At 57.0% G+C, this 230686-nt stretch carries 205 protein-coding genes, 6 tRNA genes, 3 rRNA genes and 2 pseudogenes (2 of these 216 running past the window's edge); 112 read left to right on the top strand and 104 right to left on the bottom strand.

The window, feature by feature from the left end; genetic code table 11:
- The 4 genes from carA to RGU44_RS23560 all read left to right on the top strand — a co-directional run.
- Window positions 1-996 carry the 3' portion of a glutamine-hydrolyzing carbamoyl-phosphate synthase small subunit gene (gene carA, locus RGU44_RS23545; protein ID WP_322278299.1) on the top strand. 141 nt of this gene lie to the left of the window's left edge, so 996 of the gene's 1137 nt are visible here — the last part of the coding sequence; the start codon falls outside the window, past its left edge; the stop codon is at window positions 994-996.
- Between the two features lie 136 nt (window positions 997-1132).
- Window positions 1133-4354, top strand: coding sequence for a carbamoyl-phosphate synthase large subunit (gene carB, locus RGU44_RS23550; protein WP_219063838.1), 3222 nt, complete (start codon window positions 1133-1135; stop codon window positions 4352-4354).
- Window positions 4351-4827, top strand: a complete 477-nt coding sequence (gene greA / locus RGU44_RS23555) for a transcription elongation factor GreA (protein ID WP_322177813.1) — start codon at window positions 4351-4353, stop codon at window positions 4825-4827. The genes carB and greA overlap by 4 nt, the downstream gene beginning before the upstream one ends.
- The gene (locus tag RGU44_RS23560) at window positions 4805-5260 is read left to right on the top strand and encodes an MFS transporter (RefSeq protein ID WP_416194649.1); all 456 of its coding nucleotides are present in this window, start codon (window positions 4805-4807) and stop codon (window positions 5258-5260) included. The genes greA and RGU44_RS23560 overlap by 23 nt, the downstream gene beginning before the upstream one ends.
- 8 nt (window positions 5261-5268) lie before the next feature.
- On the opposite strand, the gene RGU44_RS23565 is transcribed toward RGU44_RS23560, so the two are convergent.
- Window positions 5269-5580, bottom strand: coding sequence for a YhbY family RNA-binding protein (locus RGU44_RS23565; protein ID WP_322177814.1), 312 nt, complete (start codon window positions 5578-5580; stop codon window positions 5269-5271).
- 104 nt (window positions 5581-5684) lie between these two features.
- Between RGU44_RS23565 and rlmE the strand changes: the two genes are divergently transcribed.
- From rlmE to RGU44_RS23645, 16 genes are all read left to right on the top strand, one after another.
- Window positions 5685-6335: a 23S rRNA (uridine(2552)-2'-O)-methyltransferase RlmE gene (rlmE, locus tag RGU44_RS23570; protein ID WP_322177815.1), complete on the top strand. Its 651-nt coding sequence runs from the start codon at window positions 5685-5687 to the stop codon at window positions 6333-6335.
- Between the two features lie 191 nt (window positions 6336-6526).
- Window positions 6527-8431 (top strand): ATP-dependent zinc metalloprotease FtsH, encoded by a 1905-nt coding sequence (gene ftsH / locus RGU44_RS23575; RefSeq protein WP_322177816.1) that lies wholly within the window; start codon window positions 6527-6529, stop codon window positions 8429-8431.
- A gap of 8 nt (window positions 8432-8439) precedes the next feature.
- A complete protein-coding gene (gene folP, locus RGU44_RS23580; RefSeq protein ID WP_322278301.1) occupies window positions 8440-9291 on the top strand; it encodes a dihydropteroate synthase in 852 nt (283 codons plus the stop codon).
- Window positions 9292-9307: 16 nt separating this feature from the next.
- Window positions 9308-10645, top strand: coding sequence for a phosphoglucosamine mutase (gene glmM, locus RGU44_RS23585; RefSeq protein ID WP_322177818.1), 1338 nt, complete (start codon window positions 9308-9310; stop codon window positions 10643-10645).
- A 66-nt stretch (window positions 10646-10711) separates the two neighbouring features.
- Complete coding sequence (tpiA, locus tag RGU44_RS23590; RefSeq protein WP_322177819.1) at window positions 10712-11467, top strand: triose-phosphate isomerase; 756 nt, start codon at window positions 10712-10714, stop codon at window positions 11465-11467.
- A 4-nt stretch (window positions 11468-11471) separates the two neighbouring features.
- Window positions 11472-11855 (top strand): preprotein translocase subunit SecG, encoded by a 384-nt coding sequence (gene secG / locus RGU44_RS23595; protein WP_322278500.1) that lies wholly within the window; start codon window positions 11472-11474, stop codon window positions 11853-11855.
- A 44-nt stretch (window positions 11856-11899) separates the two neighbouring features.
- Window positions 11900-11985 (top strand) — tRNA-Leu (locus tag RGU44_RS23600).
- A gap of 95 nt (window positions 11986-12080) precedes the next feature.
- Window positions 12081-12157: transfer RNA gene (locus RGU44_RS23605), tRNA-Met, on the top strand.
- 129 nt (window positions 12158-12286) lie between these two features.
- Window positions 12287-12745, top strand: a complete 459-nt coding sequence (gene rimP / locus RGU44_RS23610) for a ribosome maturation factor RimP (RefSeq protein WP_219063830.1) — start codon at window positions 12287-12289, stop codon at window positions 12743-12745.
- Window positions 12746-12792: 47 nt separating this feature from the next.
- Window positions 12793-14274, top strand: a complete 1482-nt coding sequence (nusA, locus tag RGU44_RS23615; RefSeq protein WP_219063829.1) for a transcription termination factor NusA — start codon at window positions 12793-12795, stop codon at window positions 14272-14274.
- A 27-nt stretch (window positions 14275-14301) separates the two neighbouring features.
- A complete protein-coding gene (gene infB, locus RGU44_RS23620; RefSeq protein WP_322177820.1) occupies window positions 14302-16824 on the top strand; it encodes a translation initiation factor IF-2 in 2523 nt (840 codons plus the stop codon).
- Between the two features lie 160 nt (window positions 16825-16984).
- Window positions 16985-17431, top strand: a complete 447-nt coding sequence (gene rbfA / locus RGU44_RS23625) for a 30S ribosome-binding factor RbfA (RefSeq protein WP_322177821.1) — start codon at window positions 16985-16987, stop codon at window positions 17429-17431.
- A gap of 5 nt (window positions 17432-17436) precedes the next feature.
- The gene (gene truB, locus RGU44_RS23630) at window positions 17437-18354 is read left to right on the top strand and encodes a tRNA pseudouridine(55) synthase TruB (RefSeq protein WP_322278303.1); all 918 of its coding nucleotides are present in this window, start codon (window positions 17437-17439) and stop codon (window positions 18352-18354) included.
- 118 nt (window positions 18355-18472) lie between these two features.
- The gene (gene rpsO / locus RGU44_RS23635) at window positions 18473-18742 is read left to right on the top strand and encodes a 30S ribosomal protein S15 (protein WP_219063825.1); all 270 of its coding nucleotides are present in this window, start codon (window positions 18473-18475) and stop codon (window positions 18740-18742) included.
- A gap of 175 nt (window positions 18743-18917) precedes the next feature.
- The gene (gene pnp, locus RGU44_RS23640) at window positions 18918-21023 is read left to right on the top strand and encodes a polyribonucleotide nucleotidyltransferase (RefSeq protein WP_322177823.1); all 2106 of its coding nucleotides are present in this window, start codon (window positions 18918-18920) and stop codon (window positions 21021-21023) included.
- A gap of 306 nt (window positions 21024-21329) precedes the next feature.
- Complete coding sequence (locus RGU44_RS23645) at window positions 21330-21680, top strand: BON domain-containing protein (RefSeq protein ID WP_322183022.1); 351 nt, start codon at window positions 21330-21332, stop codon at window positions 21678-21680.
- Between the two features lie 186 nt (window positions 21681-21866).
- On the opposite strand, the gene RGU44_RS23650 is transcribed toward RGU44_RS23645, so the two are convergent.
- From RGU44_RS23650 to acs, 6 genes are all read right to left on the bottom strand, one after another.
- On the bottom strand, window positions 21867-22160 hold the full coding sequence (locus RGU44_RS23650; RefSeq protein ID WP_322177824.1) for a DUF2845 domain-containing protein: 294 nt from the start codon (window positions 22158-22160) through the stop codon (window positions 21867-21869).
- Window positions 22161-22163: 3 nt separating this feature from the next.
- Window positions 22164-25118 (bottom strand): DUF748 domain-containing protein, encoded by a 2955-nt coding sequence (locus tag RGU44_RS23655; protein WP_322278305.1) that lies wholly within the window; start codon window positions 25116-25118, stop codon window positions 22164-22166.
- Window positions 25119-25226: 108 nt separating this feature from the next.
- On the bottom strand, window positions 25227-26243 hold the full coding sequence (locus RGU44_RS23660; RefSeq protein ID WP_322177826.1) for a class I SAM-dependent rRNA methyltransferase: 1017 nt from the start codon (window positions 26241-26243) through the stop codon (window positions 25227-25229).
- A gap of 110 nt (window positions 26244-26353) precedes the next feature.
- A complete protein-coding gene (locus RGU44_RS23665) occupies window positions 26354-27532 on the bottom strand; it encodes an acetyl-CoA C-acetyltransferase (RefSeq protein WP_322278307.1) in 1179 nt (392 codons plus the stop codon).
- A 156-nt stretch (window positions 27533-27688) separates the two neighbouring features.
- Window positions 27689-28561, bottom strand: a complete 873-nt coding sequence (locus RGU44_RS23670; RefSeq protein ID WP_322278309.1) for an oxygenase MpaB family protein — start codon at window positions 28559-28561, stop codon at window positions 27689-27691.
- A 49-nt stretch (window positions 28562-28610) separates the two neighbouring features.
- Window positions 28611-30548, bottom strand: a complete 1938-nt coding sequence (acs, locus tag RGU44_RS23675) for an acetate--CoA ligase (RefSeq protein WP_322278311.1) — start codon at window positions 30546-30548, stop codon at window positions 28611-28613.
- Between the two features lie 220 nt (window positions 30549-30768).
- Here acs and RGU44_RS23680 point away from each other — a divergent pair, with 220 nt between their 5' ends.
- Genes RGU44_RS23680 through RGU44_RS23695 form a run of 4 tightly spaced genes read left to right on the top strand, consistent with a single transcriptional unit; the run spans window position 30769 to window position 38189 of the window.
- Window positions 30769-32892, top strand: a complete 2124-nt coding sequence (locus tag RGU44_RS23680; RefSeq protein ID WP_322278314.1) for a type VI secretion system Vgr family protein — start codon at window positions 30769-30771, stop codon at window positions 32890-32892.
- Window positions 32889-33428 (top strand): DUF4123 domain-containing protein, encoded by a 540-nt coding sequence (locus tag RGU44_RS23685; protein ID WP_322278318.1) that lies wholly within the window; start codon window positions 32889-32891, stop codon window positions 33426-33428. The genes RGU44_RS23680 and RGU44_RS23685 overlap by 4 nt, the downstream gene beginning before the upstream one ends.
- A 1-nt stretch (window position 33429) precedes the next feature.
- Window positions 33430-37119 (top strand): hypothetical protein, encoded by a 3690-nt coding sequence (locus tag RGU44_RS23690; RefSeq protein ID WP_322278322.1) that lies wholly within the window; start codon window positions 33430-33432, stop codon window positions 37117-37119.
- A gap of 5 nt (window positions 37120-37124) precedes the next feature.
- Entirely contained in the window at window positions 37125-38189 is a 1065-nt protein-coding gene (locus tag RGU44_RS23695; protein ID WP_322278324.1) for a hypothetical protein, read from the top strand.
- A gap of 54 nt (window positions 38190-38243) precedes the next feature.
- Here the strand turns inward: RGU44_RS23695 and pgi are convergent, their stop codons facing one another.
- The 11 genes from pgi to dksA form a co-directional block, all read right to left on the bottom strand.
- Entirely contained in the window at window positions 38244-39908 is a 1665-nt protein-coding gene (gene pgi, locus RGU44_RS23700) for a glucose-6-phosphate isomerase (protein WP_219063813.1), read from the bottom strand.
- A gap of 226 nt (window positions 39909-40134) precedes the next feature.
- Window positions 40135-40515 (bottom strand): aspartate 1-decarboxylase, encoded by a 381-nt coding sequence (gene panD / locus RGU44_RS23705; protein ID WP_064118696.1) that lies wholly within the window; start codon window positions 40513-40515, stop codon window positions 40135-40137.
- A gap of 2 nt (window positions 40516-40517) precedes the next feature.
- Entirely contained in the window at window positions 40518-41369 is an 852-nt protein-coding gene (gene panC / locus RGU44_RS23710) for a pantoate--beta-alanine ligase (RefSeq protein ID WP_322177835.1), read from the bottom strand.
- Window positions 41366-42166 carry a 3-methyl-2-oxobutanoate hydroxymethyltransferase gene (gene panB / locus RGU44_RS23715; RefSeq protein ID WP_322278325.1) on the bottom strand — a complete coding sequence of 267 codons (801 nt, stop codon included), beginning with the start codon at window positions 42164-42166 and terminating at the stop codon, window positions 41366-41368. The genes panC and panB overlap by 4 nt, the downstream gene beginning before the upstream one ends.
- Before the next feature lie 340 nt (window positions 42167-42506).
- Window positions 42507-42980, bottom strand: coding sequence for a 2-amino-4-hydroxy-6-hydroxymethyldihydropteridine diphosphokinase (gene folK, locus RGU44_RS23720; protein ID WP_322278328.1), 474 nt, complete (start codon window positions 42978-42980; stop codon window positions 42507-42509).
- 17 nt (window positions 42981-42997) lie between these two features.
- Entirely contained in the window at window positions 42998-44404 is a 1407-nt protein-coding gene (locus RGU44_RS23725; protein WP_322177838.1) for a polynucleotide adenylyltransferase PcnB, read from the bottom strand.
- A gap of 724 nt (window positions 44405-45128) precedes the next feature.
- Entirely contained in the window at window positions 45129-46577 is a 1449-nt protein-coding gene (locus RGU44_RS23730; RefSeq protein WP_322177839.1) for a sigma-54 dependent transcriptional regulator, read from the bottom strand.
- Window positions 46578-46599: 22 nt separating this feature from the next.
- Window positions 46600-49554: a sensor histidine kinase gene (locus RGU44_RS23735; RefSeq protein WP_322177840.1), complete on the bottom strand. Its 2955-nt coding sequence runs from the start codon at window positions 49552-49554 to the stop codon at window positions 46600-46602.
- Window positions 49538-49714 (bottom strand): hypothetical protein, encoded by a 177-nt coding sequence (locus tag RGU44_RS23740; protein ID WP_003250005.1) that lies wholly within the window; start codon window positions 49712-49714, stop codon window positions 49538-49540. The genes RGU44_RS23735 and RGU44_RS23740 overlap by 17 nt, the downstream gene beginning before the upstream one ends.
- A gap of 104 nt (window positions 49715-49818) precedes the next feature.
- Window positions 49819-50706: a tRNA glutamyl-Q(34) synthetase GluQRS gene (gene gluQRS / locus RGU44_RS23745; RefSeq protein ID WP_322278330.1), complete on the bottom strand. Its 888-nt coding sequence runs from the start codon at window positions 50704-50706 to the stop codon at window positions 49819-49821.
- 104 nt (window positions 50707-50810) lie between these two features.
- Complete coding sequence (gene dksA, locus RGU44_RS23750) at window positions 50811-51254, bottom strand: RNA polymerase-binding protein DksA (protein WP_219063805.1); 444 nt, start codon at window positions 51252-51254, stop codon at window positions 50811-50813.
- 356 nt (window positions 51255-51610) lie between these two features.
- Between dksA and RGU44_RS23755 the strand changes: the two genes are divergently transcribed.
- Both RGU44_RS23755 and sfsA read left to right on the top strand, forming a co-directional pair.
- Window positions 51611-52783 carry a pyridoxal phosphate-dependent aminotransferase gene (locus RGU44_RS23755; RefSeq protein ID WP_219063804.1) on the top strand — a complete coding sequence of 391 codons (1173 nt, stop codon included), beginning with the start codon at window positions 51611-51613 and terminating at the stop codon, window positions 52781-52783.
- Window positions 52783-53502, top strand: coding sequence for a DNA/RNA nuclease SfsA (gene sfsA / locus RGU44_RS23760; RefSeq protein WP_322278331.1), 720 nt, complete (start codon window positions 52783-52785; stop codon window positions 53500-53502). The genes RGU44_RS23755 and sfsA overlap by 1 nt, the downstream gene beginning before the upstream one ends.
- Here the strand turns inward: sfsA and RGU44_RS23765 are convergent, their stop codons facing one another.
- On the bottom strand, window positions 53503-53823 hold the full coding sequence (locus RGU44_RS23765; protein ID WP_322177843.1) for a Rieske (2Fe-2S) protein: 321 nt from the start codon (window positions 53821-53823) through the stop codon (window positions 53503-53505).
- A 288-nt stretch (window positions 53824-54111) separates the two neighbouring features.
- Here RGU44_RS23765 and RGU44_RS23770 point away from each other — a divergent pair, with 288 nt between their 5' ends.
- From RGU44_RS23770 to deoC, 4 genes are all read left to right on the top strand, one after another.
- Window positions 54112-55149, top strand: a complete 1038-nt coding sequence (locus RGU44_RS23770) for a FecCD family ABC transporter permease (protein WP_322278332.1) — start codon at window positions 54112-54114, stop codon at window positions 55147-55149.
- 10 nt (window positions 55150-55159) lie between these two features.
- The gene (locus RGU44_RS23775; RefSeq protein WP_416194650.1) at window positions 55160-55963 is read left to right on the top strand and encodes a heme ABC transporter ATP-binding protein; all 804 of its coding nucleotides are present in this window, start codon (window positions 55160-55162) and stop codon (window positions 55961-55963) included.
- 12 nt (window positions 55964-55975) lie between these two features.
- Window positions 55976-56893: a ChaN family lipoprotein gene (locus RGU44_RS23780; protein WP_322177845.1), complete on the top strand. Its 918-nt coding sequence runs from the start codon at window positions 55976-55978 to the stop codon at window positions 56891-56893.
- 145 nt (window positions 56894-57038) lie between these two features.
- On the top strand, window positions 57039-57809 hold the full coding sequence (gene deoC, locus RGU44_RS23785) for a deoxyribose-phosphate aldolase (RefSeq protein ID WP_322177846.1): 771 nt from the start codon (window positions 57039-57041) through the stop codon (window positions 57807-57809).
- A gap of 202 nt (window positions 57810-58011) precedes the next feature.
- Here deoC and RGU44_RS23790 read toward each other — a convergent pair whose 3' ends face one another.
- The 3 genes from RGU44_RS23790 to RGU44_RS23800 form a co-directional block, all read right to left on the bottom strand.
- Complete coding sequence (locus RGU44_RS23790; RefSeq protein ID WP_322177847.1) at window positions 58012-58284, bottom strand: TfoX/Sxy family protein; 273 nt, start codon at window positions 58282-58284, stop codon at window positions 58012-58014.
- Window positions 58285-58516: 232 nt separating this feature from the next.
- Window positions 58517-58861, bottom strand: coding sequence for a pentapeptide repeat-containing protein (locus RGU44_RS23795; RefSeq protein ID WP_322177848.1), 345 nt, complete (start codon window positions 58859-58861; stop codon window positions 58517-58519).
- A 91-nt stretch (window positions 58862-58952) separates the two neighbouring features.
- Window positions 58953-60497, bottom strand: a complete 1545-nt coding sequence (locus tag RGU44_RS23800) for a bifunctional aminoglycoside phosphotransferase/ATP-binding protein (protein WP_322177849.1) — start codon at window positions 60495-60497, stop codon at window positions 58953-58955.
- Between the two features lie 116 nt (window positions 60498-60613).
- On the opposite strand from RGU44_RS23800, the gene mrcB reads away from it, so the two are divergent.
- From mrcB to RGU44_RS23815, 3 genes are read left to right on the top strand one after another with little or no spacing between them, the layout of a single operon-like run.
- Entirely contained in the window at window positions 60614-62938 is a 2325-nt protein-coding gene (gene mrcB, locus RGU44_RS23805; protein WP_322177850.1) for a penicillin-binding protein 1B, read from the top strand.
- A 16-nt stretch (window positions 62939-62954) separates the two neighbouring features.
- Complete coding sequence (locus tag RGU44_RS23810; protein WP_322177851.1) at window positions 62955-63716, top strand: tetratricopeptide repeat protein; 762 nt, start codon at window positions 62955-62957, stop codon at window positions 63714-63716.
- Window positions 63716-64045: a YqcC family protein gene (locus RGU44_RS23815; RefSeq protein ID WP_322177852.1), complete on the top strand. Its 330-nt coding sequence runs from the start codon at window positions 63716-63718 to the stop codon at window positions 64043-64045. Before RGU44_RS23810 ends, RGU44_RS23815 begins: the two co-directional genes overlap by 1 nt.
- Before the next feature lie 24 nt (window positions 64046-64069).
- Here the strand turns inward: RGU44_RS23815 and RGU44_RS23820 are convergent, their stop codons facing one another.
- Window positions 64070-64495 (bottom strand): DUF4124 domain-containing protein, encoded by a 426-nt coding sequence (locus RGU44_RS23820; RefSeq protein ID WP_322177853.1) that lies wholly within the window; start codon window positions 64493-64495, stop codon window positions 64070-64072.
- 403 nt (window positions 64496-64898) lie between these two features.
- On the opposite strand from RGU44_RS23820, the gene RGU44_RS23825 reads away from it, so the two are divergent.
- The 14 genes from RGU44_RS23825 to RGU44_RS23890 all read left to right on the top strand — a co-directional run bounded on the left by RGU44_RS23825 (window position 64899) and on the right by RGU44_RS23890 (window position 80357).
- The gene (locus tag RGU44_RS23825) at window positions 64899-66623 is read left to right on the top strand and encodes an acetolactate synthase 3 large subunit (protein ID WP_219063790.1); all 1725 of its coding nucleotides are present in this window, start codon (window positions 64899-64901) and stop codon (window positions 66621-66623) included.
- Window positions 66624-66625: 2 nt separating this feature from the next.
- The gene (gene ilvN, locus RGU44_RS23830) at window positions 66626-67117 is read left to right on the top strand and encodes an acetolactate synthase small subunit (RefSeq protein ID WP_219063789.1); all 492 of its coding nucleotides are present in this window, start codon (window positions 66626-66628) and stop codon (window positions 67115-67117) included.
- A 46-nt stretch (window positions 67118-67163) separates the two neighbouring features.
- The gene (gene ilvC, locus RGU44_RS23835; protein WP_219063788.1) at window positions 67164-68180 is read left to right on the top strand and encodes a ketol-acid reductoisomerase; all 1017 of its coding nucleotides are present in this window, start codon (window positions 67164-67166) and stop codon (window positions 68178-68180) included.
- Between the two features lie 155 nt (window positions 68181-68335).
- Complete coding sequence (pssA, locus tag RGU44_RS23840; RefSeq protein WP_322177854.1) at window positions 68336-69193, top strand: CDP-diacylglycerol--serine O-phosphatidyltransferase; 858 nt, start codon at window positions 68336-68338, stop codon at window positions 69191-69193.
- 65 nt (window positions 69194-69258) lie between these two features.
- A complete protein-coding gene (msrP, locus tag RGU44_RS23845; protein ID WP_322278335.1) occupies window positions 69259-70272 on the top strand; it encodes a protein-methionine-sulfoxide reductase catalytic subunit MsrP in 1014 nt (337 codons plus the stop codon).
- Window positions 70272-70904: a protein-methionine-sulfoxide reductase heme-binding subunit MsrQ gene (gene msrQ / locus RGU44_RS23850; RefSeq protein WP_322278337.1), complete on the top strand. Its 633-nt coding sequence runs from the start codon at window positions 70272-70274 to the stop codon at window positions 70902-70904. Before msrP ends, msrQ begins: the two co-directional genes overlap by 1 nt.
- Before the next feature lie 483 nt (window positions 70905-71387).
- A 16S ribosomal RNA gene (locus RGU44_RS23855) occupies window positions 71388-72926 on the top strand.
- 83 nt (window positions 72927-73009) lie between these two features.
- A tRNA-Ile gene (locus RGU44_RS23860) sits at window positions 73010-73086 on the top strand.
- 30 nt (window positions 73087-73116) lie between these two features.
- Window positions 73117-73192, top strand: a tRNA-Ala gene (locus RGU44_RS23865).
- A 236-nt stretch (window positions 73193-73428) separates the two neighbouring features.
- Window positions 73429-76319 (top strand): 23S ribosomal RNA (locus RGU44_RS23870).
- A gap of 146 nt (window positions 76320-76465) precedes the next feature.
- Window positions 76466-76581, top strand: a 5S ribosomal RNA gene (rrf, locus tag RGU44_RS23875).
- Together the 16S, 23S and 5S rRNA genes with 2 tRNA genes alongside form the textbook arrangement of a ribosomal RNA operon.
- A gap of 198 nt (window positions 76582-76779) precedes the next feature.
- Entirely contained in the window at window positions 76780-77454 is a 675-nt protein-coding gene (locus RGU44_RS23880; protein WP_322177857.1) for a paraquat-inducible protein A, read from the top strand.
- Window positions 77441-78064, top strand: a complete 624-nt coding sequence (locus RGU44_RS23885) for a paraquat-inducible protein A (protein ID WP_322177858.1) — start codon at window positions 77441-77443, stop codon at window positions 78062-78064. Before RGU44_RS23880 ends, RGU44_RS23885 begins: the two co-directional genes overlap by 14 nt.
- The gene (locus RGU44_RS23890; protein ID WP_322278338.1) at window positions 78057-80357 is read left to right on the top strand and encodes a PqiB family protein; all 2301 of its coding nucleotides are present in this window, start codon (window positions 78057-78059) and stop codon (window positions 80355-80357) included. Before RGU44_RS23885 ends, RGU44_RS23890 begins: the two co-directional genes overlap by 8 nt.
- A 52-nt stretch (window positions 80358-80409) precedes the next feature.
- Here the strand turns inward: RGU44_RS23890 and mksF are convergent, their stop codons facing one another.
- From mksF to mksB, 3 genes are read right to left on the bottom strand one after another with little or no spacing between them, the layout of a single operon-like run.
- Window positions 80410-83244 carry an Mks condensin complex protein MksF gene (mksF, locus tag RGU44_RS23895; RefSeq protein WP_322278339.1) on the bottom strand — a complete coding sequence of 945 codons (2835 nt, stop codon included), beginning with the start codon at window positions 83242-83244 and terminating at the stop codon, window positions 80410-80412.
- The gene (gene mksE / locus RGU44_RS23900) at window positions 83241-83957 is read right to left on the bottom strand and encodes an Mks condensin complex protein MksE (RefSeq protein WP_322177861.1); all 717 of its coding nucleotides are present in this window, start codon (window positions 83955-83957) and stop codon (window positions 83241-83243) included. Before mksE ends, mksF begins: the two co-directional genes overlap by 4 nt.
- A complete protein-coding gene (mksB, locus tag RGU44_RS23905; protein WP_322177862.1) occupies window positions 83947-85224 on the bottom strand; it encodes an Mks condensin complex protein MksB in 1278 nt (425 codons plus the stop codon). Before mksB ends, mksE begins: the two co-directional genes overlap by 11 nt.
- Before the next feature lie 144 nt (window positions 85225-85368).
- On the opposite strand from mksB, the gene RGU44_RS23910 reads away from it, so the two are divergent.
- Window positions 85369-86163, top strand: coding sequence for an energy transducer TonB (locus RGU44_RS23910; RefSeq protein WP_322278341.1), 795 nt, complete (start codon window positions 85369-85371; stop codon window positions 86161-86163).
- Window positions 86164-86185: 22 nt separating this feature from the next.
- The gene (rimI, locus tag RGU44_RS23915; protein ID WP_219063424.1) at window positions 86186-86638 is read left to right on the top strand and encodes a ribosomal protein S18-alanine N-acetyltransferase; all 453 of its coding nucleotides are present in this window, start codon (window positions 86186-86188) and stop codon (window positions 86636-86638) included.
- A gap of 3 nt (window positions 86639-86641) precedes the next feature.
- On the opposite strand, the gene RGU44_RS23920 is transcribed toward rimI, so the two are convergent.
- On the bottom strand, window positions 86642-87049 hold the full coding sequence (locus RGU44_RS23920) for a serine kinase/phosphatase (RefSeq protein ID WP_322177864.1): 408 nt from the start codon (window positions 87047-87049) through the stop codon (window positions 86642-86644).
- 153 nt (window positions 87050-87202) lie between these two features.
- Here RGU44_RS23920 and can point away from each other — a divergent pair, with 153 nt between their 5' ends.
- A complete protein-coding gene (gene can, locus RGU44_RS23925) occupies window positions 87203-87844 on the top strand; it encodes a carbonate dehydratase (RefSeq protein WP_322278342.1) in 642 nt (213 codons plus the stop codon).
- Between the two features lie 98 nt (window positions 87845-87942).
- Here can and RGU44_RS23930 read toward each other — a convergent pair whose 3' ends face one another.
- The 7 genes from RGU44_RS23930 to secF form a co-directional block, all read right to left on the bottom strand.
- The gene (locus RGU44_RS23930) at window positions 87943-89316 is read right to left on the bottom strand and encodes a diguanylate cyclase domain-containing protein (protein ID WP_322278343.1); all 1374 of its coding nucleotides are present in this window, start codon (window positions 89314-89316) and stop codon (window positions 87943-87945) included.
- A 284-nt stretch (window positions 89317-89600) separates the two neighbouring features.
- Window positions 89601-90170 carry a GNAT family N-acetyltransferase gene (locus tag RGU44_RS23935; protein WP_407074676.1) on the bottom strand — a complete coding sequence of 190 codons (570 nt, stop codon included), beginning with the start codon at window positions 90168-90170 and terminating at the stop codon, window positions 89601-89603.
- A 195-nt stretch (window positions 90171-90365) separates the two neighbouring features.
- Entirely contained in the window at window positions 90366-91493 is a 1128-nt protein-coding gene (locus RGU44_RS23940; RefSeq protein ID WP_322278345.1) for a nickel/cobalt efflux protein RcnA, read from the bottom strand.
- Between the two features lie 7 nt (window positions 91494-91500).
- A complete protein-coding gene (locus RGU44_RS23945) occupies window positions 91501-91800 on the bottom strand; it encodes a metal-sensing transcriptional repressor (RefSeq protein ID WP_322177868.1) in 300 nt (99 codons plus the stop codon).
- A 132-nt stretch (window positions 91801-91932) separates the two neighbouring features.
- Window positions 91933-92781: an FTR1 family iron permease gene (locus RGU44_RS23950; protein WP_322177869.1), complete on the bottom strand. Its 849-nt coding sequence runs from the start codon at window positions 92779-92781 to the stop codon at window positions 91933-91935.
- A 21-nt stretch (window positions 92782-92802) separates the two neighbouring features.
- The gene (locus RGU44_RS23955) at window positions 92803-93156 is read right to left on the bottom strand and encodes a cupredoxin domain-containing protein (protein ID WP_322177870.1); all 354 of its coding nucleotides are present in this window, start codon (window positions 93154-93156) and stop codon (window positions 92803-92805) included.
- Window positions 93157-93331: 175 nt separating this feature from the next.
- The gene (secF, locus tag RGU44_RS23960; protein ID WP_322278346.1) at window positions 93332-95881 is read right to left on the bottom strand and encodes a protein translocase subunit SecF; all 2550 of its coding nucleotides are present in this window, start codon (window positions 95879-95881) and stop codon (window positions 93332-93334) included.
- A 151-nt stretch (window positions 95882-96032) separates the two neighbouring features.
- Between secF and RGU44_RS23965 the strand changes: the two genes are divergently transcribed.
- Both RGU44_RS23965 and RGU44_RS23970 read left to right on the top strand, forming a co-directional pair.
- A complete protein-coding gene (locus RGU44_RS23965) occupies window positions 96033-96698 on the top strand; it encodes a response regulator transcription factor (RefSeq protein ID WP_322278347.1) in 666 nt (221 codons plus the stop codon).
- Entirely contained in the window at window positions 96688-98115 is a 1428-nt protein-coding gene (locus RGU44_RS23970) for a HAMP domain-containing sensor histidine kinase (protein ID WP_322177874.1), read from the top strand. Before RGU44_RS23965 ends, RGU44_RS23970 begins: the two co-directional genes overlap by 11 nt.
- A 35-nt stretch (window positions 98116-98150) precedes the next feature.
- On the opposite strand, the gene RGU44_RS23975 is transcribed toward RGU44_RS23970, so the two are convergent.
- Window positions 98151-98894, bottom strand: a complete 744-nt coding sequence (locus RGU44_RS23975; RefSeq protein WP_322177875.1) for a hypothetical protein — start codon at window positions 98892-98894, stop codon at window positions 98151-98153.
- A gap of 514 nt (window positions 98895-99408) precedes the next feature.
- Here RGU44_RS23975 and RGU44_RS23980 point away from each other — a divergent pair.
- From RGU44_RS23980 to RGU44_RS24000, 5 genes are all read left to right on the top strand, one after another.
- The gene (locus RGU44_RS23980) at window positions 99409-99885 is read left to right on the top strand and encodes a WbuC family cupin fold metalloprotein (RefSeq protein ID WP_322177876.1); all 477 of its coding nucleotides are present in this window, start codon (window positions 99409-99411) and stop codon (window positions 99883-99885) included.
- Window positions 99886-100162: 277 nt separating this feature from the next.
- On the top strand, window positions 100163-101197 hold the full coding sequence (hflK, locus tag RGU44_RS23985) for an FtsH protease activity modulator HflK (protein WP_322177877.1): 1035 nt from the start codon (window positions 100163-100165) through the stop codon (window positions 101195-101197).
- Window positions 101194-102075 carry a protease modulator HflC gene (locus RGU44_RS23990; protein WP_322177878.1) on the top strand — a complete coding sequence of 294 codons (882 nt, stop codon included), beginning with the start codon at window positions 101194-101196 and terminating at the stop codon, window positions 102073-102075. Before hflK ends, RGU44_RS23990 begins: the two co-directional genes overlap by 4 nt.
- Before the next feature lie 3 nt (window positions 102076-102078).
- Window positions 102079-103335 carry an NRAMP family divalent metal transporter gene (locus RGU44_RS23995; RefSeq protein WP_322177879.1) on the top strand — a complete coding sequence of 419 codons (1257 nt, stop codon included), beginning with the start codon at window positions 102079-102081 and terminating at the stop codon, window positions 103333-103335.
- Window positions 103336-103373: 38 nt separating this feature from the next.
- Window positions 103374-104717, top strand: a complete 1344-nt coding sequence (locus tag RGU44_RS24000; RefSeq protein ID WP_322177880.1) for a TerC family protein — start codon at window positions 103374-103376, stop codon at window positions 104715-104717.
- Between the two features lie 41 nt (window positions 104718-104758).
- Here the strand turns inward: RGU44_RS24000 and RGU44_RS24005 are convergent, their stop codons facing one another.
- From RGU44_RS24005 to RGU44_RS24060, 12 genes are all read right to left on the bottom strand, one after another.
- The gene (locus RGU44_RS24005; RefSeq protein WP_322278350.1) at window positions 104759-106474 is read right to left on the bottom strand and encodes a SulP family inorganic anion transporter; all 1716 of its coding nucleotides are present in this window, start codon (window positions 106472-106474) and stop codon (window positions 104759-104761) included.
- A 103-nt stretch (window positions 106475-106577) separates the two neighbouring features.
- Window positions 106578-106829 carry a hypothetical protein gene (locus tag RGU44_RS24010; protein WP_322177882.1) on the bottom strand — a complete coding sequence of 84 codons (252 nt, stop codon included), beginning with the start codon at window positions 106827-106829 and terminating at the stop codon, window positions 106578-106580.
- Window positions 106830-107498: 669 nt separating this feature from the next.
- On the bottom strand, window positions 107499-107750 hold the full coding sequence (locus RGU44_RS24015) for a hypothetical protein (protein WP_322177883.1): 252 nt from the start codon (window positions 107748-107750) through the stop codon (window positions 107499-107501).
- A 116-nt stretch (window positions 107751-107866) separates the two neighbouring features.
- The gene (locus RGU44_RS24020) at window positions 107867-108094 is read right to left on the bottom strand and encodes a hypothetical protein (protein ID WP_219063445.1); all 228 of its coding nucleotides are present in this window, start codon (window positions 108092-108094) and stop codon (window positions 107867-107869) included.
- 188 nt (window positions 108095-108282) lie between these two features.
- Window positions 108283-109221 carry a copper homeostasis membrane protein CopD gene (gene copD / locus RGU44_RS24025; protein ID WP_322278351.1) on the bottom strand — a complete coding sequence of 313 codons (939 nt, stop codon included), beginning with the start codon at window positions 109219-109221 and terminating at the stop codon, window positions 108283-108285.
- 3 nt (window positions 109222-109224) lie between these two features.
- Window positions 109225-109608 (bottom strand): copper homeostasis periplasmic binding protein CopC, encoded by a 384-nt coding sequence (copC, locus tag RGU44_RS24030; RefSeq protein WP_322177885.1) that lies wholly within the window; start codon window positions 109606-109608, stop codon window positions 109225-109227.
- Between the two features lie 77 nt (window positions 109609-109685).
- Window positions 109686-110489: a copper resistance protein B gene (locus RGU44_RS24035; protein ID WP_416194659.1), complete on the bottom strand. Its 804-nt coding sequence runs from the start codon at window positions 110487-110489 to the stop codon at window positions 109686-109688.
- A 72-nt stretch (window positions 110490-110561) separates the two neighbouring features.
- Window positions 110562-112370 carry a copper resistance system multicopper oxidase gene (locus RGU44_RS24040; RefSeq protein WP_322278354.1) on the bottom strand — a complete coding sequence of 603 codons (1809 nt, stop codon included), beginning with the start codon at window positions 112368-112370 and terminating at the stop codon, window positions 110562-110564.
- A 217-nt stretch (window positions 112371-112587) separates the two neighbouring features.
- Window positions 112588-113028 (bottom strand): DUF411 domain-containing protein, encoded by a 441-nt coding sequence (locus RGU44_RS24045; RefSeq protein ID WP_322177888.1) that lies wholly within the window; start codon window positions 113026-113028, stop codon window positions 112588-112590.
- Window positions 113029-113055: 27 nt separating this feature from the next.
- The gene (locus RGU44_RS24050; RefSeq protein WP_322177889.1) at window positions 113056-113328 is read right to left on the bottom strand and encodes a heavy-metal-associated domain-containing protein; all 273 of its coding nucleotides are present in this window, start codon (window positions 113326-113328) and stop codon (window positions 113056-113058) included.
- A 404-nt stretch (window positions 113329-113732) separates the two neighbouring features.
- A complete protein-coding gene (locus tag RGU44_RS24055) occupies window positions 113733-114119 on the bottom strand; it encodes a hypothetical protein (RefSeq protein WP_322278355.1) in 387 nt (128 codons plus the stop codon).
- 101 nt (window positions 114120-114220) lie between these two features.
- Complete coding sequence (locus RGU44_RS24060) at window positions 114221-114616, bottom strand: hypothetical protein (RefSeq protein WP_322177891.1); 396 nt, start codon at window positions 114614-114616, stop codon at window positions 114221-114223.
- Between the two features lie 271 nt (window positions 114617-114887).
- Here RGU44_RS24060 and RGU44_RS24065 point away from each other — a divergent pair, with 271 nt between their 5' ends.
- From RGU44_RS24065 to RGU44_RS24090, 6 genes are all read left to right on the top strand, one after another.
- Window positions 114888-115991, top strand: a complete 1104-nt coding sequence (locus RGU44_RS24065) for an AI-2E family transporter (protein WP_322177892.1) — start codon at window positions 114888-114890, stop codon at window positions 115989-115991.
- Between the two features lie 307 nt (window positions 115992-116298).
- Window positions 116299-116868, top strand: a complete 570-nt coding sequence (locus RGU44_RS24070; protein WP_322278358.1) for a chromate transporter — start codon at window positions 116299-116301, stop codon at window positions 116866-116868.
- Window positions 116869-116876: 8 nt separating this feature from the next.
- The gene (locus RGU44_RS24075; protein ID WP_322177894.1) at window positions 116877-117461 is read left to right on the top strand and encodes a chromate transporter; all 585 of its coding nucleotides are present in this window, start codon (window positions 116877-116879) and stop codon (window positions 117459-117461) included.
- Window positions 117462-117707: 246 nt separating this feature from the next.
- Window positions 117708-118163, top strand: coding sequence for a hypothetical protein (locus tag RGU44_RS24080; RefSeq protein ID WP_322278360.1), 456 nt, complete (start codon window positions 117708-117710; stop codon window positions 118161-118163).
- A 388-nt stretch (window positions 118164-118551) separates the two neighbouring features.
- Window positions 118552-119112 (top strand): lipid-binding SYLF domain-containing protein, encoded by a 561-nt coding sequence (locus RGU44_RS24085; protein WP_322278362.1) that lies wholly within the window; start codon window positions 118552-118554, stop codon window positions 119110-119112.
- Between the two features lie 29 nt (window positions 119113-119141).
- Window positions 119142-119591, top strand: coding sequence for a carboxypeptidase regulatory-like domain-containing protein (locus RGU44_RS24090; protein ID WP_322177897.1), 450 nt, complete (start codon window positions 119142-119144; stop codon window positions 119589-119591).
- Window positions 119592-119831: 240 nt separating this feature from the next.
- On the opposite strand, the gene RGU44_RS24095 is transcribed toward RGU44_RS24090, so the two are convergent.
- From RGU44_RS24095 to RGU44_RS24110, 4 genes are all read right to left on the bottom strand, one after another.
- A tRNA-Met gene (locus RGU44_RS24095) sits at window positions 119832-119908 on the bottom strand.
- A 120-nt stretch (window positions 119909-120028) separates the two neighbouring features.
- Window positions 120029-121207, bottom strand: a complete 1179-nt coding sequence (locus tag RGU44_RS24100) for an acetyl-CoA C-acetyltransferase (protein ID WP_322177898.1) — start codon at window positions 121205-121207, stop codon at window positions 120029-120031.
- A 110-nt stretch (window positions 121208-121317) separates the two neighbouring features.
- Entirely contained in the window at window positions 121318-123090 is a 1773-nt protein-coding gene (locus tag RGU44_RS24105; protein ID WP_322278364.1) for an acyl-CoA dehydrogenase C-terminal domain-containing protein, read from the bottom strand.
- 139 nt (window positions 123091-123229) lie between these two features.
- Window positions 123230-124852, bottom strand: a complete 1623-nt coding sequence (locus RGU44_RS24110) for an acyl-CoA synthetase (protein ID WP_322278366.1) — start codon at window positions 124850-124852, stop codon at window positions 123230-123232.
- Window positions 124853-125165: 313 nt separating this feature from the next.
- Between RGU44_RS24110 and RGU44_RS24115 the strand changes: the two genes are divergently transcribed.
- Entirely contained in the window at window positions 125166-127223 is a 2058-nt protein-coding gene (locus RGU44_RS24115; RefSeq protein ID WP_322177901.1) for a methyl-accepting chemotaxis protein, read from the top strand.
- Between the two features lie 51 nt (window positions 127224-127274).
- Here the strand turns inward: RGU44_RS24115 and RGU44_RS24120 are convergent, their stop codons facing one another.
- On the bottom strand, window positions 127275-128384 hold the full coding sequence (locus RGU44_RS24120; RefSeq protein ID WP_322278367.1) for a molecular chaperone DnaJ: 1110 nt from the start codon (window positions 128382-128384) through the stop codon (window positions 127275-127277).
- Between the two features lie 214 nt (window positions 128385-128598).
- Between RGU44_RS24120 and RGU44_RS24125 the strand changes: the two genes are divergently transcribed.
- Together RGU44_RS24125 and RGU44_RS24130 are read left to right on the top strand one after the other, a co-directional pair.
- Complete coding sequence (locus RGU44_RS24125; RefSeq protein WP_322278368.1) at window positions 128599-131277, top strand: cation-transporting P-type ATPase; 2679 nt, start codon at window positions 128599-128601, stop codon at window positions 131275-131277.
- Between the two features lie 121 nt (window positions 131278-131398).
- Entirely contained in the window at window positions 131399-131617 is a 219-nt protein-coding gene (locus RGU44_RS24130) for a YdcH family protein (protein WP_322177904.1), read from the top strand.
- Window positions 131618-131672: 55 nt separating this feature from the next.
- Here the strand turns inward: RGU44_RS24130 and RGU44_RS24135 are convergent, their stop codons facing one another.
- Complete coding sequence (locus RGU44_RS24135) at window positions 131673-134606, bottom strand: EAL domain-containing protein (protein ID WP_322177905.1); 2934 nt, start codon at window positions 134604-134606, stop codon at window positions 131673-131675.
- Window positions 134607-135317: 711 nt separating this feature from the next.
- On the opposite strand from RGU44_RS24135, the gene RGU44_RS24140 reads away from it, so the two are divergent.
- On the top strand, window positions 135318-136094 hold the full coding sequence (locus RGU44_RS24140; protein WP_322278370.1) for a hypothetical protein: 777 nt from the start codon (window positions 135318-135320) through the stop codon (window positions 136092-136094).
- A gap of 549 nt (window positions 136095-136643) precedes the next feature.
- Here the strand turns inward: RGU44_RS24140 and RGU44_RS24145 are convergent.
- From RGU44_RS24145 to RGU44_RS24205, 13 genes are all read right to left on the bottom strand, one after another.
- Window positions 136644-137141 carry a hypothetical protein gene (locus RGU44_RS24145; protein WP_322278371.1) on the bottom strand — a complete coding sequence of 166 codons (498 nt, stop codon included), beginning with the start codon at window positions 137139-137141 and terminating at the stop codon, window positions 136644-136646.
- Between the two features lie 736 nt (window positions 137142-137877).
- The gene (locus tag RGU44_RS24150) at window positions 137878-139944 is read right to left on the bottom strand and encodes an AAA family ATPase (RefSeq protein ID WP_322278373.1); all 2067 of its coding nucleotides are present in this window, start codon (window positions 139942-139944) and stop codon (window positions 137878-137880) included.
- 553 nt (window positions 139945-140497) lie between these two features.
- Window positions 140498-140707, bottom strand: coding sequence for a helix-turn-helix domain-containing protein (locus RGU44_RS24155; RefSeq protein WP_322278374.1), 210 nt, complete (start codon window positions 140705-140707; stop codon window positions 140498-140500).
- A gap of 410 nt (window positions 140708-141117) precedes the next feature.
- Window positions 141118-141357, bottom strand: coding sequence for a hypothetical protein (locus tag RGU44_RS24160; protein ID WP_322278376.1), 240 nt, complete (start codon window positions 141355-141357; stop codon window positions 141118-141120).
- Window positions 141358-141435: 78 nt separating this feature from the next.
- Complete coding sequence (locus tag RGU44_RS24165; RefSeq protein ID WP_322278377.1) at window positions 141436-142710, bottom strand: tyrosine-type recombinase/integrase; 1275 nt, start codon at window positions 142708-142710, stop codon at window positions 141436-141438.
- Between the two features lie 197 nt (window positions 142711-142907).
- Window positions 142908-144008: a redox-regulated ATPase YchF gene (gene ychF, locus RGU44_RS24170; RefSeq protein WP_322278379.1), complete on the bottom strand. Its 1101-nt coding sequence runs from the start codon at window positions 144006-144008 to the stop codon at window positions 142908-142910.
- A gap of 21 nt (window positions 144009-144029) precedes the next feature.
- Complete coding sequence (pth, locus tag RGU44_RS24175; protein ID WP_322177907.1) at window positions 144030-144614, bottom strand: aminoacyl-tRNA hydrolase; 585 nt, start codon at window positions 144612-144614, stop codon at window positions 144030-144032.
- Window positions 144615-144779: 165 nt separating this feature from the next.
- Window positions 144780-145376, bottom strand: coding sequence for a 50S ribosomal protein L25/general stress protein Ctc (locus tag RGU44_RS24180; RefSeq protein WP_322177908.1), 597 nt, complete (start codon window positions 145374-145376; stop codon window positions 144780-144782).
- Between the two features lie 137 nt (window positions 145377-145513).
- On the bottom strand, window positions 145514-146455 hold the full coding sequence (locus RGU44_RS24185) for a ribose-phosphate pyrophosphokinase (RefSeq protein WP_219063551.1): 942 nt from the start codon (window positions 146453-146455) through the stop codon (window positions 145514-145516).
- Between the two features lie 46 nt (window positions 146456-146501).
- A tRNA-Gln gene (locus RGU44_RS24190) sits at window positions 146502-146576 on the bottom strand.
- A gap of 35 nt (window positions 146577-146611) precedes the next feature.
- Window positions 146612-147463 carry a 4-(cytidine 5'-diphospho)-2-C-methyl-D-erythritol kinase gene (gene ispE, locus RGU44_RS24195; protein WP_322177909.1) on the bottom strand — a complete coding sequence of 284 codons (852 nt, stop codon included), beginning with the start codon at window positions 147461-147463 and terminating at the stop codon, window positions 146612-146614.
- Between the two features lie 2 nt (window positions 147464-147465).
- Window positions 147466-148083 carry a lipoprotein insertase outer membrane protein LolB gene (gene lolB, locus RGU44_RS24200; RefSeq protein WP_322177910.1) on the bottom strand — a complete coding sequence of 206 codons (618 nt, stop codon included), beginning with the start codon at window positions 148081-148083 and terminating at the stop codon, window positions 147466-147468.
- A 4-nt stretch (window positions 148084-148087) separates the two neighbouring features.
- Window positions 148088-149815: a tetratricopeptide repeat protein gene (locus RGU44_RS24205; RefSeq protein ID WP_322177911.1), complete on the bottom strand. Its 1728-nt coding sequence runs from the start codon at window positions 149813-149815 to the stop codon at window positions 148088-148090.
- A gap of 227 nt (window positions 149816-150042) precedes the next feature.
- Here RGU44_RS24205 and hemA point away from each other — a divergent pair, with 227 nt between their 5' ends.
- The 6 genes from hemA (at window position 150043) to RGU44_RS24235 (ending at window position 155420) form a co-directional block, all read left to right on the top strand.
- The gene (gene hemA, locus RGU44_RS24210; protein ID WP_219063481.1) at window positions 150043-151320 is read left to right on the top strand and encodes a glutamyl-tRNA reductase; all 1278 of its coding nucleotides are present in this window, start codon (window positions 150043-150045) and stop codon (window positions 151318-151320) included.
- The gene (gene prfA, locus RGU44_RS24215; RefSeq protein WP_322177912.1) at window positions 151317-152399 is read left to right on the top strand and encodes a peptide chain release factor 1; all 1083 of its coding nucleotides are present in this window, start codon (window positions 151317-151319) and stop codon (window positions 152397-152399) included. Before hemA ends, prfA begins: the two co-directional genes overlap by 4 nt.
- Window positions 152400-153242, top strand: coding sequence for a peptide chain release factor N(5)-glutamine methyltransferase (gene prmC / locus RGU44_RS24220; RefSeq protein ID WP_322278380.1), 843 nt, complete (start codon window positions 152400-152402; stop codon window positions 153240-153242).
- Entirely contained in the window at window positions 153236-153991 is a 756-nt protein-coding gene (locus RGU44_RS24225) for a molybdopterin-synthase adenylyltransferase MoeB (RefSeq protein ID WP_322177914.1), read from the top strand. Before prmC ends, RGU44_RS24225 begins: the two co-directional genes overlap by 7 nt.
- Entirely contained in the window at window positions 153984-154784 is an 801-nt protein-coding gene (gene murI / locus RGU44_RS24230) for a glutamate racemase (protein ID WP_322278383.1), read from the top strand. The genes RGU44_RS24225 and murI overlap by 8 nt, the downstream gene beginning before the upstream one ends.
- Window positions 154785-154901: 117 nt before the next feature.
- Window positions 154902-155420 (top strand): acyloxyacyl hydrolase, encoded by a 519-nt coding sequence (locus RGU44_RS24235; RefSeq protein WP_322177916.1) that lies wholly within the window; start codon window positions 154902-154904, stop codon window positions 155418-155420.
- 15 nt (window positions 155421-155435) lie between these two features.
- Here the strand turns inward: RGU44_RS24235 and RGU44_RS24240 are convergent, their stop codons facing one another.
- From RGU44_RS24240 to RGU44_RS24295, 12 genes and pseudogenes are all read right to left on the bottom strand, one after another.
- Complete coding sequence (locus RGU44_RS24240) at window positions 155436-155750, bottom strand: YkgJ family cysteine cluster protein (RefSeq protein ID WP_322177917.1); 315 nt, start codon at window positions 155748-155750, stop codon at window positions 155436-155438.
- 86 nt (window positions 155751-155836) lie between these two features.
- Window positions 155837-156346: a DUF2878 domain-containing protein gene (locus RGU44_RS24245; RefSeq protein WP_322278384.1), complete on the bottom strand. Its 510-nt coding sequence runs from the start codon at window positions 156344-156346 to the stop codon at window positions 155837-155839.
- Window positions 156339-157601, bottom strand: coding sequence for a cyclopropane-fatty-acyl-phospholipid synthase family protein (locus RGU44_RS24250; protein ID WP_322278385.1), 1263 nt, complete (start codon window positions 157599-157601; stop codon window positions 156339-156341). The genes RGU44_RS24245 and RGU44_RS24250 overlap by 8 nt, the downstream gene beginning before the upstream one ends.
- Window positions 157588-158388 carry a DUF1365 domain-containing protein gene (locus RGU44_RS24255; protein WP_322177920.1) on the bottom strand — a complete coding sequence of 267 codons (801 nt, stop codon included), beginning with the start codon at window positions 158386-158388 and terminating at the stop codon, window positions 157588-157590. The genes RGU44_RS24250 and RGU44_RS24255 overlap by 14 nt, the downstream gene beginning before the upstream one ends.
- Window positions 158385-159632 (bottom strand): NAD(P)/FAD-dependent oxidoreductase, encoded by a 1248-nt coding sequence (locus RGU44_RS24260; protein WP_322177921.1) that lies wholly within the window; start codon window positions 159630-159632, stop codon window positions 158385-158387. The genes RGU44_RS24255 and RGU44_RS24260 overlap by 4 nt, the downstream gene beginning before the upstream one ends.
- Window positions 159629-160417, bottom strand: coding sequence for an SDR family NAD(P)-dependent oxidoreductase (locus RGU44_RS24265; RefSeq protein ID WP_322278386.1), 789 nt, complete (start codon window positions 160415-160417; stop codon window positions 159629-159631). Before RGU44_RS24265 ends, RGU44_RS24260 begins: the two co-directional genes overlap by 4 nt.
- The gene (locus tag RGU44_RS24270) at window positions 160414-160836 is read right to left on the bottom strand and encodes a nuclear transport factor 2 family protein (protein WP_322177923.1); all 423 of its coding nucleotides are present in this window, start codon (window positions 160834-160836) and stop codon (window positions 160414-160416) included. Before RGU44_RS24270 ends, RGU44_RS24265 begins: the two co-directional genes overlap by 4 nt.
- Complete coding sequence (phrB, locus tag RGU44_RS24275; RefSeq protein WP_322278388.1) at window positions 160829-162274, bottom strand: deoxyribodipyrimidine photo-lyase; 1446 nt, start codon at window positions 162272-162274, stop codon at window positions 160829-160831. The genes RGU44_RS24270 and phrB overlap by 8 nt, the downstream gene beginning before the upstream one ends.
- A gap of 9 nt (window positions 162275-162283) precedes the next feature.
- On the bottom strand, window positions 162284-163234 hold the full coding sequence (locus tag RGU44_RS24280) for a MerR family transcriptional regulator (RefSeq protein WP_322278389.1): 951 nt from the start codon (window positions 163232-163234) through the stop codon (window positions 162284-162286).
- A 3-nt stretch (window positions 163235-163237) separates the two neighbouring features.
- Window positions 163238-164203: a DUF523 and DUF1722 domain-containing protein gene (locus RGU44_RS24285; RefSeq protein WP_322177926.1), complete on the bottom strand. Its 966-nt coding sequence runs from the start codon at window positions 164201-164203 to the stop codon at window positions 163238-163240.
- 173 nt (window positions 164204-164376) lie between these two features.
- The gene (locus RGU44_RS24290; protein WP_322177927.1) at window positions 164377-164592 is read right to left on the bottom strand and encodes a TIGR02450 family Trp-rich protein; all 216 of its coding nucleotides are present in this window, start codon (window positions 164590-164592) and stop codon (window positions 164377-164379) included.
- A pseudogene (locus tag RGU44_RS24295) lies at window positions 164589-165574 on the bottom strand (NAD(P)/FAD-dependent oxidoreductase). Before RGU44_RS24295 ends, RGU44_RS24290 begins: the two are co-directional and overlap by 4 nt.
- 272 nt (window positions 165575-165846) lie before the next feature.
- Here RGU44_RS24295 and RGU44_RS24300 point away from each other — a divergent pair.
- Window positions 165847-166749 (top strand): TIGR01777 family oxidoreductase, encoded by a 903-nt coding sequence (locus RGU44_RS24300; RefSeq protein WP_322278391.1) that lies wholly within the window; start codon window positions 165847-165849, stop codon window positions 166747-166749.
- 13 nt (window positions 166750-166762) lie between these two features.
- A complete protein-coding gene (gene hemH, locus RGU44_RS24305) occupies window positions 166763-167788 on the top strand; it encodes a ferrochelatase (protein WP_322278393.1) in 1026 nt (341 codons plus the stop codon).
- Between the two features lie 110 nt (window positions 167789-167898).
- On the opposite strand, the gene RGU44_RS24310 is transcribed toward hemH, so the two are convergent.
- Window positions 167899-169176: a uracil-xanthine permease family protein gene (locus RGU44_RS24310; RefSeq protein ID WP_322177930.1), complete on the bottom strand. Its 1278-nt coding sequence runs from the start codon at window positions 169174-169176 to the stop codon at window positions 167899-167901.
- Window positions 169176-169814: a uracil phosphoribosyltransferase gene (gene upp, locus RGU44_RS24315; RefSeq protein ID WP_219063502.1), complete on the bottom strand. Its 639-nt coding sequence runs from the start codon at window positions 169812-169814 to the stop codon at window positions 169176-169178. The genes RGU44_RS24310 and upp overlap by 1 nt, the downstream gene beginning before the upstream one ends.
- Before the next feature lie 163 nt (window positions 169815-169977).
- On the opposite strand from upp, the gene RGU44_RS24320 reads away from it, so the two are divergent.
- Both RGU44_RS24320 and RGU44_RS24325 read left to right on the top strand, forming a co-directional pair.
- The gene (locus RGU44_RS24320) at window positions 169978-170535 is read left to right on the top strand and encodes a hypoxanthine-guanine phosphoribosyltransferase (protein WP_219063503.1); all 558 of its coding nucleotides are present in this window, start codon (window positions 169978-169980) and stop codon (window positions 170533-170535) included.
- 2 nt (window positions 170536-170537) lie between these two features.
- Entirely contained in the window at window positions 170538-171011 is a 474-nt protein-coding gene (locus RGU44_RS24325) for a WbuC family cupin fold metalloprotein (RefSeq protein WP_322177931.1), read from the top strand.
- Window positions 171012-171046: 35 nt separating this feature from the next.
- Here RGU44_RS24325 and dauA read toward each other — a convergent pair whose 3' ends face one another.
- A complete protein-coding gene (dauA, locus tag RGU44_RS24330; protein WP_322177932.1) occupies window positions 171047-172774 on the bottom strand; it encodes a C4-dicarboxylic acid transporter DauA in 1728 nt (575 codons plus the stop codon).
- A gap of 177 nt (window positions 172775-172951) precedes the next feature.
- Here dauA and RGU44_RS24335 point away from each other — a divergent pair, with 177 nt between their 5' ends.
- Entirely contained in the window at window positions 172952-173458 is a 507-nt protein-coding gene (locus tag RGU44_RS24335) for a hypothetical protein (protein WP_322177933.1), read from the top strand.
- Window positions 173459-173524: 66 nt separating this feature from the next.
- The gene (locus tag RGU44_RS24340) at window positions 173525-173812 is read left to right on the top strand and encodes a PA4642 family protein (protein WP_219063507.1); all 288 of its coding nucleotides are present in this window, start codon (window positions 173525-173527) and stop codon (window positions 173810-173812) included.
- Window positions 173813-173885: 73 nt separating this feature from the next.
- Here RGU44_RS24340 and mqo read toward each other — a convergent pair whose 3' ends face one another.
- A complete protein-coding gene (mqo, locus tag RGU44_RS24345) occupies window positions 173886-175394 on the bottom strand; it encodes a malate dehydrogenase (quinone) (RefSeq protein ID WP_322177935.1) in 1509 nt (502 codons plus the stop codon).
- Between the two features lie 52 nt (window positions 175395-175446).
- Window positions 175447-175587, bottom strand: a complete 141-nt coding sequence (locus RGU44_RS24350; protein ID WP_322177936.1) for a hypothetical protein — start codon at window positions 175585-175587, stop codon at window positions 175447-175449.
- A 782-nt stretch (window positions 175588-176369) separates the two neighbouring features.
- Between RGU44_RS24350 and RGU44_RS24355 the strand changes: the two genes are divergently transcribed.
- Window positions 176370-176954, top strand: a complete 585-nt coding sequence (locus tag RGU44_RS24355) for a YajG family lipoprotein (RefSeq protein ID WP_322177937.1) — start codon at window positions 176370-176372, stop codon at window positions 176952-176954.
- Between the two features lie 106 nt (window positions 176955-177060).
- Here RGU44_RS24355 and RGU44_RS24360 read toward each other — a convergent pair whose 3' ends face one another.
- Both RGU44_RS24360 and RGU44_RS24365 read right to left on the bottom strand, forming a co-directional pair.
- Entirely contained in the window at window positions 177061-177267 is a 207-nt protein-coding gene (locus RGU44_RS24360) for a hypothetical protein (RefSeq protein WP_322177938.1), read from the bottom strand.
- 168 nt (window positions 177268-177435) lie between these two features.
- The gene (locus RGU44_RS24365; RefSeq protein ID WP_322177939.1) at window positions 177436-178599 is read right to left on the bottom strand and encodes a 1-acyl-sn-glycerol-3-phosphate acyltransferase; all 1164 of its coding nucleotides are present in this window, start codon (window positions 178597-178599) and stop codon (window positions 177436-177438) included.
- Window positions 178600-178719: 120 nt separating this feature from the next.
- Here RGU44_RS24365 and RGU44_RS24370 point away from each other — a divergent pair, with 120 nt between their 5' ends.
- The 4 genes from RGU44_RS24370 (at window position 178720) to RGU44_RS24385 (ending at window position 180819) form a co-directional block, all read left to right on the top strand.
- Complete coding sequence (locus RGU44_RS24370; protein ID WP_219063513.1) at window positions 178720-178902, top strand: CPXCG motif-containing cysteine-rich protein; 183 nt, start codon at window positions 178720-178722, stop codon at window positions 178900-178902.
- Window positions 178902-179162 carry a putative signal transducing protein gene (locus RGU44_RS24375; RefSeq protein ID WP_322278395.1) on the top strand — a complete coding sequence of 87 codons (261 nt, stop codon included), beginning with the start codon at window positions 178902-178904 and terminating at the stop codon, window positions 179160-179162. The genes RGU44_RS24370 and RGU44_RS24375 overlap by 1 nt, the downstream gene beginning before the upstream one ends.
- 86 nt (window positions 179163-179248) lie before the next feature.
- Entirely contained in the window at window positions 179249-179869 is a 621-nt protein-coding gene (locus tag RGU44_RS24380) for an SOS response-associated peptidase (RefSeq protein WP_322278396.1), read from the top strand.
- Between the two features lie 131 nt (window positions 179870-180000).
- Window positions 180001-180819 carry a M48 family metallopeptidase gene (locus RGU44_RS24385; protein WP_322177941.1) on the top strand — a complete coding sequence of 273 codons (819 nt, stop codon included), beginning with the start codon at window positions 180001-180003 and terminating at the stop codon, window positions 180817-180819.
- Between the two features lie 52 nt (window positions 180820-180871).
- Here RGU44_RS24385 and RGU44_RS24390 read toward each other — a convergent pair whose 3' ends face one another.
- The 3 genes and pseudogenes from RGU44_RS24390 to RGU44_RS24400 all read right to left on the bottom strand — a co-directional run bounded on the left by RGU44_RS24390 (window position 180872) and on the right by RGU44_RS24400 (window position 183707).
- Window positions 180872-181456 carry a TMEM165/GDT1 family protein gene (locus RGU44_RS24390; RefSeq protein WP_322177942.1) on the bottom strand — a complete coding sequence of 195 codons (585 nt, stop codon included), beginning with the start codon at window positions 181454-181456 and terminating at the stop codon, window positions 180872-180874.
- 253 nt (window positions 181457-181709) lie between these two features.
- A pseudogene (locus RGU44_RS24395) lies at window positions 181710-182702 on the bottom strand (methyltransferase); the annotation flags it as partial.
- A gap of 39 nt (window positions 182703-182741) precedes the next feature.
- Window positions 182742-183707, bottom strand: coding sequence for a 2-hydroxyacid dehydrogenase (locus RGU44_RS24400; protein ID WP_322177944.1), 966 nt, complete (start codon window positions 183705-183707; stop codon window positions 182742-182744).
- Window positions 183708-183999: 292 nt separating this feature from the next.
- Between RGU44_RS24400 and RGU44_RS24405 the strand changes: the two genes are divergently transcribed.
- From RGU44_RS24405 to RGU44_RS24455, 11 genes are all read left to right on the top strand, one after another.
- The gene (locus RGU44_RS24405) at window positions 184000-185166 is read left to right on the top strand and encodes an AMP-binding protein (protein ID WP_322278397.1); all 1167 of its coding nucleotides are present in this window, start codon (window positions 184000-184002) and stop codon (window positions 185164-185166) included.
- 14 nt (window positions 185167-185180) lie between these two features.
- A complete protein-coding gene (locus tag RGU44_RS24410) occupies window positions 185181-185972 on the top strand; it encodes an ABC transporter ATP-binding protein (RefSeq protein ID WP_322278400.1) in 792 nt (263 codons plus the stop codon).
- Between the two features lie 76 nt (window positions 185973-186048).
- Window positions 186049-186930, top strand: coding sequence for a branched-chain amino acid ABC transporter permease (locus tag RGU44_RS24415; RefSeq protein WP_322177947.1), 882 nt, complete (start codon window positions 186049-186051; stop codon window positions 186928-186930).
- 11 nt (window positions 186931-186941) lie between these two features.
- Window positions 186942-188009 (top strand): branched-chain amino acid ABC transporter permease, encoded by a 1068-nt coding sequence (locus RGU44_RS24420; protein ID WP_322177948.1) that lies wholly within the window; start codon window positions 186942-186944, stop codon window positions 188007-188009.
- Window positions 188010-188088: 79 nt separating this feature from the next.
- Window positions 188089-189414 (top strand): ABC transporter substrate-binding protein, encoded by a 1326-nt coding sequence (locus RGU44_RS24425; RefSeq protein ID WP_322177949.1) that lies wholly within the window; start codon window positions 188089-188091, stop codon window positions 189412-189414.
- A gap of 59 nt (window positions 189415-189473) precedes the next feature.
- A complete protein-coding gene (locus tag RGU44_RS24430) occupies window positions 189474-190238 on the top strand; it encodes an ABC transporter ATP-binding protein (RefSeq protein ID WP_322177950.1) in 765 nt (254 codons plus the stop codon).
- A 159-nt stretch (window positions 190239-190397) separates the two neighbouring features.
- The gene (locus RGU44_RS24435; protein WP_322278403.1) at window positions 190398-191027 is read left to right on the top strand and encodes a LysE family translocator; all 630 of its coding nucleotides are present in this window, start codon (window positions 190398-190400) and stop codon (window positions 191025-191027) included.
- Between the two features lie 183 nt (window positions 191028-191210).
- Window positions 191211-192893 (top strand): fatty acid--CoA ligase, encoded by a 1683-nt coding sequence (locus tag RGU44_RS24440; RefSeq protein WP_322177952.1) that lies wholly within the window; start codon window positions 191211-191213, stop codon window positions 192891-192893.
- 333 nt (window positions 192894-193226) lie between these two features.
- Entirely contained in the window at window positions 193227-195149 is a 1923-nt protein-coding gene (locus tag RGU44_RS24445) for a DUF1302 domain-containing protein (RefSeq protein ID WP_322177953.1), read from the top strand.
- 32 nt (window positions 195150-195181) lie between these two features.
- Window positions 195182-196588, top strand: a complete 1407-nt coding sequence (locus tag RGU44_RS24450; RefSeq protein WP_322278404.1) for a DUF1329 domain-containing protein — start codon at window positions 195182-195184, stop codon at window positions 196586-196588.
- A 201-nt stretch (window positions 196589-196789) separates the two neighbouring features.
- Complete coding sequence (locus RGU44_RS24455) at window positions 196790-199531, top strand: LuxR C-terminal-related transcriptional regulator (RefSeq protein ID WP_322278405.1); 2742 nt, start codon at window positions 196790-196792, stop codon at window positions 199529-199531.
- A 251-nt stretch (window positions 199532-199782) separates the two neighbouring features.
- Here RGU44_RS24455 and RGU44_RS24460 read toward each other — a convergent pair whose 3' ends face one another.
- Window positions 199783-201027, bottom strand: coding sequence for an HD-GYP domain-containing protein (locus tag RGU44_RS24460; RefSeq protein ID WP_322177957.1), 1245 nt, complete (start codon window positions 201025-201027; stop codon window positions 199783-199785).
- Between the two features lie 513 nt (window positions 201028-201540).
- Here RGU44_RS24460 and RGU44_RS24465 point away from each other — a divergent pair.
- The gene (locus RGU44_RS24465) at window positions 201541-202185 is read left to right on the top strand and encodes an MBL fold metallo-hydrolase (RefSeq protein WP_322177958.1); all 645 of its coding nucleotides are present in this window, start codon (window positions 201541-201543) and stop codon (window positions 202183-202185) included.
- 136 nt (window positions 202186-202321) lie between these two features.
- The gene (locus RGU44_RS24470) at window positions 202322-203029 is read left to right on the top strand and encodes an OmpA family protein (RefSeq protein ID WP_322177959.1); all 708 of its coding nucleotides are present in this window, start codon (window positions 202322-202324) and stop codon (window positions 203027-203029) included.
- Between the two features lie 70 nt (window positions 203030-203099).
- On the opposite strand, the gene RGU44_RS24475 is transcribed toward RGU44_RS24470, so the two are convergent.
- The 3 genes from RGU44_RS24475 to RGU44_RS24485 all read right to left on the bottom strand — a co-directional run bounded on the left by RGU44_RS24475 (window position 203100) and on the right by RGU44_RS24485 (window position 206568).
- Entirely contained in the window at window positions 203100-204005 is a 906-nt protein-coding gene (locus RGU44_RS24475; protein ID WP_322177960.1) for an acyltransferase, read from the bottom strand.
- Window positions 204006-204067: 62 nt separating this feature from the next.
- Complete coding sequence (pta, locus tag RGU44_RS24480; RefSeq protein ID WP_322177961.1) at window positions 204068-206158, bottom strand: phosphate acetyltransferase; 2091 nt, start codon at window positions 206156-206158, stop codon at window positions 204068-204070.
- A 95-nt stretch (window positions 206159-206253) separates the two neighbouring features.
- Window positions 206254-206568 (bottom strand): DUF3565 domain-containing protein, encoded by a 315-nt coding sequence (locus RGU44_RS24485; RefSeq protein WP_322183028.1) that lies wholly within the window; start codon window positions 206566-206568, stop codon window positions 206254-206256.
- A 13-nt stretch (window positions 206569-206581) separates the two neighbouring features.
- On the opposite strand from RGU44_RS24485, the gene RGU44_RS24490 reads away from it, so the two are divergent.
- From RGU44_RS24490 to RGU44_RS24505, 4 genes are all read left to right on the top strand, one after another.
- A complete protein-coding gene (locus RGU44_RS24490) occupies window positions 206582-207067 on the top strand; it encodes a peptidylprolyl isomerase (RefSeq protein WP_322177962.1) in 486 nt (161 codons plus the stop codon).
- Window positions 207068-207188: 121 nt separating this feature from the next.
- Window positions 207189-207671 carry a glutathione peroxidase gene (locus RGU44_RS24495; RefSeq protein ID WP_322177963.1) on the top strand — a complete coding sequence of 161 codons (483 nt, stop codon included), beginning with the start codon at window positions 207189-207191 and terminating at the stop codon, window positions 207669-207671.
- A 177-nt stretch (window positions 207672-207848) separates the two neighbouring features.
- The gene (locus tag RGU44_RS24500; RefSeq protein WP_407074566.1) at window positions 207849-208460 is read left to right on the top strand and encodes a TetR/AcrR family transcriptional regulator; all 612 of its coding nucleotides are present in this window, start codon (window positions 207849-207851) and stop codon (window positions 208458-208460) included.
- A 17-nt stretch (window positions 208461-208477) separates the two neighbouring features.
- Window positions 208478-209581 carry an NADH:flavin oxidoreductase gene (locus RGU44_RS24505; protein WP_322177965.1) on the top strand — a complete coding sequence of 368 codons (1104 nt, stop codon included), beginning with the start codon at window positions 208478-208480 and terminating at the stop codon, window positions 209579-209581.
- Between the two features lie 86 nt (window positions 209582-209667).
- Here RGU44_RS24505 and RGU44_RS24510 read toward each other — a convergent pair whose 3' ends face one another.
- From RGU44_RS24510 to cysZ, 3 genes are all read right to left on the bottom strand, one after another.
- On the bottom strand, window positions 209668-210843 hold the full coding sequence (locus tag RGU44_RS24510; RefSeq protein ID WP_322278406.1) for a glycosyltransferase family 1 protein: 1176 nt from the start codon (window positions 210841-210843) through the stop codon (window positions 209668-209670).
- A gap of 1903 nt (window positions 210844-212746) precedes the next feature.
- Complete coding sequence (locus RGU44_RS24515) at window positions 212747-213058, bottom strand: hypothetical protein (protein WP_322177968.1); 312 nt, start codon at window positions 213056-213058, stop codon at window positions 212747-212749.
- Between the two features lie 215 nt (window positions 213059-213273).
- The gene (cysZ, locus tag RGU44_RS24520; protein WP_322278408.1) at window positions 213274-214029 is read right to left on the bottom strand and encodes a sulfate transporter CysZ; all 756 of its coding nucleotides are present in this window, start codon (window positions 214027-214029) and stop codon (window positions 213274-213276) included.
- A 249-nt stretch (window positions 214030-214278) separates the two neighbouring features.
- Between cysZ and RGU44_RS24525 the strand changes: the two genes are divergently transcribed.
- Both RGU44_RS24525 and trxB read left to right on the top strand, forming a co-directional pair.
- Complete coding sequence (locus RGU44_RS24525; RefSeq protein WP_322177970.1) at window positions 214279-214878, top strand: peroxiredoxin; 600 nt, start codon at window positions 214279-214281, stop codon at window positions 214876-214878.
- Between the two features lie 151 nt (window positions 214879-215029).
- Window positions 215030-215992: a thioredoxin-disulfide reductase gene (trxB, locus tag RGU44_RS24530; RefSeq protein WP_322278409.1), complete on the top strand. Its 963-nt coding sequence runs from the start codon at window positions 215030-215032 to the stop codon at window positions 215990-215992.
- Window positions 215993-216067: 75 nt separating this feature from the next.
- Here the strand turns inward: trxB and RGU44_RS24535 are convergent, their stop codons facing one another.
- From RGU44_RS24535 to RGU44_RS24560, 6 genes are all read right to left on the bottom strand, one after another.
- Window positions 216068-216409 carry a HopJ type III effector protein gene (locus RGU44_RS24535; RefSeq protein ID WP_322177972.1) on the bottom strand — a complete coding sequence of 114 codons (342 nt, stop codon included), beginning with the start codon at window positions 216407-216409 and terminating at the stop codon, window positions 216068-216070.
- A complete protein-coding gene (locus tag RGU44_RS24540) occupies window positions 216402-216698 on the bottom strand; it encodes a DUF1244 domain-containing protein (RefSeq protein WP_322177973.1) in 297 nt (98 codons plus the stop codon). The genes RGU44_RS24535 and RGU44_RS24540 overlap by 8 nt, the downstream gene beginning before the upstream one ends.
- A 116-nt stretch (window positions 216699-216814) precedes the next feature.
- On the bottom strand, window positions 216815-217186 hold the full coding sequence (folX, locus tag RGU44_RS24545; protein ID WP_322177974.1) for a dihydroneopterin triphosphate 2'-epimerase: 372 nt from the start codon (window positions 217184-217186) through the stop codon (window positions 216815-216817).
- A 2-nt stretch (window positions 217187-217188) separates the two neighbouring features.
- Window positions 217189-217749 carry a GTP cyclohydrolase I FolE gene (gene folE / locus RGU44_RS24550; protein WP_322177975.1) on the bottom strand — a complete coding sequence of 187 codons (561 nt, stop codon included), beginning with the start codon at window positions 217747-217749 and terminating at the stop codon, window positions 217189-217191.
- A gap of 22 nt (window positions 217750-217771) precedes the next feature.
- Window positions 217772-218482, bottom strand: a complete 711-nt coding sequence (folM, locus tag RGU44_RS24555; RefSeq protein WP_322278412.1) for a dihydromonapterin reductase — start codon at window positions 218480-218482, stop codon at window positions 217772-217774.
- 170 nt (window positions 218483-218652) lie between these two features.
- Window positions 218653-219222, bottom strand: coding sequence for an antibiotic biosynthesis monooxygenase (locus RGU44_RS24560; RefSeq protein WP_322278416.1), 570 nt, complete (start codon window positions 219220-219222; stop codon window positions 218653-218655).
- 200 nt (window positions 219223-219422) lie between these two features.
- On the opposite strand from RGU44_RS24560, the gene RGU44_RS24565 reads away from it, so the two are divergent.
- Entirely contained in the window at window positions 219423-220373 is a 951-nt protein-coding gene (locus RGU44_RS24565; RefSeq protein WP_322177978.1) for a MerR family transcriptional regulator, read from the top strand.
- 55 nt (window positions 220374-220428) lie between these two features.
- Here RGU44_RS24565 and RGU44_RS24570 read toward each other — a convergent pair whose 3' ends face one another.
- A complete protein-coding gene (locus tag RGU44_RS24570; RefSeq protein ID WP_322177979.1) occupies window positions 220429-221037 on the bottom strand; it encodes a hypothetical protein in 609 nt (202 codons plus the stop codon).
- Between the two features lie 68 nt (window positions 221038-221105).
- Window positions 221106-221552, bottom strand: coding sequence for a PAS domain-containing protein (locus tag RGU44_RS24575; RefSeq protein ID WP_322177980.1), 447 nt, complete (start codon window positions 221550-221552; stop codon window positions 221106-221108).
- A 100-nt stretch (window positions 221553-221652) separates the two neighbouring features.
- On the opposite strand from RGU44_RS24575, the gene RGU44_RS24580 reads away from it, so the two are divergent.
- From RGU44_RS24580 to RGU44_RS24600, 5 genes are all read left to right on the top strand, one after another.
- Window positions 221653-222108: a flavodoxin gene (locus RGU44_RS24580; protein WP_322278418.1), complete on the top strand. Its 456-nt coding sequence runs from the start codon at window positions 221653-221655 to the stop codon at window positions 222106-222108.
- Window positions 222109-222332: 224 nt separating this feature from the next.
- Entirely contained in the window at window positions 222333-223097 is a 765-nt protein-coding gene (locus RGU44_RS24585) for a class II aldolase/adducin family protein (protein ID WP_416194660.1), read from the top strand.
- Complete coding sequence (locus tag RGU44_RS24590; protein ID WP_322177983.1) at window positions 223097-223999, top strand: alpha/beta hydrolase; 903 nt, start codon at window positions 223097-223099, stop codon at window positions 223997-223999. The genes RGU44_RS24585 and RGU44_RS24590 overlap by 1 nt, the downstream gene beginning before the upstream one ends.
- A gap of 125 nt (window positions 224000-224124) precedes the next feature.
- Complete coding sequence (locus RGU44_RS24595; protein WP_322278420.1) at window positions 224125-225036, top strand: SDR family oxidoreductase; 912 nt, start codon at window positions 224125-224127, stop codon at window positions 225034-225036.
- 197 nt (window positions 225037-225233) lie between these two features.
- Window positions 225234-225758, top strand: coding sequence for a hypothetical protein (locus RGU44_RS24600; RefSeq protein ID WP_322278422.1), 525 nt, complete (start codon window positions 225234-225236; stop codon window positions 225756-225758).
- 81 nt (window positions 225759-225839) lie between these two features.
- On the opposite strand, the gene RGU44_RS24605 is transcribed toward RGU44_RS24600, so the two are convergent.
- Complete coding sequence (locus RGU44_RS24605; protein ID WP_322278423.1) at window positions 225840-226244, bottom strand: hypothetical protein; 405 nt, start codon at window positions 226242-226244, stop codon at window positions 225840-225842.
- 324 nt (window positions 226245-226568) lie between these two features.
- Between RGU44_RS24605 and RGU44_RS24610 the strand changes: the two genes are divergently transcribed.
- From RGU44_RS24610 to RGU44_RS24620, 3 genes are all read left to right on the top strand, one after another.
- Window positions 226569-227093: a hypothetical protein gene (locus RGU44_RS24610; protein ID WP_322177986.1), complete on the top strand. Its 525-nt coding sequence runs from the start codon at window positions 226569-226571 to the stop codon at window positions 227091-227093.
- Between the two features lie 562 nt (window positions 227094-227655).
- The gene (locus tag RGU44_RS24615) at window positions 227656-229449 is read left to right on the top strand and encodes a DUF1302 domain-containing protein (protein ID WP_322177987.1); all 1794 of its coding nucleotides are present in this window, start codon (window positions 227656-227658) and stop codon (window positions 229447-229449) included.
- Between the two features lie 22 nt (window positions 229450-229471).
- A protein-coding gene (locus RGU44_RS24620; protein WP_322177988.1) for a DUF1329 domain-containing protein crosses the window boundary here: on the top strand, window positions 229472-230686 show its 5' portion. It continues 153 nt past the right edge of the window; 1215 of the gene's 1368 nt are visible here — the first part of the coding sequence; the start codon lies at window positions 229472-229474; the stop codon falls past the right edge of the window.

The raw sequence follows: 230686 nt of genomic DNA on the forward strand, positions 1-230686 counted from the left end.
TATGCCCAACAGATCGTCACTCTGACGTATCCACATATCGGTAACACCGGTACGACGCCAGAAGACGCCGAGTCCAATCGCGTCTGGTCGGCAGGATTGGTCATCCGCGACTTGCCGTTGGTCGCGAGCAACTGGCGCAACAAGATGTCCCTGTCGGACTACTTGAAAGCCAACAATGTTGTCGCAATCGCCGGTATCGATACCCGCCGCCTGACCCGCATTCTGCGTGAGAAAGGCGCACAAAACGGCTGCATCATGGCCGGCGATAACATTTCCGAAGAAGCGGCGATTGCCGCTGCTCGTGGCTTCCCTGGCCTCAAGGGCATGGATCTGGCGAAAGTCGTCAGCGCCACGGAGCGCTATGAGTGGCTCTCCGGTGTCTGGAGCCTGGCGACTGACAGTCACCCGGACTTCGCAGCCGCAGACTTGAAGTACCACGTCGTGGCTTACGACTACGGCATCAAACTGAATATCCTGCGTATGCTGGTTGATCGCGGTTGCCGTGTCACGGTAGTCCCGGCACAAGCGCCTGCCAGTGATGTGTTGGCGCTCAAGCCGGACGGTGTATTCCTGTCTAACGGTCCTGGCGACCCGGAGCCGTGCGACTACGCGATCAAGGCGATTCAGGAAATACTGGAAACCGAAATCCCGATCTTCGGTATCTGCCTCGGTCACCAATTGCTGGCACTTGCTTCTGGAGCCAAGACCATGAAGATGGGGCATGGTCACCACGGTGCAAACCACCCGGTCCAGGATCTGGACACCGGTGTCGTGATGATTACCAGCCAAAACCACGGTTTTGCGGTGGACGAGACTACGCTGCCAAGCAACATGCGGGCGACTCACAAGTCGCTGTTCGATGGCACCTTGCAGGGCCTTGAGCGCACCGACAAGAGCGCGTTCAGCTTCCAGGGTCACCCTGAAGCGAGCCCAGGCCCTACCGACGTGGCGCCACTGTTCGATCGCTTTATCGAAGCCATGGCCAAGCGACGCTGACCGGTTGCCTTGAGAATGTAGCGAGCAGAGGGTGGGTGGAGCCCGGACGATTGACTGTCTGGATGGTCCGCCCAACCCCCTCAGAGAAATATTCAAGACGGCTTGCCGACTGACCTACGGATTTGAGTGACAACCCATGCCAAAACGTACAGATATAAAAAGCATCCTGATTCTCGGCGCCGGCCCCATCGTGATCGGCCAGGCCTGTGAATTCGACTACTCCGGCGCCCAGGCCTGCAAAGCCCTGCGCGAAGAGGGTTACCGCGTCATCCTGGTGAACTCCAACCCAGCGACCATCATGACCGACCCGTCAATGGCCGATGCGACCTACATCGAACCGATCAAATGGCAGACCGTTGCCAAGATCATCGAGAAGGAGCGTCCAGACGCACTGCTGCCAACCATGGGTGGCCAGACTGCGCTGAACTGCGCGTTGGACTTGGAGCGCGAAGGCGTTCTGGAAAAATTCGGCGTCGAAATGATTGGCGCCAATGCCGACACCATCGACAAGGCCGAAGACCGTTCGCGCTTTGATAAGGCAATGAAGTCCATCGGTCTGGATTGCCCGCGTTCGGGTATTGCCCACACCATGGAGGAAGCTTACGTCGTCCTGGAAAAACTGGGCTTCCCGTGCATCATCCGTCCGTCCTTCACCATGGGCGGCACAGGTGGCGGTATTGCTTACAATCGCGAAGAATTCGAAGAAATCTGCAACCGAGGTCTGGACCTGTCGCCGACCAAAGAGCTGCTGATCGACGAATCGCTGATCGGTTGGAAAGAGTACGAGATGGAAGTGGTCCGCGACAAAAAGGACAACTGCATCATCGTTTGCTCCATCGAAAACTTTGACCCGATGGGCGTTCACACCGGCGATTCGATCACTGTTGCGCCAGCGCAGACGCTGACCGACAAGGAATACCAGATCATGCGTAACGCCTCGCTGGCGGTACTGCGTGAGATCGGTGTGGAGACCGGCGGCTCGAACGTGCAGTTCGGTATCTGCCCGGACACTGGCCGTATGGTCGTGATCGAGATGAACCCGCGGGTTTCCCGTTCTTCGGCACTGGCCTCGAAAGCCACCGGCTTTCCTATCGCCCGGGTCGCGGCCAAGTTGGCAATTGGTTACACCCTCGACGAACTGCAGAACGAAATCACTGGCGGCAAGACCCCGGCATCGTTCGAGCCGTCTATCGATTACGTGGTCACCAAACTGCCACGCTTCGCCTTTGAAAAATTCCCCAAGGCCGACGCACGCCTGACCACGCAGATGAAGTCGGTCGGCGAAGTCATGGCCATCGGCCGCACGTTCCAGGAATCCCTGCAGAAAGCCCTGCGCGGTCTGGAGGTGGGTGTCTGCGGTCTGGACCCCAAGCTTGACCTGACCAACCCGGAAAGCATGGCCGTGCTCAAGCGTGAGCTGACGGTGCCGGGCGCTGAGCGCATCTGGTACGTGGCAGACGCTTTCCGTGCAGGCATGACGGTTGAAGAAATTTTCAGCATGAACATGATCGACCCTTGGTTCCTGGTTCAGATCGAAGATCTGGTCAAGGAAGAAGAGAAGATCAAGACGCTGGGTCTGGCTACCATCGACCGTGATCTGATGTTCCGCCTCAAGCGCAAAGGCTTCTCCGATGCGCGTCTGGCCAAGCTGCTGGGTGTCACCGAGAAAAACCTGCGTCGCCATCGTCACAAGCTTGAGATCTTCCCGGTCTACAAGCGCGTCGATACCTGCGCAGCTGAGTTCGCCACCGATACCGCTTATCTGTACTCGACCTATGAGGAAGAGTGCGAGGCCAACCCGTCGACGCGCGACAAGATCATGATTCTTGGCGGTGGTCCGAACCGCATCGGCCAAGGCATCGAGTTCGACTACTGCTGCGTACATGCGGCACTGGCCCTGCGTGAAGACGGGTACGAGACCATCATGGTCAACTGCAACCCGGAAACCGTATCCACCGATTTCGATACCTCGGATCGCCTGTACTTTGAGCCAGTAACCTTGGAAGACGTGCTGGAAATCTGCCGCGTCGAAAAGCCTAAAGGCGTGATCGTTCAGTACGGCGGCCAAACTCCGCTGAAACTGGCGCGTGCTCTTGAGGAAGCTGGAGTGCCGATCATCGGCACCAGCCCTGACTCAATCGACCGTGCCGAAGACCGTGAGCGCTTCCAGCAAATGGTCGAGCGCCTGAATTTGCGTCAGCCGCCTAACGCCACTGTGCGCAGCGAAGATGAAGCCATTCGCGCCGCAGGCAAGATTGGTTACCCGCTGGTGGTGCGTCCGTCCTACGTGTTGGGCGGTCGGGCGATGGAAATCGTTTACGAAGAAGAAGAGCTCAAGCGCTACTTGCGTGATGCGGTGAAAGTGTCCAACGACAGCCCGGTGCTGCTGGACCACTTCCTCAACTGCGCCATCGAGATGGATGTCGATGCGGTTTGTGACGGCACTGACGTAGTCATTGGCGCGATCATGCAGCACATTGAGCAGGCAGGCGTTCACTCCGGTGACTCTGCATGCTCGCTGCCACCGTACTCGCTGCCTGCGCATATCCAGGATGAGATGCGCGAACAGGTCAAGAAAATGGCTCTGGAGCTGGGCGTCATCGGCTTGATGAACGTACAGCTGGCGCTGCAAGGCGATGACATCTACGTTATTGAAGTCAATCCGCGTGCTTCGCGTACCGTGCCGTTTGTGTCCAAGTGCATCGGTGTTTCCCTGGCGATGATCGCGGCACGCGTCATGGCTGGCAAAACCCTGAAGGAAATAGGGTTCACAAAAGAAATCATTCCGAACTTCTACAGCGTCAAAGAAGCGGTATTCCCGTTTGCCAAGTTCCCGGGTGTTGACCCTATTCTCGGCCCGGAGATGAAGTCCACCGGCGAAGTCATGGGCGTGGGCGATACGTTCGGCGAAGCCTTCGCCAAGGCTCAAATGGGTGCCAGCGAGCTACTGCCGACCGGTGGTACTGCGTTCATCAGCGTTCGCGATGACGACAAGCCGCTTGTGGCCGGTGTCGCGCGTGATCTGATCAATCTGGGCTTCGAAATTGTCGCGACGGCCGGAACCGCTCAGTTGATTGAGGCTGCGGGCCTGAAAGTGCGTCGCGTCAACAAGGTGACAGAAGGTCGTCCACACGTGGTCGATATGATCAAAAATGACGAAGTCACGCTGATCATCAACACCACTGAGGGCCGTCAGTCGATCGCTGATTCTTACTCGATTCGTCGTAATGCCTTGCAGCACAAAATTTACTGCACGACCACCATCGCTGCGGGTGAAGCCATCTGTGAAGCGCTGAAGTTCGGTCCAGAGAAGACTGTACGGCGCTTGCAGGATCTACATGCAGGATTAAAGGTATGACCAAATATCCAATGACCATTCGGGGCGCTCGCGCCCTGGAAGAAGAACTGACTCACCTGACAAAGGTGATTCGCCCCAAGCTAAGCCAGGACATCGGTACTGCGCGTGAGCTGGGCGATCTCAAGGAAAACGCTGAATACCACGCTGCTCGCGAGCAGCAGGGCATGGTGGAAGCACGGGTTCGTGATATTGAAGGCCGACTGCAGAACGCAGTGGTCATTGACGTGACGACGATTGTGCACACCGGCAAGGTTATATTCGGCACGACTGTCGAGATCGCTAACGTCGAAACCGATGAACGCGTGAAATATCAGATCGTTGGTGAAGACGAAGCGGATATCAAGCAGGGCAAGCTTTCGGTCGGCTCACCCATCGCTCGTGCCTTGATTGCCAAGGAAGAGGGTGAAGTGGTGACAGTCAGAACGCCAAGTGGTGTGATCGAGTACGAGATTGTCGAAGTCAGCCATATCTAACAGCTGTCGCCCGTATCGTGCGGGCGCAATTATCTGGCAGCTCGCCCAGACGTTATGGGTGGGCGGCTTGGTATTGCTGCATCTTGCGATGTTGACGGTGCTGGAGCAAACAGGTCTGGCGCCACTGCTGATTGATGAGGTTGCCAGTCTTTCAGGGACGTTGCTGGTCGCGTTTGCAGGTTTTTGCGCGGTATTGCAGATGGTGGTGCTGATACAGACCGAGCGCCTGTCGAGTCTTTGGCTTGATGTGCGCGGGCAATTGCTGCTGATCGCGACGTTGGCTTCAGCGAGTTATTACGTGCTGTACCAATGGTTGCCAGATGCCGTGCGTTGGCAATTGTTGAGCTACCTGATGCTTGCGCTGTCCGGACTGCTGCTGGTTATCCAGCCTGTGCCGGGTGGAAGTGGCGGGGCGCGCATTGCGCGCCCCTGACCGCCTGGTTATGCGTGGAAGCGGTGGACGTTGGACAACAGCTTGTTTACCTTGGCGTTCTTGCGATAAATCAACGCCATTTTACCGATGACTTGCACTAAATCCGCTTTGCCGGCCTTGCACAACGCTGCAACGGCCTCCAGGCGGCTTTCGCGGTCGAGGATGTTGAGTTTGATTTTAATCAGCTCGTGATCGCCCAATGCGCGTTCAAGTTCGGCTAACACACCTTCAGTCAAACCTTTGTCAGCCACAATCAATACTGCTTTCAGATGATGGCCAATGGATTTGTACTGTTTCTTCTGCTCCTGAGTGAGCGGCATAATCTGACCTCTGCGTCTGATCTTGTAAAAAGCGGCGGCCAGTTTACCCGAGCGAGTCCGGGACCGCCCAGTTAATCACGACTCGTTTATTTTTGAGGTGCCCTGTGGCCCGTTCCAAAACAAGCCATAACTGGTTGAAAGAACATTTCGACGACCCTTACGTCAAAATGGCGCAAAAAGACGGGTATCGTTCGCGTGCCAGCTACAAGCTCCTGGAGATCCAGGAAAAGGACCGGTTGATCCGCCCAGGCATGACCGTTATCGACCTTGGCGCCGCGCCAGGAGGCTGGTCGCAGGTTACCAGTCGTCTGATTGGTGGTCAGGGGCGTTTGATCGCCTCAGACATTCTCGAAATGGACAGCATCCCTGATGTGACCTTCATTCAGGGTGATTTCACGGAGGATGCGGTGCTGGCTCAAATCCTCGAGGCTGTCGGTAATACACAAGTAGACCTTGTGATTTCCGATATGGCCCCCAATATGAGTGGACTGGCTGCTGTTGACATGCCACGCGCTATGTTTCTTTGCGAGCTGTCGCTTGATTTGGCGGGTCGTGTATTGCGTCCAGGTGGTGATTTTCTGGTCAAGATTTTCCAGGGCGATGGTTTCGACGCGTTCCATAAGTCGGTTCGCCAAGTGTTTGACAAGGTCCAGATGCGCAAACCGGCGGCTTCACGCGATCGGTCTCGCGAGCAGTATTTGCTGGGTCGAGGGTTTCGCGGCATCAAGGGCGCTGAAAGCGTTGAGCGGCTTTGATGTCGGCGATAGGTTTTATTAAATGGCCTTGCCAATGAAGCATAAACGAACATGATGTAGTCAATGTTTCACAAAGGGTTACAGACGGCGCCTGCCACACCCGTAGGTAATGTAGTAAGTTAGGCCGGTGAATATCATGCGAGGCACGCTCCTGCGTGGGGCTTGCTTCAGAGGGTAGCTAATTGAACGATATGGCAAAGAATTTGATCCTGTGGTTGATCATCGCCGCTGTCCTTGTGACAGTGATGAACAACTTCTCCAGCCCAAACGAGCCGCAAACCCTCAACTATTCCGAGTTCATCCAGCAGGTTAAGGATGGCAAGGTCGAGAAGGTTGCCGTCGACGGTTATGTCATCACCGGCAAGCGTGCCGATGGCGATTCTTTCAAAACTATTCGCCCGGCGATTCAGGACAATGGCCTGATCGGTGATCTGGTGGACAATCATGTAGTGATTGAAGGCAAGCAGCCTGAGCAGCAGAGCATATGGACTCAGCTTCTGGTCGCAAGCTTCCCGATCCTGGTGATCATCGCTGTCTTCATGTTTTTCATGCGGCAGATGCAGGGTGGTGCCGGCGGTAAAGGCGGGCCGATGAGCTTTGGCAAGAGCAAGGCGCGGCTGCTGTCCGAGGATCAGGTCAAGACCACGCTGGGCGACGTTGCCGGTTGCGACGAAGCTAAAGAAGAAGTCGGCGAGCTCGTTGAGTTTCTCCGTGATCCGGGCAAGTTTCAGCGTCTGGGCGGCCGGATCCCACGCGGTGTGCTGATGGTTGGCCCGCCGGGGACCGGTAAAACCCTGTTGGCCAAGGCCATTGCAGGTGAAGCCAAGGTACCGTTCTTCACTATTTCCGGTTCCGACTTTGTCGAGATGTTCGTGGGCGTTGGTGCAAGCCGCGTCCGGGACATGTTTGAACAAGCCAAGAAACATGCGCCGTGCATCATCTTCATCGACGAAATCGATGCGGTCGGTCGCCATCGTGGTTCTGGCATGGGGGGTGGTCACGATGAACGTGAGCAGACTCTCAACCAGTTGCTGGTGGAGATGGATGGCTTCGAAATGAATGACGGCATCATCGTCATCGCCGCTACCAACCGTCCGGACGTACTCGACCCTGCGCTGCTGCGTCCAGGCCGTTTCGACCGTCAGGTGGTGGTTGGTCTGCCGGATATTCGTGGTCGCGAACAAATTCTGAAAGTCCATATGCGCAAAGTACCCATGGGTGAAGACGTCAACCCGGGCGTGATCGCTCGTGGTACGCCGGGCTTCTCCGGTGCTGACCTGGCTAACCTGGTCAACGAAGCTTCTCTGTTTGCCGCGCGTACCGGTAAACGTATCGTTGAGATGAAAGAGTTTGAGTTGGCCAAAGACAAGATCATGATGGGCGCCGAGCGCAAATCAATGGTCATGTCCGAGAAAGAGAAACGGAACACGGCTTATCACGAAGCGGGTCACGCCATCGTGGGTCGCATGGTGCCTGAACATGATCCGGTCTATAAGGTGTCTATCATTCCGCGTGGTCGTGCGCTGGGTGTGACCATGTTCTTGCCTGAAGAAGATCGTTACAGCTTGTCCAAGCGTGCGCTGATCAGTCAGATCTGCTCGCTGTATGGCGGGCGAATCGCTGAAGAAATGACCTTGGGCTTCGACGGCGTGACCACTGGCGCTTCCAACGACATTATGCGTGCAAGTCAAATTGCCCGGAACATGGTGACCAAGTGGGGCTTGTCAGAAAAGCTCGGTCCGCTGATGTATGCTGAAGATGAGGGTGAAATGTTCCTCGGTCGCGGCGGCGGTGGTCAGCACTCCAGCGTTTCTGCTGAAACGGCAAGGCTTATCGACTCTGAAGTTCGGAGTATCATTGATCAGTGCTACGGCAGCGCCAAGCATATCCTCACGGAGAATCGTGACAAACTTGATGCGATGGCCGATGCGCTGATGAAATATGAAACCATCGATGCTGAACAGATCGATGACATCATGGCCGGTCGCGCTCCTCGCGAACCGCGTGATTGGGAAGGTGGCTCCGGTACTACTCCGGCCGCGCCTCTGGGCCCGCGTCCAGAAACCCCTATCGGCGGTCCGGCTGCTGAACTCTAAGGTCTGACATGACTTCTGCGCTGTACCCAACCCGGTTGCCTTGCGGCAGCCGGGTTCTTGATTTGGCCCATACGCACGTGATGGGCATCCTGAATATCACGCCAGACTCTTTTTCGGACGGCGGCCGATTCAGTCAGCGCGACGCGGCGTTGCGTCACGCCGAAGAGATGGTCGCTGCAGGTGCGACGTTGATCGATGTCGGTGGCGAGTCCACGCGGCCCGGTGCGCGCGCAGTTTCTCCTGTCGAAGAGCTTGAACGAATAGGTCCTGTCGTCGAGGCGCTAAGTCGCGAACTTGATGTGATTATTTCGGTCGATACTTCTACGCCAGCGGTCATTCGTGAGGCGGCGCGCCTCGGTGCGGGCCTTATCAACGATGTGCGCTCTTTGCGTCGTGAGGGTGCTCTGGACGCTGCTGCGGCCACGGGTTTGCCTGTGTGTCTGATGCATATGCGCGGTGAGCCGGGCGATATGCAGGATAATCCGCAGTATGAGGATCTTGTGGGGGAGGTGTCCGCGTTTTTGCTCGAGCGGATGGAGCAGTGCGCGGCAGTCGGCATACCGCGTGAGCGGATTATTCTGGATCCGGGATTTGGCTTTGCTAAAAACCTTCAGCACAACCTGAGCCTGTTCAAGCATATGGAAGCCTTGCATGCGCTCGGCAGGCCGTTATTGGTAGGTGTGTCGCGCAAGAGCATGATTGGTCAGGTGCTTGGGCGTCCGGTTGCTGAGAGGCTTTCTGGTGGTCTGGCGTTGGCCGCCATGGCCATGATCAAGGGTGCACGCATTTTACGTGTGCACGATGTGGCCGAAACCGTCGACGTGGTGCGAATGATCGCTGCAGTCGAATCGGCTGAATAAGAATGAGGGAGCATCCATGACTAGAAAATATTTCGGTACCGACGGCATTCGTGGCCGGGTCGGTCAATTTCCGATTACTCCGGATTTTATGCTCAAGCTTGGCTGGGCCGCAGGGATGGCGTTCCGTCGCTTGGGTGCTTGCCGGGTTCTTGTCGGTAAAGACACGCGCATTTCTGGCTACATGTTCGAGTCGGCGCTGGAGGCCGGTCTCTCGGCTGCTGGCGCTGACGTCATGCTGCTGGGGCCGATGCCTACTCCGGCCATCGCCTATCTGACCCGCACCTTTCATGCCGAAGCTGGCATTGTGATCAGTGCGTCGCACAATCCTCATCATGACAACGGCATCAAATTCTTCTCTGGTCAGGGCACCAAATTGCCTGACGAAGTGGAAATGATGATCGAAGAGCTGCTTGATGCGCCGATGACGGTGGTTGAGTCCGATAAGCTGGGCAAGGTTTCGCGTATCAATGATGCCGCCGGGCGTTATATCGAATTCTGTAAAAGCAGTGTTCCGAGCAGTACCGATTTTGCAGGTTTAAAGCTGGTCATCGATTGCGCTCACGGGGCCACTTACAAAGTCGCACCCAACGTTTTTCGTGAGTTGGGCGCTCAGGTGACAGTTTTGTCGGCTGAGCCTAACGGCTTGAACATCAATGATGACTGCGGGTCGACCCATATGGGCAACTTGCAGGCTGCTGTGCTGGCAGGGCATGCCGATCTGGGTATCGCCTTCGATGGCGATGGCGACCGGGTGCTGATGGTCGATCACACGGGTGCAATCGTCGATGGTGATGATCTTTTGTTCATTATTGCGCGTGATTTGCATGAACGAGGCAAGCTGCAAGGCGGTGTCGTTGGCACGCTGATGAGTAATCTCGGGCTTGAGCTGGCATTTGCGGACTTAAAGATTCCGTTCGTGCGTGCGGGCGTTGGTGACCGTTATGTAGTTGCGGAGTTGCTTGAGCGTAACTGGCAGATCGGTGGTGAGAACTCCGGTCACATTATCTGCTTCCAGCACACCACGACCGGTGACGCTATCATTGCTGCGCTGCAGGTTCTGCTAGCACTACGTCGTCGCGACGAAAGCCTGGCGTTGGCGCGACAAGCGCTGCGCAAGTGTCCTCAGGTACTGCTTAATGTGCGCTTCGCAGGCGGTGTGGATCCGGTCCAGCATCCTGCCGTGAAAGAGGCTTGCGAGCGCGTTACTGTGGCTATGGGTGGCCGTGGGCGCGTGCTGTTACGCAAATCTGGCACTGAGCCATTGGTCCGTGTCATGGTCGAAGGTGACGACGAAATTCTGGTTCGCGGTTACGCCGATGAGCTGGCAAAACTGGTAACTGAAGTTTGCGCCTGATTTCGGCTTGCCAGTGTTGATGCGGTTGGGTAACATCTGCGCCCACTTTGACCGACGAGGTACAGCATGCGTCGCCTAATGGTAGCTGGTAACTGGAAGATGCACGGTACCCGCGCCAGCGTCGCTGAGCTGATCAATGGCCTTCGTAATCAGGCCTTGCCGAGCGGTGTTGATGTAGCGGTGTTTCCGCCTTGTTTGTACATCAATCAGGTGATTGACGGCCTTGATGGCAAGTCGGTCGCCGTAGGTGCGCAGAATTCTGCGGTAGAGCCAGTGCAGGGTGCGTTGACCGGTGAGACTTCGCCGAGTCAGCTGGCTGATGCGGGCTGTACCCTGGTGCTGGTAGGGCACTCTGAGCGTCGTCAGATCATGGGCGAGCGCGACGATGTCCTTAATCGCAAGTTCGCGGCAGCTCAGGCGTGTGGTTTGACGCCGGTGTTGTGCGTAGGGGAGACCCTGGAGCAGCGCGAAGCGGGTAAGACGTTTGAAGTTGTCGCGCGTCAGCTTGGCAGCATCATCGAAGAGCTGGGCGTCGGTGCTTTTGTAAATGCAGTCATTGCTTACGAGCCTGTCTGGGCCATTGGTACCGGACTGACTGCATCGCCCCAACAGGCGCAGGAAGTGCACGCAGCCATTCGTGCGCAGTTGGCGGCAGAGAATGCTGAGGTTGCACAAGGTGTGCGGCTTCTTTATGGCGGCAGCGTGAAGGCGGCCAATGCGGCTGAACTGTTCGGCATGCCGGATATCGATGGGGGGCTCATTGGTGGAGCGTCCCTGAATGCAGATGAGTTCGGTGCGATTTGTCGCGCCGCGGGAAACTGAAAAAATGCTGGAAACAGTCGTAGTCGTTTTTCATCTGTTGGGTGCGCTGGGCGTTGTCGCTCTGGTATTGCTGCAGCAGGGCAAGGGTGCGGACGCTGGTGCGTCTTTCGGTGCAGGTGCTTCAAATACTGTGTTCGGAAGCCAAGGTTCCTCTACCTTTCTTAGTAAGTTTACTGCTATACTTGCCGCCGGTTTCTTCATAACCAGCTTAGGGTTAGGTTACTTTGCTAAAGAGAAAGCTCATCAGCTGACTCAAGTAGGTTTGCCTGATCCAGCAGTATTGGAAGTATCGCAGAAAAAGCCGGCTACAGAAGATGTGCCGGTGCTCGAAGCGCAAAAGCCAGCGGCTAAACCTGCTGACGTACCTCAAGCGCCACAGCAAAAGTAACACCGGATCGGGCGGTTGATGTTGAACCGCTAAAGAGTTGTATTGCCGAGGTGGTGGAATTGGTAGACACGCAACCTTGAGGTGGTTGTGCCCATAGGGTGTAGGGGTTCGAGTCCCCTTCTCGGTACCAATTATCAAGATAGCCCGCAGTAGCGGGCTTTCTTGTCGGTGGAGGTTCGATTGACCCTGCGAGGGATCGGTCGTATACTTCCGCCCCAGCTTTGTCGCGGGGTGGAGCAGTCTGGTAGCTCGTCGGGCTCATAACCCGAAGGTCGTTGGTTCAAATCCAGCCCCCGCAACCAGTTTTAGCGGAGCCCCTTTTTAGGGGCTTTTTGTTAGCTGGACAGTCATAGCGCCGCTATTCAACGGCGTTTTCAGGGATGGGCGTTTCGCCCATTTTTTATTTGCATTGCATGCACGAGGGGGTTCAGGTGTCGAGCAAGCTAGAACAGTTGCAGGCCTTGGTGGCCCCGGTGGTCGTGGCCCTTGGCTATGAATGCTGGGGAATTGAGTTTTCGGCTCAAGGTCGCCATTCACTGTTGCGTATTTATATTGATAAAGAAGGCGGCGTTTTGGTGGATGACTGCGCCATAGTCAGCCGTCAGATCAGCGGTGTTCTGGACGTCGAAGATCCAATCGCCGTTGAATACACCCTTGAAGTCTCTTCTCCTGGCATGGAGCGCCCACTGTTCACGCTTGAGCAGTTTGCTTTGCACGCCGGCGAACAAGTGAAGATAAAGCTGCGTTCGCCCTTCGATGGTCGTCGCAACTTTCAGGGCCTTCTCCGCGGGGTGGAGGAGCAAGACATCGTGGTGCAGGTAGAAGACCACGAATACTTGTTGCCGATCGACTTGATCGACAAAGCCAACATTATCCCCAAGTTTGACTGAGACGCGGATCCCGCGGATCCAATGGCTTGCGAAAGGCGAGGCGTACGATGAGCAAAGAAGTACTGCTGGTTGTTGAGTCGGTGTCCAATGAAAAGGGCGTACCGGCAGGTGTGATTTTCGAAGCGCTGGAGCTGGCTCTTGCCACTGCTACCAAAAAGCGTTTCGAAGATGAAGTTGAGCTGCGTGTGGAGATTAATCGCCAGACCGGTAACTACGAGACTTTCCGTCGCTGGACAGTGGTCGAAGACGAAGATCTGGACGATCCAGCACACGAACTGGCTGTCGATCAGGCCCAGGAAAAACAGCCTGGTGCCGTAGCCGGTGATGTTGTCGAAATTAAAATCGACTCTATCGAATTCGGTCGGATCGCTGCACAGACTGCCAAGCAAGTCATCGTGCAAAAAGTCCGCGAAGCCGAGCGTGCTCAAGTCGTTGATGCTTATCGTGAGCGTCTTGGCGAAATTATTTCTGGCACTGTTAAAAAGGTTACGCGTGACAATGTCATCGTCGACCTGGGTAACAATGCCGAAGCGTTGCTGGCGCGTGAAGACATTATTTCGCGGGAAACTTTCCGCGTGGGTGTCCGCGTTCGTGCACTGCTTAAAGAAATCCGCACCGAGAACCGTGGCCCTCAGCTGATCCTGTCGCGTACTGCGCCAGAGATGCTGATTGAGCTGTTTCGGATTGAAGTGCCGGAAATCTCCGAAGGTCTCATCGAGGTGATGGCTGCCTCCCGTGACCCGGGTTCGCGTGCAAAAATCGCTGTTCGCTCCAAGGACAAACGAATCGATCCGCAAGGCGCTTGTATTGGTATGCGTGGTTCGCGCGTTCAAGCTGTTTCCGGCGAGTTGGGCGGCGAGCGTGTGGACATCGTGCTGTGGGACGATAACCCGGCCCAGTTCGTCATCAACGCCATGTCACCGGCTGAAGTGGCGGCAATTATCGTTGATGAAGATGCCCATGCAATGGACATCGCCGTTGGCGCAGACAATCTGGCTCAGGCCATTGGTCGCGGTGGTCAGAACGTGCGTCTGGCCAGCCAATTGACTGGCTGGACCCTGAACGTGATGACCGAATCGGACATCCAGGCTAAGCAGCAAGCAGAAACCGGTGACATCCTGCGCAACTTCATCGACGAGTTGGAAGTCGACGAAGATCTGGCACAGGTACTGGTTGATGAAGGCTTCACCAGTCTGGAAGAGATTGCCTACGTACCGTTGGAAGAAATGCTCAACATCGATGGCTTTGACGAAGATACCGTCAACGAGCTTCGCGCTCGGGCCAAAGATCGTTTGTTGACTAAAGCCATCGCTACTGAGGAAAAGCTGGCAGACGCCCATCCGGCCGAAGACCTGCTCTCGCTTGAGGGTATGGACAAGGATTTGGCGATGGAACTGGCGGTGCGCGGCGTAGTTACCCGCGAAGACCTGGCCGAGCAGTCTATTGACGACCTGCTCGACATCGACGGCATTGACGATATTCGTGCCGGCAAGTTGATCATGGCCGCCCGAGCCCATTGGTTCGAGTAAGTAGGCGCGGCCTGAGGAGAGAAGTGCATGACGCAAGTCACGGTGAAAGAACTGGCCACAGTGGTCGACACACCGGTAGAGCGCCTGTTACAGCAGATGCGTGAGGCAGGTTTGCCGCACACCGCCGCCGAACAAGTTGTGACCGACATAGAGAAACAAGCCCTGTTGACGCATTTGAAAAGCGGTCACAAGGCCAAAGTGGAAGAGCCGCGCAAGATCACTTTGCAGCGCAAAACCACAAGCACACTTCGCGTTGCTGGCAGCAAAAGCATCAGCGTTGAAGTGCGCAAGAAGAAAGTTTTCGTACAGCGCAGCCCGGAAGAAATCGAAGCCGAGCGTAAACGCGAAGTGGACGAACGTCGTGCCGTAGAAAATGCTGCGCGTCAAAAGGCTGAAGAAGAATCCAAGCGTCGCGCCGAAGAACAAGCGCGTAGTCAGCCTGCTCCTGCGCAATCGAACGGTACTGAAGCTGTTGCCGCGCCTGTTGCTGTTGCCGAACCTGTGCGTCAAGCACCGGTTTCGGCTGCTGCACCGGCTGCCGATGCCCGCAAGAAAGACGAACAGCGTCGCCCGGACAAACCGCGCAGCGATGACAACAATCGTCGTAGCGGCGGCGGTGGTGATGGCGATCGCAAGAACGCTCCGCACCGTGCTTCCGTTAAAGAGAAAGCGCCAGCGCCACGTGTTGCACCTCGTACTACCGACGAAGAAAGCGACAGCTTCCGTCGTGGTGGTCGCGGCAAGGCCAAGCTGAAAAAGCGTAACGCTCACGGTTTCCAGAGCCCTACCGGGCCGGTCATTCGCGACGTTGCCATCGGCGAGACCATCACTGTCGGCGAGTTGTCCGCACAGATGTCGGTCAAAGCGGCTGAAGTGATCAAGTTCATGTTCAAGATGGGCACCCCGGTGACCATCAATCAGGTACTGGATCAGGAAACTGCCCAGTTGATCGCCGAAGAGTTGGGCCACAAGGTCAAACTGGTCAGCGACAACGCCCTGGAAGATTCTCTGGCCGAATCGCTGAAGTTCGAAGGTGAGACGTTCGCCCGTGCACCGGTTGTGACCGTAATGGGCCACGTTGACCACGGTAAAACCTCGCTGCTCGACTATATTCGTCGTGCCAAGGTTGCAGCTGGCGAAGCCGGCGGCATCACCCAGCACATCGGTGCGTACCACGTTGAAACTGATCGTGGCATGGTCACCTTCCTTGACACCCCGGGCCACGCTGCGTTTACCGCAATGCGTGCTCGTGGTGCCAAGGCGACCGACATCGTGATTCTGGTTGTTGCTGCGGACGACGGCGTGATGCCGCAGACCATTGAAGCTGTTCAGCATGCCAAGGCCGCCGGTGTTCCGCTGGTCGTAGCAGTGAACAAAATCGACAAGCCAGGTGCTGATCTCGATCGCATCAGAAGCGAATTGTCTGTCCAAGGTGTTACTTCCGAAGAGTGGGGCGGCGAGACTCCGTTCGTACTCGTCTCTGCGAAAGTAGGTACTGGCGTTGACGAACTGCTCGAAGCGGTCCTGTTGCAAGCCGAAGTACTGGAACTGAAAGCGACCCCGTCCGCTCCTGGTCGTGGTGTCGTGGTTGAATCGCGTCTCGACAAAGGTCGTGGTCCGGTTGCAACCGTTCTGGTTCAAGACGGTACGCTGCGTCAAGGCGACATGGTATTGGTTGGCTCGAACTTCGGCCGTATCCGCGCCATGCTCGACGAGAACGGCAAGCCAGTTAAAGAAGCAGGTCCTTCGATTCCGGTCGAAATCCTGGGTCTTGATGGCACACCGGACGCTGGCGACGAGCTGAGCGTACTGACTGACGAGAAGAAAGCGCGCGAAGTCGCTCTGTTCCGTCAAGGCAAGTTCCGCGAAGTCAAACTGGCTCGCGCTCATGCCGGCAAGCTTGAAAACATCTTCGAGAACATGGGCCAGGAAGAGAAGAAGACGCTTAATATCGTCCTCAAATCTGACGTTCGTGGTTCGTTGGAAGCTCTGCAGGGCGCCCTTGGCGGTCTGGGTAACGACGAAGTGCAAGTGCGCGTAGTCGGCGGCGGTGTCGGTGGTATCACCGAAAGCGACGCTAACTTGGCACTGGCTTCCAACGCTGTACTGTTCGGCTTCAACGTGCGTGCCGATGCTGGCGCTCGCAGGATTGTCGAGCAGGAAGGTCTGGATATGCGTTACTACAACGTGATCTACGACATCATCGAAGACGTCAAGAAAGCCCTTACCGGTATGCTTGGCAGCGACGTTCGGGAGAACATCCTGGGTATCGCCGAAGTCCGTGACGTATTCCGTTCGCCGAAGTTTGGTGCGATTGCTGGCTGTATGGTTCTGGAAGGTGTGGTTCACCGCAACCGTCCGATCCGTGTACTGCGCGAAGACATCGTTATTTTCGAAGGCGAACTCGAGTCCCTGCGCCGCTTCAAGGACGACATGTCCGAAGTGCGTGCCGGCATGGAATGCGGTATCGGCGTCAAGAGCTACAACGACGTCAAAGCCGGTGACAAGATCGAAGTGTTCGAGAAAGTCCAAGTGGCTCGCAGCCTCTAAGTCGCGAGTTGTAAGAGCCATGACGGGTCGTCGCATGCAAATGCACTGCGATCCGTCATGGGCTCTAAACGCAACGCCCGGTCCGACATTTTGTCAGGCCGGGCGTTTGCCGCTTTCAGACCGTACGGGTTTCGCCCCGGGTCAGTGACAGGTAGTAGACATGGCAAAAGAATATAGCCGTACCCAACGCATTGGCGATCAGATGCAGCGCGAGCTGGCACAGCTGATCCGCCGCGAAATCAAAGACCCGCGCGTCGGCCTGGTCACCATCACGGCTGTCGATGTCAGCCGTGACGTTGGTCATGCGAAGATTTTCATGACCGTGATGGGTCAGGACAGTGCTGAAGAAATAGCCCAGACCATCAAGGTTCTCAACGCTGCGGCAGGTTTTCTGCGCATGCAACTGGCTCGCGAGATGAAATTGCGCAGCGTTCCACAGTTGCATTTCCATTACGACGAAAGCGTCGTGCGTGGCGCTCATCTTTCTGCATTGATCGAACGTGCTGTGGCTGAAGATGGCCATCACCCGGAAAATGTGCAGGCAGAAGACGCTACCCAGGAAAACTCCCTGGCAGAAAGCGACAAGCCAGAAAGCAACAAGGAGTAATGCGGGTGGCGCAGGTCAAACGTATACGCCGTAACGTCAGCGGGATCATCCTGCTCGACAAACCGCTGGGCTTCACGTCCAACGCAGCCTTGCAGAAAGTGCGTTGGTTGCTCAATGCGGAAAAGGCCGGGCATACCGGCAGCCTCGATCCGCTCGCGACGGGCGTATTACCGTTGTGTTTTGGCGAAGCGACAAAGTTTTCCCAATACTTGCTTGATTCGGACAAAGCGTACGAAACCAAGATGCAATTGGGTAAAACCACCACCACGGCAGACGCTGAAGGTGATGTTTTACAAATTCGTCCCGTGACCGTTGGTCGTGCCGATATCGAAGCGGTTTTACCGTTTTTTCGCGGTGAAATCAGTCAGATACCGCCGATGTACTCAGCGCTCAAGCGCGATGGTCAACCCCTGTACAAGCTGGCCCGAGCAGGGGAAGTGGTGGAGCGCGAACCGCGTTCTGTTACTATCACGCGCCTGGAATTGCTGGAATGCGACGTCGATACTGCACGTCTTGCAGTGGACTGCACCAAAGGCACCTATATCCGTACCCTCGTGGAAGATATCGGTGAAAAGCTTGGGTGTGGCGCCTATGTCGCAGAGTTGCGTCGTACGCAGGCCGGACCTTTCAGCCTGGCTCAGACGGTTACGCTGGAAGAGTTGGAGCAGGTACACGCCGAGGGTGGTAACGAAGCGGTTGATCGCTTCCTGATGCCTTCGGACAGCGGTTTGCTGGATTGGCCGCTGCTGCAGTTCTCGGAACACAGTTCGTTTTACTGGCTGCATGGTCAGCCCGTAAGAGCACCGGACGCGCCACAATTTGGCATGGTTCGCGTGCAAGATCATGAAGGTCGCTTCATCGGAATCGGTGAAGTGAGTGAAGACGGGCGGATCGCGCCGCGTCGATTGATTCGGTCAGAATGACCGGACGAGGGTGGCTGTCAATGGGCACGGTCACATCTCATTTAAAAATACGAGGATTTGTCCTCGGCCCATTGAAACTGTCTCTCTGGAGCGGTTTCTCGAATAAAGGATTGCCCACATGGCACTCAGCGTAGAAGAAAAAGCTCAGATCGTAGCCGACTACCAGCAAGCTGTTGGTGATACTGGTTCGCCAGAAGTGCAAGTTGCACTGCTGACCACTAACATCAACAAACTGCAAGGCCACTTCAAGGCCAACGGTAAAGATCACCACTCACGTCGTGGTCTGATCCGTATGGTAAACCAGCGTCGCAAGCTGCTGGATTACCTTAAAGGTAAGGACGTTAGCCGTTACAGCGCCCTGATCGCTCGTCTGGGTCTGCGTCGCTAATAACGACGTTGCTAGAGGTTGGTTGTTTGTCACGGCTCATCGGGTTTACCTGATGGGTCGTGGCAGGCTCCCAGCCTCAAGTTTTATCTGGACGGTCGATGGGTCCGATCCCTGTCACTGCCCAAGAATTCGCAAGAAACCAGTTCCCCAAGAGCCACAAAGAAGGTAGGAAACCGTGAACCCGGTCATCAAGAAATTCCAATTCGGTCAATCGACCGTCACCCTCGAGACAGGCCGTATCGCCCGTCAAGCTTCCGGCGCAGTATTGGTCACCGTTGACGACGACGTCAGCGTGTTAGTGACTGTGGTCGGTGCCAAGCACGCTGACGCAGGCAAAGGCTTCTTCCCACTTTCCGTTCACTACCAGGAAAAAACCTACGCTGCGGGCAAAATTCCCGGCGGTTTCTTCAAGCGTGAAGGCCGTCCTTCCGAGAAAGAAACCCTGACTTCGCGTCTGATCGACCGTCCGATCCGTCCGTTGTTTCCAGAAGGTTTCATGAACGAAGTGCAGGTTGTCTGCACCGTTTTGTCCACCAGCAAAAAGACTGATCCAGACGTCGCTGCCATGATCGGCACCTCGGCTGCACTGGCGATCTCCGGTATTCCTTTCGACGGCCCTATCGGTGCTGCGCGCGTTGCTTTCCACGAAAGCACCGGCTACCTGCTGAACCCGAACTACGAACAACTCAAGGCTTCGAGCCTGGACATGGTTGTAGCCGGTACCTCGGAAGCGGTATTGATGGTTGAATCGGAAGCTAAAGAGCTGACCGAAGACCAGATGCTGGGCGCTGTACTGTTCGCCCATGACGAATTCCAGGTTGTTATCCAGGCCATCAAAGAACTGGCTGCCGAAGCTGCCAAGCCGACGTGGGACTGGAAAGCACAACCAGAAAACACCGCACTGCTGAGCGCGATTCGCGCTGAGTTCGGCGATGCGATTTCCCAGGCTTACACCATCACCGTCAAGCACGAGCGTTATGCCCGTCTGGGTGAGTTGCGTGACCAGATCGTTGCCAAGCTTTCCGGCGAAGAAGGTCAACCGACTTCCAGCGAAGTCAAAGCTGCTTTCGGCGAAATCGAATACCGCACCGTGCGCGAGAACATCGTTAACGGCAAGCCGCGTATCGATGGTCGTGATACCCGCACTGTACGTCCGCTGAACATCGAAGTCGGCGTTCTGCCGAAGACTCACGGTTCGGCATTGTTCACCCGTGGCGAAACCCAGGCTCTGGTTGTAGCGACTCTGGGTACCGCACGTGATGCACAGTTGCTCGATACCCTCGAAGGCGAGCGCAAAGACCCGTTCATGCTGCACTACAACTTCCCTCCGTTCTCGGTGGGCGAGTGTGGTCGTATGGGCGGTGCTGGTCGTCGCGAAATCGGTCACGGCCGTCTGGCTCGTCGCAGCATACAAGCCATGCTGCCTGCTGCTGACGTGTTCCCGTACACCATTCGTGTGGTATCGGAAATCACCGAGTCCAACGGTTCCAGCTCCATGGCTTCGGTCTGCGGTGCTTCCCTGGCATTGATGGACGCTGGTGTGCCGATGAAGGCACCCGTAGCCGGTATTGCCATGGGTCTGGTTAAAGAAGGCGAGAAGTTCGCCATCCTGACCGACATCCTGGGTGACGAAGATCACTTGGGCGACATGGACTTCAAAGTAGCCGGTACCGCCAAAGGTGTTACCGCGCTGCAGATGGACATCAAGATCAAAGGCATCACCGAAGAAATCATGGAGATCGCTCTGGGCCAAGCCCTGGAAGCTCGCCTGAACATCCTCGGTCAGATGAACAAGATCATTGGTCAGTCGCGTACCGAACTGTCGGAAAATGCTCCGACCATGATCGCGATGAAAATCGACACCGACAAAATCCGTGATGTCATCGGTAAAGGCGGCGCGACGATCCGTGCGATCTGTGAAGAGACCAAGGCTTCGATCGACATCGAAGACGACGGCACCATCAAGATCTTTGGCGAAACCAAGGAAGCGGCTGAAGCAGCACGTCAGCGCGTTCTGGGCATCACCGCTGAAGCCGAGATCGGCAAGATCTACATCGGTAAGGTTGAGCGTATTGTCGACTTCGGCGCATTCGTTAACATCCTGCCTGGCAAAGACGGCCTGGTTCACATTTCCATGTTGAGCGATGCTCGCGTTGAGAAAGTGACTGACATCTTGCAAGAAGGTCAGGAAGTTGAAGTTCTGGTGCTGGACGTGGACAACCGCGGCCGCATCAAACTGTCGATCAAAGACGTTGCAGCAGCAAAAGCATCGGGCGTGTAATTAGCCTGATTGCCATACGCTGAAAAAAGGACCCTTCGGGGTCCTTTTTTTATGAGCGCTTTTAAGCGCTTAGCTTATATAGGTAGCCAATCCTTTCGCCCTGCACTACATGCATCTTGCATGCAGTGCAGGGTGATGAACGTGCAATCTGCACGACAGCCAATTTTCGAGCATAAGATAACCTATTGTTTTATAACGTAATTATATTCAATCAGAGGTTGGCACAGCGCTTGCGATATACCCTGTAACCCTGCCGCCAGTGATGCTGGAGCAGATTTTAGAAAAACAGGAGTGACTCGTATGAATATGAATAAGTTCGCTATTGCCGCTGCTGCTGCCACTGCACTGACCTTTACCATGGTCAACGCGGCATTTGCTCAACAAACCACTCAAGCACCGATGGTTGTTGCTGCTGGCGAAATGACCAAAGCTACAGAGGCAACCTCTGATACCTGGATCACCACCAAAGTTAAGGCCGATCTGGTCACTGAAAAAGGCATTCCTGGTACTGACATCAAGGTAGAGACCAACAAAGGCGTGGTTTCCCTGTCATCGACCGTCACATTGACCTCCGCTCAGAAAAAACTGGCTGTCGACATCGCCAAAAAAATCAAAGGCGTTCAAGCCGTTTCGGCTGATGGCCTGAAATCCGAGTAACGTTTCACTCTCTCGCGATGATCATTGATAAGGAGCGCGCTGATAACGTTGGACGGTATCGGCTGGTTCGTTAAAGGTTCATGCGAAAGACCATAAGGATGTGGTCATTACAGGCCCCTGCGTTCGCGCCGGGGCCTGTTCTATTGTGGGGATGGGGGAATTGAAGGATAAGCCCCGGCGCGGCCGTCAGCTACCGCGCTTACTGTCTATGCGCAGTAGCCGGCCGCCTTCGAAACGCAAGTATTGATACATTCCGCTATTGGGCCCGTAGATCCACTCATCAATCTGGACTTCTTCGCGTCTATTCACGCTGCGCTTATAGCCAATGATATTTCGGGCAATAGGTTCACCGCATTTCTGCAGTACCTCAAACTCCCGATCACCCACGCTGATCAACTGACTGCCGCAACGCAAGGTATCTGCTTGTGCCTGGCCTGCGAGACAAGCGACTACCAAAAGCACTAAACCGGCTGTTCGCATGGATTATTCGCTGTCCAGATGCAGCTGAGTAACGACACGGCCATCGGGTTGAGCCTCTCCGAGGCTGGTGTCGATGAAATAGACCCGATCATCAGCCAGTTTGCCTTTATCGACCAGATAATCCTTGATGCTGCCGGCGCGCGCCTGGCCCAACTGGCGGAGCAATGCAGTGTTGGTGCTCCAGGATTTGATCACGTCCACGCGCATTTTCGCGGCGCGCTCTTCCTTACCCAGACCGGTCCACTCGGCGGGCGGTTGTTGCTTGAGCAGGGTGCGATAAATACCTTCGAGCATGGGTGGTTTTTCGTTTTCGGGCACTTGCAACAGTGAGGCTTGAGCCGGAACTTTGTCACCGCGACGCTGAAGAATCTTGTAGTACGTGCTCTGGTATTCGCGCTCCAGACGTTGAGCAGCGATCAGCGGGCCATCGCTGCTGACCGAGCTGGTGCCTTCGATCTCGAGATGTAACGTCGGGCGCTTCTTGAGTGCGGCGGAGAGCTTGTTCAGGGCGGATTGTGCGTCGCTGGTCAAGTCACTCGATCCGGGGGTGAACGCAATGCTGCCGAGGTCTTGAGACTCGCCGCCACTGATTAAACCCCCGATGAACTTGAAGGGTGCTTCAGCTGCGCGCACTACCAAATTGCGCAACGTCTGCCAAATGATTGGCATTACGCTGAACTGGGGATTGTTCAAGTCGCCGGAAATAGGCAGCTCGATGGAAATCTTGCCATCTGAGTCCTTCAGCAAGGCAATGGCCAGGCGAATCGGCAAATCGACCGCACTGGCGCTCTCGACCTTCTCACCCAGCTGTAGCTGTTCGACCACCATTTTGTTTTCGGCCTTGAGCTGGCCTTTGGTGATCATGTAATGCAGGTCGAGATTCAGGCGACCTTTGCGGATGCGGTAGCCAGCGAATTTACCTGAGTACGGCGTCAGTGTGGTCAGTTCTACGCGCTTGAAACTGGTCGCGATGTCGAGACTGGCCAAGGGGTCGAAGGGGTTGAGGCTGCCTTTGATGGTCACCGGCGCATAGCGATCAACCTTGCCATTGATATTGACCGTCGCAGGCTTCGGCTGACGGTTGTCCAGCGTGCCGATTTTGCCGTTGAGCTGCTGAATGGCGGTGGCAAAGTTGGGTGTGAGACTGAGATCGGCGAAGTTCGCGGAGCCGTCGTTGATATTCACTTCCCCGATGCGAATCCCCATCGGTTTTTCGCCGCTTGCAGAGACCTTGCCTGCGGCTGGTTTAGTCGCGGGTTTGCCGCTGTCGGCTGGCTGTGGGATCAACAGATCATCAATGTTGGTGGTGCGGTCATCGTTGATTATGAAACGCGCATACGGTTGTAGCAGATTGACCTTGGCGATCGTCAGGCTGTCGCCGTGTTGATAATCCAGTCCTTCAAGCACCACCTGCTGCCACTTGAGAAAGTCGCGCTGCTTGAGGGTGTCGAGGGTGTGCAATTGGTCGATTTGGGCCTTGCCGGTGACGCTGAAGATCAGCGGCGCGGTGCTCTTGAGATTGACTGCCAGCTCGCTGCCGAGCATGCCGCTACGCAGTTCAAGGCGGATGAACGGGCTGATATAAGACTGCGCGACACGCAGGTCAATGTCTTTGGTGGTGACCTGCAATTTGGCGCTGACCGGGCTCAGATTGACGTCGCCCATGGCAGTGATATGCCCTTGTTTGCCCAGCCCGGTATCAAGCTTGAGGCTGAAAGGCGATTTGTTGAGGCTGTCGAAATTCTGCACGTCGAGGTTCAGCGGGCCTACTTCAAGCGCAACGGGTTCCTTGGGGACCCGATCAGCCAGGTGAATCTGATAGTTGCGCAGTTGCACATCACGCAGCAGCACCTGCCAGGGTTTGCTTGGGGCAATGGGCTGTTGGGCGACTTCGGGGGTGCTACCGGCTGAGGTCGCCGGCGCCTTGATGGCTGCGGCGGAGGCCGGTTTTTTCGGTTGGCTGGCAAACAGCTTCTGCCAATCGAGTTCGCCATCCGCTTCACGCGCAGCCCAGGTTTCCAGTTTATTACTGCGGATCTTGCCGACGGTCACCTGCTGTTTGGCCAGGTCGATAGAGGTCTCTGTGACGTCCAGTCGTTCCAGGCGCACCAGTGGCCGACCGTCCGGCGCATTGATCGCGAAGGGCGCAACGCTCAAGGCGGTATTGGTCAGTTGCAGTTCGGTTGTGCTGGCCAGGCTGAGTGTGTAGTCGGTGCTGAAGTTCAGAATGCCGTCTTGCAGTACGAACGGCAGCGCATCGCGCACGTAGGGCCACCAGACTTTCATCTTGCCGTCAGTGACTTTTAGCTTACCTTCGGAGGCAATCGGTACCAGGCTGACGCGCCCGACCCAGTCGACTCGACCGCCGCCAGGACCTACTGCAACCAGGGTCATGTCGGCATTGTCTTCGGGCAGGGTGCTGAGATTTTTCAGCTCCAGACTCAGCTTGTCGTAAAGGAATTCAATCGGTTCGCTGGGGCGTAGATCCTGGAAGTGGACATAACCGTCAGCCAATTTGATGTGGTCTACCCGCATCGGGAAAGGCTTGCCGGGTGGCGCGTCCTTGGCCGGCTCGCTGGCCGGTAGCTTGAACAGCTTCGCCAGATTCAGCGTGCCGTCCTTGCTGAAGAGAAGTTCGGACTTGGGTTTGTCCAGCTCGACAGCCGCCAGATGCAGGGCGCCGGTCCACAGGCTGTCAATCTGCAGGTTGGTGTACAACCGCTCGAAACCGACCTGCTCCTGGCCCGGCGTGCCGATGTTCAGGCCCCACAGGGTGACTTCCAGTGTGTAGGGGTTGATTTCCAGACGACCCAGCGTTGCCGGTACCGTGGAATAGGTGGCCAGTTGTTGATTGACTATCCGCAATGCGATGCCGGGCAGAATCAAGAACCCCAGCAAGCTATAAAGCGCGATGACGGTCAGCAAGGCGCAAATAGCGCGTTTCAATCCTTTGGGCATGTGAGGCGTCGTCTGTCTGTCGGAGGTCCTTGGAGTATGGCACGCGAATCTGGTTCCCCAGAAGTACCCTCAAGTGCGTGTCGGAAGTTTCCTTTCTTGCGTCGGGCGTCAGAGTTGCAGTATCAGCGTTTTGAGCGGCGGTTGCTGGTCCTGAGACGGAAAGTCGCTGCCCGGCGTCAGAACCTGCCAGTCGCGTACCGGGCGCCCGGCCTTGCTGGCACAGCGTAGCACCTGTTCGCGCCAGTCCTCCATGCTGACCTTCGCCAGATTATTGCAGCAGATCAACACGCCATCGGTGGCCGTGGTTAATACCGCCGGTTTGAGCAGGCTCTGGTAATCTCGCAATAAATCGACGGTGCCGAATGCACTTTTTGCCCACGCAGGCGGATCAAGGAACACCAGGTCGTATTGCCGTTGCTCGAGGCGCACATATTCGGGCAACTTATTTCCGCGGCGTGGTGCTATGGGCAAGCCTGCCAGTTGGCGGATCGCCGGGAAGTAATCGGATTGCACAAACTTCATGGCTTTCAATTGAGGGTTGAGGACGCCATTTTCGCGACCCACCGCCAGATTACCTTCGGCAAAGTCCAGATTGCATACTTCCCGCGCTCCGCCCGCCGCCGCGCTCAGGCCAACGCCACAGGTATACGCAAACAGGTTCAGCATGGTCTTGCCGGCGCTGTGTTGTTTTATCCAGCCACGCGTATTACGCAAGTCGAGAAACAGCAGCGGGTCCTGCCCGGCATGGCGCCCGCGTACGCGGTAGTTCAGGCCCCACTCGTGGCCGATCATATCCACCAGTGCCGCGTCTTCGGCTTTGTATACGGCGTCGTTACGGTCTATTCGCGAGTTGCCTTGGGAGCGGTCGTTGTAGACCAGCAGGGTATCGAGCCCCAGACGTGTATTGACGGCCGCGTGCAGTTCCAGCAGGACCTCGCGTTCCAGCGAGTGGTGGAAACTCTGCACCAGCAATTGCGGGCCATAGCGGTCGATGGTCAGGCCGCTAGCACCTTCCTGGCTGCCATGGAATAGCCGATAGCAATCCGTGCCTTGTTGATGCAACTCGGCAAGCAGTGGTTCGCGGTTATCGAGGGCGACGCTTAGCGCCTGATTCAAGGAAGACATGCACAGCGCCTTGGGTTGGAAATGGGCGCGGCAGTTTAACAGTTAAGCGCGGGCATTGATCGCGGGCAAGCATGCTTGCCCGCGATGACGTCAGATCAGGCGCAGCAGACTCAGCGGGAAAGCGCCAATGCCACACCCTGACCACCACCGATGCACAAGGTTGCGAGTCCTTTTTTGGCGTCGCGCTTGATCATCTCGTGCAGCAGCGTGACCAGAATGCGGCAGCCTGATGCACCAATCGGGTGGCCAAGGGCTATGGCGCCGCCGTTGACGTTGACCTTGTTCATGTCCCAGCCCAGCTCCTTGCTGACTGACAAAGCTTGCGCGGCAAACGCCTCATTGGCTTCGATCAGGTCAAGTTGCTCCAGCGACCAGCCCGCCTTGGCCAGGCAACGACGAGTGGCGCTGACCGGGCCAATGCCCATGATTGCCGGGTCGACACCTGCGTTGGCGTAAGCCGCGATGCGCGCGAGAACCGGCAGCCCGAGCTTTTCAGCTTTGGCGGCACTCATCAGGATGACGGCAGCGGCGCCGTCATTCAGCGACGAAGCGTTGCCTGCGGTGACGGAGCCATCTTTCTTGAACGCTGGCTTGAGTTTGGCCAACGATTCGGCGGTCGTCCCGGCGCGCGGTTGTTCGTCCGTGGCGAACGAGAGCGGATCGCCTTTGCGCTGCGGGATCAGGATCGGGGTGATTTCGTCGACAAAACGCCCGGCTTCGATGGCGGCCACAGCTTTCTGTTGTGACGCGGCGGCGAAAGCATCTTGTGCTTCGCGGGTGATGCCGTACTTGTCCACCAGATTTTCGGCAGTGATGCCCATGTGATAGTCGTTGAATGCATCCCACAAACCATCGCTGATCATCGTGTCGACCAGGGTGCTGTTGCCCATACGCAGACCGGTACGTGCACCGGGCATGACGTAATTGGACAGGGTCATATTTTCCTGACCGCCCGCGATGACCACTTCCGCGTCGCCGCAACGAATTGCCTGAGCCGCCAGATGCAGGGCCTTCAAGCCTGAGCCACAGACCTTGCTCACGGTCATTGCCGGTACCGCGAAAGGCAGCCCCGCCTTGATCGCGGCTTGACGGGCAGGGTTCTGCCCGGCGCCTGCGGTCAATACATGGCCCATGATCACTTCATCGACTTCAGCAACATCCAGTCCGGTTTGAGACAACAGTTGGCGAATGACAGCAGCGCCAAGATCGACTGCGGAAATATTCGCCAGGGCACCCTGGAACGCACCGACAGCGGTACGGGTGGCGGCAACGATAACGACGTCTTGCATGGCAAAGGTCCTCACTATTATTGAATTTTGCGTCGGGCCTGATTCAGTTGGCCCTATTCGCTGTGGCGGTGGCTATGACAATGGTACGCATGGTGTCACACATGGCCGCTCAGGTTCCAACGAGAAACCGGCGGCCGAGAGTGTGTTTCAGGTCGGTCAGCAGGATAGCCCCATCCGTCGGTGGGCGCGCTGAACTGAGCCATTGCGCACCGCCCAGCGTAACAGGGGCACGCTACGTCTGACGCTGGCGCGGATCAATGCGCGTTGCAGCGGACCCTGATGGATCGCGAACAAATCGCTGGCCCATACCGGTAACAGGTCGATGCCCGCCTGCATCATTAAGGCACCGAATGGCTTGGCCAGCCTGCTCGGAGCAGGCGCATTCAGCAATAATCGCAGCACCTCGCGGCTGCGCTCATCACAGATCAACTGCGGGCGCATCCGTTCGAGATAGTCGGCAATCGCTTGCCTTGAACGTGGCACCTCACGCGCGCCGAGTCGTTCGGCGATGGCGGCAACTTCTGCGTAATACGCATCCTGTGCGTCACCTGACAACTCGGGGTTGCGATAGCGCAAATGGGCGGCTAGAAAACTGCTGACTTCGGCCACATGCACCCACGTCAACAGATCCGGATCACTGGCCGCATAGGGGCGTCCGTCGGGTGCAGTACCCGTCACTTGCAAGTGGATGGTGCGCACCTTTTCTATCAGCCAGTTGGCGTCGCGGGTCGAACCGAAGGTTGTCCCTGAAATAAACTGGCCGGTCCTGCGAAGGCGGCCAAGCATGTCCTGACGAAAGGTCGAGTGATCCCAGACCCCGGCCAGCGCCAATGGATGCAGGGCTTGCAGCATCAATGCGCTGATGCCGCCGATCAGCATGCTGCTGAAGTCGCCATGCACCTGCCAGCAGATGGCCTCGGGGCCGAACAGGCCGGGATCACCTTTAGGGTTTTCCAGGTCCAATTGACCCAGAGACAATCCCGTCAGACTCATGACTTGGGTTTCGATACGGCTACGAATGAATTCCATGGGCTCTCAACATCTGAGTCGGGCGCAGGGAGGGCTGCGCCCGTCACGTTCAACGGTTCAGGCGTTTATCGATCAGGCCTTCGACCACACTCGGGTCAGCCAGGGTCGACGTATCACCCAGGCTGTCCAGTTCATTGCAGGCAATTTTGCGCAAAATCCGGCGCATGATCTTGCCTGAGCGGGTTTTCGGCAGGGCGGGTGCCCACTGAATCAATTCCGGTTTGGCAAAGCTGCCGATTTCTTGGGCGACGTGGGCCAGCAGTTCTTTTTTCAACGCATCATTTGTCTCGACACCTTTCATCGGCGTGACGAATGCGTAAATCCCCATGCCTTTGACGTCATGGGGGTAACCGACCACTGCGGCTTCGGCGATGCTGTCGTGCAGCACCAGTGCGCTTTCAACTTCTGCAGTGCCGATCCGGTGTCCAGACACGTTGAGTACGTCGTCGACGCGGCCAGTGATCCAGTAGTCGCCATCCTCGTCGCGGCGAGCGCCGTCGCCAGTGAAGTAGTAGCCCGGATAAGGTTTGAAATAGGTCTCGACCATGCGCTGTTGGTCGCCGTATATGCTACGAATCTGTCCCGGCCAACTGGCCTTGATCGCCAGAACGCCGCTGCCCGCACCGATGATTTCCTTGCCTTGCTCGTCCAGCAATACCGGCTGAACCCCGAACAACGGACGCGTCGCGCAGCCCGGTTTGAGGTGGCTGGCACTGATCAACGGGGTCAGCATGATGCCGCCGGTTTCGGTCTGCCACCAGGTATCGACAATGGGGCAGCGCTCCTTGCCGACCTGATGGAAATACCACTCCCATGCTTCAGGGTTGATTGGCTCGCCGACGCTGCCGAGCACGCGCAGGCTCTCGCGTGAGGTGCTTTGCAGCGGCCCCGGTCCTTCACGCATCAAGGCGCGCAGGGCTGTGGGTGCGGTATAGAAAATGTTGACTTGGTGCTTGTCGATTACCTGCCAGAAGCGCGAAGCGTCGGGGTAGTTCGGCACGCCTTCAAAAATCAGCGTGGTGGCGCCATTGGCCAGCGGGCCATAGACGATATAGCTGTGACCGGTAACCCAGCCGACATCGGCGGTGCACCAGAAAATTTCTTGGTCTTGGTAGTCGAACACATGCTTGAAGGTCATTGCGGCTTGCAGCAAATAACCGCCGGTGGTGTGTAGCACGCCTTTGGGCTTGCCGGTACTGCCTGAGGTATAGAGGATGAACAGCGGGTCTTCCGCATCCATTGGCTCGGGCGGGCAGTCAGCGCTCATGCCACGCACGGCGTCGTGGTACCAAATGTCGCGACCTTCGACCCATTCCACGTCGCCCTGGGAGCGTTCTACCACCAGTACGGTGCTGACGTTCGGGCAGCTTTGCAGTGCTTTGTCGACATTCTTCTTGAGCGCGACATATTTACCCCCGCGCACCCCTTCATCGGCAGTGATCACGGTGCGGCAATCGGCATCGAGAATCCGGTCACGCAACGCGTCTGGCGAGAACCCGCCGAACACCACCGAATGCACGGCGCCGATTCGGGTGCAGGCGAGCATCGCGTAGGCGGCCTCGGGGATCATCGGCATATAGATGCAGACCCGGTCACCTTTTTTCACTCCGCGAGTTTTAAGCACGTTCGCCAGACGGGCAACGTTGTGATGCAGCTTTTTATAGGTGATTTCGGCGGACTCGCCCGGATTGTCGCCTTCCCAGATGATCGCGATCTGATCGCCACGCTCTTTCAGATGACGATCGATGCAGTTGTAGCTGACATTCAATTCGCCGCCCTTGAACCAGCTGGCCTCGCCAGTGTTCAGGTCCGCGTGCTGCACTTGCTGCCAAGGTCTGGACCAGTCGAGAAACGTCTTGGCTTGTTCGGCCCAGAAGGTGTCGGGGTGTTCCACTGATTGTTGATACATCCGCTGATAGTCAGCGGGGCTAAGCTGCGCAGCTTTACGCACGGCGTCGGCTTTCGGGAAAACGCTGATATCGAACATGGGTTGATCCTTATTCTTGTTGATGCAACAAGTCATCAGGGTGCGCTTTGGTGGTGATTGGTTCAAGGGGACGGGACCCGCATCCATGTTTGGCGGAGTACGTCAGTACGACCCTGCGCGATTACCGGAACAGTCCTACATGATCCAACGGCGCTGGCTGGCTGTGTAGACATACATCGTCAATGACACTGCGTGCCCCTTCCAACACGAAGATGCGCGCATGTCTCATCCCGGCCTTACTCCGAAGCTCTCTCTGGACATCAACGGGCAGCAGCAAACTGACTTGCAGGTGTTGAGTTTTCACGGGGCCGAGGCGCTGAGCCGACCCTATGAAATCAACATCGAACTGGTGAGCAGGCGCTCATCCCACGCGTTGGACGGCTTGCTGCATAAAGCGGCCTACCTGAGATTCGGGGCGCAAGGGCAGGGGTTGCACGGTCATATTTATGCGATCCGCAAAGGCAAAACAGGCGGGGCGTTCACCCATTACCATCTGGTGCTGGCGCCTTATCTGGCTTTTCTGGAACATTCGAGCCATCGCCGTTCGTTCCAGAAAATGACCGTGCCGGAGATCATTCTTGAGGTGCTGAAAGGGCATCGCATGCTGAAGGGCACCGATGCATCGTTCGACCGCATCACGGGGAGCATGGCGCCGCGCGACTACTGTGTGCAGTACGACGAGTCGGACCTGCACTTTCTCAGCCGGTTATGCGAAGAAGAGGGGATTTTCTATCGGTTTGAGCACACGCCAGACAGTCATTGCCTGATCTTTGCCGACGATGAAACCCGATTCCCGCAGCAATCTCCGCAGGTGTTGCCGTTCAAACCAGCCAGCGGCCTGGTGGCAGAAGGTCCGGTGGTCAAGGCCTTTGGCGTACGTCTTACCGCCCAAACCAATCATGTCGCCCTGCGCGACCATGACTTCAAACAGACCCATATCCCGCTGCAAAGCCTGCAAAATCCTGCGCGAACCCAGGCGCAATGGGAGAGCGGCGAGGTCCCCAAATACGGTCCCTACCTGGAGGATTACGTCTACCCCGGGATTTTCGAAGAAAAAAGGCGCGGTGACGTTTTATCCAAGCGTGCGCTTGAGCGCCATCAAACCGGGTTTCGCCTGGCGGATGGTGAGAGTGATGCGCCGCTTTTACGCAGTGGATCGCGCGTGCACCTGGTGCCGGATTACGACCCCAAAACCCACTGGGTGCTGGTTTTTGTACAGCATGAAGCAAGACAGCCGCAGGTCCTCGAAGAACTGGCCGACAGCAGCCCGGTTGAAGACGGGCGCATCGTTCAGGGGTACCGCAACACCTTCACCGCCATTGCGGAAGCGGTCCAGTTTCGTCCGGCGCTGGAGCACCCGAAACCGCGAATCCACAGCACCCAGACCGCCAGGGTCACCGGCCCTGTGAATGAAGAAATCTACTGCGACACATTCGGTCGGGTCAAAGTCAAATTCCACTGGGACCGCAGCGAACAGGACGATGAAACAACCAGTTGCTGGGTGCGGGTTGCATCCAGTTGGGCAGGCGATGGGTATGGCGCCGTCACCATTCCCCGAGTGGGCATGGAGGTACTGGTTTCATACCTTGAAGGGGATGCCGACAAGCCGGTTATCGTCGGCTGCCTGCCCAATAACCTGAACCCCGTTGCGTATGGACTGCCTGAGAACAAGACCAAAAGCATCTTTCGCAGCCGGAGTTCCAGTGCGAGCACCGGTTTCAATGAAGTCCATTTTGACGACAAGAACGGTGCGGAACGGGTCTACCTGCGTGCCCAGCGCGACATGGAACAACTGATCCAGAACGACAGCCGGACTGAAATTGGCGGTCAACGCCTGGAAACCATCAAGGGCAACAGCACCTCGGTACTCAAAAGTGAGGAACACCGGACCCTCACCGGCGAGCGCAAGGTTCAGTTGCTGGCGGGCGATCACCTGCAGGTGGCAGGCAGCAGCCACACCCGTGTGGGTCAGGTATTGGTGATGGAGGCCGGGCAAGAAGTGCACATTGCCGGTAACGATATCGTCATCAACGCCGGCCTGGGTCTGACGCTGAGCGCCGGAGGCCAACATATCGTCCTTAGCCCGGCTGGTATTTTCAGCAGTACACCCATTCTGTTAGGCGGCGCACCACTACCGGGCACGCCAGCGATGCCGTTGGCGCCGGGGAGTACTCAAGCACTTGAGGTTGGCGTGTTGCCACCCAGCCCCACGTTCCAACAGCAGTTCCTTGGCGGTGAGCCCATTGTCGAAATGTGCCAAATGCCAGAAGGCAGTACACCCATGGATTGCCCACTTGAGGACTGCGGTTGCCGCGAGGCTATGAGTCCGGGAGCTCGCTCATGACAACCTGGATGCTCTTGGAACACACCGACCATTTGCTGCCTTCTCTTTTCCGGCAGATGGGTCGTCCAGATTTTGTACGCCTGTTTGATTCAACTGAATTGATGATCTATTCGCAGTTCAGCCCGTTGTTGGTGAAAGACGACAGCGACGGGACACTGCTACAGGCGATCAAGGAAGCACCCACCCACTGGCCGGGATTGGTGATAGAGAGTGAACACAGCGCCGAAGCGGTACTTGAACACCTGCGGCATCTGCTGATTATTCGCTTCAAACAGACCCGCAAAGGCATGCTGCATTATTGGAGTCCGGCCGTTGCCGAGTGCTTTTTCCCCGCCTGCACCGATGAAAACCTCAACCTCTGGCTCGGTCCAATTGGTCGTTTGAGCTGGCATGCGTCGCCTGAAACTGGATGGCGAAGCCTGGACAGCTCTTACGCCAGTACCTGGCTTCCCACCACCTCCCTCCACCTCTTGGTGCTTAGCGCGGAGCAAAGCCAAGCCCTTGAGCCGCACATTGCGAACGGACAGGAATCCTGACATGGCCCCGAGCAAGCTCAGCCGCGGCCCATGCTGCGAAATCAATAAATTGATCGTACAGGTCACCGGCAACCAACATCCGGCCAGTCAGCGCCTGGCGTTTTATGACCAAGCCGGAAAACGCCTGGACACCCTGACTGCCGAAGACAAGCCTGAAACGCTGAAAAAGCCCTACTTTGTGGACAGCGCCCTGCACGTCTGGAGCTGGAAGGATCACTACACCCACCGCCTGTGGCTGGAGATCGATTCGGTCGAAGGCAGCCCTATTCGCCTGCTCTTGCCCGAGGTATCGATCACCCTGCGCCAGTTCGACGCGCAGTGGAATCAGATCGTGCCGGTGGTGCCCTTCGTTGCGCTGCCCGGCGCCAATAGCGCCCACGATCACGGCACGCCGGTGTTGTGCCGCGCAGGGTTCATGTATGTCTTTTTGGGCGGCCGGTTGTGGCGCGAGCTGGAGGTGCGGGTCGCAGACGAGCAGACCACGTATCACGACATCGACCTCAACCGTTATCGCATGGGCGACGAGATTGAGGAGGGCCCCCGACTGGCGACCGGGCAGGCGCTGGACGACATCTGGTTGCCGTCCAGCTGGAACGATCAGCAGGTGTCGCCGCAGCTCTGTTTCAGCGAGGTGCAGCTCAGCGGGCCGCGCTTGCGACGTCTTGAGCAAGACCCGAAAGCGCGCGCACAACGCTGCCAGAGCCCGGACTTGCGCAGCTCGCGAGATAAGTTCAAACGCGTGTTCCTCGACAAACCGGACGGCGTGGCAATGCTCGACGCGTTCAGCGCATTCGACGCCTATGACGCGGCCAACCAGTCTGCGGCGGGCGCGGCGCATGTCGCCAGGCTCAACCTCAGCTCGCACGCCTTCCCGGTCAGCCTGGTCGCCCCGCAACGCGTCCGCCAACCCGGTTACGAATGGCTGCTCGACCAACCGGGCCGCTACCTGTGCGACCTGAGCGGGCAGTTCCCTGTCATTGCCTTGAGCGCAGCTCGCCAGCATGTGGTTCGCTGTGAAAAGGGTGAAACCGCCTATCAGCCAACCTCCGTGGAAACCGGCGCCTGGGCCCATTGGCTGGAACAGGTGTGCGATCCCGAAACCCAGATCGCCGATGAGTTCTGGCAAGAGCAGCCGGCCACCACTGATGTGCTGCAACGTGCGCGCAAACGCGAGCTGTACGGCGTGCTGTTGCACGACGCGCACTATCGTCTGCGTCACGTACAGACGCGGATTCACGACCAGCAACAGTTGCTGAACCTGTGCGCCCAGCGCGCCAGCCATTACACCCATCACGCCAGCGCGCTGCTGGTGCAACAATTGATCGTGCCGCAGACCTTGGGTGGGCAGAAAAATCCGCTGCACCAGGGTATGGAGAAACTCAAGGATCAGGGTCGGATCGACATCAACCGCTTCACCGCCACCGGCGAACGAGCGCAACTCTGGCGTCAGCTCGACATGAGTCAGGTGCTGTTGAGCGACGCCCTGCAGCAACCGGAAACCGAGCAAACCCTGGCCGATCACCTGAGCCTCGACGGCTTCGACTACGTCGCCGCCATGCACTTCGTTAGTCGGTTGTTCGCTAGCCTCGCTATGACCCCCGCGCAAATGGACCCCTTTGCGGTCAACGGCGATGTCACTGACGCGGTGACCGGCATCAGCCTCTACAAAACTAAGGTCAGTGTCGGGCAACAGCTGATCAGCCTGATTGCTAACGATGAAAAGCATGCGCTGCATGTGATGTTGTGGCCCGACCTCGCACAGCAGGATATCGAAGCGCCGTATGTTCGGCCCACGGTCGCAGACATCAATGGCGGCAATGGTCTGTTTCGGCCGAACGCGCTGCTTGAGGCCGTCAGCGGCGACGCCGTCGATGCCAAGCCACTCAATACGCTCGACGCCCATTTACTGGCAGGTTTGCTGGAAAGTGGCAGCCTCAACAACACCCTGACCGGCACCCTGAAAGTCGTCGCGGCGACCTTGATCAGCTTCCACGAAAACCTGCAAGGCTCGGTGGATGTGGCGGAACAGGCGCTAAACGCAACCCAACACATTCCGGTCCCTGGCGCCGAACGCCCAGCCCCGGCGCTGAACATGCGCCAACGTCAGCGGGCCTTGGCGCAACTGCGCAGCATGCTGCCGGGGGCCTTTGGCGATGCACACTTCATTCGCCACCAAGAGGCGAGAAACAAGAACTACTACGTATTCGGCCTGACCGACTTGCCGGAGATGTCAGAACGCCTGCGACGGCCTCACCTCGACTATCGAGGCCCCTCCGGGTCGTCGAAGGTTGGCCAGGACCATTACCGCACCGGAGGCGATCTACGAGCCAATACCGTCGTCATCGCCATGCCCCACGATCATCGGATGGCGCGGCTGATCAGCGGGGTGAACCAGCGCGTCAATGCGGCGTGGCAGCAGAATATGGCCGAGCAGACCACCACCAAGGGAACGGCCCTACAGGATGCGGTGAAGAGCCGGAATGCGTTGCAGAGCGAGTGGATGTATCGGGCGCTGAACTCGACGCCGTTTGCGGCGGCGGTGGGGATGTTGGAGTTGTGGAATTTGAGGAATGAGTTGGCGGCGTTTGACCAAACCGCAAGAGAAAAAGGACGCGGTAGAGCGCTCTCAGGAAGCACTGGTGCCGGGATTGATTTATTGATCGCAATGGAAGCATTGACCGTCAAACTAGCCAGCAGCCAATCCGTTCTGGCCTCCGCCCGTAAAACTCTTTTTGTCATCCCCCAAGCGTTTAGCACCCAAATATTGGGCGAAAAGCTAGCTAAGCGTCTTGTCGATAAAGTCACTACCCGCTTGCTGGGTCAGATTGCAGCAGGAGCGATTTTTGTCGGCCTCAACCTTTACGACGCCTGGCATGCCTATCAATGGGGAGATGATGCCATGTGGGGCCATCTGCTGATGGCCGCAGGCGGCCTGACCAGCATCGCAGGCAGCCTGATGGTCGGCGGCAGCACCTTCCTTGGCTTGGGGCCAATGGGCTGGATCAGCTTGATATTGATCAGCGTCGGCGCGGGCATCGCCTACTGGCTTAGCAGCAACGCGGTCGAAGACTGGCTCCGTGCTGGTCCCTTCGGTCCCGCCAGTGGCCGAATTCCACACCTGCAAGATCCGGAACAGGCCTTCTACTATCTGGTCAGCTTGTTTGCTGATATCCGCATCAGCTCGCGCCCTAATCCGGACCACGAATTCGCCCCCAAAATCAATGAAGGGAGTCCAGTGCCCTTCGACGTGCGGAAGGCCAACACCTGCATCCTTATCGAAAGCAATCTGCCGGGCCTGCTGAGTCAGGAACTCAATACCCTGGTTGAATGCAGGCAGCAACTGACGGAAGCGCATTACACATTGCGCCATGAATGGAGTCACGAGCGCAATTCGCTCACCCGAGAGAAACCTGTCGCCTATCGCTCAATGCCCAATGGAATAGAGATATTTGTCACGTTGCCGCGCAACCAGCCCGCGGAACCCTCAAAAAGCCGGCCGGCCGAGATCTATCGCTGGCTGGTCCGTGTTCAATTGTCATTTAACGATGGCAACCGCACCTGGGTGTTCCCCGCACCTGCACCGAAAGATCCGACTCCGTTCGGTCCGGCCCACGTCAAACCCAATTTTGGAAAAGGCGAACAACTGTTTTGGGCCGACGAAATCACCCATAAAGCGGTGAGCGACGAATGACTACCATGAGCTCGTCTTACTACGCGCCTACAGCCTATCGCTCTGATCAGACCCCCAAACAACCGCCTTCGGCAGAGCGTTCGTGGATTCGACGTTTTGCCAAGGTGCGTCTGCCGTGGGGGATGACGCAGGAGGTTGCACCGGATGATTTTTTGAGAGAAGCGGCACCAAAAAATCTGCGTCGTGTAGAGAAAGGTCAACAGGAAAAGAAAGAGCAGTTGGCCTTAGGTACTTATGTGCCAGCACCCTATGAACATGTGGATTTTCATGATAGGGAGGATCAAGAGCGCTTTAGATTTTCGTTGTGGTCGAAACGATCAAGGTTTTGGATTTATTTACATTTGTTTGGGAAGTGGTTCTTCCTGATTGGTCTGATTCCAAGTGTTTTTACGCTTTTCGTAGCTATAGCTAAGCTTGATGGAACATGGATCGAAATAACAGTAGACAGCTTTAACAGTTTCTTTATTTGGTTTTCAGGCATTCCAATAGCGTGCTGGGCACTCGCCTCATTAGTCATCCGCTACTTCCCCCACCTCTGGGTCAAACCCTCCCGAGGCCCCATCTGGGAGATCAACCGTCGCACCGGCCTTGTCACCCTGTTCGATTACGACAACAAAGGCGAATACAAAAAGAACGGCACCATCGGTGAGCTGACCGCGCCGTTTTACGAGTTCGACGCCTATATCGCCACGACCCCGGACCGTCAGGGCTTGCCGATGAATGTGCTGTACATCGCCCATCGCTATCGGGACATCGTCATCAACTTCGGCGCGCTGGTTCCACCGGGTGCTGGCGAGTTGTGCTGTGCCATGTGGGACTTCCTGCAGAACTATATGGACACCAGCCGCCCGTTGCCCGACTTGCCGCGCTACGAAGAATTCCGCCACCTCGACCCCGTCACTGCCCAATATGACCGCGAAGTCGGCCGCAATCCACGGTTGTGGATCGACATGGATGACGAAACGTTTGAAGGGGCTCTCTACCGCATGCGTGGCCAGATCGATCAGATCGACACCTTCCGACGTCCGAACCTGATGGCGCGGTATGTGGCGTATGGGAAGGGGCATTAAAAAACCCGCCACCTCTTGCGAGGGGGCGGGTCTTGAGGTGTGGCGAAGGATGGATCAGCCGCGGTGACGACCGCGGAAGTAATTGATCAAGCCTTGGGTCGACGCGTCGTCTGCTGGCTCCTCAATGCTGCCGGTCAGGCGGTTGTAGACGCCTTTGCCCAGTTCCTTGCCCAGTTCCACGCCCCATTGGTCGAAGGCGTTGACGCCCCAGATGACGCTCTGGACGAACACCTTGTGCTCATACATCGCCACCAGGGCGCCAAGACGGCGTGGGCTGATACGCTCTACGACGAGGGTGTTGCTCGGGCGGTTGCCCGGAATCACTTTGTGCGGTGCGAGTTTCTGGATTTCTTCTTCGGCCATGCCTTTGTCACGCAGTTCGGCTTCGGCTTCGGCGCGGGTCTTGCCGAGCATCAGCGCCTGGCTTTGCGACAGGCAGTTGGCGTATAGCCATTGGTGGTGGTCGGCCACCGGGTTGAAGCTGACGATCGGCACGATGAAGTCAGCTGGAATCAGCTGTGTGCCTTGGTGCAGCAACTGGTGATAGGCGTGCTGGCCGTTGCAACCGACGCCGCCCCAGATGACCGGGCCGGTGTCGGTGGACACCGGTGAGCCGTCCTGGCGTACGCTCTTGCCGTTGGACTCCATGTCCAGTTGCTGCAAGTGCTTGGTGATGTTGCGCAGGTAGTGGTCGTACGGCAGGATCGCGTGGCTTTGCGCACCCCAGAAGTTGCCATACCAGACCCCGAGCAGGGCCAGCAGCACGGGCATGTTCTGTTCGAACGGTGCGCTCTGGAAGTGCTGATCCATGGTATAGGCGCCGGACAGCAGCTCTTTGAAGTTGGACATGCCGATGGCCAGCGCAATCGGCAGGCCGATAGCCGACCATAGCGAATAACGACCGCCAACCCAATCCCACATCGGGAAGATGTTTTCTTCGCGGATCCCGAAGGCCACCGCCGCAGCGTTGTTGCTGGAAACGGCGATGAAGTGACGGTACAGCTCCGCTTCGGAACCGCCTTGCGCCAAGTACCAGGCACGTGCGGCCTGGGCGTTCTTCAGGGTTTCCAGAGTGTTGAATGACTTCGACGAGACGATGAACAGGGTGGTCTCTGCGCGAATCTTGAGCGACAGTTCATGGAACTCACTGCCGTCGATATTTGCCAGATAGTGGCAGCGCACACCTTTCTGTGCGTAAGACAGCAGTGCTTCGGACACCAGTTCCGGGCCGAGGAAGGAGCCGCCGATGCCGATGTTGACTACGTCGGTGATGGGCTTTTCGGTATAACCGCGCCATAAACCGTCATGAATGCGTCCGACCAGCTCGGTGATCTGGTTGAGCACTTTATGCACTTCAGGCATCACGTTGACGCCGTTTACCGACAGCTTGTCGCCTACCGGGCGGCGTAGCGCAGTGTGCAGGGCCGGGCGGCCTTCGGATGCGTTGACCAGTTCGCCGGAGAATAACGCCTTGATCGCGTCCTGCAAGCCTGCTTCGTTAGCAAGGCCCACCAACAGGTCGCGGGTTTCGTGGGTGATCAGGTTTTTTGAATAGTCGAGAAACAGCCCGCAACTGCTGAGGGTGAATTGAGTAAAACGTTGCGGGTCGGCATTGAACGCCTCGCGCATGCTGAAATCCTGCATGGCTTCGCGGTGTTGATTCAGCGCCTGCCAGGCGGGCAGGGTAGTCGCGTCAATAGGAGTGCGGTAGTACGCCATCGCTGAGGGTTTCCTTGTACTTGAACTGCCTTTTCGGGCGCTAAAAAAGCCCGGACGGTGGATGTGAAGACGTCGATGCTCCGTCAGTGAGCGTAGACGGGTCACTGAACTCTAACGCGAGTTGCCTGGCCTGTCTGCGCGCTGCGTTGCCTTCGCTCGGTACTATTTCACACGTCAACGGCCGGGCTTTCCAGTGGATCGTCATTTTTACGTGTTCAGGGATAACTCAGGCAACCTGCACGGGTATGGCATTGCTGGTGTGGCTAAGTTCATTACCTGCGGCCATGTACAGCATGCGCGGTTTGAAATTGAGCAGTTCTGCTTCGCTGTAATGAGCATAGGCGCAGATGATCACACGGTCACCGACCTTCGCCTTATGGGCTGCGGCACCGTTCACGGAAATCATCCGTGACCCTTCTTCGCCACGAATGGCGTAGGTGGTGAAGCGCTCGCCATTGTCGACGTTGTAAATCTGGATTTGCTCGTATTCGCGAATCCCTGACAGGTCCAGCCATTCGCCGTCGATGGCGCAAGAGCCTTCGTAGTCGAGTACGGCGTGAGTGACCTCGGCACGGTGTAGCTTGGCCTTGAGCATGATTGCGTGCATTTTTATTCCTTGGTCAGGTGCAGATTGTCGATCAAGCGTGTTGGACCCATATATGCAGCTGCCAGAATCACCAGGTCGTGATCTTCCGCTGTGGTAGGGCGCAGGGTGGTTGCGTTGCGGATTTCCAGATAATCGAGGCGAAACCCGGCGGCCTTGAGTTGATCCACGCCGTTGGCGAGCAGGAAGTTCAAATCGCGCTCGCCGATGTGGATAGCCTCGGCGATATGTTTTATCACGCGATACAGCGCTGGCGCTGCAGCACGCTGCTCTTCGCTGAGATAGCCATTGCGCGACGACAGCGCCAGGCCATCGGCCGCACGTACGGTCGGTTCGCCGATGATCTGGATCGGCATGTTGAGGTCACGAACCAGCGCGCGAATCACTGCCAGTTGCTGGAAGTCCTTCTGGCCGAAGACCGCCAGATCGGGCTGAACCATGTTGAACAGCTTGCTGACCACCGTGGCCACGCCGTCGAAATGGCCAGGACGACTGGCGCCGCACAGCCCTTCAGACAAGTGCGGAACACTGACCAGGGTTTGGTCTTCCATGCCATGCGGGTACATTTCTTCGACCGACGGTGCGAACAGCAGATGGCAGCCGGCCTGCAGCAGCGTCTCCTGATCGGCGGGCAGTGTTCTCGGGTAGGTCGCAAGGTCTTCGGTCGGGCCGAACTGCAGCGGGTTGACGAAGATGCTCGCCACCACGAAATCGGCACGTTGGGCCGCCTTTACGATTAATGCAGCGTGACCGCTGTGCAGGTTACCCATGGTTGGGACCAAGCCGATCCGCTTGCCTTCGCTACGTGCTCGAGCGATGGCGGCACGCAATTCACGTACGGTTTTTACTGTGTTCATGCAGAGAATCCGTGTTCAGTTGCCGGGAAGCTCACATCTTTGACTGCTGCGACATACGCCTGTAACGCCGACTGGATATCGGGCTGGCCGGTCATGAAGTTTCTCACGAACTTGGGCACACGGCCGGTGATGGACAGGCCAAGCATGTCATGCAATACCAGTACCTGGCCGTCAGTCCCGCTGCCTGCGCCGATCCCGATCACCGGGACTTTTACGGCGTGGGTGATTTCCTGGGCCAGTTCGCTGGGTACGCATTCGAGCAGGATCATGGATACCCCGGCTTGCTCCAGTGCGATGGCGTCAGCGCGCATCTGGCGAGCTTGAGCTTCCAGGCGACCTTGAACCTTATAGCCCCCAAGGATGTTCACCGATTGCGGGGTCAGGCCCATGTGCGCGCAGACCGGGATACCGCGTTCGGCCAGCAACCGAATCGATTCGGCCAGCCACGCGGCGCCTTCGACCTTGATCATGTGCGCACCGGCTTGCATCAACTGCGCGCTGTTGGCGAAGGTCTGCTCAAGGGTGGCATAGGCCATGAAAGGAAGGTCGGCGAGAATCAGTGCCCCCTGATTGCCGCGTTTGACGCTGGCAACGTGGTAGGCCATCTCTGCGTTGGTGACGGGCAGGGTGCTGTCATGGCCCTGCAACACCATGCCCAGAGAGTCGCCGACCAGGAGAACTTCGACGCCTGCCTGGCTGGCTGCGTGAGCAAAGGTCGCGTCATAGCAGGTCAGCATGGTGACTTTTTCACCTTTCTGCTTGAGGCCTTGCAGTGTCGTCAGGGATATTTCTGGCATGAAAAAGTCCTCGTTCAGGCGCTGTGAAAACTACTGCGAGCAACGCGTGAGATCATCTGAAAAAACAGGCACACCGTCTTTGGCGGTATTTATCCATGGCCTGATTTGCGCCCTTGTGCCCGGTAGGGGACAGCGGGACGCCTATCTTCGTGAGGAGGGGGCGTGAAGTCAATTACGGGTGTTACCGTTTTGTGTGCCTGTTACCGCTCACTGGGCGTTAGGTGTTACGGCGCGCGTCTCCGATCATGCGTTCCCGGGCAGATAAACCGGGTTGCTGACTTCGCGAATAAATGCCCAAAGAGCCGGGGGCTCTCCGCAGCGCTGATGTCGGGCTCGGACGCTAGAGGCGCTGAAGCCCAACGAATGGGCAGTCTGCCAGTAACTGATCAAGGGAACGGCCGTCAGCCAAGAGTAACTGAGGCGCAAGCTCGGCCAAGGGATATAGGACGAAGGGCCGGGCGTGCAGGTGATAGTGCGGCACTTTTAAGCGCGGCTCATCAATCAGGCGTTCGCCGAATAGCAGGATATCCAGGTCCAGCGTGCGCGGGCCCCAGCGTTCGTGGCGTTCGCGGCCCTGATCAAGCTCGATGGCCTGCAATGCGTCGAGCAAGGCCAAGGGCTCAAGCTCGCTGTCCAGCACGGCGACTGCATTGGTAAAACGCGGCTGGCCGGGCAACAACGAATCGCTGGCATAAAAGGAAGACACGCCCACCAGCCTGGATTGGGCCACGTGCGCCAAGGCTTTGAGAGCGTTGCGCAGTTGCTCGGCCGGGTCAGCCAGATTGCTGCCCAAGCCTATATAGACACGCTCCATGATCAATCGCCCCTCTATCAGTCGCCTGAAGTGGTCGGTGCGTCGGCGCCATTGCGCTTGCGTTTGCTGCCGCTGCTGCGACGGCGTTTGCGCGGGGCTGCACCAGTGGCATCGGGCTTGCTGCCCAAGTCACGAATCATGTTGCGTCGATCGCTGTCGTTGCCTTCCTGATAATCAGTCCACCAGTCGCCAAGACCATCGGTTTCTTCGCCAGCGGTTTCGCGCAGCAACAAGAAGTCGTAGCCCGCCCGGAAACGCGGGTTATCAAGCAACAGATCGGCACGTTTGCCGGTACGACGGGGCAGACGCTCCTGCATGTCCCAGATCTCGCGGATCGGCAGGGTGAAGCGCTTTGGAATGGCGATGCGCTGGCACTGTTCGGTGATCAGCTCGTGGGCGGCTTCCTGCATGGCCGGAATCGGCGGCATGCCGCGTTCCTGCAGGCGAATCACTTTGGCCGGCAGGGCAGGCCAGAGCAGTGCGGCGAACAGGAAAGCGGGGGTAACCGGTTTGTTCTGCGAAATACGCAGGTCGGTATTGCCCAGTGCTTCGCTGATCAGCGTGTGGGTGTACGTCGGGTTCAATTCCAGAGACTTGGCGCTGGCCGGGAACAATGGCTCGAACAGCTCGAGGTCAACCAGCATTTCGAAGGTGGACTCGGCGTAGCCGGACAGGAACAGCTTCAACACTTCTTCGAACAGGCGCGCTGAAGGGATGTCCCGCAGCATGGGCGCTAATTGCCGAATCGGCGTGGCACTGTGTTTTTCAATGCCGAAATCCAGCTTGGCGGCGAAACGCACGGCCCGCAGCATCCGCACCGGATCTTCTTTGTACCGCTGCTGTGGATCGCCAATCAGGCGGATCAAGCGATTGCGGATGTCGTGCACGCCGTTGGCGTAGTCGAGGACACGCTCGCTGACCGGATCGTAATACAGCGCGTTGATCGTGAAGTCGCGACGCTGGGCGTCTTCTTCAAGGGTGCCGTAAACGTTGTCGCGCAGGATGCGTCCGCTTTCATTGCGGGAAGACTGGTTGCTGTCCTCTTCTTCATCATCTTGCGGATGGTTGGCACGAAACGTCGCGACCTCAATGATTTCACGACCGAAATGGACGTGAACCAGTTTGAAGCGACGGCCAATGACGCGTGCGTTACGGAATTCTGCGCGTACTTGCTCCGGCGTGGCGCTGGTGGCGACGTCGAAATCCTTGGGCGTTATATGCAGCATTAGGTCGCGCACACAGCCGCCGACCAGATAGGCCTGATAGCCGGCGTTCTGCAAGCGCTCGACAATACTGACGGCGTAACGACTGAACTGGCCGCGTTGCAGCGAGTGTTGGCTGCTGGTGAGCACTTCAGGCGTGCTGCGAATATGTTGCGGTCGACGCACGGGGGAACGGAATGACTGGAATAGCTTCTTCAGCATGGGATGCACTGTTTGAAGGGATATTCGGCCAAAAAACAAGAATGACCGCATGATGGGCGGGGATTCTAGCATTTAGTCGGGGGATGGTGTAGGAAGCTGCGCGCAGGGGGCTGTATCAGGCGCTTGAGCGTTAGACCATGAGGGTTTTTCTGCAGAAGCTACTGGGGGAGCCGAAGCTCCCCCAAAGTGTTTGCGTTTTATTTTTATTATCGAGTCGGGCTTTTTGTTTTTATTGAGTGCCCAATCCACAAGCTTTTCGCCTGTGAAACCTCCCAGTCGGGAGTCAAGAGCAAACGGATTGCTTTGGTCGCTGCGTTGCAATGATCGTTCGATCCAACCAGTTCAGGCTCTACCTTAGGGTAGCTTTTTATTATTCTCGGCCTGGTTGCGGGGCAAGCCCCAAATACAACTCCTCTCCAAAAGAATCAGTTAGCTGCGCCTCCGCCGTGTTGTTTTTATTGTGCGTGAGTCGATTCGTCTTATTTTTATTGTCTTTTGCATTGCTTGTTATTGTTCTTGTACAAGACATATAGCAGGACCTGTGCCAACTTTATAAATCCCTTTAAAGCCGGGGTCTGGAGGGGGTTGGCGGTTTTTGGCAGGCATAAAAAAGCCGGGTCTTCGTTACCATAAGACCCGGCTTTTGTTACGTGTACTAAGGAGGGTAACAGTTTGCTCCAGGGCAGGAACACCGCGTGCCAGAGCCTCGCAGCCCCTGATGACCTCAGCTTTCGCTGGCGATACCGGTTTTGCGACGCGGGATACCCAGGCGCTGACGTCGCTCCCACAGACACTTACGGCTGACCCCGAGTTTGCGGGCCAATTCGGTTTCAGTCATGTGGTCCTGATGCTCGAGAACGAAGTGCTGGAAGTAGTCTTCCAGGGACAGGTCTTCGGTTGGCTCGTGGCTCGTGGAACCGGACGAGCTTTGCTGTGGGGCCAGGCCCATGAAATCGTCATCATCCAGGTCGCTCAGCTCGATATCGATGCCCAGCAGTTCGGCAGAGATTTCAGGGCTCTCGCACAGAATCACGGCGCGCTCGACTGCGTTTTCCAACTCGCGAACGTTACCGGGCCACGTGTAATGACGGATGGCCTGCTCGGCATCCGGGGCGAACTTAAGGTCGGTACGACCGACTTTCGCGCTTTGCCGGGCCAGGAAAGCGTGGGCGATGTCATTGACGTCGGCACCCCGTTCGCGCAGGGCTGGTAGTTTCAGGGCGATAACGTGCAGACGGTAATACAGGTCTTCACGGAACTGGCCGACTTTGGCCAGGCTCTTGAGGTCACGGTGGGTGGCAGCAATCAAGCGCACATCGACTTTTTGCGATTGCACCGAGCCAACGCGACGGATTTCGCCTTCCTGGAGTACGCGCAACAGCCGCGCCTGAGCCTCCAGCGGCAACTCGCCGATCTCATCGAGAAACAGGGTGCCGCCGTCAGCCGCTTCGACCAGACCTGCCCGGCTGGCGCTGGCACCGGTGAACGCCCCTTTTTCGTGGCCGAACAACTCGGACTCGATCAATGATTCCGGGATTGCGGCACAGTTCACCGAAATCATCGGTGCCTTGGCGCGTTTGGACAGGTTGTGCAGGGCTCTGGCCACCAACTCTTTACCGGTGCCGGACTCGCCCTGGATCAGCACGTTGGAGTCGGTTGGCGCGACTTTGCGGATTTTGATGTAAAGGTCCTGCATCAGTTGGCACGAGCCAATAATGCCGATTTCGCCGTTACTGTTGTCGACCGCACCTTTATCGGTGCCGCCAGCGCCAGCAGGCTTGGACGCGGCTGCGCTACGTTCAGCCTGGAGGCTTTGGATGCTTTGCCTGTCACGCAAAATACGCGCGACGGCCTGGAGCATTTCGTCGTGATCGAAGGGTTTGGCGATGTAGTCCACCGCGCCCATTTTCATCGAATCCACGGCAGAGCGCAGGCTGGCATAGCTGGTCATGATCAGGACAGGTTTACCCTGGCCCAGCTTGATCAATTCGGTGCCGGGTGCGCCAGGCAGACGCAGATCGCTGACGATGAGGTCAAACGAGGGGATGCTGAAACGTTCCTGGGCTTCCTGCACCGAACCCGCTTCGCTGACCTGGTACTGGTTGCGTTCCAGCAGGCGACGCAGGGCCGAGCGGATAATTGTTTCGTCTTCGACGATCAGAATGTGCGGCATTGATTCGATACTCTCGACGGTCTCAGTTCACAGCGGACGTCGCTTCGACATGACGCGGTAATGTCACCCGAATACGGGTACCGCGTTGGTGCTCGGGGTCGGCCGGGCTGTCGATGGTGATTTGTCCATAATGCTCTTCCACGATGGAATAGACCAGTGCGAGGCCCAGTCCGGTACCTTCTCCTGGATCCTTGGTCGTGAAGAATGGTTCGAATAATCGGTCCATGATCGCTTTTGGAATGCCACTGCCTTCATCTTCTACGATCAGATCGACCGTGTGTTCCGATGCCTCGCTTTTAACCCGCACCGCGCAGCCCGAAGGCGACGCGTCACGGGCGTTGGTGAGCAGGTTGATCAACACTTGCGCCAGTCGCTGTGGGTCGCCATCGACCCAGTGTTCGGGGTTGCACAGGTTGAAGAATTGAACTTCGTAGTTACGCCGGTTCAGCGCCAGCAGACCGATGGCATCTTGCGCCACTTCGGCCAGGCAAACCGGTTCGTCGGAATGTTGATGACCGCCGGCATGGGCGAAGCTCATCAGCGACTGGACGATGCGCGAAACACGTTTGGTCTGCTCAAGGATCTGGCTGCTGATTTCGCTCAGTTCGCTGTCGTCCTCGCGCTCTTCGCGCAGGTTCTGGGCCAGGCAGGCGATGCCGGTGATCGGGTTGCCTATTTCGTGGGCGACACCCGCCGCCAGACGACCGATGCTGGCCAGGCGTTCGGAGTGCACCAGTTTGTCTTCGAGCATCTGGGTGTCGGTCAAGTCTTCGACCAGCAATACCAGGCCGCTGTTGCCGGGGGCAAGCGGTTCATCAATGGCCGCTTTGTGCAGGTTCAGCCAGCGGGTTTGACCGTCGAGCCCCAAGCGTTGTTTGTGCAAGTGTTCGTCGGGCAGGTCAATAAAGCCTTGCAGCAATGCTTTCCATGGATCGGCGATGGTTTCCAGTCGCGAACCCACTACGCGCTGCGCAGCGATGCCGGTCAATTCCTCCATGGCCTTGTTCCACATCAGGATCTCTTGATCCTTGGCCAGGGAGCACACGCCCATTGGCAGTTCTTGCAGGGTCTGGCGGTGATAGCGGCGCAAGGCATCGAGTTCGGCGGCAAGGCCAGTCAGCCGGGAGTGGTAGTCCTCGAGGCGGCTCTCGATAAAGTGGATGTCTTCGGTGACGTAGTTTTCGCTGCCGGACTTATACGGCAGGAAGGTTTCGACCATGTCCTGAGCGACGCTGGGGCCCATCAGCCCGGACAGGTTGGCTTCGATCCGGTCGCGCAAGCGGCGCAGGGCATAAGGTCGACGTTCATCGAAGGGCAGATAGAGGTCGCGCAGTGCCTGTTCGACTTCTTTTTGGGCGGCCTTGGCGCCGAGGGGTTTGGCCAACTGGGTGGCGAATTCCTGGGGTGAGGCAGCGTGCAGCTCGCGGCGTTGTGGGCGTCGGACGTTGTCGACGGCGCACGCCTCGGCGGCGCTGGCTTCTTCCGGGCTGGCATCACTGAACAGCGAAATCAGGGTGAATATCAGAACGTTGGCCGCCAGCGAAGCGATGGCTGCCATGTGCCAACTGGTGTCGTCGAGCACGTAAATCATGTTCAGCAGAGGAATGTAGAAACCCTGAAAGTTGCCGATCAACGGCAACAGCATGGTCACCATCCACACGATGATCCCGGCCAGCAACCCGGCGATAAAGCCCCGACGGTTGGCAGTCGGCCAATACAGGACCGACAGCACACCCGGTAAAAACTGCAGAGTGGCGACGAAGGCCACAATGCCCAGATTTGCCAAGTCCTGCTGCGCGCCAATCAACAGGTAAAACCCGTAGCCGGCCATGATGATCGCGACGATCAGTGCGCGGCGGGTCCACTTCAGCCAGCGGTAGATATTGCCTTCGGCAGGTGGCTGATACAGCGGCAACACCAGGTGGTTGAGCGCCATCCCGGACAGGGCCAGGGTGGTGACGATGATCAGTCCGCTTGCTGCCGATAACCCGCCGACATACGCCAGTAGCGCCAGGGCTTTGTTGTTGGCGGCAATGCCGATGCCCAGAGTGAAGTATTCAGGGCTGGTGGTGGCGCCGAGTTTAAGGCCGGCCCAGAGAATCAGCGGCACGGCCAGGCTCATCAGCAACAGAAACAGCGGCAAACCCCAGCTGGCGCTGACCAGCGAACGCGGATTGAGGTTTTCGGTGAAGGTCATGTGGTACATGTGCGGCATGACAATCGCTGAGGCAAAGAACACCAGCAACAGGGTGCGCCAAGGGCCTTCCTGCAACGGGGTATGCAGGGCGGCGAGTGCAGCCTGGTTTTGCAGCAGCCACTGCTCCAGTTGCTGCGGGCCGTCGAACACTCCGTACAAGGCGTATAGGCCAATACCGCCGACCGCGATCAACTTGATCACCGATTCGAAGGCGATGGCGAACACCAGGCCCTCATGCTTTTCCCGAGTCGCGATGTGCCGCGAACCAAAGAAAATAGTGAACAGGGTGATCAGTGCGCAGAACGCCAGTGCAACGCGGTTCTGCACTGGCTCACGGGTCAGGATGCTGATGGAGTCGGCCACGGCCTGGATCTGTAAGGCCAGTAACGGCAGCACGCCAATCAACATGAAAATGGTGGTCAGCGCGCCGGCCCAGGTGCTGCGAAAGCGGAAGGCGAACAAGTCGGCCAGTGATGATAGCTGGTATGTGCGGGTGATCTTGAGGATCGGGTAGAGCAACACCGGCGCCAACAGAAAGGCCCCGGACACACCCAGGTAGCTGGAAAGGAAGCCGTAACCGTACTGATACGCCAGACCAACGGTGCCATAAAAAGCCCAGGCGCTGGCATACACCCCGAGAGACAAGGTGTAGGTCAGCGGGTGACGAATGATCCAGCGCGGAATCAGGCCGCGCTCACTGACCCAGGCGACGCCGAACAGCACCAGCAAATAGGTGGCACTGATCAGGATCATCTGGGTCAGGCTAAAGCTCATCGGCATCACGTTGACTCTGCAGGATAAAGGTCACGACGATCAGAATCAGCCAGAGTAAATACGGGCGATACCACGCGCCTGTCGGCTCAATCCACCAGTCCATGATGGCTGGGGAAAATAGGTATATTCCCACCACCAGGAGCAGGACCAATCGATAGATATACATGCTGGTCCCTCACTAAAAAGGTGCGGCGATGGTACTGGATGGTGGCCAAGCTGCAAGTGGCGTTTTAATAACGGTCAGAACTTGAGTGCGCTTGGCATGCCAACTCAGCTTAATAGAGCCTCTTCAAGACTGTGGGTGCGGGGGATGAGCGCAGCGTCCCAATGGCGAATTCCCCAGTCGAGTAACTCTCTGAGGCTGGCATATTCAAGCTCATCGCTGACGGGCTGGCCCAATGCCCGCAGGGCTCGCAGCAGGAGTGGGGTGGCCTGGTCGCTGGACAGGGGCGGCGAGCGATACGACTTGCCCAGTTTGTTGCCGTCGGGCTGAGTGATCAGCGGGACGTGCAGATAACGGGGTTGCGGCAGACCGAGCAATTCTTGCAAGTAAAGCTGGCGGGGCGTGGAATCGAGCAGGTCGGCGCCGCGCACTATATCGGTGACCCCTTGCCAGGCATCGTCGATCACTACCGCCAATTGATAGGCGTAGAGACCATCACGCCGACGAATGACGAAGTCGCCAACGTCTCGCCCCAGATGCTGAGCAAACTCGCCTTGCACACGGTCCTTGAAGCGGTACTCCAGCTCCGGCACGCGGATACGTACCGCCGCGTGCTCAGGGTCATGCCCGGCATTGCGGCACAAACCCGGATAAATACCGTGGAAGTCTTCCAGCTGTTTGCGCGAGCAGGTGCAGGCGTAAGCCAGGCCCTGGCTCAACCAGCGATTTACCACCTGAGCATAAGCCTCGTGGCGCAGGCTTTGGTAGACGACCTCGCCGTCCCACTCGAAACCGTAGCGCTCCAGGGTTTGCAGAATCGCCAGTTGTGCACCGGCGACTTCGCGCGGCGGATCGAGATCCTCCATGCGCATAAGCCATTTGCCGCCCACGGCGCGGGCGTCAAGGTACGAGGCCAGGGCCGAAACCAATGAGCCGAAATGCAGGTAACCGCTGGGGGTTGGCGCAAAGCGCCCGATGTAGGGAGGGGATTTCATGGGGGCGATGTTACTGGAACTCGTTGATCACGATCCACTGACAAATCAAATCGCCAGGAACCACAAGGGGCGCCGGAGCGCCCCTTGTTCAGGTTGAAAACAGATTATTTACCGACCTGTTTTTCCTTGATTTCCGCCAGTGTTTTGCAATCGATGCACAGGTCGGCTGTAGGACGGGCTTCCAGTCGGCGCAAACCGATCTCTACACCGCATGACTCGCACCAACCGTATTCTTCGTCTTCGATCAGTTGCAGCGTCTTGTCGATCTTTTTGATCAACTTACGCTCACGGTCGCGGGCACGCAGCTCCAGGCTGAATTCTTCTTCCTGGCTGGCGCGGTCTGAAGGATCAGGAAAGTTAGCAGCTTCATCCTGCATGTGATGCACGGTCCTGTCGACCTCCTGCATCAGTTCCTTTTTCCATTGGCCAAGAATATGGGTGAAGTGAGCGCGCATACGAACGCCCATGTACTCCTCGCCCTTACTCTCAACGTAGGGTACAAAGCCGCGAATCAGTTGGCTGTTCTGTTGCTGTGCTTTATTGGGCATGAATGGACCGCCTCTTACTCTTCTAATCCATTGCGCAGGAATGATCCATCACCGACACCTGCCGGCCCTGCGGCTGCAAGCGGGCGAACTTACCAGATCGAATCGGAGCGCGCCACTCCCCGTTGTCGAGCGTGCAGTCATTGCTTGGCTTTAAAGCCCTGATAGTTGGACATTGGGCGTAAAAACGCGTTCGGAAATCTAATTTTAGTCCCCGCAACGGCGCCTGCCGGGTTTTATTTTCGATCAGGTTTCGGCGCCGCTCGACAGTAAACGCGTCATTAAACGGGCTCTTGCGCGGGCGCTTGGGTAGAATCGCGGGATTAATACTTCGACGCTCCCCGCTAAAAGGAAGACTTATGGCTCAGCCCTACAGTGCACGCAGTCGCGCTATCGAACCTTTTCATGTCATGGCTTTGCTGGCGCGGGCGAATGAACTGCAGGCAGAGGGTCACGATGTCATCCATCTGGAGATCGGCGAGCCGGACTTCACTACGGCCGAGCCGATCATTGCAGCCGGTCAGGCGGCATTGGCTGCGGGCAAAACCCGCTACACCGCTGCCCGTGGGTTGCCCGAGTTGCGTGAAGCCATCGCTGGCTTCTATGCCCAGCGTTATCAGGTGACTGTCGATCCGCACCGAATTCTTGTGACCCCCGGTGGTTCGGGCGCCTTGCTGCTTGCCAGCAGCCTGCTGGTAGACCCCGGTAAACACTGGCTGTTGGCCGATCCAGGTTACCCGTGCAACCGGCATTTTCTCCGACTGGTTGAGGGGGCCGCGCAACTGGTGCCGGTGGGGCCGGAGGTTCGTTATCAACTGACGCCGGATCTGGTGGCGCAGAACTGGAACCAGGACAGCGTCGGCGCGCTGGTCGCATCGCCAGCCAACCCGACCGGTACTTTGCTACAACGCGATGAGCTGGCTGCGTTGTCCGCGGCGTTGAAAGCGCGTAATGGCCATTTGGTGGTGGACGAGATCTACCACGGGCTGACTTACGGCTGCGATGCGGCCAGCGTGCTTGAAGTCGATGATGATGCTTTCGTGCTGAATAGCTTCTCCAAGTATTTCGGTATGACCGGCTGGCGTTTGGGTTGGTTGGTCGCCCCCGAAGATGCTGTGGCAGACCTGGAAAAACTCGCGCAAAACCTCTACATCAGTGCACCGAGCATGGCCCAGTATGCGGCGCTGGCCTGTTTCGAACCGCAGACCCTGGCGATTCTCGAAGAGCGACGTGCCGAGTTTGGGCGTCGGCGTGATTTCCTGTTGCCGGCCTTGCGCGAATTGGGTTTTGGCATTGCTGTCGAGCCAGAGGGAGCGTTCTACCTTTACGCGGACATCAGCGCCTTTGGCGGCGATGCGTTTGCGTTCTGTCGGCACTTTCTGGAAACGGAGCACGTCGCGATCACCCCAGGGTTGGACTTCGGCCGTTTTCAGGCGGGTCACCACGTACGGTTTGCCTACACCCAGAGCCTGCCGCGTTTGCAGGAGGCGGTTGAGCGGATTGCCCGTGGCCTGCGGAGTTGGCAGGGCTGATGCGCTTTTCTCCTGAACTGGAACAAGGCCGTCTACTGATTCGCTACAAGCGCTTTCTCGCCGACATTGAAACGGCCAGTGGCGAAAAGCTGACTATTCACTGCCCCAATACCGGTTCGATGTTCAACTGCATGGCGCCGGGTGGGCGCATTTGGTTCAGTCGATCCAACGATCCCAAACGCAAGCTGCCGGGTACGTGGGAGATCAGTGAAACCCCGCAAGGGCGCTTCGCCTGTGTCAACACCGGACGGGCGAATCACCTGGTGGAGGAGGCCTTGCTTGCTGGGGTGATCACCGAGCTGAACGGCTTTACCGCCCTCAAGCGAGAGGTGGCTTACGGCCAGGAAAACAGTCGGGTGGATTTTCGCCTGGATTATTCGAGCGGGCCTGCCTTTGTCGAAGTCAAAAGCGTGACCCTGGGGTTTGACGATTCGCGGATTGCTGCTTTTCCAGACGCAGTGACCCAGCGCGGGGCTCGCCATCTTCGTGAGTTGGCGAGCCTGGCTCGGGAAGGTGTGCGTGCGGTGCTGTTGTATTGCGTCAACCTGACCGGGATCGACGCAGTGCGCCCGGCCGAAGAGATTGACCCTGCGTATGCTGCGGCCCTGAGTGACGCGGTTGCGGCAGGTGTTCAGGTCTTGGTCTACGGAGTGCAGTTGACCCCTGATGAGGTTCGCATCGACCGTCGGCTTGAGGTGCATTTAGCACCGTCAACGTGACTAGGTCGGGCTGATCCAGACCCCGCTCGGGTCTTCGCGACAAGCAATTGCGCTTAACGATTGTCCTGCGCAAGGCCCGGACACACATTCTCCGCTTTCAATCAGAAACAGGGCGCCGTGGGTTGCGCACTGAATCAGGCTTGCGCTCGTGTCGAGAAATTGATCCGGCTGCCACTCCAGCGGTACACCTCGATGCGGACAGCGGTTGCGGTAGACAAAGACTTGCCCTTCCCGGCGTATCGCCAGCAGTTTGAGACCGTCTAAATCAAAACCCCGACTTTGGGATTCAGTCAGGTAATCTGCGGCGCAGAGAAATTTCATGCTTGGCTCCGATCGCCAGTAAGTTCCCACCCGGACGCGAAATGGCCTGAGCGGGTGATTAAGCTTGATGCAAGAATGCCAACAATTATCGAACAGCTGGCGTGTTCAACGCTCGACAGTGTCGCAGCTCTGGCCGTTGGATGCTGCTTCCTGAAAGTGGCTAGCGGTCAATATTCAAGGGAACCTCGATATGGGCCTTCGTGCCAGTGGTCTCGGTCTTTGTGCCGAATCCTTTTGTAAACCGGCGTCTCGGGTGGCCGAAGGCTCTATGGCGGAGTTGTCGCCGCAATGAACGGTTTAGTGCCGCCGCGCGCCCTGTTCATTGGTTTGAGTGGGGTGTGCTTTATCGCGTTTTGGCTTTCCCTGGCGCTGGGCCCCATCAGTTTGCCGCTGATGGACACCTTGCGAGCGGGGTTGCGTCTGCTGGGCGTACCCGTGTCGGGCGCAGGCCTGGAGCAGGCCGAACTGATTCTCGGCCAGATCCGCTTGCCGCGTACCCTTCTTGGGCTGGTCGTCGGTGCGGTGCTGGCATTGACTGGCGCTGCCATGCAAGGCTTGTTTCGCAATCCGCTGGCCGATCCCGGACTGGTCGGTGTTTCCAGCGGTGCAGCCTTGGGCGCTGCGGTGGCGATTGTCAGCGGCTCGGTTTTTGGCGGCTTGCCGGAAGTGCTAGCGCCCTATTTGTTGTCGCTGTGTGCGTTCATCGGTGGGCTGGGCGTGACCGCGATGGTCTATCGATTGGGTCGGCGCGATGGGCAGACCAGCATCGCGATCATGCTGTTGGCCGGCGTCGCACTGACCGCATTGGCGGGGTCGACCATCGGCCTGTTCACCTACCTGGCCGATGACGCCACCTTGCGCACCCTGACATTCTGGAATCTGGGCAGCCTCAACGGCGCCAGCTACGCCCGATTGTGGCCGTTGCTATTGGTCTGTGTGCTGATCATCGTGTGGCTGCCGCGTCGGGCCAAAGCGTTGAACGCCTTGCTGCTGGGGGAATCCGAAGCCCGGCATTTGGGCGTCGATGTCGAAAAGCTCAAGCGTGAACTGATTTTTTGTACCGCGCTGGGTGTCGGTGCAGCAGTGGCTGCGGCGGGCATGATTGGCTTTATCGGACTGATCGTGCCGCATCTGGTGCGCTTGTTGACGGGGCCTGATCATCGCGTGCTGTTACCTGCCTCGGCGTTGGCGGGGGCCTGCCTGTTGTTGTTTGCGGATATCTTTGCGCGTTTGGTATTGGTGCCAACTGAGCTGCCGATCGGTATCGTGACCGCATTTTTGGGTGCGCCGTTCTTTTTATACCTGTTGGTGCGTGGGCGTACCTGATGACGTGTGCGTGGAGGTACCTGATGCCGTTACGAGGGCGCACCTGATGCTACGCAGTGAAAACCTGCACATTCAACGCGGTACAAAAACGGTGTTGACGGATATCACACTGGACCTTCGCCCAGGTGAGATTCTCGGCGTACTGGGCCCCAACGGTGCCGGCAAAAGTACCTTGCTGGGGGCGTTGTGTGGTGAGCTGAAAGCCGCTCGGGGACAGGTTTGGCTGGATCAAAAAAGATTGGCCGACTGGGGCGGTTCAGAGCGGGCGCAGCGTTTGGCGGTACTGCCGCAAAGCTCGACCTTGAGTTTTTCTTTTAGGGTGGAGGAGGTGGTGGCGATGGGGCGCTTGCCCCATGACAGTGGTCGGGTGCGTGATGCGGACGTCATTCGTGCCGCGTTGATCGCTGCGGATGCGGCGCATCTACAGGGGCGCAGTTATATGGCGTTGTCCGGTGGCGAACGCCAGCGCGTGCACTTGGCGCGTGTGCTGGCACAGCTATGGCCGGGTGAACGTGGTCAAACGTTATTACTCGACGAGCCAACATCAATGCTCGACCCGCTGCATCAGCACACCATTCTGCAAGCAGTCCGCGAGTTTTCCGATCGCGGGGCAGCGGTGATGGTCATCCTGCACGATTTGAATCTGGCTGCGCGCTACTGTGATCGTTTACTGTTGTTGGCGAGTGGTCACGCCCATTCGCTGGGCAGTCCTGCCGTCGTTCTCCAGCCTGAGCCCCTCAAGTCGGTCTTTGGCCTGGAGGTATTGGTGCAAGCTCACCCCGAACGCGGCCATCCTCTGATCATCGCGCGATAAAAGGCAGGCCTGATGCTTCGTTTGCTCTGGATTATGTTGCTTGCCGGGTTACTGGCTACGCTGAGTGCTTGCCAAACCACGTCCCCCGTACGAAAGGTACCTGCCTGGCAAAGCCCGCGTGGGCATGAGCAGGCGGATGTCGGGGTCATCCGTGATATGAGCAGCGGTCGGGAACTGACGCCGCAGCAGCTGGCCGAGCGTTTAGCGCAGGCGCCGAGGGTCCTTGTCGGTGAGCAGCACGACAACCCCGATCATCATGCGTTGCAGCTATGGCTTTTGCAGGTGCTGGCCGATCAGCGTGCGCAAGGCAGCCTGCTGTTGGAAATGCTCACTCCTGACCAACAAGCGAAGGTTGATGCGGTCCAGGCGGAGGTCAGAAAGTCGGGTATTCCTGATGACCTGCCCGCTGCTTTGGCGTGGCAAAAGGGCTGGGACTGGGCTCTTTACGGGCCTGTCGTGCGCTATGCGCTGGGACAGCCCTATCCGTTGTTGTCGGCGAACCTGGATGCTCGCGACGTCACGGCGATCTACACGCAAGCACCGACGCTGACCGGCGTGCATTCGACCACCCCGGCGGTGCGCGAGCAATTGCTGAATCAGATTCGTGAATCCCATTGCGGATTGCTGCCGGAAGAGCACATGCCTGCGATGCTCGCGGTCCAGCAGCAGCGAGACCGGCGCATGGCGCAGAGACTGCTCGAAGCACCTTCACCCGCGCTGCTGTTTGCCGGTACTTACCATGCGCGCAAGGACTTGGGTGTGCCCACGCACCTTCTGGATCTGGGTGTCAGCCACGGCACCGTTGTGCTGCTTCTGGCGCAAGCCGGCGCTCCGGTGTCGCAAGGGGCTGCCGATTACGTCTGGTACACCCCGGCATTGCCTGAGCAGGATTACTGCGCACAATGGCGGGCCCAGCCTAAAAAGCCTTGATCATCGCTGTCATTGCACACCTAGGCACGTCTTCATTCGGACTCTTCCCTTAGTTTTGTAGTCCATGTCCCTGTTCGACGCTTGATCGAGTCTGGAGCATCGGCCTCGTTTATTGTTCTGCCTGTTGTGTAAGGGATTGGACAGAATGAACGAAATGACTCCGCAGGATGAGCAGTTGGCGCGTCAAGTGATCGGATTGCTTGATCTGACCCTGCTCAACGCCGATGACACAGAGGCGCGGATTATCGCCCTTTGCCAGCGAGCGCTAACGCCCGTGGGGACTGTCGCCGCCGTGTGTGTCTATCCGCGTTTTGTGCAACTGGCGCGGCGTACCCTGGATGAATTGCACGCGGAGACGGTGCGCGTCGCCGCCGTCGCCAACTTTCCGTACGGCGGGCTCAACATCCAGTCCGCTGTTTCTGAAACCAGGGGTGCCCTGGCCTCCGGTGCCGATGAGATTGATCTGATGTACCCGTATCGCACCCTGCTGACTGGTGACCAGCAAGCGGCGATGGACTTGGTTGCGGCGTGCAAAACGACGTGTGGCGAACGGGCGGTACTCAAGGTCATTCTGGAAACCGGTGAATTGAAAGACCCACAGATTATCCGTAAGGCCTGCGTGGACGTCCTGGCGGCGGGTGCTGATTTCATTGAGACCAGTTCTGGAAAAGTCGCAGTCAATGCCACGCCCCAGGCCGGACGTATCATATTGGAGGTGATTGCCGAGGCAGGCGGGCAGGCCGGAATCAAAGCGGCAGGCGGGATTCGCACGTTCGAGGATGCGCAGGTCTATCTCGACCTGGCTCGTGCCCGCTTCGGCCCGCATTGGGTCAATGTCAATCGTGTGCGACTAGGGGCTTCGAGCCTGCTCGACGATGTGCTGACCCGGCTAGGCGTGCTGGCGCCGGGGCACTAGCCGAGTGCGATGGCGGCGCTTTCATACAGGCAAAAAAAGACCCGGCAAAAAGCCGGGTCAATAACCGTGATTAGCCTGATGAGGAGATAATCTGAGAGTCCGAACCACTGGCCTTTCAAATCATCGACCAGCTGCAGAAATAATAACGATTCTCATTTGCGTGTCAATGCCTGGTCCATAACTAATTTCAACGGATTGACGCCTAGTACCTTTGGGTCGGCGCAAGTGCTTCAAGTTGCTGGTTCAGAGCTTGTTTACGCTCGACGGGGATGTCATTCCAATGCATGTCCAACAGCGCGCCTTCAATGGCATAAAGCAGCACTTTCGATGCTCGAAAACCTCGAGCACGTACCGCTTTGTAAGCGTTCACCGGGCCTAGCCGACGCAAGTCGGAAGCATTATGAATGCCGACGGCATGCAGCCATTGGGCAGACGTCTTGCCGAGGTTTTTCAAGTGTTGCAGTTCATCGTTCATCGAGCCTCCTTGCGATGGCTGAGCACTGCACTGTGTTTGCGGTGTGAGCAAATCTGAAAGGAGTGTAGCGGGCAGTGGCGAAAGCGCGGGCTATTGATACAGCAGGCTAAAGCTCGCTCGGGAAGGCGACATTCGACAGGGGCAAGTTCGGAGGGGGCAGGTATGCGCAGGGGACATGGGCAGCACGATCAGGCCCGCACGATAGAGCGTGCGGGGCCCGATTATCGGGCGATCATTTAGTTCTGTAGCGCAACCGGGTGCCAAAGTTGACAGACATCAGAATTTCATCCGCCGTCAGTTCCGCCGGGAAAAAAGTCCCGGAGATCTGTGCATGGCCAATGCTGGCGCCTTCCAGTGCGGTGTGACGCAGGTCCACTCCGCGTAGATCGGCTGCACGAAAATAGGCATCCGTGAAATCGACACCGGTGGCGTCCAGCCTGCGTAGATCAAGACCGCGGAAATCTCCGCCGACAAGATCGACGGTACCCGTTTTTGGCTTCTGTTCATTGAAGGCCGTGATGTCGTCTTGGTGCAGAAGAGCGTAGAGCGGGGAGTCGAGCTGTTTAGGCTGGCTCATGGGGGCATCTCCTGTTGGAATTGTGGCGCCAGTATAATGCCACTATTTTTGTGCCGTGAAGCATTAACTGCGTCACGGCACAAAGTATCGCTTACAGCCCCGGCAGGCGCTGGCGGATATGGGCAACCAGACCATCAAGATCGCTGCTGTTGTTGGTCTCGACGCGTTTGCTGCGCAGAATCTCATCAGCGCCCAAGGCTTCACGATGGGCCTGTTGAGCTTCAATCACTTCCATGGTCGCGTCGGACGGATCAACATTTTGCGCCTGACGTTGCGCCAGCCAACCCGCGATCACCGCTTGTGGCGCGTTGCAATCTAGGATCAGGAACGGCGCCCCCGAAGCCTCGGCAGCTTTTGCTGCGGCGTCGCGTTGCTCGCGCTTGAGGTAGGTCGCGTCAATCACGACCGGGAAGCCTGCGCGCAATACGTTGTCAGCCAGTTGATGCAGGTGGGTATAGGTGGCAACGCTGGCGTCGGCACTATAAATACCGCCGTTCTCGCTGTGCTTGCCGAAAAGACGTTTACGTTCGACGTCAGAGCGTAAGCGAATCGCGCCCAATGCTTCCACCAGACGCATGGCTACGTGGCTCTTGCCGACGGCGGAAACACCGTGGGTAATGACCAGAAACCGCGATGGGATGGCGCTGTAGCTTTCTGCCAGGTTGGCGTAATTGCGGTATTGGCGCAGGGTGCTGGCGCGTTGCACGGGATCGGCGTGCTCTGGCAGGCTGAACAATGCAACCTTGGCACGGACCAGTGCACGATAGGCTTTGTAGAAATTCAGCAGTTCCAGGCCCTGATAATCGCCGGTCAGTTCCAGGTACTGGCTGATGAAGCGCCGTGACAGTGATTTCAGGCCGCGGTCTTCCAGGTCCATGGCCAGGAACGCGATGTCGGCATAGACATCAGTCAGGCGGAAGGGCTCGTTGAATTCAATGCAGTCGAAAATCACCACCTTGCCGTCGATCAGCGTGGCGTTTCCCAAGTGAATATCGCCATGGCACTCGCGAATGAAACCTGCCGCCTTGCGCTGTGCGAAAAGGTCTTTGAGTCGCTCGAAGCTGGACTCAGCCCACGCCTGGAGCGCGTCCAGTTGCTGCAGGTCAGCCTTGTCACTGATCAACGGGCGGATTTGTTCGAAATTTTGCAGGACCGGCGCCATCACGCTTTCAGGTGCGCCAAGCGCATGTTCCTGTGGGACGTGCGGTGCGTTGATGTGGAACTCTGCAATCTGCCTGGCCATCTCGTCGATGTGCGACGGCGTCAATTCGCCATTGGCCTGCAGCGTGCTGAGCAACTGGCTTTGTGGGAACTGGCGCATTTTAAGTGCGTACTCGATGACCTCGCCATCGCCGCCCAGTTGCGGTGCTTCAACGCTGCCGGTAATCGGCAAGACATCCAGGTACAAATCGCTAGTCAGACGCTGGTTCAGGCGCAGCTCTTCGCGACAAAAATGCTCGCGTGCCGGCAGGCTGGTGAAATCGAGGAAGCCGAAGTTGACCGGCTTCTTGATTTTGTACGCGTAGGGGCCGGTGAGCAGCACCCACGAGATATGCGTCTCAATGACCTGGAAACCTTCTACCGGATGCGGATAGAGGGCCGGGTTTTGCAGCGCGGCAATCAGGGACTGGCTCACAGGCGATCCTTCAAGGGGTTGAAAATCAAGGCTGCTATTATGGCGATTCATGGCTGCGCTGCAAACCGCCCGAGGGTGCCTGTCGATCGTGAACAAAGTGCGTATAATCCGCCGCCATGACTCGTACCCGCACTCCCCGTACCCCCAAAAAACGCGCCTCTGGCGGTCTTCGCACCTGGTTTGGCTGGGCTTTGAAGCTCGGACTGGTAGGCCTTGTCGTGCTCGCAGGCTTTGCGGTTTATCTCGACGCTATCGTCCAGGAAAAGTTTTCTGGCAAGCGCTGGACGATTCCGGCCAAGGTTTACGCCCGCCCGCTGGAGCTATTCGTCGGACAAAAGCTTTCTCAGGTCGATTTCCTGACTGAACTCGATGCCTTGGGCTATCGCCGTGAAAGCGTCGCCAATGGGCCGGGCGCGGCAGCGGTGAACGGCACCAGGGTCGATCTCAATACCCGTGGTTTCCAGTTTTATGAAGGCACGGACCCTGCACAGCAAGTCAGCGTGCGTTTCTCGGGCGACTATGTGGCCGGGTTATCGGCGACCGATGGCTCGAAATTGTCGGTTGCGCGGCTCGAACCGTTATTGATCGGCGGGCTTTACCCGAAGAATCTCGAAGACCGCATCCTGATCAAGATCGATCAGGCGCCGCCGTATTTGCTCGATACGCTGATCACGGTTGAAGACAGGGATTTTTATCACCATTTCGGTGTGTCGCCAAAGTCGATTGCCCGGGCGTTCTGGGTCAACGCGTCTGCCGGGCAGATGCGTCAGGGCGGCAGTACGCTGACCCAGCAGTTGGTCAAGAACTTCTACCTGAGCAACGAGCGCAGCCTTAACCGGAAACTGACCGAAGCCATGATGGCCTTGCTGCTGGAGGTGCACTACAGCAAGCAGGAAATCCTCGAGGCTTACCTCAACGAGGTCTTCCTTGGGCAGGACGGGCAACGAGCAGTCCACGGTTTCGGTCTCTCCAGCCAGTACTTCTTCAGCCAGCCGCTGTCCGAACTGAAGTTGCATCAGGTAGCGCTGCTGGTCGGCATGGTTAAAGGCCCTTCCTATTACAACCCGCGCCGCTATCCCGAGCGCGCGCTGGAACGCCGCAACCTGGTGCTCGACCTTCTGGAGCAACAGGGCGTGGCGACGCCGGAAGTCGTCGCTGCGGCCAAGAAAATGCCGCTGGGTGTGACCAAGACTGGCAGCCTGGCGGACAGCTCGTTCCCCGGCTTCCTGGACTTGGTCAAACGTCAGTTGCGTGAAGACTATCGCGACGAAGACTTGACCGAAGAAGGTCTGCGCATCTTCACCAGTTTTGATCCGATCCTGCAGATGAAGTCCGAGGCCGCGGTCAACGAAACATTCAAGAAGTTGGCGGGTCGCAAGGGTTCCGAGGATGTGGAGGCGGCAATGGTCGTGACCAATCCGGAAACCGGCGAAGTCCAGGCGTTGGTCGGTAGCCGTCAGGCAGGGTATGCCGGGTTCAACCGGGCAATCGATGCCGTACGGCCGATTGGGTCGCTGGTCAAGCCGGCCATCTATCTCACGGCCCTCGAGCGTCCAAGTCAGTACACGCTGACCAGTTGGGTGTCCGACGAGCCATTTTCGGTCAAGGGTGCAGATGGTCAGATCTGGAAACCTCAGAATTACGACCGCAAGGCGCATGGCAACATTTTCCTGTACCAAGGGTTGGCACATTCCTACAACTTGTCCACGGCCAAACTGGGGCTTGAGCTGGGTGTGCCGAATGTGTTCAAAACCTTGGCCAAGTTGGGTGTGACCCGTGAATGGCCTGCGTATCCGTCGATGTTGCTGGGCGCGGGCGGGCTCAGTCCGATGGAGGTGGCAACCATGTACCAAACCATTGCAAACGGTGGCTTCAATACGCCGATGCGCGGTATTCGCAGCGTACTGACTGCCGAGGGCGAGCCACTCAAGCGTTATCCGTTCCAGATTCAGCAGCGTTTCGATCCGGGCTCGATTTACCTGGTACAGAATGCGATGCAGCGCGTCATGCGCGAAGGCACGGGTAAGTCGGTCTACAGTCAACTGCCGAGCTCTCTGAATCTGGCGGGTAAAACCGGCACTAGTAACGACTCGCGTGACAGTTGGTTCGCGGGTTTCAGTCAGGACTTGCTGGCCGTTGTCTGGCTGGGCCGCGATGATAACGGCAAGACTCCGTTTACCGGTGCCACCGGCGCGTTGCAGATTTGGACAAGCTTCATGCGCAAGGCAGACCCACTTCCATTGGATATGCCGCAGCCGGACAATGTGGTTCAGGTCTGGATCAATGCCAGTACCGGTCAAGGCTCCGATTCAACCTGCCCGAATGCGGTCCAGATGCCGTATATTCGCGGCAGTGAACCGGCACCCGGCGCAGCCTGTGGCGGTGTCAATCCAGCACCGGCCGATGCAGTGATGGATTGGGTCAAGGGCTGGTTGAATTAAGCAAAGAGGATGTGATGTGAATAAGTGGTGGATTCCTGCGGTAACGGCTTTGGCTTTGCTTAATGGCTGTGCCAGCGTGCAGCGTGGCTCAATTCCGGTGGTGGACTCCGGTAGCAAGGTCTCCAACAGTGAGCGTATCCCCGCCAACAACAAGGGCACGTATCGGCCCAATGTTGCCCAGCCTCAGCAGCGGCAAGCGATCCCGCAAGATTCAGGTGTAGTGGTGATGGTGCCTGGCGGTGGTGGTAGTTCTGCGCCGATCCAGAGTTACGCGGCGCCAATCAATACTGCGCCGATCAGCACCAGCCCGATCGATACGTCGCCGATCAGCCCATCGCCGATCAACTCTGCCCCCGTGAATACGGCGCCCGCTAATACCGGCAACTACGGCGCGCCTGCGCCTGTAATGCCGAGCGGTATCCCAAGTGGTGGCGGTTTGTCTGCGGACGAACAGCTGGATGGCCCGGTCTTGTCGTTGCTCACGACGGCTCAGCAGCAACAAGCCAGCGGCGATCTGAATGGCGCGTCGTCGAGCCTTGAGCGTGCCCAGCGTGTGGCGCCCCGTGAGCCGCAAGTGCTTTACCGTCTGGCGCAAGTGCGTCTGGCTCAAGGGGATGCAGCGCAGGCCGAACAGCTCGCTCGCCGTGGCCTGACCTACGCCAATGGGCGGCCAAGTCTGCAGGCAAGCCTGTGGGGTTTGATTGCCCAATCGCGTGAGAAGCAGGGGGATCCGGCTGGCGCAGCAGTGGCCCGCCAAAAAGCCAAGGTCAGCTTCTGATGGATAGGCGCTTCCCTCGGATCGCAGAGCAATTGCTGCTGATCGAGCGTGAACTGCGTGTGCTGGGTTGGTGGAGTGATCTGCCACCCAGTGAGCAGGTGTTGGCCAGTCGCGAGCCTTTTTCCGTGGATACGCTGGAGTTCCACCAGTGGTTGCAGTGGATTTTTCTACCGCGGATGAAAGTCATCCTCGAACAGGATCTACCCTTACCCAATGCGTCGGGTATTCTGGAAATGGCCGAGATGGTCTATGCAAGCCGTCAGGGTGAAGCTCGACAGCTTCAGCAACTGCTGGCGCAGTTCGATCGACTGATCACCGAGGTCAGTTGACGCTCGGCTCTTTGCCTGGCGCGTTTACTGGCAGTTTTCGCTAATGGTTTTTTGGGTTTCGGCTATTCGGGTCTGACGCTCTTCCTCGGTCAAACGCCTCACGTCTCCATTCACTTCCTCACGCAGGCGCGGATTGTTTTGAAGCTGGACCAGATTGGTCCTTACGTCTTCGCAATACTTCGCCCGTTTGGTCTCCTGCACCGCAATCTGTTTTTTGACTTTGCTTTCTATTGCTTTCTGGTCGCCCTGCACGCTGCCTGCCGCCGGGGAAGGGCGGGGAGGGGCTGGCGGAGCCTTCTGCACATCAATCTGTTGCGTCGGCTGCCCGGCTGGCGGTTGCGCATCAAAATGAGTCTGGCCTTGGGCATCGACCCATTTATAGATCTGCCCGGCTTGGCTGGTGGCGCTCACTGTAAACAAAAGAACGGCCGCTAGGGTCCTGTAGCGCATGGTGCCTCCTTCGATGGCTGTGCACCGGCAACCTACCATAAGTGCATGCCAGCAGCCGTCACTCAGTGACTTTTCATGCGGTTAGTCGGAAGAAAGCGCACGGATGACTTGACTTGAAGAGGTCTAATCACAACAATCCAACGTTCGCTGTAGATGGACTGCCAGAAGCAGACCCTCTCGGTAGATCATGAGGCGCACATCCGCGTCGACCTGTAACACCCGCAACGCGTTACCTCGCGCTGGGTGGGAAAGCCCCGCAAACACTTTGGGGACCTCCCAATACTTGCTCAGTCAGTGCTGACGTAGTCGGCGACCACCGTCGCTCATGCTCTGCTAGCAGTAAACCTATTAAGACCCGTCCCTTTTTTGTGGGCGGTATTCTGGCGTTTTAGAGGTGAACAACGTGGAGCTTTTATCTGGCGCTGAAATGGTCGTCCGCTTTTTGCGTGACGAAGGCGTTAAGAATATCTATGGGTACCCTGGTGGTGCCCTCCTGCATATTTACGACGCGCTGTTCAAAGAACCGGCTGTGACTCACATCCTGGTTCGTCATGAGCAAGCAGCAACTCATATGGCTGACGGTTACGCCCGTGCCACCGGTAAAGCCGGTGTGGTACTGGTGACTTCGGGCCCTGGCGCGACCAATGCCATCACTGGCATCGCAACCGCCTACATGGACTCGATCCCGATGGTGATCCTGTCTGGCCAGGTTCCGAGCACCATGGTCGGCACCGACGCGTTCCAAGAGACCGACATGATCGGTATCTCCCGGCCAATCGTGAAGCACAGCTTCATGATCAAAAGCGCTGCGGAAATTCCTGAGGTCCTGAAAAAAGCGTTCTACCTGGCGCAATCCGGCCGTCCTGGTCCGGTGGTGGTTGATATCCCGAAAGATATGACCAACCCGGCCGAGAAGTTCGAATACGTCTTCCCGAAAAAAGCCAAGCTGCGCTCTTATAGCCCGGCTGTGCGTGGTCACTCGGGGCAGATTCGCAAGGCAGTGGAAATGCTGTTGGCGGCCAAGCGGCCGATCATCTACGCAGGCGGCGGCGTCATTCTGGGTCATGGCTCTGCGCCATTGACCGAGCTGGCACAGCTGCTGAACGTACCCGTCACCAATACCTTGATGGGGCTTGGTGCTTACCCGGGCAACGACCGACAGTTTCTCGGCATGCTCGGTATGCACGGCAGTTACACCGCCAACCTGGCCATGCACCATGCTGACGTGATCCTGGCGGTCGGTGCGCGGTTTGATGACCGAGTGATCAACGGCCCGGCAAAATTTTGCCCGAACGCCAAGATCATCCACATCGATATCGATCCGGCTTCGATCTCCAAAACCATCAAGGCCGACGTCCCGATCGTAGGCCCGGTAGAGAGCGTGTTGACCGAAATGGTCGCCACCCTCAAGGACATCGGCGAAACCCCTAACAAGGAGTCGGTTGCCAGTTGGTGGAAGCAGGTCGATGAGTGGCGCGCTGATCGCGATATGTTCCCTTACAACAAGGGTGACGGCAGCATCATCAAGCCTCAGACCGTTATCGAGACGCTCAGCGAAGTCACGCGTGGCGATGCCTACGTGACCTCCGACGTGGGTCAGCACCAGATGTTCGCAGCTCAGTACTATCGCTTCAACAAGCCTAACCGCTGGATCAACTCCGGCGGACTGGGCACCATGGGCTTCGGTTTCCCGGCGGCCATGGGTGTCAAGCTGAACTTTCCAGAAGCGGATGTCGCTTGTGTGACGGGTGAAGGCAGTATCCAGATGAACATCCAGGAGCTGTCCACCTGCCTGCAGTACGACTTGCCGGTGAAGATCATCAACCTGAACAACGGCGCGCTGGGTATGGTGCGTCAGTGGCAGGACATGAACTACGGCGCTCGTCATTCACATTCCTATATGGAGTCCTTGCCGGACTTCGTAAAACTGGCCGAAGCCTATGGTCATGTCGGGATGCGAATCACTGAGTTGAAAGATTTGAAGCCGATGATGGAAGAAGCCTTCGCCATGAAGGACCGCCTGGTGTTCCTTGATATCAAGGTTGATACCAGCGAGCACGTCTACCCGATGCAGATCAAAGACGGCTCCATGCGCGATATGTGGCTGAGCAAGACGGAGCGGACTTAATCATGCGGCACATCATTTCTCTTTTGCTGGAAAACGAACCTGGTGCATTGTCACGGGTTGTTGGTCTGTTTTCGCAGCGCAACTACAACATCGAAAGCCTGACCGTGGCGCCGACTGAAGACCCGACCCTGTCGCGCCTGACGTTGACCACCGTGGGGCACGATGAGGTGATCGAGCAGATCACCAAGAACCTCAATAAATTGATTGAAGTGGTCAAGTTGGTCGATCTGTCTGAAAGCGCGCACATCGAACGCGAGCTGATGCTGGTCAAGGTCAAGGCCACTGGCGCCCAGCGCGCCGAGATCAAGCGCACCACGGATATTTTCCGTGGGCAAATCGTTGACGTATCCAGTAGCGTGTACACCGTGCAACTGACCGGAACGAGCGATAAACTGGACAGCTTCATTCAGGCTATCGGCACTTCGGCGATCCTGGAAACAGTACGCAGTGGCGTGACGGGCATTGCCCGTGGCGACAAAGTGCTGAGCATTTAACTCATTACGCAAATGGCCTGAACGGCCAGGATAACAGGGGAATTTCATGAAAGTTTATTACGACAAAGACTGCGACCTTTCGATCATCCAGGGCAAAAAAGTGGCCATCATCGGTTACGGTTCCCAGGGCCACGCTCAAGCGTGCAACCTGAAAGACTCCGGCGTAGATGTCACTGTTGGTCTGCGCAAGGGTTCGGCTACTGTCGCCAAGGCTGAAGCTCATGGCTTGAAAGTGACTGACGTTGCTTCTGCTGTTGCTGCTGCTGACCTTGTCATGATCCTGACCCCGGATGAATTCCAGTCCCAGTTGTACCGTGACGAAGTCGAGCCGAACCTGAAGAAAGGCGCAACCCTGGCTTTCTCCCACGGCTTCGCGATCCACTACAACCAGGTCGTGCCTCGCGCTGACCTCGACGTGATCATGATCGCGCCGAAAGCACCGGGTCACACCGTGCGCTCCGAGTTCGTCAAAGGCGCAGGTATTCCTGACCTGATCGCTATTTACCAGGATGCATCCGGCAACGCCAAAAACGTCGCACTGTCCTACGCTTCGGGCGTTGGCGGCGGCCGTACCGGTATCATCGAAACCACGTTCAAAGACGAAACCGAAACCGACCTGTTCGGCGAACAAGCCGTTCTGTGCGGCGGTACCGTTGAGCTGGTCAAAGCAGGCTTTGAAACCCTGGTTGAAGCTGGCTACGCGCCGGAAATGGCTTACTTCGAATGCTTGCACGAATTGAAGCTGATCGTTGACCTCATGTACGAAGGCGGTATCGCCAACATGAACTACTCGATCTCGAACAACGCTGAATACGGCGAATACGTGACCGGTCCGGAAGTGATCAACGCCGAATCGCGTCAGGCCATGCGCAACGCCCTGAAACGCATTCAGGATGGTGAGTACGCCAAGATGTTCATCAGCGAAGGTGCCACTGGCTACCCTTCGATGACTGCCAAGCGTCGTAACAACGCTAATCACGGCATCGAAATCATCGGTGAAAAACTGCGCTCCATGATGCCGTGGATTGCAGCGAACAAGATCGTCGACAAAGCCAAGAACTGATCCCTGGTTCCAGGATTTTGTTTTGGAAAAACGCGGCTTCGGCCGCGTTTTTTCGTTTTGGTTGCACGCTTCTGGTATAAAGCTGCATCGTTTGATGACGAACCCTCGTCGCAAACATCTGTCGAAACTCTCCACACCGTTGCAAGGTATTGTCCATGAGCGAACGTCCCGAAGAGCCAAATCAGGCCTCTGACGCCGAAAGCCTGCTACCGATCGATGAGCACATTGAAGAAGGGCATGATGCCGAAGGGCGTAAGGTCCGGCATCGTGGTATCTATCTGCTGCCTAATCTGTTCACTACAGCGAACCTTTTTGCTGGCTTCTATTCCATCATCAGCTCGATGAGTGCGCAGAGCGCGTTGAGTGCTGGCGATCAGGTCGGGGCGAGCAAGTATTTTGCCTTTGCCGCTATCGCCATTTTCGTCGCGATGGTACTCGACGGTCTTGATGGTCGTGTCGCACGCATGACCAATACTCAGAGTGCCTTCGGTGCCGAGTACGACTCGCTCGCCGACATGGTTGCCTTTGGTGTCGCGCCCGCCTTATTGGCGTTTGGCTGGGCATTGGGGGATATGGGCAAGGTCGGCTGGATGGTCGCCTTCATCTATGTCGCCGGTGCTGCGCTGCGTCTGGCACGGTTCAACACTCAGGTCGGCAAGGCCGACAAGCGCTACTTCATTGGCCTGGCCAGTCCGGCTGCGGCGGGTGTTGTGGCGGGAACGGTCTGGGCCTTCAGTGACTACGGCATCCAGGGATCGAAAATGTCGTTTCTGGTTGCTTTGCTGGTGGCTGCCGCTGGCATGCTGATGGTCAGCAATATCAAATACAACAGTTTCAAGGAGTTGGATCTCAAGGGGCGCGTGCCTTTTGTCGCCATTCTTGCCGTCGTATTGGTCTTTGCGGTCGTGTTCAGTGATCCGCCTCGTATCCTCCTGCTCGTGTTCCTTGCCTACGCAGCCTCAGGGCCAGTGCAATATTTGTTACGACTTCGTCGTCACAAATCGGCTGAGTGATCTGCAATTTCTACCATACTCCACAGCCTACTGGTGCATAAGTTCCTCTAGCTGTGGAGTCATCAATGCTAATCAAGCTACCTGCGGCATCCGCCTGTAAAGAGTCGGATGTTACGCCTGAATCATTCTATATCTCCCGTCGCGCATTGCTCGGTAGCTCCATCGCCGGACTGGCCATCAGTGCGCTGCCGCGCTGGGCCAGTGCCGCTGATCCTTCTCCCTATGCGGGGGTAGAACCGGGTTCTGCGCCTGCATGGTTCAACGCAAAACTGCCTGATACCAAATGGCAGGCCGTCACCGTCAAGGGTGAGGCGATTACGCCATTCAAGGACGCAACTCACTACAACAACTTCTATGAGTTCGGGACCGACAAGGGTGACCCTGCGAAAAATGCGGGCACCTTGAAAACCGAGCCGTGGAGTGTGGTGGTCGATGGCGAGGTTGGAAAACCAGGGCGTTATGCGCTCGAAGACTTCATGAAGCCCTATCAACTGGAAGAGCGAATCTACCGACTGCGTTGTGTAGAGGCCTGGTCGATGGTCATCCCCTGGATCGGCTTTCCCATATCGGAATTGCTTAAGCAGGTGGAGCCCACTTCGAAGGCCAAGTACATCCGCTTCGAAACACTTCAAGATCCTAAAAGCATGCCTGGCCAGCGCTCCGGCTTTGCCCTGATCGATTGGCCCTATGTCGAGGCCTTGCGTCTGGATGAGGCGACGAACCCCTTGGCTATTCTTGCGGTGGGTATGTATGGGCGGGATCTGGCCAATCAGAACGGCGCGCCTTTGCGTCTGGTCGTGCCATGGAAGTACGGCTTCAAAAGCGTGAAGTCGATTGTGCGTATCAGTCTGGTCAGCGAGCAGCCAAAAACGACGTGGCAGAGCATCGCGTCGAGTGAATATGGCTTTTACGCCAATGTGAATCCGACTGTGGATCATCCTCGGTGGACGCAAGCGCAAGAGCGACGCCTGCCGAGCGGGTTGTTCAGCCCGAATATCAGGCGGACGGAAATGTTCAATGGTTATGGGGAGGAGGTTGCCTCCTTATATAGCAACCTGGATCTGCGGAAGAACTACTGATGCGTTATCCCTTTTGGCGCGTGGGCGTCTTCGTTGCAGCGTGCGTAGCCCCTATTCTTTGGTTGTATCAGGCCTGGAGCTTTGCTTTGGGGCCTGATCCCGGCAAGATCCTGGTCGATCGCCTGGGGTTGGGTACCTTGATTTTGCTTCTGATCACGTTGGCGATGACTCCGATGCAGCGGTTGAGCGGTTGGGCGGGATGGATCGCGGTCCGTCGGCAGCTTGGATTGTGGTGTTTCGCTTATGTGGTCATGCACCTGAGTGCCTATGCGGTCTTTATCCTCGGGTTGGATTGGGCTCAGTTAGGGGTAGAGCTGATTAAGCGGCCCTACATTATTGTCGGCAGTCTGGCGTTTGTTTGTCTGCTGGCGCTGGCGGTCACTTCCAATCGCTATAGTCAGCGCCGATTAGGCACTCGCTGGAAGAAGCTTCACCGATTGGTTTACGTGATTCTTGGGCTGGGATTGCTGCATATGCTCTGGATAGTTCGCGCAGACCTTAAAGAGTGGGCTGTCTACGCAGTCATTGGAGCATTGCTGTTAGTCCTGCGAATCCCGGCAATTGCTAGGCGTATCCCTCGGTTAAAGGCTCAAAAGGCACCCGCTGTAACAAAGGTCACAATAAGCCCTTGACGCCCCGTCAAATCTGTCTATAATTCGCCCCTCTTCCGGAGCAGATGAAACGGAAAACTCCTTGTAAATCAAAGAGTTATCCAGAGTAAGCGGCGAGGAAGGGGTTTTGATCTTCTGGATCGAAAGCGGTAGAAAAGAGGTGTTGACAGCAGCGTGTAACGCTGTAGAATTCGCCTCCCGCTAACGAGAGACGTGAAGTTGATCGAAGCGCAAGTGGTTGAAGTTGCAAAGGAAACTTTGAAACTTGTTAAAATAACCGCTTGACAGCAACAGGGGCTGCTGTAGAATGCGCGCCTCGGCTGAGACGAAAGATCTCAACCACCCGCTCTTTAACAATTGAATCAAGCAATTCGTGTGGGTGCTTGTGTTGTAAGACTGAAGTCAACTGATTATCAGCATCACAAGTTACTCCGCGAGAAATCAAAGATGTAACCAACGATTGCTGAGCTAAGTTTAGGGTTTTGTCAAAACCCAAAGATGTTTGAACTGAAGAGTTTGATCATGGCTCAGATTGAACGCTGGCGGCAGGCCTAACACATGCAAGTCGAGCGGCAGCACGGGTACTTGTACCTGGTGGCGAGCGGCGGACGGGTGAGTAATACCTAGGAATCTGCCTGGTAGTGGGGGATAACGTTCGGAAACGGACGCTAATACCGCATACGTCCTACGGGAGAAAGCAGGGGACCTTCGGGCCTTGCGCTATCAGATGAGCCTAGGTCGGATTAGCTAGTTGGTGAGGTAATGGCTCACCAAGGCTACGATCCGTAACTGGTCTGAGAGGATGATCAGTCACACTGGAACTGAGACACGGTCCAGACTCCTACGGGAGGCAGCAGTGGGGAATATTGGACAATGGGCGAAAGCCTGATCCAGCCATGCCGCGTGTGTGAAGAAGGTCTTCGGATTGTAAAGCACTTTAAGTTGGGAGGAAGGGCATTAACCTAATACGTTAGTGTTTTGACGTTACCGACAGAATAAGCACCGGCTAACTCTGTGCCAGCAGCCGCGGTAATACAGAGGGTGCAAGCGTTAATCGGAATTACTGGGCGTAAAGCGCGCGTAGGTGGTTCGTTAAGTTGGATGTGAAATCCCCGGGCTCAACCTGGGAACTGCATTCAAAACTGTCGAGCTAGAGTATGGTAGAGGGTGGTGGAATTTCCTGTGTAGCGGTGAAATGCGTAGATATAGGAAGGAACACCAGTGGCGAAGGCGACCACCTGGACTGATACTGACACTGAGGTGCGAAAGCGTGGGGAGCAAACAGGATTAGATACCCTGGTAGTCCACGCCGTAAACGATGTCAACTAGCCGTTGGGAGCCTTGAGCTCTTAGTGGCGCAGCTAACGCATTAAGTTGACCGCCTGGGGAGTACGGCCGCAAGGTTAAAACTCAAATGAATTGACGGGGGCCCGCACAAGCGGTGGAGCATGTGGTTTAATTCGAAGCAACGCGAAGAACCTTACCAGGCCTTGACATCCAATGAATCTGCTAGAGATAGCGGAGTGCCTTCGGGAGCATTGAGACAGGTGCTGCATGGCTGTCGTCAGCTCGTGTCGTGAGATGTTGGGTTAAGTCCCGTAACGAGCGCAACCCTTGTCCTTAGTTACCAGCGCGTAATGGCGGGCACTCTAAGGAGACTGCCGGTGACAAACCGGAGGAAGGTGGGGATGACGTCAAGTCATCATGGCCCTTACGGCCTGGGCTACACACGTGCTACAATGGTCGGTACAGAGGGTCGCCAAGCCGCGAGGTGGAGCTAATCCCAGAAAACCGATCGTAGTCCGGATCGCAGTCTGCAACTCGACTGCGTGAAGTCGGAATCGCTAGTAATCGCGAATCAGAATGTCGCGGTGAATACGTTCCCGGGCCTTGTACACACCGCCCGTCACACCATGGGAGTGGGTTGCACCAGAAGTAGCTAGTCTAACCTTCGGGAGGACGGTTACCACGGTGTGATTCATGACTGGGGTGAAGTCGTAACAAGGTAGCCGTAGGGGAACCTGCGGCTGGATCACCTCCTTAATCGAAGACATCAGCTTCTTCATAAGTTCCCACACGAATTGCTTGATTCATTGAAAAAGACGATTTAGAAGCAGCCCGAAATTGGGTCTGTAGCTCAGTTGGTTAGAGCGCACCCCTGATAAGGGTGAGGTCGGCAGTTCGAATCTGCCCAGACCCACCAATTTTGTGTGGGAAACGCCTGTAGAGATACGGGGCCATAGCTCAGCTGGGAGAGCGCCTGCCTTGCACGCAGGAGGTCAACGGTTCGATCCCGTTTGGCTCCACCACTTACTGCTTCTGTATTGTAGAGTTTAGAAATGAGCATTCCATCGATTGGATGGTGAATGTTGATTTCTAGTCTTTGATTAGATCGTTCTTTAAAAATTTGGGTATGTGATAGAAAGTTAGACCGGGCAGCACTTTCACTGGTGGTGTTACGGGCTAAGGTAAAATTTGTGAGTTAAATTGCGAATTTTCGGCGAATGTCGTCTTCATAGTATAACCAGATTGCTTGGGGTTATATGGTCAAGTGAAGAAGCGCATACGGTGGATGCCTTGGCAGTCAGAGGCGATGAAAGACGTGGTAGCCTGCGAAAAGCTTCGGGGAGTCGGCAAACAGACTTTGATCCGGAGATGTCTGAATGGGGGAACCCAGCGGTCATAAGACCGTTACCTTACACTGAATACATAGGTGTATGGAGCGAACCAGGGGAACTGAAACATCTAAGTACCCTGAGGAAAAGAAATCAACCGAGATTCCCTTAGTAGTGGCGAGCGAACGGGGACCAGCCCTTAAGCTGTATTGAGATTAGCGGAACGTTCTGGAAAGGACGGCCATAGTGGGTGATAGCCCTGTACGCGAAAATCTCTTTGCAGTGAAATCGAGTAGGACGGAGCACGAGAAACTTTGTCTGAATATGGGGGGACCATCCTCCAAGGCTAAATACTACTGACTGACCGATAGTGAACTAGTACCGTGAGGGAAAGGCGAAAAGAACCCCGGAGAGGGGAGTGAAATAGATCCTGAAACCGTATGCGTACAAGCAGTGGGAGCCCACTTTGTTGGGTGACTGCGTACCTTTTGTATAATGGGTCAGCGACTTATTTTCAGTGGCGAGCTTAACCGAATAGGGGAGGCGTAGCGAAAGCGAGTCTTAATAGGGCGTCTAGTCGCTGGGAATAGACCCGAAACCGGGCGATCTATCCATGGGCAGGTTGAAGGTTGGGTAACACTAACTGGAGGACCGAACCGACTACCGTTGAAAAGTTAGCGGATGACCTGTGGATCGGAGTGAAAGGCTAATCAAGCTCGGAGATAGCTGGTTCTCCTCGAAAGCTATTTAGGTAGCGCCTCATGTATCACTGTAGGGGGTAGAGCACTGTTTCGGCTAGGGGATCATCCCGATTTACCAACCCGATGCAAACTCCGAATACCTACAAGTGCCGAGCATGGGAGACACACGGCGGGTGCTAACGTCCGTCGTGAAAAGGGAAACAACCCAGACCGTCAGCTAAGGTCCCAAAGTTATGGTTAAGTGGGAAACGATGTGGGAAGGCTTAGACAGCTAGGAGGTTGGCTTAGAAGCAGCCACCCTTTAAAGAAAGCGTAATAGCTCACTAGTCGAGTCGGCCTGCGCGGAAGATGTAACGGGGCTCAAACCATACACCGAAGCTACGGGTATCACTTAGGTGATGCGGTAGAGGAGCGTTCTGTAAGCCTGTGAAGGTGAGTTGAGAAGCTTGCTGGAGGTATCAGAAGTGCGAATGCTGACATGAGTAACGATAATGGGTGTGAAAAACACCCACGCCGAAAGACCAAGGTTTCCTGCGCAACGTTAATCGACGCAGGGTTAGTCGGTCCCTAAGGCGAGGCTGAAAAGCGTAGTCGATGGAAAACAGGTTAATATTCCTGTACTTCTGGTTATTGCGATGGAGGGACGGAGAAGGCTAGGCCAGCTTGGCGTTGGTTGTCCAAGTTTAAGGTGGTAGGCTGAGATCTTAGGTAAATCCGGGATCTTAAGGCCGAGAGCTGATGACGAGTGTGCTTAGGCACACGAAGTGGTTGATGCCATGCTTCCAAGAAAAGCTTCTAAGCTTCAGGTAACCAGGAACCGTACCCCAAACCGACACAGGTGGTTGGGTAGAGAATACCAAGGCGCTTGAGAGAACTCGGGTGAAGGAACTAGGCAAAATGGCACCGTAACTTCGGGAGAAGGTGCGCCGGTGAGGGTGAAGCATTTACTGCGTAAGCCCATGCCGGTCGAAGATACCAGGCCGCTGCGACTGTTTATTAAAAACACAGCACTCTGCAAACACGAAAGTGGACGTATAGGGTGTGACGCCTGCCCGGTGCCGGAAGGTTAATTGATGGGGTTAGCTAACGCGAAGCTCTTGATCGAAGCCCCGGTAAACGGCGGCCGTAACTATAACGGTCCTAAGGTAGCGAAATTCCTTGTCGGGTAAGTTCCGACCTGCACGAATGGCGTAACGATGGCGGCGCTGTCTCCACCCGAGACTCAGTGAAATTGAAATCGCTGTGAAGATGCAGTGTATCCGCGGCTAGACGGAAAGACCCCGTGAACCTTTACTATAGCTTTGCACTGGACTTTGAATTTGCTTGTGTAGGATAGGTGGGAGGCTTTGAAGCGTGGACGCCAGTCTGCGTGGAGCCAACCTTGAAATACCACCCTGGCAACTTTGAGGTTCTAACTCAGGTCCGTTATCCGGATCGAGGACAGTGTATGGTGGGTAGTTTGACTGGGGCGGTCTCCTCCTAAAGAGTAACGGAGGAGTACGAAGGTGCGCTCAGACCGGTCGGAAATCGGTCGTAGAGTATAAAGGCAAAAGCGCGCTTGACTGCGAGACAGACACGTCGAGCAGGTACGAAAGTAGGTCTTAGTGATCCGGTGGTTCTGTATGGAAGGGCCATCGCTCAACGGATAAAAGGTACTCCGGGGATAACAGGCTGATACCGCCCAAGAGTTCATATCGACGGCGGTGTTTGGCACCTCGATGTCGGCTCATCACATCCTGGGGCTGAAGCCGGTCCCAAGGGTATGGCTGTTCGCCATTTAAAGTGGTACGCGAGCTGGGTTTAGAACGTCGTGAGACAGTTCGGTCCCTATCTGCCGTGGACGTTTGAGATTTGAGAGGGGCTGCTCCTAGTACGAGAGGACCGGAGTGGACGAACCTCTGGTGTTCCGGTTGTCACGCCAGTGGCATTGCCGGGTAGCTACGTTCGGAATAGATAACCGCTGAAAGCATCTAAGCGGGAAACTAGCCTCAAGATGAGATCTCACTGGGACCTTGAGTCCCCTGAAGGGCCGTCGAAGACTACGACGTTGATAGGTTGGGTGTGTAAGCGCTGTGAGGCGTTGAGCTAACCAATACTAATTGCCCGTGAGGCTTGACCATATAACACCCAAGCAATTTGCGTCGAAAGAGCAGATTGCGGTGTGTGAAGACGACACAAACCGAAAATTGGCAACAACCCACAGATCTATCACATCCCCATTAGTTGGCCCGTTGCGCGCAAGCACGACGATCCGGCAGCCGAATTTCTTGACGACCATAGAGCATTGGAACCACCTGATCCCATCCCGAACTCAGCAGTGAAACGATGCATCGCCGATGGTAGTGTGGGGTTTCCCCATGTGAGAGTAGGTCATCGTCAAGATTAAATTCCGAAACCCCTGTTTGCTTACGCAAACAGGGGTTTTGTTTATGCGCGGAGAAAACATCCTCCCCATCAAAAAGGCCTTAGTCCGCTCGCATCGGAACCTGTACTCGCATGCGGTAAAAAATTTGCGCGGCTATTTTTTGGGTAGACCACTAGAATGGGCCGCTATCCTTTCGTCTTTGAGTCTCCAGTTCTATGCCCGATCAAGCCAACTCCAGCGGCCTGGCCCAAGTGCCGCTAGATGAGTTGCCGCTCGATGATTTGGTGGCTTGTCATGAATGCGATCTGCTCATGCGCAAGCCCGTGTTGTCCCGCGGCGAAAAAGCTCAGTGCGTGCGCTGCGGCTACGAGCTTTATGCCCAAAGGCACAATGTCGTTCAGCACAGCTTGGCATTAGTGATCGCGGCATTATTGCTGTACATCCCCGCGAACTTTTTGCCCATCATGCATCTCAATCTCCTGGGCCAAACCTCGAAAGACACCGTTTGGACGGGCGTGCTGGGATTATTCGATACCGGCATGCAAGGCGTCGCAGCGGTGGTGTTTCTGTGCAGCATGGGTATCCCGTTACTCAAATTGCTCTGTCAGTTGTCTGTGTTGCTGAGCATTCGTTTGAATGTTGGCCGGAGCTTTGGCCTGCTGCTCTACCGTATTTATCATCACCTTCGTGATTGGGGCATGCTTGAGGTGTATCTCATGGGCGTGCTGGTCGCGCTGGTCAAGCTTTCCGACCTCGCTGAGCTGACTCTGGGCGTGGGGCTGCTATGTTTTATCGGCTTGTTGTTGGTTCAGGTCTGGCTTGAAGTGACCATGTCGCCCCACCAGATTTGGCAGGCGTTATCAGGTGGAGATGCACATGCGGGCGATTGATGCCGGGATTCTGATTTGTGCGGAATGCCATGAACTCAACAAAGCTGACCCGGACAATGACAACCTGACGTGTACTCGCTGCGGAGCGCAGGTACACCCTCGTCGCCCTGACAGCATGAAGCGCACGTGGGCATTGCTGGTGACTGCGGCCATTTTGTACATCCCTGCCAATATGTTGCCGATCATGACAGTCAGCTCATTGGGGCAGGGTGATCCCTCGACCATCATGTCAGGCGTCATTCAACTGATGCAACATGGGATGTACCCCATTGCCATCGTGGTGTTCGTAGCCAGTATTCTAGTGCCCACGTTCAAATTGATCGGTCTGGGCCTACTGCTTTTCTCGGTACAGCGTCGTCAGCCCTTATCGGCGCAACAGCGCATCATCATGTACCGCTTCATTGAGTTCATCGGTCGCTGGTCTATGTTGGACATATTCGTGATCGCCATTCTTGTGGCTGTGGTGAATTTTGGCCGCATCGCCAGTGTCGAAGCTAATCTTGGCGCAGTCGCTTTTGCCAGTGTGGTGATTTTGACGATGCTCGCCGCAGTAACTTTTGATCCCCGACTTATTTGGGACAACACGGAGTCGGATGACGACCATGAGTGATTTGCCTACCGCTAAAACCCGCCCTGCGTCCAATTGGTCTGCGATCTGGATACTGCCCTTGATTGCGTTGATCATTGGCGGGTGGCTTGGCTGGCGGGCATATAGCCAGTCAGGCATCGAGATTGAGGTGCGTTTTGAAAGTGGCGAAGGCATCCAGGCCAACAAGACCGAAGTGGTCTACAAAGGCATGTCGATCGGCAAGGTCAAGGCCTTGACGTTAGATGATGAAGGCAATACAAAAGGCGTTATTGCAACCATTGAAGTGAACAAAGAGGTCGAACCGTCCCTGCGGGCCAACAGCCGTTTCTGGCTGGTAAAACCGAGCATCACGTTGGCAGGGATCACCGGTCTGGAAACTTTGGTGTCGGGTAACTACATTGCCGCAAGCCCTGGCGATGGTGAGCCAACACGCAAGTTCAAAGCGTTGGCAGAGGCACCACCGCTCTCGGACAGATTGCCGGGGCTGCACCTGACCCTCAAGGCCGACCGTTTGGGTTCGTTGAATCGAGGCAGTCCGGTGTTCTACAAGCAGATCCAGGTTGGGCAGGTCAAAAGCTATGTCCTGTCGGAAGACCAAGGCACGGTCGAGATTAAAGTCTACATCCAGCCGACCTACGCCAATCTAGTGCGTAAACACACACGTTTCTGGAACGCCAGCGGCATTAGCATCGACGCCAATCTGTCTGGAGTAAAGGTGCGCAGCGAGTCGCTGGCCAGCATCGTTGCTGGCGGTATTGCCTTCGCTACGCCAGAGCACCGAAAAGACAGCCCACCCACCGACCCCAGTCTGCCTTTTCGTCTGTATGAGGATTTTGACGCCGCTCAAGCCGGGATACGGGTCAAGCTCAAGCTGAGCGACTTCGAAGGTTTGCAGGCCGGCCGTACGCCCGTGATGTACAAGGGTATTCAGGTCGGCAACATGAAAACGCTCAAGGTCGATCCCGATCTTTCCAGCGCTACGGTCGAATTGGCCCTGGACCCTTTGGCTGAAGACTATCTGGTGGAAGGCACCCAGTTTTGGGTAGTCAAACCCTCAATTTCGCTGGCGGGCATTACGGGTTTGGAGGCATTGGTCAAAGGTAACTACATCGCGGTTCGTCCCGGCGATCTAGGTTCGCCGCCCAGACGCGATTTCGTCGCCAGAGCCAAGGCACCACCACTGGACCTGCGCTCGCCAGGTCTGCATATGGTGCTGTTCAGCGACACACTGGGTTCGCTGGATGTCGGCAGTCCTATCCTTTACAAGCAGGTTAAGGTCGGCTCAATCCAGAGCTATCAATTCTCCCGCGACCAGAAACAAGTCGTGCTCGGCGTACATATCGAGAAGGAATACGAAAATCTGGTCAATGGCTCGACTCGCTTCTGGAATGTCAGCGGCATCACACTGAAGGGGGGATTATCGGGTATTGAGGTCAAAAGCGAGTCCCTACAAAGTTTGATGGCGGGGGGCATATCCTTTGAAACGCCGCTGGCCAAATCGCCGCTGCAAAAACGTATCCCTCGCTTCCGCTTGTTTGCCAGCCGTGATCTGGCCACACAGCGCGGGACCGAAATCACGATCAAAGTCGACCGTGCAGACGGTCTGCATCCCGGTACGGCAATCCGCTATAAAGGTCTGGATGTCGGCAAGGTCGAAGACGTCGATCTGACCAGTGATCTACAGGCGGTGATGCTGACGGCGCGGATCACCGAAGTACCCGACAAAATCGCCCGTGTGGGCACCGAGTTTTGGGTGGTCAAGCCAGAAGTGGGATTGATCAAAACCTCGAATCTCGAGACTTTGGTCACCGGCCAATACCTGGAAGTGTTGCCGGCCAGCAAAAGCACGGGACCGCAGAAAAGCTTTGTTGCGTTGAAGGCCCCTCCGAATGCTTCCGCACGTGACGAGGGATTGAGTGTGGTCCTGAGCGCGCCACGTCGTGGCTCAATCAAGCCGGGTGTGCCGGTGACTTACCGTGAAGTGACAGTAGGCAAGGTCATGAGCTACGAATTGGGCCAGACGGCTGATCGTGTATTGATCCACATCCTGATCGAGCCGCGTTATGCGTCGTTGGTTCGGGGCGGCAGTCGTTTCTGGAACAGCAGTGGCTTTGGCGTTGACTTCGGCTTGTTCAGAGGTGCGACCGTCCGTACGGAGTCGCTGGAGACGCTGATCGATGGCGGCATCGCGTTTGCCACGCCGGAGGGGGAGCGCATGGGGAGTCAGGCGCGACCTGAGCAAACCTTCCCGTTGTTCGACAAAGCCGAGGATGAATGGCTGCAGTGGGCGCCCAAGATTTCTCTCGGGAAGTAGAGCAGTCAACGCGGTGTGCCAGGCACACCGCGTTGGCTTCTTCAGCTGCACATCAGGCCAGCACGGTCTCTGCTTCAGGATCTGCCGCCACTGCTTTCACCTCGTCATGGCGACGGATGTATTTCCAGTCGGCCTCGTCGATGTAAATGCCGTTAGGTCCGCTACCGCCTTCCAGATCGATCGCAACGTGTGCCGAGACCTGGGGTTTGACGCTGGCCAGAATCGGTACAAAGCCTAGCTGCAAACTGGTCTCCAGCAAGGCGGCCTGGTTTTTCTCGTCAATGTCGGCCGCTTCGTCGAGGTAGTAAGGCAGACGAATGCGCCCGGCTTGATCGCGATCCATCAAGTGCAGCAACAAATACATGTTGGTCAGCGCTTTGATGGTCATGGTCGTACCGTTAGACGCCGCACCATCGATATCGGTATGAATCACGGGTTGGCCGTTGACCTTGGTGATTTCGAAGGCCAGTTCGAACAAATCCTTCAGGCCGAGTTGGTTGTGGTTAGCCGCCACCAACCGTGCCAGATATTCCTTGGCCTCTTCGTTCTTGTTGTCCTGATCGGCACTTTGGCTGAGGTCGAATACCGACAGCGTTTCGCCTTCTTCGTACTGACCAGCGCTATGGATGATCTGGTCGATGTGTTTGAGTGCTTCCTTGTTCGGCGCCAGAACGATGCGGAAACTCGCCAGGTTGGACACCTGCCGTTTGTTGATCTCGCGGTTGAACAGCGCCAGTTGATGCTCAAGGCTGTCGTAGTCGCTGCGAATATTACGCAAGGTCCGGGCGATGTCGGTCACTGCTGCACGCCGTGCTTTACCCAGAGTAAGTGCCTCGTCTTGGCGATGCGCGTAGGCGTTGATCAGCAAGTGCAGGCGACGCTCCATGTCATCTTCACTGTCGAATTTGGCTACACCCTTGAGGCGCACTTGAGCGTAAAGCGCTTCAATCTGGCCATCGCTGCGCTGCAAACCCTGCCAGCTGTCCTGATAGTCATTGAGCAGCGGCAGCAGGTTCTCCAGCGAGTCATCCACCGGTTCCATGAACGGCGTACCGAACGGCATATCTGCAGGCAATAGCTGACGACGACGCAGGGCGTCATCCAGCGTGCGTTGCTTGGCTTCCATGTCGCCGATCTGCCGACCGACCAGTTGCAGCTTGGCGGAGAGCTGCTGCACACGTTCGGTGAAAGCATCGCTGGAGCGTTTGAGCTCGTCCTGCGCGGCTTCCATTTGCGCCAGCTGTTCGAGTTTCTCCGGCTCTTCCGCATTCAACGTCTGGCTGCGACGGAAGTCTTCCAGCGCTTTTTGCGCGTCCAATACCTGCTGGTACAGGGCTTCGGTCTGCGTTTTGCTCGCCGCCCGGTCCGAGGCAACGGCCTGTTGGACTTTCAGCTGCTTGAGTTCTTTTTCCAGACGTTCTTTCTGATCACGCAGTGCCGCACGGTCAGCCAGGGCTTGCAGCGCGGGCGGTTCAATGTGGGAAAGATTGATCGTCAGGCCCGGGACTTCGAAGCGCTCGCCTTTAAAGCTGTCGAGGATCAGCTCCAGTGATTTGACCCACGCGTCGCCATCATCGAGTGCAATACCCTGCTCGCCGAGTGGCAGGCTGAATAGCGCGCTGTTGAACAAACGCATCAACCGCTCGACATCTGGCTGCGAGAACTCTTCGCGCAAGCGGGCATAGCTGTTGTTGTCAGCGTGATCGAGTTGTTGCTTGACCGACTTCAGGCGTTTTTCCAGATCGCGCAGGCGTTCATCCAGGTCCTTGGCGCTGAACTGCCGGGACTGGGCCAGCGCACCGGCCAGTTCATCGTGAGCATCCTTGGCTGCCAGCAATTGCTGCTCCAAGACCTTGACGTCATCGACCAGCGCAAAACGATGCTTGAGTACCGACAACTCGCCGATCCAGCGCTGAATACCGCTGATTTCTCGCTCCAGGCGCATCAACTCCTGAGTCCCGCCACGCTGATCGTTTTGCAGCGAGTCCTGCTCGTTTCGGTAATGTTCGGCCTGGATCACCAGCTCTTCTTTGCGCGCGTTGGAATAGTCCTGCCACGTGCCCAGTAGCGAATCGAGCAGCGGTGACAGTCGGTGCAGTTTGCCGCGTAGTACTTCCCGCTGCTTGACCCCAGAGGACAGGGCTTCGACCAGTGGACCGGCGAGAACCAGTGCGTTGTAGTCCTGTTCCATGCGGCGTACGTCGCGGAAGGCTTCTTCGCACGCGGCGATGTAATCAACGCTGCCGGACCGCAAGCTGTGTTCAAAGGCATCGAGGAACAACTGCTTGAGTTTCGCCGCCGTGATTTCGCGCATATGCAGCAAGTTGATGAACAAGGCTCGGAAGGTCTTCAGGCTCTGTTCGCTGGTGGAGCGCAGCGGGATCAGGGTCAGGTCCAGCGGGATCGACGTATGACCACCCACCAGCAGGCGACGCAGTTCATCGGGCTTCAGCTCATAGGCTTTCAGGCCGTGGCTTTCCAGGTTGCTGAACAGCTCTTTTTGCCGCAAGCAGGTGTCATTTTTCTGATAGTGCGCCAGGTCCAGTTTGCCAGCGTAAGCAAAAAACTGGTGACCGAACCCACCGCCCGGTCCGCGTCCGACCACGCCAATCACATGCGGGCCGTGGGGCAGCGAGACTTCCACCAGGATGTAACTGGTGTCGGAGGCGAAATAGAAGCGCCGCGACTGTTCCAGGCTGTACTTACCGAAACTCATGTCCGACATGCGCGCCAGAATCGGGAATTGCAGGGCGTTGATCGAGGCGCTTTTGCCCAGGTTGTTCGCGCCGTACACCGACAAGGGGTGTTCCAGCGGGAACAGACCAAGGCTGTAGCCAGCCGTGTTCAGCAGGGCAAAGCGGCGGATGCCATAACGTTCCTGGCTCATGCGTCCATCTCCTGTTGCTCGGCGGCAATGGCCCGGGCCAACGCCTGCGCTTCGGTTTCTTCAGGTTCGTCGAACTCGGCGAGATCCAGCGGGTCATCGGTTTTCAGGAGTTTTTCGTCGCTGTCGCTGTCATCGTCAATCAGGATCGGCGTGGGCAGTGGCAACACGCTGTGCAGGCTGGCCGCCAGATCACGGTCCTGTTGCACCGATAGGCAGACGTCGAGGAAACGGTGCATCGGCGGCAGGAATCGGTAGATGCCGTTTTCTTCGTTGGCGAAACCGAGCTGGGTCATGCGGCGCATGATTTTCTCTTCCAGCTCTTCCTGGGTTTGTACTTCGGCTTGCACAAACAGGTCGCGGTATTTTTCCAGCAACGAAGGCAGCTCATCACGGCCCAGGCTACCGCCGTCGAGCACTGCGACCGGGTCGCGGCCCTGATCGGCCAAGTGCTCGACGATGATGAAGGTGAACAGCGCCAGGCGTTGCGCGGTCTTGTTCACCTGTGCGGCGGCCATTTCCGGGACGAAGTAATAGAAACCGCGGGTGTCGCAGACCAGTTCAAAGCCCAGGGCCTTGAACAGCGTTCGGTACTGGTCCTGGCAATTGGACAGCTGCGCATACAGCTCCGGGTCGCGGCGGCTGATGTGGTAACCCTTGAACAGCTCGCGAAAAATCGGCGCCAGCTGGGACAGTTCGGATAGATCAAGATGCATGAGGGGTGCTCGCGGAATTCTCTAGGTGCTCGTCTCGGCTAGAGAGCAGGGCGAAGGAGCGCAGGCTGACCTGATGCTCCTGCGTGTTGTAATCGCGACGTTCAAGGCGCTCACGGGTAAAACGCTTGTCCCGCGACAGGCGCGAGAACCAGTACAGCAATTCGTCGGTGGCGCCGTCCGGTTCTTGCTCCAACAGCCAAACCATCAAATCCGGCATCGGCAGGGCGTCTTCGCAGCGCTCCAGCATTTCTTTGACCGTGCGGGGCGCGCGGGGCGGTTCGCCTTTGCGTGTGACGTTGGCCTTGGGGAATTTCGCCGGTTTCGGTTCGAAGCGGGCCAAGGCATACACATAGGCTTCAACCTGACTGGCGCTGCCCAGGAACGTGCTTTGTGGTCGAGTGAACATCGACATAGCCGCTTGCGGCACGGCATCCAGCCCTTTACGGCGGATAGCAGAAAGCGCCAGCGCCGCACCACGGGTGACTGCGTTATGCCGGCGGGCTTCCTCACGCAGCGGCAACAGCAGCTCGCGGGCGTGACGCAGGGTCAGTTGAGCGCTGGTTTGCATCTCCAGGATGCGTGCGTGGGTACGCAGCAACATGTCGTCATCGACCAGATGGCCAAGGCGCTGCTGTTCGGTGAGCAGGCGCAGCAGAACATTTTCCACCTTGCGCACGCCCTGTTCGAACGCCCCGTCGGCGTTGACCAACTGGATCATCGGTTCGATGTACTCGTCCCAGGTCGCCAGCACCTCGGCATAGCGCTGACGCAGCGGAATCTGCCGGTCACTGGTCTTGGCCCGGTCAGCCACGGCGACCAGCGCCTGCTCATCATTGGCCAGCTTTTTCAGAACATCGCGCACACGCATGTCCAGCAGACGCAATTGCCGCGCCAGGTCGTTGGCATCGCGGATGTCGAAAGCGTCCTGGATATAGCCTGCCAGACGCTCCAGATGGCGTAGATAGGCTTCGATCTCCAGACACAGGCCAAGGCGATGTTCACGCCGGAGATAGGACAGAAAGTCATGGATTTGTGCGTTCAGTTCAAAACGGTTAGGGCTTTTAGCTACCGGAACCAGAATATCCAGACGAATCCACACGTCCAGCAGGCTGGTGATGTCTTGTGGCGTGCTATCCAGTTGCTGGGCGGCCAGTTGCAGGCGCAGTTCGCTCAGGCTCAAGGTGCCTTGGTCGAAGTGTTCGCACAGTGGCTCAAGGAGCGCCCAGTGTTCGGCAAGGGCGCGCAATACGCGCTTAGGTTCGATCATGGGAAGGCCGGTTGGTTGGCAAATAAAAGCAGCGATTGTACTGCATCGGCTACCTGAGATTTCACCTCCGGGCGATCAACTGCGGCGGGAATCGGCGAAGGGCGGTAGAATCGCCGACTTAACTTATCCACAGGTGGCTGACCTTTGCTTAATGAGTCCCGCCGCCGCGCTTATATGACTGCCATGCAGGTGGTCAATTGGCTGCCGCGCACCGAACTGCCCTTTGCCGCACCTTCACGCCCGGAATTGCTCGGGCCCTTGCCGTTGCCGGTCGAACAGGCTGTTGCTGCGCCTGCGCCCGCCGTCGCTGTTACGCCAGTCGCCACGCCTGTTGCGCGTCCGGTAGTCGAGCGGCCGAAAATCGAAGTGCCCCGTCCGTCGCTTTCCAGCACCCGAAATGGTGCCGTGGCCGACGCAGAGGTCGCTGCACCAGCACCAATCAAGGCCGTTGCCGTTCCTCCTCCACGCTTTGCCTTGCAACTGCTGCGGGCCGGGCGTTGCCTGGTGCTGGTCGAGTTACCCACAGGCGAGGCATTTCAGAGTCGCGACCCGTCCTATATGTTGCTCAAGGACATGTTGCGTGCCGCCGGTCTGCCTGACAGCCCGCAAATCATTGGCGAGCCGGTGCGTTGGCCATTGTTGGTCCGTGGTCAATTGGACCAGGGCCCCGCAGCCGCGCGTGATTTCGTGCAGGGATTTGTCCTCGCCCGACTGGAAGATGAGCCGTGTGCATGCCTGTGGCTGATCGGCTTGCCTGCGGTGCGATTTGCTGGCGAAGCCACTGCCGAGTCCTACAATCAAGAATTGCAGATCGACGGTCTGGGCAGTGCCTGGGCGCTGCCCGGTCTGGAATTATTAATGGATGAGCCGCAACGCAAGGCCGATGTCTGGCAAGCCATGCGTCGGCTGATGACACGCTGGAAAACGATTGATGACTGACGTTTCAATAAAGAGCCCCTCAATGAGCGACGCTGTAACTTTCCGCCCGATGACCGAAGCGGACCTGGACGCTGTACTGAAAATCGAATACGCGGCGTTCAGCCATCCCTGGACCCGAGGCATCTTTCTCGACGGGCTCAAATCCTACGAAATATGGCTGATGTTCGAAGGCGCCCAGCAAGTCGGCCACGGCGTGATCAATGTCATTATCGACGAAGCGCACCTGCTCAATATCACCGTCAAGCCAGAAAGCCAGGGCCGTGGTCTGGGCCTGCGCTTGCTGGAACACCTGATGTCGCGGGCCTACCAGATGAACGGCCGCGAATGTTTCCTCGAGCTGCGCGCGAGTAACCAAGCAGCCTATCGCCTGTATGAGCGCTACGGCTTCAACGAGGTGGGCCGCCGTCGGGATTATTACCCTGCGGTCGGCGGGAGCGAAGACGCGCTGGTCATGGCCTGCACCCTGTTTGAATAGTCGTTACTCTGGCTTGCCGTCGAGCGGATCGTGGCGAGCCAGTTCGGCTTCATCCAGGCCATCACCACCCCCGATGTCATCTTCATCGACGACACTCAAATCCCAGTCGGTAGGGCGGTTTTCGCCAGCTTCATTAGCTGAACGTGCGCCATCTTCGTCGATCATGTTTTCCGGGTCCAGGTCATCGTCGGTAGAGTGGTGATCCGGGGTCGACGCGCCGGTCATCCCCGCTTCACGAACCCGCTTGTCCGGGAACTCATGTTCGAGTTCGTTTTCTGGCACAAGATCGCCGATGCGACCGGTGTCCTCCTCTTCATCGAAGTGCAATTCTTCCATCGAGCCCATACGGTCTTCATTGTCATCGATCGGTTCAGGCTGTGGGGCACCGTAAGGGCGGCGTGATTCAGTCATGGCAATTCCTCATGTTTTGGGGCCTTATAAAGATTGACCGGCCGCAACGATGAAGATTCCTTTTGTATCCTCAGCAAAAGTAGTGGCACATAAGCGTGACCCAGACAGCCGGGCGCCAGTCAAAGCTGGGCATCATTTTCGAGGCTTCAACGCATGAACGAACTACAAGATCTGATTGATAACAACGAGCGCTGGGCCGACGCGATCAAGCAGAAAGACCCGGAATTTTTCGCCAAACTGGCCGGCCAGCAAGCGCCTGAATACCTGTGGATCGGTTGTTCTGATGCACGCGTGCCAGCCAACGAAATCGTCGGCATGCTGCCGGGCGATCTGTTCGTACACCGTAATGTCGCCAATGTTGTGCTGCACACTGACCTTAATTGCCTGTCGGTGATTCAGTACGCGGTGGACGTGCTCAAGGTCAAACATATCCTCGTCACTGGCCACTATGGCTGTGGCGGCGTACGTGCAGCGATGCAGAATCGCCAGCTTGGCTTGATCGATGGCTGGCTGCGTTCGATCCGCGATTTGTATTACGAAAACCGCGTCCCCTTGGCCCTGCTGCCAACTGAAGAAGAGCGTGTTGATCGGCTGTGCGAACTAAACGTGATCCAGCAAGTGACCAATGTCGGCCACACCAGCATTGTGCAAAATGCCTGGCATCGGGGGCAGAGCCTGTCGATTCACGGCTGCATCTACGGGATTAAGGATGGCCGCTGGAAAAGCCTGAACGCGACCATCACCGGTTTCGAGCAGCTGCCGCCGCAATACCGGCTTCGTCCGCTGGGTGAATGAAAGGCAAGGCGACTCATTCCTTGAGTCGCCTTGTATCCGCTTTTTTTAAAGTGGTGGCTGAGCCAGCACCGAGCCAGTCGGCGGCTGCACGTCGTGGGTCACTCGGCATCGCACGGGCTAGGCTCGGCCTTCGTACGGAAGTGATTACCGCCATTCCTTTTCGCGAAATACATGGCTTCATCGGCGTGCTTGAGCAGCTGTTTCTCTTCTATGCCATGTTCGGGGTAGAGCGCGATCCCGATGCTCAGCAGAGTACACAAGCCTTGACCTTCCATGTTCAGCGGGTGACTAAGCTCGCGATGGATTTTTTCAGCCACCCGCAAGGCGTCCTCCGGTAACTGGATGTTGTGCAGCAGCACCAGAAACTCGTCACCGCCGATGCGCGCAACCGTATCGGTTTCGCGCACGCATTGTTTTAGGCGCTGTGCCACTTCTTGCAGTAACTGATCGCCTGCCGCATGGCCGAGGGTGTCGTTGACCTGTTTGAACTTGTCCAGATCGAGGTAGAGCAGGGCGAACTGGCCTTGTTCGCGCCGGGCCATCGCGAGTGCAGTCTGCAGCCGATCCTGGAACAGTCCGCGATTGGGTAACTGGGTCAGTTGGTCATATTGGGCCATGTATTGCAGTCGAGCGTGCAGTTGTTTGCGCTCGATAGCGGCGGCGACTTGAGTGGAGACGAACTGCAACAGCTCTTGATCCTTCACGGTATAGCGTGTGCCACCTGAGTAGCTCTTGACCACCAAAGCACCGATAGTGCCCCGGTTCGAGTGCAACGGTACGCCCAGCCAGCACAGCGAATCGGTGTCGAACTCGGCGCGTAAATATTCCGGAAAGGTGGTCAGTGTCTCGGGGGTCAATAGCAGCGGGAGCCCGGTGCGGATCACCTCGGCACTCAAAGAGTCGGTGACTGTTTGTGGATCGGGTGCCTGGTCCTGTTCATCCACGTGGTAGGCAAAGCTCAACTGGTCACTCTTTTCGTCGTACAGCGTCACGGAAAAATTCAGTGCGGGCAGCAGTTCGCCAATGATCTGATGAATGCGATGAAACAGGGCGGGCAGATCCTCGGCGGCGTGGGCGGCTTCAGAAATGGAGTACAGCGCGGCTTGTACCGACTCAGACTGTTTGCGCTCAGTGATATCACGTGCAACCCCGATCCTTAGTTGATCGACTTCCGACCAGCGGGCCGACCACATGATGTGCACGATTTGCCCGTCTTTGCGCACATAACGGTTTTCGAAATGGGGTTTAGGCTGCCCGCCGATGATTTCGCTGGCGGCCAGCAGCGTCCGCGCTCGATCTTCGGGCAGCACCATGTCTATCATGACCCGGCCGATCATTTCCTCGGGCGTATAGCCGAAAATGCGTTCACACGCAGCGCTCACAAATACAAAGCGGCCCTGAGAGTCCACCACGCAGACAGCGTCGAGCATCAGGTCAACAAAGTTGCTCAACTGTGGGTAGGGTTGTTCCATAAAGAAGCGCTTGCCTGGAAAAATTAATGGTCGAGGACCGAGAATCATACCGATAGGCTGCTACAGATAGTGGCCGAAGCATAGCGTGATTTCAATTCAATGGGATGAACCCGATTACCAGCACGTCACGCTACTGATGATGGAGTGACGGCAGGAGGTTGATTCGAAGGTTTCGAGACGCTGGCCCTCTTGGTGGTTGGAGGGCCTGAGGGGGTAAATGATAGGTGAGGCCGGGACAGATAGCACGTTACCTTGAAACGACCGTGCTATCTGCGAGGGCGGTGTTACTTCAATGCAAGTTTGTAAATGACTTGGGTCGCGTCCATGGGATCTCGGTGGCATTCAAAGCCTAACTGTTTAGTCAGCTGATGCATGTGAGTATTGCTTGTTGAGTCAATCGATATCATCTGTGCAAAACCGTTACGCCGTGCGGCGTCGATTAAATGCCGCATGAGTAACGTCCCCATGCCCAGATTTTGCCAGTCATCGGCAATCACGACCGCGCATTCGCATTGCCCTTCCTCTTCCAGCGCGGCATAACGACTCACACCGATTTCGATCAAGTCGCCATCTTTATGCGCCAACGCGACGTAAGCCATCCGCTTTTTGTTATCAACGTCCATCAACTGATCGAGCAGGGCAATACTGGGTTCATTCATTGAACCGAGAAAGCGAAAGTGCCGCGACTCTGGGGAGAGCTTTTTGATGAAGTTAAACTCGCGATCCCTGTCATGCGGTGCCAACGGCCTGATCAGGATGTGGGTCCCGTTGCTCAGCAAATCGATCCAGTGTTCACCGTTGACGCTTGGAAACGCGGCGCTGCCGCTGACATTGCTTGTTGGACTTATGGTCATGTTGATGCTTCCGTCGCAAGAAATGGGAGGGACTCTAAGCGTGGAACTTTGAACCTCTTGTACGCCTCGGAAGGTATTGCCAACTGATCTAGATCAAAAGTCCATGCCGGGAAGGATCCCGGCTGACAAGCGGTGAGCGGCTATTTGATGGGCCCGTGCCTGCTTGCGTGCAGGCACATGCCAGCCTTTCGCTGATTATTGCCCGCTGAGTCCGAGCCAGCCATGTATGCCCACATACAGACCGACACCGATGATCAATAGGCTGGAGAGGTAAGGTGCGCGGCGCGCCACAGCGCCCAGCCACGGCCAGCGATTGGACGCCTGCTTTGCACCCACGGCCGCAGCGACACCGACGCTGACCAGGGTGATCGCTAAGCCGATGCTGAAGCACAGAACGAGCACGCCGCCTAAAGCGACCTCTTTAACCTGCAGGCACAGCAACAAAACGGTAATGGCCGCCGGGCAAGGAATCAGGCCTCCGGTCAAACCGAACATGATGATCTGACGTGTGGTGACCTCGCGGTGGGTGAAGCGTTTGCGAATGTCATTGGCGTGCGCCCGTTCATGCGCATCCTGATAGCCGTCTATCGATAGCTCCAGCCCTTCCAGCTCGGCGTGAACGTGGTCGTGCTCATGGAAGTCCAGATCATAATCATGAGTGTGACTGGCATGCCCCAGACTCAAGCGCGCGTTGAACTGATGAGGCTCGGGGATTTCGGCCACTGACTCCAGGTAGTCGCCGCGATCGACGAATGCGAACTGTTGGGTCAGTCCGTCTGTACGCGTCGTCGACACACTGACCTCGGCAGCAGGCCATGCATGCCCGCTCAACGATTTCACCCGCCAGCGTGGTGGGGTACCTTCTTCAAAAATCGACAGTTCGATGTGCCCATGGCCGGTATCGATGCGATGAGTTTCATCATGGTGATCATGCGCTCCATGATGGTGATCGCCATCTTGCTCGAACTTGAACATCTGTTCGCCGCGCCACGTGCGCCAGAGCATCCAGAGGGCAATCGCGATGATCATCGCTGATGAGACCAGCTGAAAGTACGGCTCAGTGGTTTGCGCATCCAGTCCTTTGCCCAGGTACATACCGCCGATAGCAACTAGCCACACCACTGCGGTGTGCGAAACCGTCGCCGCCAGACCCAGCAAAATCGCCTGTTTGACGGAGCCTCGAACGGCCACGATAAAAGCGGCCATCATGGTTTTCGAATGCCCTGGCTCCAGGCCATGCAATGCCCCCAGCAAGATGGCACTCGGGAAATACAGCCAGGCGTGAGTTCCACCCTGTTGCAGCAGTTCAGCGAAATTTGGCATGACAGGCCTACAGGTACTTGGTGATTTGCTTGAACTCTTCCAGTGGCGCACGCGCCCCATTGGCAAGTGCGTCCACGGTGTGTTCCAGGCAGTGATCGATGTGATCCTGAATAAGCGTTCGCTTGGCCTGACAAACCGCTTTCTCAACGGCGTGCAACTGCTGGGCAATATCCACGCAGGCCCGCTGATCTTCGATCATGGTGATGATGCTGCGCAGATGACCCTCGGCCTTTTTGAGCCTTTTAACAATCGCATCATGAGTCTGGTGCGTGTGAGGGTGAGGGTGAGGGTGTAAATCTTCGCTCATGGCGATGGGCGTCCTGGTTCAGAGTGCTGGCATAGTATCCCCCCGGGGGGGATAAAGTAAGCCTGCCGATAAACTCTGAAAATGCGAGGACGCTGCGTAAACGGTGAATCGGTATTCTGACGGGGAACCGAATCAGGTAAGGCTTGAGCCTGTATTTTTAAGCGGGAGAGACTTCTTGCCGGGGCGACCTGATCGTCGAACCAGCGCCGTGATAATGATCAGCGTCGCTAGATACGTCAGTACCTGAATCCCCGAGGGTTGGGCGCTATAACCAATAAGGGTGTGCAGCATTTTGCCAACGATGCTGCTTTCTTTTAGCAGCCAAGAGCTGTCCCACAGTGTTTCTCCCAGCGCCGGCAACCAGTTGGCGCTGACCAGAAACGCTACTCCCTGACTCGCCATGCCTGCCGCCAACAGGATAATCATCCCGTTTGTCACCTTGAACAGATGACGCATCGCGACGCGTAGCAAACCGAAGTAGAGCGCAATACCCATCGCCACGCCGCTGGCAATGCCCAGCAATCCGCCCATTAACATTTGCCAGGTCTGGTTTGGGTCGCTGGCCGCGATCCCGTACAAAAACAGCACGGCTTCGGACCCTTCGCGCAGCACAGCGACGGCCACGACGATGGCCATCCCGCTTAACGCGCGGTCTCCACTGCTCACGGCTTCACCGACCTCGGTGAGCTGTACCGCCATCTCACGCCCGTGCTTGCTCATCCAGATGCTGTGCCATGCCAACATCAGCGCCGCGATAAACATGACGCCCGCGTTAAACAGTTCTTGCCCGGCACCGGAGGCCCAAGCGCTGATGGCGTCAGCAAAGACCGCCACAAGGCTTGCGCCCAGAATGCCGCCCACAACGCCCCACGCCACCCAAAAACCTCTGCGGTACACGCCTTTGGTGGCGGCGAGGATGATGGACACCACAAGCGCAGCTTCGAGGATTTCCCTGAAAACAATGAGCGCTGTCGATAGCATGGGGTTTACTCCGGAAGTGGGTTATTTAACGATCAACCGAGCTTTCGAAATGCTTTCTTTGTACTCGTCATGAAACTCATAAGTGCCGGGTTTCAATGGGCCAATGAAAAAGCTCACGGTTTTGCCTCCCGTCACCAACTTGCCACCTTTAAAGTCATCGCTCATAAATTCGGCGGTGGTTTGATCACGGTTTTCAAGGGTGACCTTGACCTTCGTGTTGGCAGGAATTTCCAATGGATTCGGTGAAAACAGATGGTCCTTGATGACCAGTGAAACCTCCGCGTCAGCGGCGAGTGCGGGCTGAGCCATGGAAATAAAGGCGAGGGCGGCGGCAGCACTGACAGTTTTGACCAGACTGGAAATACGAAGTTGCATGCGTTTGATTCCGTTTAATCATTGGATCTTGGCAATATGACGTCGCATTTGTCAAAAATACGTTCAAATCGCGTGAAAAAAACCTTAAAAACAAGCGGTTCGTCTTTCGTTGCAGCGCTCCCCCGGTCAAGGGTGGCTGCGACGTTGACGCGTTAAGGGCTTCGTTTCAGAGCGGTCAGTGAGTCGTTTTACTGTCGATTTTGGCGAGTAGCGTTGTCAGGGCCGAGGCGCAGGCTTTAGGGTCCGGGCTACCGGACCGCAGTTGCGACAAGGCCCGGTCGATGGACTTATCCACAGCGGTCCAGTCACTGGGGCTCATCGGTTGAAGCTTTTCTTCGCCTTGGTCCCAGGCCGTTTCCAGATCGGTAATGCGTGAACGTGCAGCGCTCATGTCACCGGCATCGACCAGCGCAGAGGTGTCCAAGACGATTTTTCGGTAGGCAGAGAGATCGCCCAGAGGACCGCCAGCAGTGCTCACGCGTGCTGCGACCTGACCTTGTTGGCTTGCGAACTTGGCGATCAGGGTTTGCAACGATTCATCAATGGCGGCCTTGTCCGGGGTACCAGAGCGCAATTGCACGAGGGCTCGATCAATGGATTTATCCACCGATGTCCATCCTTCCTGGCTGCGTGCCTGAAGTTGCTTGGCCGAGGCGTCCCATGCGCTTTCCAGATCCTTGATGCGGGCTTTCCCCCCTGCGATGTCACCGGCTTTTACTTTGGCAAGGATGTCGCTGGCGATGGCTGAAAAGGACGAGAGATCGCCTAGAGAGCCTGTGGTTACTAGCGTTTGAGCGCTTGGCGATGCTTGAGGGGTGAGTGTCGGTATCCAAAACCAGCCGCCCAACCCGATGACGGCCACGGCCAGCAGGAGGCTGATAAAGGGGCGCGACGTCAGGCGGGGAATGGTTGAGCGCCTATCGGGTCTGCTTAGGGACCGACTGTGCAGCGTGGCCCAGAGGGCGCTGGAGATGAAAATCGACGACACCGCGCCGCACATCAACCCGATCACCAATGCCAGCGAGAACATTTGCAGCGGTTCGCAGGCGAATAAATAAAGACTGGTCGAGGCCATCACCACGGTCAGTACTGTGTACAGGGAGCGCCCCAGAGTTTGCTCGATGCTCTGATTGACCATGCTCAACAAGGAGGCTTCGTCTGGGGTATTGGTCCGTTTGAGGTTCTCGACGATGCGCCCGAAGATCACGATTTTATCGTTCAGCGAGTAACCGATGATGGTCAGCAGCGCGGCAACGTAGGTCACATCGATTTCGAACTTGAAGAGCGCGAAAACTGCCGAGACAAATAGCAGGTCGAGGATGATCGGAAGGACCGTGGCCACGGCAATGGCCCAGGAAAACCGAAGCCCGATGTACAGGGTAATGCTGATGAATGCGGCCAGGACGGCATAGATTGCACGGGTCGCGAAGTCGCGTGCGATGCCTGGGTCCGCCGTATTCTCTTCATACTCGACCTTCTGGTATTTCGCCTGGAAGGCTGAAATGACCTGTTTCAACTCAGCGGGCTTGAGGACTTCATCGAAGCGGGCCGCTATGTGTTCGTTCTGCGCGCCACCTACCGCCAGCGTCGCCGGAACGATCCCGGCAGCGGTCATGATCTGTGTGGCGTCGCTCTGGGTTGTCGGGCGATCAATGTCGATATCCAGCGCAGTGCCGGACGTGAAATCGATATCCAGATTGAGTCCGTGCGCACGGTAATACAGCGCACCACTGGCGATGGTCAGCACCGAAAGAAGGATTGCTGTTTTGCCGAACTTTACGAAGTCGAAAAAGTGTTTGCGCGCGTTGCGCGGCTTGCCGCCACCGATCAACCAGGTCCGTGGCAACCAACCCGAATCCACCAGCCACAAGGTCAGCGTGCGCACCAGGAAATAGTTGGTGCAAATACTGATCACGATGCTTGCCAGCAAGGTCAGCGAGAATCCCTGGACCGGCCCGATGCCTGCGGCAAACAATGCGATCATTGCCAGCGCAGTGACCAGATTGGCGTCGCGAATGGTCGGGAATGATCCGTTGAAGCCATTCACCACCGCTGTTCTCAGGTCATGGCCCCGCGCGAGCTGTTCGCGGGTGCGTTCGAAACAAATGATGCTGGCATCCGCCGCCATGCCGATCCCCAAGACAAAGGCGACCACCGCAGAAAGCGACAAGGTTGCGTGTGATGCGTTGAACAGAATGATCAGCAGCCACAGGTAGACGACGGTGCAGAATGCGGCGATCAGCCCGGCCCCTCGGTACAGCACCAGCAGCAAGAGGAAGATGCAGGCGATACCGATAACCCCAGCGGTCATGGTCTCAGTCAGAGCCGTCTTGCCAAGGACGCTCCCGACCGTTTGGGTGTATTTTTCCGTGAGTACCGTCGGTAGCCCGTGGGTGTCGCCCAGCAGTGAGCGCGACTCATCCGCCGACGTCAGTCCCGCCAGCTTCACGCGGATGTGGTCTTCACCCTCGAGACGGATATCAGGCTCAGACATGCCAATGCTGTCGGCCCGTTGGCGCAGGATGTCGACGGTATTGAGTACATCCTGTTTGGACAGCGTCTGCTTGCCTGGCTGCGGCGTAACAACGTAATAAATCTCATAACCTCCGCGAAACTCCAGGCCGAATCGCACCTTTGAAGCAAGGGGCGCGAACGACAAACTGATCAAGGTGGCCAGCAGGCCCACCAGCAGCACAAACAAAATACGTTGTTTCGATTGAGTCATGATCGTTGTACCCGGACATGCGTAATTGCCGGGCAGTCTATTGAGGTGCGAATGAATGGATCATTAACGATAGAAAGCGACGCAAAGGGGACGACTTTATGGCTAAGTACGAATGCGGTAGCGTGTCGCGAACGATAAGGCGAGGTGATCGATGAAGGCGCTTGTGGTCGAGGACAATGTACTGCTCGGCAAGAGCGTCAGGCGTGGTCTCGAAGAGGGGGGCTGGGTCGTCGATCTCGCCCTGGATGGCAAGGAGGCACTTTATTTCGTCGAGTCCAGCGAGTACGACGTGATCGTGCTCGATTGGATGTTGCCCAAGTTGTCGGGCCTGGATTTCGTCAAGACGGTGCGTGCGCAGGCAAGAGAAGTGCCCATCATCATGGTCACCGCCAAGGGCGATTTGCGTGACAGAGTCGAAGGTCTCGATCAGGGGGCCGATGATTATCTGGTCAAGCCTTTCGACATGGTCGAGCTGATTGCCCGGGTCAACGCGCTTTACCGGCGATCCACTGCTCGTGGGGCAACGTTACTGGAACTGGCAGGCCTGAACATCGACCTTGCGACCATGAGCGTGACGATCAACCAAACCCCCTTGGTGCTGACGGGCAAGGAGTATGACCTGCTCGTGGCCCTTGCCAGTAAAGCCGGGCAGTTGGTCAAACGCACCGCGATCACCGGTTTGCTGTACTCCCTGGACATGGAGCCGGACAGCAATAGCCTTGATGTGCTGCTCGCGCGCCTGCGCAGAAAACTGATGGGGTCGGGCATAGAGATTGAAACCTTGCGCGGCAAGGGGTTCACACTTCGTGTGGCTTAAGCTTTCGCTGAATATCAAAATAACGATTACGTTATTCGTGGTGCAGGCGAGCGTGTTGGCGCTGAGTGTCCTTTGGTTGAGCCATTGGGTGGAGGCGGCTCGGCTGAATGAGTTGCGCCATCATCTGGATATTCAGTCAGATGTCATCGAGGCGCTTATCCTCCCCAAGGCAGGCCAACTGGTTTATCAGCGCAGCGGCGAGTTTGCGCAAGAGCTGGATCGTGACCGTGACGTCTATTTTATCGCGGGGGGCGAAGCAGGACCTCCGATTTTTGAGTCCCAAGGCCCCTCTGAGAAAATCCGCAACACCTTGCGCCAGCGCATGACGACCTTGAAGGTGACAGGCGAAGCATCCCGGTTGCTGAGCACTGAGTTTGGCAAATGGCTGGTTCAAAGCGGGCAGATAGAGCGTCAGTCCGGGGCAACCACCCTTCAGACGACGGTCACCGTGGCACTCAATGCTCAGCCCATGCTCGATGCTGTGAGTGAGTTCAAACGGCTGGCCACCCTGGCGGCGATTGGTATTTTGCTGCTGACGGCACTGGGTAGTTTTCTGGTGGTGTCTTATTCCACACGAAATCTGCGCAGTTTTTCGCGGCAGTTACGCTTGCTCAAACCCCCTGAGTTTACTCAGCGCGTGGTGTTTACACCTCATTCGGCAGAGGAAAAGCTGCTGTTCGACAGCTATGCTGAGATGGTGCATGCGGTGCGGACTGTTCTGGAAAACCAGCGTCTGTTCATTGCCAACGCGTCTCATGAGTTGAAAACGCCCATTGCCGCAGTGACATCTGCATTGGAGGTTATTCTCATGCGCCCCCGGGAGGCGCAAGACTACGCGGACACCTGCCGAGATGTTCTGGCGGAGATGCAGGTCTTGAAACGGTTGTCGTCGGCGCTAATGGACCTGGCACGACTGGACGGCGCCCAAATCGCCGGGATCAATAGTGAATGTCGGCTGGATGATGTCGTTCGCGTTGTAGCCGCCCGTTGGCAGCGGCAGGCTCAGGCCAAAAACGTGGCGCTTTCTGTGCAGATTGACGCAGGCGCACGTTACGAGACGCCCGGCTCGCTTGAACAGTGGGAAGTGGTGGTTGGAAACCTGGTCGACAACGCGATCAAGTACACGGCGGATCAAGGTCATGTATGGGTGAAGTTGAGCGCGTCGCCGGACGGCGATTGGCAATTGTCGGTCGAGGACGACGGCATGGGTATGACCTCGACGGATCTGGAGCAGTTAGGGCAGGTCTTCTTCCGAGCGGATACTGCACGCTCGGATGGAAGCTCATTCGGCCTTGGTTTTGCCCACGCCAAACGCATCGTTGAACAACTGGGTGGGCGGATGAGTGTGCAAAGTGTCAAATGTTCGGGCACCTGTGTGACGTTATTGCTGAAGACGTCGCAGTTCCTGGCCGGCTAATCCCGGAGTGTAATAGGAAAACTGCTCCTGACCACTTACATAGGCACGGGTTGATTCGGCTTGATATAGGCAACTGATCGACGTATCCGGTCAGCGAGGGTGCTGTCTGCATGCTGGTTGTGGTAGTGAAAGATAGCGGTTGCGCGCAAGGCATCCGGGTCAGCCGGTAGATTGGTGTGCAGCGAACGGTAGCCCCAGAACAGGTAGAGGTCGCCCGGTCGCATGTGGACTCGGGTGAACCGCTCGGGGTGCTTCGTGTACTCCTTTAGCCGCCGACGTTGTGCCCAGCGGTTATCGACGCGCAGCTTGTCGAGCAGGTTAAAGGCATAGGTTTTCCGGAGGGGGCGGTGGTTTGGCAGCATGATTAAATCGCCAGGATTATCCGGCATACAGACCGGCATGATGGTGGTCAGTACGAAGGAGTCGTAGTGGAAAATCGAGGACTCACGTTGACCTTGCTCACCGGTCAGGCAACGCAACACCTGATACAGACGCTGCTCGGTTGAATGTTCCCCCGTCGCGGCTGTAACGATACGCTTGCATAGATCGACGAAGTACGGGGAGCGGCCCCATTCGTCCAGGAGCGAACCGGCAACAGCTTGGTGCCCGGTCAGGGCAACGTAGTTGTTACCCGCCGCTACGACGGCGTCTGTGACCAAGGCCTGTAATTGGGTCAGCTCTGCGCTCGTCGCCCAGCCGGGTAACACGGCATAACCGTTGAGATCGATCGCCTCAATGAGAGACTTTATCTGTTCATCTGAAAACGTTGTGTATTGCATGGCTACATTCCCGACTTTCTTGAAATAGAAGGGGCGTTCGTAGGCACTCATCACAACATGGATAACGGCGTTGGGTGATGCCCACTCTCGCGTGGGTAGCGCACGGTTGATAATGCCGAGGGCACGTTTAATAGTGCGTCGATTCGTTCAGCGCTTTTAAACTATTCAATTACCGGTGTAGCAAAGCTTGTCGTCCGTGAGAACAGAGGCCACACCGACCTTCCAGACAACGCGCAATCCGTCGTCTGGCAGTTACACTTTGAGGCTTCCCACGTGCATCGCCGTTTCATGAGCGTGCTCAGGGGGCCGAAATTTAGCGTAGCAGCTACTAAACATTATGCTGGCCGTGCCGAAAAATATTGTTGCGCTGAGCTGTGCACACAGCAGCTCGCGTGCGTGACGGCCGCTGAATAGTGTCTAATGGCCTCCAACCACGCCCCGGCAGATGATGCCGCTTTTGTGCGCACAGGCGGACGGGGCCTCAATCACGTTTTACCTCTATCGGTAACCTCAAATGAAACAGATCACCCCGGCTGACCTGGACGCGCTAGGTGCCCAAGCCCAGCAATCCCCGCGCCTGCGCGCTAACCGCAACCTGCACGAGGAATTGGCTGACCCGATCCAGCGCCTGGCTATCGCCATGGAGCCAGGCACCTACGTACGTGCCCAGCGTCATCCCCATACCTGGGAGTTGCTCTATCCCTTGCGCGGTCGGTTTGTGGTGTTGACTTTCGACGACGCGGGTATCGTCATCGAGCGCACGGTATTGGGCGAAGACTGTGCGGTACTGGAAATTCCCGCTGGCTGCTGGCATGCGGTGCTCTCTCTGGATGAGGGCGGTGTGATCTTTGAAGTGAAGCACGGGCCGTATATGCCCGTAGCTGAAGCCGACTTTGCCGCATGGTCCGGTGCCGAAGGCAGCCCTTTGGCGACCGCGATTCTGGACGGCTATGCCACGGCACAAATCGGTCAGCGTCTGCCCGGCCTTTAAGATAAGAGTACGTTTCGGACGGATGCCCGGCCCACGGGCTGCCAGTGAATGCCCGGTTGGTCGGAAACGACGGCGCGGGCCGGGTGATTTGTCCGCAGGGGAGAGCGGGCGCAGCAGCGCTTGTTTTTCCGTGTAACGCATCGCCGCTCAGGGCTATTTTTAGCATGATCCAGGTCAGTGACGACGGTCGCCTGTTCAGGTATTCTGCGCGGCTTCGGCGACCCCTACCCCCCAAAAAGTAAGGTCCGCACGTCATTTGACGGACTGGAGCACTTGCATGACCGATAGTCCTGTTCCTGTTTCGACCGAACCCGCCAGGCTCTTCTCCACGCTGCGTGAACGGATCAACTACAGGGTTGCCATTCTGGACCTCCAGGGACGTGGTTTGGTATTGATCGGTGGGCTCATCGCTTTGGCATGGGTCACGTCGGGCATTTATAAAGTGCAGCCGGACGAGCAGGGCGTAGTGTTGCGCTTTGGTCGTTGGGTGGACACCACCGAATCAGGGTTGCACTACCACCTGCCCTATCCCTTTGAGGCGGTGTTGCTGCCCAAGGTTACCCAAGTCAATCAGCTGCAGCTAGGCAGCGCCAGCAGTGCCCTCACCACGGGTAACAGCGGTTCACGTGACAAGCAGATGCTGACGGGCGATGAGAACATCGTCGAGGCAGATTGCACGGTTTTTTGGCGAATCAAGGATGCTGGACAGTATCTGTTCAAAATCAGCGATCCAGAGCGCTCGATAAAAATCATTGCCGAAAGTGCGCTACGTGAAGTCATTGGACGCACGCCGATCCAGTCCGCCATGTCCGACAAACGAGCGCAGATCGCGGATGAAACACGCGAACTGCTGCAACAGCTGTTGGACAGCGAGAAGGCTGGCATCCTCATCACCCAGGTTCAGCTGCAACGGGTCGATCCGCCGCCGCAGGTTATCGATGCCTTCAACGATGTGCAGCGCGCACGCGCGGATCAGGAGCGCGCCCGTAACGAAGCAGAGGCCTACGCCAACGATGTGATCCCTCGTGCGCGAGGCGATGCGGCGCGCATCACACAGGATGCCGAGGCCTACAAGTCGCAGGTTGGCAACCTGGCAGAGGGTGAGGCCAAGCGTTTTCTGTCTGTTTACAACAGCTATGTGCAATCCAAGGACGTTACTGCCTGGCGTTTGTACATGGAGAGCATGGATGAGGTGCTGAAGAAGGCCTCCAAGGTCATCATCGATTCGTCTGGAAAGGGTATGTCCGGCGTGGTGCCTTATATGCCGCTATCCGACCCAGGCAAGTCTGTTCAGAAGGATGCCAAACCATGAACCCCGCGCTCAAATGGCTGATCGCCGGAGTCGGCATCGTTACGTTATGGGTGTTGGCATCGTCGGTCTATGTTGTCGACGAAACGCAGCAGGCGTTAATTATCCGCTTCGGCGCGCCGATGGGCGTGGCCGGTGAGCCCGGCCTGAAGTTCAAGGTTCCGTTCAGCGACTCTCTGGTGTTCTACGACAGCCGGTTGCAGACACTGACCTCGCCGGCCGAGCAGGTGATTTTGGGCGACCAGAAACGCATTGAGGTCGAGACCTACACGCGCTTTCGCATCAGCGACCCGCTGCGCTTCTACCAGGCGGTGGGTACGCTGGACCAGGCCAGCGCACAACTGACGCAAATGGTCAGTTCTTCGTTGCGGCGTGAGTTGGGTCAGGTGACGTTGCGATCATTGTTGTCGCCGGAACGCCAGCAAGAAGTCGCCACCATCGAGAAGGACGTAGCCAGCAAGGCTGTGGGACTCGGGATCGAAGTGAGCGAGGTGCGTCTACACCGTGCCGACCTGCCATTCGAGGCCAGTCAGGCGATCTATGACCGGATGAAATCCGAGCGTCAGCGCGAGGCAAAGGAGCTGCGTGCACAGGGCTTTGAATGGGCGCAACAGATCCAGGGCAAAGCTGACCGGGACCGTACGGTCCTGTTGTCGGAGGTCCAGCGCCGGGCTGCGATTACTCACGGTGAAGCGGATGCTGATGCCAACCAGATTCTGTCGGCCGCGTTTAGCAAAGACCCTGCGTTCTACAAGCTATACCGCTCGCTGCAGACCTACCGGCAGGCACTGGCAGAGAGTCAGCCGACGCTGGTGCTGACGCCGGACGCTGAGTTCCTGAAGCAATTTCGCACGGGTCCTGCCGCGACCACCGTGAAGTAAAGAATGCGAGTCATCGAGCTTCCTTCTGACCACAAAGCATTTTGGCAACGGCTGACACGCTTGTTCGCCGTCATGGGGCCGGGACTGGTCGTGATGCTGGCCGATACCGAGGCCGGCAGCGTGGTGACGGCTGCCCAGAGCGGTGCACAGTGGGGATACCGCTTGCTGTTGCTGCAATTATTGTTGGTCCCGTTGATGTTCATGGCCCAGGAACTGACGGTGCGACTGGGGTTGTGCACTGGTAAAGGTTATGTCGAACTGGTCCGACAGCGCTTCGGTCAAGCGGTCGCGATAGTGTCCGCAGCGGTGTTGCTGCTGAGCTGCTTCGGTACATTGGTTACGGAGATGAGCGGGCTGGTTGGTGCAGGCAGCCTCTTTGGAATCCTGGGCTGGCAAATTCTTGTGGCGCTGGTGGTGATGATTCTCGGCATGGTCCTGACCGGCTCCTATCACTCGGTAGAGCGGGTAACCATTGCTATCGGGTTGTTCGGACTTGCCTTTCTGGTAATGGCGTTCAAGGCCCACCCGAACGTTCATCAGATGCTGCACGACATGACTCAAATACCTCTCGCCGACCATGACTATCTGTATCTGGTCGCGGCAAATGTCGGCACCAGCGTGATGCCATGGACGCTGTTCTACCAACAGTCGGCGCTGATCGATAAAGGGCTGGACACGGGCCGACTTCGGCTGGCGCGAGTCGATACGTTGGTCGGTACGGTGCTGTGCCAGGTGCTGACTTCCTCGGTATTGATCGCCGCCGCCGCCACGCTGGGTGCGCACGAGCAGGGTGGAAATCTGGACAACATCGCTCAGATCGGCGATGCGTTTGGTGCGCTGATCGGCCCCAGTTGGGGCAAAGTCGTTTTCGCGATTGGGCTGTCCGGCGGTGCGTTAGTAGCAACTATTGTGGTCTGCCTGACAGCTGTGTTGGCGTTGGGGGAGGCGATGGGGGTACGCCACTCGCTGGAGCAACACCCACTGGATGCACCTTGGTTCTATGGACCTTTCGCGGTGCTGCTAATCGTTGGCGCGCTGCTGGTGGCCTCGGGCGTCAATCTCATCCGGCTGTCGATTGCCGTGGGCGTGGTTAATGCAATTCTGATCCCGGTGATGCTGTTGTTGCTGTTCTTGCTGGCGCGCAGTGTCTTGCCGGCAGCACATCAATTGCGGGGAGGGTACGCACTGGCTGTCGGCGTCATCTTTGTACTGACTTCAACACTCGGCCTGTATGCCAGCATCGCCGGTTCACTCGGGTGATTTTTATATGAAACATCTCCTTGCCTGGAAACAGTCCCATGATGTTTGAAGGTTTACTGCACGCGATAGGCATGATCTTTCAGATATCCCTGCTGGACCTGATTTTGTCCGGCGACAATGCGCTGGTGATCGCTCTGGCCTGCCGCGGGTTGCCAGCGAATCAGGTGAAACAGGCGGTGATGATCGGTACTGGCGGGGCCATCGTGCTGCGCGTGCTCCTGACCACACTGGCCGGGTGGTTGCTGCTGGCGCCCTTTCTCAAGCTCATCGGTGCGGGGTTGCTGATCGTCATTGCAATCCGGCTGCTGATCGAAGAACAGCCGGATGACGAGAGTGACTCCGTCGAAAATACGCCGACCACCCTGTTCGGGGCTGTGACGACCGTACTGGTGGCTGATTTGGTCATGAGCATGGACAACGTGGTCGGACTGGCGGCAGTGGCGCAGGGCAGTATTTTCTATCTGGTGCTGGGATTGCTCCTAAGCGTGCCGCTGTTGATGTTCGGGAGCGTGCAGATCACCCGGCTGCTTCATCGTCAGCCTTTTCTGGTCTCGGTTGGCGGCGCGCTGCTTGGCTATGTTGCGGGTGATATCGCCGTTTCCGATCCTGCGGTGGTGGGCTGGGTAAATACTCAGTCGCCTGCGCTGAACACAATGGTGCCGCTCCTGTGCGCGGCTTTTGTGGTCCTGCAAGCGCGCATTATTCATCGACAGCGCGCGACGGTTGCCAAGCCGGCACCAAAGCTTCGAAGAGCACCTCCGGCATCGGAGTCTATAGCGGCAAGCGTAGTTGCCGAAGTCGCTCGGGACAGTGTGTTGATCGTTGCCGTCGATGCCCTCACCGAGCGCGCTAGCGTGGGCGCGACCAGTTCTGCAGAATCGTCAGCTACAGCGCCCTCTACGGGAGGCGCCGAGTGGGTACTCGCCAGTGTCAACCCTGTTCAGGACAAGCCTGAAGCGGCAGCTGTCGCGCGCAGTGTTCCGGCCGAAGTGCCAGACCGTGGGCGTCGCGTCTTCGGGGGGCGTGTACAGATATTGGTAGGGCTTGGGGCTATAAGTCTTGTGAGCTGGGTTTTGTACAGCTTCATTGGCAGCATCGCGGGTGGCTTGCTGCCCAGGCCCGTGGCCGACAGCGCCTATGTTTGCCCCGGTGCCATTGCCACTGTCTACTATCGGCCCGGCGGCAGTGCGATACGTATTGTCACCGGGAACGGAGAAGCGGCAGGCTACGTGAGCCTTAAAAAAATTCTCTGGGAGAACCCCGCAGCAGCAGTCAGCGCGCTTCACCTTACGCCCCCCAGTGAAATAGAGAAGACCAACAGCAATGTGGTGACGCTCAGCGGCGGTAGCTTCTCGCAAATTCAGTGTGCACGCGTCCACTAGTGTTCATGGAACCTTGGGCCGCTGCCTTTTTAGCGCAGCAACTAGAGAGTCGGTTCATTGTAAATAGCATCCAATGAACCGGTTTTTGGCCCGGAATAAAGCTCCTGCGCGACCCTGACTACATCATCCACGCTGAGCGCACACAGCACATCTATGGGAAGTCCCGGAATCTCCGCTCGAATCAATACCTGTTGCACCCGGGTTTTTAAACGGGCGAGCATCAAGTGCTTGTTCTGGTCGAGGACTACTTTGCAAAAATCCTGTAGCGCTTCCACGCTTGAGCTGTCCAGGTCCGGAGACTCTTCCAGGCTGAGGATAATGGTATGCACGCTATCGCCAGCGGCCGTAATGTATTTTTGTACCTGCGCAAACACCCGTTCGGCATTCGCAAAAAAAAGACCTGTGTGTGGGCGCAAGATCAAAATGCCAGGGACTGCTTGCGCCTCTGGATGAAGGGTTGTGCTGACGAAATCATGGCCATGATTGAGCTGCCCAAGAATGGTCACCGATGACTCGGACAGCCGCCGCAACAGCATCACCAGGCTGACAGCGATAGCTGCCAGCAAGCCATCCAGTACACCTAATAACAGCACTGCCAATACCGCAGCAATCACGACCAGTCGGTCGCGGTGCAACGTGAAATAAGGAGCAAAAGTCGATGGGCGAAGCGTATGGCTGACGGCATGCACGACAATCGCCGCCACCACAGGTTCCGGTGTCAGGGCGATGGTTGGCAGAAGCGTCATCACGATGATCAAGAGCGCAAGGGCAGCAGACCAACCCGCCAGTCGCGACAAAGTCCCCGATGCCTCGTTTGCCGACGTCGCTGAGTAACCGGCGCCCACCGGCATGCCGTGGAAAAGTCCAGACACCAGGTTAGCGACACCGAGGGCAAGTAAATCCCGGTTAGGCGAGACACTGTCACCATGCTTCATCGCAAAACTGCGGATCGAACTGTAGGACTCTGCGTAGAGAATCAGCACCATGGCGATACTGAGTTCTCCTACTCGTAGCCACTCTGTGTACAGCAGCGTCGGGAGCGTCGGTGCGGTGAGTTGCAGGTTTATGGAGCCGACCAGACTAATGCCATACTGCGAAAAGTTCAGCCATTCACCGGCCGTGATGCCGATGACAATCACCAGCAGCCCTCCGGGCAGGTGTGGCATACGGGCAAACAAGAACAGCAATAACCACGCGGCGACGGCCACCGCCACGGCGGCCCAATTCCATGATCCTGTCTGACTGAATAACTCGACCAAGAATCGGATCAGGTCAGTGTGCTGGGGGTGGACGCCAACCACGTGAGCGATCTGCTTGAAAATAATCACGATGGCAAGGCCGAAGGCAAACCCGCGCAAAACCGGTTTGGCAATAAAGGCTGACATGCTGCCTAATCGTGCAAGTCCCGCGACCGTGAAAAACAGACCGGTCAGCATGACCAGGGCGATGGCAATAACCAGTCTGAGCGTGTTGTCTGGGCCCGCCATCGACGCGGAGGCAGCTGCCAGCACGGCAGCAGACGATGACGTTGCAGAGACGATCGCGAAGCGGCTGGTGCCGATCAATCCGTAGCAGACCAGTCCGGCAAACAGGGCAATGACCCCGGCCTGAGGCGCCAGATTTGCAATGCTTGCGTAAGCGACTGCCTCCGGTAACAGCAATCCAGCCAACGACAAGCCGGCAATGATATCCAGCCAGGACACACGGTCGATCAGCTTTGTTTTGACAGGCCCGGACTGCGGGCTTGGTGTTGACATCGGTGGCGCCTCGATCACGTTGCATGGGCTCTGGTCCCGGATAAAATAACCTGAGCTTACTTTTTATACTCAGGCTAAGCGTCCTGCCCCATTGATCTATTGATCATAACCACGACTCGACAACACGACGGTCCAACTCTTCCCAGTCAGCCATGCCCAGCACCCTGGTCGTATTAAGGCCTCGCAGGTAGCCCCTGAGCTGATTGGCCGATGCGCGCAAGTCATCGGACTGGATGTTGTCGTCGTGTAGAGCCTCTTCGTAGAGGCTCAGGTACTCGGCAACCCGGTCGCGATATTCCGGCAACACTGCTTCGCGGATACGGTCAAAGGTTCGCAGCTTCTGATGGGTATTCACGGTGTCATCCTTGCTGAGCTTGAGGGCTGCCGCCTGGGTGGGAGGATCGGATTTTAATGTACCTCATGCGAGGTCGCCTGTTGGACATGTAGTTGAGTAAAAAGGGAAAAAGAGATCGGTCTTACTGCGCTCGCAATAATATAAACGGCGCTGGGCATCATCAACGGCGTCTTGCACAGCCCACTTTTCGCTGATGACTAAAAAGGCCTACCTTTAGGTAAGCCCTTTTTAGTGTGCGGTGACCTATAACAATTAGATGGGGTATGACAGGCGACAGAACAGAACGAATTATTTTATTCGGTCACTCATTAAGGACGTGCCCGGGGGCTCGAGGTGTTCGCTTCGCTCATGGTCTTTATCCGGCTTTCGAGCATGCGCCCGATCTTCGAGGCGAAAAAGTCTGCCCTGCGGCTGATCGGCAAAATAACCCCGTAAACCTTGTCGCTTGCTCTCAATGAGCTGAGTGTTCTTTCGCTAGCACTCAGGCTCGAAAGGGCCTCACGCAATTCAAGTAGATTTGCGATCATTTTTGGCAGCGGGTCGTCATGGGGTCGGAGTTTGCGCATGGTTGATTCTCGCGGTTGAGCCCCTAGCATACCCAATGTCAGGGGCCTACCCGAGATCAGGCGATGACCGGAGGGCAGAGTGATACTCGCCAAGCATTGCGACTTAGCGATAGCTGAACAAGGCACCCCGCTTTGTCAGCCGTATGTGATCCGCAGCGACGAGCAGCAGGCCAAGCGGATCACTTAGGCCGCCATACGTAAAGTCGCCAGAAATCATATCGAGCTGAATCAGATCCCTCAAGCCCATAAGGTTTCGCTCAGCGTTACCCATCAAGGCAAGCGAAGACCTGAATTCGGCTATCGAGAGCTGAGCGATCAGGGATTGGAGCAGCGCGGAGTTGTTTTCGATGTACATGGAATGACCCTGTGTGCACAGCGAACAGAGTGGAACGCCATGAACGTAAGAAGTCAGTGAAGTCGGTTCGTTCAGTCTGTTTGGATTTAAGACTCCGGCTGTTACCTCTAGGGTCCTTACTCGGCTTTATTCCTGACGATCCGTCCCGACTTTATCTCATCGACATAGGCTTTTAATCGGTCGGAATCCTTGTATAAGCGATTCATCAGGTGCAACACCGCAACAACATCCACATCGTTAATTCGCTCGGCGAGCCGACTGATTTCGCCTGCCGTTTGCTCCAGATTGCAGGCCACATTATTAAGGTCGCGCTTCAATTCTTGCGCTGACTTCTTGATTCCCACGATAACCCCCTAAAAAAACGTCGCACCACGAGCCCGCTACGGTCCCATGATCGCCTTGTATTGTTTCTGACGTTCATCATAAGGCAAGTCCTGCTGCATAAGCTTCTGGATCGGTCTGCAGCCAGACCTTACCGCGATTAAATCCCGATCTTTGCCCCATCTTTAACCACCAGACCTTCTACGGTGGTCTATTCAGCCGACATCTCCATCTCCGGGCTGAGGGTGCCGAGCCAGGCAACCAGGCTCAGAATGATCACGGCGGCCGACAACTCCAGAATCATGCTGCGCCGCAAGGCGTTGATAGCGACCGTGTAAACCCCTGTTTGAATGGACCGTTCGAGCAGCGGGCTCAGGTGGAAGCGGTTCAACGCCGCAAACACTAGCATCCCGGCAAACAAGAAGACCTTTAAAGACAGCAGGGCCCCGTAAGTGCTGGTGGTCAATGTCTCGAATGTCGGCCCGATAATCAGCAGATAGTTAACTACCCCGGTGATAGTCAGGGTGACGACGATGAGCGCCCCTGCTGATTCGAAACCGGTCAGCGTTCGCGCCAGCAACCGGACTTGCAGTTCGCCTGTGAGCTTGTTTGAACGCAACAAAAGCGCAAATGCGGCCAGAGCACCCAGCCAGCCGCCAGCACCCAGAATATGAACAATATCGCTCGTGAAATGCAGGTAGCGACGAGGGCCTTCATCCATGGCGCCATGCCCTGTCCACGCTAGAGTAGCCAGTGCGGTGGCTCCGCACACAGTGACCATCCACAGGCTGAAAGCAGGGGCGCGCCTGTTGAATAGGGCGGCTACGACTGCCAGCGTCAGCGAGGCTATTCGGACCATCCAGGTCAGCCCGACATCAGTCCCCATCAGCATCATTTGGAAAATATGGTGATGGAGTTCCATGAAACTGGACACTCCGCTCATCGACTTGGCCATTTGCAGCATCGCTGCCATCGACAGCAAAATGCCGATAACAGCGGTGCCCGCCAAGAGCAACTCAAAATTCAAAACGGCACCGCCGGCCCGTTCTTTTCCTCTGAGGCTATACAGACCGAACACCGCCAGCCCAAAGAGCAACATCAGGTCGATATACAGCATGAAGCGAAGCGTTATGTTGATTGAGTCGCCCATGGATCAGTTGACTTTAAAGGTCACGGCGCCTGTGATCGGGTGGGTATCGGAAGAGACCGCTCTCCACTCGACCTTGTAGGTGCCTGACGTGAGCGGAGCCGCGGGAGTGATCACCATCGTTTTTGGGTCGGCGCCGCCTGCGACACGGGCCTTAACGCCCATGGGTGAATTAGGCATGCCCGGCATGTCAGTCATGATCAGTTTCGCTCCCGAGAACTGAGTCATGAGCTTTTCCGAGAAGTGCAGTTCGATTTTTTCAGGCGCGGCTACCGTGGCACCCTCCGCAGGCGTAGATGACAGTAGTTTTGGATGCGCCTGGGCTATAGCACTCAGGAACAATCCGGTACTGAGTACTGTTGCGACGGTGATGCTTTTGAAATATGACATGCAAGGTTCCTGGCGGCGTGGGCCGCTGGTTGAGTTTTATTGTTTGAGCCGGTTTGGATTTCACGTGTCGATTGCGTTTAAAACCACATACGCACGCCTAGTACTAAACGTGTCTCGCTACGGTCTTCGCCTTCTTCTCGGGCGTAATCAGCTGTCTTCCCGTAGGAACGGTTCCAGGTCACGCCGATGTACGGCGCAAACTCGCGGCGAACTTCATAACGAAGCCTCAGGCCGATATCGGTATCCGACAGGCCCGATCCTGTACCTCTTTGTGGGTCATTTTTTCCGTAGAGATTTATTTCGGCGGTGGGCTGAAGAATTAAACGATTGGTCAGCAAAATATCGTAGTCACCCTTGAGCCTGAGTGCACTTTGGCCCTCCTCGCCGAGGTAGGCAGTCGCTTGCGTTTCCAAGTCATAGAACGCCATGCCCTGCAGTCCCAGCGCGGCCCAAGTCTGGGGCGCACCGGGCTTGAAGTCTTGCCGCACGCCGCTTACCACGTCCCACCAAGGACTTATGGCGTGTCCCCACAGGGCCTGGACTTCGGCGCTTTTAGTGACGCCATTGGTCCGCTCGCCCTCCGAGCGAAGTAAGAGGCGGTCGGTGTCGGTGCCAATCCAGCCGTTCGCCTCCCATCTCAGTGCACTTCCCTTATCGGCGTCTTGCCATTCGAGTTGATCGATCAAGAAAAACGAGTTGATCGAGCGGTCGGGCATTTGGTGTCCCGCGTGACTTTCAAAAACAGCGGCGCGATCAGCGTCTGTGAGCACCGGGATCGGCGTTCGGCTTTCCTGGGGGGGACTCGGTTCCATGCCCTGCATCTGGCCGCCATCCATACCTTGCATAGGCTCAGCTTGCGCATAGGCAAAAGGCAGCTGCATCACGCCCAACCCTAAAACCACAAGGCTGGCGAATACAGGTTTAGCGGTTTTGTCGACGTTCATGCCGTTCTCCTACTCTTGCACGCGGACTTCGCGGAACATGCCCATTTCCATGTGGTACATCAGATGGCAGTGATAGGCCCATCGTCCCAAGGCATCTGCGGTCACGCGATAGCTGCGTTTTGTTCCCGGCGGCATGTCGATCGTGTGTTTGCGAACCATGAACTCACCGTTTTCATCCTCCAGGTCACTCCACATCCCATGCAGGTGAATGGGGTGCATCATCATGGTGTCGTTTACCAGGACAACTCTGACGCGCTCTCCGTACTTGAGACGAAGCGGCTCGGCATCCTCGAACCTGATGCCGTCGAAGGACCATGAGAATTTTTCCATGTGCCCGGTCAGGTGCAAGGTGATCGTCCGGCTTGGCTCCCTGCCATCCGGGTCCTGAAACGTGCTCTTCAGATCTGCGTAGGTCAGTACCCGGCGGCCGTTGTTTCTCAGGCCCATGCCGGGATCGTTGAGTTTCGGCGTGGGGCTCATCGTCTGCATGTCGACCAGTGGATTATTAGCTTCGGAGGCTGGGTGGGGTTCCATGGTGCCCATGCCGCTCATGCCCTGGATCGAACTGCCATCCATGCCCGTCATTCCCTGCATGGAGTCGTCACTACCTGCCGCCATCTGGCTGTGGTCCATGCCCTCCATGCCTTGCATCGAATCCTGGCCAGCGCCCTTCATGTCGCCATGGTCCATGCCGCCCATATCACCCATGCCGATGTCGCTCATCGTGACCAGCGGGCGTGGGTCCAGCGGCGGTACAGGGGCTGAAAACCCTTCATGTACCGCCAATGTTCCTCTTGCGAAACCTGTGCGGTCCATCGACTGGGCAAACAGGGTGTGCGCGTTTTCGGTGGGTTCTACGATCACATCGAAAGTTTCGGCCACGGCGATGCGGAACTCATCAACGCTGACCGGCTTCACGTGCTGCCCGTCTGCCGCGACGACGGTCATCTTCAGGCCGGGAATGCGCACGTCGAAGTAGCTCATTGCCGAGCCATTGATGAACCTTAACCTTAGCCGTTCGCCAGGCCGGAAAAGGCCAGTCCAGTTGCTGTCCGGAGCCTGTCCGTTGAGCAGGTAGGTGTAGGTGGCGCCGCTGACGTCGGCAAGGTCCGTGGGGCTCATATTCATTTGCGCCCACATTTTTCGATCTGCGACGGTGGCGGACCAGCCGTTCTTGCTGACATCGTCAATGAAGTCGCCGACGGTGCGCTTGTGTTGGTTGTAGTAGTCGGATTGTTTCTTGAGCTTTTTCATGACCCGCTCGGGGTCTTCATCCGTCCAGTCGGACAGCATCACCACATAGTCGCGGTCGTAGCTGAAGGGTTCGGGGTCTTTTGCATCAATGACGATTGGCCCATAGACACCGACCTGCTCCTGAAAACCGGAGTGACTGTGGTACCAGTACGTGCCGTTCTGTTTGACCTTGAACGAGTACACGTACAGGCCACCTGGCTCGATTCCGTGGAAGCTCAGGCCCGGAACACCGTCCATATTCACCGGCAGAATAATCCCGTGCCAATGGATCGAGGTGTTTTCCTTGAGCCGGTTTCTGACCCGCAGGGTCACCGTGTCGCCTTCGCGCCAGCGCAGCAGCGGCCCAGGGAGGCTGCCGTTGATGGTCATGGCGGTGCGTGGAGTACCTGTGAAATTCACGCCCATCTCACCGACAGAAAGATCGAAATCAGTGCCGGCAAGCACATTCGGTTGGCCCGGGCTGGTAATCGCCCACACCGGACTGCGCCACAGCCCAAAGCCTGCGAGTATCCCGCCCGCAGCCAAGGCTTTCACGAAGGTACGTCTTGATGTTCTGGAATGCATGAACGGTATCCAATAAGTCAGAATCCAGGCAGGTACGGATTCGCCTCAGGGACCCGCTGCCAACCGCTATTTAGCGAGCAAGATGCCACATGACAGGCACGCGGATGATTACATTTCAGTCAGGTTGGCAAGGGCGGTCAGGCTCGCGCGGAGATTGAACAGCTTTTGTTATCTGGCCGCTCCGACGGGCGCCATGTGTTCCCCCCAAAGGTCATCGTCAATTGCCTGGGTAATCCGCGATTACCCGATCATTACCGGTATCGGTCAGACCTATCACCTGATACGGCTGTTTGGTCGAGCCATACTCCATACCGGGCGAACCCGATACCATACCGGGCACCGCGATTCCAACGAGGTCGGGGTGATTCTTCAGATCAAGGATCTGTGCCACTGGCACATGCCCTTCGACGAATTTTCCGTCAATCATCGCGGTGTGACAGGAGGCCAGGCGCGGAGCCACGCCGAGGCGCTGTTTGACTTCGCTCATGTTGGGTTCGACATGGTCGCGCACGCTAAAGCCATTGGCTTCAAGGTACTTGATCCACTCCTCGCAGCAGCCACAGTTAGGGTCGCGGTAAACGTCGATGACTTCAGCGGCTTGTGCTGCGCCTGCCATGAAGAGTGCAGTAAGAACAGCGATACGAAGTTTGGTATTCATGGGAACTCTCCAATTTAAAAAGACCGTTTACCGGCAGCAGCAACCACCGCCGTTCCCGCCACAACCTGAGATTTCTTTACTGGCTACACTTTCCACTGCCGCCAGTTGTGCCGGGTAGCCCGCGTCTTGCAGGGCTGCAAGCAGCGCATGGCTATCCGAACCGCCGCTGACCTTCACCCGTCCGGATGGTAGATCCACTGCCACGTCACTGACGCCTTCAAGTGAGCGTAATGATTCGGAGACATGTTTGACGCATGAGCCACAGCTCATGCCCTGGACTTGCAGTTCAACGGTTTTCATGGATGACGCCTCACAAAAAATTGATCGTGGAAGGACAGCTGTATGCGGCTTTTTCTGTGGCCTTGGATTTATCCTCAACCTTGTCGCTATGACAAGGTCAAGGTCCTTCGTCACTCAATCCATCGAAACCTTGCGCAGGCGCAATACATTGAATGCCACCGACGCCGATCAGCGCGTCGCCAGGCCTCCTTAGGATCGGTAGGCCCAACATAGGGTCGTGTGTTCCCTGGCCAGATAGAACAAGGTGATCACCAGCCGCATGGGCAACGCTACGCCGGGTTTACTCCTCAAAAATGTTGGGGGGATCAGTTGAGTGCGGTGAACTGATCATGTTTTTGTACTCCTGAGGACGTGGTATCCCGTGAGGCGTCGCACAGGTTCAATGCACGACGCTATCGCCAGGATCACTGGTTCATGGGCATCGCCATCATGCTCGATTGCTGATCCATCATTTTCATCATCATGCTCATCATGCCCATGCCGTCTTTGTTGCCGGACATGCCCATGCCATTACAGTTTTTCTGCACCATGCCCAGGCTGTCTTTCATCGTCTTCATGTTCTCCTGCATGGCGGCCTGTCGCTCGGCAGGGGTTTTGGCCGCCGCCGCTTTGTCGTGCGCCGCCTGCATTTTTTGCATTTGCTCAGTCATGGCTTTGTTCTGCATGGGCATTTCGCTTGTTTGAGCTGGCGTGGTCGACGACGGCTCTGGCTGTGGTTCGTCGGCGGCCGAGGCCATGAGTGGGCTACTGATGAGCAGGGCAGCGAGGATCAGTTTCAATGACATATGCATGGCAAATCTCCAAAGGGTAAGGGCAACACAGGCGATACAAAGCCGCGCCAGAGTGGCGCAGCCAAGAAGTGCGGCCGGAATTCGGCGCGCAGAAGGTCGGTCTAAATAGTGAAACGGACGAAAATCAGGCGAGCGGGCGGTCTGGCAGGGGCAGGGCGCCGCAATGCAAGAAAGGCAAAAGCAGAGGAATTGACGGGGTAAAAAATCAGCAGTGCAGGGATCAGTAACAGAAACGTCCAACTGGACAGGTCAAACAGTTGAAGGTGCTGTGAAGGGCTCACGGCAATCGCCGCATCGGCGCAGTGTTCGATGCAGCCAAGGGGATGGGCGTCGTGGCTATCGTCATCTTGCACGGTGTTGAGCGAGACGTGGGTTGTCGCGGGATTGTGGCTGGGCTGTGTCAGGCATCCCTGGGTCGCGGCCAGACCAAACGCTAACACCCACAACACGATGGCGAAGCGCATGAACGCTGATTGGTGATAGCGAAACCAGAACATGATACATCCCCGACAATAGGTCAACGGGTGGTGGCGCACTCAACATACGCTACCTCGAAGTGCCACCCTTGATTCATATCAAGTAAAGCACAGCCTATGGTGTGCAGCCGAGAAGGGGACGCTCGAATTTTTCGCTCCAATTTTCCGGTATCACTTGCGCCACTGATTGCGCTGTTCGCGGTGGATGAGTTTGATGTTGTTGTTACTGAGAGGTGTCTATGCTGATGTTACCGATTTCATACCTTTGCAACGGTCTGCAAGGAGGCAATCAATGGGGCCCACGCTCAACTCCGAGAAGGCGTTTTCCCGTAGTCTGCTCGATGTACTGATTCGTGCCGGGCTGATTGCCGTACTGGTGATGTTCTGTTTCCGGATATTCAGTCCGTTCATCGATCTGATGCTTTGGTCGGTGATCATGGCGATCACTCTCTACCCGCTGCAGGGCAGGCTCATCGGTATTATGGGGCACAGCGAGGGGCGTGCCGCGACGCTGATCGTGCTGGTCTCCATCAGTATCCTCATGGTGCCGATTTACCTGTTGGGCACCTCGATTGCTGACTCGGTGGCGAGTGTCGTCACCTTGGTCAAAAGCGGCAGTTTTCATATTTCTCCACCGGCCGACTCGATAGCCGATTGGCCGCTGGTGGGCAAGCCGCTGCATGGTCTCTGGCTGCAAGCGGCCACCGACCTGCCCGGTTTGACGCAGAAATTCATACCGCAAATCAAAAACGTCAGCCTCACCCTGTTGAGTAAGCTCGCAGGCGTCGGCATGGGCTTCCTCATATTCTTCTGCGCCCTGATCATCGCCGGTATCGTCATGGCGTATGGCGAGGGGGGGAGCCGCAGTGCGGTGCAGATCGCTTCGCGCATCTCCGGTCCCATCAAGGGGCCGCAAATCACCGAGCTGTGCACCGCCACCATTCGTGCGGTGGCGCTGGGGGTGGTGGGTATCGCCTTCATCCAGATGCTGCTGATCGGCGTCGGCTTTGTGCTCATGGGCATTCCCGGTGCGGGTCTGCTCGCCTTGGCGGTGCTGCTGATAGGCATCATGCAGTTACCGGCCACCTTGGTGACCCTCCCGGTGATCGTCTACGTTTTCGTCACTCAGGGTGCCACCACGGCGACCATTGTGTTCGCCATCTATATCTTCGTTGCCGGCCTGGTCGATAACGTACTCAAACCACTGCTGCTGGGGCGTGGCGTCAACGTACCGATGCCGGTGGTGCTGATCGGCGCCTTGGGCGGTATGGTCGCCAGCGGCATCATAGGCCTGTTCATCGGCCCGGTAATGCTGGCGGTCGGCTATCAGTTGTTCTGGCAATGGGTGAGGGACCAGCCGCAAGGCGGCGGGCCGGACGATCAGAACCAGCCGTGATGCCACGGGCTCATCCCCATCCAGGTCCCCATCATCTCACCGAGGCCAGTGACTCCTGACGGGGTCTGCAGAAACAAAAAGCCCGCACGATGGCGGGCTAAAAAATCTATCACGAGAGAGTAGCCTGCAATGTGCGTTCTACACCGTGAAAGTCTTGTGAAAGGGATGTCGCAGATGTGGTAAGGCTTGAATAAATGCGGGCTCTACGCAATACAGATTGTTGCGCCATCAGCCCGGCCCGCGGGCGCCGCCGCTCAGAGCACAACGCATGGCATGAATCACGATGACTCATTCACCTCAATCGAAGATGGACCTTTTCCTGACGTTCTCTGCGCTGACCCTCCAAGGGTTTGGTGGAGTGATGCCTGTGGCTCAACGGGTATTGGTTGATAAAAAAGAATGGATGACACGCGAGCAATTTGTCGAAGAATTTGCGGTCGCGCAAATCCTGCCGGGTCCCAACGTGATGAATCTTGCCTTGGCGTTCGGACGGCGGCACTTCGGCTTGGGCGGAGCCGTCGCGGCACTGGCTGGGCTGTTGGCGGCCCCTTTGATTCTGATTCTTATCGTGGCATCCCAGTATGCCCACGTGATTGATCTGCCCTTCGTTCAAGGCGCTTTCAGAGGCGTAAGTGCTGTAGCGGCCGGTCTGATAGTGGGAACCAGCTTGAATTTGTTCTCGGCTCTGCGGCTTAACCCAATGGGTTGGACGGCGTCGATCCTGTTGGTGATCGTCGGGTTTGTGGCGCTTGCACTTATGCGATGGCCGCTGTATTGGGTCCTGCTGGGGGTTGGGGGCGCTGGCATTCTTTATTCGTATTTTCGGCACTTCAGAGTCCGCAGCGAGCGTCATGCCTCTGAGGACCCATCGGAATGAGCGTCACAATGCATGCCTTCGATTGGGTCTCGTTATTACTGCATTTTGTTTCGCTTTCATTGCTTACAGTGGGTAACCCGATGAGCCCGGCGCCCGAGATGCACCGCTATTTAGTCGATCAACAGCATTGGCTTAGCGACTTGCAATTTTCCTCTTCCATGGCCATCGCTCAAGCCCTGCCAGGCCCCAACGTTCTATTTGTGGCGTTGCTCGGTTGGAACGTTGGCCTTAACTCCGTGGGTGGGATCGGCGCTGGATGGCCGGCACTGATTCCGGCCTGTTTCGGTCTGGTGCTTAGCCTGCTGGGCTTTTTGCTCCCCGCTTTGATCGTTAGCTATCTCTGCTCTGGTTGGATCGCTCGCAACAGCAAGTTGTTGGCAGTTCGATCCTTCAAGACTGGAATGGCTCCCTTTGTGATTGCAACGCTCTTGGCGACTGGCTGGTTACTCATCGTCGGGCTCGGCGATCCGGCTAGGGAATGGGGCTATAGCTTGCTGGCTGCGGTCGCTGCTTTGCTTGTCTGGCGAACCAAGGTCCACTTGCTCTGGCTGATTGCGGCGGGAGCCGTGCTGGGGGGCTTTGGATGGATCTAATCCTGGCACGGAATAAGCGACACAAAAAAAAGCCCGCGGATGAGGGCGGGCCAAGGGAGTTCTTCAAAGGAGTAGATTAAATTTAGCGAGGCTGGAGTGAACGCGACGTGAAAAGCATGTCGCAGAAATGGAAAAAAACCGGCGCAGGGCCGGGCTAGACACACCACGTTCTGTTGTTCCTTGGCTATGAACCTAATCGTGTGAAAACTGTCACATTCGCGTTGAATTTAACTTCGTGGAGTTGTCATGTTTATAACAAAAAAGCGCATGGCTGTTGCGGCATGTCTGATGGTGTTTTCAGCGATATCCATGCTGCCCGGTGAGTTTTCGTTCATCTCCTCAGCCCATGCAAAAGATGGCGGCGGCAATGGTGGCGGTGGCGGTGGCGCTGGCGGTCACGGCGGTAGCAGCGGCAGCGGAGGTAGCGGGCACTCTGGCGGAACCGGGAGCAATGGGCAGGGCAACGGGTTGAGCAGCGATCACGATGGAAAGGCCGTGAGGGACAGAGGGGTAAGCGGTCAGCATATCGGCAATGCCCTTACCGATAAGGATGACCGCGGCTCGATCACTTCTGGCGTCGCGCACTCTAAAAATACTCGTGGGCTGTCCAAGGCAACGTCGATTTCTGGCACCACGCCGGGCGATCACAACGCCAAAGGGTTGTCCAACGCAGCCATATCAACGACCAAACAAGACCGTTAATTTCAACGTGGCCGGGCAAGCAGTTCAATGCCGCAAGCCCGGCGTCAGAAAGATCTCTCTTGCCCATTTCTCTAACCAGGGTGCTCGCCCACGTTGAAAGTGCGGAGCCTGTGCCATTCGTCGGGTGCTGTATTTGCTACCGAGCAAACGTGGCACAGCAACTAGACTCAGCGTTGAGAACAGTAGATCGCTGGTAGATGATGACCGGTAGTACAGCCATGTTTAGGGTGATGGTGATCATGGCGTTCTTGAGCCAGCCTCTCAACGTAAGGGGTCGTAGTGCGGGCCCCCATGGCGCCGGACTACGACCCTGAGGCTGCAGAGCCTGTAGGGTCTATGCCGGATACTGTTGTCACATCCCTTCTATTGCCACCATAGGAGTACAGCAATGACAATGTCAGTCCGGTTCTTTCTCTCGATTATCCTGCTTACCGTATCGCTGGCATCGGCGACCTTCCTGAATAGCGCAAGTGCTGCTACTGCCGAGGACCTGGATAAAAGCTCCCGGCAGGCCTTACAAGCACTCTACAAAACTAATCCATCTGCCGAGACCATTTCGCGCAGTGCCAAGGCTGTGCTCGTATTCCCTAATATTGTCAAAGCGGGCCTTGTGTTTGGAGGCAGTTATGGTGAAGGCGAGTTGTTGAGAGGCTCGAAAGTGGAGGGCTATTACAACTCCGTGACCGGGTCATGGGGGCTACAAGCAGGCGCGCAGTCATACGGCTATGTGCTGTTCTTGATGACCGAAAAAGCGGTGAAGTATGTGCGCGAAACCAAGGGCTGGGAAATTGGCGTAGGGCCAACCGTTGTCCTGGTTGATGAAGGGATCGCAAAAAATCTGTCGAGCTCGACGCTGAAGGACGATGCGTATGCGTTTGTGTTCGATCAGCAAGGGTTGATGGCGGGCGTCAGCATTGAAGGAACCAAAATCTCTCTGATCAAACGCTAATCTGGCCATAACACTGAGGAGTATTCATTGTGACTTCCGTCCGTGGGTTAACGCCTTCAAGAGTTGTCCTTGCCGTGCTGTTGAGTTTCTCTCCTGTGGTACTGCAGGCCGCCAACGAAGTACCGATTGATATGTCGGCTGTGCAGTTGGAGCCGAAGGAGCAAAACGGCATCACCTATCTGTCTGGTGGCGTTGGCCAGGACGAGTCGCAGGCCATCCAGCAGGTCAAGGGTTACAACCTGCACATCACCTTCTCCATCGGGCCGGACAATAAGTACCTCAGTGGCGTTGATGTTGTGATTCAGACTGCCAAAGGCCGCTCTATAGTGTCGTTGAGTCAGGTGGGTCCCATCGTTTACGTTAAGTTGCCAGCAGATAACTATCTCATCATCGCCAGCCAGAATGGCCATGAGAAACGAAGTACCGTCGTGCTGGAAGGTTCGTCGACCGGTACGGTGAATCTTCACTGGAGTGATTAGCCCTGAGTTTGCTGAGGGGTAAAAGCCGTAAAGATTAAGCCGCGTGATGATGACGGGCAAAAAAAGCCTGCATGAGGGTGCGCTAAAGAATCAACTTTCGGGTTTTCTGGATAACAGAAATTTGTGAACGCCACAGAACGCTGGCGTCCAGTCGCGATACCCCAGACACAAGAAAGCCCGCACGAGGCGGGCTTCTTGAGGTGGTTTATAGACTGCTGTAGACGTCTGTAAACCGGTACTTGGTGGCTACACAGGGACTTGAACCCCGGACCCCAGCATTATGAATGCTATGCTCTAACCAACTGAGCTATGTAGCCAAGTGGCGCGCATTATTCGCGGATAACGAATATGTGTCAAGCGTTGTTAGTGAAAATTTATGCGTGTGATCAAGCGGTTAGGCTGCAGGGCCTGTGAAACGGGTGTTTATGGGGGCTGGCCTAGCGTTCAATGAGCAACGCGATGCCTTGGCCTCCGCCGATGCAGAGGGTGGCGAGGCCTTTTTTGGCGTCACGTTTGACCATTTCATGCAGCAGGGTGACGAGTATCCGACAGCCTGATCCGCCAATAGGGTGGCCCAAGGCGATGGCGCCGCCGTTGACGTTGACCTTGTCACTGTTCCAGTGAAGTTCGCGTCCTACGGCCAGGGCTTGGGCCGCAAAGGCTTCGTTGGCTTCGATGAGGTCGACATCCGCCAGCGTCCAGCCAGCTTTCTTTAACGCTTTGCCGGTAGCGAACACGGGGCCGATGCCCATGATCGCCGGATCGACGCCTGCGCTGGCGGCGGTGACGATTCGCGCGAGTATCGGCAAGCCCAGCTCGGAGGCTTTGTCTGCGCTCATCAGCATGACGGCTGCGGCGCCATCGTTGAGTGACGACGAGTTACCCGCCGTGACGGTACCGCCGGGCTTGAAGGCCGGTCGCAGTTTGGTCAGGGTTTGCGCGGAGGTGCTAGGACGGGGTTGCTCATCCTGTTCGAATCGCACGCTTTCACCGTTGCGTTGGGGGATGTCGATGGCGGTGATTTCTTCCTGGAAGCGCCCTGCGTTGATGGCAGCACAGGCCCGCTGTTGCGAGGTCGCAGCGAAGGCGTCTTGCTCTTCGCGGCTGATGCCGTATTGCTCGGCCAGGTTCTCGGCGGTGATCCCCATGTGATAATCGTTGAAGGCATCCCACAACCCGTCCTGGATGATGCTGTCGACCAGTGACGCGTGGTTCATGCGCAGCCCGGTGCGGGCGTCTGGCAGCACGTAGCCGGCCATGCTCATGTTTTCCTGGCCACCGGCGATGATGATCTCTGCATCGCCACAGGCAATGGCCTGGTAGGCCAGTTGAACCGCCTTGAGGCCGGAGCCGCAGACTTTGTTCAGGGTCATTGCCGGGACGGTATGTGGCAGTCCGGCTTTTAGCGTGGCCTGGCGTGCCGGATTTTGCCCGGCGCCTGCGGTCAGTACTTGCCCGAGAATCACTTCATCCACGTCTTGCCCTGGTAGGCCGGTGTCAGCCAGCAGACGGCGGATCACCGCAGCCCCGAGTTCCGGTGCGGGGATGCGGCTCAACGAGCCCTGGAATGTGCCAACCGCAGTACGGGTGGCGGCGACAATGACAACTTCACGCATTCAATACTCCATAGGGCGAATGTCACGCCGACCCTCGCCAAGTGGGCGAGGGCAGATCGATAAAAATACGCGGACACCTAACCAGGCTGGCGCCGCGTTACGCTAAATAGTTAGAACTGTTCGGCATCCAGGCCGTATAGCGAGGCGCTGCCTGCCCGAATGGACTGTTCAAGGCTCAAGGTGCGGGGCAGCAGGCGGCTGAAGTAGAACTGGGCAGTGGCGATTTTCGCGCCATAGAACGCTTCGTCTTCGCCGCGCGTGCTCTCGGCGACCTGAGCCATGCGCGCCCAGAGGTAGGCATACGCGACGTAACCGAACAGGTGCAGATACTCGACCGACGCTGCGCCGACTTCGTTGGGGTTGGTCTTTGCCTGTTCTTGCAGCCAGTCGCTGAGGTTTTCCAGACGCTCGACGGCGTCGAGCAATGGCACGGAATACTTGGCGTCGGGCTGGTCGGCGAACACACGAATTTCATGAGTGAACTGACGCAGGGCGACGCCGCCGTTGGCGACTACTTTGCGCCCGAGCAGGTCCAGTGCCTGAATGCCATTGGTGCCTTCGTAGATCTGCGCGATACGCACATCACGCACCAGTTGTTCCTGACCCCACTCGCGAATATAGCCGTGGCCGCCGAACACTTGCTGGCCCAGTACGCAACTGTCCAGACCGCTGTCGGTGAAGAACGCTTTGGCGACGGGAGTGAGCAGGGCGACCAGGTTTTGCGCGTCGCTCCGCTCCTGGGCGTCTTCGGAAAATTTAGCCAGGTCCAGTTGTTGTCCGACATAGCTGGCGAAGGCGCGGCCACCTTCGGTCATGGCTTTCATGCTGAGCAGCATGCGGCGTACGTCGGGGTGGACGATGATCGGGTCGGCTATTTTATCTTTTGCCACCGCCCCGCTCGGCGCACGGCTCTGAATGCGTTCGCGGGCATAAGCGACGGCGCTCTGGTAAGACGCCTCAGCACAACCGATGCCCTGGATGCCGATGGACAGGCGTTCGTAGTTCATCATGGTGAACATTGCCGCGAGCCCTTTGTTGGCCTCGCCGACCAGCCAGCCGCTGGCGCCGTCGAAGTTCATCACGCAGGTGGCCGAGGCCTTGATGCCCATCTTGTGCTCGATCGAACCACAACTGACCGCGTTGGGCTGGCCGAGCGAACCGTCGGCGTTGACCAGCACCTTGGGTACTACAAACAGCGAGATGCCTCTTGGCCCTGCTGGCGCGTCCGGTAACTTGGCCAGCACCAGGTGGATGATGTTTTCGGTCAGGTCCTGATCGCCGCCGGTGATGAAGATTTTGCTGCCGGTGATGTTAAAGCTGCCGTCGGTCTGAGGTTCGGCGCGGGTGCGGATGATGCCCAGGTCGGTGCCCGCATGGGCCTCGGTCAGGCACATCGAACCGGCCCAGCGGCCTTCATACATCGGAGGCAGGTACAGGTTTTTCAGATCTTCGCTGGCGTGGGCATCAATGGCCAGGCAAGCGCCCGAGCTCAGGGCCGAATACAAAGCGAAGCTGGAGTTGGCGCCATAGAGCATTTCTTCGAACTGTACGGCGAGCATCTTCGGCATGCCCATGCCGCCGAAGTCAGAATTACCGGAAAGGCCTACCCAGCCACCCTCGATGTAGGTGGCGTAGGCCTCTTTGAAACCGTTCGGCGTGCTGACCTGACCCTCGAGCCACTGCGCGCCTTCCTCGTCGCCGCTACGGTTGAGCGGGGCGATCAGTTGCCCGGTGACCTTTGCAGCTTCTTCGAGAATGGCATCCGCAGTGGCGGCGTCGACGATTTCGGCCAAGGCTGGCAGGCGTGCCCACAGGGCTGGAGCGTCGAACACTTCTTGCAGAACAAAGCGCATGTCACGCAATGGGGCGTTGAATTCAGGCATAACGTGAACCTCGTTGGAACAGCGTATGGATTGCACGGCACGTTTGGATGGCCGTGCCACTTTGGCGTGCAAAGCCCCGAAGCGACAGGTCGGACCTGTCGCTTGGTAGGGGCCTTATCGAGGTTTAAAGGGCCGAGGGTTAAAGATTCTTGGCCATGTCCCGCAGAACGAACTTCTGGATCTTCCCGGTGGAGGTCTTCGGCAGTTGGGTGAACACCACGGTGCGCGGCACCTTGAACCCTGCCAGATGCTCGCGGCAAAAGCTGATAATGTCGGCTTCGCGAACGTTCTGGTGGTCGGCCTTGAGGGTGATGAACGCGCAAGGCGTTTCTCCCCACTTCTCATCGGGGCGTGCAACCACGGCCGCTTCCAGCACACCCGAGTGGCGGTAGAGCACGCCTTCAAGCTCGATGGTGGAGATGTTCTCGCCACCCGAGATGATGATGTCTTTGAGCCGGTCCTTGATCTCTACATAACCATCGGGATGACAGACCGCCAGGTCGCCGGTATGGAACCAGCCGCCTTCGAAAGCTTCTGCGGTGGCGGTCGGGTTCTTCAGATAGCCCTTCATCACCGTGTTGCCGCGCATGAAGATCTCGCCGATGGTCTGGCCGTCGCGTGGTGTAGGTTCCAGGGTTTTCGGGTCGGCCACCATCACGCCTTCCAGCGTCGGGTAGCGCACACCCTGGCGGGATTTGACCTGGGCACGCTCATCGAGCGGCAGTTCATCCCACTCGGCATGCCAGGCACAAATCGTGACCGGGCCGTAGGTCTCGGTCAGGCCGTAGACGTGGGTGACCTTGATGCCCATCTCTTCCACGGCGCCGATCACTTTGGCCGGTGGCGCGGCGCCTGCGACCATGGCATTGATCGGGTGATCAATGGCAGCCTTCGCCGACTCAGGCATGTTGACCAGAGCGTTGAGCACGATCGGTGCACCACAGAAGTGGGTGACCTGATGCTCGCGGATCAGGGTCAGAATCTTCTGCGGGTCGACGCGGCGCAAAAACACATGCACGCCGGCCATCGCGGTGATGGTCCACGGGTAGCACCAGCCGTTGCAGTGAAACATCGGCAAGGTCCACAGATAAACCGGATGGTTACCCATGTTCCAGGTCATCTGATTGCCCAGTGCGTTCAGATAAGCGCCGCGATGGTGGTAGACCACGCCTTTCGGGTTACCGGTGGTGCCGGAGGTGTAGTTCAGCGAAATCGCCTGCCACTCGTCGTCCGGCCATTGCCAGGCGAACGCGGGATCGCCTTCGGCCAGCAGCGCTTCGTAATCGAGGTCGCTGACGGCCTGGCCTTCGCCATACTCCGGGTCATCGACGTCAATCACCAACGGCGGGTGGTCCAGCATGCTGATTGCTGCGTGGATCACGTCATGGAACTCACGGTCGGTGATCAGCACTTTGGCCTCGCCGTGCTGGAGCATGAAGGCAATCGCTTCGGCATCCAGGCGCACATTGAGCGGGTTGAGCACTGCGCCGATCATCGGTACGGCAAAGTGGGCCTCAAGCATGGCGGGGATGTTAGGCAACATCAGTGCGACGGTATCGTTCTTGCCAATGCCGCGACCCGCCAACGCTGAAGCCAGACGGCGGCAGCGCGCATAGGTTTGCGCCCAGGTACGGCGGATAGAGCCGTGGATCACGGCAGGGTAGTCAGGATAGACGCTGGCAGTGCGCTCAATGAAGCTGAGCGGCGACAAGGCAATATGATTGACAGCCTTAGGGGCTAGCCCTTGTTCAAAAATCGACATGTAAAGGTACTCGGTGGCTGATTGTTAGCTCTTTAGGTGTGACCTTTCAGCATAGACTGCTGGGATCAACTTATGTCCGGCGTGTTTTATATAACAACTCTAGATAAATATGGAAGTAATACCTTAACAGTATAGTAAATATACTATATGTGATTTGCGGGTTTAAAAATTGATCCCAAGAGCGTGCCAAGGCGGGCATCTGCGGTCCAGATATTGCTTCGATATCGACTCTGAAAATGGCGATCTGCCGGTTTTGTATAAGCACCCTTCATGACCACAAGTGATGACAGGGGGCCCAGATGAGAGGTTGGACATGCAGGCACTTTTGTCACCGGGTATTCGCCTGCTTGGGCGTTTTGGATTTGCCCGCAAGTTTCAGCTGCTTTTTTTGCTGTTCATGCTGCCGTTAGTCGGCAGTCTATGGATGATTGGTCTGGATTATCGCGACAAACTTGCCCTGATTGCGGGGGAAAGGGCGGGTGTTAGCCAGTTATTGGCGCTGGAAACGCTGGACGACCTGCTGACCGCTCAGCGTGACCGCACAGCCCGCTGGAAAGCCGCCGACATTCTTCATGACCCGACCCCTGCGGCACGCGACGCCATGGGCGCGCTCGACGCAGCCAACCCCGGAATCGGACAGGCGCTAACGTTGATAGGTGCGGAATTGCACCGTGACGGCGCGACGTCAGAAACGCTGGACCGTTACCAGAAGCTACAAAGTGCGGCCACTGGACTGGATTCTGCGGCCCTGCGCACGGTTGGCTGGTGGCCGGACGGTTATGAGCGCTTCACGACCGCCTTGAGTGCGCTGCAAACCTTGCGCGAACAAATCGCTCAGGACAGTGGGTTGATCCTCGACCCTTGGTTGGAAACCTATCTGTTGATGCAGATGTCCACGAAGCAAGCGCCTGATCTGATCGAGCGTGTCGGACGTCTGGCCAGCGTGGGACAAACGTCGGTGGCGTCCGGTCAGTTCAGCCTGCAAAGCCGTTTGCAGATGCGTGATCTGCGCAGCCGACTCGGCGATGCCCGCGAGCAATTGAACAAAACCGGGGGCTCCCTAGAGGCCAGGCTCTCGCCCGATCTGCAGCCGTGGGCTGATCAATACCGTAAAAGCCAACAGCGTCTGGACGGCGAGTTCAAGGTGCTTGATAACGGTCTGTTCGGTGGCAGCATCAACCTTGATACCGGCAGTTTCGAACGTAGCGTCGATGCCTTGCTGGGTGATTTGATGGCGCTGCGTCACCAATCTCTGGTCTCGTTGGACGTGCGTCTGGCCTATTACCATGACCAGTCGGTTCGCCAATTTATCCCCGTGGCGACGATTTTTGGTTGCTTGCTGTTGGCGGCGCTTTACCTGTTTGTCTGTCTGCAGACGTCGATCCGACGCAGTGCCAGCGGCATTACAATGCTGGCGCAGTCGTTACGCGACGGTAATCTATGTGTACAGGTGCCGGTTGAAGGGCGTGATGAGCTGGCAGCGATCAGCACAGCACTCAATGCAGCCGTGGTGCAGTTACGCACAAGTCTGTTGAGCGTCGATCACGAAACGCTGCAGTTGAGTAGTGCGGTTCTGACCCTCAACACCCAGTCCAACCGCACCCTCGATGAGGTCGAGGAGCAGCAGCAACAGATCAGTCAGATCGCCACGGCGGCAACGCAACTGGCCGCCACCTCTCAAGGCGTTGCGAAAAGTTGCGAGCAGGCGTCGACAAGCGCCCAGCACACCCGCCATGTGGCCGAAGAAAGTAGCCGTGACAGTCAACGAACCACTGCCAGTATTCAGCAACTCAACCTGCGCTTGAGCGACACCGCCGCAGCGTTGGGGAGGGTCAGCGAGCAGGGTCAGCAGATCCAGTCGGTGGTGGACGCGATACGCGGCATTGCCGAGCAGACTAACTTGCTCGCGCTCAACGCCGCCATCGAGGCGGCGCGGGCGGGTGAGCAGGGTCGAGGGTTTGCCGTGGTTGCCGATGAAGTGCGTAGCCTGTCACAACGCACGCAGGCCTCTACTGCGCAGATCGCGGGAACAGTGGACAGCCTGCGCAGCACGGTAAGTCAGGCAGTCGACCTGATGGCCGCCGCGTGTGGGCAGGCTGAGACCGATGCGGCTTCGGTGACCGGGTTGGGCCTGCGACTGGGCGAAATCGCCGATGCCGTGCAGGGTGTGACCGATACCTTGGCGCAGATCGCCACCGCCGTAGAAGAGCAGGCTGCCACGGCTGACGAAGTGAGCGGCAATATCCAGCAGGTCGATCAGGCGGCAGGGCGCTTGCTGGACGGTGCGCGCGCAGTGAATCAGGCGGCCGACACGCTCAGCAAGGGCAGTCGAGCGCTGAGTGATAACACCGCACGCTTTCAATTAAGCTAGGGGTTTGAAGTAAGCCCAGGTCTGTTCATCAGCGGTCCTGGGTCAACGTCATCAACGAAAGACGTCATCCGGCATTCCGGCAGATAAATAGGCTTCCATATCGAGTACATGACGTTGCTCTTTCAGCCAGCTCTTCAGGGCTCTCGGGTCTTCCAGCGCTTCACGCTGCTCCTTTAATGTCTGAATTTCAGTGCGCAGTTCCCGAAGTTTTTTCGGGAATTTGCGTGCTACGTTGGCGGGTGTGATGTGATCGCTCGGTGGCAGATTGAACTGCCTCTTGAACGCCAGCGTCAGCTCGGACACTTCGTGCTGCAAGTCATCGAGTTGATTGATCAGGACTCGGTTGTAGTGCTTGAGTTGGCCTTCAGCAATCGTGTTGATATGGCTCTGGTCGATCTGTTCGATCTCAAGTTGCAACTGCAGCAGAGCAAGCAGGTTGTTGTCGGTATAGGCCTGGTTGACCCGCTGCATCATCACGGTCTTGCGCTCTCGTTCGACAGCGTCGGTTTCGCGATCAGGGTGCAGCGCACTCACCAGTTTGCGGTAAATCTCGCGCACTGATCGGCTGGCGTTGGCGTGCTCTTCTTCCTCACGGATCTGTTGTGCGGATTTCTTGCGTGGCTTGGCGTTGCGTGTTCGCTGTTCCGCTTCCTCTGCCTGTTTTTCAAAAATGTATTGAGTGATGTCCTCCAGCGAATCCAAGTCGACGTCATCGTCCATCTTGAACCCGAACGTCTCTTCGAACGACGTCTTGAAGTGCTCGGCCTCCTCAAGCCTGTCGACGTCGAAGTGACTGCCCGCGTGCTTGTTGTAAATCGCCTTCAATGTTTCGTCATGTTCTCCGCCCATCAGGGAGGTCACCAGACCGCAGATGATCTCTTGCAGGGTCTGCCGATCATTCTTGCTGAGTTTTACTCGATCGCTGGCGTCGTCAAGGAAGTGCAGCATCTCGCTATCAAGCTGGTCAAACTCATCGAGCAATGGCTTGAAATCGGCGTTCCAGCGTTGCTGACAGCGAGACGTCGTGTTTTGCCAGGCTTCCAGTAATTGGCGTTGCGTTTCGATCTTCTTGAGCAAGGCGTTGAATTTCTTTTGCCCGGCCGACAGGTGCGGCTTGCCTGCCTGTGCGGCGATGCTGAGTTTCGGCGCCTGGTGTGTCATGGGAATCCCGCTGAGTCTGAAAATAGGGGCATTTTAAGGGACGACGACAGTTTTGTAATTGACTGCGGAATGCGCGGGAGATCACGCGCATGTACAGCCTGAAGCTGAGGCTCCACGTCGTGGAAAATGTGCGCTCAGGTGCACTAGCGATCATTCATGTTGGCAGCGATGCAGCTACGCTCAAACGGTACGTTATGGGCCTTGGGCTATGAGCATGAAAATTCATCAGCTGTCGGTCGCTGACGCCTTGGCCAGCGTGCAAGCCACTGAGCAGGGGCTTTCCCCGGCGCAGGTGCAGCGCCGTCAGCGCGAGTTCGGTCTCAACCGGATGGCCCACGCTCGGCGCCGCAGCTGGTTGCGGGCGCTGCTGAAGGAGTTTGTGCATTTCTTCTCGATAGTGTTGTGGCTGGCGGCGCTGTTGGCGTTCATTGCCGAGTGGAAGTCTCCGGGGCAAGGCATGGCTCGCCTCGGTTATGCCCTCATCGCGGTCATTCTGGTCAGCGGTGTATTCTCATTCTGGCAGGAGTATCGGATCGGGAAAGCGCTGTCTGCCTTACGCCGATTGCTGCCGCAGCAGGCTCAGGTACTGCGCGATGGCTCGGTGCTGCGGGTCGCGACCGAGGCGCTGGTGCCCGGTGATATCGTACTGTTCGCCGAGGGTGACCGGGTACCGGCAGATTGCCGGGTGATCGAGGCGTTCTCGCTGCAGGTCAATAACGCTCCCCTGACCGGCGAGTCGACGGCCGAAGCCCGCGATGCCCAACCCAGTGCTGCCGAGGACTGGCTATACGCGGGCAATATCGTGCTGACGGGCACTGCGATCATGTCGGGCAAGGGGCGCGGCGTGGTCTTTGCCACGGGCATGCACACCGAGTTCGGGCGCATCGCCCATCTGACCCAGGCCAGCGGTGCAGAAATCTCGCCACTGCGACGCGAGGTTGCCCTCCTGAGCCGCAGTATTCTGATACTGGCGCTTGGGATCGGTGTGGTCTTTTTCTGCCTCGGAATGGTGCTGGGTATGCCCTTCTGGAGTGATTTCATTTTCACCATCGGCCTCATCGTCGCAATGGTGCCGGAAGGTTTGTTGCCGACGCTGACGTTGTCGCTGGTTCTGGCCACCCAGCGTATGGCGCGCCGGCAGGTACTGATCCGTCATCTTCCGTCCGTTGAAGCATTGGGCTCGACGACGGTGATCTGCACCGATAAGACCGGCACCCTTACGCAAAATCGGATGACAGTGACCGCGCTTTGGCTGGATGGCAGTCTGTACGGCGACTTGGAGCACGGTTTGCCCGTCGGCATTGCGCAGGCCAATGCGCCGTTTTTTCAGGTGGCGGGGTTGTGCCACGATCTGCAGCAAACCGGTCCTTGTGAATCATTGACCTACCTGGGCGACCCTATGGAGCAGGCCATGCTCCAGTTGGTAAATCGTATCGCGCCTCAGACGTGTCCGATAGCGCGCTTGCAAGAGCTGCCGTTCAATGCGGAGCGCATGCGTATGTCGGTGGTGTACGCGATGGCAGACGGGCCTCGGCTGTTGTGCAAGGGCGCACTGGAAAAGGTGTTGCCGCTGTGCACCGGACAATGGCGCGATGGTGCGATCACGCCGCTCACTGACGAATGTCGCGCCCGTATCCTGGCGGCGCAGACGTCCATGGCCGACCGTGGCTTGCGGGTCCTGGCGCTGGCGTGGCGCGACGTGGAAGCGGGGCAGATGCCTGTCGAGCAGACGTTGGTCCTCGCGGGGTTGGTCGGACTGCAGGATCCGCCCCGACCAGAGGTGCCGGGGGCGATTGGCGCCTGCCAGGCTGCGGGCATCAAAGTGATCATGGTCACGGGAGATAACCCGCACACGGCGCTGGCGATTGCGCGCGAGATAGGCTTGGTACGCTCGGATGCGCCGCAGGTGCTCACCGGCGCACAGCTTTTGCAGTTGTCCGATGCGCAGTTGCAACTGGCGCTGGACGCGGCCGAAATCATTTGTGCCCGCATCGCGCCAGAGCAGAAGCTGCGGATCGTCGAGACGCTCAAGCGCAAAGGCGAGATCGTTGCAGTGACCGGTGACGGGGTGAACGACGCACCCGCCCTAAAGAGCGCCCATGTCGGTATTGCGATGGGGCTGTCGGGCACCGATGTAGCCCGCGAGGTGGCCGACATGGTGCTGCTGGACGACAATTTCGCCAGCATCGTCAATGCCGTCGAAGAGGGGCGTGCGGTGTTCGACAACATCCGCAAATTTCTCACCTACATCCTGGCGCACAACATGGCGGAGCTGATTCCCTATCTCGGCTTTGTGCTGGTCAAGCTGCCCCTGGCAATCACGCCCTTGCAGATGCTGGCCATCGACATGGGCACCGACACCCTGACCGCGCTCGGCCTCGGGGTGGAGCGGCCAGACCCGCAGATCATGCAGCGCCCCCCGCGTCCCCCGGGGGAGCGCTTGTTCAACCTGGGCGTTGCCCTGCGTGGTTATGTGGCGTTGGGCTTGTTTGAAGCGCTGGCAACCGTGTCGACGTTCATCTTTGTCCTGCAACGTGGTGGCTGGACGTTCGGCGACACAGTGGCTTTTTCCGATCCGCTTTATCACCAGGCAACCACCGGCAGCCTGGCGGCCATTGTGGTACTTCAGGTGGTCAACGTCTTTCTCTGTCGAAGTACGACCCGCTCGGTCTTCGACACGGGGGTGCGCGGCAATCCCCTGATTCTTTGGGGTGTGGCGCTGGAAATCGTCTTGATCCTGCTTTTTACTTACACCCGTTGGGGCAACGCGCTCTTGGGTACCGCGCCACTGCCGTTCGAAGTGTGGCTGTTCCTGTTGCCGTTTGCCCTGCTGTTGATTGGGCTGGAGGAGGCGCGTAAAGCGTTTGTCAGGCGCCGATGCCCCAGTCCATGAACCGGCGTCACTTCAATCGGAGGCATTTTCTGGGTATCTGCGGTTGGCATGATCCTGATCATGGAACCCAAACGGATGGCTTTGGATAATTGCCCGAACACCACTTCAATTAGGAGCTTCTATGTTTCCCGAATACCGTGATCTGATTACTCGCCTGAAAGCTGAAGATAAGCACTTTTCCCGTCTTTTCGATGAGCATAATGAGCTCGATCAGCGCATCAAGAACATCGAAGCCCGCATTGAGTCGGGTACCGAGCTTGAAATTGAAAATCTGAAAAAAGAAAAGTTGACCTTGAAAGACCAGCTTTACGTGATTCTCAAGAACGCTGAGACCGTATAGTTTTCGAGTCAGGGATGTTTATAAGATTCAAGGTTACCTGGTGTGTCTGGATTGCTCAGGTCCGCGTGGGCAGTCCCTTTTCGAGGAGTCTGGCGAATTGATCTGCCGGAACCGGACGGCTAAACAAATACCCTTGAACCTCATCGCATCCTGATTCGTTGAGGAACGCCAATTGGGCATCGACCTCCACACCCTCAGCGATCACCGTGAGCTGCAGGGTGTGCCCAAGCTGGATGATGGCTTTGACGATTGAGGCGCCATCGGGATCGGTCAACATGTCCTGCACAAACGATTGATCAATCTTGAGCTTGTCGACCGCCAGCTGTTTAAGATACGAAAGGCTGGAATAGCCGGTTCCGAAATCGTCGATGGACAGGTTCACACCCATGGCCTTCAAGCCGTGCAGGGTTTCTATCGTGGCATCCACGTCCTGCAGCAGAATGGATTCGGTCAGTTCCAGTTCCAGCCGGTCCGGTCGCAACCCAGACGTGGCAAGCGCAGCAGACACCACTTCCAGAACGTTCCCGCGCTTGAACTGCAAGCCCGAGAGATTGACGGCTATTACCGGTGCCGGTGAATATTGACTCTGCCAGACCTTGGCTTGACGACAGGCTTCGTTGAGCACCCATTCGCCTATCGGAACGATATGGCCACTGCGCTCAGCCAGAGGAATGAACTTGCCCGGAGGCACAAGCCCGTCGATCGGATGCTGCCAGCGGATCAGGGCTTCCGCGCCGATGATCCGACCACTGCGAATGTCTATCTGAGGCTGATAATGGAGCACGAATTCGCGATTTCGCAGGGCATTGCTTAATCCCCCGGTGAGTCGAACTTGCTCAATCAGACCGATATTCATTTCACGCGTGAAGAAACGATAGGTATTGCGCCCCGCCTCCTGGGCACTATTGACTGCCGTGTGGGCGTTATTGAATAGGGTGTCGAGGTCCTCTCCATCATTCGGGAACAAGCCAATGCCGATGGAGAAAGAAATACTTAGTTTATGGCTGCCGATTTCCAGGGGGTCAACAAAGACCTCCTGGATGGCATTCGCGAAGCCAATAATTTCCGCAACGTGGTAATTCCCCGTGAGCAAGACAACAAACTCGTCACCGTTAATTCGACTGATCGTTGCGGTCATTGGGATGCACTGCCACAGCCGTTCAACGACCATGACCAGTACCTGGTCGCCGACAGCGTATCCCAAGCTGTTATTGATCCGCTGAAAATGATCCAGATTGAGGTAAAGCACAGTAAGCGTGGTGTTTTCGCTCTTGCTGGTGAGTACTGCGTGCTCAAAGCGGTCGCGCAGCAGCAGACGATTGGGCAGGTGGGTCAGTGGGTCGTAATGCGCCAGGAACGCCAGCGTTTCTTTGGCGGCGGCATGCTCCGCACGGGTACGCAACGCCATGATGCCGTAAGCCAGTTCGTTGGCCAGCTCCTGCAGAAGCTTCAGCTCGTCTGGGTCGAAGGCGTGCGCTTCGCTTGCGTAAATGGTTAACGCGCCCAGCACTTTGGCGTCGCAAATGAGTGGCAGGGCCACACTGGATTGGTACCCATGCTGGATCGCCGCCTCGCGCCACGGCGCCATTCGCGGGCTGTTCTGGATATCCTGGCTGATATTCGGCTGACCGGTGCGGATGGCCATACCGGTCGGACCCTGACCGTTCTCGGTATCCGCCCAAGAGATATTGATCCCGTCGAGATACCCGTTGTCATAACCGGATTGCGTTATGGGTCGCACCATTTTGGCTTCATCCTGCTCCGCATAGCCAACCCAGGCCATCAGGTAATTGTCCCTGTCGACACACAAACGGCATATTTCAGCCAGCAGGGTGTACTCATCTTCAGCGTGCACCAGCGCTGTATTGCAGCGACTGAGCAGCCGCAAGTCGCGATTGAGCTTCCTGAGTACCGTTTCGCTTTGCTGCAAGGCTGATGTCATGTCTTTGGCAATGACCAACGCTCGTACTCGGCCTGTCACCAGCAGCCAGCCGACCAGGGCCAATAGCACGCTGGCAACGGTACCGGAAACTGCAATGATGTCGGCTTTGTCACTTTTCAGTCGGGCGTCAAAGGGTGCCAGTGAACTGACCGCTACCGTCCACTGATGGCCAAAAAGAGGAACAAGCCGGGTGGTGTGAAACTCGGGAGCCGAGCTGTCGCTACGGCTGTTCGAGCTGAAGATCAATGCGCTCTGTCCGACCGAATCACCGTCGTAGAGGTCTAGACTCAGTGTGGTGCCGGCTTCCCCAAAGCGTTTTCCCGGAATGCCGTCCATCAAGTCATTCATGCGGAAGGGGGCATAGACCCAACCGATCAGGTTTGCGCGGCGTTCATCGACTGTCTGATGGGGTGCTTGCAGACGATAGACCGGGTGGTACATCAGGAATCCTGCCTGAACGTCCTGATCGGTTTCCTGCAGCAGCCGAACCTTGCCCGAGATAGAGGTAATTTCCTCATCCCTCGATTGATCCAGTGCCGCGCGACGAACAGGTTCGGAATACATGTCGTAGCCAATCGCGCGCTGATTACGCCAGTTGAAAGGCTCGAGGTAGATGACCGGCGTGTAGAGGTCTCGGTTACCGCTGGGATTGATGGTGTAATCAACCCGGCCCTCGGTACGTACATCGGCGATGTGCCTGGATTTGTCCTCCGGCAACACCCGTGGAGCAAAACCTAATCCCTGGATGCCTGGGTATTTGCCTTCGAGTTTAAGAGCATCAACGTATCTAGCGAACTCGCTGCGCGTGACAACGAGCGACGTTGCGAACAGGCCCGACAGGCCTTCCATTAGTTGCTCGTAACGTTGTAAGCGCCTATTGGTGTTCTCGATGATTTCGTTGGTACGGTAGTCGAACTCATCGTGGAGCGCCTGTCGGGCAGACTCGCGAGGAATGTCCTGAAGTGCATAGGTCAGCGCCAGACCCAGGCAGAGGAAGACCCAGGGTATGAACCGAAGACGATTAGAAAGGACTTCATAGTTAGGCATTGGCTAGATTCCCTAGATGTCCTATGACGACTCTAGATGCAAAAAACCCCCTGTTTCAGGGGGTTTCAGGTTTTCATTGGGTTTCAGACAGTTTCTGCAGCCCAATGAAATAGCGGTAGCGACTTATACGTTAAACCAGAAGTATGGCTCTAAAGGCCTCGTATTTACTTGGTTTCACGGATAAGTCGGTAAGTTTGTACCCGGTTGCGTACCCGGTTTAGGAATCGCCCCTCGATCAGTGGCGGCCTGTGTATCGATGATTGTTGCCCGGCTTTTCCTTGGTGTCGGATACTGCGGCCTTTGTGAGTTGCGTTCACATGGGTAATTCTACGGACTTGCCCACCTATTTGCATTCGATCTGACCAGTCATTTGCATCGGATTTGACCAGCGCGATTCGTGGACATGACCGGCAGAGAACGACCCACAGGAGACGGTCGCGGTACCAATTTACCAGCCCGACAATTGACGTAGGGAAAGGCCGCAATCGATTGGTAGCGCTCGCTGCGTAGCGGCCGAATGACAACGCCGTTCGCCGCTGAACAAGAAGTTTGACGCAGACGCGCGCCATGTACATTGATAAGACGCCGTACCAGCGCGACCTTGAGCATCGTCCAGCGTCATCGGCTACTGGCACTGCGGAAGCTGCTTCTCCCCTCGCCGAAATTGAATCTGTAGGCTACGCGTGTTCGAATCAATATTGAGATTGGCTCATGACCCCAAATATAGTTCTTCTAGTTAAGGTGTTTGATAAGGAGGAATACGCTGATGCATTCATTCAGACAGGAGAGATGTTCTGTAAGACGATTGGGCAGTTCAAGCGGATAGAGAGTGATGTCGCACGAGGCGACCAATTCGAGGCGCCCTCGGATTGGCATCAACCCGACCGCATATCTCTGACGATTTCATTTAAGACGCCGGACGGGGAGGAGAAGTCCTTTCCAATAGATGGGCTGGCCGGCCCGCTAGTGATACAGAGTACGGCGCACGATCGTTTGAATGCCTTCTGTATGTACGCTGTTACCGTACCGGACTTCGAGGAATCGTATGAAACAGAAGAGGAGCGACTGCGCGTGGTCGAGAAAATCAATTCAATGTTGAAGGAACACGCAACGCTAGGCGAGGAAATGCTTTCGCTTGGAGAGCATGCCGTTCTCATCATCAAGGTCGCGGATTTCATCGATAAAGTAAGCAAAGCCGCCAAGTCGGAAGGCTATTCGTCTTGGCGAGACCTTGTCGATTATTTTGATCCCGAGACCTTTCACGGCAGTTTCGGAGAGGTTGAGTCCGTTTTTAAAAAGCGGAACATCTACTCCTATCAAAAAGAGTTCAGATTTGTTTTCGACTCGAGCAAGCCCGAGGGAGCAAAAATTCTTCATGCCGGTCCTCTGGATGGAATTGCTTTCAAGCTCAAAACCAGCGAAATCAACAGCAAGCTTGAACTGAAGCTCGCCGAGGATCAACACGCCAACGGGGACTCACTTAGTTAGCAGTTTGCTGCTTTGCAGCGGGTGCTAACGCCTACCTAAAACACTGGCAGTGAGTTGCTTGGAAGCAGTCTTTGTTGGGCGACAGCTCCTGGCCGTTCTCTGCCGATCATGGTGAAAAGCGCGCTGGTCAAATCCGATGCAATCGGTGGTCAGGTCGAATGCAAACGGGTGGTGAAGTAGTGTGCAGTTTCGCATTCGCCGTCCGGCAGGGTATCTACAGTCATGCTGGCGCATTGATGGCGACCTAGCCCTAGGCAAGCTAGCGGTTTGACCGATCAGGGCTGTACGAGGGGATAGCGGCGATTTAAGGCCGCATATGAAATGCAGACGTTGATTGTGCAGCCATCCCCTCGTGCGATTACCAGGGTGCGACTTACTTTCTCAGATCGTCACGAAACGGCCAGCTCGCCACGCCGACACACACAGACGCGAAGGCCCACGCGAACGGCCACCACGTTGTCACTAACAGCGTCACGGTGCCAAGCGCTGTTAGGGCAAGCTTGCGAAACTCCTTGTCACCAGGACGGATCATGCGGGCACCTTTTCCCATTACGGCCGACTTTTTGTTATGTCTTTATAATGTTGTTGATATTCCTCATAGCTCAAGCCTTTTTGCTGTTGCAGCTCGTAAAGCTGCCGTTCAACAGAATCATGAGAATTAGTCTCTGGCTGAGCTGCTGACTGAGCTGTGTATGTTGGTGACCGGGCGGCGCCAGCATACGAACAACTTTGGCTCATGCGCGCATCATTCAGCTGAACCAATCGCTGATTGGCACTGTCCACGGCGCTGTCTTTCTCCATCAGATTGCCGATACCGAAGTCGCCCAGGAAGGAAAGCACTGATCGACCGTCAAACTGGCTTTCCTCACTTACTCTCTTTAGAAAGCCCTGTACTTTCGCCTGCTCCAAATCAATTTCGCGGCAAGTCATTGTTTGCCTTTCAAAATTGGTGAGTTCGGGTTGGCGACCGTAGTTCTTGGTCGAGCAGCCAGCGGATACGACTATGGACAGTGACATTACAGCTAGCCCTATATTTCGTGCTGTCATTAAAAATTCCTTTTTTTTGTAACTTATGTTTGGGGTTACGTTGGTTTTTGCGATCCGCAATTAGCCATCGACTCACGGTCAAACAGGTCTACGGCCTTCCTGTGCTGCCGGACTGCTTTTAGCCTGGCACTGGCTCGGCCTCTCTCGGCTTCGAGGTTGTGCTGTCGAAACTCAGCGCGGCGAATCGTAGTACAGGCAACACATGATCGGCTAGACGTGTACCTGAGAGTTGCGCCGCACTGACAACACCCTCGACCTGTGTAGGTGCTTGCCTGGCTTGTTTGATTGATTGTCATGTCCCCTCATAAGTGTGTCGTTTTGCATGTGTGCAGGTTGATTGAACATCATGTGTCGTTTTGCATGTGTGTCGTTTGATCGGGGTCAGCACAACAACGCCACCCGGTTGTTTGATGCTGCCGTACAGGCGGTGTGCCTTTGGGTCCTTCCCAGCTGATTTGGGCGGTGGGCGGGGGCGCTGAACCCCTCAAGCCGAGATTCGCCCGAATCTGCCATAGCACCGTTGTGAAGTGCCTAGGCGCTGCAAGGATGCCGGGTATTCCTGACCTACAGACGCAATGCTGTACGAGGGGGGTGTTGTTTAAAAAGTATTCCCACATTCCCACACCCCCCACACCCTATATAGGGTTGTGTGGGGTTTGTGGTATCGGATTTGTCGATTTACCACAAACCACAAATTGCCGCTTGTGGGAGCGTGTGGGATTTGTGGGAGATTAGGTTAAAGATCATCCCCCTCGTGCACAGTCAGATCATCAAACGGCTCATCCCCGTCATCGATAGCAGGCTTCGGGTAGTACGTTTTGGACAGCCTGTACAAACCGTCAGTACCCTTTTCGATAAAGTTTTTGTTCTTCAGGCCTGTGATTGCTCTGCGGACGACATCGCGGCGCTTATCCTTCGGGCCGTCACCTCTTGGCAAAGCATCAACCCCCAACCGGACAAACTCAGATTCCTTGAGTGCCGTGTGCTCTTTAATGATCTTGTATACTGCCTCAAGATTCACCCCCCTAGGCACTCGTTCCTCGCGCACTGTGGCTGGAACTGAATCAAGGAACGCAACAACACAACTAGATTCGACCTCTCCGTCATCATCTAGGCCAAGGTCAACTTGCTGCAACATGAAGGCGAATTTTTCCCCCTGTACACCGTTTTTGATTTTCGCGGCCTCGATTAGCCTTGTTTTGCCATCCTTATCTTGGGTGATGCAGAACAGAGCATCAACGCCCCCCCTCGAACCTGACCAGCCCCGTGGGCCTGCTGCCTGATTCTTGCCCGAATGGTGAATCAGTAGAACGACGCTGCCTGTCTCCATGGCTATGCGTTGCGCGCTACTGATAAGCATGCCCATGCCTTGGCTGGTGTTCTCGTCGCCCCCCGGCATCACGGATGCGAGGGTGTCCACGATGATTAGGTCTGCCTGTCTAATGCCCTTGATAAGCGCCAACACGTGGTTGTCATCAAGCAAGTTTGGAGCCTGACAAATAACAGTGAACTGTCTGTCTAGATCGCTTTCCCGAATTCCTGCATTTTTCAGGTAGGCGTGATACCGCAGTTCAACCCCGGCGGCGTCTTCGGCGGCTACGAATACGACCTTGCCCTGTGCTACTTTGCGCCCGCACCAGGTAGGAACCCCTCGTGCAATAGCCATAGCCATGTCAATGGCAACGAAGGTTTTCCCCGCAGTGCTGTCACCGTAGATCATCGATATACCAAGTCTTGGCAGTAGGCGTTTGATTAGCCATCGATAGGGCGGCTTCGATCCATACTCACCAACAACCTGCGGGGTCATCGCGGCTACAAGTGCGTCAATATCGGTATGGCGCTTGCGGGGGTCGAGCCAGTCGTTCTCTTTGGCACGCCCAAATACATACGCAACGGTCACGCCTCCTTGCGTGTCCTTTCCGCTTCGCCAAGCGCTTTTAAAGTCGTCCTCATTGAATGGATCGGGCGCAGTCTTTGACCATTCCACAGCCATATCCCTTGCACAATCCCATCCGGTCGTTTTGATGGCGAAAATGGTTTTCACCCATTCCTCATAGCCACAGTCGGCCGGAATTGCTCTGAGTGCTGATTTCAGCCTTTCGATATTCGCGGGTGTTTCGGGGAAATCGTTGTCGATGCCCGCTAAACAATCGTCATCGTCGGTGGCCTTTGCGTCCCCCCTCGAACCGGCCATACGTTCAAGTCGATGGCGTAACTCGGGTTCAAGTGGGGGCAACCTGCCGTCAATATCATCGTCGAAAGCGTTTTTGATTACATGCCCAGTGACGGTCACATATCCACCCTCTGTGAATATCTCTAGCCGTTTCCCCTTTTTGTGTTCGGCCTCGCCTTTGTAAAATGCCCGGATACCCTTTTGGCTTGGGGAAAACTCAGCATATGTCAGGTCAACAAGTTGCGACACATCGCCAGTAATGCCCCCTAATTCATCGACGCAGTTATCAAAGTCGAGCGCAACGAGCCCAAGACTTGAACTAATTGCAATCCCGATACCGGCATAGTTCTTGTTAGCGTCGAATGCTGCAATTGCTTCGTCAAACGTTCCAAGGTTGTCTGCGTCACTTGGGTCCTCCGCCGAGGCTCGCAGCTTTCCCGTTTTGGGGTAGCGGGGCGGCTTATGAAATTTACCGTTCCCTTTCGGCTTTCCCCACTCCCATACAACCCAAGTCGTAATAGCCTTCAACTCAGCAGGAATGTTGTCGGGGTAAAGGTTTTCACGGCATTCCTTAGTTAGCTGCCGGCGGCTATCGGCTTGCGCGGTAGCCATGGACTTACTTGTGGTCATATTGCCCCCGTGGTGGCGTCCAGGAGGCTTGCAGGCTGTTGATATGTTCCGGTGAAAGGTGTGCGAGGGGTGTTGTCGATAGCCCCCCTCGTACATGGTGAAGTGGTAGTACGGTCATACGCGTCTCCACTTACGAAGCTTATTGGTTATTAGCCCTGTATGCCCGCGGGGGTTATATGTCTGTGTCCAGGAGTGCAGCATCAGCCCCCCGGATCCATGCACGGGCTCTAGCACTATCCATAAGCGCTTTTTGCCAACCCGAAACGGAACCCGAACCGCCCGGCCGTCCAAGGCGGCCTGTCGTACTCTTTGGGCAATTCCCTCGACGTTACCCTGACCAGGGCCGGTCAGCATCTCCAGCCACGAGCCGAGGGTGTGCGTACCCGTGTAGGACATGCGCGAAGTGTCATAGCCGTTGGGTGGAGAGTTTTGTGGGTCGGTAAACTGTGTGCGCGTTGCCCCGCCTGGCTGGCGGCCTGTACCATCGGTGTGTGTGTTTGATGCGGTGCTACTTTTTGGAGTGGTGCCGTTTTTTTTGCTCACGATTATCCCCTCACAGACCAGCAGGCACAGGTATGCCGCGCTTTTCGGCAAAGCTGAGAATGGATTCACGGGTAATGGCGCTGCTACGCTCGCCAATCTTCACAAGCTGCAAATGCCCTTGCGTGACGAAGCGATACAGGGTGCTGCGGGATATGCTCAGTAGGCGAGCCGCTTCGTTGGGGCGGTAGGCGATTGGATTGCTGCGGGTATTCGTGTGCATGGTCACTCCTCAATTGAAGGAGTCCGCCAACTTTCTTTGAGTTGTGGACGGACGATGATTTAAAAGCATCAAAGTCCGCACCTATGCCCATCCCAAATGATGAGCCGCACACCGAGTTGTCCGTCTGTAGACCATCCAGGGCAAGCCTTTACCCCGACAGCAATAATCTACATCTAGTAAAACTTATTCAAAGGTCCGAAGTAGCCGAAGCGGTGCGGAAACGGTGCACCTTGAATAAGCCCGTAATACTGGTTGCGTAATTACGGTTGTCGCGCCGCCAATTTGGCGTTTAACGAAGGGCTAGCAACCCGCGACGACGTATACAGTGCAACACCGTCCTATATTCTGTCAAGCTCTGAAAAGTTGTGAAAATGTTAGTTAATAGCAATAAATGTTAATTAATGATGCGGTTAATCAGCGTCATTAATTAGGCTAAGTCGTTCTGCCAGCGTAGAAATTTCATTGTTCATGTAGTCGGCCATACCTCCCAACAATACAAGCGTGTTGCCGATTGCCGCTGGTACATCCTCAATGGCGGTATCGAGTGTCGGCTTGAATCCGGCCAACTGCGCCGCGATTGCTTGTAGCCTGTTGGCGACTTCCTCAACTTCTGGTTGTTGTGACAGCTTGCTAGAATGATTATCAGCCATGATGTAATCCATGTTTACGTTGTGGTTAGGGCAGGGCGGGGGTTGCAGCTCCTTCCTTGCCCGGTTTGCCTGATACCGTCAGGCTGCGGTTCTTTTTATCGGCACTACGTTGCTCCCCTCGTCCACTTTCCAGGCGTCAAGCATGTCAGCCCATTGCTGCATCATCTTTGCCCGGTCATCCATGTGTTTGGCATGGTTGTAAGTGCTGCGGACCTTGTTTGGTTCCTCGTGTGCAAGCTGGCGCTCAATCCAATCCGACGAAAACCCCATCTCGTTCAGGCGTGTACTGCCAGTTGTTCGTGTGGCGTGTGGGCTGAATTTCCCACCCCATCCCAGCACGTTAAGCATTTGCCGGAATGACGCCACGTCCATGGACTTTTCCTTGTCATCCCGGCCGGGGAATACGTGGACATGCCGCCCGGTAATGCCATGGATGCCCCGCAGCAACTCAACGGCCTGTGTCGGCAGGGGTAGCACGTGTTCCTTGCGCTTCTTCATTCGGCACGAGGGGATGGACCATATCCCAGCGTCAAGGTCGAATTCAGCCCACTCAGCGTCCACCGCCTCACTTGGTCGGCAAAGGGTTAGCCACATCAGGTTGAATGCCGCCAACGTTTCATGCCTTCCGCCGTGCCCGGCAACATCCCGCAGCAGTTGACCTATTTCGTCGGAAGAAAGGGGGCGCTTGTGTTGGGTCTTGTTCTTCGGAATGGCGTTCCTGACAGGATGAACCGGGTCGGCCTCTGCGCGTAGGGTCGAGATTGCTAACTCGAATACCTTGGACATGGTGCGCTTGGCCTCGGCTGCTACGGTCAGTCCGTTTTTCTTTGCTGAGGTGTTGAGTACGTCCAGGATATGCGCGGGGGTGATCCCTCGCACCGGCAGTAGGCCAATCTTGGGGAAGACAACACGGGTGAGCATATTCAGCCGCTTAGCCTTAGTGATTTCCGCCCAATCCCGAAGGGCTAACCATTCACGGGCTACCGCTTCAAAGGTCGTGGCGTTTTCCTGTTCCAGCTTGATGCGTTCCAGTTGGCGACTTTGGGCTGGGTTAATCCCTTGCTTGACCAATGCGCGGGCCTTGATTCGTTCGTCCCGTGCTTCTGCCAGCGTGAACCGCCGCCCAGCCTTCCTCGCCTTCGTTTCTTCGGCACTCTCCCCGGCAGGCGCAATGCAGTATTCGCCTATAGCGAACATGCTCTCCCTGGTGGTATCGCCTTCCCGAAGTTCAAAGCGATACCGCCATGCCTTTACCCCGTTAGGTTTGACTTCGAGGTGTAGCCCTTTGCCGTCTGATAGCTTGTAGGGCTTGTCCTTAGGCTTGGCAGCGCGGCACTGGGTATCGTTAAGCATGGTGCGGTTCTCCGGGTTTTTTGGTCGTACCCGGTATTTTCATACCAGGTCAAAACCTCATACCCGGTAGCGTACCCGGTTTAATTTGAGCCGACAATGGACAGTGCGACACACCCAGAAACGACAAACCCCGCATTTAGCGGGGCTTATCAAGGGTTTGCATGTGTCGTGATGTGTCGGGAAATAGCAGTTCTGATTTATACGTTGAAGCGGAAGTGCATCACGTCACCGTCTTTGACGATGTAATCCTTGCCTTCCAGGCGCCATTTGCCCGCTTCTTTAGCACCGGCTTCGCCTTTGTACTGGATGAAGTCTGCGTAGGCGATGACTTCGGCGCGGATGAAGCCTTTTTCGAAGTCGGTGTGGATCACTGCTGCGGCTTGCGGTGCGGTGGCACCCACGCGGACAGTCCAGGCGCGAACTTCTTTTACGCCTGCGGTGAAGTAGGTTTGCAGGTTAAGCATTTCGTAGCCCGCGCGGATCACGCGGTTCAGGCCAGGTTCTTCAAGGCCCAGAGCCTCAAGGAACATGTCCTTCTCTTCGCCATCGTCGAGCTCAGCGATTTCTGCTTCGATCTTGTTGCACACTGGAACTACGATTGCGCCTTCTTCTTCGGCGATGGCACGGACCACGTCCAGAAGCGGGTTGTTCTCGAAGCCGTCTTCCGCAACGTTGGCGATGTACATGACTGGCTTGATGGTCAACAGGTGGAAGCCACGAGCCAGTTGTTTGTCATCGGTATTCATGTTCTTCACCAGGCTGCGCGCGGGCTTGCCTTCGGAGAAGTGGGCGATGAGTTGTTCCAGAATGGCTTTTTGCGCAACAGCTTCCTTGTCGCCGCCTTTGGCATTGCGCGTCACTTTTTGCAGCTGTTTTTCACAGCTGTCGAGGTCGGCGAAGATCAATTCCAGGTCAATGATTTCGATGTCGCGTTTCGGGTCGACACTGTTGGAGACGTGAATCACGTTCTCGTCTTCGAAGCAGCGAACCACGTGGGCGATGGCATCGGTCTCGCGGATGTTGGCGAGGAATTTATTGCCCAGGCCTTCACCTTTCGAGGCGCCAGCAACCAGGCCGGCGATGTCGACGAATTCCATGGTGGTCGGCAGTACACGTTCCGGGAGAACGATGGCCGCCAAAGCGTCCAGGCGTGCGTCCGGCATCGGCACGATACCGGTGTTCGGCTCGATGGTGCAGAAGGGGAAGTTCTCAGCCGCGATGCCGGATTTGGTCAGGGCGTTGAACAGGGTGGACTTGCCGACGTTGGGTAGGCCGACGATGCCGCAATTGAATCCCATGATATTTCCCCTTGGAGTTAGTCAGGCCTTCTGGCTGTGCAGGTTTTTCATCGCGCGGTTCCATTCACCGGCGAAGATATCCGGCAGCACGCCGAGGGCAAAATCGATACTGGCGTCCAGTTTTTCCTGTTCAGCGCGTGGCGCTCGACCCAGAACAAAATTGGAGACCTTGCTGGCATCACCTGGGTGGCCAATGCCAAGCCGCAGGCGGTGAAACGTATTCTGATTGCCGAGCTGCGCGATGATGTCGCGCAGTCCGTTATGACCGCCATGGCCGCCGCCTTGCTTTAGCTTGGCAACGCCGGGAGGCAGGTCAAGTTCATCATGTGCCACCAGTATGGCGTCTACCGGAATGCGATAGAAGCCAGCGAGCGCCGCCACGGCTTGGCCGCTGCGGTTCATGTACGTGGTGGGGATCAGTAGACGAACATCCTGACCCTGGTGAGTGAATCGCCCGGTCAGGCCAAAAAATTTTCGCTCGACGGCAAGATTGACGCCTTGCGCCGCAGCAATACGCTCAACAAAAAGAGCCCCTGCGTTATGCCGGGTCTGTTCGTATTCGGCGCCTGGATTTCCCAGGCCAACGATCAGTTGTATGGCAGTCACGACAGGGGCTCTTCCTTGGAGTTGTGGATAACATCGCTAGGCGTAGCGACAGAAGTGGGCGAAATATGCTCATTTACCATGATGTAAACTCCGCGATCTCGCCCGCTTTGCCTGACTATCGCTCGCGACGCTTTCTGAGCAACTCCGACGTTACCAAGCAATGAATTACTCGGCAGCGGTTTCTGCTTCAGGTGCTACACGTGGTGCGTGAACGTTGGCAACAGCCAGGTCGTTACCGTGTACCAGTGTTACGAACTCAACGCCTTTAGGTGCTTTGAGGTCGGACAGGTGAATGATGTCACCCACTTCAGCAGCGTTCAGATCGACTTCGATGAACTCAGGCAGATCTTTCGGCAGGCAAGTTACTTCGACCTGGGAAATAACGTGCGAAATTTCGCCGCCTTTCTTGATCGGTGCTTCTTCGTTGATGAAGTGCACAGGTACGTGAGCGATCAGTTTCTGACCAGCGATAACGCGTACGAAGTCAGCATGCATCACGTGGCCCTTGGCCGGGTGACGTTGCAGTGCTTTGATCACGACGTTCTGCTTGGTGCCACCAATGTTCAGTTCGATAACGTGGCTGAAAGCAGCGTCGTTTTCCAACAGTTTGGCAACTTCTTTAGCCAGCATGCTGATCGATTCAGGGGCTTTTTCGCCACCGTAAACGACAGCTGGAACCAGGCTTGCGAGACGACGCAGGCGGCGGCTCGCACCTTTCCCCAGGTCGGAACGCACTTCAGCATTCAAAGTAAAGTTATTCATGTTGTTTCTCCAAAATAACCACATTCGCCCAGCGGTTGCGACCGGCGCTCAGACGATATGGGCAAAAAAGCCCCGCCCCAACAGTAGGTTGGGGCGGGGCGCTTTTCGACAGCGTAATGCAACCGTGGGCAGAGCCCTTAGCGGAACATCGCGCTGATCGATTCTTCGTTGCTGATGCGGCGGACCGCCTCAGCAACTACCGGTGCAATATCCAGTTGGCGGATACGTGAACAGGATTGTGCGGCAGCGGACAACGGGATGGTGTTGGTCACCACCAGTTCGTCCAGCATGGAATTTTCAATGTTTTCGATAGCCCGACCCGACAGCACAGGGTGTGTGCAGTAGGCAAAGACCTTGGCAGCGCCATGCTCTTTCAGGGCCTTCGCCGCGTGACACAGAGTGCCGGCGGTATCGACCATGTCGTCGACCAGAATACAGGTACGCCCTTCGACATCACCGATGATATGCATCACTTCAGAGTGATTGGCTTTCTCACGGCGTTTATCGATGATCCCGAGATCGACGCCCAAGGATTTGGCAACAGCCCGTGCACGCACGACGCCACCGATATCCGGGGAAACAATCATCAGGTTTTCGAAGCGTTGATCTTCGATGTCATCCACCAAAACGGGGGAGCCGTAGATGTTATCTACCGGAATATCGAAGAATCCCTGAATTTGGTCCGCATGCAAATCAACCGTAAGAACACGATCGATCCCCACCACGGTCAGCATGTCAGCGACAACTTTCGCGCTGATAGCTACACGTGCGGAACGCGGACGGCGATCCTGGCGGGCATAACCAAAGTATGGAATCACCGCAGTGATTCGAGACGCTGAGGAGCGGCGGAAGGCATCTGCCATCACAACCAGTTCCATCAGGTTATCGTTGGTTGGTGCACAGGTTGGCTGGATAATGAAGACGTCTTTACCGCGGACGTTTTCATTGATCTCGGCACTGATTTCACCATCGGAAAATTTGCCGACGGAGATATCACCTAGAGGGATATGCAGCTGGCGTACTACACGCCTAGCTAGATCGGGGTTAGCGTTCCCCGTAAAGACCATCATCTTGGACACGCGCACTACCTGCCGGCTGAGGGTATACCTGGATGAGTATAGAAAATGGCAGGGGCGGCTGGATTCGAACCAACGCATGGCAGGATCAAAACCTGCTGCCTTACCGCTTGGCGACGCCCCTGTAATGTTTCACCTTGAGTGCCCAGCACTCAATTCTTAGAACAGATCTTGTAACTTGCGATGCAACATCGAAACGTTGCTTCCCTTTGCTACAAACCCTGTAAGGGTCTCTGTAAGAAGGGCCGAGACTTTATCAGCTTCGGCTTGGTTTGGGAAGGCCCCAAACACACAACTTCCAGTTCCGGTTAATTTTGCTTCGGCAAAATTGCCTAACAAATTCAAAGCGTTACGAACAGCTGGGTAACGCCTCTCTACAACCGGCTGACAGTCATTTCGACTGTTTCCCTCGAGAACGGGGCGCACTTTAATGGGAGGAGTGTCTCGTGTCAACAGTGGATCTGAAAAAATTTCTGCTGTACTTACAGATACTTGCGGTACAAGCACCAGATACCAAGGCTCTTCGGGGTTTACAGGGGTCAGTATTTCTCCGACACCTTCAGCAAACGCAGCATGTCCACGCACGAAAACCGGGACGTCCGCGCCTAATGTCAGGCCCAATGCGGCCAGGCGATCTTCATCCCAGCCAAGTTTCCACAGGTGATTCAGACCGAGCAATGTGGTGGCCGCATCGGAGCTTCCGCCGCCGATTCCTCCGCCCATGGGCAGACGTTTTTCCAGCCAGATGTCGATACCAAGGGTGCAGCCGGATTGTTTTTGCAATGCACGAGCGGCTTTTACGATCAGGTTACTGTCGTGGGGCACGCCGGGAATTTCAGTTTGAAGGCGGATTTCTCCGTCATCGCGTACGGCGAAACTGAGTTCGTCACCGTAGTCGAGAAATTGAAACAGCGTCTGCAACTCGTGATAGCCGTCTTCGCGACGGCCAAGAATATGCAGCATCAGGTTGAGTTTGGCGGGTGCCGGCAGCGTCAGGCGAGGGGTGTGCATGATTATTGCCCCAGTTTGCGTGGTTGCCAGTCCTTGATCACCAGCGTGACGTCGAGGTCCTGGCCGTGCAGCTTGATGCGCTCAGGCAGCCAATAGCCGTTCTGTTGCGTGTAGCTCAGGTATTCGACTTGCCAATCGTCCTGCTCGAGGCTGGCAAGGCGACTGTCGCCATCCAGGTTCAAGCGACTCCTGCTGCCGGGAGCGGGTAGACCGCGTACCCACCAGACAAGATGCGACACCGGTAATTTCCAGCCTAGTTGTTGTTGGAGCAAGTCTTCCGGGTTGGCAGCTTCGTAGCGGCCCTGATTGGCTACTTCCAGGGCGACGCTACCCGGTCGTCCGGTCAAGCGGGCTGCGCCGCGTCCCAGGGGGCCTGAGAGGCGGATATCGTAGTAGTCCTGACGCTGCAGCCAGAACAAGGTGCCGCTGCCCGAATCCTTCGGGGCGCGAATGCCGACCTTGCCGCTGATTTGCCACCCGTCAAGGCTGCTCAGTTGTGCTTTGTGTTCGCGCCATTGCGCGGGGTTGCCTTGGCCCTGCAGGGCTTCGCGAGAGGTAAAACCGGCGCAACCGGCGAGCAGGGCGATCAGGCTGAAAACGATAACGTGGCGCAAAAACATAAAATTAGAGAGTCTCGGATCCGGTCAGGCGCCGCAGAGTGCTGCGCAGAATAGGGCTATCAGGTTGTTGCTCGAGGGCTTTGCTCCAGACTTTCCGGGCTTCGCGCTGCTTGCCGTTGGCCCACAATACTTCGCCCAGATGGGCGGCGACTTCGTGGTCCGGGAAGCGTTCCAGCGCCTGACGCAGCAAGCGTTCGGCTTCATCGAGGTTGCCCAGGCGGTAATTTACCCACCCCAGACTGTCGAGTACGGCTGGGTCTTCCGGGTTCAGTGCGTGCGCTCGTTCGATCAGGGCCTTGGCTTCGGCATAGCGCGTCGTGCGGTCTGACAGGGTGTAGCCCAAGGCGTTCAAGGCCATGGCGTTGTCAGGCTCGCGCTTGATAATCGCGCGCAGGTCTTTTTCCATTTGCGACAGGTCGTCGCGTTTTTCCGCGAGCATGGCTCGTGTATACAGCAGGTTCAAGTCGTCGGGATACTGCTTCAACGCCTGCCCCAGCACTTGCCAGGCTCGATCGCTCTGGTTGTTGTTTGCCAGGGTTTCGGCTTCGATCAGGTACAGCTGAATCGCATAGTCGGGCTGCGCTTCGCGTGCGGCGGCCAGGCGTTTCGAGGCTTCGGCCACGCTACCGTTGCTCATCAGAATGTCGCTTTGGCGCAGTTGCGCCGGCAGGTAGTCATTGCCGGGGCCGACCTGAGCGTATTCGGTCAGGGCGTTTTGCGGATCGTTGCGTTCTTCGTAGACACGGCCGAGGTTCAGGTGCGCCGAATCAACGTGGCTGCCGCGAGCGATCAAGTCTTCCAGGTAGCCAACGGCTTCATCCCAGGCTTTGGCTTCAAGGCAAACCAGCGCCAGCGAATAACGCAACTCGTCGTCATCCGGGAACTGTTGCACCAGGCTGGAGAACTCGACTTTGGCGTCGTCCATGCGGTTCTGTTCGACCAGCATGCGGGCATAAGTCAGGCGCAGGCGTTTGTCGTCCGGGTATTGGCGAATGCTTTTTTCCAGGATCGGCAAGGCTTCTTTGCCTCGGTCCATGCCCTGCAGGAGGCGGGCCCGCAGCAGAATAGGGGTCACGTCGCCGTCATTGGCTGGATTGTCTTCCAGCAGTTTCAGGGCGCCTTGGGCGTCACCGTTCTGTTGGAGGAGCAAGGCTTTGCCGAAGATCAGCTGGCCGTTTTTCGGGTATTTCTTGAGCAGGCGATCAAAGCTGGTCAGCAAACCGTTGCGGGTATCTGCATCGGTTTCGGCGGCAGACAGCGCCAAAAAGTCAAAATGCGTATCGCCCTGTCCTTGCAGGACCTTCTCCATGTACGCCATGGAATCGTCATAGCGTCCGGCGCGGGCCAATTGAATCGCCGCCGCGCGTTGTGCTTCAAGATTGGTCGGGTCGTTTTTCGCCCAGATCAGCGAGGTATCCAGTGCTGCCTGATCGGCGCCCAGGTACTCGGCAATGTGGAAGGCGCGTTCGGAAATCCCTGGATCCTGAGTATTGATCGCTTGGGTGACGTAGTTATCCAGCGCGATGTCGAATCGGTTGCGCTGACCCGCCAGCTCCGCACTCAACAGGCTGAACACTGTGTCTTCGGTGAACGAGCTATAAACCTGCGGCTTGGGTGCGGGTGCGGGCGTCGTGTCTGCGGCCGGTGGCGTAGCATCCGGTGAAACGGGGGCTATAGCCTGGCAACCGTTCAGAAACACAAAGGCGAGAAGTAACGCGGAGGATCTATTCATATATAGGGAGAGGGCGACTTACCTGCGGTCGGATCATCATGACACAAGCCTAGGAGCAAACCCACAGCCTATGCGAAAACTACTCAACTGGCCTTTGGCGAGGCCAAAACACGGCCGATAAACGGCTTAAAAGGGGCCGCTCTATTCGGACAATAGTCTGCGGTGGTTGTTCTCACTCTGGCGAAGTAGGACAATTGCCGGCTTCACGTCACCATCAGCGACCTTGAATGGCCTTCCTTGCACTTGGTATTAACCATAAGACTGCTTCAGTAGACGTCCGCGAGCGCGTGGCATTTACGCCTGAGCAGTTGGTTGAGGCCTTGCAGCAGCTCTGCCGTCTAACCGACAGCCGCGAAGCTGCGATCCTCTCGACTTGTAACCGTAGCGAACTGTACATCGAACAGGATCACCTTGCGTCCGATGCCATACTGCGCTGGCTGGCCGATTATCATCATCTGAGCCTGGACGAGCTGCGCGCCAGTGCTTATGTGCATGAAGATGAGGCGGCCGTTCGTCACATGATGCGGGTTGCCTCAGGGCTTGACTCGCTGGTGCTCGGCGAGCCACAGATTCTCGGCCAGATGAAGTCTGCGTACGCCGTTGCGCGGGAAGCGGGGACCATTGGCCCGCTGCTGGGCCGGTTGTTCCAGGCCACCTTCAACGCTGCCAAACAGGTACGCACCGATACCGCCATTGGTGAAAACCCGGTGTCGGTGGCGTTTGCCGCTGTCAGCCTGGCCAAGCAGATTTTCAGTGATTTGCAGCGCAGCCAGGCATTGTTGATTGGCGCGGGCGAAACCATCACGCTGGTTGCCCGGCATCTGCATGATCTGGGCGTGAGGCGTATCGTGGTGGCCAACCGTACCCTGGAGCGGGCCAGTATCCTGGCCGCGGAGTTCGGTGCCCACGCGGTTTTACTGTCCGATATTCCGGCTGAGCTGGTCAAAAGCGACATTGTGATCAGTTCCACCGCCAGTCAGTTGCCGATCCTGGGCAAGGGCGCGGTGGAAAGCGCCTTGAAGCTGCGCAAGCACAAACCGATTTTCATGGTCGATATCGCGGTGCCTCGCGATATCGAACCGGAAGTCGGCGAGCTGGACGACGTTTACCTCTACAGCGTCGACGACCTGCACGAAGTGGTCGCCGAGAACCTCAAGAGTCGCCAGGGCGCTGCGCAAGCGGCTGAAGAGCTGGTGAGTCTGGGCGCCGATGAGTTCATGTTGCGCCTGCGAGAGCTGGCGGCAGTGGATGTACTTAAGGCCTATCGTCAACAAAGCGAGCGTCTGCGTGACGATGAATTGCTCAAAGCCCAACGCATGTTGGCCAACGGCAGCAGCGCCGAAGACGTGCTGGTGCAATTGGCGCGAGGGCTGACCAACAAATTGATGCATGCTCCAAGCGTGCAATTGAAAAAGCTGTCTGCCGAAGGTCGCCTCGATGCGTTGGCCATGGCCCAAGAACTTTTTGCCCTCGGTGAGGGCTCGACGGATAAACCCCCGCAATGAAAGCTTCACTGCTCAATAAGCTGGACATCCTTAACGATCGTTTTGAGGAACTGACCGCGCTGCTTGGTGATGCCGAAGTCATTTCCGAACAAAACAGGTTTCGCGCCTATTCCCGGGAGTACGCCGAAGTAGAGCCTATTGTCGTGACCTACAACCAGTTGCTCAAAGTACTGGGCGATCTGGAAGGTGCACAGGCGCTGCTCAAGGACAGTGACCCGGACATGCGTGAATTGGCCGTCGAGGAAGTCCGTGAAGCCAAAGAGCAATTGGCCGATCTGGAAGGTCAGCTACAGCGCATGCTCCTGCCCAAAGACCCGAACGACGGGCGTAATGTGTTCCTCGAAATTCGTGCTGGCACCGGTGGCGACGAGGCGGCGATTTTTTCCGGTGACCTGTTTCGCATGTACTCACGCTACGCCGAACGTCGCGGCTGGCGCGTGGAAATTCTGTCGGAAAACGTAGGCGAGCACGGCGGCTACAAAGAAATCATCGCGCGCGTCGAAGGCGATCACGTTTACGGAAAATTAAAATTCGAGTCCGGCGCCCATCGTGTGCAGCGCGTCCCTGAAACCGAATCCCAGGGGCGTATTCATACGTCTGCCTGCACTGTTGCGGTATTGCCTGAGCCCGATGAGCAACAAGTCATCGAGATCAACTCGTCTGATTTGCGCGTGGACACGTACAAGTCCTCCGGCGCGGGTGGTCAGCACGTGAACAAGACCGACTCGGCCGTGCGCATCACTCACCTTCCGACCGGCATCGTTGTCGAGTGCCAGGAGGAACGTTCTCAACACAAGAACCGGGCTCGGGCAATGTCCTGGCTGTCGGCGAAACTTAACGATCAGCAAACCAGCGCGGCGGCCAATGCCATCGCCAGCGAGCGTAAATTGCTGGTGGGGTCGGGTGACCGATCCGAACGAATTCGTACCTACAACTTTCCTCAGGGTCGTGTGACGGACCATCGGGTCAACTTGACGTTGTATTCCCTCGATGACGTTATGGCCGGTGGAGTCGATGCAGTGATAGAACCGTTGCTGGCCGAGTACCAGGCTGATCAACTTGCGGCATTGGGTGAGTAAATGACTATTATCGCCAGCGTGTTGAGAGCCGCCGAGCTTCCGGATTCGCCGACCGCGCGCCTGGACGTGGAGTTGTTGTTGGCTGCCGCTCTAGGCAAGCCCCGCAGCTACCTGCACACCTGGCCCGAGCGGATTGTCAGCAGCGAAGCGGCGCAGGTGTTTGCGTCCTATCTGCAACGCCGTCGTGCGGGCGAGCCGGTGGCCTATATTCTGGGCCAGCAAGGGTTCTGGAAGCTGGACCTGGAAGTTGCACCACACACACTGATCCCGCGTCCCGACACCGAGTTGTTAGTCGAAGTGGCGCTCGAACTGCACGCGATAACGCCTGCTCTGGCGCCTGTCACCGTGCTTGATCTGGGCACTGGCACCGGCGCCATTGCCCTGGCGCTGGCCAGTGAACGTCCAGCCTGGAGGGTAACGGCGGTAGATCGCATCCTTGAAGCCGTTGCATTGGCCGAGCGCAATCGTCAGCGCCTGCACCTGAACAATGTCACGGTGCTGAACAGCCATTGGTTCAGCGCACTTGAAGGTCAGCGTTTCGACATGATCATCAGCAATCCTCCTTATATTGCCAGCGCTGATCCGCATCTGGTGGCAGGAGACGTACGTTTTGAACCGAGCAGTGCCCTGGTGGCGGGCGTCGACGGGCTGGACGACCTGCGCGTCATCATTACCCAAGCGCCTGACTACCTTGATGTTGGCGGTTGGCTGTTGCTTGAACACGGTTACGATCAAGCCGCTGCTGTGCGCGACCTGATGGCAGGCCAAGGCTTTGAACGCGTGCACAGCCGCAAGGATTTGGGCGGCCACGAGCGTATTACTCTTGGGCGCCTCCCGTGCTGACCGATCAGGAACTGTTGCGCTACAGTCGACAGATTTTGTTGCAGCACGTGGATATCGACGGCCAGTTGCGCCTCAAACACAGCCGGGCGTTGATCGTCGGCCTCGGCGGCCTGGGTTCTCCAGTGGCTCTGTATCTGGCCGCTGCCGGTGTCGGCGAGTTGCATCTGGCCGACTTCGATACCGTGGACCTGACCAATCTGCAACGGCAGATCATTCATGACAGCCACAGCGTCGGGCAGAGCAAGGTGGATTCGGCCATTGAGCGCCTGACCGCGATCAACCCCGAGGTGAAACTGATCGCCCATCGCCGCGCGCTGGATGCCGACAGCCTGGCTGCTGCGGTAGCCGATGTTGACGTGGTACTCGATTGCTCTGACAACTTTGCCACCCGCGAAGCGGTAAATGCGGCGTGTGTCGCGGCGCGTAAACCGCTGGTCAGCGGTGCAGCGATTCGCCTGGAAGGGCAATTGTCGGTGTTCGACCCACGGCGCGATGACAGCCCGTGTTATCACTGCCTGTACGGGCATGGCAGCGAAGCTGAACTGACGTGCAGTGAAGCCGGCGTTCTCGGGCCTTTGGTGGGGCTGGTCGGCAGCCTGCAAGCACTCGAAGCGCTGAAGCTGTTGGCCGGGTTTGGCGAGCCGTTAGTGGGGCGTTTGCTATTGATCGATGCGTTGACCAGCCGCTTTCGTGAGTTGAGGGTCAAGCGCGATCCAGCCTGCAGTGTGTGCGGTCTTGCCCATGACTAACACCCATGAAGCGCCGATTGGGGTCTTTGATTCCGGAGTTGGCGGTTTATCGGTGCTGGGTGAAATTCGCAGCCTGCTACCCAACGAATCCCTGCTGTATGTGGCCGATTGCGGCAACGTTCCTTATGGCGAGAAAACCCCCGAGTTCATACGCCAACGCTGTGCGGTGATTGCCGATTTTTTCCAGAAGCAGGGCGCCAAAGCACTGGTGCTGGCTTGCAACACGGCCACGGTGGCAGGCGTTGCGGATTTACGCGAACGGTATCCTGACTGGCCTATCGTCGGCATGGAGCCCGCCGTCAAACCGGCAGCGGCGGCCACCCGCAGTGGCGTTGTGGGCGTGCTGGCAACCACGGGTACCTTGCAGAGCGCCAAGTTCGCGGCCTTGCTCGACCGGTTTGCACTCGATGTGCGGGTCATTACCCAGCCGTGTCCCGGCCTGGTCGAGCTGATCGAAACCGGCGATCTGGTCAGCCCGACTATCAGCAACTTGTTGCGCAGCTATGTTGAGCCGTTACTGGCTGCTGGCTGCGACACTATTATTCTCGGCTGCACGCACTATCCTTTCCTGAAGCCACTGCTGCGCCAAATGGTCCCGGAGTCGATCAGCCTGATCGACACAGGCGGTGCAGTCGCTCGGCAACTTCAACGGTTATTGACCCAGCGTGAGTTGCTGGCGACGGGGCCGGCTCAAGAAACGCAGTTCTGGACCAGTGCGGATCCGGAAGATTTCAGAAAAATCCTACCGCTGCTATGGAAAACATCTGGCTATGTGCGATTCTTCCCCCGGTAAAAAAAACGCGAAGAGCCCGGCTTTGAGCTGAGCTAACGTGTAACGGCGAATGTTCATAAAACGTCGCTGGATAAGTAAAGAGTTCCTACAACTGCATTCGAAAATAGGATGTTTCTGATGAAGCGACTGTTTTGTTTGGCTGCGATTGCGGCCGCACTAATGGGGCAAAGTGTTAGCGCTGAAGCTGCGGGCGTCGAGTTATCGGTCGGTCAGACTGGCGAATCGACAATGACCTATCGCTTGGGCTTACAGTTTGACTGGGATAAAAGCTGGTTACAGAGTGACGTGGGTCGCCTGACGGGTTATTGGGGTGGGGGTTACACCTACTGGGCCGGCCGCCATGGCGCCAGTAACAACAGCCTGTCGTTCTCGCCGGTATTGGTTTATGAGTTCTCGGGTCAAAACGTCAAGCCGTACGTGGAAGCAGGTATTGGCGTCGCGGTTTTTTCCGGCACTCGGGTAGAAAATCAACAATTGGGCACGTCGTTTTTGTTCGAAGACCGGCTTGGGTTTGGTCTGCGCTTTGCCGGAGGGCATGAGGTCGGGGTCCGTGCGACGCACTATTCCAACGCCGGGCTCAATGACGTCAACTCGGGTGTAGAAAGTTACGCCCTGCACTACACGATGCCTTTCTAATAGCGTAATGCCGTTTCACAGATACGCCGTGGCGATCCCTCGGCGTTCGTGCAGGCAATCCGCTTCGCCTGTTTCGAACTCGCGGCAAATCAGTGGGCGTTTTTCGTAGATGCTGCACATCATGGTGTTGCGATCCAGCGCCGCGCACCAGCCGTCATCCAGACGCAACATGACCTCGCCACCCCAATCGTCGGTATCGATGTAACGTTCAGGCACGCCGGTATCAGTGATCAGCATCACTTCCAGCTGGCAGCAACAGGCTGCACAGGTCGAACACGTGACGGCCGGTTCTGCGTCGATTTGGGTCAATGGAATGTTGATGGTTGTCATAGGCGCGCAGTGTATGCCAGTGCGCAGCCCCCGTGTGAGTCCCCTGACAGAACACCGCCTTCGGCACGTCTGGGAGTGACACGAATTTATTCGTGAAGGCGGTATGTCGGGTGCAGAAAATATGCCAGACCTTGCAGCAACGGAAACAAAACGGCCCAGATCAGCCCCAGCAACAATAGGCTTGGCCATACTCCCAATGGCAAATAGACCCCCGCCATCTGCGAACCTGCGCAATACGACAGCGGTCCGCCGATGGCGCCGAGCAGGCTGGCGCGCCACCAGGGCTTGGCGGTCCAGGCCAGGCAGTGATTGAGCGTGGTCGCCAATACGGCCCATAACAGGATCAACCACAGCGGGATCAACGGCCCGCCACTGTCAAAATCGAATACACCTAGCGTCTGCAAGGCACTGTCGAGCAAGGTGCCGACCAGCGTCACGCTGATCAGCAGTTTGCCCTCCGCCTGCCATGAACTTATCCACAGCAGATGCACGCACAGCACGCCCGCCGCGATCAGTAACCACGGGCTGTTACCGCCCAGTACGCAGACGAACCAACCGATCTGAAACAGCAGCGCGTTGGCCAGCTGTCTACGCATCGAAACGCCCGAGTAACGGTTGCGGCAGCGCGTCGGGTTTGGCCAGCAGTAATTGCGCGGTGCCGATGGTCCGTTCAAGGAAGCCACCTTCGCAGTAGCACAAGTAAAACTCCCACAACCGCAGGAAGTGATCGTCATAGCCCAGTTCAGTCAAGTAGCCGTGGGCGTGACGAAAATTGTCGTGCCACAGGCGCAGGGTTCTCGCGTAGTGCAGGCCGAAATCCTCCATGTGCAGGATGTTCATGTCGGTGTCACGGCCGACGATCTCCAGCATCCGCTGCACCGACGGTAAAGCGCCGCCGGGGAAAATGTAGCGCTGGATAAAATCGACGCTATTTTTGGCTTGCTCGTAACGCTGCTCGCGGATGGTGATCGCTTGCAGCAGCATCAGCCCGTTTTTGTTCAGCAGCTGTGCGCACTGTTTGAAATAGGTTGGCAAAAACCGGTGGCCTACCGCTTCGATCATTTCGATGGACACCAGTTTGTCGTATTGGCCGGTCAGGTCGCGATAGTCCTTCAGTAACAGTGTCACCTGGTCTTTTAAACCCATCTTGGCGATGCGCTTCTCGGTGTAAGCGAATTGCTCTTTTGACAGGGTAGTGGTGGTGACTTTACAGCCGTAATATTGCGCCGCATAAATAGCCATGCTGCCCCAGCCCGTGCCGATTTCCAGTAAATGATCGGTGGGTTTGAGGTCAAGTTTCTGGCAGATACGCTCCAGTTTGTTCAGCTGTGCCTGTTCCAGGGTGTCATCTGGACTGAGGAACTGTGCCGCGGAATACATCATGGTCGGATCGAGAAACTGTTCGAACAGTTCGTTGCCGAGGTCATAGTGGGCCTCGATGTTTTTCTGCGAGCCCTTGCGCGTATTGCGATTGAGCCAATGCAAGGCCTGAATGAAAGGTCTTCCCAGTTTGGCCAGCCCCCCCTCCATGGCGTCGAGCACTTCCAGGTTGCTGACGAAAACCCTGATCACCATTGTCAGGTCGGGAGTGCTCCAGTAACCATGGATAAACGCTTCGCCCGCGCCGATCGAGCCGTTGCTGGCGATCATGCCCCAGACGGTGGGGTCGAGAATATGGACCTGCGCTTGCTGTACGGCACTGGCCGCGCCGAATACCTGACGCTCGTCGCCCTCGATGACCACCAGTTGCCCGCGCTGCAAGCGGGCAAGCTGGCGCAATACGCCGCGCCGCAGAATATTCGCTGTGAGGTTGTTGGTGCTCAAGCTGGCCGATACGCTACTGCTTTTCATGGCGAGGTTCCTTGGGTTGCACGGCGGCAATGCGGTAGGCGCCGTCGGCGGCCCGATGAGAGAAAATCGGCATCCGTTTGATCAACAGGCGCAACGCTTGCCAGTAGATAGCCAGGCAGGTTTTGGCGGTCATCCACGGAAACTCGAGCAAATGACGATGCAGGCTGGCGCGGCTCAGGGCCTGGCGTTGCAGGTTGAGCGTGGCGTCGAACACCTTGAGTTCGCCCTGCCAGTCGGCCATGTGAATGCCGAGCTTTTCGGCCGGAGGGCTGAAGCTCATGCGGTATTCCAGGTCGGGTGGTAGAAACGGCGAAACGTGGAAGGCCTTGGCCACCGCGAAATGCTGATGGCCTGCTCCGTTGGCCGGCAGGATGTAGTGATAACGCTCGCGCCACGGCGTATTACTGACTTCGCAGAGGATCGCGGCCAGTCGGCCGTCGCTCTCATGGCAATAGAAGAAGCTCACCGGGTTGAAGGCCAGGCCCCAACTACGGGCTTGGGTCAGCAGGCAAACCGAACCTTGGGGGGTGTGGCCCAGAGCGGCGCCGACCAGCTCACGCACCGCATCGATCAGGGGCACGCCGCGCCCGGTGTACGTGTGCAGGTAGTCGCTTTGGCGAAACGAAAACGGCGCAAAACGGCTGCTGCCGGCCAGAGGTGACAGGCCAAGCACTGCGTCCTGTTCGTCCAGGTCCAGATACAGCAGGCCGATCCGGTAGCGGAAGTCATGAGGCTTGGGCGAAAACCGCCGATGGGCGACCCAGCCGCTGTACAGGGCGCTGTTCACAGCGATTCACCGAAAGCCTGGGCTACTCGCAGGCCACTGACCACGCCATCCTCATGAAAGCCGTTGGCCCAGTAAGCGCCGCAATAGTAGGTATGTTTGTCACCATGCAGTTCTTCCCAGCGCGCTTGCGCCGCAACGGCAGTCAGGCTGTATTGCGGATGCGCGTAGCGGTAGCGAGCGAGGATCTTGCTCGGGTCGATGGCGGCCGTCTGGTTCAGGCTCACGCAAAACCGGGTGTCGCTGTCGATCCCTTGCAGGATGTTCATGTCGTATGTCACTGCCGCGAGGTGCTGGCCAGCACCGCCCAGGCGGTAGTTCCAACTGGCCCAGGCCAAGGGACGCTTGGGCAACAGCTGGATATCGGTGTGCAGCACCACATCATTATCGGCGTAGGGCAGGGCGCCAAGGATGTCTTGTTCGGCCTGTGTCGGTTGCGCCAACAGGTGCAAGGCTTGATCGCTGTGACAGGCAAATACCACCTTGTCAAAACGCTCGCTGCCCGCAGCGCTGTGAACCCGCACGCCGATGTCGTCGCGCTCGACTCGGATCACAGGGCAGTTGAGGCGAATCTTTTCGCGAAACGAGGCTGTCATGGGTTCGATGTAACGGCTTGATCCCCCTTCGACCACACACCACTGCGGCCGATGATTGACCGAGAGCAGGCCGTGATTCTTGAAGAACCGCACAAAAAATTGCAGAGGAAACGAAAGCATGTCGGCCAATGACATCGACCAGATCGCGGCCCCCATAGGCACGATGTAATGCTCAGTGAACCGTTGTCCGTAACCCCCGGTTTTCAAGTAGGCGCCGAGGGTTGTGTCGGCTGCAATACGTTGGCTGTGCAGATCGCTCAGCGCTTCGCGGTTGAAGCGCAGGATGTCGCGCAACATCCCCCAGAACGACGGCGAACAGAGGTTGCTGCGCTGAGCAAACAAGCTGTTGAGGGTATTACCGTTGTACTCAATGCCCGAAATAGGGTCGCACACCGAAAAGCTCATCTCCGTGGCCTTGAAGGTCACGCCCAGCGTGGACAGCAAGCGAATGAAGTTCGGGTAGGTCCAGTCGTTGAACACGATGAAGCCGGTATCAATGGCGTGCTGTTGGCCGTTGACGGTCACGTCCACGGTATGGGTATGACCGCCAATCCAGTCAGCGGCTTCAAACACGCTGATCTCGTGGTTGCGATTGAGCAAATACGCGGTAGTCAGCCCCGCGATGCCACTGCCAATGATCGCGACTTTCATGGGGTGTTCCTCTCCGCGTTCGATGAGCGAACCATGCATTTGCCCAGCGCGAGTTGCAGGCGTGTGGGCAGTAGCGCCAATAGGCGCAGGGTGAAAATGAATGCGGCGGGGAAGGCTATCTCCAAGGGGCGGCGCGGGCGTTGAAGGCGTTCGGCAATGTGCCGGGCGGCCTTGTCCACGGGCCAGCGCATGGGCATGGGGAAATCGTTTTGGGCGGTCAGTGGTGTATCGACAAAACCCGGGCTGATGAGGGTGACGTCGATCCCTTCGTGAGCCAGGTCAATGCGCAAGGCTTCGAACAGATAACGCAGGCCTGCCTTAGAAGCGCCGTAGGCTTCCGCGCGGGACAGCGGTAGGTAGGTCACTGAACTGGAGACGGCGACGAGGTGCGGTTTTCTACCTTGGCGCAGCAGTGGCAGCGCTTCCTGGACGCAGTAACTGCTCGCCAGCAAATTGGTCCGCACTACGCGCTCGACCAGCGCCGCGTCGAACTGTTTGCAGTCGACATATTCACAGGTGCCGGCATTCAGGATCACGGTGTCCACAGAACCCCATATCTGGCCAATGCGTTCGCCAATGACCTTGACCTGTTCGCTGTCGGTGATGTCGCCGGGCGCCAGCAGAACCTGGCGCGGGTAACGTTCATCCAGAGCTTCGAGCGGCCCCAGCGTGCGCGCAGTCAGGGCCAGTCGGTGGCCGGACTTGAGCAGTTCTTCGGCCAGCGCCAGGCCGATGCCACTGCTGGCGCCGGTCAGCCAGATGCGTCGTGCGTCGGGATGCGTCATACCAATCTCCTTTTTAGCCAGGCGATGGCTCGTCCCATGACAGGCACGTGCTCATAGAGCAGGGCGCCAGCGTCGAAGAAGTCGCGGTGCTGGTAAACCTTGTCGTGCCATAGCAAGTGTGAGCAGCCCTCAACCCGAATCAGTTGACCGGCATTTAATCGAGGGTGACAAAAACTCAGGGTCCAGCGCAGGTAGCCTTTGCCTTCGCGTAGTTGATCGAACGCATAAAAATCGAAGCGCAACTGACTGACGTTGGCGTACAGCTCGCCGAAATAACGGTGCACATCCTTGAGGCCATGAATTTCATGCAAGGGGTCGGTAAACACCACGTCGTCGCTGTACAGCTCGCCGAGCCGATCCAGGTTGTGCTTATCCAGTTCGGCAAAGCGTTGGGCGAACTGGCGCAGAAAGTCACTCATAGCAGCCACCTGCAGGCTGTCGATGCGGCAGGCCTTTAAAGGCAGCCAGTGCACGCTCGCGGCTTGCTCTCAAATCAACCATGGGTTTCGGGTAGTCGCCCACGCCGAACAGACCGCCCATGGCCGCCGGGTTGTGGATATCTTTTTTGTTCAGATTCCCCAGCACGGGCAGCCAGCGTTTGATGAAATGACCTTCACCGTCGAATCTCTCCGACTGGCTGAGTGGGTTGAAAATCCGGAAATAGGGCGCCGAGTCGGTCCCTGTGGACGAACTCCATTGCCAGCCTCCGTTGTTTGCCGCCAGGTCGCCGTCAATCAAGTGCTGCATGAAAAACCGCTCACCCAGGCGCCAATCGATCAGCAGGTTTTTGGTCAGGAACATGGCGACGACCATCCGTAGCCGGTTGTGCATCCAGCCTGTTTCCAGCAGTTGGCGCATGGCGGCATCAATAATGGGCAGGCCGGTGCGGGCTTCTTGCCACGCCGCCAATTCTTCAGGCGCGTCGCGCCACGGCACCGCTTCGGTTTCCGGGCGGAAGGCGCGGTGTCGGGAAACCCGTGGGGAGCCGACCAAGGTATGTTTGTAGAATTCACGCCAGAGCAGTTCGTTGATCCAAGTGACGCAGCCGACGTTGCCGGTCTCGAATTCGCCGTGGTTGCTCATCAGCGCGGCGTGCAGGCATTGACGCGGCGATATCACCCCAGCCACCAGATACGCAGACAGCTGGCTGGTGCCGGGTTTTGCCGGAAAGTCCCGTTCGCTCTGGTAGTAACCGATATGTTCGTCGGTGAAGGCTTCGAGACGTCGACGCGCCTCGTCTTCTCCTGCGGGCCAAAGCGCGCGCAACGCCTCCGTCGGTGGGGCGAAACCCTCGACATGATGCGGCACGGGATCACTGTGGATATTCAGCCTGTGTTGCGCTTCAGGCGCGTGGACTAGGCGCGGCATGGCTTCGTGCAGACGCGAATAGCAGACTCTGCGGAACTGACTGAAGACCTGGAAAAAATTACCGGCTTTGGTCAGGACGCTGCCGGGTTTGAAGAGCAACTGATCGAGGTAGCGATAGACATTTATTCCGGCCTGCTCCAGGGCTTCGGCGACGGAGCGATCCCGATTCGTCTCATTGATACCGTATTCGTCGTTGAGATGCAGGCCCGCGATGGTGTGCTCCTTGCACAGATCGAGCAGCACCTTGGGCGCCTGGTCCCACGTGTCGGCGTAACGGATCAACAGCGGCACATTCAACGCACTCAGCGCCTGTCCCAGTTCAACCAGGTTACGCAACCAGAAGTCGACCTTGCAGGCGGCATCGTCATGGGCCTGCCACTGCCCTGGGCTGATCAGGTACACCGCTACCGTCGGGCCGCGCTCCATGGCGGCGGTCAAGGCAGTGTTGTCGTGCAGGCGCAGGTCGCTGCGCAGCCAAATCAGTTGCATGGTCGTTCCTTAGATAAGCCCGAGTTGGTGCAGTGCGGTTTGGGCTGACAGTGGATCTTCGGCGAGCGTCAATCCGTCGATCTCAGTGGTCGATACGGACAGCTCGGCAAAATGGATGCACACCGTTGGCCCGGCCAGTAATTTGGGGCAGGCGATGTTGCCCAGCAGCTTGGGCAATTGACTGAGGTTCAGCGCCTTGCTGGAATACAGCAGCAGGGCGCGGGCCTGCAGGTATTCCACCGCGAGCGCCAATTCGCCGTTCGGCAGCGGCCAATCGAAGACCTGTACCGGGCAATCTGCGCTGCTGATCAGCCAGGCAGTCAGCCACAGGTGCGGTTCCAGTGGCAGGTCGGACTGATTGACCAGTAACAGAGGGGCGCCCTTGAGTTGGCGGTTGTTGTAGTAGATCCGTGCTCCCAACTTACTGCGCAGCCACGAGTAGAAAAATACTCGCTCCAGTTGCGCGCCGAACTGTCCCTGCCAGCACTGTTCCAGCTCTGCCAGCAACGGCAGCAAAAGCTGCTCGCAAAGGGTGCGAGGCGGGTACAGCGCCATGGCCTGGTTGACGGTTTCGTCGACCTTGCGCTCGTCCAGTTGGCTGATCGCGTGCATCAACGCCTGGCGCAAAGTGTCCCAGTCGTTTTCAGGGTTGTTCGCGACCGGCTGCTGAGTGTCGAGCAGGTGTTTGACCTGGCTGACCGATACGCCACGGTTGAGCCATGTCAAAATCTTCAGGATGCGTTGCACATGTTCGGCCGAATACAGGCGATGACCTTTAGGCGTGCGCTGTGGCACTACCAGTCCGTAGCGCCGTTCCCATGCGCGCAGGGTGACGGCGTTGACCCCGGTTTGTCGGGCGACTTCACGGATCGGCAACCAGCCTTGTTTCAGCGCCAATGCGTAGGCATCGGGCCCGGATTCCGGGGCATTGTCGAGTGCCTCGCAGCTAGAATCGTTCATGGGTTAGATCGCATTTCGCAGGCTGAGATTTTCCGGGTGCGGTTGCAGGTAAATCTGCTGGGCCACGTACGGGTCGGGGTTTTGGCGCAAGTGATGCTTGAGCAAGGTCAAGGGCACCACCAACGGCACGACGCCTCGGCGATATTGAGCAATCAGGCGCTGCATTTCCTGGCTGTCCCCAGCGCTCATGGTTTTTTTGAAATAACCGTTGAGGTGCTGCAGGACATTGGTGTGGGTGCCACGGGTGGCGCATTTTTTCAGCGCGCTCATCAACTCGCTGAAGTAGCGCGGGCCGACTTCATTCGGATCGGCTTTGGCCATGGAACCGAGCATCTTCCCAAGCACTCTGTACTGCGCCGGGTGGTTGGCCATCAGTTGGTATTTGTAGCGTGAGTGGAATTCGGTCAGCCCGCGACGGGTCAGCCCGTTACGCAGCAAGGCTTGCCAGTCGGCGTAGGCAAACACGCGGGTGATGAAGTTTTCTCGCAGCACCGGGTCATTCAGGCGACCGTCTTCTTCCACCGGCAGATTCGGGTGCCGAGCGCAAAAAGCCTGGGCATAAATCCCCCGCCCGCCGTCTGTTGCCGGTACGCCGTTGTCCTGGTAGACCTTGACCCGCTCCAGGCCGCATGAGGGGGACTTTTGCATAAAGATGTAGCCGCAGATGTCGTCCATTTCGGTCGCCATGTGCGTGCCGTAATCTGCCAGCGCCTGGGTCACGTTCAATTCGCTGTGCACGCTGCCGACCGCCTGCGGATTAGCGGGGTCACCGATCAGGCGAATGGCTTCGCGGGGAATGCCCATGCCGATGGCCACCTCCGGGCAGGCCGGTACGAAGTCGAAATACTCAGTCAGGCTTCGAGTGCACAGGTGCGATTCTTTGTGGCCGCCGTTAAAACGCACTTCGACGCCCATAAGGCAGGCGCTGACGCCGAGCTTCGGTTTGTGGATGGCGGGGGTGCTGGTCATAACGAACCTCTGAGCTGGACTTGTACAGATACTGTTTTCTGTACAACTTAAGTCCATCATAGGTTCGTGCTTGTACAAGTCAAATTATTTGTACAGGAGTTGTCACGAATTGGCAGGAAGAGGGCTTCCGTGACGGGGTCAGGCGAGGGTAAGGAGAGGTGTTTGGCGCGGCACTACTTCCAGCCGAGGCACCAGGCTTCAGTGTTTTGCAGGGTTTGCCAGGGAAAGCGCTCACTGCGCTGGGTGAGCACGGCTTGCAATTCGATATCCAGCACGTTGCCTTCTTCGTCGCAGAACAGTTCGGTGACCAGAAAATGCTTTTCACGGTGTTGAGGATGGGCTGCTGTCCACTTGGACAGCAGCAATTTACGCGGATTGAGACGGTTCATTCCAGATGCTCGATCAGCCGGCGCGCGGCTTCTTGACCGCTGAGCCATGCACCTTCGACGCGGCCCGACAGGCACCAGTCGCCACACACATACAAACCCAGATCCGAGTCGGACAATGCGCCCCATTCGTGGGCCGTTGCCGGGCGTGCGTACAACCAGCGGTGTGCCAGCGTGAACGCGGGGGCGGGCATGGCGCAGTCGACCAGCTCAGCGAAGGCTCCGTGTAATTGTTCGATCACGGCTTCCTTCGGCATGTCCAGGTGCTGCTTGCTCCAGGCGCTGGTGGCATGTAACACCCAGGTGTCGAGTGCGCTGTCACGTCCCGGTTTACTGCGGTTGCGGGCCAGCCAGTCAAGCGCGCTGTCCTGCACGAAACAGCCCTCCATCGGGGTTTGCAGGGGGGGGCGAACGCCAGTGCCACGGCCCAGGTCGGCTCCATTTGCACACCGGCCGCGACGCCAGCAAGTTTCGGCGCGGCCGCCAGCAAGGTTGTCGCTTGCGGTGCGGGCGTGGCGATGACCACATGGCTGAAGGGGCCGTAGGTAATGCCGTCGGCGTCCTGCAGATTCCAGTGTTCTTCGCCGCGAAAGACTTCAGTGATCCGGCAAGAGAAGGTGACCGGCATATCGCCGCGCATGGCTCGGGTAATCGCACTCATGCGCGGGGTGCCGACCCAGCGCACTTGTTCATCCGGCGACGGGCTGAGCTTGCCTGCGTGGTAGTTGTAGAGCAATGGCTTCCATTCAGCGACATGGCCTTTGGTTTGCCATTGCTGAACCGCGTCGAGGAAGCGGCGGTCGCGAGCAGTGAAATACTGCGCGCCCAAATCCAGAGAGCCCGCATCGCTGCGCTTGCTCGACATTCGGCCGCCACTGCCGTGGCTTTTATCGAAAAGATGAACCGGATGCCCGGCGGCGTGCAGGGCTTGGGCGGCAGAGAGTCCGGCGATGCCGGTGCCGATGATTGCGATGGGTACAGTCATAGGGGCCTCGTTTACCTTGTCCGTACAGACTACGCCGTAGTTAAAACCTGTACAATATTGTTTTTTGGTATAACTTGCTGCCTCGTGCTGATCGTACGGCTCGACAGCTTGAGTCTGGCGCCCTGATGGGTTTTTTCAACTACCCGAACGGGTCATGCAGCGTCACCGTTTTCAGGGGTAGCCTATTGTTAGGTCAACGGCGCCGAGTAAAAGCGCCGGGCTGTCATTAATAGACTAACGATTTGCGACGAACGCCACGCGAGGGAGATGTCATGCACATATTGCTGACCGGCGGTACTGGTTTGATAGGACGTCAACTCTGCAGGCACTGGCGGGCTCAAGGTCATCAGCTCACCGTCTGGAGTCGAAGGCCTGAAGAGGTCGGTAAGCTCTGCGGCGATTCGGTCCGCGGCATTGCGCGTCTTGACGAGGTGGGTGCCGAGCCGGTTGATGCGGTGATCAATCTGGCAGGCGAGCCGATTGCCGACAGGCCCTGGACCCGCAAGCGCAAGTTACTGCTGTTGAGCAGTCGCATCGGCCTCACAGAACAACTGCTCGCGTGGCTGGAGCGGCGCGAACAAAAACCGCAGGTGTTGATTTCTGGCTCGGCGGTGGGTTGGTATGGCGATGGTGGCGAGCGTGAGCTGGACGAAGACGCGCAGCCAGTCATCCGGGATTTTGCCAGCCAGTTGTGCGAAAGCTGGGAAGAGACCGCGCAACGTGCGGAAGAGCTGGGCATCCGTGTGGTGATTGTGCGCACGGGGTTGGTGTTGGCCAATCCAGGTGGCTTTTTGCAGCGCCTGTTGCTGCCGTTCAAACTCGGTCTGGGCGGGCCCATCGGTAATGGTCGGCAATGGATGTCGTGGATTCATTTGCGCGATCAAGTTGCGCTGATTGATTTTCTGTTGAACCAGCCTGACGCACGAGGTCCTTATAATGCCTGCGCGCCGCACCCGGTACGTAATCGCGAATTCGCCAAGACGCTGGCTGGCGTGCTGCACCGCCCAGCGTTCATGCCATTGCCGGCCCCTGTGTTGCGCGTGCTGATGGGCGAAATGTCCGAGATGTTGCTGGGTGGTCAGCGCGCGCAACCCTTGCGATTGCAAGCGGCAGGTTTCACTTTTCAATTCACTGATCTGCACGCGGCCCTGGATAATTTGCTGGGTCGCCACTGAAATAGGATGTTGCATGACCGATCACGCGCTGTTGCTGGTCAATCTGGGTTCGCCGGCGTCGACCAAGGTGGCGGATGTCCGCAGCTACCTGAATCAATTTTTGATGGACCCTTACGTTATTGACCTGGCTTGGCCCATTCGGCGCTTGCTGGTGTCACTGATCCTGGTCAAGCGTCCCGAGCAGTCTGCGCATGCCTATGCCTCGATCTGGTGGGATGAAGGTTCGCCGCTGGTGGTGCTGAGTCAGCGTTTGCAAAAAGCCATGGTCAGGGAGTGGACCCAAGGCCCGGTCGAGCTGGCGATGCGGTATGGCGAGCCGTCAATCGAGACGACGCTCACGCGCCTGGCGGCCCAAGGTATTCAGAAGGTGACGCTGGCGCCGCTGTATCCGCAGTTTGCCGACAGCACCGTGACCACGGTGATCGAAGAGGCAAAGCGGGTCGTGCGGGCGAAACACCTGAAGCTACAGTTCTCGGTGCTGCAACCCTTTTACGACCAACCCGAATACATTGAGGCGCTGGCGGAACATGTCCGGCCGCATTTGCAGCAGGAACATGACCATCTTTTGTTGAGCTTCCACGGCCTGCCAGAGCGGCATCTGCACAAGCTTGATCCGACGGGCAATCATTGTTTCAAGGGCTCTGATTGCTGCCAGACGGCGTCTGCTGAAGTGCTTGCCACATGCTATCGCGCTCAATGCCTGCGCACGGCGGCGCTGTTCGCTGAGCGTTTGGGCTTGCCCGAAGGCAAATGGTCGGTGTCGTTTCAGTCACGGCTGGGCCGGGCCAAGTGGATCGAACCGTATACCGAGGCACGACTTGAAGCCTTGGCGCAGCAGGGGGTCAAAAAGATTCTGGTGATGTGCCCGGCGTTTGTCGCTGACTGCATCGAGACGCTGGAAGAAATCGGTGACCGTGGTCGCGAGCAATTTCGCGAAGCCGGTGGTGACGACTTGGTCCTGATCCCTTGCCTCAATGATGATCCTGACTGGGCCTCGGCGCTGAATACGCTGTGTGAGCGGGCGCCGTTGATGCTTTGAGGGGGGGGAGGGGCAAGATTTTTGCGGACGATGTGAAAACTTCAGGCTCAATCCGTGTGCAAGAACAAGGGCTGTGCCTGGCACAGCCCTTGTGGGGACGAAGCGGAAAACTAAAGCATCTCCTCCAGCTTCTTCTTGTGCTTCCAGCTGTCATTGCCTGGCAGCAATAGGTTCAGCGCAATCGCGACCACGGCACACAGGGCAATGCCCTTGAGGCCGAAGTCGTCGGGGCCAGAGCCTGTACCAATCAATACCCCGCCGATACCAAACACCAGCGTCACCGAGACAATCACCAGATTGCGCGCTTCGGCCAGGTCGACTTTGTGCCGGATCAGGGTGTTCATCCCCACCGCCGCGATTGAGCCGAACAGCAGGCAGAGAATCCCGCCCATCACCGGAATCGGGATGCTTTGTAGCAACGCACCGAACTTGCCGATGAAGGCCAGGCTGATGGCGAATATCGCCGCCCAAGTCATGATCTTCGGGTTGTAGTTCTTGGTCAGCATCACCGCGCCCGTGACTTCGGCGTAGGTGGTGTTCGGTGGTCCGCCAAACAGGCCGGCCGCCGTGGTCGCAATACCATCACCGAGCAGGGTGCGATGCAGGCCTGGCGTTTTCAGGTAGTCGCGCCCGGTCACGCTGCCGACCGCAATCACCCCGCCGATATGCTCGATGGCCGGTGCCAGTGCGACCGGAACGATGAATAGAATCGCCTGCCAGTTGAACTCCGGTGCGGTGAAATGGGGAAGTGCCAACCAAGGGGCTGCGGCAATTTTCGCGGTATCGACCACACCGAAGTAGAACGCCAGAGCAAAGCCGACCAGGACCCCGGAAATAATCGGCACCAGACGGAAAATCCCTTTGCCGAACACCGCGACGATCACGGTGGTCAGCAGGGCTGGCATCGAGATCAACATCGCGGTGCGATAAGGGATCAGTTCCGCGCCGTCACCGCCTTTGCCCATGGCCATGTTCGCGGCAATCGGCGCCATGGCCAGACCAATCGAGATGATCACCGGACCGATCACCACCGGCGGCAACAGGCGGTCGATAAAACCGGTGCCTTTGACCTTCACTGCCAGGCCCAGGAAGGTGTAAACGAAGCCCGCCGCCATCACGCCGCCCATGGTCGCCGCCAGGCCGAACTGACCCTTGGCGAGAATGATCGGGGTGATAAAGGCGAAGCTCGATGCCAGGAATACGGGCACCTGACGTCGGGTGACGATCTGGAACAGCAGTGTGCCAAGCCCGGCGGTGAACAATGCCACGTTAGGATCGAGCCCGGTGATCAGTGGCATCAAGACCAATGCACCGAAGGCCACAAACAGCATTTGTGCCCCCGACAGAACCGTACGCCAGAGCGGATCGTTGAACTCATCCGGCTTCATCAGGCGTCCTTCTGCTTGGTACCGAATATCTTGTCGCCGGCATCGCCCAGGCCCGGAATGATGTAGCCGTGTTCGTTCAGGCATTGATCGATGGACGCGGTGTAGATCATCACGTCAGGGTGCGCTTTATCCACGGCAGCGATGCCCTCTGGTGCGGCAACCAGGACCATGGCGCGGATTTCCTTGCAGCCCGCTTTTTTCAGCAGGTCGATGGCGGCGATCATGGAGCTGCCGGTGGCCAGCATCGGGTCGATGATCATCGCCAGACGCTCGTTGATTTCCGGGACCAGCTTTTCCAGATAGGTATGCGCTTGCAGAGTCTCTTCGTTGCGGGCCAGGCCCACGGCGCTGACCTTGGCGCCCGGAATCAGGCTGAGTACCCCGTCGAGCATGCCGATGCCGGCGCGCAGGATCGGTACCACCGTGATTTTTTTGCCAGCGATTTTCTCGACCTGCACAGTGCCGGCCCACCCCTGGATTTCGTAGTTTTCCAGCGGCAGGTCTTTGGTCGCCTCGTAGGTGAGTAGCGCACCGACTTCCTGAGCAAGCTCGCGGAAGTTCTTCGTGCTAATGTCAGCCCGGCGCATAAGGCCGAGTTTGTGGCGGATCAGCGGATGGCGGATCTCACGGATAGGCATAAGGAAAGGCTCCGGCGTGGGGCAAAAAAAACGGCCTAGATTAATCTATTCAACGGTGACTGTCCTAAGACATCCGGAACGTTAGTCCAGAAGTGCTTGCTCTGACCGAAACGGATGCGTACCTTTGCCCGCTTTTATTCCACCGCACCCCTTGGAGAGCGCTATGTCTGCTGATCTCGAGCATATCCGTCAAATCATGCGCGAGGCTGACTGCCTTTACACAGAAGCTGAAGTCGAAGTCGCCATCGCTCGTGTCGGTGCGCAGATCAATGCCCAGCTGGCCGACAGCAATCCCGTGGTGTTCTGCGTGATGAACGGCGGCCTGATTTTTTCTGGCAAGCTGTTGACCCATCTGAACTTCCCGCTGGAAGCGTCTTACCTGCATGCCACCCGCTATCGCAACGAAACCACCGGCGGCGACCTTTTCTGGAAAGCCAAGCCGGAAGTCTCGTTCATGGACCGCGATGTGTTGATCATTGATGACATCCTCGACGAAGGTCATACCCTCGGCGCGATCGTGGATTTCTGCAAGCACGCCGGTGCGCGCGCTGTGCATACCGCCGTGTTGATCGACAAGGATCACGACCGCAAGGCGCGCGCTGACCTGAAAGCCGATTTCGTCGGTCTGCCGTGCATCGACCGCTACATCTTCGGTTACGGCATGGATTACAAAGGTTACTGGCGTAACGCGGCTGGCATCTATGCGGTTAAAGGAATGTAATGATGAGCGCTCCGCGTTTTCTCGACCAGTCGCTGTTTGCCGATCTCGCCGAGAAAGCGGCGGCGAGTCCGCGTGGCCGGCAGCACCACAATTTCCATCAGATGGAAGAGCCGTGTCACCGCATGGCGGTGGGGATGCAGCCAGGTACTTACATTCCGCCACATCGCCATCTGAGTGCCGACAAGGCTGAATGTTTGTTGGTGCTCAAGGGTGCGCTGGGCCTGTTGGTGTTCGATGAGGACGGCCAATTGCTGAGCAAACGGCTGATGCAGGCGGGCGGCGATTGCGTGGGTGTGGATTTGCCTCCGGGCGTTTTTCACGGTTTGGTCGTGCTGGCGCCGGACACCCTGATGTTTGAATGCAAAGCCGGTCCCTATCGTCCGGTCAGCGAAGCCGAGCTTGCACAGTGGGCTCCGCGCGAAGGCGAGGCGGGGGTGGCCGAGTATCACGCCTGGATGCGTGCGCAGTTCGAGTAGCGGCAGCGTGTCTGATACACACACACACACATGATCTATCGCACGTCATCCTGACCCAGCCAGCGCAACGCTTTTACTCGCGCTTGTTGCAGGTCGCGCACGTAAGCCAGTTGCCCTTCAAGCCGATGCACGCCGGCCCGGCGTAATTTCAAGCGCACCCTCGGCGTGGTCCCGACCAGGATCAGGCCGACCCCTGCACTGCGGTATTCAACCAACACGCTGTCCAGCGCTGCCAGTGCAGTCATATCGAGCATGGGCACCGCGCTCATTTCCACTACCACGACCTTGACCCCCGAGCTGAACTTACGCAGCACGCTGAGGGCTTTTTCCGCCGCGCCGAAGAACAACGGCCCGCGAATCGCGTAGCTCTGCACCTGGTCGGGCATGTCGTGCAACGCTTGGTGGTAGCTGCGCGGCAGTTCCGCAGTGTCGGTCAGATCGCTCATGCGCTTGATAAACAGCCCAGCCGCCATGAGCAGCCCGACCCCGACCGCCAGCACCATGTCGAACAGCACCGTCAGGCTCAAGCAGGTCAGCAGTACCCATACATCGCTACGTGGCGCTATGCGCAGGGTATGGATGACGTGACGGGCTTCGGCCATGTTCCAGGCCACCATCACCAGCAACGCGGCCATTGCCGCCATGGGCAGGTAGCTGAACAGCGGCGCCAACAGGACAATCGCGACCAGCACCACGGCGCTGTGAATGATCGCCGCTATGGGTGAAAACGCACCGGCGCGGATGCTGGCCGCACTGCGGGCGATGGCCGCCGTGGCGGTGATCCCGCCGAACAACGGGCCAACCAGATTGCCCAGGCCTTGGCCGATCAGCTCTGCATTGGGGTCGTGTTTACTGCCTGTCATACCATCGGCGACCACCGCGCATAGCAGTGACTCCATCGCGCCAAGCATCGCGATGGCAAACGCCGGGGCCATCAGTTGGCGGATCAAATCATAGGACAGGGTCAGCGATTGCCCATCGGCGGCGGGCAGGTTCCACGGCCAGGTGAAGGTCGGCAGGAACGGCGGAATGCCGGCATGACTGATGCCATCGACGCTATAGCTGAAGCGTTCACCAAGGGTTGCGACTGACCAGCCCGCTGCCTCCATGAGCAATCCCAGCAGCGCGCCTACCGCCAGTGCAACCAGGTGCCCCGGGACTTTCGGCACCCAGCGTGGCCAGACGATCAGGACTGCCAGGCACACCGCGCCTACCACCGCATCGCCTAAGTGAGCGCTGGGCAGCGACTGGAGTAGCACGCCTACTTGCTCGACATAGTGCTGCGGCTGGCTGCTGAGGGTCAGACCGAGTAAGTCTTTGAGCTGCAAGGTTGCGATCACAATTCCGATCCCGGCGGTAAAACCGAGGGTGACTGGGTAGGGGATGTATTGAATCAGCCGACCTGCGCGGATCAGGCCAAGCGTGATCAGGATCAGTCCGGCAAGCATTGTGCACAGCAACAGGCCGCCGAGTCCGTACTGCTGGGTGATGGGCAGCAAAATCACCACGAAGGCTGCGGTCGGTCCGCTGACGTTGAACCGCGAGCCGCCCGTCAAGGCGATCAACGGGGCGGCCACCAGCACGGTATACAGCCCATATTGGGGGGCGACGCCCACGGCAATGGCCAAGGCCATCGCCAGAGGAATGGCGATAACCCCTACCGTCAGGCCGGCGCTGAGGTCGCCGCGCAAGGCGATCCATGAGTATCCGGCACGCCAGGTTTGGCGCCAGGCAGAAAAAACGGGCGGCAATGAGAAAGACATGGCAACTCCAGCAGTGAGCGCATCGGTCCGCTCGGTTGATTCATTATATTTATTCGTACAGCCACTAATGGTTTCAGTCAGACCCCATTCAAGTATGGGCTCGGTACGGGCAGTGCGCCTTGATCCGTATCACCGAGCCTCATGCTAGAGTGCTCTCCAGCTTTTTGGGGAGTCAACATGACCTTAGTAATCCGTAGTGCAGCAGCCTTGATGCTTTCGCTCAGCCTGCCGCTGGCTGCCGCGCCGAGCCAGAGCCCTGGCATCTCCACACCCATGCACGCGTACTATTTGCCGCCTGATGATCTGGCGGTGCGCGAGGGTAATCCGGAACAGCAACAATTGCTGCAAATCACTGAATACTCGGTGGTAATTGGCAGTCAGCGCCAGTCCAATCAGCAGCCGATACCGGTGACCTTTCCAGTGTTACTGCGTTTGAAGGGCAAGCCAATGAACAAAGGCGCCACCGTGTCCGAGGTGCTGATTCACTTCGACGGTGAAAGTAAAAGCCTGAAGAAGCCTGCCTTCGATGACCATACCCGTACCTTGACTCTGTATTACCCAATGGCTGAGTACCGGGCAGTGCTCGATCTGTTGCGCAACGAGAAGGTGTATTGCCAGTTTTTGAGCTACGCCAATGGGCATGTATGGGCCGATCTGCACACCATGGCCGTACGCGCGCGTTGAGCGTTACGGTGGGCGAGAGGTAAACTGCCTGCCCGTGAAATATCCGCAAGTCAGTTGGAGTCAGCAATGCGTAAAGATAAGAAGCAGTTGATTGGTGATGAGATCGGCGATGCGCAGATCAAATTGTTCCTCGACTTCGAACCGGTCGATGCAACTTCACCGTCGCTGCACAAGCTGATCAAGGCGTACCGAGGCCTGCGGATCAATGATTTCGAACGTTTCCTGGTGTTCTTCCTCGAAGCCGGTTACGACCTCGATGGCAAAGATGAGCACGGCAAGGATTTCATCGCGCTTATTGCAGACCAGCGTCATGCCGATGAATACATCGAGTTGATCGAAAAAGCTCGCGGCTGAGACGGACACGTCAGGCCATAAAAAAACGCCCCGAAGGGCGTTTTTTTATGGGCGGTGGAGACAGCGCGTTACCTTAAGCGAAGCTTTTGGTCTCGCTGCTCTTCTCTACCAACTCCAGGCTTTCATTGGTCTGGGCGTTGATGCGCTGATACAGCTGCGCGTCGGTTTCCAGAGCCTTTTCCCGAGCCGGGAAAATTTCGTTGAGCTTGGCGGCCCATTCGTTGCGAGCCTTGTCCGCGAAGCAGCGTTCGATCAAATCGAGCATGATCGACACAGTTACCGAGGCACCTGGGGAGGCGCCGAGCAGGGCAGCCAGAGAACCGTCTTTGGCCGAAACCAGTTCGGTACCAAATTGCAGGACGCCGCCTTTTTTCGGGTCTTTCTTGATGATCTGCACGCGCTGACCAGCTACTTCCAGGCGCCAGTCTTCAGCCTTGGCTTCAGGGTAGAAGCGACGCAGCGCTGCAAGACGTTGCTCCATCGACTGCATCACTTCGCTGACCAGGTATTTGGTCAGGTCCATGTTGTCGCGCGCCACGGCCAGCATCGGACCGATGTTGGCGGCGCGAACCGACAGTGGCAGGTCAAGGAACGAGCCGTGCTTGAGGAACTTGGTGGTGAAGCCGGCGTATGGCCCGAACAGCAGAGAGGTCTTGCCATCGACGACACGGGTGTCGAGGTGCGGCACCGACATCGGCGGTGAACCCACGGCGGCCTGGCTGTAGACCTTGGCCTGGTGGCGCTTGACCACTTCCGGGTTGTCGCAACGCAGCCATTGACCACTGACCGGGAAACCACCGAAACCTTTGCTTTCTTCGATGCCTGACATCTGCAGCAACGGCAGCGCCGCGCCACCTGCGCCAAGGAACACGAATTTGGCATCGACTTCGCGGGTATTGCCGGTGTTGACGTCCTTGATGCTTACGCTCCAGCCCTGACCCTTGCGGCTCAGACCGGTAACGCGCTTGCAGTATTTAACCTGGGCGTCCGGGGTGCTGGACAGGTGCTTGAGCAACTGATTGGTCAAGGCGCCGAAGTTGACGTCGGTGCCTTGCATCACGCGGGTGGCGGCGATCCGCTCGTCAGCAGGGCGCCCCGGCATCATCAAAGGCATCCACTCGGCCAGTTTGGCCTTGTCTTCGGTGTATTCCATGGCAGTGAAAGCATGATGCTTGTGCATGGCTTCAAAGCGGTGCTTCAGGAACGCGACGCCTGCTTCACCCTGGACGTAGCTCAGATGCGGAACCGGGGTGATAAAGGACTTCGAGGAGCCGAATGTGCCTTTCTTGGCCAAGTAGGACCAGAATTCCTTCGATACCTCGAACTGGGTGTTGATGTGCACCGCTTTCTTGATGTCGACGGAGCCATCGGCCGCTTGCGGCGTGTAGTTCAGCTCACATAGCCCTGCGTGGCCGGTACCGGCGTTGTTCCACGGGTTTGAACTCTCCGCGGCACCAGAATCCATCAGCTCAACGACTTCCAGCGTAAGGCTGGGGTCGAGCTCTTTAAGCAGTACTGCAAGGGTGGCACTCATGATGCCTGCCCCAACCAATACCACATCGACTGCTTCGTTATGCGCCATTAACGCGTCTCCAAAATCTGCAGAACCAAATTGACGGCATACGATCCTGAGGTCAGCTGCCAAGTGTTTGCGGGGCGTGTATCCGAAAATGCCCCTGGTAACTCATGGCCAGGATCGCCATGTCCGATTCTTCGCAATTTTTTGCATCTTCAGCGGACACCGCCAATCGGGCTTTGAATTCGTATGAACTCATTTTCAGGCTCGGTTAGCAATTCGACTATCGTCAAGGCGTCCGGTTGTGCAACCAAATCCGTAGCGGACAGGCTTCAGACTCCAGTCATGGAGGCTGCGCAGCAGTCAGTCCTGTTCAAGGGGGCTGGGTCAGACATTAATGGTGCATCTACAAACGCAAAACTATTCATTTGCTCGCCACACTCTTGTGAAGTAGTGAAAACCCGTTTTTTTCACGCTCTTTTGGAGACGTGAACCTCAAAAAAGAACTGACGCAATGGCAGTTCCGGCAGATCGGATGCAGGCAAGGGTGAGAGGCTGGACGGCGAGAAAGGTTCGAAGCGATTCGAGCTATTCGACACCGGACCAGCAAGCACTGCGCTTGCAAACGACCTGTGTGGGCGGCTCTCTGTGGGCGGTGCGGGGGAGCTAATACAGGGTATTAGCGATGCTGCGAGGCCCGATCAGGAGACGTCCTTATAATCGGGGGAAGATTATAGCGATGAAACGTGCGGAATTGATCTTATTAACTGACTTTTATTAGCGCGTCAGTCGGTTCGCAAGGAGATGGCGGTTACCGGAGTGTGCAGCGTGCGGGCTGATACGCAGGCTGGCGAGGCTCCTGTCGAGTGAGCCGGGAAAGATTGCCCAAAGGACGTGACATCTCGGTAACACTTTCGTGGCGAAGGTATGTCACAAGGAACTGTACCCTGTCATCCCGGGTCCTATTTTCGACTAGTGAGCGGGCCGTTGGCGCCGCTATACTGCGGCTATCTATTGTGTCTGGCCCCTGGAGAGATGAGCATGTTGCATCGCCTGTTGTTCGGTTTGCTTGCTGTTGGCAGTTTGACCCTGGTCGGCTGTGCCCACAGCCCGCAACAACTTAGCCCGCAACCCAAACTCACCAGCCAACTCGCTGCGGTGGGTCATGGTCAGCCGGTCGTGGTTCGCGTCGTCGATGGTCGCCCATCGCCAACCTTGGGAACCCGTGGTGGTCTTTACCCGGAAACCAGCGCCATCAGCGTCCAGGGTTCTGACTTGCTGCCTAAACTGCAAGCTCAGACCGAAGCCGCTGTACGTTTGCTGGGCTTTACCCCGACGTCCAACGGCGGCAACGCACCGCAGTTGACGGTGACTTTGGTGGATCTGAAGTACCAATCGCCCAAAGAAGGTCTGTACGTGACCGAAGCGACCATCAGCTCGACGTTCCGTGCTGACGTGCAAAACAACGGCCGTAGCTACAGTGGTCGGTATGCCGCTTCGCTGGACCAGCGTTTCGGCATGGCGCCGAACCAGGAAACCAATACCAAGCTTGTCGGTGATGTGCTCAGCGATGCGCTGACACGGCTGTTTCAGGATCAAACCATCGGCAGGGTGCTGGGCGAGTAATACGGTCTGTTCGCCGCATTCACGCCGTGCACAAAAAAACCGATTTCTTTAATGAGAAATCGGTTTTTTTTGGTCTGTCTGGCGGACACCCATCTTCTGTAACCGGTCATGCGGCTTCGTGATAGAAATCCAGAAAGCTCAAGCCCGTCCGCTGATCCAGATCAGGCAGGTCATGGTGCTGATGGCCCCCCAGCGCGCAGTAAACCAGCCAGTGGCGGTCTTGCACATTGAATGACAGCGCATCGATCAGCGCTTCCTGTTCGTCGCTCTGGGTAATCAGATATAGCCGATCCTGATTCTGTGCATGCAGCATGACAAGGTCTCTTTAGGTGTCGAGGTGCAACACAGTGGCGGGTTAAGGTTACGGTTAGGTGACCGGGGCAAAATGAGCGGGCAGATGGATCGTCATCCGTCCCTGTATCCTGGAAAAATGGCAAAAAAAATGGCGCCCGAAGAGGCGCCATTTTTATGATTCGGGAGTTTAAAGCGCCCGTCCGGCCTTGACCCGATACTGATTGCGCACAGGCATTGCGTATTGCAACACCAGATACGGACGGTGTTCGACAGGGCAGCTCTCCAGACGGCGTTGCCACTCTTCCTTGGCGCGGGCCAGTTCGTCAGCGGAAAACACCTTGGCGGCACTGGGTACATCCAGCGTCGGATCGGCATCCGCCCATTGCGCGTACGCTAGGTAATGTGCCGGAAACAGGCGATAACCGCCGAGGATCTGCTTGTCCATTTCAATCGCCAACTGCTTGGTGTCTTCGAATACCCCGCTGATCGGTGTGGCGAAGTTCACATGCACCCGGCCTTTATAGCCCGTGATGCCCAGCGCGATGCTGACATCATCCTCGCCCGGCGCTTTGGTGTAGCTGCCGGTAGTGGCGCGGATATACAGCTCGCGGGCCTTGGCGTGATCGCATGGGTCATATTCGTAGCTGATCGACACCGGCGTCAGGTTCAACGACTTGATCACCTCGGTGAACGGCTCGTCCTTGCGGCTCATGTGGAACATCTTGAGGATGGCCGATTCGGTGCGATCGTCGCCATCCTTGGCGCGACCTTCAGCCTGGGCGATCCAGATCGATTGGCAGTCATCGCGGATCGAATGATTGATATAGGCCGACAGTTGCAGGTACGCCGCCATCTTTTCCCTGCGCCCGGTGATGGAACGGTGCACGATGAAGCACTTGTTCAGGCGCATCAGGTCGCTGACAAAGGGCTTCTGCAGCAGGTTGTCACCGATGGCGATGCGCGGCGTTGGCAGGCCCGCGTGATACACCGCATAGTTGACGAAGGCCGGGTCCATTGCGATGTCGCGGTGGTTGGCCAGGAACAGATAGGCGCTGCCGGACTTGAACTGCTCGACACCTGTGTAGGTCACACCGTCGGTAGCCCGCTCGATGGTGTGATCGACGTAAACCTCGACTTTGTCCTGCAGCGAGGCCACCGAATGGACCTCGGCGAACTCGCGACGTAGCCGATGCGCAATGAGAGGCTTCAGCATCCAGCCAAATGCGCCCGCCATGCGAGGGAAGCGAAAGTGGGTGAGTGTTTTAAGAAGTGCCTTATCACTGAGCAGGCGTGCAATGACGGCTGGGACTTCGGCGTCGTTGTAAGGTCGGATGGCATCGAATTCGCCCATCATGCTCTCTTGTTGGAAACGGCTAGGGTAAAGGCAGGCCGGTCTGAAAAATGCGATCAGACCACAAGCCATGCTTCAAATAGACGGCGATTATACGCATAACTCACCCCGGAGACTTCGATGCAGGAAATAGAGCGTTATGACTGCCCTTACTGTGGAGAGTCGGTTGAGGCCGTGCTGGATTTATCTGGCGGTGATCAGTCCTATATCGAGGATTGCCCGGTGTGTTGCCGACCGATTGTGTTCGATTTGCAGACGGACGGCGAAGAATGGACCCTGGACGTGCGCAGCGAGAATGAATGATGCAAAGAGTCTACGAGCCGGAAAACTTGATGGAAGGCGAATTGCTGCAAGGCATGCTTGCCAGTGAAGGCGTCGAAGCGCATTTGACGGGGCGTGACTTGCTTGGCGGCGTGGGCGAGCTCCCGGTTTTTGGTCTGTTAGGGTTATCGGTGGGCAATGATCAGGCCGAACAGGCACGGCTGTTGATCGCCGAGTACAATGCGGCACTGCCGCTGTCGGGTGATGAACCTGACAATTTTCCTGACGTACTGGAGTGTTGACGTGCGTTTGGCCCTGCTTTCAACCGCCGGCTTTTAAAGCCTGCGTCTGAAAAAGGGTTTTTCAAAAAAGAGAGTGTGTTGCCCTTATGTGTGGACGTTATGCCCTGTTTCGCTGGACGCCCGCATTTGCGGCCTTGCCTGGTTTTCCTGCTGACCAAAAGGCGCAATGGAACATCTCGCCGGGCGACTCGGTGCTGATGCTGCGCGGCGGGGACACTCAGCGCGAACTGGCACGTGCACGTTGGGGGCTGACACCGCCATGGTTGACCGACCTTTCCCGAACGCCTGCTCACGCCCGCGCCGAAACCCTGGCCGAACAACCGATGTTTCGCGAAGCTTTCCGGCTGCGCCGCTGTCTGTTGCCGGCCAATGGTTTCTACGAATGGCGTGGTACCACGCGCAAGCGGCCGTTCTGGCTGACGCCGGGGGAGGGCTCTGCGCTGTTTTTTGCTGCGATTTGGGAGGCTTACCCGGTAGAAGGCCACACGTACCTGAGTGTCGCCGTCGTCACACAGGCGGCAGCCAGTCAGCGGCGCCCGCTGATCCTTGATGCGGCCGGGCAGGAAGCCTGGCTGGCTGCGGATACACCAACGTCTACCCTGCAAGCATTGCTCGCCAGCCCCCAGACGGCGCTGCGTGAACGAGCACTGGCTAACCTGGTGAACGATCCAAAACTGAACGCGCCGGAATGCCTGACACCGCTTTGAACTGAAGACGCTTCGCAGGCAAGCCTGCGATCATCTGCGGACGCTATCTACAAGTGTGGCAACTGGCTTGTATCTAGCTTCGTGGCGGGACATTGCCTAGGATACCGGCCATGTTTCCAGGGAGATCCACCATGCGTCAGTCATTTGCTCTGTGTGCCTTGAGCGCGAGCTTGTTGCTCAGCGGTTGCCAGTCCGTCAATACCACCAGCGGCGGTGCGGTGGGAGTCGAGCGCAAGCAGTACATGTTCAGCATGCTGTCGACCCAAGAGGTCAATCAGATGTATGCGCAGTCTTATCAACAGACGGTAGGCGAGGCCAGCACCAAAGGTGTGCTGGATAAAACCAGTGCCGACGCAAAACGGGTGAAAGCGATTGCTGATCGGCTGATTGCCCAGGCGCCGATTTTTCGCCCTGATTCGGCGCAGTGGCAGTGGGAAATCAATCTGATCAAAAGCGATGAGCTCAATGCCAACTGCGGGCCCGGTGGCAAAATCATTTTCTACACCGGGTTGATCGACAAGCTGCAGCTGACTGACGATGAAATCGCTGCGGTCATGGGGCATGAAATTGCTCACGCCTTGCGCGAGCATGGGCGTGAAGCGATGTCCAAGGCCTATGGTATTGAGATGGCCAAGCAGGGCGCGGGCGCGTTATTGGGATTGAGTCAGGACAGTCTTGCATTGGCCGATACGGTGGTGAATTACAGCCTGACCTTGCCTAATAGCCGCAGCAATGAAAATGAAGCGGATTTGATTGGGCTGGAGCTGGCGGCGCGCGCTGGTTATAACCCCAATGCCGCCATCAGCCTGTGGCAGAAAATGACCCAGAACACCGGAGGTTCACCGCCGGAATTCATGAGCACTCACCCCGCCTCGGAAAGCCGCATCGCATCACTGCAAAGCGCCATCCCGAAGGTAATGCCACTTTATCAACAGGCTAAAAAACCCTGAGTGGATAGGATCGTCAGTGACGATCCTGCCCCTCTGATCTTGAAGATGTCGTTTAAACCCAGCCACTCACCTGCATTGCCTTGTACACCGCAACGATGGCCAGGACAAAAAACGCGCAGGCTGCCAAGCGACGGATCAACGTGAGGGGGAGCTTTTCAGCCGCGAAGTTGCCTGCCAGTACCACTGGGACGTTGGCGATCAGCATGCCCAGTGTGGTGCCGAGAATCACCAGCCACAGGTAGGAATACTGGGCGGCGAGCATCACGGTGGCGATTTGGGTCTTGTCGCCGATTTCAGCGATGAAAAACGTGATCAGCGTGGTCACGAACGGCCCGAACTTGCGCGCTGTGCTGCCTTCGTCTTCATCCATTTTGTCGGGTACCAGGGTCCACAGCGCGGTGGCGGTGAAGCTGGCGGCCAGAATCCAGTGCAGGGTGGCGTTCGAGAAGAAACTCCCGAACCAGGCCCCGACGGCGCCTGCTGCGGCGTGGTTGGCCAGGGTGGCGACGATGATGCCGGCGATGATCGGCCAAGGCTTGCGAAAGCGCGCAGCGAGAATCAGGGCGAGGAGTTGGGTCTTGTCACCGATTTCGGCCAAGGCGACAACAGCGGTGGGGACGAGCAGGGATTCCAGCATCAGGTTTTTCCTAAGGGGCGGGTCGACACGGCTATGACACGTACAGCCTTCCCGCCCCGGGTAAGGTGTTCGTGTCATAGGTCTTGTCAAACCACCGATCCGACTGAGCGGATCTGGGTCGCACGCACCATGGTCTGTTGACCAAGTATGTTGATACGTGCCGGACGAGCATGGCGCTCGTGGGAGACTACTCCCCTAGGACGGAGCGGATTCTGCCTACACCGACAGCGTTCGGCAAGTGCTTATTTTTTTCGCGTTTGGCGCGATAGACACGAAAGCCTTGCCCTTGTGCCTTCACCGCACACACGCCCAGATGCTCTTCGATCAGAGGTTGATAGCGAAGGAAGGCATTGGCGACCAAGCGGAGTTCGCCTCCATTTTTTAGATGCTGGCGTGCTTTTCGCAGCAAGTTCTCGGTTGCCAGGTAGTCGGTATGCACCCCGACGTGGAACGGAGGATTACTCAAAATAGTGCTCAAACCCATGGGCGCAGCGTCGATGCCGTCACCGGTCAACACTTCACCCTCCAGGCCATTGGCGGCCAGAGTCAGGCGGCTGCTGGCGGTGGCAAAGGCATCGACATCCAGTAGCGTGACATTGTTATGCGGGTAGCGACGCTTGACCGCAGCCCCCAACACCCCGGCGCCACACCCGAAGTCGAGCACCTCGCCACTGGGCAGTTTATCCAGATGCTGCAGGAGCAGTGCCGAACCGCGATCCAGTCGACCATGGCTGAAGACGCCGGGCAGACTGACCACTGTGAGCGGGCCGTCTTCCAGATCGACTTCATAGCGTTGGGCCATGCTTTCCAGGGTCACCGCTTGCGGTGCGTTCTCGACAGTCACCAGCCAAAGCTGGCAGTGCCGGGCGCTGTCGACTTTGCGGGGTTTGCCGAAGGGGCTCAATTGTTTGGCCGCTGCTTCGATGCCGCTGCGTTTTTCGCCGACCAGGTACAGCTCGCGTCCAGCCAGGCGCGATGCGAGGGCGTTCAATACATAATCAGTCAGGTCGCGGGCTTTGGGCACAAACAGCACAGCGGTTTCAAACGCCTGCTCTGGCACATTGACCCCAAAGTGGCAGCGGCCTTCGAAACGCGCGTCCAGCACCGCTTGATCGCCAGCATGCCAGCACCAGCCATGGGCATTCGGCAATTTCCCGAGCAGATCGTCTGCAGGCAGCCCGGCCAGGAGCACGGAGCCCTGAAACAATTCGGCCTGACGGAGTAACACTTCACTGCGCGGGTCCATCTTTGGCTCCTGAAAAGTGGCGAAGTCTAACAGAGCTTGTCAGCTCACGACCCGTCGAGGTGTGCCGGCGAAAAATGCCTGAGCGTTTTCGCTGAGTTGGCCGACGATCCGTTGCCGGGCTTCACGACTTCCCCAGGCGTTGTGCGGGGTGACGATCAAGCGCGGAATGTCGCCAGCCAACAGCGGATTGCCGTTCACCGGCGGTTCGACGGTCAGTACATCCGTCGCTGCACCACCCAGATGGCCATTGCGCAAGGCGTCGGCGAGCGCTTGTTCGTCAATCAGGCCACCGCGTGCGGTGTTGATCACGAATGCGTGGGGTTTGAGCAGGCCGAGTTCATAGGCGCCGATCATGTTACGGGTGTGTTCGTTGAGCGGGCAGTGCAGGGTCAATGCGTCGACTTGCGGCAGCAGCTCCTGCAACGGCACACGGTCATCGCGTTCGGGGCGGCCGGGTATCTGCCCCAACAGTACACGCATGCCAAAGGCTTCGGCCAGCTTCGCGACTGCGCCGCCTAGTTCGCCATAACCCAGCATGCCGAGGGTTTTGCCTTCCAGCTCGACGATAGGGAAATCCAGCAGGCAGAACTGTTTTGCGTGCTGCCAGCCCCCATGCTGCACCGCGTTTTGATAGTCCGGCAGGCGGGTCGCCAGCGCGAGCAGCAGCATCAGTGTGTGCTGCGCCACGGAGGCAGTTCCATATCCCTGGCAGTTGCTGACTACAACTCCATGTTTACGGGCTGCAATCAGGTCGACATTGTTGGTGCCCGTGGCGGAAATCAGCACCAGCTTCAAATCGGGACACGCGGCGAACGTGCCGGCATCGATCATGATTTTGTTGGTAATCGCTACCTGCGCGCCTTGCAGGCGTTCGATCACCTGTTGCGGTGTGCTGGTGGTGTGCAACTGCAAATCGCCGAAGTGTTCACGCAGCTCGCTGAGGTCAAGATCACCCAGGTCCAGAGACGTATGGTCGAGGAAAACTGCTTTGTGATGATTGCTCATGGGATGAGGCGCCTTATCGAAAATATAAGGTCCAGCCCGAAATGGCTGGAGGCACTGGAAAGGTATCAATTTCTGGTATCTGACGCGACCGTCTGGGTGAGGTGTCCGTATTCGGCGGGACACGCAACTGTTCGGCTGCAAACAGTCTCGCAACAGCTTGTGCAGTGAGAAGCACAGCTGGATATTTCTAAATACTTATAACTCATTGTTTTTCATTGATATTTGTCTTTGGCACGGTTGCTGCTCTATCGCTGTGGAGGGTGCTGAGTCGGCACGTGGGCGGGGAAAGGCAATGTCTGAGTTCATGGAAAATAGGGAGACGGTTCCCACCACGCTTCCAGAGTGGCTGTTGTTGCAAGCAGGGCAACAACCGGCAGGTATCGCTTTGCGCCATAAACATTTGGGTGTGTGGCAAGTGCGCAGTTGGTCTCAGGTCGCCACACAGGTGCTCAGTCTTGCCACGGCATTGCACCTGCGCGGTTTTACCCCTGGCGCAACGCTGACCTTGCTAAGTCGACCACGGCCCGAAGCCTTGCTGGCGACGTTGGCTGCTCAGTGGCTCGGCGGCGTGGCCGCGCTGCTCGACCCACTGGATGCTGCATCAGAGCAAATAGCCTTGCTGGAGCAACTGCAACCCGACTTTATCTTTGCCGAAGGGCTGGAAGAACTTCAGCGGGTGGACGCCGCGCACCTGGCCCCGCAATTGGTGTTCTATGCCGACGGCCGCACGGTCACAGGCAACGCCGATGGACAGGGCAGGTGGGTCGCCTACGCAAGTCTGGTGGGGCAAGTGCCCAATCTGGAGTTACCGACTCGAGGGCATTCTCAGCACACGGCTTTTGCATTTTATCGACGCGCTGAGGGCGGCACGCTTGAGCAGCAGCGGATCAGCCATGCCGAACTGTTGAATGAGGGGCGGCATCTGGTTGATGTTCAGCAGTTGGGTATTCATGAGGAAGCATTGGCCGCCAGGGCGTTCGCCGTGGGTGGGCAAGCACGCTATCTACTGGCCCCCTGGCTGATTGCAGGTTTCCGTTTGAATTTTCCGGAGAGCTTGGCCACTCGGGATAACGACCGTCGCGAACTGGGGCCGACCCTGGTGGCGGGCACCCGCGAAACTTATGGTCGCCTGCATGCGCTGGTCTTGACCCGGTTGCCGCCCGTGGGCAGTTGGCAGCGGCATCTGGTCGAGTGGGCGCTGGCCAGCAGGCCGGGTGTTGTCCGCCGAGTGCTGGGCGATTGGTTGATCCGCAGACCGTTGCGCGATGTCCTCGGCTTTAGCCGTACGCACGCCGCGCTGCTGGTGGGTGACGCGTTACCGGAAAACACCAAAGCATTCTTTGCATTGCTGGGTATCAACATCCAGGGCTGGCCAGACCCGGGTCAATGGCAACCCCGGCCCCGAGCGTCAGCAGAGCGGGTCGATGGATGGATTAATCACGGCCCGCAATTGGCCTGATCAGGAGCACGACGATGTCTCAGGCTACTCGCGCAGTACCGCGGCCTTTGCTGGAACTGGAACATATTTCCCTGTCGTTCAAGGGTGTTAAAGCCATCACCGATATCAGCTTCGCCGTCGCCCCCGGTGAAATCTGTGCCTTGATCGGCCCCAATGGTGCCGGCAAGAGTTCGCTGCTCAATGTCATCAATGGTGTTTATCAGGCACAGGAGGGGCGAATCAGTTTCAACGGTGAAGTTCACCGCCGCATGCACCCGCACGCCGCCGCGCAACGAGGCATTGCCCGGACATTTCAGAACATTGCGCTGTTCAAGGGGATGAGTGTTCTCGACAACGTGCTGAGCGGTCGCAATCTCAAACGCCGCAGCACTTGGGTGGAACAAGCACTGCGCTTAGGGCGTGCTGCGGCTGAAGACGACCGCCAGCGTGAAGCCGCCGAGCAAGTGATCGAGTTTCTGCGGATACACGCCTGGCGTGACGCGATCGTTGGCAAGTTGCCTTACGGCTTGCAAAAGCGTGTCGAGCTGGGTCGTGCATTGGCCGCTGAACCCACGCTCCTGCTGTTGGACGAGCCTATGGCCGGGATGAACGCCGAAGAAAAGCAGGAAATGAGCCGCTTCATCGTCGACATCAACCGGGAGTTTGGCACCACCGTGGTTCTGATTGAGCACGATATCGGCGTCGTGATGGGCATCTCGGACCATGTGGTGGTGCTCGACTACGGCAGCAAGATCGGCGATGGCACCCCTGAGGTGGTACGCCGTGACCCCAAGGTAATCGCCGCGTATCTCGGCACTCGACACTGACATCCAGGCAAGAGTCGGCCCCTCGAATGACCCGGGGAGCAGGGCAACGTATGCACCGAACAACAGGTGATTGAGCATGGAATTTTTCTTCGAAGTACTGATCGGGGGGCTGCTGGCAGGGGTGATGTACTCGCTGGTGGCCATTGGTTTCGTCCTGATCTACAAAGCCTCGGGCGTATTCAATTTCGCCCAGGGAGCCATGGTGCTGTTTGCTGCGCTGACGTTTGTCAGCCTGGTCGAGCGCGGCATTCCGTTTTGGCTGGCGTTTGTTATCTGCCTGGCGGTGATGGTGGTGCTGGCGCTGTTGGTCGAGCGGATCGTGTTACGGCCTTTGGTCAATCGACCGCCGATCATTCTGTTCATGGCCACGCTAGGCCTGTCTTACGTCATTGAGGGTTTCGCCCAGTCGCTCTGGGGCTCTCAAGTGCATGGCCTGGAGCTGGGCATCAGCGACGAGCCTCTGGAAATCAAAGGCATGCTCCTCTCGCAGTTCGATCTTTTCGCCTCCGCTACCGCCGCCCTTTTGGTGGTGGTGCTCTCGGTCATGTTCAACAAAACGCGAGTCGGTTTATCGCTGCGTGCAGTCGCTGACGATCCGCTGGCAGCCCTGGCGGTAGGGGTGAAGCTGCCACGTATCTGGGCATTGGTCTGGTCGGTGGCCGGTTTTGTCGGGCTGGTTGCCGGACTGCTGTGGGGCGCGCGCCTGGGGGTCCAGTTCTCGCTCTCCCTGATCGTTCTCAAAGCGTTGCCGGTGTTGATCATCGGCGGCTTTTCCTCCATCAGCGGCGCGATCATCGGCGGCCTGATCATTGGTGCGTCGGAGAAGTTGGCAGAAGTGTATCTGGGCCCCGTTATCGGGGGTGGTCTCGAGAACTGGTTTCCCTATGTGCTGGCCTTGCTGTTCTTGCTGGTGCGCCCAGCCGGACTGTTTGGCGAACGTGCCATCGAGCGGGTTTAAGGAGAACACATATGTTCTATAAAGAAGCCGGCCAGTTCAGCACGACCTATGCGGCGGACCGTCGTGTGTTTCGTCTCAGGCAGGACCGTTATGGGCTGGTCCTGCTATTGGCCTTTGCGTTTATCGGTGTGCCCTTCATCGGCAACGACTATTGGTTCAGTGCCATTCTCATTCCATTTCTGGTGCTGTCCCTGGCCGGACTGGGTCTCAACCTGTTGACGGGCTATGCCGGCCAATTGTCGCTGGGGTCAGCGGCCTTCATGGCCGTCGGTGCGTTCGCCACTTACAATTTTGAACTGCGCGTATCGGGTCTGCCGCTGCTGGTCAGCATCGCGCTGGGCGGTGTAGCCGCCGCACTGGTCGCGGTCGTGTTTGGATTGCCCAGTTTGCGGATCAAAGGTTTTTACCTGCTGGTGTCGACCCTGGCCGCACAGTTTTTTGTGGAATGGGTGCTGACCAAGTTCGATTGGCTCTCCAATAACAACGCGTCCGGGGTCATCACTGCGCCGCCGCTGAACCTCCTGGGTATCGATTTCAGTACGCCGGTCGGCCGTTATCTGCTGACTCTGGGCATCGTGGTCGCGATGTTCTGGCTGGGTAAAAACCTGGCGCGCAGTGAGCTGGGGCGCAACTGGATGGCGGTACGGGACATGGACACTGCCGCAGCAGTGATCGGTATTCCCATCCTCAAGAGCAAATTGCTGGCCTTTGCCATCAGCGGGTTTTTCCTCGGCATCGCCGGTTCGCTGTGGGCGTTTACGTACCTGGGAACGGTCGAGCCCCACGGCTTTGATCTGAACCGGTCGTTCCAGATTTTGTTCATCATCATTATCGGCGGACTGGGCAGCATTCTCGGAAACCTGCTGGGTGCTGCTTTTATCGTCTTGTTCCCGGTGCTGCTCTCCAACCTTGTCAGCTTGCTCCCGGTAGGCCTGATCGATTCCGGGCAGCTGGAAAATGCTCAGAAAATGATTTTTGGCGCATTGATTATCGTCTTTCTGATCAAAGAACCCGAGGGCCTGGCGCGCCTCTGGCAACGATTTCGCGAGCGCGCACGGCTCTGGCCGCTGCGCTACTGAGTGAACCCCGCGTGACCGGACGCTCGTCCATTCCAACCCTTTAAACACTGATCGCCCTGATTCGATAAGGATAATTCCGATGCTAAAACGCACCTTTGTCAGAAGCCTCGCTTTGGCGCTGAGCCTGACCGCTACAGCCTTGACTGCGCATGCCGACAACGAGCAGTACTTCCCCCTGCAGAGCTATCGGGTTGGTCCCTACGCAGCCGGCGGTACCGGCTTTTTTGGTGGGTTTATCGACTACATGCAGTACGTCAATGCCAACGGTGGCGTGAACGGGGTCAAGCTGACCTGGAGCGAGTGCGAGACCGAGTACGTGGTAGAGAAGGGCGTTGAGTGCTACGAGCGTCTGAAAAAAGGACTTAACGGCGCGCCTGCTGCTGCCACCAACCCACTGTCGGTGGGGATCGCCTATGCGACGCTGGAGCGCTCGACCGCAGACAAGTTGCCGTTGATTACCATCAACCACGGCCGGACCGACTCCACTGACGGCAGTGTCTTCCCCTACGTATTTCCGCTGCAACTGAACCCCTATTCAGAAGTGTCAGCCATCATCAACTACATCGGTCAGCAAGCCGGCGGGCTGGACAAACTCAAGGGCAAGAAGATTGTCACCCTCTACCATGGCTCGCCGTACGGTAAGGAAACCAATGAGGTGTTGCAGACCCTGGCCGATAAATATGGCTTCGAGCTGACCCTGGCTGAAGTCCCGCACCCAGGCAACGAGCAGCAGTCACAGTGGCTGAACATTCGTCGGGCCAAGCCTGACTGGGTGATCCTGCGTGGCTGGGGGGTGATGAACCCGGTCGCATTGAAAACCGCACAGAAGGTCGGTTACCCGGCAGACCACATCATCGGCAACATCTGGAGTAACTCTGAAGAGGATGCCGCCCCGGCAGGCGCTGCAGCCAAAGGCTTTATTTCCATCACCACTCACCCTTCAGGCACCGACTTTCCTGTGCTGCAAGGCATCAAGAAGTCAGTACTGGATGCGGGTAAGGGCAACCTGGAAGATCCAAAACGGTTTGGCACGGTGTACTACAACCTCGGTGTGGTAAACGGCATTCTCAACGTTGAAGCGGTGCGGATCGCTCAGGAGAAATTTGGCAAAAAACCACTGACGGGTGAACAGGTCCGCTGGGGTTTCGAGCACCTGAACATCGACGAAGCACGACTCAAGGCGCTGGGTGCCGAGGGCCTGGTACAGCCGTTGAAACTGTCCTGCTCGGATCATGAGGGCGGCGGTGCCGTGCGCTTTCAGCAATGGGACGGTCAGAAATGGAACCTGATCAGTGATTGGGTGCAGGCCGACCGTGCGTTGTTGCGGCCGATCATCGAAGCCTCTTCGCATAAGTACGCGCAAGAAAAAGGCATTGCGCCACGCGATTGCAGCAAGGAGTCTTAAGCCGTCTATGGCCGAAGAGGGCTGCATGCGCTTCGGCCTCGTCACCTCTGGAGAGCGTCATGGCTGATACACCTATCCTGCAAATCGACAACATTGAAGTCCTGTACGAAAAAGCGATTCTTGCCGTTCGGGGCGTATCGCTGAAGGTGCCCGAAGGTGCCGTCGTGGTCTTGCTCGGTGCCAATGGCGCGGGCAAGAGCACAACCCTCAAAGCTGCTTCCAACTTGATCAGTGCCGAGCGTGGGGAGGTGGTTAAAGGGCAGATTCTCTATCGCGGACAGAACATCACCCGCAGCTCGACCAGCCATTTGGTGGCCAATGGTCTGGCGCAAGTGCTTGAAGGCAGGCACTGCTTCGCGCACCTGACCGTGGAAGAGAATCTACTGATTGGGGCGTTTGTGCGCAAACCGTCGCGGCAGGCATTGAAGGCCAGTCTTGAGCGCATTTACGCCTACTTCCCACGGCTCAAGGAACGGCGCAAAAGTCTGACGGGCTACACCTCAGGTGGTGAGCAGCAAATGGTCGCCATCGGTCGTGCGCTGATGGCTGAGCCACGCCTGGTGTTACTGGATGAGCCTTCGATGGGGCTGGCGCCACAGATTGTCGAAGAGATTTTCGAGATCGTCGATCAGCTCAATCGTCACGACGGCGTGAGCTTTCTGATCGCCGAACAGAATATCAACGTCGCTTTACGTTATGCCCAATACGCCTACGTACTGGAAAGTGGCCACGTGGTGAGTGAGGGACCGGCGCACCTCCTGGCCCAGCGTGAAGATATTCATGATTTTTATCTGGGCGGAAGGGGCGCTGCCGTTAATGGCTAGAGATGCCTGACCGTGGGCGGCGAACACCTGAACGCCACGGCGCAAAGGATTGTGCGGGTACTCGATCACCCAACTGTACCTTTTGCACGGTTGGACGAAGGCGTAATGTGGCCAGCACTCAATAGTGCTCATTGCTCACATGCTCGATACGGAGGCCCCATGTACTGGACGGAATTTCTGACTGTTGCCCTGATACACCTGCTCGCTGTCGCCAGTCCCGGCCCGGACTTCGCCGTGGTCGTGCGCGAAAGCGTGACCCACGGCCGCAAGGCAGGCACCTGGACCGCCATGGGCGTCGGCACCGCGATCTTCGTGCATGTGGGTTATTCGTTACTGGGCATCGGTCTGATCGTGTCGCAGTCGATCGTATTGTTCAACGCTCTCAAATGGGCGGCGGCCGCGTATTTGCTGTACATCGGCATCAAGGCCCTGCGCGCCAAACCGGCCAGCGCCACCGATGCACCCGTCAATCTGCCCGTGGGCGAACGTACCGCACGCGGTGCCTTTACCAGCGGTTTCGTTACCAATGGACTCAACCCCAAGGCGACGTTGTTTTTCCTGTCGTTGTTCACCGTGGTCATCAACCCGCACACCCCGTTGATGGTCCAAGCCGGTTATGGCGTGTACCTGGCCGTCGCGACGGGCGTCTGGTTCTGTCTGGTGGCGCGGTTGTTCAGCCAGGAGCGCGTACGTGCAGGGTTTGCACGGATGGGGCACTGGTTCGATCGGGCAATGGGCGCGGTGTTGGTTGCGCTGGGTGTGAAACTGGCCTTTACCTCGATTAATTGAATTTAGCGTTGTTTGCGCCTGGGTACCCCCTGAAAATCCCTCGATACGGATCGCTGCTTGATGGCGCAACGCCTGCATTCCCGCCCGCCCGCAAATCATCCCTTTGGCTGATTTGGCTGGCTGGCAAGGTCTCTAAAGTGCATATTTTTAAGCCAAGAATGTGCATTCAGAAAAGGGACTCCTATGTTGCAGACTCGCATCATTCCGCCAGCTGATGGCGCCTACCAGTACCCTCTTTTGATCAAGCGGCTATTGATGTCGGGTAGCCGTTACGAAAAAACTCGCGAGATCGTCTACCGGGACAAACTGCGTTACAGCTATCCGACCCTCAATGAGCGCATTGCCCGTCTGGCTAACGTCTTGACCGCTGCGGGGGTCAAGGCCGGGGATACCGTGGCGGTGATGGACTGGGACAGCCATCGTTATCTGGAGTGCATGTTCGCGGTGCCGATGATTGGCGCAGTGATCCACACCATCAATGTGCGCCTGTCACCGGACCAGATTCTCTACACCATGAACCACGCCGAAGATAAGTTCGTGCTGGTCAACAGCGAGTTCGTGGGGCTCTATCAGGCCATTGCCGGGCAACTGACCACGGTCGAGAACACTATTCTGCTGACCGATGCCCCGGAAAAGACCGCCGATCTGCCCAATCTGATCGGCGAGTACGAGGACCTGCTGGCGGCTGCGAGTACTCAGTATGAGTTCGAGGACTTCGACGAAAACTCGGTCGCCACGACTTTCTACACCACCGGTACCACGGGTAACCCCAAGGGTGTGTATTTCACTCACCGGCAATTGGTGCTGCACACCATGGGGGTGGCGACGATCATGGGCTGTATCGACAGCGTGCGGCTGCTCGGCACCAATGACGTGTACATGCCGATCACCCCGATGTTCCATGTGCATGCCTGGGGCGTACCTTATGCCGCGACCATGCTCGGGCTCAAGCAGGTCTATCCCGGTCGTTACGACCCGGAATTGCTGGTTGAGCTATGGCGCAAGGAGAAGGTTACGTTCTCCCATTGTGTACCGACCATCCTGCAGATGGTGCTCAACGCCAAAGCAGCTCAGGGCACGGACTTCTCCGGTTGGAAGATCATCATCGGCGGCAGTTCACTCAACCGTACGACCTATGACGCGGCCAAGGCCAAGGGTATTCAGTTGACGGCTGCTTACGGTATGTCTGAAACCTGCCCGCTGATCTCCGTCGCACATTTGAATGACGAAATGCTGGCCGGCAGTGACGACGAACGCATCACCTATCGGATCAAAGCCGGCGTGCCCGGGGTGCTGGTGGATGCGGCGATCATCGACCTGGACGGAAACTTCCTGCCGGCGGATGGCGAGTCTCAGGGCGAACTGGTGCTGCGTGCGCCCTGGCTGACGGAGGGCTATTACCGCGAGCCGGAAAAAGGCGCCGAGCTGTGGGCGGGCGGCTGGCTGCACACTGGGGATGTCGCGACGCTGGACAGCATGGGCGTGATCGATATTCGGGACCGGATCAAGGACGTGATCAAGACGGGCGGCGAATGGGTGTCCTCGCTGGCACTCGAAGATTTGATCAGCCGTCATCCAGCGGTACGTGAAGTAGCAGTCGTCGGTATCGTAGATCCGCAATGGGGTGAACGGCCTTTCGCGTTATTGGTGATACGCGAAGAGCACAACATCGGCGCCAAAGAGCTGAAGGAACATTTGAAGCCGTTTGTCGAACTTGGGCACATTAATAAGTGGGCGATTCCAAGCCAGATTGCCCTTGTTACTGAAATTCCCAAGACCAGTGTCGGCAAGCTCGACAAGAAACGTATCCGCCTGGATATCATCGAGTGGCAGAAGACCAACAGCACCTTCCTCTCGACACTCTGAGTGCCTTTTGCCGTGCTCGCTGAGCGCGGCAAGCCCCCAAGCAAGCGCTTGTCTTGCCAAATCCTGAAATTACGCCATTCTCCCGGTGCCAGCTGTGACTGGTCGGTCGAAATAGCCGTGCCAGAGGGTTTGCCGCTGTAAATCACACTTTAGAGGGATCAAGTGCCCGTACCTGCTGGCTATAGTCGGCACAGGGTCTTAGTAAGAGCGGCTATAACGCCCCCTCGTATCGCAGCCTTCCAGGCTGCCCGATGGCGTTAACACTCAAGAGCACTTGAGCCGGTCCCGGAAAAGCCCACTGCCATAACAATAAAAGCACATGGAGTAGCGTCGATGACATCAGTTAACCAGTTCTGGCGCCGGGCGAAATTGCCTCTGGCCGTCAGCCTCGCCTCTACGCTCGCCGGTCCGGCATTTGGCGTAAGTTTCAACATCGGTGAAATCGAAGGTCAGTTCGACTCGTCGCTTTCGATAGGCGCCAGTTGGTCTACGCAGAATCCCAACAAGAATCTCATCGGTTCCAATAACGGCGGCCACGGCTTGTCGCAGACCTCCGATGATGGCCATTTGAATTTCAAGAGCGGGGAAACGTTCTCGAAGATCTTCAAGGGCATTCACGATCTTGAGTTGAAATACGGCGACACCGGTGTGTTTCTCCGGGGCAAGTACTGGTATGACTTTAAGCTTAAGGACGATGATCTCAATTTCAAGAACATCAGCGACAGCGGCCGCAAGGAAGCCGCGAAATCGTCGGGCGCCGAGCTGCTTGATGCGTTCGTCTACCACAACTACTCCATTGGGGATGAACCAGGTTCCGTGCGGTTGGGTAAGCAAGTCGTCAGTTGGGGTGAAAGTACCTTCATCCAGGGCGGTATCAACAGCATCAACCCGGTCGACGTGTCAGCCTTCCGCCGTCCCGGCGCGGAAATCAAGGAAGGCTTGATTCCGGTCAACATGTTCTACCTCTCGCAAAACATCACCGAGAACCTCTCGGCCGAGGGCTTTTATCAAATTGGATGGGACCAGACGGTTGTCGATAACTGCGGCACCTTCTTCTCGCAACCGGACGTGATCGCCGACGGCTGCAACAACAACCTGGCCGTGTTGAAAACCAAAAATGGTCTAAATAGCGCGTTGCCAGCCAGTTTGCGTTCACCTGTGTCAAATAGCTTGGCGGCCCAGGGCGTTACCTTCGGCAACCCGGATGAAGGCGTAATCGTGCGTCGTGGTCCTGACCGTGACGCCCGCGACAGCGGCCAGTTCGGCCTGGCCACGCACTACATGTTCGATCCACTGGACACCGAGTTCGGTGCCTATTTCATGAATTACCACAGCCGCAACCCGATCTTCAGTGGCCAAGGCGCCCCGGCCAGCGCTTATAGCCCAGCCAACCTGGTTGGTTCGCTGGCTCGCAATGGCGTACCGCTACGGACTGCTGCGGCTTTGGCGCCGACCCTGCTGCCGTTGGTCGTGGCCGGCAACTCCAGCTATTACGTTGAATACCCGGAAGACATTCGTCTGTACGGCCTGAGCTTCTCTACCACCCTGCCTACCGGTACGGCGTGGAGTGGTGAGGTCAGCTACCGTCCGAACGCGCCGGTGCAACTCAACACCACCGATATCCTGTACTCCGGTCTTACGCCGTTGAACCCGAACGTATCGATGCTGCAAGGCAAGCCGGGTACTGACCAGTCGGGTTATCGCCGCAAGGAAGTTACCCAGTTCCAGACCACCTTCACCCAGTTCTTCGATCAGGTGATGGGCGCCGAGCGACTGACTGTCGTGGGCGAAGTCGGCTGGACTCACGTCGGTGGGCTGGAAAGTACCTCGAAAATCCGTTACGGCCGCGACCCGAGCTACGGCCCAGGTCCCCTGCCTAATGGTCAGTGCGCCACGCTCAACGCCAGCACCCTGGCCGGCGCAGCCCAGAACAACGTCTCGCGTTATTGCGAAAACGATGGCTTCACCACGGCTGACTCCTGGGGCTATCGTGCTCGTGCGATCTGGGATTACAACAGTGTGTTTGCAGGTATCAACCTCAAGCCAAGCATTGCCTGGTCGCATGACGTCTCTGGCTACTCGCCGGGTCCTGGTGGCAACTTCGAAGAAGGGCGCAAGGCTATCAGCCTGGGCCTGGATGCCGAATACCAGAACACCTACACCGCGAACCTTTCGTACACCAACTTCTTCGACGGCAAGTACACCACTGTGGATGACCGCGATTTTGTTGCGCTCAGCGTTGGCATGAACTTCTAAGAATACGGTTTTTTTTCAGGACGACTATGAACATGAAAATGACAAAGGGTCTGTTACAAGTCGGTGTACTGGGTCTGTCATTGCTGGCGACCGGGGTGATGGCTGCTGTGTCGGAATCCGAGGCCGCCAAACTGGGTACAACCTTGACGCCGATGGGCGCCGAAAAGGCCGGTAACGCCGCAGGGACGATCCCTGCATGGAGCCCGCTGCCAAAAAATGCTGGCGCTGTGGACAGCAAGGGTTTCCTTGCTGACCCCTATGCTCAGGAACAACCGCTGTTTGTGATCACCGCGCAAAACGTCGATCAGTACAAAGACAAGCTGGCGCCAGGGCAAATAGCGATGTTCAAGCGCTATCCGGAGACTTTCAAAATGAAGGTCTTCCCGTCCCATCGTGGCGCGACGGTGCCTGATGACGTGTTCGCAGCGATCAAAGGCAACGCGACCAAGACCAAACTGGTCGCGGGTGGTAACGGCCTTGAGAACTTCAAGACGGCGATTCCATTCCCGATCCCGCAAAACGGTTCTGAGGTGATCTGGAACCATATCACCCGTTATCGCGGTGGCAGCGTTCAGCGTCTGGTGACCCAGGCCACGCCGCAGGCCAATGGCTCCTACAACCTGGTTTACTTCAAGGATCAGTTCGTTTTTCGCGATAACGTGAAAAAATCCGGTGCAGACGATGCGAAAGCCAAGTCTGGCGATGAAGATGAGAAAACCGGTGACACCAGCAACATCCTTTTCTACTTCAAGCAGGAAGTAACCGCGCCCGCACGTCTGGCCGGTGGGGTACTGCTGGTGCACGAAACCCTCGATCAGGTAAAAGAACCGCGTATGGCCTGGGTGTACAACGCCGGTCAACGTCGCGTACGTCGCGCGCCACAAGTGTCTTATGACGGGCCGGGTACCGCAGCAGATGGTCTGCGCACCTCGGACAACCTGGACATGTACAACGGCGCACCTGATCGTTACGACTGGAAACTGATCGGCAAGCAGGAAATGTACATCGCCTCTGACAGCTATAAGCTCGATGATCCGACCCTTAAATATGCCGACATCATCAAGGCCGGTCATATCAACCAGGATCTGGCGCGCTATGAACTGCGTCGTGTCTGGCACGTGACCGCTACCTTGAAGGAAGGCCAGCGCCACATCTATGCCAAACGTGACTTCTTCATCGATGAAGACACCTGGCAGGCAGCGGTGATCGATCACTACGACGGTCGTGGTCAACTGTGGCGTGTGGCTGAAGCTCACTCCCAGAACTACTACAACGTACAAGTGCCGTGGTACACCCTGGAAACCCTCTACGATCTGCAATCGGGCCGTTACCTGGCGCTCGGTATGAAGAACGAAGAGAAAGCAGCTTATAACTTCAAGTTCGAGGCGAGCGTCAGCGATTTCTCTCCTTCGGCCTTGCGCCAGTCTGGCGTACGGTAACGATTCATCGCTAAACGCACACTGAAAACGCCCCGACTGTTCGGGGCGTTTTCTATTGAGAGCCCCTATGTTCACGGGGAGCGATGCAGGTTGTTGTAATCTTTTTCTAAAAATGCGCCAAATTCCTTCAAAAGGACCGACGTACCCGCTAGTCTGCGGACATCTGCAATGCCGATAACAGCACTTTAATAAGAGCCGGCTATGACTGATTTGTCCCGTCTGCAAGGGTTTGACAGCCACGCGGTTACCGCGCTGGAAGGCCGTTTCTTTCGACCACCGTTGCCCGAAGGTTATGTACTGCGTCCACGTTTATGTGAGCGCTTGAGTGCAGGCCTGGCGGGGCGGCTGTTGTTGGTCTGCGCCCCGGCAGGTTTTGGCAAGAGTTCGCTGGCGGTAGAGTTTTGTCAGAGCCTGCCGGCTCAGTGGCAAAGCCTGTGGCTGGGGCTGAGTCATCGCGACAGTGATCCGGGGCGCTTTCTTGAGCGTCTGCTTGCCGGTCTGCAACAATTTTTCCCACAGCTGGGTACCCAGGCGCTGGGTTTGTTGAAGATGCGCCAACGCCATCAACCCTTTGCATTCGAAGAGTGGCTTGATGGCCTGCTTGACGAGCTGACCACGCACCTGATGCTGAGCAAGCCACTGCTGCTGGTGCTGGACGATTACCATCTCGCTCAGGGGCCGGTGCTCGACCGCTGCCTGCAGTTTTTCCTCAATCACTTACCCGCCGGGCTGATCGTGATGGTCACCAGCCGTCAGCGTCCGAACTGGCACCTGGCACGGCTGCGACTGTCGCGCCAACTGCTTGAGCTCAATGAGCAGGATTTGCGCCTGACCAACGCCGAGTCGGTGGCGGTGCTTGAACAGCACTCGAATTCGCTGGACAGTGAAGCGCTGCAAAGTCTGATTCTGCGCAGCGAGGGTTGGGTGGCCGGGTTGCGCTTCTGGCTGCTGGCCGCGTCTGAAGCGGGCAGTGACAATGCGCTGCCACAAGCGCTGCATGGCGGGGAAGGGCTGATTCGCGATTACCTGCTTGAAGAGGTGATCGACTTTCTACCGACCGATGTTCAGGCGTTTTTGTACGATACCGCCTGCCTGGAGCGTTTTTGCAGCGAGCTGTGCGATGCCGCTCGCGAAACGTATGACAGCGCCGAAATGCTGCGTTATCTGCAAGCGCATCAGGTCTTCCTGGTGCCGCTGGATGAGCATGGCCGCTGGTTTCGTTATCACCATTTGTTTTCCGACTTGTTGCGCACCCGGCCCGGCGCCGAGACCGGCCCGCAGCAAACCCGCCTGCACCTGAATGCCTGTCGATGGTTCAGCGACCAGGGTCTGCTCGACGAGGCCGTCGAACAAGCCTTGCGTGCGGGGCATCTGGATGTCGCTGCCAATCTGGTGCAGAACCTGTCCGAAGAGCAACTGCTGGCCGAGCAGAATGTCGGGATGCTGCTGCGTTGGAAAATGGACTTGCCTGACAGTCTGCTGATCAGCACGCCACGCTTGATCGTGCTCTATAGCTGGGCGCTGGGCCTGGCGTGCCAGCTGGATGCCGCTGAAGAGTTGGCCAGCCACTTGAGTCGCTTTCTGCCCGCGCCCTCGGCGACAGCGCAAAAATCCATGCTCGCCCAGTGGCTGGCGCTCAGCGGGATTATTGCCCGAGGGCGTGGCGACAGTGCCAAGGCCCGGCTCTATTGCAACGAAGCGCTGCTCAGCCTGCCGCATAAACGTTACGGTCAACGGCTGACGTGCCTGTCGACGCTGGCTAATCTGGCCATTGCCGAGGGTGACCCCTTGCGCGCCCGGGTACTCAATCGCGAGGCGCTTGAGCTGGCGCAACGGGTCGCCAATCCGTTATTTGAAGCCCTTGCCCATTATGATCGGGCGCGGGTGTTGCAGGCGCGTGGCGAGGTATTGCGTGCGCTGGACGAAGTCCACCAGGGCCAGGAGCGGCTCAAGGGTTTGCCAGCCCAACGGCTCTATGCTGTTCGTGCGCGGCTGACACTGTATGAAGGCTATCTGCTGACGATGCGCATGCAGCCTGAAGCGGGGCGTGCGCGGCTGTTGGCCGGGTTGTCTGAAGCGCGAGCCTGTCGTGATATCAGCGTATTGATCGGCCACTGTGTGATCGCAGGGCTAGACGGGCGCGACGGCCGTTTTGCCGAGGCCTTTGCCGAGTTGGGCGAGGCCGAGCGCTTGATGCACATCTGGGACGTGCCGCCAATCTACTACCTGGCCATGATCACTCTGGTCAAATGTGAGCTGTGGTTGTTGCAAGGCCGCATCGACCTCGCCGACGCCTGGTTGGTGCGGTTGGCGCAAACCTATGGCGGTGATCAGGCCGCTGCCGCACCGGAGTGTCACCCGCAACTGCCGCAACACATCGAATTACAGCGCGCAGTGCTCGAACGCATCCAAGGGCTGCGGCCCGAATCCGAGCAACGCCTGCTCGCCCTCGAACAACAGGCACACAATGCCGGTGCCCACTCTATTTATGTCGCCGCACTGACCCAGCAAATCCTACCGCTGTTGGGCACTGCGCGCGAAGCACAGGCGCGAACACTGTTCACCCGTAGCTTGCAAGCAGCCACCGGTGGCGCACTTCTGCCTTTCCACTGGCTGGTGAGCGGGCATCCCGATTGGTTGCGAGAACAACTGCTGCAAAGCGCACCGGGTGCGGTTCGCGATTCGCTACTGGAACTGTTGCCGCCCGCGGTTGCTTTGCGCGAACCTAGCGAACCTCTGCACTGCGCAGAACAACTCAGCGCCCGCGAACTCGCCGTGCTCCAACTCATCGCTCAGGGCTGCTCCAATCAGCAAATCAGCGAACAGCTGTTCATCTCCCTGCACACCGTAAAAACCCACGCCAGCCACATCAACAGCAAACTGGGGGTCGAACGGCGAACGCAAGCGGTGGCACGGGCGCAGGAGATGGGGTTGTTGGGGTGAGGGCAACTTGGCGAGGTTGGCTTCACCGTAAAGTTCTTAGGCCTCCACCCAACGACGGAGCAAGGTAGGGTCCATCTGAAACTGAGCGGCTATATGGCGAAAAACCTTTAACCAGCTCAAGGAAAGCGGTGATGGCGGATAGCTTGAACTGCTTTGAATATTTGCCCATGAAAAAACCCCCATAGATTGGATGGGTGTCCAACTTCTGGGGCGCAGTTCATTCTGCCCGGAGTTCCTTAGCATTCAGGACGTCAACCGAACAGGTTGCCTTCGGCTAGTGAGAGGCCAGACCAGAGCTCTTCAGCGTTGGTGATGCCCCAGTCCTCAGCCAACTCGATTTGCACAATTTTGTCTGGTTCCTCAAGGCAGGCAAGATCAATGATCTTATGGGGAATCGCCATTTTGCTTCGCGTTGACAGGAATACTTTAACTTTGGGGGTCAGAAGGGACTGTTCATTCTGCTCAATGACTACGCCCATGCGACCGCTTTGCAGGCTGACTAAAGCGCCAATGGGGTAAATGCCGATGGTTTTAACAAAGCTCTGGAAAACTATTTCATCGAAATGCCCTTTCCAGGAGGCCATTTCGCGAATGGAGTGTGCAGGACCCCAGCCCTTTTTATACGAGCGCTCGGACGTCACTGCGTCATACACGTCGCACACCGCGCCCATTCGGGCAAACAGACTGATCTGGTCCCCAGCCAGGCCATGTGGGTAACCCAAACCGTTGATTTTTTCGTGGTGATGCAAGCATACGTCAAGCACGTGAGTGCTGACGTCCTCGCTCCTCTCCAGAATTTTCAGCCCCTCTTCCGGGTGGCTCTGGACGAGTTTGAACTCCTCGGGTGTCAGCTTTCCGGCCTTATCGAGGATGGCGCTTGAGATCATCATCTTGCCGACATCGTGCATGAGGCCGGCCATCCCTGCTTCACGGACTTGCTCCTCGTTCATCTGCAGTTGTCGGGCCAGCGCAATCATCAATATACACACGGCCACGGAGTGCATGTAGGTGTAGTCGTCAGACGTTTTCAAGCGCGCCAGACTGATAAGCGCATGGGGATGGCGAAGTATGGAGTTAGTTATTTCATCCACCAAAAAAGCGCCATCCTCCACTTTTATAGCCTGGCCCAGTCTTGCGTCACTGAACATTTTTACGACGGCTTCTTTGGCTCGCACACAGATCTTTAAGGCCTGGGACAGCTCTTCATCCAGACTGACCCTGGAGGGGATGGTCGCGGGCTGTACGAAGGGAATGGGTGGAGAGGGCGGAAGGAAAGGCGCCTCGAACTGTTGAGGATTATCGTCAGTGACAGGAGGATGACCCTTGCCGGTATCCACCCACACTTCTGTAATAGCCGACTGCTGGATCCGTACAATATCCAGAGCATCTTTGAGTTCAAAGCTGCCTTTCCAAAAGGGATGCGCAACCCATGCACCACAGAATTTATGGATGTACATGCCAAGGGCAAGTTCAGAGGTGGGGATTTTTTTCAGCATCGCCAGTTTCTCAGTACAGCCAAGCCTTCCTGCAAGTAAGCTGGCTTTATTCTTGTGACCGCGAAAACAAAACCCGTCACGACGCCTGATACTTTCAGGTGAACAGTCGACATTACTTCACCCTTTAGAGCGCGCTTGATGGCGTGATTGACTCGCAGTGATCGCATAGTGCCATTATAGCCTGGCCCTTCCTGAAAAAGCGTACAAAGCTAAACAGTGGTCGTGCTTTATTTTTTTGTATTTAAATTTATACGATATAAATCAACAGGTTGCTGTGATTATTTTTTGATTTTCAATTGTAACCACTGCGCGGGTCAGGTGTGCCGTGGAAAATAATCAGCAAGCTTTCCTGCTGTTTTTTCCTTGGTCCCGCCCGTGCTGGCGTCTTGGACAATCGGATGCAAACCTCGGGCCTGTAGGCGAGGAACTCGGTATGGAGAGGGCGAAAACCGACGCTCGACGGCATGGCCTCTACAATTCAAACTTACGTCTATCCATCTCCCGGGAGGCCCCATGCAAGTCGCCAAACCGTCACTCATCCGCGAAACTTTTCCCGTCGGTCCTTTGCAGTGCAACTGCACGATCATCGGCGACCCCATCACCAAGCAAGCAATCGTGGTCGACCCGGGTGGCGATCATGAGTTGATTCTGGCTCGGCTGGAGGCATTGGGGCTGAGGGTGGTCAGTATTATTCATACCCATGCGCATCTGGATCATTTTCTGGCGTCCGGATTGATGAAGGAGAAGACTGGGGCGACGTTGCATTTGCATCGGGAGGACAAGTTCCTCTGGGACAATCTGGAGATGCAGTGCCAGATGTTCGGTGTGCCTTATACGCCGGTACCGCCGCCGGATCGTTGGCTGGCCGATGATGAGGCGTTGCCGTGTGGTTGCGGCGTGGCGTTGCACACCCCCGGGCATACACCCGGTTCGATGAGCTTCTGGTTTGCCGACGACAAGCTGTTGATTGCCGGTGACACGCTGTTCAAGCGCGGGATTGGGCGTACGGATTTGTGGGGTGGCGATCAGGCGACCATCGTTCGTTCGATCAAACAGCGCTTGTACTGCCTGGACGAAGAGGCAACGGTGATCACCGGTCATGGCCCCGAGACACGCTTGGGCGACGAGATGCGCCAGAATCCTTACGTTCGGGCGTGAAATTTGTTACATCGGGATTATGGAATTTTTTCCTGAAGTGAGGCTCTAATCGCCGCACGGTCTGCGTCTGACGTTCGTTGCGTTATCGAAAGCGGCCATAAAAAGTAGCCCTAGGAAGTTAAACAGGAGTTCCTCAATGTTCACCTCGCGTCGTTTGATTCTTGTCGCTACTGCTGTTGCCTTGTTGTCCGGGTGCGCGTCACCTAATCCTTATGACAATCAAGGACAGGCTGATAATTCGGGTGGTGTCAGCAAGACCGCCAAATACGGTGGCCTGGGTGCGCTGGCCGGGGCCCTGGCCGGTGCGGCGATCAGTCACGATAACCGCGGCAAGGGCGCGCTGATTGGCGCAGCAGTTGTTGGTGCCAGTGCTGCCGGTTACGGTTATTACGCTGACAAGCAAGAAGCCGAGTTGCGCAAAAGCATGGCCAATACCGGGGTCGAGGTGCAGCGTCAGGGTGATCAGATCAAGCTGATCATGCCGGGCAACATCACCTTCGCCACGGACTCTTCAGCCATTGCCAGCAGCTTCTATTCGCCGCTGAATAATCTGGCGGGCTCCTTGAAGCAGTTCAACCAGAACATGATTGAAATCGTGGGCTACACCGACAGTACCGGTAGTCGTCAGCACAACATGGACCTGTCCCAGCAGCGTGCGCAAAGCGTAAGTACTTACCTGACTTCGCAAGGCGTCGACCCTTCTCACCTGTCCGTACGTGGCGCAGGTCCGGATCAGCCGATTGCCAGCAACGCCGACGTGAATGGCCGGGCGCAGAACCGTCGGGTTGAAGTTAACCTGAAGCCTATTCCGGGTCAGCAATACCAGCAGCCGCCGCAGCAGTAAGACAGCATTTTTGATATCTGCCGCTAACCCGGCAGGAGCGAATTCACTCGCTCCTGCCGTCAGGTTGCGATCAACGCTTTTGTGGGTATTCCTGGTGCAGGCGATCCAGGAGTAAATCCTTGTCTTCCCACAATCGGTTGATCCACTGCTGGAATTCCAGGCGGTATTCACCGTCCTGGTCATAATTGCTGCCGATGAACTGCGGTGGGATTTTGATTTCTTCGAAATGCGCGACCACTTCCCTGACGTTACCGCACAGCAGATCCCAGTAACCTGGGCGCCCACCTGGGTAGTGAATGGTCACGTTGACGATGGCCTCCAACTGATCGCCCATGGCGTCGAGTACAAACGCGATGCCGCCCGCTTTGGGTTTGAGCAGGTGGCGAAAGGGCGAGTTCTGCTCGGCGTGTTTGCTCTCGGTGAATCGCGTGCCTTCCACGAAGTTGAAGATACCCACCGGGTTATTGCGGAACTTGTCGCAAGTACGCTGCGTGGTTTCCAGGTCTTTGCCCTTCTTCTCCGGGTGTTTGGCCAGGTACGCCTTGGAGTAACGCTTCATGAACGGAAAACCTAGCGCCCACCAGGCCAGGCCAATAACCGGTACCCAGATCAACTCCTGCTTGAGAAAGAACTTCAGCGGACGGATGCGCCGATTGAGTACGTATTGCAGGACCATGATGTCGACCCAGCTTTGATGGTTGCTGGTAATCAGGTACGAGTGTTGATAGTCCAGGCCTTCGAGCCCGCTCAGGTGCCAGCGGGTGTTGCGCACCAGCTTCATCCAGGCTTTGTTGCTGCTGATCCAGGCTTCGTGGATGTGGCTCATCAGCCAGTCGGTCAAGCGTTGGGCGGCAGGGAAGGGCAGGCACAGCTTGAAGATGGCGACCACGAACAACGGTGTGCAGCAAACGATTGTGTTAAGCGCCAAAAGCAACGAGGCAATCACGCCTCGCAATGGGGCAGGCAAAAAGTCCATGCGGGGCAGGGCTCCAAAAATAGTTCAAGTGCCGCCGGACTTCCCGGCGGTTGTTATTGGGGTCAGGAAAGGTTGTCAGCCTGAATCGCCGTAAGGGCGATGGTGTAGACGATGTCATCGACCTGAGCGCCGCGCGGCAGGTCGTTAACCGGTTTGCGCAGGCCTTGCAGCATCGGGCCGAGGCTGACGCAATCTGCGCTGCGCTGCACGGCTTTGTAAGTGGTGTTGCCGGTATTCAGGTCCGGGAACACAAACACCGTGGCACGTCCGGCGACCGGGCTGTTGGGCGCCAGTTGGCGAGCGACGGTTTCGTTGGCGGCGGCATCGTACTGCAGCGGACCGTCGATCAAAAGATCGCTTTGGGCCCGATGCGCCAGTTGCGTGGCTTCACGGACTTTTTCCACTTCTTCGCCGCTGGCCGAATCACCGCTGGAGTAACTGATCATCGCCACCCTCGGCGCAATGCCGAAAGCCACTGCCGAATCGGCGCTTTGCAGGGCGATTTCAGCCAACTCGTTGGCGCTGGGGTGCGGGTTCATGATGCAGTCGCCGTAGACCAGTACCTGCTCCGGGAACAGCATGAAAAATACGGACGACACCAAGGTGCAGCCCGGCGCGGTCTTGATCAATTGTAACGCCGGACGGATGGTATTGGCGGTGGAGTGGATGACCCCGGAAACCAGGCCGTCGACCTCATCGAGCGCCAGCATCATGGTGCCGATCACTACGGTGTCTTCCAATTGCTGTTCGGCCATCGGCGCGTTGAGGCTCTTGCTTTTGCGCAGCTCGACCATGGGTACGATATAGCGTCCCCGGATCAGGTCCGGGTCGAGAATTTCCAGCCCTGCTGGCAACTCGATGCCCTGGGCCTGGGCCACGGCATAGACTTCTTCTGGCTTGGCCAGCAGCACGCAACGGGCGATGCCGCGTGCCTGGCAGATGGCCGCCGCCTGGATGGTCAACGGCTCGCTGCCTTCCGGGAGGACGATACGCTTGTTGGCGGCTTGTGCGCGCTGGATCAATTGATAGCGAAAGACCGCCGGGGACAGGCGCATTTCCCGAGGTGTGCCGCAACGCTGGTGCAACCACTTCGCGTCCAGATGCCCGGCGACAAAATCGGTAATTATTTCCGCGCGCTCGCGGTCATCGATAGGGATCTCTTTGTTCAGTTGGTTCAGCTGGTTTGCCGTGTCATACGAGCCGGTGCTCACGGACAATACGGGCAAGCCCGCTTGTAGCGCGCCGCGGCACAGCTCCATGATCCGTGGATCAGGCACGGTGTCGCTGGTCAGCAGCAGGCCAGCCAACGGGACGCCGTTCATCGCTGCAAGGCTGACGGCGAGGATGATGTCATCGCGATCGCCAGGCGTTACCACGAGTACGCCCGGTTTAAGCAGCGATACGGTGTTGAGCACGGTGCGCGCGCAGAGGATGACTTTAGACATGCGTCGCTGCTCGTAATCGCCGGCATTGAGTACCTGTGCGCCAAGCAGATCGGCCACGTCGCGGGTACGCGGTGCGTTCAGGTCAGCCTGAAACGGAATACAGCCCAGTAGGCGGAAATCACCGTTACGCAACAAAGGCGAGTGTTCTTTGAGGCGCGCGGCGAAGGCTTCCATGCTTTCGTCGGTGCGCACTTTGTTCAAAATTACGCCGAGGACTTTCGGGTCTTTTGGCCCGCCGAACAGTTGCGCCTGCAATTCGACCCGCCCGGACAGCTCGGTCAGCACTTCATTTTCCGGCGCGGAGACCAGAATCACTTCTGCATCCAGGCTTTTCGCCAAATGCAGATTGACCCGCGCGGCGTAGCTGGCATGGCGGGTAGGTACCATGCCTTCGACGATCAGCACGTCCTTGCCTACCGCCGCCTCTTGATACAACTGGATGATTTCTTCCAGCAATTCGTCTAGCTGGCCATCGCCGAGCATCCGTTCGACATGGGCCAGCCCCAGCGGTTTAGGAGGCTTGAGCCCGTGGGTGCGAGCGACCAGTTCGGTGGATCGCTCTGGCCCCAGATCGCCCGGATGAGGTTGGGCGATGGGTTTGAAAAAGCCGACCTTGAGCCCTGCACGTTCAAGCGTGCGCACCAGGCCCAGGCTGATGGAAGTCAGACCCACACCGAAGTCAGTGGGGGCGATAAAAAAAGTTTGCATGCGGGCTTCTCAATTGAGCAGTGCAAGGGCGGCGCGGATCAGCCAGCCAAAATACCGGTTTACGTCACTGATTCTTTTCGTACATTACAGGCACGCTATCGATTCTCGGTGCCTTGGTTGGGCATAAGACTATCGCTATCCAGGCTCTGCGCACACCAGCCACAGCTAAAGCTTTTACCTATTCGTTGTTGCCGTTGCGCTGGATCAAGCACCCAAGGCCGCGATTGCCATGGCGGTTGATGGCGTAGATGCTGGGTGTGGCCGCAGGAAAGCACGGCAATCCAGTGCCCTTCCTCGTCCTGGCGAAACTCAAGAAGTGTCGGGTTTTCCAATCTGGGCCGTCCGTCAGAGTTGCGTTCGCTTTCGGGCGATTGCTTGGTTAAACTTGATCGTTCTCCAATCTTAAGCAAAAGGTCTTGCCCCATGCCGATCGCCGCCAACAAGGCTGTCTCCATTGACTATACCCTGACCAACGACGCTGGTGAGGTCATCGATAGTTCCGCCGGCGGCGCGCCGCTGGTCTACCTGCAAGGTGCAGGCAACATCATTCCGGGCCTGGAGAAGGCTCTGGATGGCAAGAGCGTCGGTGACGAACTGAAAGTGTCCATCGAGCCGGAAGACGCTTATGGCGAATACCTGGCCGAACTGGTCAGCACCCTGAGCCGCAGCATGTTCGAAGGTGTCGACGAACTGGAAGTGGGTATGCAGTTCCACGCGTCGGGCCCGGACGGCAGCATGCAGATCGTGACCATCCGCGATCTGGATGGCGATGATGTGACCGTTGACGGCAACCATCCTTTGGCGGGTCAGCGTTTGAATTTCGAGGTCAAGATCATTGAAATTCGTGACGCCAGCCAGGAAGAAGTCGCTCATGGTCACGTGCATGGCGAAGGCGGCCATCACCATTGATTTGTGCTGCTAAGCTCTGTTAGCTGGCAAGGCGCCCAGGCAGGTATGTGAAGACGACGGGTTCGTTTCCACGGCCTGATACGGGCGCCTTTTTAGTTCGCTAGTTATTTGGGAGTTCGTCATGAGTGTTTTTCACGACACGACATTAAAAGCTCTGGATGGCCAGGAATTGCCTCTCGCGCCCTTCAAGGGCAAAGTCGTGCTGGTGGTCAACGTCGCCTCCAAGTGTGGTCTGACACCGCAATACGCGGAGTTGGAAAAACTTTATCAAAAGTACAAGGATCAAGGCTTCAGCGTGCTGGGTCTGCCGTGCAATCAATTTGCTGGCCAGGAACCTGGGTCCGAAGCGGAGATTCAAGAGTTCTGCACCCTGAATTACGGAGTGACATTTCCGTTGGGCAGCAAGCTTGAAGTGAACGGCGCTCATCGTCATTCGCTGTACCGTCTGTTGGTCGGTGAAGGTGCCGAATTTCCCGGAGACATTACCTGGAACTTCGAGAAGTTTCTGGTGGGTAAAGACGGCCGCGTCCTCGCGCGGTTCTCGCCAAGTACGTCTCCAGAAGATCACGCGGTGGTTCAGGCTATTGAAAAAGCCCTGAGCTGATCCACCTGCTTCGCCCGCCGGGTTGCCATTCGAGCACGCCCGGCAAGCTTTTCTCCTCCCGGTTTTGTCCATTGAATCCTCGCTATTTGCCTTTATTCTCCCCCCGACTTTTACGGCTAAATCACCCAAATCAATAGTGCTGGCAGAAGCGAGACGACCGGTCATATGCTTCGCACCATGAGCACATCCATTCGACTCGACAAGCGTGATCTGATCCTCGCCAAAGGCGCCCACCTGATGACCCGTCGCGGTTATCACGGCACGGGCGTGCTGGAGATTGTCCAGGCCGCAGGTATTCCCAAGGGTTCGTTTTATCACTACTTCGCCAGCAAAGAAGACTTTGCCGTGCAAGCGCTGGAGTATTTGTACGCGCCGCGATTGCAGCGTTACGCCGCTGTGCTGGCAGACCCGACGCAGAGCCCGCGTGAGCGGGTCCTGAGTTACTACCGCGACCTGCTCGAGCATTTTTCCCGACAAGAGAAACCTGAGTATCACTGCTTTATCGGCAGCTTGAGTTTCGAAATGGCGGATGGCTGCCAACCCATCGCCAGCCAGGTGGAACAGATCCTTGAGCGTTCGGTGGCGATTCTTGCCGAGTGCCTGACGGCCGCCCGTCAGGCCGGTGAGTTGCCTCGCAATACGGACTGTGCCGCGCTCGCCGAATTTATCGCCAATGCCTGGGAAGGGGCGTTGATGCGCATGAAAGTGGGAGGCAGTGTCGCCTCCCTCGACGTTTTTCTGAACCAGCTTGAGCGTCTGTTGGCGCCCGGCCCCACTGATACCGATTGATTCCCGAGGAGCGTCACATGCCAGTCAACGCCTTGTTCAAACCCTTTCATCTGGGCCATTTGCAATTGCCGTCACGCGTGGTCATGGCACCCATGACCCGCTCGTTTTCCCCTGGTGGCGTACCTAACTCCAAAGTCATCGAATATTACCGCCGGCGTGCTGCCGCAGGCGTAGGTCTGATCATCACCGAAGGTACGACGGTTAATCACAAAGCCTCTAACGGTTACCCGAACGTCCCGCAGTTCTTTGGTGAAGCGCCGTTGGCCGGCTGGAAAAAAGTCGTGGATGCGGTGCATGCCGAAGGCGGCAAAATCGTCCCGCAACTGTGGCATGTGGGCAGCGTTCGCCGCGTCGGCACGGAGCCTGACGCCAGCGTGCCGGGTTACGGGCCAACGGAAAAACTCAAAGACGGTCAGGTCGTGGTGCACGGCATGTCCAAACAAGACATTCAGGACGTGATTAGCGCCTTCGCTCAGGCAGCCAGGGACGCCAAGGCGATTGGCATGGACGGCGTTGAAATCCACGGTGCTCACGGTTATCTCGTCGATCAGTTTTTCTGGGAAGGCACCAATCAGCGCACGGATGAATATGGCGGCGATCTGGCCGGCCGTTCGCGTTTTGCCATCGAGTTGATCCAGGCAGTGCGTGCTGCGGTCGGCCCTGATTTTCCGATCATCTTCCGTTTCTCGCAGTGGAAGCAGCAGGACTACAGCGCACGTCTGGTGCAGACGCCGGAAGCGCTGGGCGAATTCCTCAAGCCGCTGTCAGACGCTGGCGTAGATATCTTTCATTGTTCGACACGTCGCTTCTGGGAACCTGAGTTTGAAGGCTCTGATCTGAACCTGGCCGGCTGGACCCGCAAGCTGACCGGCAAACCGACCATCACCGTGGGCAGTGTCGGGCTTGATGGCGAGTTCCTGCAATTCATGGTTAATACCGACAAGATCGCGCAACCGGCGAGCCTGGACAACCTGCTGCAGCGTTTGAACAACGACGAGTTCGACTTGGTCGCGGTAGGCCGTGCATTACTGGTGGACCCTGACTGGGCGGTGAAGGTGCGTGATGGCCGCGAGCAGGACATCCTGCCGTTCAGCCGTGACGCCTTAATGACGTTGGTCTAAAACCTGTAGGCGCTTGCCCGCGATGACATCATGCCTGACACACCGTCAAGCTGATCGCGGGCAAGGACTGGGCGGTCCCCACGCGCTTACAATAATTGCCCCATGGGCAACGCCTTGTTGCTCATCGCGCACGCGCTGCGTAATTGTCTTTCGAACAGGTCGATAATCGCCGCCCATCCCTGACGACTGGCGTGTTGCCGCGCGTTCAAGCGGACTCTGCGCAGCGTTTCGCTTTCTTCGAGCAACCAACGTGCGGCATCGATAAACGCTTCCTCATCCCCCGGCATCGCTAGTGCACCATTGTGGCCGTGACGAATATGCTGAGCCGCAGCGGCTTGGTCATAGGCAATCACGCCCAGCCCGGACGCCAAGGCCTCAAGCACCACATTGCCAAAGGTTTCGGTCAGGCTCGGGAATACAAACAAATCCCCTGATGCATAGTGCGTCGCCAGTATGTCCCCCCGTTGCGTGCCGCAGAAAATCGCGTTCGGCAGTTGCTGTTCCAGCGTCGTTCGTTGCGGGCCGTCGCCGACGATAATCAACTTCAGCGTTTGTCGAGGGTGTGCCGCTTGCAGGGCGTCAAAGCTGGTTTTAAGCAGGCCCAGATTTTTCTCGGGAGCGAGCCTGCCCACATGCAGCACGGCAATATCGTCCACGCTCAGCCCCCAGCTTTCACGCAGCGCCGCCGAGCGCTTCGATGGATGAAACAACTGACTGTCGACGCCCCGCGACAGCAGTTCAACCCGCTCAAAACCACGACGCTCCAGCTCCATTTTCTGGCTCAGGCTGGGCACGACGGTGATCTGTGAGCGATTGTGAAACCAGCGCAAGTAATGCGTCAGCAGGCGGGTGACAAACCCGAACCCGTATTCGTGAGTGTACTGCTGGAAGTTGGTGTGAAAACCACTGACCACGGCAATTCCCAAGCGCCTTGCCGCGCGCAATGCGGACAATCCCAGCGGCCCTTCGGTGGCGATGTACAGCACATCCGGGCGTTGCCGCGTCCAGCGCCGCAACAGCTTGTGCATTGATGATTGCCCCCATTGCAACCCGGGATATCCCGGAATCGGCCAGCCACGGCACAGCATCAGATCGTCTGCGGCGACAAGCCCTGCATCTTCACTCTGGCGCGGACGTATCAACTCGACACGGTGACCGCGCAGACGCAGGCCGTCGCACAACCGACCAAGGGTATTGGCCACGCCATTGATCTCTGGCGGGAAGGCTTCGGTAATCAGGGTGACATGCAAGATCGTGCTCATGACGTCAGTCTCGGCTGAGGGCATGTCGCTTATGTGGTGATTTGATGATGGATTTGTGACGGTGATGGGCGGGCAGTTGCTGCTCGCGCGTTTTATCAGTTTAATTTGATTAAATATTATTGAACGGGGCGTGCCGGGTTCAGGTGGTTAATATCAGATTGGAGGCGGGGCATGGTAGTTATTTGCTAACGGGTTTTTTATTTAAGTGTCGGTCTTATAGTTATGTAGGACGTTTCTTTAAGTCACTATTTCAGTGGGTTTCATGTTGCCGCTGAATGCTTTCTAAGTAACGTGAGGTTTGTCGAGTTTCAATGCTCTTGTTGCAGTGTTGGGTCTCGGTACACAGGGCTATTAACTTCAGGCTTTTGAGGTTTTGCCGCCCATCAATACTTTTCAGAAAGTATCACATGAAATTTAACTCTAAAAAGTTGAACGGGACTCTTGCGGCCCTAGGAATGGTTACGGCACTTTTAACGTGCTCACAGATGGCAGTGGCTAGCAGTTATCAGCCATCAACTGTGTTTCCAACTGTTCACTCTGAAGGTTATCTGTACACGGCTAATGTGCCTGTTTCTGGCTCGCCGGCGGCGAACGGAAAAATATCAAATGTCACTTGGAATTGTGGCGTTGTAGGTTGGCCGAGAGGACTCTCTGTGTATCTGTGTCATGGTGCTGATCACTGCAAAGATATTTCTCGGCAGAGGGCGGGTTCCACTGACGACTTTAATAACAGGAGCGCCGGTCAGCTATTGTGTTATGCTGTTCGCGTGATAAACCCTGGGCGCAGAGTTTGCCAGTTTGCCAGTTTGCCAGTTTGCCATTTCACGAAGCTTTTGTGGCAATCCATTATTGAAATTCAGTATTTTCTCCAGGATTGTTACTGGAGGTGTGCCCTTTGCTTATTCTGTTTCATACAGTTCAATCCGCTCTTTTCTCATTGAGTGCATTGTTCTCTCAAAATATGAGGTTGTGGTATCAGTCACAATTTCGCCGGTCGAGCTATATCGAATAATAGGGTAGTCAGTAAGATCATGCATTTCTCCGTTGAGAGAATTGTAGGCATAGCTATGAGCCAGCCGTGCAGCCTCTTGTGGGTCGTTGTTGGCTCTGTCCAACAGAAAACCTCTGAACGATACGCTTTTAGCACTTTTAGTGTGTTCTTTGTGCGTTTCGGACGCTGTGACTGCCTCGTTAAAATTCTGCATGAATGACTTGCCTGCGCTATCGAGGGTCCGTAACGACGTTGCGTCCTTAGCTTCTGGTCGAGTTGTTTCAATCGGGCGGGTGTATAGCTTTTATCTTGATTCGGGGATTTGTCGCGTACATCATTCTGCATGAGCACCGTCGAGCGGGGCAGTACGAGCATTGTAAGTGCCGCTGGGGCCGGTTGATATGTTCTATCTTGAGTCGCGTTATATTCGCTCATGGCACTGTCTAACGTGTGTACGAATCTTGAGCGAGGCTCGACTAATCTCTCGATAGCTGCGGGTACGGAACCAAAGATGGTTTTCTGAATATTTGAAACAGTTTGAATTGAGTTCATGCTGGGTTCAATGGCCATAATGCCTCCTGGTTTTTTAGTGTTAGGAGAGCAATAAAGATGCCAGTTTTTATTTGAGGACGAGCGGCGCGGAGGATGAGTCAACTGTTGCAGCTATTCTGAGCGCTGGAATAGTTGTCCTACAGAAAGTTCCTACAAATAGTTATTTATAGGACGTGGGCAAAGGGTTGCCCCCCTATCGGCAAGGGGTTGCCTTCCGGTTAATCGCCCCTGTTCTGATGCCAAATAGTGCCTTGGTTGTTTTCATTTTTTTACGGGGTAAACATGTTCATCCTTTTTACAGGATGAACATGCTCTGGTTAATGCCGCAATGACTTCCCATCAAGGAAATGCGTGGTGCTATTAAGCCAGGGTATGAACGATTTCAGTAATGATGCGGCTCAGGGTTTCAGCGTCAGGCCCCTCCACGCGGTGTTCATCGGCGAACGAGTAAGCTACCGAAAACAGACCTCCGTTTACATAGGAGTACGTAGGCAGATCTTTTTCGAGGGTTTTATCTACGGCTTCTTCGGTCAGTGAAATGGAAGCAATGACCAGGCGTTCGGTCATGTTGTTGACGCCGTTGAAATAGACGGCGTCCGGGTTCAGGTTCCAGTTTTCCAACGCAGCATTCAGCAGGTTGCGCGCTTTTTCACGAATGATTTCAGTGCTCATGGTGATCTTCCTTTATCTAGCGTCCCCGCCGTTGAACATCATGCTCATCGTGGTATGCAGAGGGACAGGTTGTTTGGAAGAGCCATTAGAAAGGATCAAGCGGGGTGACAGCACATACATAGTTATGGCAGTGAAATTCATCGGGCGTTAGTGCGTGCTTTAGATAACAGCCGGTGCGTCACTGGAACAAAACAACCGGCTGCTATCGGCGAGCTTTAAAGCGTGTTACCGGGCGCTGCCTCTGCTCCGCGTTCGCGTACCCAGAATAAGGTCGCACCTGCTACGGCGGCGGGCATCATCAAGATGTTGACCACCGGAATCAGCAACGCCAGATAGACGATGCCGCCGAAGCTTAGGCTCTGCCAGCGTTTAGCACGCAGCCAGGCGAGCATTTCGTTCCAGCCCATTTTATGGTTGTCCGCCGGGTAGTCGATGTACTGGATAGCCATCATCCAGACGCCGAACAACAGCCACAGTGGCGCAGCGACCAGATTGACCACCGGGATGAAGGACAGGATCAGCAGGCCGATCGCGCGGGGCAGGAAGTAGCCAAGTTTGCGCATCTCCCGGCTGAAGGTGCGCGGGACCATGGCGACCAGTTCGCCCCAACTGAAGGTCGGGAAGTCATCGGTGCCACGTAGCACCACTTCGACCTTTTCCGCGAGAAAACCGTTGAACGGCGCGGCAATGATATTGGCGATCATGGTGAAGGTGAAGAACACCATCAGCAGCACCAGCACCACGAACAATGGCCAGAGGATGTAATTGAGAAAGCTCAACCAGACCGGCAGGGTTGGCATGAAGGTGTCGACCCACATGCCGAACTGATGCATGGCCAGGTAAATCAGGCCGCCGAATAGCACCAGGTTGATGGCCAGCGGCAGCAGAACGAACAGGCGCAAGCCGGGGCTTAGGACCAGTTTCAGGCCTTCACGCAGGTATTGCGGGCCAGAAAGAACAGGGGCAGGCATGGCAGGCTCCGGGTGGTGGGAAACGCGCCGACCTTACCGGCTTTGCAGCCCGTACGAAAGTGCAGACATTCGCGGTAACAAACCCGACGGCGTAAAGTCTATGGTCAAGCGTTGATACAAAGGTTATCTGGATAGACCCTGCCTATGAGGTGGATTGTGAAACGATATTTCCTTAATCTTCGCGACCCCGATAAGCTTCTCGACAACTTATCAATCTCTTCCTGAAATTTTAATCTCCAAGGAGTCATCATGAGCGTACTGGTAAACAAGCAGGCCCCGGATTTCGACGCAGCAGCGGTATTGGGTGACGGCTCTATCGTCGACAGCTTCAAGCTGTCCTCCCTGCGTGGCAAATACGTGGTTCTGTTTTTCTGGCCTCTGGATTTCACCTTCGTTTGCCCGTCTGAAATCATCGCCCACAACAACCGCATCGCGAAATTCCGCGAGCTGGGTGTTGAAGTGGTCGGCGTTTCCATCGACTCGCAATTCACTCACCACGCATGGCGCAGCACCCCTGTTGAAAAAGGCGGCATCGGTGAAGTTCAATTCACCATGGTGGCCGACGTCAAACACGAAATCACTCGCGCTTACGGCATCGAACACGAAGCTGGCGTCGCTCTGCGCGCTTCGTTCCTGATCGACAAGGAAGGTGTGGTTCAGCATCAGGTCGTTAACAACCTGCCACTGGGTCGCAATGTCGACGAAATGGTCCGTTTGGTTGAAGCTCTGCAATTCACCGAAGAGCACGGCGAAGTCTGTCCAGCCGGCTGGCGCCCAGGTCAAAAAGGCATGAAGGCTGACGCCAAGGGCGTTGCCGATTACTTGGCCGAAAACGCCAAGAACCTGTAATACCCCGGCTGCGGCTCCGGCCGCAGCCTCATATTTTCAGGACTGCCGTGTTGTAAGCCTTCCCCAAGTGCTTGTGCGGTCCTTTTTTATTCCAGCCGGTACACCGGCGTTCCGACCACGCGTAACGATGGCCGGTCAATAGGAGTGTGTCATGTCTGATGTACGTCATTCCCGAGTGATTATTCTCGGCTCCGGCCCTGCCGGTTACAGCGCAGCGGTCTACGCGGCACGTGCCAACCTCAAGCCGCTGCTGATTACCGGCATGCAGGCAGGTGGTCAATTGACCACCACCACTGAGGTTGATAACTGGCCTGGTGATCCCCACGGCCTGACCGGCCCTGTGTTGATGGAGCGGATGAAAGAACACGCCGAGCGTTTCGAAACCGAAGTGGTGTTTGACCACATCAACGCCGTGGACCTGGCTGGCAAGCCGTTCAGTCTCAAAGGCGACAACGCGACGTACACCTGTGACGCCTTGATTATTGCGACCGGTGCCAGCGCTCGTTATCTGGGCCTGCCATCAGAAGAAGCCTTCATGGGCAAAGGCGTTTCTGCCTGCGCGACCTGCGACGGTTTCTTCTATCGCAACCGTGAAGTCGCAGTCGTCGGTGGTGGTAACACTGCCGTGGAAGAGGCGCTGTACCTGGCTAACATCGCCAGCAAAGTGACTTTGGTCCACCGTCGCGAAACGTTCCGCGCCGAGAAGATCCTGATCGACAAGCTGCATGCCCGCGTTGCCGAAGGCAAGATCGTGCTCAAGCTCAACGCGACCCTGGAAGAAGTGCTGGGCGATAACATGGGCGTGACCGGTGCTCGCCTGAGAAATAATGACGGCAGCGCCGACGAGCTGAAAGTCGATGGCGTGTTCATCGCTATCGGGCACACGCCGAACACGTCACTGTTCGAAGGTCAACTGGCCTTGAAAGACGGCTACATGGTGGTTCAGGGCGGTCGTGACGGTAATGCGACTGCTACCAATGTCGACGGTGTTTTCGCGGCGGGTGATGTGGCTGACCACATCTACCGTCAGGCGATTACCTCGGCGGGTGCGGGTTGCATGGCGGCACTGGACGTCGAGCGTTATCTCGATGGCCTGCAGGACACTTCGCTGTAAAAGTCTGCTTGTGGCTGCAAAAAAAAACCGGCCTAGGCCGGTTTTTTTATGTTCAGTCTTGCTGGCACGGAATATTCAGGCTTTGCGTTTCAGCGGCTCGGCTGCGAAGGTCACCCCGACCAGGCCGTGAGCGATCAGCGCGCGGATGTTGCCGTGATCGTTGCCTTCAGGGGTCGCTTGCACCGAGCGATAGTGTTCGCCAAATGCGAGCAGGGCTTCTTCATCGCTCAGACCTTCAAGCACGGCCAGGCCCAGTGTCTTGCAGGAACCTTCGTTCTGCCCGGCGGCGTTTTCCACGCTGCCGTTGTTGAACGCCTGTGGCTGGTAGTCGTAGCCAGTAGAGATGAATGCCAGGGTGTCGGCGAAGGCGTGCTGGCCGCTACGAAGGCTGGCGCGCAGGGTGTTCAGATCAGTCATGCTTTTTTTCCTTGGCGAACGCGGCTTTCTGCTCGGCGTTGGCTTCTTGCTGGTAGTGGGTTTTCCACTCGCTGTAAGGCATGCCGTAAACCACTTCGCGGGCCTGGTCGAGGCTGACGTCGATCTGTTTCTCATCGGCTGCGGCCTTGTACCACTTGGACAGGCAGTTGCGACAGAAACCGGCAAGGTTCATCAGGTCGATGTTTTGGACGTCTTTGCGGCTGTCCAGGTGCGCGACCATGCGGCGGAAGGCGGCAGCTTCGAGTTCAAGGCGTTCTTGCTCGGTCATGATGGGCTCTTTGCAGGCAGTTAATGGTTTGAATGATAAGAGGGGAAGGCACCGGGGCCAAGCCATTCGCGAACACATTCGTGAGGGTTCTTGGTCAGCCCCTTATTCACACTGAATCAACGCTGCCCAGCCAGGGTAATCGACACAGACTCGGCAAATCGCAGGGCGTGAGGTTTATCGACTTCGACTTCGGCGTACAGCACCGCGTCGTGGCGCATCACCAGATCGAGCACTTCCTGGGTCAGCCGTTCCAGCAGCGCAAAACGATTGCCTTCCACGTGCTGAATGATGGCTTTGGTGATCGTGCGGTAGTTGAGGGCGTGATCGATGTCGTTGTCCCGCACGGCATCCTGGGCGGCATACAGAATCGTCAGGTTGATCAGCACGTCCTGCTTGTTGAGGATCTCGTCCTCATTGATGCCGATAAAGGTGCGCAGGCGCAGGTCTTTGACCCGAATGCGGGCCGTTCCTGGTTCGAGTCTTGGCATGACTATTTGCTCCGTCCAATCAATTGCAGAAACTCCTGACGGGTCGTACTCGAGTCACGGAATGCACCGAGCATGACCGAGGTGATCATGGTCGAATTCTGCTTTTCAACGCCACGCATCATCATGCACATGTGTTGAGCTTCAATCACCACGGCGACGCCCGCGGCGCTGGTCACTTCGCGGATCGTATCGGCAATCTGCCGGGTGAGGTTTTCCTGAATCTGCAGGCGTCGGGCGAACATGTCGACGATGCGCGCAATCTTCGACAGCCCAAGGACTTTGCCGGTCGGGATGTAGGCGACGTGTGCTTTGCCAATGAAGGGCAGGAGGTGATGCTCGCACAGCGAGTACAACTCGATGTCCTTGACGATGACCATCTCATCGTTGTCTGAGGCAAACAGCGCGCCATTGACGATATCTTCAACGCTTTGCTCGTAGCCATGACACAGGTATTGCATTGCTTTGGCGGCACGTTTGGGCGTATCGAGCAGGCCTTCGCGGTCTGGGTTTTCACCCAGGCCCACGAGGATCTCACGGTAATGCTGTGGCAGCGATAAGGTCATCAAGGAATCCTCGCGGGGCGACTTATTTAAGGTGCCGACCGCCGTTTACAGTCAAGGTTGTGCCGGTAACGTAGGGGTTGTCCAGCAGATAGCGCAGGCTCTGGTAGATCACCTCGGCACCGGGTTCTATGCCCATAGCGGACTTGGCCAGGGTCTTGGCGCGGTACGCCGCGTCGTCGTCGGGTTGAAACATCAACAGCGCTGGCGCGATGCTATTGACCTTGATTCGGGGCGCGAACTTGGCCGCAAATGACAAGGTCAGGCTTTCAAGCCCTGCTTTGCTGGCGCAGTAGGCAATGTGCTTGCTGCTGCCTTTACGGGTCACGTCATCGCTGATGTGAACGATGTCGGCCACTGGCGAGCGGTGAAGCAATGTGGCGCAGTGCAAGTTGATCAAATAGGGCGCCAGCATGTGCACGTTGAACATTTGAGTAAAGGCTGCGGCTTCATTGCCTGGCGTTTCGGCCAGCCACTGGGAGGCATTATGGACAATTGCCCGCAGGCTGTCGGTGTGGCTTCCGAGCTCATCGATGAACGCCAGGATGCTCGCTTCAGATGAGAAATCGGCATGGATCGCCAGCGCTCCCAGGTCACGTAATTGCTGCACGCCCGGGCGGTCGCTGCGGCAGCTGACGATAACCGAATGACCGTCTGCCAACAGGCGTTTTGCGCAATCCAGCCCGATACGCTGGCTGGCGCCAGTGATCAGAATAGGGGCAGAGGGAAAAACCATGGGGCAACTCGCGCATCACAGTGAGGGTTGAAGCCGGGGCCCTGAGTGATCGGCATGCGGCTCGAACCAGCGAAACCATTAGCTGGCTATTATTTGCAGCAAAGTTATACCAATGGCCCTCACTGAACAACCCGCACCGCGCAGCGCGAGTTGTTGAACTTCGCGCCTGGCTAGTGGCTGGGTGACGATTCTGATGCGCGGATTGACGCTTGAGGTGCGCTGTGCAACCAGGGTGACAGCAGGTGGGTGGACAGTGGAATGAACAGGAAAACCATCAGCGGTGTGAGGGCCAAGGTACTGACCAGCACCCGAGGCAGCAAACTCAACTCATTGAGCAGGGGCCCCAGCAAGAAGTTGAACATTAGCGATACCGGGAAGAACGCGAGCCAGATGGCCACGGCTTGTTTCCAGCGCGGTGGACGCTGACCGGCGGCACCAAACCAGCCGTCGATGCCTCTGACCCGGTGTTCCGACGGTTGGGCAAACAAGCCACTGCCGCGCACCAGCCAAGTGCTTCGTGACGCGGAATGCTCCCATGCGTGCATTGTGAATTCGTCGGCGAAGCGAAAGATGATCTGGAATTCATCGTCACCAGGGGGCGGCGCTAAAACGCCGGAGCCCAGATATCCGGGGAAGTCGGTGGCAAGTTGCTCACCTTCATGCAGCCAGGCGATGAGTTCGTGGTAGCGGCCATGGGCGACGCGGCGGGCGACCATCAGGGTGACGGGTGAGGTAGACATCGTGCATCTCCGTAAGGCGAGTGAGTTTCCCGGGTAGGGAATTCACATAACGCAGCGCCGGGGTGGTGGGCTGCGTTTAAAAGGCAGGCAAGGATTATTCCCGATTCCCACGAATAAGCCAGAGGCTGTCGTCGCTCGCGTTGTTTGTAGGGGCGGCCTTGAGGGTACAATGCTGCCACAGTTCTCAAGCGATGCCTGTCATGACCGAACCTGTTATTGGCCCTGCTCTGGGCAGCGGCCTCAAACAAGAAGAGTTGTTCCCCATTCGCGAAGTGTCGCGTATTACCGGGATCAATCCGGTCACGCTGCGCGCCTGGGAGCGGCGTTACGGGCTGATCCAGCCGACCCGCACCGACAGCGGCCACCGTCTGTATTCCCAAGCCGACATCGACGAGGTACGGAGTATTCTTGGCTGGATCGAACGCGGTGTGGCGGTCAGCAAAGTCGGAAAGATTCTCGCCAAGGCCAGCATCGTCAGGACTCAGTCCAATCCGCTTCCAGATGATGGCTTGCTGGGTGAGTGGGGTGAATGGCAGGCACAACTGCGTCGCACCATCAGCGCCTTCGATGAGCGCGGTCTGGAGCAGTTATATGGCCAGATATTTGCCAGTTACCCGTTGACCGTGGTGTTCCAGGACATTTTGATGCCGTTGTGGCAGGAGTTTCTGCTGCATCAGGATCAATTTGGCCAAGCCAGTGAATGGTTGTTTCTCGACAGCTTTTTGCGTGCGCGAACGCTGCAACGCTTGCAGATGCTGCGCGGTACGACGGAGTTGAAGGTCGTACTTGCGGCTATCCCTGGTCAATGTCGCGAGTTGGAGCTATGGGTGGCGGGGTTGATGCTGGGCACGACAGATACGTCGATCAGTGTCTTGGCGCTCGGTCAGCCACTGGAAGAGCTGAGCCTGGTCTGTGAAAAAATTCAGCCTCAGGCCTTGGTGCTGTTTTCAAATCATCCACCTGCGGCGGATCTGCCTCGGCGCCTGAAGCGCCTCGCGCTGACCCTGGATTGCCCTGTTTTGTTGGCAGGGGAGGCATCGGATTTGGCGCAAGAAAGCCTCGACGGTTCGCCCATCGCTTGCCTGGGAAGTGACGGACGTTCCATGCAGCGGCGTTTGCAGCAGTTTTTAGCGGGGCATCTGGACACATAGACGGTGTCGATGCACCGTGAAGTTTCTTGATCAGGGGGGCGCGGTTCACGGTTGCTCAGTCGAGCGGAGCAGGGTGAACCAGTAGATGTTGTTGCAGGATGTACTGGCGCAGGCGCTCAGTGTCTTCTTTGTTGCGCTGGCTCAGACGGTACGCCGCAAGACCTTGTTCTGTCAGCCGTTCGAAGGTGCCGCGCAACGCAATGGGCGCGTAGCCCGTCGGAGCAAACCATTGGGCGAAGTATTTTGGCGGTTTGGTCGCTTTGCGGTTCTCCAGCAAAATCCCCTTGAACGAGATTTCATGCACCCAGAGCGCACTCTGCGAACCTTTTTCGGTTTGCAGCGGTAGCGGTTCAGGCAGGCTCAGTCGCCACGGACGCACCTGAGGACCTTGTTCTTCATAAATACTCGGCGCGCCCAACTCCAGATGCATGGCATGGAATTCATCTTCCACCAGATGCAACGGAAAGGTCATTTGCTGGTTTTCGAACTGTGCCTGAATCGTCACCTGCTCATGGGCAGCCAGACGGGTCAGCAACTCCTGAATCTGCACGCCACCATTGACGAGCAGGCCGCGCGACGCATCACGCACGTTCAGCTTCGGGTTGTGCTGCATGTTCTGAATGAAATCCAGCTCATCCTGAGTGAGTAGGGTATCGCGTTGCATGCTAAAGCCCGAAATATGCGGTTATTAGAGAACAGACAGCTCATTCAGTGGTTTGTTAGCCCCACTTGTCATTTTTTTAGTGATTCTATCTCTGCCCGTGCGAGCGCCAGCTGGGCTTCCAGCTCGACGACGCGCTGTTGCGCTTCGATCTGTGCGCTGACATTTTTTTGAATGCCGATGAAATAGGTTAGCTGATCGGCCTCATTGAATACCGGCGTGATCGATAACTCGTTCCAGAAGGCGCTGCCGTCCTTGCGATAGTTGCGCAGCACCTGCCGGCAAGGCTGGCCGCTGGCAATTGCCTGGCGAATCACCTCCAGCCCTGGTTGCTGCCGGTCATCGGCCTGCAGGAAACGGCAATCGCGATACAAAATATCTTCCACCGCGTAGCCTGTCAGCGATTCGAATGCCTTGTTCGCATAGATCAGGATGTTGTCATCACCTTCCTGCTCAGCGACCACAATGCCATCATTCGAGGCGTTGATTACCAGCTGCAACAGTTTTGCATTGATCATGGGAAGCTTCCGTTGCGAATTGCCAAGCCAGCATTCTAAGACATCGCGCTGCGTTGGGGCATAATGCCCGACAGTTTTTACTGTGTTACAGGGTCTATTTATGAAAGTGGTCATCCTTTCCGGGTCGGTCTATGGCTCTGCCGAAGAAGTCGCCCGGCATGCCGAAACAATCATTCGTGCCGCTGGCCACGAGGTTAGACACAACCCGCGTGTCACCTTGGCAGAGTTGCAAGCGTTCGTGCCCGAGGCGTTTCTGGTCGTGACCTCGACCACCGGGCTGGGTGAATTGCCTGATAACTTCCAGGCGCTCTATTCGCAGATTCGCGATCTGTTGCCTGCGGCCTGGCGTGGCTTGCCCGGCGGAGTGATTGGCCTGGGCGACGCCAGCTATGGCGATACGTTCTGCTGCGGTGGCGAGCAGGTGCGCGAGCTATTTGCCGAGCTGGGGATTCGTGAAGTGCAACCCATGTTGCGCCTGGATGCCAGCGAGACCGTTACCCCTGAATCCGATGCAGAACCGTGGCTGGCGGAGTTTATTCGTCATCTAAACGCCTGAGTCGGTCGATCGCGCGCGCACCGCGTGAGCAGGCTGGGCAGCAGCAATACCTGCCAAGCCTGTTCCGCTCTTACCCGTGCGCCCTGATATGACTCGCTCGGTCAGTAAGCTGGCTGCCAATGTAACTACCGGGATACTCAGGCCTGACTAGACTGATCGAGATGGGAATCTAATCGCGATTAGTATAAAAAGCCGAGGTGAGCACCGTGAATGTTGCCCAAGTTTTGCCCTCCCGAAGCGTGAAGGATCAAGTCAGCGCCGCCGAATGGCAGGCGCGGGTTGATCTCGCGGCCTGCTATCGGTTGGTTGCGATGCACGGTTGGGACGATCTGATTTTTACCCACATATCGGCCAAGGTTCCTGGTACCGAAGATTTCCTGATCAACCCGTTCGGCCTGATGTTTCACGAAATCACGGCATCGAGTCTGGTCAAAATCAATCAGGCCGGTAACAAATTGATGGACAGCCCCTACGAGATCAACCCGGCCGGCTACACCATTCACAGTGCGGTGCATGAAGTTCGGCATGATGTGGCTTGCGTGCTGCATACCCATACGGCGGCGGGGGTTGCGGTGTCTGCGCAAAAACAGGGGATCTTGCCGATCAGTCAGCAATCGATTTTCGTTCTGTCGAGCCTGGCTTATCACCCCTATGAAGGCGTCGCCCTTAATCATGAAGAAAAAGCGCGGCTGCAAGCTGATCTGGGTGATAACAGCTTCTTGATGCTCAACAATCATGGGCTGTTGACATGCGCCAGCAGCATTGCCGATGCCTTCCTGATGATGTTCACCTTCCAGCGTGCCTGTGAAATCCAGGTGCTGGCGCAAACCGGTGGCGCGGAGCTGATTCCTGTCGACGGGCAGATCCTGGCTGGCGCGAAAGCGATGATTGCCGGGGTGACTAAAAGCACCCAGGGCATGGGCGGGGCGTTGGCCTGGCCGGCGTTGCTGCGCACACTCGATAAACAAGACCCGAGCTACAAAGAATAATGCCGCTGGCAGAGATCCCTTTGTCCGTCTGGCGTACCCGTGGACAAAATTTTTTGTTCCGGGGCCAGACCATTCGCTACTGGGTAGCGGGGCAGGGCGAGCCATTGTTGTTGATTCATGGCTTCCCCACCGCCAGTTGGGATTGGCATTACCTGTGGCAACCCTTGACTCAGCGTTATCGGGTGATTGCCTGCGACATGCTGGGTTTCGGCGATTCGTCCAAGCCGCAGGACCATGATTACCGCCTGCTGGAACAGGCCGACCTGCAGCAGGCGCTGCTCGAGCACCTGCGGGTTGAACAGGCGGTGCATGTGTTGGCACATGATTACGGCGACAGCGTCGCCCAGGAATTGCTGGCCCGGCATTATGAAGGGACGTTCGCCATGGCCAGTTGCGTGTTCCTCAATGGCGGGCTGTTCCCGGAGACCCATCGCAAACTGCTGGTCCAGAAACTGCTGCTCAGCCCACTGGGCTGGCTGGTGGGCCGGATGTTCAGCCGGGAACGTCTGGTTAAAAGTTTTACCCAGATATTTGGCCCTGACACGCGACCCAGTGAAAGTGAGCTGGATGACTTCTGGAGCCTGATCGAAACCAACCAGGGACCGCGGATCATCCACCGTTTGATCAACTACATTCCCGAGCGAATTGTGCAGCGTGATCGCTGGTTGGCCGCCATGCGACGCGGGGATGTTCCTATGCGTGTGATCGACGGTGCGGTCGATCCGATCTCCGGTGCGCACATGGTCGAGCGCTACCGCGAATTGATCCCCAATGCCGACACTGTGCTGTTACAGGGTATCGGTCATTACCCGCAAACCGAGGCGCCAGTACTGGTTCTGCAGCATTACCTCAGTTTCCGGGCCGCATTAGATGCCCCGAGCCGGGTATTGGCGTGTTCCTGAACGTCGCTAATCAGGCCCCCCATCCTGCTACCTTATTGCGCACTATTCAGCACTGAGCGTATTGATTGTGACTGAGGGGCGAGTGTTCGACACTCAAGCCATTGTCCACCTTGCTGGAGCTGTCCATGAGTGAGCCTGTGCGTTTTGAAGATAAGGTCGTCATCGTTACGGGGGCCGGCGGTGGCTTGGGTCGCGCCCATGCGTTGCTGTTTGCCAAACATGGCGCACGCGTAGTGGTCAACGATCTGGGGGGCTCGGCGCATGGTGAGGGTGCCAACGCGTCGGCGGCAGATCGTGTAGTTGCAGAGATTCGCGAGGCGGGCGGCACCGCGGTTGCCAACCATGACTCGGTCACTGACGGCGCCAAAATCGTACAAAACGCACTGGATGCATTCGGTCGTATCGATGTCGTGGTCAATAACGCCGGTATCCTGCGGGACAAGACCTTTGCCAAAATGGAAGACCCCGATTGGGACCTGGTGTATCGCGTGCACGTCGAAGGCGCCTACAAGGTGACCCATGCTGCCTGGCCGCACATGCGTGAGCAGAACTACGGGCGCGTGATTTTCACCTCATCGACCTCCGGCATCTACGGCAACTTCGGTCAGTCCAACTACGGCATGGCCAAGCTTGGCCTTTATGGCCTGACCCGCACCTTGGCCCTTGAAGGGCGCAAGAACAACATCCTGGTCAATGCCATCGCCCCAACCGGCGGTACACGCATGACAGAAGGGTTGATTCCGGCCGGTGTGTTCGAATTGCTCAAGCCCGAACTGATCAGTCCGCTGGTGGTGTTTCTCGGCAGCGAGCAGTGCCAAGAGAGTTCGGGCCTGTTCGAAGTCGGCGGCGGCTGGATAGGCAAGACCCGCTGGGAGCGCAGCATCGGTGCCGGCTTCGACCCTCGTACCGGTTTTAGCCCGGAAGATGTCGCCGCTAGCTGGCAGAACATCTGCGACTTCGAAGGTGCAGCACACCCAAAAGACACCATCGAAGCCCTGCAAGAGATGATGAAAAACCTGCAAAAGTATAGCGCTTGATAATAGTGGCTTCATATTGAACTCGGTCGATCAGGGCATACCTGATCGGCCGAATTTTTTTGTAGGCTTATTCTTACTTTGTATGTAGGAATGATCTCTAAATCTATTTTTGATGCTGTTTTAGGTCGGACGCATATCAAGATTTTCTAACGACTCCCGATACGACGTTAATAGCTATGTCGATTTTGGAGGCCTGCATGATTGAAAATTTTGGTCTGATCAAAGACCGAATAAGCGCCTATATCTATGTGCCTGACAGGCAGTTCAGAACGTCCTCCGGTCGTTCCGTCGAGGAAGAAAGTATTGCCCAGAAGTTACGGCAATTCTGGGCGGATGATAGTATTTCGAATTCGTCGAAACTGGAGGGGTTTGAGTTTGATCTATCAGGCTTCGATCCTGAGAGTACTAGCAGTCGAGAGCTTATAAGTATAAGCGTTATGCTCCAAAAGATGGGCATAATTGATCATATTACGGGGTCTTGGCTTGGCGCGGTCGGGAGTGAGTTCAATGATCAAGGTAATCAAATAAATATGGACAAAAAAACGAATGCTTTCGAGTATTTTGACAGGAGTCTTGAGTTCCTTAAAGGTCGTATTACTGAAGGGCACGATTTTGCCAAGGAAACAGTGACTACGCTGAAAACTGCCATGACTGTTATCTTGGCCTTGCAGGAACGTGCACAGTTTTCTCGCACGCCATCGTTGATTGATACCCGGGTCTGAATAGCGCGGGCACGGAAGGCTAAACCAGGCCTGAGCCGTGACCCATGGTCATGCGGCTCAGGCAACCTTATGAGTAAACCGTTAAAGTGGGACCGAGAATATTCCTTTGTAGCGGACAGGCGTTTGGCCTTGCTGATTATCCAATATTACTCGGAACGTGCCATTACCAAGTTTTTGATAGGGGTCGAATGCACCGTTCACAACCCTTGTCCAGTCTCCCCCAGATAGCTGCTCTACCACCACGGGTAATCGCTCGCCTGCAACGCTCCTCAGTTGAATACTGTGCGCCGTGGTACCGCATTTTGTGGTAAGTGGGCCGTGCACAACTTTGTATTCACCCGCGTTCGCAATGCTCTCGTAAATAGTACCGTTATTTCTGAAACACATTGGCGCTGCCCCAATACTGGCGACAGGCTCCGCGAAGCTTGACCCCGAAAATTGGCATAGCAGCAATGAAATCAGCAGTGCGTTAATCTTGTTGTTCATGATGAAGATCCTTGAGTCTGTCAGGTTGTTTTATGAGTGATGTCTGGTTTTTGGATGTCGATGGTTAACGCTAATACCGTTCAAGTAACACTCGAATTCCGACTTGGCGACTTAAGGTTAATCATGCTTTCTTGTCAGTCTGCATCTGAAATAAGTGTAGGGCTTTTCCGGGTCGATGAAGTTTCTCTATTTTTTGTACGACATTTCTTGTTGTTACGTAGGCGTTGGATGGAATTCAAACACGCCTTGTTTGAACTATAAAGTTGTCGAGCCGTTTCCCGATATGCCCAATGAGTTGTCTATTTATTGAGTCGGGAGAACACCATGTCAACATTTAGCATCTGGGGCGACCTGCCTGCCGTTTTTATTCGGCAGCCGCCAGAAAGTACATTGCCCAAAGCATCCGCCACCGCGCTGACCCATAGCATCCTGCTGGAAATCGGCGAAAATCCAATTGCGCTTGATGCAGAATATATGGACACACTGAAGTTGAAGCCGCAGCTCAAGGGCTTCAATCCTGAAGAGATCACACCCAATGAGCTCAGTCAGTTAGGCAAGCAGCTTTACAAGTTTGGTCTTATCGATAATCACACAGCCGAGCTCATGGACAGAGCCGGTGCCGAGTTTGATAGAGACGGAGTGCCAATCAACCCGGATGTGAATATCAACGCGCTGGATTTTTTCGCGGGCAGGATATCTTCCATGAAGGACAACTCATTGCGCGGTGATCCCTATGCCACGATGTTGCTCCCCGACTATATCCGGGCGGTTCATGTCATGCAGAACCTGCACACGTACGCGACGACGGGCGATAGCTACGCCAGCCAGCGTGCGAAAGAGCGGGAGTAAAGTGCGGGTGGGAATTTGGTGCGGTGATGGCTTATAGCTATTATCGCTGAATGACAGGCAAAAAAAAGCCGCTGTTTAAACAGCGGCTAAACAAGACGTTAGATCCAGGAGCTTTCAAACCAACGTCGATAAACCTGGGGGCGAATCAGTCCGTAGAAGCTCATGTTTGAGCCACTGCCGGTACACAGTAAGTAATCAAGTCACTTGAATGAATCACCGGCGTTTTAAGGGTTCTGGCCGGTTGCTGTGAAAGCCCGGCAAGAATAAAGAATTCAGGCTCAATGAAACAGAGCAGTTTGCGACATTGACTGTTACATACCCGGCAATAGTGGGGTGGTTCCGGTTGTTGTCCGCAAAATCTCGCCAGGATTTGCAGCGCCCGGAAGCTCAATCCATGTCCCTCATCATGGATCATCCATGCCATCGATGATGGCGAGCAAAGCCGTGCCAGACGGGGGATTCATTCTTTAGAGGTACATCGAGAATACCTCCTTGGTGCGCTTATCCCTCCTGGTGGCTGTGAGTAGGGTGATTTCTTCTGCAACCACCAGGGGGAAGACGCATGACAACAACAATAATGCGCGCCATCTTCAAGCCACAGACGCTGGCCATCGCCGTGGCGCTGGGCTGCACGGCTCAGGCGCACGCCGTTTCATTCAATATTGGAGAAATCGAAGGGCAATTCGACTCCTCGCTGTCGCTCGGCGCAAGCTGGGGTTTGCGTAACGCAGACCCCAGTCTGGTCAGCACTGTGAACGGCGGCAAAGGGCAGGCGGCCACGGGCGATGACAACCGTTTGAACTTCAAGAAAGGTGACGCCTTCTCGGAGATTTTCAAAGGGGTCCATGACCTGCAACTGAAGTACGGCGACAGTGGCGTGTTCCTGCGGGGCAAATATTGGTATGACTTCGTCCTTGAAAACCAAACTCAAGACTTCAAGAACGTCAGCGATAACGGGCGCAAAGAAGCGGCCAAATCGTCGGGCTATCAACTGCTCGACGCCTTCGTCTATCACAGCTACAGCATCGCGGATCTGCCGGGCACTGTGCGCGCAGGCAAGCAGGTGGTCAGTTGGGGCGAAAGTACCTTCATCGGTAACTCGATCAACTCGATCAATCCCATCGACGTGTCGGCGTTCCGCCGCCCAGGCGCCGAGATCAAGGAAGGGTTGATTCCGGTCAACATGCTCTTCGGTTCCCAAGGGTTGACCGACAAGCTCAGCGTCGAGGGTTTTTACCAGTTGCAATGGCAAGAGACGGTTGTCGACAACTGCGGCACCTTCTTCGGTAACGACGTGGTGGCCGAAGGGTGTAACAACAACTACGACGTGGGTAACCCGGCCATCAAACCGTTGCAACCGATTGCTGCTGCCTTTGGCCAGGGATTCCAGGTTACGCCTGAAGGCGTGGTCGTCCCCCGTGGCAGCAGCCGTGATCCAAAAAACACCGGCCAGTTCGGTGCAGCGCTACGCTGGTTGGGTGACGACACCGAGTACGGCCTGTACTTCGAGAACTTACACAGCCGTCTGCCAGTCCTGAGCACCAAGACGGCGGGTCTGGCGACATTGAGTGCCATTCCACGTATCGCCGCTGCGGCCAACGCCGTTGCCCCAGGCAGCGGTTCGGGTCTTGCGCAGAGCACCATGCTCGGTAATGGCCAGTACTATCTTGAATACCCGGAGAATGTTCGGTTGTTCGGCGCCAGCTTCGCCACCACCCTGCCAGAGGGTACCGCCTGGAATGGCGAAATCAGCTACCGGCCCAATGCCCCGGTCCAGCTCAATACGACTGATCTGACCCTGGCGCTGCTTAACCCGATTGCTCGCGGGACTGCGTCACCGATTGCATCGAGCCCTGGCGCGGATAACAAAGGTTACCGGCGCAAAGAAATCACCCAGATCCAGTCCACATTGACCCACTTCTTCGACCAAGTGCTGGGGGCTGAACGGCTGACTGTGGTTGGCGAAGCGGCAATCGTCCATGTGGGAGGGCTGGAACCCACCAGCGAGCTGCGTTATGGCCGTGACTCGGTCTACGGTGCCTATGGCTTTGGTGGCGATACCAGCGGTTTTGTCACGTCGACATCATGGGGTTATCGCGCCCGGGCGATTCTCGATTACGCCAACGTTTTCGCCGGGATCAACCTCAAGCCCAACCTGTCGTGGTCCCATGACGTGCATGGTTACGGCCCTAACGGCTTGTTTAACCAGGGTGCAAAAGCGGTCAGCTTCGGGGTCGATGCCGACTACCGCAACACCTACACCGCGAACCTTAGTTATACCGATTTCTTCGGTGGTAATTACAACACGTTGACCGATCGTGACTTCGTTTCATTGAGCGTCGGCGTGAACTTCTGATCGGCTTGAAAAGGACATGACTATGCGCAAGATGATCCTGCAATGTGGCGTCCTGGCGCTGAGCCTGTTGGCAGCCAACGTAATGGCTGCGGTGTCGGCAGACGAAGTCGCGAAACTGGGCAAAAGCCTGACACCATTGGGGGCAGAAATGGCAGGGAATGCCGACGGTTCGATCCCTGCTTACACCGGCGGTCTCCCGGTCAATGCGGGGGCGGTGGACAGTAAGGGTTTCCTCGCGGATCCGTTCGCCAACGAGAAACCACTGTTTATCATCACCGCCAGCAACATGACACAGTACAAAGACAAACTGTCCGATGGGCAGCAGGCGATGTTCCAGCGTTATCCCACGACCTATCGGATTCCGGTTTATCCGAGTCATCGCACCGTAGCCTTGCCGCAAAAGGTCTATGACGCGGCGAAGAAAAGCGCGGCCACGGTGACGACCATCAATGATGGCAACGGCTTGGCCCATTTTGCCGAAAGCCGCTACTACGCGTTCCCGATCCCTAAAACCGCGAATGAAGTGCTGTGGAACCACATCACCCGTTACCACGGGGGCAACCTGCACCGCACCATCACCCAGGTAACTCCCCAAGTGAACGGTGCGTTCGACTCGGTCACGTTCGAAGAGGACGTCGGTGCCCCGGAGGACATACCGGACCTGAAACCAGAAGAAGGCGCGAATATCCTGACCTTCTTCAAGCAGGAAGTGACGAAGCCTGCGCGCCTGGCCGGTAATGTGTTGCTGGTGCACGAAACCCTCGATCAAGTGAAAGAACCGCGTCTAGCCTGGATCTACAATGCGGGTCAGCGGCGTGTCCGGCGTGCGCCGCAAGTGGCGTATGACGGTCCGGGTACTGCGGCGGATGGCCTGCGCACGTCGGACAACTTCGACATGTTCTCGGGTGCCCCGGATCGCTACGACTGGAAGTTGATCGGCAAGAAAGAAATGTACATCCCGTACAACAGCTACAAACTTGACTCGCCGAGCCTCAAGTACAGCGACGTAATCAAGGCTGGGCATATCAATCAGGACCTGGCCCGTTATGAGCTGCACCGGGTGTGGGAATTGGTCGGCACACTCAAAGCCGGTGAGCGGCATATCTATGCCAAGCGCCATATGTACATCGACGAGGATACCTGGCAGATCGCGCTGGTCGACCATTACGACGGTCGCGGCCAGCTCTGGCGGGTGGCCGAGGGTCATGCGCAGTTTTATTACGACCACCAAGTGCCG

Origin of the sequence: Pseudomonas sp. 5C2, assembly GCF_034314155.1 — a bacterium.
In the GTDB taxonomy this organism is placed as follows: domain Bacteria; phylum Pseudomonadota; class Gammaproteobacteria; order Pseudomonadales; family Pseudomonadaceae; genus Aquipseudomonas.

Coding starts and splice junctions, on each gene's coding strand:
- carB (WP_219063838.1), top strand. CDS start 1,133: ATGCCAAAACGTACAGATATAAAAAGCATCCTGATTCTCGGCGCCGGC.
- greA (WP_322177813.1), top strand. CDS start 4,351: ATGACCAAATATCCAATGACCATTCGGGGCGCTCGCGCCCTGGAAGAA.
- RGU44_RS23565 (WP_322177814.1), bottom strand. CDS start 5,580: ATGCCGCTCACTCAGGAGCAGAAGAAACAGTACAAATCCATTGGCCAT.
- ftsH (WP_322177816.1), top strand. CDS start 6,527: ATGGCAAAGAATTTGATCCTGTGGTTGATCATCGCCGCTGTCCTTGTG.
- folP (WP_322278301.1), top strand. CDS start 8,440: ATGACTTCTGCGCTGTACCCAACCCGGTTGCCTTGCGGCAGCCGGGTT.
- glmM (WP_322177818.1), top strand. CDS start 9,308: ATGACTAGAAAATATTTCGGTACCGACGGCATTCGTGGCCGGGTCGGT.
- tpiA (WP_322177819.1), top strand. CDS start 10,712: ATGCGTCGCCTAATGGTAGCTGGTAACTGGAAGATGCACGGTACCCGC.
- secG (WP_322278500.1), top strand. CDS start 11,472: ATGCTGGAAACAGTCGTAGTCGTTTTTCATCTGTTGGGTGCGCTGGGC.
- nusA (WP_219063829.1), top strand. CDS start 12,793: ATGAGCAAAGAAGTACTGCTGGTTGTTGAGTCGGTGTCCAATGAAAAG.
- infB (WP_322177820.1), top strand. CDS start 14,302: ATGACGCAAGTCACGGTGAAAGAACTGGCCACAGTGGTCGACACACCG.
- rbfA (WP_322177821.1), top strand. CDS start 16,985: ATGGCAAAAGAATATAGCCGTACCCAACGCATTGGCGATCAGATGCAG.
- rpsO (WP_219063825.1), top strand. CDS start 18,473: ATGGCACTCAGCGTAGAAGAAAAAGCTCAGATCGTAGCCGACTACCAG.
- RGU44_RS23645 (WP_322183022.1), top strand. CDS start 21,330: ATGAATAAGTTCGCTATTGCCGCTGCTGCTGCCACTGCACTGACCTTT.
- RGU44_RS23650 (WP_322177824.1), bottom strand. CDS start 22,160: ATGCGAACAGCCGGTTTAGTGCTTTTGGTAGTCGCTTGTCTCGCAGGC.
- RGU44_RS23655 (WP_322278305.1), bottom strand. CDS start 25,118: ATGCCCAAAGGATTGAAACGCGCTATTTGCGCCTTGCTGACCGTCATC.
- RGU44_RS23660 (WP_322177826.1), bottom strand. CDS start 26,243: ATGTCTTCCTTGAATCAGGCGCTAAGCGTCGCCCTCGATAACCGCGAA.
- RGU44_RS23665 (WP_322278307.1), bottom strand. CDS start 27,532: ATGCAAGACGTCGTTATCGTTGCCGCCACCCGTACCGCTGTCGGTGCG.
- RGU44_RS23670 (WP_322278309.1), bottom strand. CDS start 28,561: ATGGAATTCATTCGTAGCCGTATCGAAACCCAAGTCATGAGTCTGACG.
- acs (WP_322278311.1), bottom strand. CDS start 30,548: ATGTTCGATATCAGCGTTTTCCCGAAAGCCGACGCCGTGCGTAAAGCT.
- RGU44_RS23680 (WP_322278314.1), top strand. CDS start 30,769: ATGTCTCATCCCGGCCTTACTCCGAAGCTCTCTCTGGACATCAACGGG.
- RGU44_RS23685 (WP_322278318.1), top strand. CDS start 32,889: ATGACAACCTGGATGCTCTTGGAACACACCGACCATTTGCTGCCTTCT.
- RGU44_RS23690 (WP_322278322.1), top strand. CDS start 33,430: ATGGCCCCGAGCAAGCTCAGCCGCGGCCCATGCTGCGAAATCAATAAA.
- RGU44_RS23695 (WP_322278324.1), top strand. CDS start 37,125: ATGAGCTCGTCTTACTACGCGCCTACAGCCTATCGCTCTGATCAGACC.
- pgi (WP_219063813.1), bottom strand. CDS start 39,908: ATGGCGTACTACCGCACTCCTATTGACGCGACTACCCTGCCCGCCTGG.
- panD (WP_064118696.1), bottom strand. CDS start 40,515: ATGCACGCAATCATGCTCAAGGCCAAGCTACACCGTGCCGAGGTCACT.
- panC (WP_322177835.1), bottom strand. CDS start 41,369: ATGAACACAGTAAAAACCGTACGTGAATTGCGTGCCGCCATCGCTCGA.
- panB (WP_322278325.1), bottom strand. CDS start 42,166: ATGCCAGAAATATCCCTGACGACACTGCAAGGCCTCAAGCAGAAAGGT.
- folK (WP_322278328.1), bottom strand. CDS start 42,980: ATGGAGCGTGTCTATATAGGCTTGGGCAGCAATCTGGCTGACCCGGCC.
- RGU44_RS23725 (WP_322177838.1), bottom strand. CDS start 44,404: ATGCTGAAGAAGCTATTCCAGTCATTCCGTTCCCCCGTGCGTCGACCG.
- RGU44_RS23730 (WP_322177839.1), bottom strand. CDS start 46,577: ATGCCGCACATTCTGATCGTCGAAGACGAAACAATTATCCGCTCGGCC.
- RGU44_RS23735 (WP_322177840.1), bottom strand. CDS start 49,554: ATGCCGATGAGCTTTAGCCTGACCCAGATGATCCTGATCAGTGCCACC.
- RGU44_RS23740 (WP_003250005.1), bottom strand. CDS start 49,714: ATGTATATCTATCGATTGGTCCTGCTCCTGGTGGTGGGAATATACCTA.
- gluQRS (WP_322278330.1), bottom strand. CDS start 50,706: ATGAAATCCCCTCCCTACATCGGGCGCTTTGCGCCAACCCCCAGCGGT.
- dksA (WP_219063805.1), bottom strand. CDS start 51,254: ATGCCCAATAAAGCACAGCAACAGAACAGCCAACTGATTCGCGGCTTT.
- RGU44_RS23755 (WP_219063804.1), top strand. CDS start 51,611: ATGGCTCAGCCCTACAGTGCACGCAGTCGCGCTATCGAACCTTTTCAT.
- sfsA (WP_322278331.1), top strand. CDS start 52,783: ATGCGCTTTTCTCCTGAACTGGAACAAGGCCGTCTACTGATTCGCTAC.
- RGU44_RS23765 (WP_322177843.1), bottom strand. CDS start 53,823: ATGAAATTTCTCTGCGCCGCAGATTACCTGACTGAATCCCAAAGTCGG.
- RGU44_RS23770 (WP_322278332.1), top strand. CDS start 54,112: ATGAACGGTTTAGTGCCGCCGCGCGCCCTGTTCATTGGTTTGAGTGGG.
- RGU44_RS23780 (WP_322177845.1), top strand. CDS start 55,976: ATGCTTCGTTTGCTCTGGATTATGTTGCTTGCCGGGTTACTGGCTACG.
- deoC (WP_322177846.1), top strand. CDS start 57,039: ATGAACGAAATGACTCCGCAGGATGAGCAGTTGGCGCGTCAAGTGATC.
- RGU44_RS23790 (WP_322177847.1), bottom strand. CDS start 58,284: ATGAACGATGAACTGCAACACTTGAAAAACCTCGGCAAGACGTCTGCC.
- RGU44_RS23795 (WP_322177848.1), bottom strand. CDS start 58,861: ATGAGCCAGCCTAAACAGCTCGACTCCCCGCTCTACGCTCTTCTGCAC.
- mrcB (WP_322177850.1), top strand. CDS start 60,614: ATGACTCGTACCCGCACTCCCCGTACCCCCAAAAAACGCGCCTCTGGC.
- RGU44_RS23815 (WP_322177852.1), top strand. CDS start 63,716: ATGGATAGGCGCTTCCCTCGGATCGCAGAGCAATTGCTGCTGATCGAG.
- RGU44_RS23820 (WP_322177853.1), bottom strand. CDS start 64,495: ATGCGCTACAGGACCCTAGCGGCCGTTCTTTTGTTTACAGTGAGCGCC.
- ilvN (WP_219063789.1), top strand. CDS start 66,626: ATGCGGCACATCATTTCTCTTTTGCTGGAAAACGAACCTGGTGCATTG.
- ilvC (WP_219063788.1), top strand. CDS start 67,164: ATGAAAGTTTATTACGACAAAGACTGCGACCTTTCGATCATCCAGGGC.
- pssA (WP_322177854.1), top strand. CDS start 68,336: ATGAGCGAACGTCCCGAAGAGCCAAATCAGGCCTCTGACGCCGAAAGC.
- msrP (WP_322278335.1), top strand. CDS start 69,259: ATGCTAATCAAGCTACCTGCGGCATCCGCCTGTAAAGAGTCGGATGTT.
- msrQ (WP_322278337.1), top strand. CDS start 70,272: ATGCGTTATCCCTTTTGGCGCGTGGGCGTCTTCGTTGCAGCGTGCGTA.
- RGU44_RS23880 (WP_322177857.1), top strand. CDS start 76,780: ATGCCCGATCAAGCCAACTCCAGCGGCCTGGCCCAAGTGCCGCTAGAT.
- RGU44_RS23885 (WP_322177858.1), top strand. CDS start 77,441: ATGCGGGCGATTGATGCCGGGATTCTGATTTGTGCGGAATGCCATGAA.
- RGU44_RS23890 (WP_322278338.1), top strand. CDS start 78,057: ATGAGTGATTTGCCTACCGCTAAAACCCGCCCTGCGTCCAATTGGTCT.
- mksF (WP_322278339.1), bottom strand. CDS start 83,244: ATGAGCCAGGAACGTTATGGCATCCGCCGCTTTGCCCTGCTGAACACG.
- mksE (WP_322177861.1), bottom strand. CDS start 83,957: ATGCATCTTGATCTATCCGAACTGTCCCAGCTGGCGCCGATTTTTCGC.
- mksB (WP_322177862.1), bottom strand. CDS start 85,224: ATGATCGAACCTAAGCGCGTATTGCGCGCCCTTGCCGAACACTGGGCG.
- rimI (WP_219063424.1), top strand. CDS start 86,186: ATGAGCGACGCTGTAACTTTCCGCCCGATGACCGAAGCGGACCTGGAC.
- RGU44_RS23920 (WP_322177864.1), bottom strand. CDS start 87,049: ATGACTGAATCACGCCGCCCTTACGGTGCCCCACAGCCTGAACCGATC.
- can (WP_322278342.1), top strand. CDS start 87,203: ATGAACGAACTACAAGATCTGATTGATAACAACGAGCGCTGGGCCGAC.
- RGU44_RS23930 (WP_322278343.1), bottom strand. CDS start 89,316: ATGGAACAACCCTACCCACAGTTGAGCAACTTTGTTGACCTGATGCTC.
- RGU44_RS23935 (WP_407074676.1), bottom strand. CDS start 90,170: ATGACCATAAGTCCAACAAGCAATGTCAGCGGCAGCGCCGCGTTTCCA.
- RGU44_RS23940 (WP_322278345.1), bottom strand. CDS start 91,493: ATGCCAAATTTCGCTGAACTGCTGCAACAGGGTGGAACTCACGCCTGG.
- RGU44_RS23945 (WP_322177868.1), bottom strand. CDS start 91,800: ATGAGCGAAGATTTACACCCTCACCCTCACCCTCACACGCACCAGACT.
- RGU44_RS23950 (WP_322177869.1), bottom strand. CDS start 92,781: ATGCTATCGACAGCGCTCATTGTTTTCAGGGAAATCCTCGAAGCTGCG.
- RGU44_RS23955 (WP_322177870.1), bottom strand. CDS start 93,156: ATGCAACTTCGTATTTCCAGTCTGGTCAAAACTGTCAGTGCTGCCGCC.
- secF (WP_322278346.1), bottom strand. CDS start 95,881: ATGACTCAATCGAAACAACGTATTTTGTTTGTGCTGCTGGTGGGCCTG.
- RGU44_RS23965 (WP_322278347.1), top strand. CDS start 96,033: ATGAAGGCGCTTGTGGTCGAGGACAATGTACTGCTCGGCAAGAGCGTC.
- RGU44_RS23975 (WP_322177875.1), bottom strand. CDS start 98,894: ATGCAATACACAACGTTTTCAGATGAACAGATAAAGTCTCTCATTGAG.
- RGU44_RS23980 (WP_322177876.1), top strand. CDS start 99,409: ATGAAACAGATCACCCCGGCTGACCTGGACGCGCTAGGTGCCCAAGCC.
- hflK (WP_322177877.1), top strand. CDS start 100,163: ATGACCGATAGTCCTGTTCCTGTTTCGACCGAACCCGCCAGGCTCTTC.
- RGU44_RS23990 (WP_322177878.1), top strand. CDS start 101,194: ATGAACCCCGCGCTCAAATGGCTGATCGCCGGAGTCGGCATCGTTACG.
- RGU44_RS23995 (WP_322177879.1), top strand. CDS start 102,079: ATGCGAGTCATCGAGCTTCCTTCTGACCACAAAGCATTTTGGCAACGG.
- RGU44_RS24000 (WP_322177880.1), top strand. CDS start 103,374: ATGATGTTTGAAGGTTTACTGCACGCGATAGGCATGATCTTTCAGATA.
- RGU44_RS24005 (WP_322278350.1), bottom strand. CDS start 106,474: ATGTCAACACCAAGCCCGCAGTCCGGGCCTGTCAAAACAAAGCTGATC.
- RGU44_RS24015 (WP_322177883.1), bottom strand. CDS start 107,750: ATGTACATCGAAAACAACTCCGCGCTGCTCCAATCCCTGATCGCTCAG.
- copD (WP_322278351.1), bottom strand. CDS start 109,221: ATGGGCGACTCAATCAACATAACGCTTCGCTTCATGCTGTATATCGAC.
- copC (WP_322177885.1), bottom strand. CDS start 109,608: ATGTCATATTTCAAAAGCATCACCGTCGCAACAGTACTCAGTACCGGA.
- RGU44_RS24035 (WP_416194659.1), bottom strand. CDS start 110,489: ATGCAGCTGCCTTTTGCCTATGCGCAAGCTGAGCCTATGCAAGGTATG.
- RGU44_RS24040 (WP_322278354.1), bottom strand. CDS start 112,370: ATGCATTCCAGAACATCAAGACGTACCTTCGTGAAAGCCTTGGCTGCG.
- RGU44_RS24045 (WP_322177888.1), bottom strand. CDS start 113,028: ATGAATACCAAACTTCGTATCGCTGTTCTTACTGCACTCTTCATGGCA.
- RGU44_RS24050 (WP_322177889.1), bottom strand. CDS start 113,328: ATGAAAACCGTTGAACTGCAAGTCCAGGGCATGAGCTGTGGCTCATGC.
- RGU44_RS24055 (WP_322278355.1), bottom strand. CDS start 114,119: ATGCATATGTCATTGAAACTGATCCTCGCTGCCCTGCTCATCAGTAGC.
- RGU44_RS24060 (WP_322177891.1), bottom strand. CDS start 114,616: ATGTTCTGGTTTCGCTATCACCAATCAGCGTTCATGCGCTTCGCCATC.
- RGU44_RS24065 (WP_322177892.1), top strand. CDS start 114,888: ATGGGGCCCACGCTCAACTCCGAGAAGGCGTTTTCCCGTAGTCTGCTC.
- RGU44_RS24070 (WP_322278358.1), top strand. CDS start 116,299: ATGGACCTTTTCCTGACGTTCTCTGCGCTGACCCTCCAAGGGTTTGGT.
- RGU44_RS24075 (WP_322177894.1), top strand. CDS start 116,877: ATGCATGCCTTCGATTGGGTCTCGTTATTACTGCATTTTGTTTCGCTT.
- RGU44_RS24080 (WP_322278360.1), top strand. CDS start 117,708: ATGTTTATAACAAAAAAGCGCATGGCTGTTGCGGCATGTCTGATGGTG.
- RGU44_RS24085 (WP_322278362.1), top strand. CDS start 118,552: ATGACAATGTCAGTCCGGTTCTTTCTCTCGATTATCCTGCTTACCGTA.
- RGU44_RS24100 (WP_322177898.1), bottom strand. CDS start 121,207: ATGCGTGAAGTTGTCATTGTCGCCGCCACCCGTACTGCGGTTGGCACA.
- RGU44_RS24105 (WP_322278364.1), bottom strand. CDS start 123,090: ATGCCTGAATTCAACGCCCCATTGCGTGACATGCGCTTTGTTCTGCAA.
- RGU44_RS24110 (WP_322278366.1), bottom strand. CDS start 124,852: ATGTCGATTTTTGAACAAGGGCTAGCCCCTAAGGCTGTCAATCATATT.
- RGU44_RS24115 (WP_322177901.1), top strand. CDS start 125,166: ATGCAGGCACTTTTGTCACCGGGTATTCGCCTGCTTGGGCGTTTTGGA.
- RGU44_RS24120 (WP_322278367.1), bottom strand. CDS start 128,384: ATGACACACCAGGCGCCGAAACTCAGCATCGCCGCACAGGCAGGCAAG.
- RGU44_RS24125 (WP_322278368.1), top strand. CDS start 128,599: ATGAAAATTCATCAGCTGTCGGTCGCTGACGCCTTGGCCAGCGTGCAA.
- RGU44_RS24130 (WP_322177904.1), top strand. CDS start 131,399: ATGTTTCCCGAATACCGTGATCTGATTACTCGCCTGAAAGCTGAAGAT.
- RGU44_RS24135 (WP_322177905.1), bottom strand. CDS start 134,606: ATGCCTAACTATGAAGTCCTTTCTAATCGTCTTCGGTTCATACCCTGG.
- RGU44_RS24140 (WP_322278370.1), top strand. CDS start 135,318: ATGACCCCAAATATAGTTCTTCTAGTTAAGGTGTTTGATAAGGAGGAA.
- RGU44_RS24145 (WP_322278371.1), bottom strand. CDS start 137,141: ATGACAGCACGAAATATAGGGCTAGCTGTAATGTCACTGTCCATAGTC.
- RGU44_RS24150 (WP_322278373.1), bottom strand. CDS start 139,944: ATGACCACAAGTAAGTCCATGGCTACCGCGCAAGCCGATAGCCGCCGG.
- RGU44_RS24155 (WP_322278374.1), bottom strand. CDS start 140,707: ATGCACACGAATACCCGCAGCAATCCAATCGCCTACCGCCCCAACGAA.
- RGU44_RS24160 (WP_322278376.1), bottom strand. CDS start 141,357: ATGGCTGATAATCATTCTAGCAAGCTGTCACAACAACCAGAAGTTGAG.
- RGU44_RS24165 (WP_322278377.1), bottom strand. CDS start 142,710: ATGCTTAACGATACCCAGTGCCGCGCTGCCAAGCCTAAGGACAAGCCC.
- ychF (WP_322278379.1), bottom strand. CDS start 144,008: ATGGGATTCAATTGCGGCATCGTCGGCCTACCCAACGTCGGCAAGTCC.
- RGU44_RS24180 (WP_322177908.1), bottom strand. CDS start 145,376: ATGAATAACTTTACTTTGAATGCTGAAGTGCGTTCCGACCTGGGGAAA.
- ispE (WP_322177909.1), bottom strand. CDS start 147,463: ATGCACACCCCTCGCCTGACGCTGCCGGCACCCGCCAAACTCAACCTG.
- lolB (WP_322177910.1), bottom strand. CDS start 148,083: ATGTTTTTGCGCCACGTTATCGTTTTCAGCCTGATCGCCCTGCTCGCC.
- RGU44_RS24205 (WP_322177911.1), bottom strand. CDS start 149,815: ATGAATAGATCCTCCGCGTTACTTCTCGCCTTTGTGTTTCTGAACGGT.
- hemA (WP_219063481.1), top strand. CDS start 150,043: ATGGCCTTCCTTGCACTTGGTATTAACCATAAGACTGCTTCAGTAGAC.
- prfA (WP_322177912.1), top strand. CDS start 151,317: ATGAAAGCTTCACTGCTCAATAAGCTGGACATCCTTAACGATCGTTTT.
- prmC (WP_322278380.1), top strand. CDS start 152,400: ATGACTATTATCGCCAGCGTGTTGAGAGCCGCCGAGCTTCCGGATTCG.
- murI (WP_322278383.1), top strand. CDS start 153,984: ATGACTAACACCCATGAAGCGCCGATTGGGGTCTTTGATTCCGGAGTT.
- RGU44_RS24235 (WP_322177916.1), top strand. CDS start 154,902: ATGAAGCGACTGTTTTGTTTGGCTGCGATTGCGGCCGCACTAATGGGG.
- RGU44_RS24240 (WP_322177917.1), bottom strand. CDS start 155,750: ATGACAACCATCAACATTCCATTGACCCAAATCGACGCAGAACCGGCC.
- RGU44_RS24245 (WP_322278384.1), bottom strand. CDS start 156,346: ATGCGTAGACAGCTGGCCAACGCGCTGCTGTTTCAGATCGGTTGGTTC.
- RGU44_RS24250 (WP_322278385.1), bottom strand. CDS start 157,601: ATGAAAAGCAGTAGCGTATCGGCCAGCTTGAGCACCAACAACCTCACA.
- RGU44_RS24260 (WP_322177921.1), bottom strand. CDS start 159,632: ATGAAAGTCGCGATCATTGGCAGTGGCATCGCGGGGCTGACTACCGCG.
- RGU44_RS24265 (WP_322278386.1), bottom strand. CDS start 160,417: ATGACGCATCCCGACGCACGACGCATCTGGCTGACCGGCGCCAGCAGT.
- RGU44_RS24270 (WP_322177923.1), bottom strand. CDS start 160,836: ATGAGTGACTTTCTGCGCCAGTTCGCCCAACGCTTTGCCGAACTGGAT.
- phrB (WP_322278388.1), bottom strand. CDS start 162,274: ATGCAACTGATTTGGCTGCGCAGCGACCTGCGCCTGCACGACAACACT.
- RGU44_RS24280 (WP_322278389.1), bottom strand. CDS start 163,234: ATGAACGATTCTAGCTGCGAGGCACTCGACAATGCCCCGGAATCCGGG.
- RGU44_RS24285 (WP_322177926.1), bottom strand. CDS start 164,203: ATGACCAGCACCCCCGCCATCCACAAACCGAAGCTCGGCGTCAGCGCC.
- RGU44_RS24290 (WP_322177927.1), bottom strand. CDS start 164,592: ATGAACCGTCTCAATCCGCGTAAATTGCTGCTGTCCAAGTGGACAGCA.
- RGU44_RS24300 (WP_322278391.1), top strand. CDS start 165,847: ATGCACATATTGCTGACCGGCGGTACTGGTTTGATAGGACGTCAACTC.
- hemH (WP_322278393.1), top strand. CDS start 166,763: ATGACCGATCACGCGCTGTTGCTGGTCAATCTGGGTTCGCCGGCGTCG.
- RGU44_RS24310 (WP_322177930.1), bottom strand. CDS start 169,176: ATGAAGCCGGATGAGTTCAACGATCCGCTCTGGCGTACGGTTCTGTCG.
- upp (WP_219063502.1), bottom strand. CDS start 169,814: ATGCCTATCCGTGAGATCCGCCATCCGCTGATCCGCCACAAACTCGGC.
- RGU44_RS24320 (WP_219063503.1), top strand. CDS start 169,978: ATGTCTGCTGATCTCGAGCATATCCGTCAAATCATGCGCGAGGCTGAC.
- RGU44_RS24325 (WP_322177931.1), top strand. CDS start 170,538: ATGAGCGCTCCGCGTTTTCTCGACCAGTCGCTGTTTGCCGATCTCGCC.
- dauA (WP_322177932.1), bottom strand. CDS start 172,774: ATGTCTTTCTCATTGCCGCCCGTTTTTTCTGCCTGGCGCCAAACCTGG.
- RGU44_RS24335 (WP_322177933.1), top strand. CDS start 172,952: ATGACCTTAGTAATCCGTAGTGCAGCAGCCTTGATGCTTTCGCTCAGC.
- RGU44_RS24340 (WP_219063507.1), top strand. CDS start 173,525: ATGCGTAAAGATAAGAAGCAGTTGATTGGTGATGAGATCGGCGATGCG.
- mqo (WP_322177935.1), bottom strand. CDS start 175,394: ATGGCGCATAACGAAGCAGTCGATGTGGTATTGGTTGGGGCAGGCATC.
- RGU44_RS24350 (WP_322177936.1), bottom strand. CDS start 175,587: ATGAGTTCATACGAATTCAAAGCCCGATTGGCGGTGTCCGCTGAAGAT.
- RGU44_RS24355 (WP_322177937.1), top strand. CDS start 176,370: ATGTTGCATCGCCTGTTGTTCGGTTTGCTTGCTGTTGGCAGTTTGACC.
- RGU44_RS24360 (WP_322177938.1), bottom strand. CDS start 177,267: ATGCTGCATGCACAGAATCAGGATCGGCTATATCTGATTACCCAGAGC.
- RGU44_RS24365 (WP_322177939.1), bottom strand. CDS start 178,599: ATGGGCGAATTCGATGCCATCCGACCTTACAACGACGCCGAAGTCCCA.
- RGU44_RS24370 (WP_219063513.1), top strand. CDS start 178,720: ATGCAGGAAATAGAGCGTTATGACTGCCCTTACTGTGGAGAGTCGGTT.
- RGU44_RS24375 (WP_322278395.1), top strand. CDS start 178,902: ATGCAAAGAGTCTACGAGCCGGAAAACTTGATGGAAGGCGAATTGCTG.
- RGU44_RS24380 (WP_322278396.1), top strand. CDS start 179,249: ATGTGTGGACGTTATGCCCTGTTTCGCTGGACGCCCGCATTTGCGGCC.
- RGU44_RS24385 (WP_322177941.1), top strand. CDS start 180,001: ATGCGTCAGTCATTTGCTCTGTGTGCCTTGAGCGCGAGCTTGTTGCTC.
- RGU44_RS24390 (WP_322177942.1), bottom strand. CDS start 181,456: ATGCTGGAATCCCTGCTCGTCCCCACCGCTGTTGTCGCCTTGGCCGAA.
- RGU44_RS24400 (WP_322177944.1), bottom strand. CDS start 183,707: ATGAGCAATCATCACAAAGCAGTTTTCCTCGACCATACGTCTCTGGAC.
- RGU44_RS24405 (WP_322278397.1), top strand. CDS start 184,000: ATGTCTGAGTTCATGGAAAATAGGGAGACGGTTCCCACCACGCTTCCA.
- RGU44_RS24410 (WP_322278400.1), top strand. CDS start 185,181: ATGTCTCAGGCTACTCGCGCAGTACCGCGGCCTTTGCTGGAACTGGAA.
- RGU44_RS24415 (WP_322177947.1), top strand. CDS start 186,049: ATGGAATTTTTCTTCGAAGTACTGATCGGGGGGCTGCTGGCAGGGGTG.
- RGU44_RS24420 (WP_322177948.1), top strand. CDS start 186,942: ATGTTCTATAAAGAAGCCGGCCAGTTCAGCACGACCTATGCGGCGGAC.
- RGU44_RS24425 (WP_322177949.1), top strand. CDS start 188,089: ATGCTAAAACGCACCTTTGTCAGAAGCCTCGCTTTGGCGCTGAGCCTG.
- RGU44_RS24430 (WP_322177950.1), top strand. CDS start 189,474: ATGGCTGATACACCTATCCTGCAAATCGACAACATTGAAGTCCTGTAC.
- RGU44_RS24435 (WP_322278403.1), top strand. CDS start 190,398: ATGTACTGGACGGAATTTCTGACTGTTGCCCTGATACACCTGCTCGCT.
- RGU44_RS24440 (WP_322177952.1), top strand. CDS start 191,211: ATGTTGCAGACTCGCATCATTCCGCCAGCTGATGGCGCCTACCAGTAC.
- RGU44_RS24445 (WP_322177953.1), top strand. CDS start 193,227: ATGACATCAGTTAACCAGTTCTGGCGCCGGGCGAAATTGCCTCTGGCC.
- RGU44_RS24450 (WP_322278404.1), top strand. CDS start 195,182: ATGAAAATGACAAAGGGTCTGTTACAAGTCGGTGTACTGGGTCTGTCA.
- RGU44_RS24455 (WP_322278405.1), top strand. CDS start 196,790: ATGACTGATTTGTCCCGTCTGCAAGGGTTTGACAGCCACGCGGTTACC.
- RGU44_RS24460 (WP_322177957.1), bottom strand. CDS start 201,027: ATGCTGAAAAAAATCCCCACCTCTGAACTTGCCCTTGGCATGTACATC.
- RGU44_RS24465 (WP_322177958.1), top strand. CDS start 201,541: ATGCAAGTCGCCAAACCGTCACTCATCCGCGAAACTTTTCCCGTCGGT.
- RGU44_RS24470 (WP_322177959.1), top strand. CDS start 202,322: ATGTTCACCTCGCGTCGTTTGATTCTTGTCGCTACTGCTGTTGCCTTG.
- RGU44_RS24475 (WP_322177960.1), bottom strand. CDS start 204,005: ATGGACTTTTTGCCTGCCCCATTGCGAGGCGTGATTGCCTCGTTGCTT.
- pta (WP_322177961.1), bottom strand. CDS start 206,158: ATGCAAACTTTTTTTATCGCCCCCACTGACTTCGGTGTGGGTCTGACT.
- RGU44_RS24490 (WP_322177962.1), top strand. CDS start 206,582: ATGCCGATCGCCGCCAACAAGGCTGTCTCCATTGACTATACCCTGACC.
- RGU44_RS24495 (WP_322177963.1), top strand. CDS start 207,189: ATGAGTGTTTTTCACGACACGACATTAAAAGCTCTGGATGGCCAGGAA.
- RGU44_RS24500 (WP_407074566.1), top strand. CDS start 207,849: ATGAGCACATCCATTCGACTCGACAAGCGTGATCTGATCCTCGCCAAA.
- RGU44_RS24505 (WP_322177965.1), top strand. CDS start 208,478: ATGCCAGTCAACGCCTTGTTCAAACCCTTTCATCTGGGCCATTTGCAA.
- RGU44_RS24510 (WP_322278406.1), bottom strand. CDS start 210,843: ATGAGCACGATCTTGCATGTCACCCTGATTACCGAAGCCTTCCCGCCA.
- RGU44_RS24515 (WP_322177968.1), bottom strand. CDS start 213,058: ATGAGCACTGAAATCATTCGTGAAAAAGCGCGCAACCTGCTGAATGCT.
- cysZ (WP_322278408.1), bottom strand. CDS start 214,029: ATGCCTGCCCCTGTTCTTTCTGGCCCGCAATACCTGCGTGAAGGCCTG.
- RGU44_RS24525 (WP_322177970.1), top strand. CDS start 214,279: ATGAGCGTACTGGTAAACAAGCAGGCCCCGGATTTCGACGCAGCAGCG.
- trxB (WP_322278409.1), top strand. CDS start 215,030: ATGTCTGATGTACGTCATTCCCGAGTGATTATTCTCGGCTCCGGCCCT.
- RGU44_RS24535 (WP_322177972.1), bottom strand. CDS start 216,409: ATGACTGATCTGAACACCCTGCGCGCCAGCCTTCGTAGCGGCCAGCAC.
- RGU44_RS24540 (WP_322177973.1), bottom strand. CDS start 216,698: ATGACCGAGCAAGAACGCCTTGAACTCGAAGCTGCCGCCTTCCGCCGC.
- folX (WP_322177974.1), bottom strand. CDS start 217,186: ATGCCAAGACTCGAACCAGGAACGGCCCGCATTCGGGTCAAAGACCTG.
- folE (WP_322177975.1), bottom strand. CDS start 217,749: ATGACCTTATCGCTGCCACAGCATTACCGTGAGATCCTCGTGGGCCTG.
- folM (WP_322278412.1), bottom strand. CDS start 218,482: ATGGTTTTTCCCTCTGCCCCTATTCTGATCACTGGCGCCAGCCAGCGT.
- RGU44_RS24560 (WP_322278416.1), bottom strand. CDS start 219,222: ATGTCTACCTCACCCGTCACCCTGATGGTCGCCCGCCGCGTCGCCCAT.
- RGU44_RS24565 (WP_322177978.1), top strand. CDS start 219,423: ATGACCGAACCTGTTATTGGCCCTGCTCTGGGCAGCGGCCTCAAACAA.
- RGU44_RS24570 (WP_322177979.1), bottom strand. CDS start 221,037: ATGCAACGCGATACCCTACTCACTCAGGATGAGCTGGATTTCATTCAG.
- RGU44_RS24575 (WP_322177980.1), bottom strand. CDS start 221,552: ATGATCAATGCAAAACTGTTGCAGCTGGTAATCAACGCCTCGAATGAT.
- RGU44_RS24580 (WP_322278418.1), top strand. CDS start 221,653: ATGAAAGTGGTCATCCTTTCCGGGTCGGTCTATGGCTCTGCCGAAGAA.
- RGU44_RS24590 (WP_322177983.1), top strand. CDS start 223,097: ATGCCGCTGGCAGAGATCCCTTTGTCCGTCTGGCGTACCCGTGGACAA.
- RGU44_RS24595 (WP_322278420.1), top strand. CDS start 224,125: ATGAGTGAGCCTGTGCGTTTTGAAGATAAGGTCGTCATCGTTACGGGG.
- RGU44_RS24600 (WP_322278422.1), top strand. CDS start 225,234: ATGATTGAAAATTTTGGTCTGATCAAAGACCGAATAAGCGCCTATATC.
- RGU44_RS24605 (WP_322278423.1), bottom strand. CDS start 226,244: ATGAACAACAAGATTAACGCACTGCTGATTTCATTGCTGCTATGCCAA.
- RGU44_RS24610 (WP_322177986.1), top strand. CDS start 226,569: ATGTCAACATTTAGCATCTGGGGCGACCTGCCTGCCGTTTTTATTCGG.
- RGU44_RS24615 (WP_322177987.1), top strand. CDS start 227,656: ATGACAACAACAATAATGCGCGCCATCTTCAAGCCACAGACGCTGGCC.